Origin of the sequence: Aromatoleum sp. (assembly GCF_032027225.1) — a bacterium.
Taxonomy (GTDB): Bacteria; Pseudomonadota; Gammaproteobacteria; order Burkholderiales; family Rhodocyclaceae; genus Aromatoleum.
Window position 1 is genome coordinate 110740 of record NZ_JAVSMM010000003.1, and the last position, 197626, is coordinate 308365.

At 64.8% G+C, this 197626-nt stretch carries 171 protein-coding genes, 9 tRNA genes and 2 pseudogenes (1 of these 182 cut by a window edge); 128 read left to right on the plus strand and 54 right to left on the minus strand.

Going from position 1 to position 197626, the window contains the following annotated elements; genetic code table 11:
* Nucleotides 1-195: the final stretch of an inorganic diphosphatase gene (gene ppa, locus ROZ37_RS05325; RefSeq protein ID WP_312658075.1), read on the plus strand. 333 nt of this gene lie to the left of the window's left edge; the window shows 195 of its 528 coding nt (coding positions 334-528); its start codon lies beyond the left edge, outside the window; the stop codon is at nucleotides 193-195.
* Between the two features lie 54 nt (nucleotides 196-249).
* Here ppa and ROZ37_RS05330 read toward each other — a convergent pair whose 3' ends face one another.
* The gene (locus ROZ37_RS05330) at nucleotides 250-1389 is read right to left on the minus strand and encodes a GNAT family N-acetyltransferase (RefSeq protein WP_312658076.1); all 1140 of its coding nucleotides are present in this window, start codon (nucleotides 1387-1389) and stop codon (nucleotides 250-252) included.
* 254 nt (nucleotides 1390-1643) lie between these two features.
* Between ROZ37_RS05330 and ROZ37_RS05335 the strand changes: the two genes are divergently transcribed.
* Together ROZ37_RS05335 and ROZ37_RS05340 are read left to right on the plus strand one after the other, a co-directional pair.
* Nucleotides 1644-3260 carry an NAD+ synthase gene (locus ROZ37_RS05335; RefSeq protein ID WP_312658077.1) on the plus strand — a complete coding sequence of 539 codons (1617 nt, stop codon included), beginning with the start codon at nucleotides 1644-1646 and terminating at the stop codon, nucleotides 3258-3260.
* Nucleotides 3261-3299: 39 nt separating this feature from the next.
* Complete coding sequence (locus tag ROZ37_RS05340) at nucleotides 3300-3638, plus strand: P-II family nitrogen regulator (protein WP_312658078.1); 339 nt, start codon at nucleotides 3300-3302, stop codon at nucleotides 3636-3638.
* Between the two features lie 58 nt (nucleotides 3639-3696).
* On the opposite strand, the gene ROZ37_RS05345 is transcribed toward ROZ37_RS05340, so the two are convergent.
* Nucleotides 3697-4752 carry a Smr/MutS family protein gene (locus tag ROZ37_RS05345; RefSeq protein ID WP_312658079.1) on the minus strand — a complete coding sequence of 352 codons (1056 nt, stop codon included), beginning with the start codon at nucleotides 4750-4752 and terminating at the stop codon, nucleotides 3697-3699.
* 64 nt (nucleotides 4753-4816) lie between these two features.
* A complete protein-coding gene (trxB, locus tag ROZ37_RS05350) occupies nucleotides 4817-5770 on the minus strand; it encodes a thioredoxin-disulfide reductase (protein ID WP_312658080.1) in 954 nt (317 codons plus the stop codon).
* 292 nt (nucleotides 5771-6062) lie between these two features.
* Between trxB and ROZ37_RS05355 the strand changes: the two genes are divergently transcribed.
* The 4 genes from ROZ37_RS05355 to ROZ37_RS05370 all read left to right on the plus strand — a co-directional run bounded on the left by ROZ37_RS05355 (nucleotide 6063) and on the right by ROZ37_RS05370 (nucleotide 11134).
* Nucleotides 6063-6734 (plus strand): cyclic nucleotide-binding domain-containing protein, encoded by a 672-nt coding sequence (locus ROZ37_RS05355; protein ID WP_312658081.1) that lies wholly within the window; start codon nucleotides 6063-6065, stop codon nucleotides 6732-6734.
* Between the two features lie 125 nt (nucleotides 6735-6859).
* On the plus strand, nucleotides 6860-9148 hold the full coding sequence (locus ROZ37_RS05360) for a DNA translocase FtsK 4TM domain-containing protein (protein WP_312658082.1): 2289 nt from the start codon (nucleotides 6860-6862) through the stop codon (nucleotides 9146-9148).
* The gene (gene lolA / locus ROZ37_RS05365; RefSeq protein ID WP_312658083.1) at nucleotides 9145-9789 is read left to right on the plus strand and encodes an outer membrane lipoprotein chaperone LolA; all 645 of its coding nucleotides are present in this window, start codon (nucleotides 9145-9147) and stop codon (nucleotides 9787-9789) included. The genes ROZ37_RS05360 and lolA overlap by 4 nt, the downstream gene beginning before the upstream one ends.
* 10 nt (nucleotides 9790-9799) lie before the next feature.
* On the plus strand, nucleotides 9800-11134 hold the full coding sequence (locus ROZ37_RS05370; RefSeq protein WP_312658084.1) for a replication-associated recombination protein A: 1335 nt from the start codon (nucleotides 9800-9802) through the stop codon (nucleotides 11132-11134).
* A 20-nt stretch (nucleotides 11135-11154) separates the two neighbouring features.
* Here the strand turns inward: ROZ37_RS05370 and ROZ37_RS05375 are convergent, their stop codons facing one another.
* Entirely contained in the window at nucleotides 11155-11418 is a 264-nt protein-coding gene (locus ROZ37_RS05375; RefSeq protein ID WP_312658085.1) for a hypothetical protein, read from the minus strand.
* A 254-nt stretch (nucleotides 11419-11672) separates the two neighbouring features.
* Here ROZ37_RS05375 and serS point away from each other — a divergent pair, with 254 nt between their 5' ends.
* Nucleotides 11673-12956, plus strand: a complete 1284-nt coding sequence (serS, locus tag ROZ37_RS05380) for a serine--tRNA ligase (RefSeq protein WP_312658086.1) — start codon at nucleotides 11673-11675, stop codon at nucleotides 12954-12956.
* An 85-nt stretch (nucleotides 12957-13041) separates the two neighbouring features.
* Here serS and ROZ37_RS05385 read toward each other — a convergent pair whose 3' ends face one another.
* Together ROZ37_RS05385 and ROZ37_RS05390 are read right to left on the minus strand one after the other, a co-directional pair.
* The gene (locus ROZ37_RS05385; protein WP_312658316.1) at nucleotides 13042-13602 is read right to left on the minus strand and encodes a transglycosylase SLT domain-containing protein; all 561 of its coding nucleotides are present in this window, start codon (nucleotides 13600-13602) and stop codon (nucleotides 13042-13044) included.
* The gene (locus ROZ37_RS05390; RefSeq protein WP_312658088.1) at nucleotides 13515-14468 is read right to left on the minus strand and encodes a transporter substrate-binding domain-containing protein; all 954 of its coding nucleotides are present in this window, start codon (nucleotides 14466-14468) and stop codon (nucleotides 13515-13517) included. The genes ROZ37_RS05385 and ROZ37_RS05390 overlap by 88 nt, the downstream gene beginning before the upstream one ends.
* A 161-nt stretch (nucleotides 14469-14629) precedes the next feature.
* On the opposite strand from ROZ37_RS05390, the gene ROZ37_RS05395 reads away from it, so the two are divergent.
* Together ROZ37_RS05395 and ROZ37_RS05400 are read left to right on the plus strand one after the other, a co-directional pair.
* Nucleotides 14630-14719 (plus strand) — tRNA-Ser (locus ROZ37_RS05395).
* Nucleotides 14720-14854: 135 nt separating this feature from the next.
* Nucleotides 14855-16102: a uracil-xanthine permease family protein gene (locus tag ROZ37_RS05400; RefSeq protein ID WP_312658089.1), complete on the plus strand. Its 1248-nt coding sequence runs from the start codon at nucleotides 14855-14857 to the stop codon at nucleotides 16100-16102.
* 205 nt (nucleotides 16103-16307) lie between these two features.
* Here ROZ37_RS05400 and ROZ37_RS05405 read toward each other — a convergent pair whose 3' ends face one another.
* Nucleotides 16308-17195, minus strand: a complete 888-nt coding sequence (locus ROZ37_RS05405; protein WP_312658090.1) for an IclR family transcriptional regulator — start codon at nucleotides 17193-17195, stop codon at nucleotides 16308-16310.
* Between the two features lie 153 nt (nucleotides 17196-17348).
* Between ROZ37_RS05405 and ROZ37_RS05410 the strand changes: the two genes are divergently transcribed.
* The 3 genes from ROZ37_RS05410 to ROZ37_RS05420 all read left to right on the plus strand — a co-directional run bounded on the left by ROZ37_RS05410 (nucleotide 17349) and on the right by ROZ37_RS05420 (nucleotide 20342).
* Complete coding sequence (locus ROZ37_RS05410; RefSeq protein WP_312658091.1) at nucleotides 17349-18311, plus strand: MBL fold metallo-hydrolase; 963 nt, start codon at nucleotides 17349-17351, stop codon at nucleotides 18309-18311.
* Nucleotides 18312-18423: 112 nt separating this feature from the next.
* On the plus strand, nucleotides 18424-20103 hold the full coding sequence (locus ROZ37_RS05415) for an FAD-dependent oxidoreductase (protein ID WP_312658092.1): 1680 nt from the start codon (nucleotides 18424-18426) through the stop codon (nucleotides 20101-20103).
* An 11-nt stretch (nucleotides 20104-20114) separates the two neighbouring features.
* On the plus strand, nucleotides 20115-20342 hold the full coding sequence (locus ROZ37_RS05420) for a DUF2783 domain-containing protein (protein ID WP_312658093.1): 228 nt from the start codon (nucleotides 20115-20117) through the stop codon (nucleotides 20340-20342).
* Between the two features lie 43 nt (nucleotides 20343-20385).
* Here the strand turns inward: ROZ37_RS05420 and ROZ37_RS05425 are convergent, their stop codons facing one another.
* Entirely contained in the window at nucleotides 20386-20775 is a 390-nt protein-coding gene (locus ROZ37_RS05425) for a TraR/DksA family transcriptional regulator (protein WP_312658094.1), read from the minus strand.
* 306 nt (nucleotides 20776-21081) lie between these two features.
* Here ROZ37_RS05425 and ROZ37_RS05430 point away from each other — a divergent pair, with 306 nt between their 5' ends.
* Nucleotides 21082-21354 carry a hypothetical protein gene (locus ROZ37_RS05430; RefSeq protein ID WP_312658095.1) on the plus strand — a complete coding sequence of 91 codons (273 nt, stop codon included), beginning with the start codon at nucleotides 21082-21084 and terminating at the stop codon, nucleotides 21352-21354.
* Between the two features lie 89 nt (nucleotides 21355-21443).
* Here the strand turns inward: ROZ37_RS05430 and ROZ37_RS05435 are convergent, their stop codons facing one another.
* Nucleotides 21444-22352, minus strand: coding sequence for a LysR family transcriptional regulator (locus ROZ37_RS05435; protein ID WP_312658096.1), 909 nt, complete (start codon nucleotides 22350-22352; stop codon nucleotides 21444-21446).
* Nucleotides 22353-22496: 144 nt separating this feature from the next.
* Here ROZ37_RS05435 and ROZ37_RS05440 point away from each other — a divergent pair, with 144 nt between their 5' ends.
* From ROZ37_RS05440 to maiA, 3 genes are all read left to right on the plus strand, one after another.
* Entirely contained in the window at nucleotides 22497-23048 is a 552-nt protein-coding gene (locus ROZ37_RS05440; RefSeq protein ID WP_312658097.1) for a VOC family protein, read from the plus strand.
* Nucleotides 23045-24055 (plus strand): fumarylacetoacetate hydrolase family protein, encoded by a 1011-nt coding sequence (locus ROZ37_RS05445; protein WP_312658098.1) that lies wholly within the window; start codon nucleotides 23045-23047, stop codon nucleotides 24053-24055. Before ROZ37_RS05440 ends, ROZ37_RS05445 begins: the two co-directional genes overlap by 4 nt.
* An 87-nt stretch (nucleotides 24056-24142) precedes the next feature.
* Complete coding sequence (gene maiA / locus ROZ37_RS05450) at nucleotides 24143-24787, plus strand: maleylacetoacetate isomerase (RefSeq protein ID WP_312658099.1); 645 nt, start codon at nucleotides 24143-24145, stop codon at nucleotides 24785-24787.
* A gap of 137 nt (nucleotides 24788-24924) precedes the next feature.
* On the opposite strand, the pseudogene ROZ37_RS05455 reads toward maiA, so the two are convergent.
* The 3 genes and pseudogenes from ROZ37_RS05455 to ROZ37_RS05465 all read right to left on the minus strand — a co-directional run.
* Nucleotides 24925-26382, minus strand: a pseudogene (locus tag ROZ37_RS05455) (MASE3 domain-containing protein); the annotation flags it as partial.
* A gap of 310 nt (nucleotides 26383-26692) precedes the next feature.
* Nucleotides 26693-27091: an RNA-binding S4 domain-containing protein gene (locus ROZ37_RS05460; RefSeq protein WP_312658100.1), complete on the minus strand. Its 399-nt coding sequence runs from the start codon at nucleotides 27089-27091 to the stop codon at nucleotides 26693-26695.
* Between the two features lie 181 nt (nucleotides 27092-27272).
* Nucleotides 27273-27863, minus strand: a complete 591-nt coding sequence (locus ROZ37_RS05465; protein WP_312658101.1) for a CHRD domain-containing protein — start codon at nucleotides 27861-27863, stop codon at nucleotides 27273-27275.
* Between the two features lie 670 nt (nucleotides 27864-28533).
* Between ROZ37_RS05465 and ROZ37_RS05470 the strand changes: the two genes are divergently transcribed.
* The 3 genes from ROZ37_RS05470 to ROZ37_RS05480 are packed head-to-tail and all read left to right on the plus strand — an operon-like array spanning nucleotide 28534 to nucleotide 33217.
* On the plus strand, nucleotides 28534-30315 hold the full coding sequence (locus ROZ37_RS05470) for an FAD-dependent oxidoreductase (protein WP_312658103.1): 1782 nt from the start codon (nucleotides 28534-28536) through the stop codon (nucleotides 30313-30315).
* A gap of 2 nt (nucleotides 30316-30317) precedes the next feature.
* A complete protein-coding gene (locus ROZ37_RS05475) occupies nucleotides 30318-32165 on the plus strand; it encodes a 2-oxoacid:acceptor oxidoreductase subunit alpha (RefSeq protein WP_312658104.1) in 1848 nt (615 codons plus the stop codon).
* On the plus strand, nucleotides 32162-33217 hold the full coding sequence (locus tag ROZ37_RS05480; protein WP_312658105.1) for a 2-oxoacid:ferredoxin oxidoreductase subunit beta: 1056 nt from the start codon (nucleotides 32162-32164) through the stop codon (nucleotides 33215-33217). The genes ROZ37_RS05475 and ROZ37_RS05480 overlap by 4 nt, the downstream gene beginning before the upstream one ends.
* Before the next feature lie 266 nt (nucleotides 33218-33483).
* Here ROZ37_RS05480 and ROZ37_RS05485 read toward each other — a convergent pair whose 3' ends face one another.
* Nucleotides 33484-34599: a metal-dependent hydrolase gene (locus tag ROZ37_RS05485; protein ID WP_312658106.1), complete on the minus strand. Its 1116-nt coding sequence runs from the start codon at nucleotides 34597-34599 to the stop codon at nucleotides 33484-33486.
* Nucleotides 34600-34673: 74 nt separating this feature from the next.
* Nucleotides 34674-34931 (minus strand): hypothetical protein, encoded by a 258-nt coding sequence (locus ROZ37_RS05490; RefSeq protein ID WP_312658107.1) that lies wholly within the window; start codon nucleotides 34929-34931, stop codon nucleotides 34674-34676.
* A gap of 224 nt (nucleotides 34932-35155) precedes the next feature.
* On the opposite strand from ROZ37_RS05490, the gene ROZ37_RS05495 reads away from it, so the two are divergent.
* The 4 genes from ROZ37_RS05495 to ROZ37_RS05510 all read left to right on the plus strand — a co-directional run bounded on the left by ROZ37_RS05495 (nucleotide 35156) and on the right by ROZ37_RS05510 (nucleotide 38205).
* The gene (locus ROZ37_RS05495) at nucleotides 35156-36055 is read left to right on the plus strand and encodes a cache domain-containing protein (protein WP_312658109.1); all 900 of its coding nucleotides are present in this window, start codon (nucleotides 35156-35158) and stop codon (nucleotides 36053-36055) included.
* A 186-nt stretch (nucleotides 36056-36241) separates the two neighbouring features.
* Nucleotides 36242-36739: an Rrf2 family transcriptional regulator gene (locus ROZ37_RS05500; protein ID WP_312658111.1), complete on the plus strand. Its 498-nt coding sequence runs from the start codon at nucleotides 36242-36244 to the stop codon at nucleotides 36737-36739.
* 33 nt (nucleotides 36740-36772) lie between these two features.
* The gene (locus ROZ37_RS05505; protein ID WP_312658114.1) at nucleotides 36773-37693 is read left to right on the plus strand and encodes a 2-dehydropantoate 2-reductase; all 921 of its coding nucleotides are present in this window, start codon (nucleotides 36773-36775) and stop codon (nucleotides 37691-37693) included.
* Between the two features lie 435 nt (nucleotides 37694-38128).
* A tRNA-Arg gene (locus ROZ37_RS05510) sits at nucleotides 38129-38205 on the plus strand.
* A gap of 155 nt (nucleotides 38206-38360) precedes the next feature.
* Here ROZ37_RS05510 and ROZ37_RS05515 read toward each other — a convergent pair.
* Nucleotides 38361-39227: a LysR family transcriptional regulator gene (locus ROZ37_RS05515; RefSeq protein ID WP_312658116.1), complete on the minus strand. Its 867-nt coding sequence runs from the start codon at nucleotides 39225-39227 to the stop codon at nucleotides 38361-38363.
* A gap of 65 nt (nucleotides 39228-39292) precedes the next feature.
* Here ROZ37_RS05515 and ROZ37_RS05520 point away from each other — a divergent pair, with 65 nt between their 5' ends.
* From ROZ37_RS05520 to ROZ37_RS05530, 3 genes are read left to right on the plus strand one after another with little or no spacing between them, the layout of a single operon-like run.
* On the plus strand, nucleotides 39293-40522 hold the full coding sequence (locus ROZ37_RS05520; RefSeq protein WP_312658118.1) for a YbfB/YjiJ family MFS transporter: 1230 nt from the start codon (nucleotides 39293-39295) through the stop codon (nucleotides 40520-40522).
* Nucleotides 40515-41132 (plus strand): carboxymuconolactone decarboxylase family protein, encoded by a 618-nt coding sequence (locus ROZ37_RS05525; protein ID WP_312658120.1) that lies wholly within the window; start codon nucleotides 40515-40517, stop codon nucleotides 41130-41132. Before ROZ37_RS05520 ends, ROZ37_RS05525 begins: the two co-directional genes overlap by 8 nt.
* A 28-nt stretch (nucleotides 41133-41160) precedes the next feature.
* Nucleotides 41161-41829, plus strand: coding sequence for an MOSC domain-containing protein (locus tag ROZ37_RS05530; RefSeq protein WP_312658122.1), 669 nt, complete (start codon nucleotides 41161-41163; stop codon nucleotides 41827-41829).
* A 154-nt stretch (nucleotides 41830-41983) separates the two neighbouring features.
* Here ROZ37_RS05530 and nhaR read toward each other — a convergent pair whose 3' ends face one another.
* Entirely contained in the window at nucleotides 41984-42901 is a 918-nt protein-coding gene (gene nhaR / locus ROZ37_RS05535) for a transcriptional activator NhaR (RefSeq protein WP_312658123.1), read from the minus strand.
* A 121-nt stretch (nucleotides 42902-43022) separates the two neighbouring features.
* Here nhaR and ROZ37_RS05540 point away from each other — a divergent pair, with 121 nt between their 5' ends.
* From ROZ37_RS05540 to ROZ37_RS05555, 4 genes are all read left to right on the plus strand, one after another.
* On the plus strand, nucleotides 43023-43424 hold the full coding sequence (locus tag ROZ37_RS05540; RefSeq protein WP_312658125.1) for an HPF/RaiA family ribosome-associated protein: 402 nt from the start codon (nucleotides 43023-43025) through the stop codon (nucleotides 43422-43424).
* Nucleotides 43425-43540: 116 nt separating this feature from the next.
* Nucleotides 43541-44476 carry a TerC family protein gene (locus ROZ37_RS05545; protein WP_312658127.1) on the plus strand — a complete coding sequence of 312 codons (936 nt, stop codon included), beginning with the start codon at nucleotides 43541-43543 and terminating at the stop codon, nucleotides 44474-44476.
* Between the two features lie 22 nt (nucleotides 44477-44498).
* On the plus strand, nucleotides 44499-45434 hold the full coding sequence (locus tag ROZ37_RS05550; protein ID WP_312658129.1) for a sodium-dependent bicarbonate transport family permease: 936 nt from the start codon (nucleotides 44499-44501) through the stop codon (nucleotides 45432-45434).
* A gap of 2 nt (nucleotides 45435-45436) precedes the next feature.
* On the plus strand, nucleotides 45437-45745 hold the full coding sequence (locus ROZ37_RS05555) for a P-II family nitrogen regulator (protein ID WP_312658131.1): 309 nt from the start codon (nucleotides 45437-45439) through the stop codon (nucleotides 45743-45745).
* Nucleotides 45746-45761: 16 nt separating this feature from the next.
* Here ROZ37_RS05555 and ROZ37_RS05560 read toward each other — a convergent pair whose 3' ends face one another.
* Nucleotides 45762-46958 (minus strand): RtcB family protein, encoded by a 1197-nt coding sequence (locus ROZ37_RS05560; protein ID WP_312658132.1) that lies wholly within the window; start codon nucleotides 46956-46958, stop codon nucleotides 45762-45764.
* 38 nt (nucleotides 46959-46996) lie between these two features.
* Nucleotides 46997-48700, minus strand: coding sequence for a PAS domain S-box protein (locus ROZ37_RS05565; protein WP_312658133.1), 1704 nt, complete (start codon nucleotides 48698-48700; stop codon nucleotides 46997-46999).
* A gap of 283 nt (nucleotides 48701-48983) precedes the next feature.
* Here ROZ37_RS05565 and ROZ37_RS05570 point away from each other — a divergent pair, with 283 nt between their 5' ends.
* The 6 genes from ROZ37_RS05570 to ROZ37_RS05595 all read left to right on the plus strand — a co-directional run bounded on the left by ROZ37_RS05570 (nucleotide 48984) and on the right by ROZ37_RS05595 (nucleotide 57325).
* Nucleotides 48984-50132 carry an exonuclease SbcCD subunit D gene (locus ROZ37_RS05570; protein ID WP_312658134.1) on the plus strand — a complete coding sequence of 383 codons (1149 nt, stop codon included), beginning with the start codon at nucleotides 48984-48986 and terminating at the stop codon, nucleotides 50130-50132.
* The gene (locus ROZ37_RS05575) at nucleotides 50129-53182 is read left to right on the plus strand and encodes an SMC family ATPase (protein WP_312658136.1); all 3054 of its coding nucleotides are present in this window, start codon (nucleotides 50129-50131) and stop codon (nucleotides 53180-53182) included. Before ROZ37_RS05570 ends, ROZ37_RS05575 begins: the two co-directional genes overlap by 4 nt.
* Nucleotides 53183-53563: 381 nt before the next feature.
* A complete protein-coding gene (locus ROZ37_RS05580) occupies nucleotides 53564-55120 on the plus strand; it encodes a hypothetical protein (RefSeq protein ID WP_312658137.1) in 1557 nt (518 codons plus the stop codon).
* Between the two features lie 65 nt (nucleotides 55121-55185).
* Nucleotides 55186-55569: a hypothetical protein gene (locus tag ROZ37_RS05585; protein ID WP_312658139.1), complete on the plus strand. Its 384-nt coding sequence runs from the start codon at nucleotides 55186-55188 to the stop codon at nucleotides 55567-55569.
* Between the two features lie 10 nt (nucleotides 55570-55579).
* On the plus strand, nucleotides 55580-56269 hold the full coding sequence (locus tag ROZ37_RS05590) for a C39 family peptidase (RefSeq protein ID WP_312658140.1): 690 nt from the start codon (nucleotides 55580-55582) through the stop codon (nucleotides 56267-56269).
* A gap of 9 nt (nucleotides 56270-56278) precedes the next feature.
* Complete coding sequence (locus tag ROZ37_RS05595; protein WP_312658141.1) at nucleotides 56279-57325, plus strand: hypothetical protein; 1047 nt, start codon at nucleotides 56279-56281, stop codon at nucleotides 57323-57325.
* Nucleotides 57326-57413: 88 nt separating this feature from the next.
* Here ROZ37_RS05595 and ROZ37_RS05600 read toward each other — a convergent pair whose 3' ends face one another.
* The 3 genes and pseudogenes from ROZ37_RS05600 to ROZ37_RS05610 all read right to left on the minus strand — a co-directional run.
* Nucleotides 57414-58814: an acetate kinase gene (locus ROZ37_RS05600; RefSeq protein ID WP_312658142.1), complete on the minus strand. Its 1401-nt coding sequence runs from the start codon at nucleotides 58812-58814 to the stop codon at nucleotides 57414-57416.
* Between the two features lie 52 nt (nucleotides 58815-58866).
* Nucleotides 58867-60204, minus strand: coding sequence for a sigma-54 dependent transcriptional regulator (locus tag ROZ37_RS05605; RefSeq protein WP_312658144.1), 1338 nt, complete (start codon nucleotides 60202-60204; stop codon nucleotides 58867-58869).
* A 1060-nt stretch (nucleotides 60205-61264) separates the two neighbouring features.
* A pseudogene (locus tag ROZ37_RS05610) lies at nucleotides 61265-62458 on the minus strand (lytic murein transglycosylase); the annotation flags it as partial.
* 190 nt (nucleotides 62459-62648) lie between these two features.
* Here ROZ37_RS05610 and ROZ37_RS05615 point away from each other — a divergent pair.
* The 15 genes from ROZ37_RS05615 to ROZ37_RS05685 all read left to right on the plus strand — a co-directional run bounded on the left by ROZ37_RS05615 (nucleotide 62649) and on the right by ROZ37_RS05685 (nucleotide 85855).
* On the plus strand, nucleotides 62649-63584 hold the full coding sequence (locus ROZ37_RS05615; protein WP_312658146.1) for an AEC family transporter: 936 nt from the start codon (nucleotides 62649-62651) through the stop codon (nucleotides 63582-63584).
* A 292-nt stretch (nucleotides 63585-63876) separates the two neighbouring features.
* Nucleotides 63877-66027, plus strand: a complete 2151-nt coding sequence (locus tag ROZ37_RS05620; RefSeq protein WP_312658148.1) for a hydantoinase/oxoprolinase family protein — start codon at nucleotides 63877-63879, stop codon at nucleotides 66025-66027.
* Between the two features lie 14 nt (nucleotides 66028-66041).
* A complete protein-coding gene (locus ROZ37_RS05625) occupies nucleotides 66042-68366 on the plus strand; it encodes a hydantoinase B/oxoprolinase family protein (RefSeq protein WP_312658149.1) in 2325 nt (774 codons plus the stop codon).
* A 22-nt stretch (nucleotides 68367-68388) separates the two neighbouring features.
* The gene (locus ROZ37_RS05630; RefSeq protein WP_312658150.1) at nucleotides 68389-68895 is read left to right on the plus strand and encodes an acetone carboxylase subunit gamma; all 507 of its coding nucleotides are present in this window, start codon (nucleotides 68389-68391) and stop codon (nucleotides 68893-68895) included.
* Between the two features lie 195 nt (nucleotides 68896-69090).
* Entirely contained in the window at nucleotides 69091-70110 is a 1020-nt protein-coding gene (locus ROZ37_RS05635; protein WP_312658151.1) for a YCF48-related protein, read from the plus strand.
* A 10-nt stretch (nucleotides 70111-70120) separates the two neighbouring features.
* The gene (locus ROZ37_RS05640; RefSeq protein WP_312658153.1) at nucleotides 70121-72493 is read left to right on the plus strand and encodes an MMPL family transporter; all 2373 of its coding nucleotides are present in this window, start codon (nucleotides 70121-70123) and stop codon (nucleotides 72491-72493) included.
* A gap of 83 nt (nucleotides 72494-72576) precedes the next feature.
* The gene (locus tag ROZ37_RS05645) at nucleotides 72577-74154 is read left to right on the plus strand and encodes a DUF1302 family protein (protein WP_312658155.1); all 1578 of its coding nucleotides are present in this window, start codon (nucleotides 72577-72579) and stop codon (nucleotides 74152-74154) included.
* A 16-nt stretch (nucleotides 74155-74170) separates the two neighbouring features.
* On the plus strand, nucleotides 74171-75496 hold the full coding sequence (locus tag ROZ37_RS05650; protein WP_312658156.1) for a DUF1329 domain-containing protein: 1326 nt from the start codon (nucleotides 74171-74173) through the stop codon (nucleotides 75494-75496).
* Nucleotides 75497-75739: 243 nt separating this feature from the next.
* Nucleotides 75740-77746, plus strand: a complete 2007-nt coding sequence (locus ROZ37_RS05655) for an AMP-binding protein (RefSeq protein WP_312658157.1) — start codon at nucleotides 75740-75742, stop codon at nucleotides 77744-77746.
* A 255-nt stretch (nucleotides 77747-78001) separates the two neighbouring features.
* A complete protein-coding gene (locus tag ROZ37_RS05660) occupies nucleotides 78002-78700 on the plus strand; it encodes a CoA transferase subunit A (protein WP_312658158.1) in 699 nt (232 codons plus the stop codon).
* A 3-nt stretch (nucleotides 78701-78703) separates the two neighbouring features.
* Entirely contained in the window at nucleotides 78704-79351 is a 648-nt protein-coding gene (locus tag ROZ37_RS05665; RefSeq protein WP_312658160.1) for a CoA transferase subunit B, read from the plus strand.
* Between the two features lie 17 nt (nucleotides 79352-79368).
* Nucleotides 79369-79689 (plus strand): hypothetical protein, encoded by a 321-nt coding sequence (locus tag ROZ37_RS05670; protein ID WP_312658162.1) that lies wholly within the window; start codon nucleotides 79369-79371, stop codon nucleotides 79687-79689.
* 85 nt (nucleotides 79690-79774) lie between these two features.
* The gene (locus ROZ37_RS05675; RefSeq protein ID WP_312658164.1) at nucleotides 79775-81841 is read left to right on the plus strand and encodes an AMP-binding protein; all 2067 of its coding nucleotides are present in this window, start codon (nucleotides 79775-79777) and stop codon (nucleotides 81839-81841) included.
* Between the two features lie 391 nt (nucleotides 81842-82232).
* Nucleotides 82233-84275 carry a sigma-54-dependent Fis family transcriptional regulator gene (locus tag ROZ37_RS05680; protein ID WP_312658166.1) on the plus strand — a complete coding sequence of 681 codons (2043 nt, stop codon included), beginning with the start codon at nucleotides 82233-82235 and terminating at the stop codon, nucleotides 84273-84275.
* A gap of 134 nt (nucleotides 84276-84409) precedes the next feature.
* Nucleotides 84410-85855: a mannose-1-phosphate guanylyltransferase/mannose-6-phosphate isomerase gene (locus ROZ37_RS05685; protein ID WP_312658168.1), complete on the plus strand. Its 1446-nt coding sequence runs from the start codon at nucleotides 84410-84412 to the stop codon at nucleotides 85853-85855.
* 37 nt (nucleotides 85856-85892) lie between these two features.
* Here ROZ37_RS05685 and ROZ37_RS05690 read toward each other — a convergent pair whose 3' ends face one another.
* Nucleotides 85893-86690, minus strand: coding sequence for an outer membrane protein assembly factor BamD (locus tag ROZ37_RS05690; RefSeq protein ID WP_312658170.1), 798 nt, complete (start codon nucleotides 86688-86690; stop codon nucleotides 85893-85895).
* 13 nt (nucleotides 86691-86703) lie between these two features.
* Here ROZ37_RS05690 and rluD point away from each other — a divergent pair, with 13 nt between their 5' ends.
* Together rluD and pgeF are read left to right on the plus strand one after the other, a co-directional pair.
* Nucleotides 86704-87663, plus strand: a complete 960-nt coding sequence (gene rluD, locus ROZ37_RS05695) for a 23S rRNA pseudouridine(1911/1915/1917) synthase RluD (RefSeq protein ID WP_312658172.1) — start codon at nucleotides 86704-86706, stop codon at nucleotides 87661-87663.
* Nucleotides 87660-88394, plus strand: a complete 735-nt coding sequence (gene pgeF / locus ROZ37_RS05700; protein ID WP_312658173.1) for a peptidoglycan editing factor PgeF — start codon at nucleotides 87660-87662, stop codon at nucleotides 88392-88394. Before rluD ends, pgeF begins: the two co-directional genes overlap by 4 nt.
* Before the next feature lie 17 nt (nucleotides 88395-88411).
* Here the strand turns inward: pgeF and ROZ37_RS05705 are convergent, their stop codons facing one another.
* Nucleotides 88412-88636, minus strand: coding sequence for a hypothetical protein (locus ROZ37_RS05705; protein WP_312658175.1), 225 nt, complete (start codon nucleotides 88634-88636; stop codon nucleotides 88412-88414).
* A gap of 121 nt (nucleotides 88637-88757) precedes the next feature.
* Between ROZ37_RS05705 and phaC the strand changes: the two genes are divergently transcribed.
* The 14 genes from phaC to ROZ37_RS05775 all read left to right on the plus strand — a co-directional run bounded on the left by phaC (nucleotide 88758) and on the right by ROZ37_RS05775 (nucleotide 98913).
* Nucleotides 88758-90500: a class I poly(R)-hydroxyalkanoic acid synthase gene (phaC, locus tag ROZ37_RS05710; RefSeq protein ID WP_312658176.1), complete on the plus strand. Its 1743-nt coding sequence runs from the start codon at nucleotides 88758-88760 to the stop codon at nucleotides 90498-90500.
* A 108-nt stretch (nucleotides 90501-90608) separates the two neighbouring features.
* Complete coding sequence (gene phbB, locus ROZ37_RS05715; protein ID WP_312658178.1) at nucleotides 90609-91349, plus strand: acetoacetyl-CoA reductase; 741 nt, start codon at nucleotides 90609-90611, stop codon at nucleotides 91347-91349.
* 218 nt (nucleotides 91350-91567) lie between these two features.
* Nucleotides 91568-92308: a beta-ketoacyl-ACP reductase gene (locus tag ROZ37_RS05720; protein ID WP_312658180.1), complete on the plus strand. Its 741-nt coding sequence runs from the start codon at nucleotides 91568-91570 to the stop codon at nucleotides 92306-92308.
* Nucleotides 92309-92445: 137 nt separating this feature from the next.
* Nucleotides 92446-93084 (plus strand): polyhydroxyalkanoate synthesis repressor PhaR, encoded by a 639-nt coding sequence (gene phaR, locus ROZ37_RS05725; RefSeq protein ID WP_312658181.1) that lies wholly within the window; start codon nucleotides 92446-92448, stop codon nucleotides 93082-93084.
* Nucleotides 93085-93138: 54 nt separating this feature from the next.
* Entirely contained in the window at nucleotides 93139-94470 is a 1332-nt protein-coding gene (gene rimO, locus ROZ37_RS05730; RefSeq protein WP_312658183.1) for a 30S ribosomal protein S12 methylthiotransferase RimO, read from the plus strand.
* A complete protein-coding gene (gene rssA / locus ROZ37_RS05735) occupies nucleotides 94467-95420 on the plus strand; it encodes a patatin-like phospholipase RssA (RefSeq protein WP_312658318.1) in 954 nt (317 codons plus the stop codon). The genes rimO and rssA overlap by 4 nt, the downstream gene beginning before the upstream one ends.
* Before the next feature lie 16 nt (nucleotides 95421-95436).
* Nucleotides 95437-96843: an FAD-binding oxidoreductase gene (locus ROZ37_RS05740; protein WP_312658319.1), complete on the plus strand. Its 1407-nt coding sequence runs from the start codon at nucleotides 95437-95439 to the stop codon at nucleotides 96841-96843.
* 72 nt (nucleotides 96844-96915) lie between these two features.
* Nucleotides 96916-96991, plus strand: a tRNA-Ala gene (locus tag ROZ37_RS05745).
* A gap of 18 nt (nucleotides 96992-97009) precedes the next feature.
* A tRNA-Glu gene (locus tag ROZ37_RS05750) sits at nucleotides 97010-97085 on the plus strand.
* Between the two features lie 67 nt (nucleotides 97086-97152).
* A tRNA-Asp gene (locus tag ROZ37_RS05755) sits at nucleotides 97153-97229 on the plus strand.
* Nucleotides 97230-97341: 112 nt separating this feature from the next.
* A tRNA-Ala gene (locus tag ROZ37_RS05760) sits at nucleotides 97342-97417 on the plus strand.
* Nucleotides 97418-97434: 17 nt separating this feature from the next.
* Nucleotides 97435-97510: transfer RNA gene (locus tag ROZ37_RS05765), tRNA-Glu, on the plus strand.
* A 67-nt stretch (nucleotides 97511-97577) separates the two neighbouring features.
* A tRNA-Asp gene (locus ROZ37_RS05770) sits at nucleotides 97578-97654 on the plus strand.
* 407 nt (nucleotides 97655-98061) lie between these two features.
* Nucleotides 98062-98913 carry a 3-hydroxybutyryl-CoA dehydrogenase gene (locus ROZ37_RS05775; RefSeq protein ID WP_312658186.1) on the plus strand — a complete coding sequence of 284 codons (852 nt, stop codon included), beginning with the start codon at nucleotides 98062-98064 and terminating at the stop codon, nucleotides 98911-98913.
* A gap of 212 nt (nucleotides 98914-99125) precedes the next feature.
* On the opposite strand, the gene rho is transcribed toward ROZ37_RS05775, so the two are convergent.
* Nucleotides 99126-100385, minus strand: a complete 1260-nt coding sequence (gene rho, locus ROZ37_RS05780) for a transcription termination factor Rho (protein ID WP_312658187.1) — start codon at nucleotides 100383-100385, stop codon at nucleotides 99126-99128.
* A 135-nt stretch (nucleotides 100386-100520) separates the two neighbouring features.
* Nucleotides 100521-100847 (minus strand): thioredoxin TrxA, encoded by a 327-nt coding sequence (gene trxA, locus ROZ37_RS05785; protein ID WP_312658188.1) that lies wholly within the window; start codon nucleotides 100845-100847, stop codon nucleotides 100521-100523.
* Between the two features lie 275 nt (nucleotides 100848-101122).
* Between trxA and fdxA the strand changes: the two genes are divergently transcribed.
* The 24 genes from fdxA (at nucleotide 101123) to ROZ37_RS05905 (ending at nucleotide 127230) form a co-directional block, all read left to right on the plus strand.
* The gene (gene fdxA / locus ROZ37_RS05790; RefSeq protein WP_312658190.1) at nucleotides 101123-101446 is read left to right on the plus strand and encodes a ferredoxin FdxA; all 324 of its coding nucleotides are present in this window, start codon (nucleotides 101123-101125) and stop codon (nucleotides 101444-101446) included.
* A gap of 149 nt (nucleotides 101447-101595) precedes the next feature.
* Nucleotides 101596-102054, plus strand: coding sequence for a CBS domain-containing protein (locus ROZ37_RS05795; RefSeq protein WP_312658320.1), 459 nt, complete (start codon nucleotides 101596-101598; stop codon nucleotides 102052-102054).
* Nucleotides 102055-102240: 186 nt separating this feature from the next.
* Entirely contained in the window at nucleotides 102241-103905 is a 1665-nt protein-coding gene (locus tag ROZ37_RS05800; protein WP_312658191.1) for an AMP-binding protein, read from the plus strand.
* A 261-nt stretch (nucleotides 103906-104166) separates the two neighbouring features.
* Complete coding sequence (ilvB, locus tag ROZ37_RS05805) at nucleotides 104167-105834, plus strand: acetolactate synthase large subunit (RefSeq protein ID WP_312658193.1); 1668 nt, start codon at nucleotides 104167-104169, stop codon at nucleotides 105832-105834.
* Between the two features lies 1 nt (nucleotide 105835).
* A complete protein-coding gene (gene ilvN, locus ROZ37_RS05810; RefSeq protein ID WP_312658195.1) occupies nucleotides 105836-106150 on the plus strand; it encodes an acetolactate synthase small subunit in 315 nt (104 codons plus the stop codon).
* A gap of 104 nt (nucleotides 106151-106254) precedes the next feature.
* Nucleotides 106255-107394, plus strand: coding sequence for a chorismate synthase (gene aroC / locus ROZ37_RS05815; protein ID WP_312658197.1), 1140 nt, complete (start codon nucleotides 106255-106257; stop codon nucleotides 107392-107394).
* A 56-nt stretch (nucleotides 107395-107450) separates the two neighbouring features.
* Nucleotides 107451-108617, plus strand: coding sequence for an MFS transporter (locus ROZ37_RS05820; RefSeq protein ID WP_312658199.1), 1167 nt, complete (start codon nucleotides 107451-107453; stop codon nucleotides 108615-108617).
* A gap of 29 nt (nucleotides 108618-108646) precedes the next feature.
* The gene (locus ROZ37_RS05825; protein ID WP_312658322.1) at nucleotides 108647-109429 is read left to right on the plus strand and encodes a M48 family metallopeptidase; all 783 of its coding nucleotides are present in this window, start codon (nucleotides 108647-108649) and stop codon (nucleotides 109427-109429) included.
* A gap of 81 nt (nucleotides 109430-109510) precedes the next feature.
* Complete coding sequence (gene leuC, locus ROZ37_RS05830; RefSeq protein ID WP_312658201.1) at nucleotides 109511-110920, plus strand: 3-isopropylmalate dehydratase large subunit; 1410 nt, start codon at nucleotides 109511-109513, stop codon at nucleotides 110918-110920.
* A gap of 84 nt (nucleotides 110921-111004) precedes the next feature.
* The gene (leuD, locus tag ROZ37_RS05835) at nucleotides 111005-111643 is read left to right on the plus strand and encodes a 3-isopropylmalate dehydratase small subunit (RefSeq protein ID WP_312658202.1); all 639 of its coding nucleotides are present in this window, start codon (nucleotides 111005-111007) and stop codon (nucleotides 111641-111643) included.
* 27 nt (nucleotides 111644-111670) lie between these two features.
* Nucleotides 111671-112723: a 3-isopropylmalate dehydrogenase gene (leuB, locus tag ROZ37_RS05840; protein ID WP_312658203.1), complete on the plus strand. Its 1053-nt coding sequence runs from the start codon at nucleotides 111671-111673 to the stop codon at nucleotides 112721-112723.
* Between the two features lie 27 nt (nucleotides 112724-112750).
* A complete protein-coding gene (gene asd / locus ROZ37_RS05845) occupies nucleotides 112751-113884 on the plus strand; it encodes an aspartate-semialdehyde dehydrogenase (protein WP_312658204.1) in 1134 nt (377 codons plus the stop codon).
* 227 nt (nucleotides 113885-114111) lie between these two features.
* Entirely contained in the window at nucleotides 114112-117024 is a 2913-nt protein-coding gene (locus ROZ37_RS05850) for a FimV/HubP family polar landmark protein (protein ID WP_312658206.1), read from the plus strand.
* A gap of 61 nt (nucleotides 117025-117085) precedes the next feature.
* Nucleotides 117086-117682, plus strand: a complete 597-nt coding sequence (locus ROZ37_RS05855; protein WP_312658209.1) for a CbiQ family ECF transporter T component — start codon at nucleotides 117086-117088, stop codon at nucleotides 117680-117682.
* Nucleotides 117679-118473, plus strand: coding sequence for a tRNA pseudouridine(38-40) synthase TruA (truA, locus tag ROZ37_RS05860; RefSeq protein WP_312658211.1), 795 nt, complete (start codon nucleotides 117679-117681; stop codon nucleotides 118471-118473). Before ROZ37_RS05855 ends, truA begins: the two co-directional genes overlap by 4 nt.
* Entirely contained in the window at nucleotides 118473-119099 is a 627-nt protein-coding gene (locus tag ROZ37_RS05865) for a phosphoribosylanthranilate isomerase (protein ID WP_312658213.1), read from the plus strand. Before truA ends, ROZ37_RS05865 begins: the two co-directional genes overlap by 1 nt.
* Complete coding sequence (gene trpB, locus ROZ37_RS05870) at nucleotides 119092-120297, plus strand: tryptophan synthase subunit beta (RefSeq protein ID WP_409449929.1); 1206 nt, start codon at nucleotides 119092-119094, stop codon at nucleotides 120295-120297. The genes ROZ37_RS05865 and trpB overlap by 8 nt, the downstream gene beginning before the upstream one ends.
* 44 nt (nucleotides 120298-120341) lie before the next feature.
* Nucleotides 120342-121157, plus strand: a complete 816-nt coding sequence (trpA, locus tag ROZ37_RS05875; RefSeq protein WP_312658214.1) for a tryptophan synthase subunit alpha — start codon at nucleotides 120342-120344, stop codon at nucleotides 121155-121157.
* Complete coding sequence (gene accD / locus ROZ37_RS05880; RefSeq protein ID WP_312658216.1) at nucleotides 121154-122023, plus strand: acetyl-CoA carboxylase, carboxyltransferase subunit beta; 870 nt, start codon at nucleotides 121154-121156, stop codon at nucleotides 122021-122023. Before trpA ends, accD begins: the two co-directional genes overlap by 4 nt.
* Before the next feature lie 12 nt (nucleotides 122024-122035).
* Entirely contained in the window at nucleotides 122036-123313 is a 1278-nt protein-coding gene (gene folC / locus ROZ37_RS05885; RefSeq protein ID WP_312658217.1) for a bifunctional tetrahydrofolate synthase/dihydrofolate synthase, read from the plus strand.
* Nucleotides 123314-123322: 9 nt separating this feature from the next.
* Nucleotides 123323-123991, plus strand: coding sequence for an SPOR domain-containing protein (locus ROZ37_RS05890; protein ID WP_312658220.1), 669 nt, complete (start codon nucleotides 123323-123325; stop codon nucleotides 123989-123991).
* Nucleotides 123992-124012: 21 nt separating this feature from the next.
* Nucleotides 124013-124504 (plus strand): CvpA family protein, encoded by a 492-nt coding sequence (locus ROZ37_RS05895; protein ID WP_312658221.1) that lies wholly within the window; start codon nucleotides 124013-124015, stop codon nucleotides 124502-124504.
* Between the two features lie 10 nt (nucleotides 124505-124514).
* Entirely contained in the window at nucleotides 124515-126041 is a 1527-nt protein-coding gene (purF, locus tag ROZ37_RS05900) for an amidophosphoribosyltransferase (protein ID WP_312658223.1), read from the plus strand.
* On the plus strand, nucleotides 126031-127230 hold the full coding sequence (locus ROZ37_RS05905; protein ID WP_312658225.1) for an O-succinylhomoserine sulfhydrylase: 1200 nt from the start codon (nucleotides 126031-126033) through the stop codon (nucleotides 127228-127230). The genes purF and ROZ37_RS05905 overlap by 11 nt, the downstream gene beginning before the upstream one ends.
* Nucleotides 127231-127253: 23 nt before the next feature.
* Here ROZ37_RS05905 and ROZ37_RS05910 read toward each other — a convergent pair whose 3' ends face one another.
* From ROZ37_RS05910 to ROZ37_RS05930, 5 genes are read right to left on the minus strand one after another with little or no spacing between them, the layout of a single operon-like run.
* On the minus strand, nucleotides 127254-128003 hold the full coding sequence (locus ROZ37_RS05910) for a UDP-2,3-diacylglucosamine diphosphatase (RefSeq protein ID WP_312658227.1): 750 nt from the start codon (nucleotides 128001-128003) through the stop codon (nucleotides 127254-127256).
* A 19-nt stretch (nucleotides 128004-128022) separates the two neighbouring features.
* The gene (locus ROZ37_RS05915) at nucleotides 128023-128517 is read right to left on the minus strand and encodes a peptidylprolyl isomerase (protein ID WP_312658229.1); all 495 of its coding nucleotides are present in this window, start codon (nucleotides 128515-128517) and stop codon (nucleotides 128023-128025) included.
* A 16-nt stretch (nucleotides 128518-128533) separates the two neighbouring features.
* Entirely contained in the window at nucleotides 128534-129115 is a 582-nt protein-coding gene (locus ROZ37_RS05920) for a peptidylprolyl isomerase (RefSeq protein ID WP_312658231.1), read from the minus strand.
* A 37-nt stretch (nucleotides 129116-129152) separates the two neighbouring features.
* Nucleotides 129153-130364, minus strand: a complete 1212-nt coding sequence (locus tag ROZ37_RS05925; protein WP_312658233.1) for a L,D-transpeptidase family protein — start codon at nucleotides 130362-130364, stop codon at nucleotides 129153-129155.
* Nucleotides 130361-131668, minus strand: coding sequence for a tetratricopeptide repeat protein (locus ROZ37_RS05930; RefSeq protein WP_312658235.1), 1308 nt, complete (start codon nucleotides 131666-131668; stop codon nucleotides 130361-130363). Before ROZ37_RS05930 ends, ROZ37_RS05925 begins: the two co-directional genes overlap by 4 nt.
* Nucleotides 131669-131818: 150 nt before the next feature.
* Here ROZ37_RS05930 and cysS point away from each other — a divergent pair, with 150 nt between their 5' ends.
* On the plus strand, nucleotides 131819-133189 hold the full coding sequence (gene cysS, locus ROZ37_RS05935) for a cysteine--tRNA ligase (RefSeq protein ID WP_312658236.1): 1371 nt from the start codon (nucleotides 131819-131821) through the stop codon (nucleotides 133187-133189).
* Between the two features lie 159 nt (nucleotides 133190-133348).
* Here cysS and dnaJ read toward each other — a convergent pair whose 3' ends face one another.
* From dnaJ to grpE, 3 genes are all read right to left on the minus strand, one after another.
* Complete coding sequence (gene dnaJ / locus ROZ37_RS05940) at nucleotides 133349-134467, minus strand: molecular chaperone DnaJ (protein ID WP_312658238.1); 1119 nt, start codon at nucleotides 134465-134467, stop codon at nucleotides 133349-133351.
* A 315-nt stretch (nucleotides 134468-134782) separates the two neighbouring features.
* A complete protein-coding gene (gene dnaK / locus ROZ37_RS05945; RefSeq protein WP_312658239.1) occupies nucleotides 134783-136717 on the minus strand; it encodes a molecular chaperone DnaK in 1935 nt (644 codons plus the stop codon).
* Nucleotides 136718-136846: 129 nt separating this feature from the next.
* Complete coding sequence (grpE, locus tag ROZ37_RS05950; protein WP_312658241.1) at nucleotides 136847-137428, minus strand: nucleotide exchange factor GrpE; 582 nt, start codon at nucleotides 137426-137428, stop codon at nucleotides 136847-136849.
* A 172-nt stretch (nucleotides 137429-137600) separates the two neighbouring features.
* Here grpE and ROZ37_RS05955 point away from each other — a divergent pair, with 172 nt between their 5' ends.
* Nucleotides 137601-138965 (plus strand): protein kinase domain-containing protein, encoded by a 1365-nt coding sequence (locus tag ROZ37_RS05955; protein WP_312658242.1) that lies wholly within the window; start codon nucleotides 137601-137603, stop codon nucleotides 138963-138965.
* A 47-nt stretch (nucleotides 138966-139012) separates the two neighbouring features.
* Here the strand turns inward: ROZ37_RS05955 and ROZ37_RS05960 are convergent, their stop codons facing one another.
* The 3 genes from ROZ37_RS05960 to hrcA are packed head-to-tail and all read right to left on the minus strand — an operon-like array spanning nucleotide 139013 to nucleotide 141563.
* Complete coding sequence (locus ROZ37_RS05960) at nucleotides 139013-139408, minus strand: phage holin family protein (RefSeq protein ID WP_312658243.1); 396 nt, start codon at nucleotides 139406-139408, stop codon at nucleotides 139013-139015.
* 29 nt (nucleotides 139409-139437) lie between these two features.
* Nucleotides 139438-140505 carry a ferrochelatase gene (gene hemH / locus ROZ37_RS05965; RefSeq protein WP_312658244.1) on the minus strand — a complete coding sequence of 356 codons (1068 nt, stop codon included), beginning with the start codon at nucleotides 140503-140505 and terminating at the stop codon, nucleotides 139438-139440.
* Between the two features lie 29 nt (nucleotides 140506-140534).
* A complete protein-coding gene (hrcA, locus tag ROZ37_RS05970) occupies nucleotides 140535-141563 on the minus strand; it encodes a heat-inducible transcriptional repressor HrcA (protein ID WP_312658246.1) in 1029 nt (342 codons plus the stop codon).
* Nucleotides 141564-141636: 73 nt separating this feature from the next.
* Between hrcA and ROZ37_RS05975 the strand changes: the two genes are divergently transcribed.
* Nucleotides 141637-142521: an NAD kinase gene (locus tag ROZ37_RS05975; protein WP_312658247.1), complete on the plus strand. Its 885-nt coding sequence runs from the start codon at nucleotides 141637-141639 to the stop codon at nucleotides 142519-142521.
* 27 nt (nucleotides 142522-142548) lie between these two features.
* A complete protein-coding gene (recN, locus tag ROZ37_RS05980) occupies nucleotides 142549-144204 on the plus strand; it encodes a DNA repair protein RecN (protein WP_312658248.1) in 1656 nt (551 codons plus the stop codon).
* Between the two features lie 67 nt (nucleotides 144205-144271).
* Here the strand turns inward: recN and fur are convergent, their stop codons facing one another.
* Nucleotides 144272-144712: a ferric iron uptake transcriptional regulator gene (gene fur, locus ROZ37_RS05985; protein WP_312658324.1), complete on the minus strand. Its 441-nt coding sequence runs from the start codon at nucleotides 144710-144712 to the stop codon at nucleotides 144272-144274.
* Between the two features lie 119 nt (nucleotides 144713-144831).
* Here fur and ROZ37_RS05990 point away from each other — a divergent pair, with 119 nt between their 5' ends.
* The 6 genes from ROZ37_RS05990 to ROZ37_RS06015 all read left to right on the plus strand — a co-directional run bounded on the left by ROZ37_RS05990 (nucleotide 144832) and on the right by ROZ37_RS06015 (nucleotide 151690).
* The gene (locus tag ROZ37_RS05990; RefSeq protein ID WP_312658249.1) at nucleotides 144832-145242 is read left to right on the plus strand and encodes an outer membrane protein assembly factor BamE; all 411 of its coding nucleotides are present in this window, start codon (nucleotides 144832-144834) and stop codon (nucleotides 145240-145242) included.
* Between the two features lie 61 nt (nucleotides 145243-145303).
* Nucleotides 145304-146110, plus strand: a complete 807-nt coding sequence (gene dapB, locus ROZ37_RS05995) for a 4-hydroxy-tetrahydrodipicolinate reductase (protein WP_312658250.1) — start codon at nucleotides 145304-145306, stop codon at nucleotides 146108-146110.
* Nucleotides 146111-146273: 163 nt separating this feature from the next.
* Nucleotides 146274-147419 (plus strand): glutamine-hydrolyzing carbamoyl-phosphate synthase small subunit, encoded by a 1146-nt coding sequence (carA, locus tag ROZ37_RS06000; protein ID WP_312658252.1) that lies wholly within the window; start codon nucleotides 146274-146276, stop codon nucleotides 147417-147419.
* Between the two features lie 53 nt (nucleotides 147420-147472).
* Nucleotides 147473-150700 (plus strand): carbamoyl-phosphate synthase large subunit, encoded by a 3228-nt coding sequence (gene carB, locus ROZ37_RS06005; protein WP_312658254.1) that lies wholly within the window; start codon nucleotides 147473-147475, stop codon nucleotides 150698-150700.
* On the plus strand, nucleotides 150697-151173 hold the full coding sequence (greA, locus tag ROZ37_RS06010; protein ID WP_312658255.1) for a transcription elongation factor GreA: 477 nt from the start codon (nucleotides 150697-150699) through the stop codon (nucleotides 151171-151173). The genes carB and greA overlap by 4 nt, the downstream gene beginning before the upstream one ends.
* Nucleotides 151174-151225: 52 nt before the next feature.
* Nucleotides 151226-151690: a DUF4149 domain-containing protein gene (locus ROZ37_RS06015; RefSeq protein WP_312658258.1), complete on the plus strand. Its 465-nt coding sequence runs from the start codon at nucleotides 151226-151228 to the stop codon at nucleotides 151688-151690.
* A gap of 21 nt (nucleotides 151691-151711) precedes the next feature.
* On the opposite strand, the gene ROZ37_RS06020 is transcribed toward ROZ37_RS06015, so the two are convergent.
* Entirely contained in the window at nucleotides 151712-152356 is a 645-nt protein-coding gene (locus ROZ37_RS06020; RefSeq protein ID WP_409449930.1) for a YhbY family RNA-binding protein, read from the minus strand.
* Here ROZ37_RS06020 and ROZ37_RS06025 point away from each other — a divergent pair.
* The 26 genes from ROZ37_RS06025 to ROZ37_RS06150 all read left to right on the plus strand — a co-directional run bounded on the left by ROZ37_RS06025 (nucleotide 152255) and on the right by ROZ37_RS06150 (nucleotide 178106).
* Entirely contained in the window at nucleotides 152255-152848 is a 594-nt protein-coding gene (locus ROZ37_RS06025; protein ID WP_409449931.1) for an RlmE family RNA methyltransferase, read from the plus strand. The genes ROZ37_RS06020 and ROZ37_RS06025 overlap by 102 nt on opposite strands.
* A gap of 231 nt (nucleotides 152849-153079) precedes the next feature.
* Nucleotides 153080-154975 carry an ATP-dependent zinc metalloprotease FtsH gene (ftsH, locus tag ROZ37_RS06030; RefSeq protein ID WP_312658263.1) on the plus strand — a complete coding sequence of 632 codons (1896 nt, stop codon included), beginning with the start codon at nucleotides 153080-153082 and terminating at the stop codon, nucleotides 154973-154975.
* Nucleotides 154976-155041: 66 nt separating this feature from the next.
* The gene (gene folP, locus ROZ37_RS06035) at nucleotides 155042-155881 is read left to right on the plus strand and encodes a dihydropteroate synthase (RefSeq protein WP_312658265.1); all 840 of its coding nucleotides are present in this window, start codon (nucleotides 155042-155044) and stop codon (nucleotides 155879-155881) included.
* A 61-nt stretch (nucleotides 155882-155942) separates the two neighbouring features.
* Nucleotides 155943-157295 carry a phosphoglucosamine mutase gene (glmM, locus tag ROZ37_RS06040; protein WP_312658267.1) on the plus strand — a complete coding sequence of 451 codons (1353 nt, stop codon included), beginning with the start codon at nucleotides 155943-155945 and terminating at the stop codon, nucleotides 157293-157295.
* Between the two features lie 336 nt (nucleotides 157296-157631).
* Nucleotides 157632-158624, plus strand: coding sequence for a PstS family phosphate ABC transporter substrate-binding protein (locus ROZ37_RS06045; protein ID WP_312658268.1), 993 nt, complete (start codon nucleotides 157632-157634; stop codon nucleotides 158622-158624).
* 56 nt (nucleotides 158625-158680) lie between these two features.
* Complete coding sequence (gene pstC / locus ROZ37_RS06050; protein ID WP_312658270.1) at nucleotides 158681-159640, plus strand: phosphate ABC transporter permease subunit PstC; 960 nt, start codon at nucleotides 158681-158683, stop codon at nucleotides 159638-159640.
* Nucleotides 159641-159650: 10 nt separating this feature from the next.
* Nucleotides 159651-160574 carry a phosphate ABC transporter permease PstA gene (gene pstA / locus ROZ37_RS06055; protein ID WP_312658272.1) on the plus strand — a complete coding sequence of 308 codons (924 nt, stop codon included), beginning with the start codon at nucleotides 159651-159653 and terminating at the stop codon, nucleotides 160572-160574.
* Nucleotides 160568-161458 (plus strand): phosphate ABC transporter ATP-binding protein PstB, encoded by an 891-nt coding sequence (pstB, locus tag ROZ37_RS06060; RefSeq protein WP_312658274.1) that lies wholly within the window; start codon nucleotides 160568-160570, stop codon nucleotides 161456-161458. The genes pstA and pstB overlap by 7 nt, the downstream gene beginning before the upstream one ends.
* Nucleotides 161459-161617: 159 nt before the next feature.
* Complete coding sequence (gene tpiA / locus ROZ37_RS06065) at nucleotides 161618-162403, plus strand: triose-phosphate isomerase (protein ID WP_312658276.1); 786 nt, start codon at nucleotides 161618-161620, stop codon at nucleotides 162401-162403.
* Complete coding sequence (secG, locus tag ROZ37_RS06070; protein ID WP_312658279.1) at nucleotides 162400-162762, plus strand: preprotein translocase subunit SecG; 363 nt, start codon at nucleotides 162400-162402, stop codon at nucleotides 162760-162762. Before tpiA ends, secG begins: the two co-directional genes overlap by 4 nt.
* Before the next feature lie 61 nt (nucleotides 162763-162823).
* Nucleotides 162824-162908: transfer RNA gene (locus tag ROZ37_RS06075), tRNA-Leu, on the plus strand.
* A gap of 91 nt (nucleotides 162909-162999) precedes the next feature.
* Nucleotides 163000-163374, plus strand: coding sequence for an NADH-quinone oxidoreductase subunit A (gene ndhC, locus ROZ37_RS06080; RefSeq protein WP_312658281.1), 375 nt, complete (start codon nucleotides 163000-163002; stop codon nucleotides 163372-163374).
* A 3-nt stretch (nucleotides 163375-163377) separates the two neighbouring features.
* Nucleotides 163378-163854, plus strand: coding sequence for an NADH-quinone oxidoreductase subunit B family protein (locus tag ROZ37_RS06085; RefSeq protein WP_312658283.1), 477 nt, complete (start codon nucleotides 163378-163380; stop codon nucleotides 163852-163854).
* A gap of 14 nt (nucleotides 163855-163868) precedes the next feature.
* Complete coding sequence (locus ROZ37_RS06090; RefSeq protein WP_312658284.1) at nucleotides 163869-164474, plus strand: NADH-quinone oxidoreductase subunit C; 606 nt, start codon at nucleotides 163869-163871, stop codon at nucleotides 164472-164474.
* Nucleotides 164467-165720 carry an NADH-quinone oxidoreductase subunit D gene (locus ROZ37_RS06095; RefSeq protein ID WP_312658285.1) on the plus strand — a complete coding sequence of 418 codons (1254 nt, stop codon included), beginning with the start codon at nucleotides 164467-164469 and terminating at the stop codon, nucleotides 165718-165720. The genes ROZ37_RS06090 and ROZ37_RS06095 overlap by 8 nt, the downstream gene beginning before the upstream one ends.
* A gap of 82 nt (nucleotides 165721-165802) precedes the next feature.
* Nucleotides 165803-166282 (plus strand): NADH-quinone oxidoreductase subunit NuoE, encoded by a 480-nt coding sequence (gene nuoE / locus ROZ37_RS06100; protein WP_312658286.1) that lies wholly within the window; start codon nucleotides 165803-165805, stop codon nucleotides 166280-166282.
* Nucleotides 166279-167592, plus strand: coding sequence for an NADH-quinone oxidoreductase subunit NuoF (gene nuoF, locus ROZ37_RS06105; protein WP_312658326.1), 1314 nt, complete (start codon nucleotides 166279-166281; stop codon nucleotides 167590-167592). The genes nuoE and nuoF overlap by 4 nt, the downstream gene beginning before the upstream one ends.
* Nucleotides 167592-169928 carry an NADH-quinone oxidoreductase subunit NuoG gene (gene nuoG, locus ROZ37_RS06110; RefSeq protein WP_312658327.1) on the plus strand — a complete coding sequence of 779 codons (2337 nt, stop codon included), beginning with the start codon at nucleotides 167592-167594 and terminating at the stop codon, nucleotides 169926-169928. Before nuoF ends, nuoG begins: the two co-directional genes overlap by 1 nt.
* Complete coding sequence (gene nuoH / locus ROZ37_RS06115; RefSeq protein ID WP_312658287.1) at nucleotides 169928-170977, plus strand: NADH-quinone oxidoreductase subunit NuoH; 1050 nt, start codon at nucleotides 169928-169930, stop codon at nucleotides 170975-170977. Before nuoG ends, nuoH begins: the two co-directional genes overlap by 1 nt.
* Nucleotides 170978-170987: 10 nt before the next feature.
* Complete coding sequence (gene nuoI, locus ROZ37_RS06120) at nucleotides 170988-171473, plus strand: NADH-quinone oxidoreductase subunit NuoI (RefSeq protein WP_312658288.1); 486 nt, start codon at nucleotides 170988-170990, stop codon at nucleotides 171471-171473.
* Between the two features lie 33 nt (nucleotides 171474-171506).
* Nucleotides 171507-172109: an NADH-quinone oxidoreductase subunit J gene (locus tag ROZ37_RS06125; RefSeq protein ID WP_312658289.1), complete on the plus strand. Its 603-nt coding sequence runs from the start codon at nucleotides 171507-171509 to the stop codon at nucleotides 172107-172109.
* Nucleotides 172110-172149: 40 nt separating this feature from the next.
* A complete protein-coding gene (nuoK, locus tag ROZ37_RS06130) occupies nucleotides 172150-172458 on the plus strand; it encodes an NADH-quinone oxidoreductase subunit NuoK (RefSeq protein WP_312658290.1) in 309 nt (102 codons plus the stop codon).
* Between the two features lie 12 nt (nucleotides 172459-172470).
* On the plus strand, nucleotides 172471-174492 hold the full coding sequence (gene nuoL / locus ROZ37_RS06135; RefSeq protein WP_312658291.1) for an NADH-quinone oxidoreductase subunit L: 2022 nt from the start codon (nucleotides 172471-172473) through the stop codon (nucleotides 174490-174492).
* Between the two features lie 69 nt (nucleotides 174493-174561).
* On the plus strand, nucleotides 174562-176043 hold the full coding sequence (locus ROZ37_RS06140) for an NADH-quinone oxidoreductase subunit M (RefSeq protein ID WP_312658292.1): 1482 nt from the start codon (nucleotides 174562-174564) through the stop codon (nucleotides 176041-176043).
* Nucleotides 176044-176080: 37 nt separating this feature from the next.
* Entirely contained in the window at nucleotides 176081-177550 is a 1470-nt protein-coding gene (gene nuoN, locus ROZ37_RS06145) for an NADH-quinone oxidoreductase subunit NuoN (protein WP_312658293.1), read from the plus strand.
* A complete protein-coding gene (locus ROZ37_RS06150; protein ID WP_312658294.1) occupies nucleotides 177528-178106 on the plus strand; it encodes an NUDIX hydrolase in 579 nt (192 codons plus the stop codon). Before nuoN ends, ROZ37_RS06150 begins: the two co-directional genes overlap by 23 nt.
* 227 nt (nucleotides 178107-178333) lie before the next feature.
* Here ROZ37_RS06150 and ROZ37_RS06155 read toward each other — a convergent pair whose 3' ends face one another.
* From ROZ37_RS06155 to ROZ37_RS06230, 16 genes are all read right to left on the minus strand, one after another.
* Nucleotides 178334-178702, minus strand: a complete 369-nt coding sequence (locus ROZ37_RS06155; RefSeq protein WP_312658295.1) for a hypothetical protein — start codon at nucleotides 178700-178702, stop codon at nucleotides 178334-178336.
* A gap of 247 nt (nucleotides 178703-178949) precedes the next feature.
* Nucleotides 178950-179294, minus strand: a complete 345-nt coding sequence (locus ROZ37_RS06160; RefSeq protein WP_312658296.1) for a 4Fe-4S dicluster domain-containing protein — start codon at nucleotides 179292-179294, stop codon at nucleotides 178950-178952.
* A 238-nt stretch (nucleotides 179295-179532) separates the two neighbouring features.
* Nucleotides 179533-180801, minus strand: a complete 1269-nt coding sequence (locus tag ROZ37_RS06165) for an NADH:flavin oxidoreductase (RefSeq protein ID WP_312658297.1) — start codon at nucleotides 180799-180801, stop codon at nucleotides 179533-179535.
* A 195-nt stretch (nucleotides 180802-180996) separates the two neighbouring features.
* Nucleotides 180997-182238: a Xaa-Pro peptidase family protein gene (locus tag ROZ37_RS06170; protein WP_312658298.1), complete on the minus strand. Its 1242-nt coding sequence runs from the start codon at nucleotides 182236-182238 to the stop codon at nucleotides 180997-180999.
* Nucleotides 182239-182610: 372 nt separating this feature from the next.
* Nucleotides 182611-183744 carry an acyl-CoA dehydrogenase family protein gene (locus ROZ37_RS06175; RefSeq protein ID WP_312658299.1) on the minus strand — a complete coding sequence of 378 codons (1134 nt, stop codon included), beginning with the start codon at nucleotides 183742-183744 and terminating at the stop codon, nucleotides 182611-182613.
* Nucleotides 183745-183762: 18 nt separating this feature from the next.
* The gene (locus ROZ37_RS06180) at nucleotides 183763-184923 is read right to left on the minus strand and encodes an acyl-CoA dehydrogenase family protein (protein WP_312658300.1); all 1161 of its coding nucleotides are present in this window, start codon (nucleotides 184921-184923) and stop codon (nucleotides 183763-183765) included.
* 65 nt (nucleotides 184924-184988) lie between these two features.
* Entirely contained in the window at nucleotides 184989-186143 is a 1155-nt protein-coding gene (locus ROZ37_RS06185) for a thiolase family protein (protein ID WP_312658301.1), read from the minus strand.
* Nucleotides 186144-186221: 78 nt separating this feature from the next.
* A complete protein-coding gene (locus ROZ37_RS06190; RefSeq protein ID WP_312658302.1) occupies nucleotides 186222-186656 on the minus strand; it encodes a Zn-ribbon domain-containing OB-fold protein in 435 nt (144 codons plus the stop codon).
* 237 nt (nucleotides 186657-186893) lie between these two features.
* On the minus strand, nucleotides 186894-187532 hold the full coding sequence (locus ROZ37_RS06195; RefSeq protein WP_312658303.1) for a TetR/AcrR family transcriptional regulator: 639 nt from the start codon (nucleotides 187530-187532) through the stop codon (nucleotides 186894-186896).
* A 46-nt stretch (nucleotides 187533-187578) separates the two neighbouring features.
* On the minus strand, nucleotides 187579-188433 hold the full coding sequence (locus ROZ37_RS06200; RefSeq protein ID WP_312658304.1) for an enoyl-CoA hydratase/isomerase family protein: 855 nt from the start codon (nucleotides 188431-188433) through the stop codon (nucleotides 187579-187581).
* Nucleotides 188385-190871, minus strand: coding sequence for an MMPL family transporter (locus ROZ37_RS06205; RefSeq protein WP_312658305.1), 2487 nt, complete (start codon nucleotides 190869-190871; stop codon nucleotides 188385-188387). Before ROZ37_RS06205 ends, ROZ37_RS06200 begins: the two co-directional genes overlap by 49 nt.
* Nucleotides 190871-191953 (minus strand): YCF48-related protein, encoded by a 1083-nt coding sequence (locus ROZ37_RS06210; protein WP_312658306.1) that lies wholly within the window; start codon nucleotides 191951-191953, stop codon nucleotides 190871-190873. Before ROZ37_RS06210 ends, ROZ37_RS06205 begins: the two co-directional genes overlap by 1 nt.
* Before the next feature lie 11 nt (nucleotides 191954-191964).
* Entirely contained in the window at nucleotides 191965-193332 is a 1368-nt protein-coding gene (locus tag ROZ37_RS06215; RefSeq protein ID WP_312658308.1) for a DUF1329 domain-containing protein, read from the minus strand.
* Nucleotides 193333-193358: 26 nt separating this feature from the next.
* Nucleotides 193359-195227 (minus strand): DUF1302 domain-containing protein, encoded by a 1869-nt coding sequence (locus ROZ37_RS06220; protein WP_312658310.1) that lies wholly within the window; start codon nucleotides 195225-195227, stop codon nucleotides 193359-193361.
* Between the two features lie 11 nt (nucleotides 195228-195238).
* Nucleotides 195239-195484, minus strand: coding sequence for a hypothetical protein (locus ROZ37_RS06225; RefSeq protein ID WP_312658311.1), 246 nt, complete (start codon nucleotides 195482-195484; stop codon nucleotides 195239-195241).
* A 69-nt stretch (nucleotides 195485-195553) separates the two neighbouring features.
* The gene (locus ROZ37_RS06230) at nucleotides 195554-197014 is read right to left on the minus strand and encodes a UbiD family decarboxylase (protein WP_312658312.1); all 1461 of its coding nucleotides are present in this window, start codon (nucleotides 197012-197014) and stop codon (nucleotides 195554-195556) included.
* Nucleotides 197015-197626 lie beyond the last annotated feature (612 nt).

The window sequence follows — 197626 nt, forward strand, 5'->3', positions numbered from 1 at the left end:
TCGAAGCTCACCCCGATGTACGACAAGGTCCAGACGATCGACGACCTGCCGGAGCTGCTGATGAAGCAGACCGTGCACTTCTTCGAGCACTACAAGGACCTCGAGCCGGGCAAGTGGGTCAAGGTGACCGGCTGGGGCACCGTCGACGACGCGAAGCAGGAAATCCTCGACGGCTTGAAGGCCGCCGCGAAGTAAGTTCGCGATCCCGCAATGACGACAACGGCCCGCCACGTGCGGGCCGTTGTCGTTTCAGCTGTCCGGCGACGCGGTGCGGAACGGCGAGCGGTCGGCAAGTTCGTCGAGGTAGAAGTCCATTCCGGCCCGCTCGCGCGCGAGAAAATGATCCACCGCGTCGCGGAAGCGCGGGTCGCGGATCCAGTGCGCCGAATGCGTGACGACCGGCTGCAGCCCGCGGGCGAGCTTGTGCTCGCCTTGCGCGCCGCCCTCGAAACGCGCGAGCCCGCTGGCGATGCAGTAGTCGATCGCCTGGTAGTAGCAGAGCTCGAAGTGCAGAAACGGAAGATGCTCGACCGCCCCCCAGTAGCGACCGTATAGCGCACTGCGATCGCAGAGAAAGAACGCGCCCGCGACCGGAGAGCCGTCGCGTACTGCCAGCAGCAGGCGGACGCCGTCCGGCGCCCGCCGTGCGAGCTCGACGAAGAACGCGAGATTGAGATACGGCGTCGAGCGGTGCAGCGCGTAGGTCGAGGCATAGCAGCGGTGGAAGAAGGCCCAGTCGGCCCCGGTTGCCGTCGTGCCGTCGAGCCACCGATACGTGAGGCCATGCGCCGCGGCGCGGCGCCGCTCCTGGCGAATCTTCTTGCGCTTGTCGTGGGTCAGGCTCGCGAGGAAGCCGTCGAAGTCGCGATAGCCCGCGTTCAGCCAGTGGAACTGCACGCCCTGGCGGACCAGGAGCCCCGCGTCCCGCATCCATCCGGTTTCGGTGTCGTTCGGAAAAAGCACGTGCAGCGACGACAGCCCGCTCTCCTCGGCCATCGCGACGACAGCGGAGAGCAAGGCCTGCCGCGCCGCCGCGTCGCGGCCGAGCACGCGCGCGCCGGGAATCGGCGTGAAGGGGACGGCCGCGAGCCATTTCGGATAGTAGGCGAGGCCGTGGCGTGCATAGGCTTCGGCCCAGGCCCAGTCGAAAACATATTCGCCGTACGAGTGGCTCTTTTCATAGAGCGGCATCGCGGCGACGAGCGCGCCGGCGTTGCGGAGTGTCGCGTGGCACGGCTCCCAGCCGGTCTCCGGGCCGACGCAGCCGGCCGCTTCGAGCGCCGCGAGATACGCATGGGACAGCGGCGCCTGGCCGGAGCCGAGCGCGTCCCATTCGACGGCATCGATCGAGGACAGGTCGCCGACCAGGCGAAGTTGGTAAGAACTCATCGGCAATCCGGAAAGTGGGCGAATGAACCCCCATTTTCCGCGGTTCGCGGTTGTAGGTCAGCCTGGTGCGTCACTTTGCCGCTGCGTCGATCGTCATCTGCCCAAATTTTGGGCAGGGCTGCATCTCCCTTGCGGGGAGGCCATGTGCGCGCCTTGCTCACGTCTTATCCACAGCTTTTCCCACGGCCAATGTGGGTGAATCGCGCGAACGGCCGCTCCGCTGCGGTCCCGCGCCAAGCGGTATAGTTGCGCCCATGGACAAATCGCTCGCTATCGCCGTCGCCCAGCTGAATTTCACCGTGGGCGACCTCACCGCCAATGCGGACCGGATCATCCGCGCCCTCGACCAGGCGCGCTCGGCCGGCGCCGACCTGCTGCTGACGCCCGAGCTCGCGCTTTCGGGCTATCCGCCCGAAGACCTGCTGCTGCGGCCGGATTTCTACCGCGCCTGCGCGCGTGAAGTCTCGCGCATTGCCGCGCACACGCAGGGGATCACGCTCGTGCTCGGTCACCCCGAGGAGCGGCGCGACTGGCGTTACAACGCCGCATCGGTGATTCGCGACGGGGAAGTCGTCGCGACTTATCACAAGCATCTTCTACCGAACTACGAGGTGTTCGACGAGGAGCGGTATTTCGACCACGGCCTCGCGGCCTGCGTGTTCGAGCTCAACGGCGTGAAGCTCGGCGTGAATATCTGCGCGGACCTGTGGGAGTCCGGCCCGGCCGAGCTCGCGCGTGCGGACGGCGCGCAGCTGCTGCTCGGCCTGAACGCGTCGCCGTATCACATGAACAAGCTCGAGCGCCGCTACGAAGTCCTGCGCGGCCGCGTCGCCGATACCAGGCTCCCGGTCGTCTATTGCAACATGGTCGGCGGGCAGGACGAGCTGGTTTTCGACGGCGCGTCGTTCGCGCTGAATGCCGACGGCACGATCGCTTACCAATCCGCCGCCTTCGAGGAGCGCGTCGACATCGTGCGTTTCCGCGACGGCCGCTGGGAGCCGGCCGAAATCGTCGAAGCGCGGCCGATCGAGGAGGAGGTCTATGAAGCGCTGAAGACGGGCGTGCGCGACTACGTCGGCAAGAACGGCTTCCCGGGCGCGATCATCGGGCTTTCGGGCGGTATCGATTCCGCGCTGACGCTGTGCATTGCCGTCGATGCGTTGGGCGCGGAGCGGGTCCGGGCGGTGATGATGCCGTCGCCGTACACCGCGCAGATGAGCCTCGACGATTCGCGGGCGCTCGTCGAGAACCTCGGCATCCGCTACGACGAGATTCCGATCGAACCGGCGATGGCGACCTTCGCGGACCTGCTCGCGCCGCAATTCGCCGGCCTGCCGGCGGACACGACCGAGGAGAACCTGCAAAGCCGCATCCGCGGCATGATCCTGATGGCGCTGTCGAACAAGACCGGCGCGATCGTGCTGACGACCGGCAACAAGAGCGAGATGGCGACCGGTTACGCGACACTGTACGGCGACATGGCCGGTGGTTTCGCGGTGCTGAAGGACCTCTATAAGACCTTCGTGTTCCGGCTGTCGCGCTGGCGCAATACCGTCAGCCCGGTGATGCCGGAGAACATCATCACGCGACCGCCGTCGGCCGAGCTGAAGCCCGACCAGACGGACCAGGATTCGCTGCCGCCGTACGACGTGCTCGACGCGATCATCGAAGCGTACATGGAGCGCGACGAGTCGCCGCGGCAGATCATCGCCCGCGGTTTCCCCGAGGCGGAAGTCCGCCGCACCGTGGCGATGCTGAAGCGCAACGAATACAAGCGCCGCCAGTCTCCGGTCGGCATTCGCGTGACGAAGCGCGGGTTCGGCCGCGATTGGCGTTATCCGATAACATCCCGCTATCAGGATGAATACTGAACGGCGCGATACGTTGCCGCGTTCCACGAGGAGAATTCCATGAAGAAGATCGAAGCCGTCATCAAGCCGTTCAAGCTCGACGAGGTGCGCGAGGCGCTGTCCGAGGTCGGGATCGCCGGCCTCACCGTGATCGAGGTCAAGGGCTTCGGCCGCCAGAAGGGGCATACGGAGTTGTACCGCGGGGCCGAGTACGTCGTCGATTTTCTGCCGAAGATCAAGGTCGAGATCGTCATCGGCGACGACCTCGTCGATCAGGCCGTCGAGGCGATCATCAAGGCGGCGCGCACCGGCAAGATTGGCGACGGCAAGATCTTCGTCAGCGCGGTCGAGCAGGTCGTGCGCATCCGCACCGGCGAGACCGACGAAGCTGCGATCTGATTTTTTGGGCGCCGCGCGTGGGCGCGGCGCTCGCCCCTCGCCGGACGCGCCGGCTTCGTCAATCCCGCGTCGGATTTCCGGCGCGCAGCAGCACCAGCAGCGCGCCCGAGCCGCCTTCGTACGGACCGGCCTGACAGAACGCGAGGATTTCCTCCCGCTGCGCGAGCCACCCTCGCGACAGCTGTTTCAGGATCGACAGTTTGCCGGGCGAACCCAGTCCCTTGCCGTGGATCACCCTGACGCAGCGCTTGCCCTGCTGCAGGCTCGCGGAAAGGAACTGTGCGAGCGCCTCGCGCGCTTCCTCGCGGTTGTAGCCGTGCAGGTCGACTTCGCCCTGCAGGACCCATCGGCCGCGCCGCAGGTCGGTCAGCACGCGGCGGGGCAGTCCGGGGCGCAGGAAGATCGCCTCGTCCCCCATCTCGAGCCGGTCTTCGAGGCTCATCGGCGCTTCCAGCGACTCGCGCAACGCGGCCTGCTCGTCTTCACGGTGTTGAACCGGCTCGGGGCGCGGCGCAGGAGGGTCCAGCTCGGCGCGATTGCGCGTGTCGACCGGCTGCGCCCCGCGCGCCGCGTGCCGGAAAAGCTCGGCCGGGTCCGCGAGGTCCGCGTCGGGCGGTAGCAGCAGCTTCCCGGCTTCGTCCTCGCCGGTTTCCAGTCTGTCGCGCAAGTGCAGCGGATAGGCGGAGCGGGGGGCGAGCGGGACCTCCGCGCGGTCGTTGCGTTTCAGCGGCGTCACGTCGCCGATCGCGAAGCGGAAGAGTGCGCGGTCGTCCTGCGGCTCGCGCTTGACCGGGCGCACCTCCCTGGATTCGTCCTCGGGTTCGGCCGCGCGGGGCCGCGGGATCGGTTCCGGCTTCGGTGTGGCGAGCTCGGCGCGGCGCTTCGCGTCCGGCAGCGGCATCACGTCGCGGACTTCGTTGCGGAACAGCGCCGGCTCGTTGCCGGGCAACGCGGCGAGGCCGGAGGTTTTCGTCGCGCGATCGTCCGCCCCGCCCGCTGTCGGCGAACGAACCGATGCCGATCTGGGGGGCGTCGTTGCCGGTTTCGCACCCGTTTCCCGTCGCGCTTGCTTCAGCTCGCCGCGCAGCGCCGCAAGCTCGCCGAGCGCGTTCAACCGACGTTCCGGCCGGCCCGCCGTTTTCTCCTTTGCAGGGCGGGGCGGCCGGGTCATTTCGTCCTCAGCCGCCCAGCGCGTCGAGGTAACGCTCGGCGTCGAGCGCCGCCATGCAGCCGGTTCCGGCCGAGGTCACCGCCTGGCGGTAGATATGGTCCTGGACGTCGCCGGCGGCGAAGACGCCGGGCACGCTCGTCGCCGTCGCCTCGCCTTCGCGGCCGCCCTTCGTGATGATGTAGCCGCCTTCCATTTCGAGCTGGCCTTCGAAGATGTCGGTGTTGGGTTTGTGGCCGATCGCGATGAACACGCCCTGCAGCGTGACGTCGCGCGTCGCGCCGGTGTTCGCATCCTTGACCCGCATCCCGGTCACGCCGCTGTTGTCGCCGAGCACTTCGTCGAGCGTCGAATTGAGCGCGAGTTCGATCTTTCCGGCCGCGACCTTTTCCATCATCTTGTCGATGAGGATCTTTTCGGCGCGGAATTTTTCGCGGCGGTGCACGACCGTGACCTTCTTCGCGATGTTCGCGAGATACAGCGCTTCCTCGACGGCGGTGTTGCCGCCGCCCACCACGGCGACGTCCTGGTTCTTGTAGAAGAATCCGTCGCACGTCGCGCAGGCCGACACGCCGCGGCCGGAGAATTTCTCTTCGGACGGGAGGCCAAGATATTTGGCCGTCGCGCCGGTCGCGATGATCAGGGCGTCGCAGGTGTATTCGCCGGCGTCACCGATCAGCCGCATCGGCTTTTCGCCGAGCTTCACCGTGTGGATGTGATCGAAGATCATCTCGGTGTTGAAGCGCTCGGCGTGCTTCTGGAAGCGGGCCATCAGATCGGGACCCATCACGCCTTCGGCGTCGGCGGGCCAGTTGTCGACATCGGTCGTGGTCATCAGCTGACCACCCTGCGCCAGACCGGTGATCAGGACCGGGCTCAGGTTCGCGCGCGCGGCATACACCGCGGCGGTGTAGCCGGCGGGACCGGAACCGAGAATGAGCAGGCGGGCGTGCTTCGTCGTCATGGCTTGGTCTTCTATCTGGTTGGCGATTGGCGAATTATAGCCGAGCGGCATCCGGCTCCGGCCCAATGGTGGCGATAGCGTGAAACAATCGAAAATGCTCCCGCCTCGAATCCGGTACGATCCTCGTTGCACGTACACGCAAGCCGCACCTGACGCGCCAGGGTCGCGCAATCGTCGTGCCGACGCCCACCCGGGGCGGTCGCGGGAGATATTCGTCTATACTTCGTGCGGTTATTCGTCGACAAAATTTCCGACTTCTGGATCGACGTCGGCCTGCCGCCCCGGAGATGAGATGACGCAGTCCAATGCCGTTTCGACAACTGCCTTGAGGACCTTTCCGCTTTTCCACGGTCTGTCCGACGACACGCTCGCGGCGGTCGCGCGTTCGGCGATGATGCGCCGCGTCCCGCGCGGCCAGAGCGTGATGCACGCGGGCGAGCGGACCGATTATGTGTATTTCGTGCTGACCGGCAGCCTCAAGGTCGTCGTCAGCGACGAGGATGGGCGCGAAGTCATCCTGAGCATCCTCGGTCAGGGCGAACTCTTCGGCGAGATGGGCATGTTCGGCGAGCAGCCGCGGTCGGCGTCGGTGATCGCGGTGATGCCGTCCGACCTCGTGATGATCGCGAAGCAGGACTTCCGCACGATCATGCACGACAACTTCGAAGTCGCGTGGCGGATCATGTGCAATCTCGCGGACCGGCTGCGCAATGCCGACCGCAAGATCGAGAGCCTCGCGCTGATGGACGTCTACGGGCGCGTCGCGCGCCTGCTGCTCGAAATGTCGGAGGACGTGCAAGGCGAGACCGTCGTCGTGCGCAAGATCACGAAGCAGGACATCGCGAAGATGATCGGCGCGTCGCGCGAGATGGTCAGCCGGGTGATGAAGGATCTCGGGGCGCAGGGCCTGATCGAGGAGACCGCGCGCGGCATCGTGCTGCGCGAGCGCCTGCAGGAACTTTGAGCGCGGGCGGCATCTGCTGCCGCGTTCGCCCGAGGGACCGACGCTCGGGCAATAGTCGCCGCGGCCGGACCGGCCGTCACTTATAATTCCGCACGCTTTTTTCTCCCGGATTTTCGCCGCTCCCGATGTCGTCCCGTTTGTCGCACCGTTCCCAGCCTCTTCCGGAAAAGATCTCGCTGCTGCTGCAGGAAGCCCGCTGGCTGATTCTCGGGGTGATGTCGCTGTACGTCGGCCTCGTCCTGCTCGGCTACAGCAAGGCCGACCCGGGGTGGTCGCACGCCGCGGAAGTCGCGCGGATCTCGAACCCCGGCGGCCGCTTCGGCGCGTGGCTCGCCGACCTGCTGTTCTATCTGTTCGGCGTGTCGGCATGGTGGTGGGTCGTCTTCCTCGGCTACGGTCTGGTCTGGGGCTTCCGCCGGCTGCGCAATCAGGTGCAACTCGACAAGCGCTCGTTCTTCATCGTGCTGACGGGTTTCTTCGTCGTGCTGCTCGCGAGCAGCGCGCTCGAATCTCTGCGCTTCCATTCCCACGGCGCGAGCATTCCGCTCGCACCCGGCGGCCTCGTCGGGCTCGAGCTCGGGCTGATCGTGCAGCGTTACCTCGGGTTCACAGGCGGGACGCTGCTGCTGCTCGCGCTCTTCGCGTCGGGCTTGAGCCTGTTCTCGGGGATTTCGTGGCTGTCGGTGATCGAGCAGATCGGGCTGTCCGTCGAGCGGGCGTGGGTCGCGACGCAGAACGCTTTCGGCGGCTGGCGCGACCGCAAGGCCGGCCAGCAGGTCGCGCAGAAGCGTGAGGCGGTGGTCGAGACGAAACGCCGCAAGACCGAGGCGGCACCGGCCGCGCCGCTGCGCATAGAGCCGATTGCGGCCGACGTGCCGAAGTCGCCGCGCATCGAAAAGGAGCGCCAGCAGCCGCTGTTCGTCGACCTTCCCGGGGGCGCGATTCCGCCGCTGTCGCTGCTCGACCAGCCGTCCGGCGACGTCGAGCCGCCGTCCGCCGAGTCGCTGGAATTCACGTCGAGGCTGATCGAAACGAAGCTCGGCGAGTTCGGCGTCGAGGTCAAGGTGCTCGCGGCCTACCCCGGCCCGGTCGTCACGCGTTACGAGATCGAGCCGGCGACCGGCGTCAAGGGCAGCCAGGTCGTGAACCTCGCGAAGGACCTCGCGCGGGCGCTGTCGCTGGTGTCGATCCGCGTCGTCGAGACCGTGCCCGGCAAGTCGTGCATGGCGCTCGAACTGCCGAACGCGAAGCGTCAGACCGTGCGGCTGTCCGAGATCCTGGGCTCGAAGGCCTACCACGACATGCACTCTGCGCTGACGGTCGCGCTGGGCAAGGACATCGGCGGGCAGCCGGTCGTCGCCGACCTCGCGAAGATGCCGCATCTCCTCGTCGCCGGCACGACCGGTTCCGGCAAGTCGGTCGGCATCAACGCGATGATCCTGTCGCTGCTCTACAAGTCCGAGCCGGAGAAGGTGCGGCTGATCATGGTCGACCCGAAGATGCTGGAGCTCTCGATCTACGAGGGCATCCCGCACCTGCTCGCACCGGTCGTGACCGACATGAAGCACGCGGCGAACGCGCTGAACTGGTGCGTCGTCGAGATGGACAAACGCTACAAGCTGATGGCTGCGGTCGGCGTGAGGAACCTCGCCGGCTTCAACAAGGCCGTCGCCGACGCCGCCAAAACCGAGAAGCCGCTGACGAACCCGTTCGCGATCAACCCGGACAACCCCGAGCCGCTCGAGCATTTGCCGCACATCGTCGTGATCGTCGACGAGCTCGCCGACATGATGATGGTCGTCGGCAAGAAGGTCGAGGAGCTGATCGCGCGGCTCGCGCAGAAGGCGCGTGCGGCGGGTATCCACCTGATCCTCGCGACGCAGCGGCCGTCGGTCGACGTCATCACCGGCCTGATCAAGGCGAACGTGCCGACGCGGATCGCGTTCCAGGTGTCGAGCAAGATCGACTCGCGCACGATTCTCGACCAGATGGGCGCCGAGGCGCTGCTCGGCATGGGCGACATGCTGTACCTCGCGCCGGGCACCGGGCTTCCCGTCCGCGTGCATGGAGCCTTCGTCGCCGACGATGAGGTGCACAAGGTCGTCGATCACCTCAAGCGCAGCGGCCCGGCGGACTACGTCGAAGGCATCCTGTCGGCGCCGGAGGAGGACGTCGAGGCGGCGCTCGGGGGCGGCGACGGTGGCGACGGCGAGGCCGATCCTTTGTACGACCAGGCCGTTGAAATCGTCGTCAAGACGCGCCGGCCGTCGATTTCGCTCGTGCAGCGGCACCTGCGTATCGGCTACAACCGCGCCGCGAGGCTGATCGAACAGATGGAGCGCGCCGGGCTCGTCTCGGCGATGGGCAGCAACGGCAACCGTGAAGTCATCGTGCCGGTGAAGGAGGGCGATTGAGCCAGTTCAAATCACGTGCCGCGTTTGCGTCGCGGCTGTTGGTCGTCGCGCTGCTCGCGGCGACTTCGGGTCTCGCGGTGGCGGCGAGCGGTGTCGCGCAGCTGCGGCAGTTCGTCGACCACGCGAAGAGTGCGCAGGGCGATTTCGAGCAGACCGTGACCTCGGCGTCCGGCCGCAAGCCGCAGCAAGCGAGCGGGACCTTCGTTTTCTCGCGGCCGGGAAAATTCCGCTGGAGCTACGACAAGCCGTACGCACAGCTCCTCGTCAGCGACGGCGACAAGCTGTGGTCGTGGGACCGCGATCTCAACCAGGTGACGGTGAAGCGGCTCGGTGACGCGCTCGGCAGCACGCCGGCGGCGATTCTCGCCGGCTCGGGCGATCTCGACCGGGATTTCGAGTTGAAGGAAGCCGGTTCGAGCGGCGGCTTCGATTGGGTGCTTGCGACGCCGAAGCTGGCGGAAACGAGTTTCGCGTCGATCCGCTTGGGCCTCGCCGGCGGACAGTTGAAGCGCATGGAGCTGCAGGACAACTTCGGCCAGACGACGCTGATCGTGTTCACGTCGCTCGTCGCGAACGCGCGGCCGGATCCGTCGCTGTTCCGCTTCCTGCCGCCGCCCGGCGCCGACGTGATCGGCGAGTGACGCGACGCGGATGGCCGATCTCTTCGATTCCGTCGAACCGCCACGCGTGCCGCTCGCCGAGCGGATGCGTCCGCGCACGCTCGACGAGGTCGCCGGCCAGCGCCACCTGCTCGGTCCCGGCAAGCCGCTGAGGCTCGCGTTCGAGTCGGGCAAGCTGCACTCGATGATCCTGTGGGGGCCGCCCGGCGTCGGCAAGACGACGCTCGCGCGGCTGATGGCGCAGGCATTCGACGCGGAGTTCATCGCGCTGTCGGCGGTGTTCTCCGGCGTCAAGGACATCCGCGAGGCCGTCGCGCAGGCACAGGCCGAGAAAGCGCGCGGACGGCACACCATCCTGTTCGTCGACGAAGTCCATCGTTTCAACAAGACGCAGCAGGACGCGTTTCTGCCGTACGTGGAGCAGGGCCTCGTCACGCTGATCGGTGCGACGACCGAGAACCCGTCGTTCGAGGTCAATTCGGCGTTGCTGTCGCGGGCCGCGGTCTACGTGCTCGAGCCGCTCGACGACGAGGCGCTCGGCGAACTTTTCGAGCGGGCGCTCGGCATGTGCTGCCCTGATCTCGCGTTCGCGGAAACGGCCCGCGAACGGATGATCGGATTCGCCGACGGCGACGCGCGCCGGCTGATGAACCTGATCGAGCAGATCCAGGTCGCCGCCGAAACCGCCGGCGTCGGCACCGTGACGCCGGAGTTCGTCGACGAGGCGCTCGCGAGCAAGTTGCGGCGTTTCGACAAGGGCGGGGAGGCGTTCTACGACCAGATCTCGGCGCTGCACAAGTCGATCCGCGGCTCGAACCCCGACGCGGCGCTGTACTGGTTGTGCCGGATGCTCGACGGCGGCGCGGATGCGCTGTATCTGGGGCGCCGCCTGGTGCGCATGGCGGTCGAGGACGTCGGTCTTGCCGACCCGCGGGCGCTCGAAATCACGTTGAACGCTTGCGCGACTTATGAGCGGCTCGGCTCACCGGAAGGCGAACTCGCGCTCGCCGAGGCGGCGATATTTCTCGCCTGCGCCGCGAAGTCGAACGCGGTGTACAACGCCTACAACGCCGCGCGCAAATACGTCGCCGGCGACGTCTCGCGGCCGGTCCCGATTCACCTGCGCAACGCACCGACGCGGCTGATGAAGGAGCTCGGTTATGGCAAGGCGTACCGGTACGCGCACGACGAGCCCGAAGCGTACGCCGCCGGCGAGTCGTATCTGCCGGACGGCATGGCGCCCCCGGGGTGGTATCGGCCGACGCCCTACGGCCTGGAAGCGAAAATCGCTGCCAAGCTGGAGCATCTGCGCGAACTTGACGAGCGCGAGCTTGCCCGTCGCGGGAACGACTCGGGCAAGCCCTGATGCGCCGGGGTTCAGTGCTTTCAGTGCGTCAGCGGGTGATCCGCCATGAATCGGGCGCAGGCGCTCTTTGCGCGCTCGGCTCGGTCGGTCTCGCCGCGCTCGGTCGCGCGGGCGACAAGGTCCTGCATGTAGTTGGTCAGCATCAACACCCCCTCGGGTGTCTGGACCATGCCGCAGACGACCTGGGCCGCGGCGGCGTCGGGAATGCCCTCATGTTCGGCAAACAGCGCAATTTCGTCGTCAGTCAGATCGCAGTAATCGAGGCAATCTCTGATAGACAGCATTGGTATCTCCTCTAGTGTTGCTTCACCGTCTCTGCGGTGTCGGTATGGCCTACTAAGCTTAAGATACGTTGCGCCGAAAGCAAGGAAAGTTTCCCCATGCAACACTCGTAAACGATTGATAACGTTAATAGACTTGTGCGACGCAGGAGTTCGCTCGGTGGTCGCAAAGCCCTTTCCTTAGAAGCGCTTGGCGCGCGAAGTCGACCCGTCGCGTCAGCTTCTTCCGCTTTCTCTTTGAATCTTCAGGAATACTCATGCTTGATATCCAACTGCTGCGCAACCAGCTCGACTCGGTGGTCGCGTCCCTCGCGAGCCGCGGCGCGAATTTCGATCCGGAAGCCTTTCAGAGCCTGGAAAACGAACGCAAAACCCTGCAATCGCGCACGCAGGAACTGCAGGCCCGGCGCAACGCGTTGTCGAAGCAGATCGGAATGCTCAAGGGGAAAGGCGAGGACGCATCGGCCGTGATGGCCGAGGTCGGCGGCATCGGCGACGAACTGAAGAGCAACGAGCAGGCGCTCGCGATGCTGCTCGAACGCATCAACACGCTCGTCGCGAGCCTGCCGAACCTGCCGCACGAAAGCGTGCCGGTCGGTCGCGACGAAACCGCGAACGTCGAGATCTCCCGCTGGGGCACGCCGCGGGAGTTCGACTTCGAAGTGAGTGACCACGTCGATCTCGGCAGCGGTCTCGGCGGGCTCGATTTCGAGACCGCGGTCAAGCTCTCCGGCGCGCGTTTCGCGCTGATGAGCGGCGGCGTCGCCCGGCTGCATCGCGCGCTCGCGCAGTTCATGCTCGACGTGCACACGCGCGAGCACGGTTACACCGAGGTCTACGTGCCGTACCTCGTCAATGCGGACAGCATGTTCGGGACCGGCCAGCTGCCGAAGTTCGAGGCGGAACTGTTCTCGGTGCCGAAGGATGAAGGCCGTCTCTACCTGATCCCGACCGCCGAAGTCCCGATCACGAACATCGTCCGCAACGAACTGCTGGCGCAGGACGTGCTCCCGCTGAAGTTCGTCAGCCATTCGCCGTGCTTCCGCTCGGAGGCCGGCAGCTACGGCCGCGATACGCGCGGCATGATCCGCCAGCATCAGTTCGACAAGGTCGAGCTGGTCCGGATCGAGCATCCTGACCATTCCTGGGATGCGCTCGAGGAGCTGACGGGCCATGCGGAGGCGATCCTGCGCAAGCTCGAACTGCCGTATCGCAAGATCGTCCTGTGCACCGGCGACATGGGCTTTTCGGCGGCGAAGACCTACGACCTGGAAGTCTGGCTGCCCGCGCAGAAAACCTATCGCGAGATCTCGTCGTGCTCCTGCACCGGCGCTTTCCAGGCGCGCCGGATGCAGGCGCGGTTCAAGAGCGCCCAGGGCAAGAACGAGCTCGTGCACACGCTGAACGGCTCCGGCCTCGCGGTCGGCCGCACGCTCGTCGCGGTGCTCGAGAACTACCAGCAGGCGGACGGCTCGGTCGTCGTGCCGACGGCGCTCGTGCCGTGGATGGGCGGCATCGAGGTGCTCGAGCCGGTGCGCTGAACTGGCTGCCACCGTGCGCGTGGGGCGATCGAGCGGGAGAGGGTGAGGACCGGCTGGCGCGTTCCGGCCGGCTCCCGCGGGTCGTTCATTCGACGGCGCGGGTCGCGATTTTCGCGCTCGTTCCTGCGCTTCCGTCGTTCGCGAGCTTCAGCCGGAAAGGCTGCAGCGGCGGCGAGTAGGGCGCTTCGAGGCGGACGAGGATGCCGTAGTAGTTACGGATGTTCTCGGTCATGATCACCGCTTCGCCGCCCCGCGCCGCGCCCGCCTTGAGCCGCGCCGCGTATTCCGGCCTCGAAAGCAGCGGCAGTACCCCCTTCATGTCCCACCAGTCCGTGTCGTCCTTGCCAAGCCGACGGGCGATCGCGCGCGCGCCGTTCATGTGCCCCATGCCAAGGTTATACGCGGCGGCGGTCATCCAGCCTCGGTCCGGCTCCGGGATCTCGTCGGGCAACTGGTCCCTGAGCATCGAGAAATAGCGGGCGCCGCCGAGTATGCTCCCGCGAGCGTCGAGGCGGTCGGCGACGCCCAGGCGATCGGCGGTCTCGGACGTCAGCATCATCATGCCGCGCACGCCGGTCGGCGACGTCGCGAGCGGATCCCAGTGGGATTCCTGGTACGCCAGCGCCGCGAGCAGGCGCCAGTCGATCCCCGTCTGGGCTTGCGCATCATGGAAGTGTGGGCGTAGTGCGGCAGCCGGCCTTGTATGCGCCCGAGGAAGGTCGTCACGTCGGCGTCGTTGAGCCGGCGGATGTGACCGAAATAGCGGTCGCCGAGGCGGGCCAGCAGCTCGTTCGCCTTTGCATCGTCGAGAAACGCATCGACTTCGCTGCCGAGTTCGCGCGCGTCGAGGGAAACGGCCCACGCGATCGAAGCTTTCAGCGGCAGGTCGTAGGCGATGCCGAGCGACGGCTCCGTCTGGGCGGCCAGCGCGTAATGTATCCGGTCCGTCGCGACGAGGTCGTGCTTGCCCTGCGCGAGCTCCGCGAGCAGCACCTCGTCTCCGCTCCCGCTCGGAAGATGAAGATCCAGCGCGGGCAGACGCTTGCGGATGCGGTTGAGCTCATCGACCGCGGGCGAGCCGCGGCGGACACTGACGGTGCGTCGTGCGAGGTCGGCTTCCCTGCCGATTTCGGCGCCGTCCGCGCGTCCGGCAAGGACGTAATCCACTTCGCGCAACGGGCCCGACCACTTCAGCGGAAGACGATCGTTTCGCGCGAGCGCAGCCGCAGCCAGATGCACTTCGCCTCGCACGACGGCATCGAGCGCGCGCGCGCTGTCGGGGTAGACGACGAAGCGCACCGGCACCCCGAGCCGCTCGCCGAGTTTCTTCAACAGGTCGTATTCGAACCCCGATGCCTGCCCGTCGCCGTCCTCGCGGTACGAGATTGCATCGGGCCGGGTGGCGATCCTCAGCTCACCGAGTGAACGGAAGTCGCGAATGCGACTGGGGGTCTCGCCGGGCAGGCAACCCGAGAGGAAGAACATCAAAAGAATCAGCAGGACGGGCCGCAAGAAGGGTCTCCGCAAGGCAAACCCGCGGATTTTGCGCGAAGCCGCAGGCGCGGAGCAATCGACAGCGGTCGATGAGCGCGCGAAAAGAGAAGTTTCTTGTTGTTTATTGGAAAACCGCTGATATAATGCGCCCTCTCGCAAGTCGGAAGACCTGCGGGCGCGGAGAGGTGGCAGAGTGGTCGAATGTACCTGACTCGAAATCAGGCGTAGGTGCGAGCCTACCGTGGGTTCGAATCCCACCCTCTCCGCCATTTTTTTGGGCGGATCTTTCAAGTTTCGCCCGTACCGTCCCGGTACAGAGTCATGTGAAGCGACTCGATTCAGGCCGCGGGCGGTTTTCTCTTTTGATGCCGAATCGTTCCCCACGGCGGTCGCCGGAACCTCTGATGCAGCTTCATTCCAACGACCCGACCTGGCGGACGGCGCTGTCCGGCGCTCAGATCCTGTTCGTCGCGTTCGGCGCGACCGTACTCGTGCCGTTGCTGACCGGCCTCGATCCGAGTCTGGCGCTGCTCGGCGCCGGCATCGGCACGCTGATCTTCCAGTTCTGCACGAAGCGCGAAGTGCCGATCTATCTCGGGTCGTCGTTCGCGTTCATCGCGCCGATCATCTATTCGGCCAAGACCTGGGGGATGCCCGCGACGTTCGGCGCGCTGGCGGCGGCCTCGCTGTTCTATTACATCGCCGCGGCGCTGGTGAAATGGCGCGGCGTGGATTTCATCCATCGTCTGCTGCCGCCGGTCGTCATCGGGCCGGTCGTGATGGTCATCGGCCTCGGACTCGCCGAAGTCGCCGTCGAGATGGCGACGGGCAAGGCGGGCGGCGAGCAGGTGCTGCCGTATGGCGAATCGCTCGCCGTCGCGACGATCGCGCTCGTCGCGACGATGCTGACCGCGATCCGCGCGCGCCGGCTCCTGAAGTTGGTGCCGATCCTGGTCGGCGTCGCGGTCGGTTACGTCGCGTCGCTGTTCTTCGGCTTCGTCGATTTTTCGAAGGTTGCGAACGCGCCGTGGCTCGCCATGCCGCAATTCGGCGCGCCGGAGTTCAACCTCGCGGCGATCCTGTTCATGATCCCGGTCGCGATCGCTCCGATCGTCGAGCACGTCGGCGGCATTCTCGCGATCGGTTCGGTCGTCGGCAAGGATTTCACCGAGAAACCCGGGCTGCACCGGACGCTGCTCGGCGACGGCCTCGCGGTCAATGTCGTCGGACTCTTCGGCGGCCCGCCGGTGACAACCTACGGTGAAGTCACCGGCGCGGTGATGCTGACGCGCAACTACAACCCGGCAATCATGACCTGGGCCGCGTGTTTCGCGATCCTGATGGCCTTCGTCGGCAAGTTCGGCGCCTTTCTGCAGACGATCCCGATGCCGGCGATGGGCGGGATCATGGTGCTGCTGTTCGGCTCGATCGCCGGCATCGGCCTGAAAACCATCCTCGACGCAAAGGTCGACCTGATGGACCCGCGCAACCTGTGCATCGTGTCGGTGACGCTGGTGACCGGCATCGGTGGTCTCGGCGTGACGATCGGCACTTTCAGCCTGCAGGGGATCAGCCTCTGCGGCGTCCTCGCGGTGCTGCTCAACCTGATTCTGCCGAGAGCGGAAGCGCAGCGAGTTCGCGGCGCGGGGTGATTCGCCCCGGGCGGTCGGCTCGGGCGACGCGGGCGGCAGCGGTGCAGCGAAACCGGCGCGCTCCGTGCGCAGACCGCCGGCGTTTCTAGCGTCAGGGAAATGAAGAGGGCGACAGGCCCGGTCTGAGCTTCCTGGCGCAACGCGTTCCCGCATGCGCCTCGCCGACTATCGCAAGGCAAGGCCGAGGACGCATACCACGGCCGTTTCAGCGACCCGGCGTATCGCCGTCGGCGACGCCGAGACGGCGGGCAATCGACTCGGCGCAGTCGCGCAGCCGCGACGCCGTCGTGCCCTGCCATTCGACATCGAAGGTTCCGGAAGGCCCCATCGCCGTCAGCGCGAGCGCAATGCCGCCGCTGTGATTGAAGACCGGAACGGAAAACGCGTTGATGCCGGGGATCGGATTGCCGAGTGCCCGGGCGAGGCGATGTTCGCGTACTTCGTCGAGAAGTTCGTCCACGGCCTGCTGAGTGACGGGCAAGGTCGACACCGGAACGGCCGCAAAGCGCGCGATCTCCTCGTCGATGATCGGCCTGACCACCCGCTGCGGCAGGAACGCCGCGAAACACCGGCCGGTCGCCGACAGCAGCAGCGGTGTCATCACCGTGCCCGGGCGCATGTTGATGTGAATCTGCGTGCTGCATTCCTCGATATGCACGACGGTCGGGCCGAGGTTGCCCCACACCGCCACCGCGATGTTCAGCTGGATGTCGTCGGCGAGTTTCGGTACTTCGGCGAGCGTCGCCTTGAGCGGGTCGAGTCCGTGCAACGCGGCGAGGCCCATGTGCAGCGAGAAGGGGCCCAGCCCGTAGCGGCCGGTCGCCGCATCCTGCTCGATCAGACCCAGCTTGCCGAAGCTCACCAGATAGGGATGCGCCTTCGCCGGCGGCATCCCCGCTTCGCGCGCGAGGTCCCGCAACATCATCGGCGTGCCGTGGCGCACCAGCGCCTGCAGCAGCGCGCCGCCCACCTCGATCGACTGGATCCCGCGCCGCTCGCCGCGTTCGGCGCCGCGGCCGTCGCTCGCCGGTGCGCCTTCCCGCAGCGGCGCTTCATGTTCTCCCTCGATCGTCCCGGGGACTATCTGGGTCATCTTGCTCTCCTGAATGGCGCGGAATGGTAGCAGCTCCGACGGAGATCGTTGCCGTCGAAGGTGGGTGAAATTTAACATCAACGAAACAATTGACCATAAACAAATCTGTGACTAGGATTCGACACACCCCCTCGCAACAGGAGACAGGCTTCCATGACTACAAAGAAATTCGCCTCCCAAGCTGACCTCGAAGAGAAGCAGGTCAGCTGGGACAAACTTTCCGACAACGCCTACGCCTACACCGCCGAAGGCGATCCGAATACGGGCGTCATCATCGGTGACGATGCGGTGATGATCATCGACGCGACGGCGACGCCGGTCGCCGCGCAGGGCGTCATCGCGAAGGTGCGCGAGATCACCGACAAGCCGATCAAGTACGTCGTGCTGACGCACTACCACGCGGTGCGCGTGCTCGGCGCGTCGGGCTACAAGGACGAAGGGCTCGAGCAGATCATCGCGAGCCAGGACACCTACGATCTGATCGTCGAGCGCGGCCAGCAGGACATGGATTCGGAGATCGGCCGTTTTCCGCGCCTCTTCCAGGCAGTCGAGAGCGTGCCGGGGCTGACGTGGCCGACAATGGCCTTCAGCGGCGAGATGACGCTGTGGCTCGGCAAGCTCGAAGTGAAGATCAAGCAGCTCGGCCGCGGCCACACCAAGGGCGATACGATCGTCTATCTGCCGTCGCAGAAGATCTGCTTCTCGGGCGACCTCGTCGAAGCCGACGCCGCGTGCTACACCGGCGACGCCTACCTCGCCGACTGGCCCGCTACGCTCGACCGGCTCGCCGCAATGGAGTTCGACAAGGTCGTTCCGGGCCGCGGCCCCGCGCTGATGACGCCCGAAAAAGTCCAGGCGGGACTTGCCTATACGCGCGACTTCGTCTCGACCCTGTACCGCAGCGCACAGGAAGCAGTGGCGCAGGGAATGGACCTGAAGGCGGCGATGGCGCACACGCGCGCCAACATGGACCCGAAGTTCGCGCAGGTCTTCATCTACGAACACTGCCTGCCGTTCGACGTCACCCGCGCGCACGACGAAGCCAGCGGGATCCGCGACCCGCGCATCTGGACCGCCGAGCGCGATCAGCAGATGTGGCACGCGCTGCAGCAGTGATGCGGCGAGTCGATTGCGGCGGGCCCTGAACGGCCAGCGAGATGAAGCGGGCGCGGAAGTCCTCCTGAAGAGAGAGACGCGCCGGAACCCCGACATGGAGGAGGAGACAATTGTGCTGAGCACATACCAATACCCGAAGTTCGAGTACGTCCGACCGCCGGAGCTCGTCGATCAGCGCGACGGGCACTACCCAGTGGTCATCGTCGGCGCGGGCCCGGTCGGCCTGACCACCGCTATCGACCTCGCGCAGCAGGGGCAGCAGGTGCTGCTGCTCGACAACGACGACACCGTGTCGATCGGTTCGCGTGGCGTCTGCTACGCGAAACGCGCGCTCGAAGTGCTCGACCGCATCGGCTGTGCCGACGAGATGGTCGAGAAGGGCGTGTCGTGGAACGTGGGCCGCACCTTCTTCCACGAGGAGGAAGTGTTCAACTTCAACCTCTGCCCGCAGCCCGATCACCTGCGCCCGGGCATGATCAACCTGCAGCAGTACTACCTCGAGGACTACCTCGTGAAGCGGGCGCGCGAGCTGCCGAATCTCGAGATCCGCTTCAAGAACAACGTGATCAGCGTGAACGCGGGCGACGACCGCGCGATGCTGCGCGTCGAGACGCCCGACGGCGCCTACTCGCTGATGACCGACTGGCTGGTTGCCGCCGACGGCGCGCGCAGCCCGATCCGTCACATGCTCGGGCTCGACGTGGAAGGCAAGATCTTCATGGACCGTTTCCTGATCGCCGACGTCGTGATGAAAGTCGAATACCCCGCCGAGCGCTGGTTCTGGTTCGATCCGCCGTTCCACCCCAACCAGTCGGTGCTGCTGCACCGTCAGGCCGACAACGTGTGGCGCATCGACTTTCAGCTCGGCTGGGACGCCGACCCCGAAGAAGAGAAGAAGCCCGAGAACGTGATTCCGCGCATCGAGGCGATGCTCGCCGCGCGCGGCAAGGAGAACCTACCGTTCGAGCTCGAATGGGTCAGCGTCTACACCTTCCAGTGCCGGCGGATGAACCGCTTCAACCACGGGCGGGTGCTGTTCATCGGCGACGCCGCGCACCAGGTTTCGCCTTTCGGCGCTCGCGGCGCGAACTCGGGCATCCAGGATGCCGACAATCTCGTGTGGAAGCTCAAGCTCGTGATGGATGGCAAGGCGCCCGCGACGCTGCTCGACACCTACACCGAGGAGCGGGGTTTCGCGGCGGACGAGAACATCCTGAACTCGACGCGCTCGACCGACTTCATCACGCCGAAGAGCGCGGCCAGCAAGACCTTCCGCAACGCGGTGCTGAGTCTCGCCGAGCACTATCCGTTCGCCCGCGCGCTCGTGAATTCGGGCCGTTTGTCGGTGCCGAGCTTCCTGACCGAATCGCGGCTCAACACGCCCGACGCCGACGCGTTCGCCGGCGACATGGTGCCGGGCGCGCCGATGGACGACGCGCCGATCGAGACTGCCGGCGGGCAGAAGTGGCTGCTCCATGCGGCCGGCAACCGCTTCCAGGTGCTGTACGCGATCGAGGATGCCGCCGCGCTCGACGCCGCGACGGTCACCGCACTGCGCACGCTCGAAGACAGCGCGCTCGAGATCGAGCCGATCGTCGTCGCCGCGCGCGGCCGCGCGCCCGACGGCCTGAAGACGCTGATCGACACGAAGGGCCGCGTCCGCGAGCGCTACGACCTGCGACCGGGCACCGTCTATCTCGTGCGTCCGGATCAGCACGTCGCCGCGCGCTGGCGCGAACTCGACCCCGTCAAAGTCCGTGCCGCCGTCGCCCGCGCCACCTGCAACGCCTGAAGGAGACCGACATGCCGCTCAACACCCAAGTCAATCTGCACGAGCCCGGCAAGCGCTATTTCCGGGCGTTCACGCCCGGCGACGACTTCTACGAAGCGCTGATCGAGACCCACCGCGACCTGACGGACGAGCAGAGCGCGATGGTGAACGCGAAGCTCGTGCTGCTGCTCGCGAACCATATCGGCGACATCTCGGTGCTGCGCGAAGCGATGAAGATCGCGCGCGACGGGGTCGCCTGACCCTCGTTCGGGGTGTGGCGCGCTTCGCCTCGGCTTGCCGGCGTCAGAGGCTCGGCGTCGCGCCGCCCGCGTAAGTCTTTTCGTGACGTTCGGCGCACGGGACGCAGCGGGTCGCCGTCGGAAACGCGACGAGGCGCTCGACCGGGATGTCGACCCCGCAGTCGATGCACGTGCCGTAGCTCCCGGTAGCCATGCGTTGCATCGCCGTATCGATGTCGCGGAGTTCCTCGACGTCGCGCTCTTCCGCTGCGTGGTCGACGTCCGCCAGCAGATCGGTCGTCGACGCGTCGCCGGAGTCCGGGACGCTCGCGAAATCCCGTGCGGGCTGTTCCGCACGCGCGCGAACCTCCGCGATTTCGCCCAGCAGCATTTCCCGCCGCCGCTCCATCGCGTCGCGCAATTGCCGGGTCTGTTCTTCCGTCAGCGTTGCCATGATCGTCGCCTCTCCGGTTATGTCCGACCGCGGAGGTCGGCCAACTTCTGTTCAAGAAGACTGAGTCAAGCCGGCAATCGGATGCAGCCGTTCGCCCTGAGGCTACCGTTCGCACTGAGCCTGTCGCAGGGCGCGGGCCGGAACGGTGTCCGTCGCCGCGTCGATAAGTCACTGACCGTGTCCGTTCCCGCGAGTGCCCGGACCGATGTTCGCGAATGTGATTCCGGCCGACGCGGTACCGACCCGTGGAACGCTGCTGAACGCGGATGGTCCCTTCGGAACCCGATGAACGGACGGGAGTCGGTCATGCCGCTGTCCCCGCTGGACCTCGCCGAGGCGACGCACACGGTCGAAACGCTGCTCGCGCGGCTGGAGCTCGATGCCTTCCTGTTTGCAATCGAGCACAACGAGCGCGGCTGGGAGCTGCGCGTCGAATGCGCCGCCGACGACGGCTGGATCGCCGACACGATCGCGCTCGGCGACGAGCTTCCCGACGCGTCCGACGCCGATGCGGCCCTGCGCGACCGGCTGCTCGCGCTGCTGGTCGAGCGGATCCGGCACTGCAAGAAGCGACGCTGACGAAGCGGTCGCAAGCGCGTGGCTGCTGCCGGTCTCGCTGGATTTTTCCGCTCCGGCGCCGATGCGCGCGGTGCACGGGGGCTCCAGCCCTACACGCTGTAGTCCTCGTGCTCCGCGACGTGCTGTCGCAGGAAATCGCGGAAGCGCTCGGCCGCCGGGGACAGCGAGCGGCCGCTGCGCGTGAAGACGTAGAAATTGCGCGTCACCGTTGGCTCGACGACGGGGCGCATCGCGAAGCCGTAACGGCGCACGAGCGACGCCGCGTACGGGATGCAGACCGTGATGCCGAGACCTGCTTCGACCATGCTGAGCGCGGTCGACATGAAGGTGACGGTCGTCGTTGGCGTGAGGTCGAGGTCGCGGAACGCTTCGCGCAGGTCGCCGGACAGACGCTGGATGAACTCTCCCTTCAGCGTGATCAGCGGGTGATCGACGAGTTCCGCCCAACGCACTTGCGGCTGCGCCGCGAGCGCGTGGTCCGGAGGCAGCACCGCATGGAATGGCAGCGTGAAGAGGGTCTCGGCATCGATGTCGGAGTTCGGATCGCGCTCGGGTCCGACGCCGAGATCGACTTCGCCGGAGAACACGCGCGACACGACGCTCTCGACCGCACAGTCGACGAGGTGGATCTCGACGTCCGGGTACTCGCCGCGGTAGCGCGCGATGACTTCCGGCAGCAGCGTGCACGCCATCAGCTGCGGCGCGGCGATGCGCACGAGGCCCTTCTTCAGTGCCTTCAGGTGCGTGACTTCGTCGATGACGCCGTCGAGGTCGAGCAGCGTCTTGTCGATCAACGGGTAGATCGCGCCGCCGACTTCCGACAACTGGATACGCCGCGTGCTACGGTCGAACAGGCGCACGCCCAGCGACTGCTCGAGCTCCTTGATCAGCCCGCTCAGCGCGGACTGCGTGACGAACAGGCTTTCGGCGGCTAGCGTGAAGCTGCCGGTGCGGGCGACCGCGACGAAAGCGCGCAGCTGGCGAAGCGTGATATTCATCAGAGGAACCGATAAACGAATCTGAAAAAGTCGTTGGAATGATAGATCGTTTTCGACTGTAATCCACTCATCCGCTGCGCGACGCAGACGCGATCAGGGCCGCAGCACAACACGCGGCCGATAAACGAAGGATGGGGACAGACCATGACGCAGCTCATCAAGAAGGTTCACCACGTGGCATACCGCTGCAAGGACGCGCTCGAAACTGCGCAGTGGTACGAGAAGCACCTCGGCATGAAGCTCGTGCTGTCGATCGCCGAGGATGCGGTTCCCTCGACCGGCGAAGCCGATCCGTACATGCACATCTTCCTCGACGCGGGCATGGGCAACATCCTCGCGTTCTTCGAACTGCCGACGCGTCCGGCGATGGGGCGCGACCCGAACACGCCCGCGTGGACGCAGCACCTCGCGCTCGAAGTCGAGTCGATGGACGTGCTGATGGCGGCGAAGGCGCGACTCGAAGCAGAGGGCATCGACGTCGTCGGCCCGACCGACCACGCGCTGTTCCAGTCGATCTACTTCTTCGACCCGAACGGCCACCGGCTCGAACTCGCCGCGAACACCGCGTCGCCGAAGATGCTCGAAGCGCTCGACGAGGTGAAGTGGGACATGCTTGAGGAATGGGCGCGGACTAAGAAGGCGCCGAAGCACGCGGCGTGGATGCACGACGGCAGCTACAAGGAGATGTTCAAGTGAAACTCGCGACCCTCAAGCAAGGCGGCCGCGACGGCACGCTCGTCGTCGTCAGCCGTGATCTCGCCCGCTGCCGCGCGGTGCCCGCGATCGCCCGCACGCTGCAGGCGGCGCTCGACGACTGGGAGAACTGCGAGCCGCAGCTGCGCCAGGTGTATGAGGCGCTCAACAGCGGCGCGGTCGACGCGCAGCCGTTCGACGAGGCAGCGTGTCATTCGCCGCTCCCGCGCGCGTACCAGTGGGCCGACGGGTCGGCCTACATCAACCACGTCGAGCTCGTGCGCCGCGCGCGCAACTCGGAAGTGCCCGAAAGCTTCTACAGCGACCCGTTGATGTACCAGGGTGGCTCGGACAGCTTCATCGGCCCGCGCGATCGCGTCGTCGCGGACGAGGCGTGGGGGATCGACTTCGAAGCCGAAGTGACGGTCGTCACCGGCGACGTGCCGCTGGGCGCGACGCCCGCCGAGGCCGCAAAAGGGATCCGGCTCGTGATGCTGGTGAACGACGTCAGCCTGCGCAACCTGATCCCGAACGAGCTCGCGAAAGGCTTCGGCTTTTTCCAGTCGAAGCCGGCGTCCGCGTTCAGCCCGGTTGCGGTGACGCCCGACGAGCTGGGCGACGCGTGGCACGACGCGAAAGTGCATCTGCCGCTCGTCGTGCATCTGAACGAACGCCTCTTCGGCCGCCCGAACGCCGGCGTCGACATGACCTTCGACTTCGGCCAGCTCATCGCCCACATCGCCAAGACGCGTGAGCTCGAAGCGGGCTCGATCATTGGCTCGGGCACCGTGTCGAACAAGCAGGGCGGGCTGTGGGGTTCGTCGATCGAGCACGGCGGCGTTGGCTACTGCTGCCTCGCCGAAGTGCGCACTTACGAGACGATCGAGCAGGGCAAGCCGGAGACGCCGTTCCTGCGCGACGGCGACACGGTGCGCATCGAGATGCTCGACGCCGACGGCAGGAGCGTGTTCGGCACGATCCAAAACACGGTCGAGGCGCTTCGTCGCTGACCGCCGGGCGGCCCGCAGAAGGCCGCCTCGGACGGGTGGGTGACGCTCGCAAGCTCGGGACCGATCGCGTACGACTCCGGAAAAATAATGAAGCTCTACACCTACTACCGCAGTTCCGCCGCGTACCGCGTGCGGATCGCGCTGAACCTGAAGCGGCTCGCGTACGACGCGGTGCCGGTGCATCTCGTGCGCGGCGGTGGTGAGCAGCGCCAGGCCGACTATCTCGCGCTGAACCCCGCGGGCCTCGTGCCGACGCTCGTCGACGGGTCGACCAAGCTGTCGCAGTCGCTCGCGATCATCGAGTACCTCGACGAGACTCACCCGGAGCCGGCGCTGCTGCCGGGGACCGCGGCCGACCGCGCGCGCATCCGCGCCATCGCGCAGGCCATTGCGTGCGACATCCACCCGATCAACAACCTGCGCGTGCTGCAGTACCTGACGCGCGAATTCGGCGTCAGCGACGAGCAGAAGAACGCGTGGTATCGGCACTGGATCGAGGTCGGGCTCGGAGCGGTCGAGGCGATGCTCGCCGGCGACCCGCGCACCGGGATGTTCTGCCACGGCGCCACCCCCACGCTAGCCGACTGCTGCCTCGTGCCGCAGGTGTTCAACGCGCGCCGATTCGGCTGCGATCTGAACGCGATGCCGATAATCCTCGGCATCACCGAGCGCTGCGCCGGACTCGACGCGTTCCGCCGCGCCACGCCCGAGCAGCAGCCGGACGCCGAGTGACGGGCCTTACGGTTCTCGTTTTCCGCTTTTTCCGATATCCGGCGCTCCGTGCCGCCGCGATCGCAGCGCGGCCGCCGACCTGAAGCTGCTGCAGCGGGGGCGAACCCCGTCACTTCCCGGCGTCCCACGACGAGAGCCTCGACGTTTTGCCCGCGCATTTCAGCGGCGGCGTAACCGTAGAGGCGGGTGGCGCCGCTGTTCCAGGTCGAAACCGTGCCGTCGAGGCACTTGCCGATGACTGCCTCGCCGGTCGATTCGACGATCGCGGCGAGCTGTTCCCGGGCCTGTACCGCCGCTTTCCGGTCGGTGATGTCCCGGATGATGCCGATCGCGTGCCAGACGCCGCGGATCTGGACGGTCGAGATCGACAGTTCGACCGGCACTTCGCTGCCATCGCTGCGCATCGCGACCAGTTCGGAAATCCTGCCGATCAGCGCGCCTTCGCCGGTGCTGCCGAAGCGTAGGATGCCGGCGAGCGCCGCGGCGCGGAAGCGCTCCGGGACGATCAGCTCGTGCATGCTGCGGCCGATCACTTCATCGGCGGGATAGCCGAAGAGCCGCGTCGCGGCCGGGTTCCAGACGACGACGCGGCCGGCTGCGTCGACGACGATCGTCGCGTCGAGCGCGACGTTGCGAGTCAGTCGAAGCATCTCCTCGCTTTCGAGAAGCTGCTGCTCGACGCGGCGGCGCTCGGCGAGTTCGTCCTGCAGACGGCGATTGCTTTCCGTGACTTCGGCGGTGCGCTCGGCGACCTTGATCGCGAGCTCGGCTTCGCTGCGCGCGAGCAGTTCCTTTTCGCGGTTCAGGTGCTGGAACAGCAGGAACTGCGGTTTCTGGATTCCCTGTAGCACGAGCGCGCGGTAAAGGAAGTAGGTCGACGTCAGCAGCAGCAGGTGACCGATCAGGTTCGCATTGCCGTACACGCTGACGTACTTCGTGAACGCGAATTCCGCGACGATGTCGACGATCACCGCGAGGACGACGAGGACGTGGATGTCGGGCGCGAGCATCTCCCGTTTCCGCTGCAGGAGCAGCAGCGTGAGCACGAAGCCCGCGGCGATCGCGTACTCGGAATTGATCTTGAACTCGGTGAGGCCGATCCCCTCGATGTAGCAGTCGGGAAAACGGCCGCTGAGGACGAGCCACGCAAGCACGATGCCGGTCGCGAGGAAGCCCAGCGCGAGGGGGCCGATCGGCAGTTGCCGGCGACCGAGCAGCGTCGCCGCCGACAGCACGACGCCGCACTCGAAGAAGCGCAGTGCGATCCAAAGCTGCGTCGGCAGGTTCGCGTCCGGCGGGAAGATGTTCATCCCCTTGTACGCGAGGGTGTGCAACAGATCGAGCGCACCGATGGACGGCGAGGCGAGGCCGACCAGCAGCAGGAAGGCGTTGTCGATCTGGCGCCGAGCGTTCCACGCCAGCGCCGCGACGCTGAAGATCACGACGATGCGGCAGATCTCGATGAGGGTATGGAACAGCAGGTAGCTGTATTGGGCCGTCGCGGCGATCCCGAGCAGGAGGAGCATGAAGCCGCCCCAGTGCCAGGCGAATTCAGTGCGGGAGGTGAGCGACGGTGGCGTGAAGCGCGCAGTCATGCGTGGCCTGCTATCCGTATACCCCGGCGCGTGACACGCGGCGTACGCGATCCCGGAAGCGGGAGATTCGTTCGTGAAGGGCGAGCGCGTCTGCCGTGTGCGAGACGCGGCGAACGGGCTCGAAGCGGGACAAGTTTAGGCGTTCGGCATTGACCTTACTACGCAAGAGGTCATTGTCCGTGACCTGCTTCACGCTTCCGGCGTGCCGAATCCACGGGGGAGATGCGCCCGCCGCCGCGGCCGATCGAATCGCGTCGGACCGGCCTCGCGTCGCCTGCGCGACGCCAACGAGCCGATACAAACGGTGCGACTAGAATTCGTTGAACCCCTTGATCTGCCGTCTCGCCTTTTTTGTCGGACGACCGCGCAGGTCGCTGCCCGGTACCGGCGCGAGGCGCCGCGTCTCCTGCTCGGCGGCACGACGCTCGCTGCTCTCCTGGGTTTCCTCGTAGAGCTGACGGGCTTCGGGCGCGGGGCGGCGCTGCTCGTTGAGGCCCTGGACGACGAGGGTCCAGTTCGTGTCGCCGATCGCGAGCTCTAGCGTGTCGCCGACGCGCAGCTCGCGCGCGGGTTTGACGGTGGTCCCGTTCAGCTTCACGTGCCCGCCGTCGATCGCCTGCGTCGCGAGTGAGCGTGTTTTGTAGAAGCGCGCTGCCCACAACCATTTGTCGATGCGCATGCGGTCGGGCGGGAGCTTGGCAGGTGGCATGGATGGGGTAGTGCGGGAAATTTCCGGACTCGGCGGTGATGAGCGCTGGCGAGGATACGCGATCCTCGCCGGCCATTACAGCGGCGCTGCCGTCATGACCAGGGAGGACCGCGACGCTCCCTGCCGCGCGATTTCCCGGAGTCCCCGTCGGCGCTCGAGTGGACTGCCGGATGTGCCGCCGTCAGTGGCGTGTCCGGGCGGCAATCAGCATCACGAGCGCGATACCGACCGCCGACAGCGCATGCGGCTCGGGGACGGATCTCAGCGCGCCGCGGATCGCGCCGCTCGGAAATGCGGTCGTGTGGATGTTGAGGTAGGCCTCGCCACTCGCAAGGCCCGCGGCGAGGGCCGCTTCGGCCGCCGATACATTGTCGCCGTGGAGCCCCAGAAAGGCGGGATTGAAGCTGGATTCGAGGGTCAGGTCGAATGTCGCTTCGAAGCTGCCTTCGGTGACGCCGGACGGAAAGCCGGGAAAACTCGGCACGGCCGTAGCCGGTATTGCATTGTCCGGCAACAGGGCGCAGCAGTGGATATGTGCCGCCGTGGTTCCCGCGCTCAGATCGGAAAACGCGGTCTCGATGGAAAGCCGGTGCGTGTCGTCGTCATAGACGACGGTGGCAATGCCCGTGCCGGGGGACGCGTTCGGTGGATTCTCCGCGTCCCCGCTCAGCGTCGCAGTGAACGTGATCGGCGCCGCGTGCACGACTCCCGCATGCAGGAGCGCCAGGGTTAACGCGAACAACGAATGCCTGCCCATCGAGTGCTTGCCCATATTTCGCCTCCTTATGGTGAGCGACCCGCCAGCAAAGGGCTGCCGTGCCGCTCCCATCGGCAAGCGAATGCGACCGCTCGATGCCGGCTCGTCTATCGCGAGCCGTGCATCCCGGGCCCTGTACCCTGCTCCCGGGCAGCCGTGCGGCTACATCCGGAAGCCTCCGCGAGTATGAAACCGCCGGACCGCGAATCGGCCCGGCGGGGTGGGGCAAGCAAGAAGAATGCGGCACGAGCTAAGATTTTGAATCGACGGTGCATTGGCGCTCCGGCGTTTCGTGAGGACGCGATGAGCGTAAAAAATCCCGACGCTTGCTGCCACGAGGCATTGCTATGGGACGCGAATTGTTTGAGGTGCAATGCAACAAAATGCACATCGCCGAAAAAGCAGCCGATGGAAAATGCACTAGGGTGCAGCATTTCTGGTGAAAGTTGACTTTAATCAATAAGACATGCACTTGAGTGCGTATGATGCACAATCATGCATGGCGCAAGAATTTCGACGATTCATCGCCGTCAGCGTCGATCGATACGAGACGCCGTTTGAAGCGCTTTACCAGCGAATCAGGAAGCCGAAGCAAACAGAATCGGCGCCCGAAGGTCCAACGAGGCGTCGAAGGAAGGTAACGGATTGCGAACGCACCGGAATCCGCCGCCCAGCGAGGAGACGAGTGAAACCCACCGACATTGCCAACCCCGACTATCTGCACAAGGTCGTGGATTGCCAGTGGGCCTGCCCGGCCCACACCCCCGTTCCCGAATACATCCGGCAAATCGCTGCCGGCGATTTCGCGACGGCCTACATGATCAACTGGCGCTCGAACGTCTTTCCCGGGATCCTCGGTCGCGTCTGCGACCGCCCGTGCGAACCGGCGTGCCGCCGCGGACGCGTGGACACGGAGCCGGTCGCGATCTGCCGCCTCAAGCGTGTTGCCGCCGATTTCAAGGACGACATCGACGAGCTGTTGCCGAAGGCGCCGGCCGCGAAGAATGGCAAGCGCGTCGCCTGTGTCGGCGCGGGCCCGGCTTCGCTGACGGTCGCGCGCGACCTCGCGGTGCTCGGCTACCAAGTCACCGTGTTCGACAGCGGCACGTCGGCCGGCGGCATGATGCGCAGCCAGATCCCGAAATTCCGCCTGCCCGACAGCGTGATCGACGAGGAGTGCGGCTACATCGCCGGGCTCGACGTCGAGATGCGGCAGAACACCTGGATCGCGAGCCTGCGCGAGCTCCTCGCCGGCAGTTGGGACGCGGTGTTCGTCGGCACCGGCGCGCCGCGCGGGCGCGATGCCGATCTGCCCGGACGCAAGGAAGCCGCCGCGCACATCCACGTCGGCATCGACTGGCTGTCGAACGTCGCTTTCGGCCACGTCACGAGCATCGCGAAGCGCGTCATCGTCCTCGGCGGCGGCAACACCGCGATGGACTGTTGCCGCTCCGCGCGGCGGCTCGGCGGCGAGGACGTGCGGGTCGTCGTGCGCAGCGGCTTCGACGAGATGAAGGCGTCGCCGTGGGAGAAGGAGGACGCGCTGCACGAAGGCATTCCGATCCACAACTACTTGGTGCAGAAGGAATTCACGCACGACAACGGCCGCCTCACCGGCGTGCTGTTCGAGAAGGTGCGCGCCGAGTACGACGACAACGGCCGGCGTTCGCTCGTGCCGACCGGCGAGCCCGACGTGCTCATGGAATGCGACGAGGTGCTGCTCGCGATCGGTCAGGAGAACGCCTTCCCGTGGATCGAGCGCGACATCGGCATCGAGTTCGACCGCTACGGAATGCCGGTGCTCGACGAGCAGTCGCTGCAATCGACGCTGCCGAACGTGTTCTTCGGCGGCGATGCGGCACTCGGGCCGAAGAACATCATCACCGCGGTGGCGCAGGGCCACAGCGCCGCGATCTCGATCGACCTCTTCTGTCGCAGCGAGCCGCTGACGAAGCGCCCGCCGCCGATGGTGAACCTCGTGAGCCAGAAGATGGGCATCCACGAGTGGAGCTACGACAACCAGGTGTCCGAGGAGGCGCGCCGGAAGGTGCCGGTGAAGACGCTCGAACTCGCGCTGAAGGACATCAAGCTCGAATTCGAACTCGGCTACGACCCTGTACTCGCATGGGCGGAAGCGGAGCGCTGCCTGAACTGTGACATCGCGACCGTCTTCAAGCCGAAACTCTGTATCGAGTGCGACGCCTGCGTGGACATCTGCCCGACGCAGTGCATCACCTTCACCGGAAACGGCGAAGAGGACGAGCTGCGCGGCCGTCTCAAGGCGCCCGCAGCCAACCTGGAGCAGGCGCTGTATCTCGCCGAAGGACTCAAGACCGGTCGCGTGATGGTCAAGGACGAGAATGTCTGTCTGCACTGCGGCATGTGCGCCGAGCGCTGTCCGACCGGCGCGTGGGACATGCAGAAATTCCGGATCGACGTCGCACAGGCCGGTGTGAAGGGGGAGTGAAAATGACGAACGCAAAATCCATCCAGCGCTGCAACGACTTCGTCATCAAGTTCGCGAACGTCAACGGCTCGGGTTCGTCGTCGGCGAACGAGCTCTTCGCTCGCGCGGTGATGCGCATGGGCGTGCCCGCCGCGCCGCGCAACATTTTCCCGTCGAACATCCAGGGACTGCCGACCTGGTACGAAGTCCGCGTGTCCGAAGCCGGCTGGCTCGGCGCGCGCGGCGGCTGCGACATGATGGTCGCGATGAATCCGCAGACCTGGGACCGCGACGTCGCGAGCATCGACCCCGGCGGCTATCTCTTCTACGACTCGACGAAGCCGCTCCCGCCGTCGAAGTTCCGCGACGACATCACCGTCGTCGGCGTGCCGCTGACCGCGATCTGCAACAACGAATACACGGACGCGCGCCAGCGCCAGCTGTTCAAGAACGTGATGTACATCGGCGCGCTGATCGCGCTGCTCGACATGGACTTCGCGGTCGTCGAGACGCTGATCACCGACCGCTATCGCGGCAAGGACCAGCTGATCCAGGCGAACATCAACGCGCTGCGCCTCGGTTACGACTATGCGCGCACGAACCTGTCGTGCCCGATCGGACTGACCGTCGCGCCCGCCGACGGCGTCGGCGACCGCATCTTCATCGACGGCAACAGCGCCTGCGGGCTCGGCGCCGTGTATGGCGGCGCGACCGTCGCCGGCTGGTATCCGATCACGCCTTCGACGTCGGTCATCGAGTCCTTCTCGAGCTACTGCCGCAAGTTCCGTACCGATCCCGACAATGGCCGCGCCCGCTACGCGATCGTGCAGGCCGAGGACGAGCTCGCGTCGATCGGAATGGTGATCGGCGCCGGCTGGAACGGCGCGCGTGCCTTCACCGCGACGTCCGGCCCCGGCATCTCGCTGATGCAGGAGTTCTTCGGCCTCGCGTACTTCGCGGAAATCCCGGCGGTGATCGTCGACATCCAGCGCGGCAGCCCGTCGACCGGGATGCCGACGAAGACGCAGCAGTCGGACCTGCTGTCGTGCGCGTACGCGTCGCACGGCGACACGCGCCATGTGGTGCTGTTCCCCGAGGATCCGTACGAGTGCTTCACGTTCACCGCGCTCGCGTTCGACCTCGCCGAGCGGTTGCAGACGCCGGTGTTCGTGCTGTCGGATCTCGACATCGGCATGAACGAGCGCCTGTGCGCGCCGTTCGACTGGAACGACGAGCGCCGCTACGACCGCGGCAAGCTGATGACCTACGACGAGCTCGAGGCCGGCAAGGACTTCGGCCGCTACCTCGATGTCGACGGCGACGGCATTCCGTACCGCACGATTCCCGGCACGCACCCGACCCGCGGCGCGTTCTTCACGCGCGGCACGACGCGCAATCCGTACGCGAAGTACAGCGAGTCGGGCGCCGACTACGTCTACAACATGGAGCGGCTGCGGCGTAAGTTCGACACCGCGAAGTCGCTGGTGCCTGCGCCGGTGCTGCAGTCCGCGTCGCAGCCGACGCGCTACGGCGCGATCCACTTCGGCTCGACCGCCCCGGCGATGGCCGAGGCGAGCGCGCTGCTCGACGCCGACGGCATCCATGTCGACACGCTGCGCGTGCGCGGCTTCCCGTTCTGCGACGAGATCCTGCAGTTCATCGCGGACCACGAGCAGGTCTTCGTCGTCGAGCAGAACGAGAGCGGCCAGCTCCGCTCGATGTTGATCAACGAAGGCGAAATCGATCCGAAGAAGTTGATCCGCGTGCTCCATTACGACGGTTCGCCGATTACCGCGCGCTTCATCGCCGGCCGCATCGCCGACGCCCTGTCCGACCGCAAGATCAGCCCGCTGCGCAAGGTGGCCCTATGACCTATCTCGCCAAACCGAAACTCCTCGCCGCCGACGCGCCGCGCAATGCGCTCGGCTACACGCGGCGCGACTACGAGGGCGCGATCTCGACGCTGTGCGCCGGCTGCGGCCACGACTCGATCAGCGCGTCGGTCGTGCAGGCCTGCTTCGACCTCGACGTCGAGCCGCACAAGGTCGCGAAGCTCTCCGGCATCGGCTGCTCGTCGAAGACGCCCGATTACTTCCTCGGCAACTCGCACGGCTTCAACAGCGTCCATGGACGGATGCCGTCGGTGCTCACCGGCGCTGCGCTTGCGAACCGCAACCTGGTCTATCTCGGCGTGTCCGGCGACGGCGACTCGGCGTCGATCGGCATCGGACAGTTCGCGCACGCGATGCGACGCGGCGTGAACATGACCTACATCGTCGAGAACAACGGCGTCTATGGCCTGACGAAAGGGCAGTTCTCGGCGACCGCCGACAAGGGCTCGAAGAGCAAGAAGGGCGTCATCAACAGCGACAATCCGATCGACCTCGTCGCGCTCGCGCTGCAGCTCGGCGCGACCTACGTCGGGCGCAGCTTCTCGGGCGACAAGGAGCAGCTCGTGCCGCTGATCAAGGGCGCGCTGCGCCACAACGGCCCGGCCTTCATCGACGTCATCAGCCCGTGCGTGACCTTCAACAACCACAGCGGTTCGACGAAGAGCTACGACTACGTGCGCGAACACAACGAGGCGGTCAATCGCGTCGAAGTGATCCTGCCGCGCGATCCGATCGAAACCTCGTATCCCGCCGGCTCGCTGCGGCGCATCGTGCAGCACGACGGCTCGATCCTGCATCTCCGGAAGCTCGCGGTCGACTACGACCCGTCCGATCGCATCGGCGCGATGAACCATCTGCAGGAGCGCCACGCGCTCGGCGAGATCGTCACCGGACTGCTGTACGTCGACAGCAGCGGGCAGGACATGCACGCGCACCTGAACACGGTCGAAAAGCCGTTGAACCAGCTTGGTGATGCGTATCTGTGCCCTGGCAGCAAGGCGCTCCATGCGCTGAATGGGCTGCTGCGCTAGATCGTGCTTTTCCTGACGGAGCGGCGACGGAGCGAACCCTCGCCCGTCGCCGCTCCGATGTCGATTCGCAGAAACGAGCGATCGTGAAGCGACGACGTCGGGCCCAAACGCGACCGTTGTTAGGCAAAAGATCCCCGTTCAGGGGCAGTCTGCAGCTGCGGTACTTGCCTGCAAATGCGGCGCAGTCGGCGATAAAGCACGACGCGAAGTAGCGGTGGTTTGCACGGTCCGAGGGGCGAAACACTCCCCTCGAGCGGGAGCGGTGCCTAATTGATCGCGATCCAGCGTCGAACGCCGGCGGCGAATTCGTATGCTTGCCAAGTGCTGGCTTGCGCGGCCGTCGGCGGGGCAGAGCGCTCGCAGAGGCCGTAGCGGAACGGCAATTCGTCGCGTCCCGGCAGCTCGAAGCGCAGGTCGCGGAACGTCGCGCACCGCTTCCCGTCGCTGTCGCCGTCGACATGGTCGAGCACCGGGAACATCGCAAACCAGCGGTAGAACGCGAAGTCGTGTGCGGACCAGACTTCGCGTGCGATGTCCTGCATCGAGCCGTTGCCGAACTTCGCCCGCGTCTGCCATTCGGCCTGCGCAAGCGGGCGGTAGGGCGCCGACAGGCGGCGGATGAAATTGTCGTCCGCATCCGCGGTGAGCACCTCGGTGCGGCGCGTGTTGATGTGTGCGTAGTGGTAGCGCTCGCCGTCGAACACGATCGCGGTCCAGTTGAACGGCGAAGCGGGGCGAGGTGCCGCATCCACGGTGACCGGACGGATTCCGTTCGCCGCGGCATACGAGCGCGCGAACGCGATCGCCTCGCTGCGTCCGACGGCTCCGACGCCGACCCAGCCGGCGACGAGAACGAGCGCCGTTGCCGCCGGAATCCTGCTGCGTCGCCAGATCGCGCTCGCGCCGAGACCTGCGACCAGGAGGCCGCTGAGGACGAGGTCGATGATGAAGGTCGTACCCCAGCCGAACCGCCAGTCCGACAGCGGCGCGAAGATCATGGTGCCAAACTGGGTGATCAGATCGCCGACGATGTGGGTCAGGAGCGCCGCCACGGCGACCGGGTAGAACGCCCGCCAGCGCGACTTCGCTGCGGTCGCCGCAGTGAATGCGAGCGCGGCGAGCCACGATAGCAGCATCGCCCACAGCGGCAGCAGCAACAGCGAGTGCGTCACGCCGCGATGCCCCCGCAGATACGCGATGTCCGACACGTAGCCGAGCACAAAGTCGATGTCCGGGAAGGCCGCGGCGACCGCGCCGGCGACGACCATCTGCCAGGAAGGCGGAACGGCCGCCTTTCCGGCAGCAAGCGTGGATGCCCGGTGGCCCGGCGCCAACAGGCAGCCGACCAGTGCGCCGGACAGCGCGTGAGTCAGAGTGTCCATGGCAAGTGGGACGCAGGCGGGAGAATGCGGTTCATCGCGGTCGGGCTGAAAAAACGCTCACTGCAGGCGGCTGTTCACCACGAGCGCCATGACCATTCCCGCGCCGGAACAAGAAGGGTCACCGGCGCGCCGAAGCCGGTCTCGGCGAACAATTCGAGCTCGCCGGTCTCGAGGACGCGTGCCCGTGTTTCGACGACCTCATGCACCTTCCACGGCGAACTCGGACGCGCGCGCAGTCGCAGCCGCGGATAGCTTACCCGCAGCACATCCGCCCACACGTCGTGGACATCCTGCGGCAGATTGACCAGTGTCAGCTCGACCTCACGACTCATGCACTCTCCGAAGTCATCGATTTCCGTTCGCGCGGCACATCGCCGGGGCGCGAAGCGACTTTACCCGAGCTTCGGGACCGAGGCACGCCGCAGCACCGTTGCTCAACGCGGTCCCGCACGCCGTCGCCGGCGCGGCGCTGGAATGTTTGCATTCCATCATTGCTAAGCGCCGCGACTTCCGATAATTTTTCAGAATCAAACAACTACAGGAAATCATTCACACCATGAACGCGCTTCACCTGGCTTCGGCCTGCCTGCTCGGCATTGCTCTTTCTCCGCTGCACGCGGCCGGTTACGCGGACGCGACTGCTCCGACGTCCTCGACGTCGCCTCCGGCCTCGACGAGCCTCGTGCAGCGGGCCGACGAAAACCGCAGCGCGAGATTGCTCGAAAAAGCCGTCGCGCGTTACCGCGAGGTGGGCGACGCGGCGCTCCTCGAATTCAACCGCTCGCCCGAGTTCGCCGACAAGGAGCTGTATGTCTACGTCGTCGGCACGGACGGAATGATGTTCGCGAGCGGCGGACCGTCGGCGAACCTCGTCGGCCGCAACGTCGCCGACATGAAGGACATCACCGGCAAGCCGTTCTTCCGCGAATTGCTCGACGCGGCGGCGACCACGGGCAGCGGGCGCGTCGAGTATCGCTGGGAGAACCGCGACACTCATCGCGTGGAGCGGAAGGTCACGCTGTTCGAAAAGGTGGGCGATCGCATCCTCGCCGTCGGCTACTACCTTCAGCGCGCGTCGCCGGAGCAGGCCAAGGCCTTCCTCGAGCGGGCGGTTGCAGCGATCAAGGATGATCAGGCAAAGGCGATCGACGCGTTCAACCGCGTGGACGGCGGCTTCATGCAGGACGATCTGTACGTATTCGCGGTCGATCTCGCGAGCCGGCGCTTCGTCGCGCATGGTGCCACTCCGGTCCTCGTCGGCCGCGACGCGGCGTCGCTACGCGATCCGAAGGGCAAGGCTATCGTCCCCGACATGATCAACATCGCCGACCGCAAGGGCGCGGGCGAGCTCGACTACGCATGGCGCAATCCCGTCACCGAAAAGCTCGAGTCGAAGCACAGCTACTTCCGCAAGGTCGACGGCGTGCTCGTCGGCGTCGGCTACTACACGCGCTGACGGCCGGCGAAGTCAAAACGAACGCCGACCGCTTCGCGAGCGCAAGAGCGGCACAGTGCGGGGGGCCCGGCACAGGGGGGCCGCAGGAGCATGAGAGAGACTTCTTAGAAGAGTCACCGGCAGGGCATGTTTCATGCGCCCTCTCGTATAATTCCTGCTGGGCCTAGTAGCGGACGGGAGAGATCCATGCACATCACGCAGCACACGGACTACGCCTTGCGCGTACTGATCTACCTCGCTGCGAACACCGACCGGCTGGTCACGATCGCCGAAGTCTCGCAGCGCTTCGATATCTCCCGCAGCCATCTGATGAAGGTCGCGAACCAGCTGGTCCGCGAAGGCTTCGTCGAAGGTCTCCGAGGCAAGGGGGGCGGCCTGCGGCTAGCGCGTCCTGCCGAGCAGATCGCGATCGGCGCCGTGGTTCGCCGCATGGAGCGCGGCATGGAGCTCGTCGAGTGCTTCGGCCACGACAGCAACTGCCTGCTGACGTCGAACTGCAAGTTGAAGGGTGTGCTCGCGACGGCGCTCGAAGCCTTTCTGCAATCGCTCGACCGCGCGTCGCTCGCCGACGTGATCGAGGCTCCTCAGAAGAAGTTGCTGTACTTCGCGAAGCCTGACGCGCCGCCTCCCGCCAGGAAGGCAGCGCGCGCCCGTGCCGCAAAGATGCCGCAGAGCGCGGGCTGACGCTGATTGTCCGGCGAAAGCGGAGTCCGCATCTTGTCCCCTGAACGTACTGAGGAAGCTCCCGGCCGTTACCCGATTGTGGTCATCGGTGCCGGTGCGCTCGGGCTGACCTTCGCCGCCCGCCTCGCCGGTGTCGGCCCGGTCGCCGTGATTGCGCGCACCGAGGCGCGCGCTCAGGCATTGCGCGGCGGGATCGAAGTCGGCGGGCAGTCGATCAGCTTCGACGCGTTTGCCGCCGGGGACGCGCCGCGTGCCGATCACGTGATCATGCTCGTCAAGGCCGGCGATACCGAGGCGGCAGCGCGAACCGCCTGTGCGATGCACCCGCAAGCGGTGTTGTCGCTACAGAACGGACTCGTCGAGGAACGCCTTCGCGAGGCGCTCGGCGCGGTGCGGAGCGGGCAGGGCGTCACGACCGCCGCCGCGTGGCGGGATGGCGACCGCGTCGTTCCGGTCGGCCTCGGCGAAACGCTCGTTCCGCCCGGCTTCGAGGCCGTCGCCGAGCAGTTGTCGCAGGCAGGACTGCCGACGCGTGTGGAACCTGAAATCTACGCGGCGCGGCTCGCGAAACTGCTCGTCAATCTCGCGATCAATCCGGTCACGGCGCTCTTTCGCGTGCCGAACGGCGCGCTTGCGGCCCCGCCGTACCGCAGCTACGTCGAAGCGCTGGTTCGCGAAGCCTGGCCGGTCCTGCGCGCCGAAGGACTCGCCCTCGACGCGGCCGCAGCGAAAAAGCGGGTCTTCGACGTCATCGCGGGCACTGCGGAGAACCGATCGAGCATGTTGCAGGACGTCCTCGCCGGTCGCCCGACGGAGATCGGCGCGCTTACCGTCGCATTTCTCGCACTGGCGGCGCGCCATCGCGCCGACGCACCGACGCACGCGGCGCTTTGCCATCTGTTGCGCCTGTCCGAAGCCCCGCCGCAGTTCACACCGGCATCACAGCAGCGATGAGGGGCTGGGGTGAGGGATGGCGATTATCGCCTCCTCGCCGAGCGCCAAGAGTCACGAACGTTGCAGCGTGGAATGGTCGGGAAGACGAGTCGACGAGTCGAGGTCGAAGCGGCCGGGCTGCAAACCGTCGTCCGAGAGGCCGATTTGGGGGAAGGCAGCGCATCGGAGTGAGACCCATGGCTGCTCTCGCGGCCGACGCACGCGATTCAAACCGAATTCCGAACGCTCCAGTGAAAAATCTCGACGAAAACTTGCCAAGCCGAAGTTGCATCGCCATAATGCCGGCTCTGCGAACGAGCAAGAGCGGTAGAAACGGCAAAAATCGCTCGCGAACGCCGGATTGAAGGTTGTTCGGGAGTTGCCGGAAGCTCAAGAAAGTTTTGCAAGGTAGTTGACGCAATCGCGAGAACATATAAAATCTCGCTTCTTTGCAAAGCGCCCGTAGCTCATCTGGATAGAGTACTTGGCTACGAACCAAGGGGTAGGGAGTTCGAATCTCTCCGGGCGCGCCAGAATTCAAGGGGTTAGCGAGTGATTGCTAACCCCTTTTTCCATTTCCGCCGGGTAATCGGTTTCACGGCAGGCCGCCGGCGCTGACCGGATCGATAGAGGCCCGGCTCCGTTCGGAAGCGCGTGATCCGACGGATACGCCGTCCGCTCTCCGCGACTATCCCGCCGCCGTCAGTAGCGAAACCAGACTCTCCAGCGCCAGCGATGGCTCGCCGCGGCGGACGAGGTGGGTGGTATTCGTCGCGACGTGGTCCGGCAGGCTGTGCCGCTTGACCTTGTCCGTCGCATGCAGCGCGGCGAGCACCGATTTCGGCACGATCGCGAAACCCGTTCCGGCGGCGACGCAGGCGATCATTCCTTGGTACGAGGCGAACTCGAGCGCGCGCTCGGGCATCACGTTGTCGGCGCTCAGCCAGTCTTCGAGGCGCTTGCGGTAGGAGCAGCCGTGGGCGAACGCGATCATCGTGCAGTGGCCGAGATCCTTCGGCGTCCGTACGCGGTCGACGGCCTTCGAGGTGATCAGCACGAGTTCTTCGCGGAACACGGGGGTGGCCGCGAGGTCGGGCGCGGTGAAGGGTTCGGAGACGAAAGCGGCTTCGAGGTCGAAGTTGTTGACCCGGCTGATCAGCGCGCTGGTGGTGCCGGTGACGAGTTCGACGACGACGCCCGGATTGTCGGCGTGATAGCGCGACAGGATCGGCGCGAGGCGGCTGCCGGCAGTGCTCTCGAGCGAGCCGAGGCGGAAGATCCCCTGCGGCTTGCGATTGCGCATCTCATTGACCGCCTCGTCGGCGAGCCGCAGCAGGCGCACCGCGTAATTGAGCAGCGTGTGCCCTTCCGCTGACAGCGCGAGTGTCCGCCCCTCACGGCGGAACAGGCGCACGCCGAGGAATTCCTCGAGCTGTCGCACCCGGGTCGTGACGTTCGACGGGACGCGGTGGAGCTTGGCGGCGGCACGCACGACGCCGCCTTCCTCGACGACAGTTCGGAAGATCGCCAGAGATTCGAGGTCGACTGTTCTCATAACGTGAATGCTAATTCACATTTATTCATTAGTCAGCACGTATCGTCCCGTGGCCTAATCGGGCCATGAACCCGAAGATTCCCGAAATGCACTCCGACGCGGCCGCGATGCGCGCGATTGCGGCGGTGGTTGTTGCGGCGATGTTGTCGCTCGCGGTGGCGATGGGCGTCGGCCGCTTCGCCTTTACGCCGCTTTTCCCGTTGATGGTCCGCGACGGTCTGCTCGGCAACGAGAGCGGCGCGTGGCTTGCTGCCGCCAACTATCTGGGATATTTGGCGGGCGCCTTGCTCGCCGCGCGGGTGCGTCTTCGCGCCGCGAGCCTGCTCGCGCTCGGTCTCGTCGGCACCGTGCTCGTGACCGGCGCGATCGGCTGGACGTCGTCGCTGCCCGCGTGGGCGCTATGGCGTTTCGTCGCCGGCGTGCTGAGCGCGTGGAGTCTCGTCGCGACTTCGGCCTGGGCGCTCGGATGGCTCGCGACGCATGGTCGGCCCCAGCTCGCCGGCGTCGTCTTCGCCGGGGTGGGACTCGGTATCGCATTCGCCGGCGTGTATTGCGCGCTCGCTGCGCGGCCGGACGTGAGTGCACAACACATGTGGATCGAGCTCGCTGCGCTGGCCGCCGTCGCGATCGTCCTGCCGCTCGTGGTGAGCCGCCGCCATTCGGCGCCTGCGGCACCCGTGCAGTCCGGCGCGACGGGCAACACGAACCGCCCGCCGCGAGCCGGTACCGGCGGGATCATTTTCGCCTACACGCTGTTCGGCTTCGGCTACATCCTGCCCGCGACCTACCTGCCGGCGCAGGCTCGCCAGTTGATCGACGATCCTCAGGTCTTCGGCTGGGCGTGGCCGGTGTTCGGCGCCGCCGCCGCGGTCTCGACGCTGATCGCGGCGTGGGGCCTGCGCCGGTTCGACCGGCGCAACGTCTGGGCGGCGAGCCACCTCGTGATGGCGGTCGGCGTACTCTTGCCAGCCGTCTGGCCGTCGCTGGTGAGCATCCTCGTCGCGGCGCTGTGCGTCGGGGGCACTTTCATGGTCATCACGATGGTTGCGATGCAGGAAGCGCGCGCGCGGGCGGAGCACGACGCGACTGCGGTCCTCGCGCGCATGACGGCTGGCTTCGCGTTCGGGCAGCTGATGGGGCCGGTCGTGTCTGCCGCGCTTGCCCGCGTGACCCCCGATTTCTCGACTGCGCTGAATCTTGCCCTGCTCGCGGCGGCGTGCGGCCTCGTCGGCAGCGCGTTCTATCTCCGTCGCGAGGTCCGTCAACATCGTCTGGATGCCTCCTGCCATGCCTGATCACGAAACTCGACGTCCCACTCCGCAAGGCTTCGGCGAATCGAACGCCGAGCGCCTGCCGATTCCCGAACGCAGTGCGATGACCGAGGCGCAGCGCGCCGCCGCCGACGCGATCATCAACGGCCCGCGCAAGGCGATCTTCGGCCCGTTCGTGCCGTTGCTGCAGACGCCGGCGCTGATGGAGCGCATCGGCAAGACCGGCGAAGCGCTGCGCTTCGAAGGCATCCTGCCGGAGCGCGTGCGCGAGCTCGCGGTCTGCGTCGTCGCGCGCGAGACCGGCAACCAGTTCGAATGGCAGACGCATGCGCCGCTCGCGGTGAAGGCCGGCGTCGAAGCTTCGGCGATCGACGCGCTCGCGGCGGGACGCACACCGCGGAACCTCTCCGCCGAGGACGCGTGCGTGTGCGACTTCGTCATCGAACTGATGCAACGGCACGGCGTCAGCGATGCGACTTACGCCGACGCGACCGCGCGTTTCGGCGAGCCCGGCGCGGTCGAACTCACCGCCCTCGTCGGCTATTTCCTGATGGTGTGCTGGATCATGAACGTCGCGCGCACACCCGGGCCGAGTGGCTCGATGATGCCGAAGTTGCGCGCCTTTCCGGCCTGACGTCGTGACCATCCCGGAGAACCCGAACATGGCAAAACTATCCACTCAGGTATCCGTTTTCATCGGCGGCATCCGGCCGCTGCCCGAATCGGGACGTCCGACCGGGATGTACAAGTCGCCGCCGGACGGTCCCGTCGATGTCGGGCGCGAAGGATTCGTCGGCGACCAGCAGGCCGACCGACGGGTCCACGGCGGCCCCGACAAGGCCGTTCATCTTTATCCCGCACGTCATTTCGAGGAACTCGCCGTGCACTTTCCCGAGGTGCGCGATGCGCTGCGGCCGGGGTCGATGGGCGAAAACCTGTCCTCGCCCGATCTCGACGAGCGCGACGTTCGCGTCGGGGACATCTGGCGCCTGGGCACTGCCTGCCTGCAGGTGTCCCAACCGCGCACGCCGTGTTGGAAGATCGACGAACGCTTCGGTTGCGAAGGGATGACCGCGTTCGTCGCGGATCACCTCCTGACGGGCTGGTACTGGCGCGTCGTCGAGCCCGGCCGGGTATCGCCGCGCGACACGCTCGAGCTGCTCACGCCGGCTTCCGACGCGCCGACGCTGCGCGACGCGATGCTGCTGTGGCAGGAACATCGCCCGCCGCTCGCCGAACTCGAGCGGCTCGCCCGGACGCCCGGCGTCGCTGCGCGGTGGCGCGAGAAAATCGAGCAGCGGCTGGCGTGGTTGAGGCAGGCGGCGGGGTAGGCGTTCGGGACGGTCCTGTCGCAGGCCGGCCAGTGCCCTTCGACCAATTCGGGGCGAACGGCGTGCTTGCGTGCCGGCTGCTGGATGAGGTGCACGTACTTGCGCCGACGTGCCGAGCACATGGTCGGCGGTGGCGCGCTGCGCCGCTCCCGCGTCATCGCCCGCCAGCCGCCGGCGTTTCCCCGAGCATCGACTCCTGCGCCGCGTTGTGCAGCGCGACGACGGCCGGATGGGTCAAGCGGCGCTCGACCGAGATCGCGTAGTAACGGACGACGACGTCCCGGGCGAAGCCGATCGACTCCGCCCCGTACTGCGTGCGCAGCTCCTCCTCGAGGATCACCGGCGCCGGAAAGACGCCCACGCCCGCCTTGCCGAAAGCCTTCATCAAGGCCGTGTCGTCGAACTTGCCGACGATCTGCGGGTGGATCCGGTTGTCGTGGAGCCAGCGCGCGACCGGCCCCTGCATCGCCGCGCGATCGCCGGGCAGCAGCATCGGAGCGCCATCGAGCGACGCGGGAAACCCGGGACGATAGCGCTCCGCGAGCGCGGGCACGCCGAAGAACGCGACCGCGCTCTGCCCGAGCGCATGGCTGTAGCCGCGCACCCCGAGCTCCGAGGGCAGCGGCCGGTCGGCGATCACGAGATCGAGCTTGTGGATCGCGAGGTCGCCGAACAGCTGGTCGAGCTTCTCCTCGCGGCAGACGAGGCAGACGCGTTCCGGGAGGGCGATCGCCGGCGCGAGAAGGCGATGCGCGATCGATTTCGGCACCGCATCGGCGATGCCGACCCGGAACAGCAGGTCGCCGCCCGCAGAACCGCTGCGCAGCGACTGTTCGAGCTCGTGGCCGATCTGGAAGATCTCGTCGGCGTGCGACAGCGCGAGCTTGCCGGCGGACGTCAGATCCAGCCGGCGTCCGACGCGGCGGAAGAGGTCGGCGCCGAGCGAGCGTTCCAGCTCGGCGAGCTGGCCGCTGATCGTCTGCGGCGTCAGGTGGAGGCGCTCGGCCGCGCGCGTGATGCTGCCGCTGCGGGCGACGTTCCAGAAGTAATAGAGCTGTTTGTAGTTCAGCATGCCGGAGGATTCTGCTATCAGTCTGTGACGAACAAAGCGACAAGAATTATCTGCTTTTCTTGATGGTGAAGAGAAGCGATCATGAAGTCGTCCCATGTGGGAATTTTCCAGGGAGATTGCCATGCAGATCGAAATCCATGCTCGTGACTTCGTGCTCACCGACGGCCTCCGCGACGCGGTCGAGCGTCGGCTTCGCTTTGCGCTCGGGCGATTCGACGAGCGTCCCCTGCGGGTGACCGTGCGGCTGTCGGACATCAACGGCCCGCGCGGCGGCGAGGACAAACACTGCGGGATCCGGGTCCGCGTCGGCGGCCTGCCGGACATCGTCGTCGAGGACACCGAAGCCGATCTGTACGCCGCGGTGAATCGCGCGACCGAACGCGTCGCCCGCGCGCTGCGGCGCAAACTGCAGCGGGCCCGCCCGAACTTCGAGCCGCGGACCGGCGAGATGGTGGATGACGAGGATGGCTGGCCGCTGTTCGCCGACTACGAGGACGGCCGCGCCGCCGCAGTCGCCCACTAACTGACTTCCGCTTCTCCGGGCATGGCGCTGCCAGCGCGCCTTGCCCGGCGACTTCCAAAAACAAAAACTTTCTTTTCTCCCCAATGAATTCCGCTGTGTCGGTCGGCGAGCCGTGGATGTGGGCGGCGTTCGTCGCCTTCGTGCTGGTGATGGTCGCGCTGGACCTCTTCGTGTTCGGCGGCCGCAAGGTGCATCGCGTCAGCGTCAAGGAGGCGGCTGCGTGGTCGCTCACGTGGTTCGCGCTCGCGCTGCTGTTCGGTGCCGGCCTGTGGTGGCACCTCGATGCGACGCTTGGGCGTGAAGTCGCCGACACGAAGGCGCTCGAGTTTCTGACCGGCTATCTGATCGAGAAGTCGCTGTCGATCGACAACGTGTTCGTGTTTCTGCTGATCTTCTCGGCGTTCAAGGTCGTGCCCGAATTCCAGCGCCGCGTGCTGTTGTACGGCGTGCTCGGTGCGATCGTGATGCGCGCCGCGATGATCCTCGGTGGCGCCTGGCTCGTGCGCGAGTTCGACTGGGTGCTTTACGTGTTCGGCGCCTTCCTCGTCATCACCGGCGTGAGGATGCTCGTCGCTGCCGACAAGGAGCCGGACCTCGAGCGCAACCCGGTGCTGCGCTTCGCGCGGCGGCACCTGCGGGTGTCCGAAGGCGAGCACCGCGAGGATTTCTTCGTCGTCAAGGACGGCATCCGCCACGTCACACCGCTTTTCCTCGTGCTGATCCTCGTCGAGGCGTCCGACCTGATGTTCGCGGTCGATTCGATCCCGGCGATCTTCGCGATCACGACCGACCCGTTCATCGTCTTCACGTCGAACATCTTCGCGATCCTCGGGTTGCGCGCGCTGTACTTCCTGCTCGCGGATGTCGCGAGCCGCTTCCACCTGCTGAAGTACGGCCTCGCGATGGTGCTGACCTTCATCGGCGTGAAGATGCTGATCGCGCCGTGGTACCACGTGCCGGTCGGCGCATCGCTCGCGACGGTGTCGGTGCTGATCGGCGCGAGCGTCGTCGCGAGCGTGATCGCGACGCGCAACGGACGTACGCGCTCCTGAATTCGCCCTCCCGGAAGTCCCGATGATCGACGTCGTCGTCCTGTTTTTCCTGTTCGGCCTCGCGGCCGGCCTCGTCCGCTCCGAGCTGAAGTTGCCGGGAGCGCTGTATGAATCGCTGTCGGTGTTCCTGCTGCTTGCAATCGGCCTCAAGGGCGGACAAGGGCTCGCCGAGCAGCCGCTCGGACCGCTCGCGCCGCAGCTTCTGGCAGTCATTGCGCTCGGCGTGCTGCAGACGCTGATCGCGTTCGGCGCGCTGCGTATGTTGGGTGGCCTCGCGCGAGCGGATGCGGGCGCGATGGCCGCGCATTACGGCTCGGTCAGCGTCGCGACCTTCGCGGTCGGCGTGAACTGGCTGATGACGCGCGAGATCGGCTTCGAGTCGCAGATGGCGATCTTCCTCGCGGTGATGGAGATCCCGGCGATCATGGTCGGCATCGTGCTCGTGCGCGGCATTGGCCGCGACACCGACTGGCGGCTGCTCGCGCACGAGACCTTCCTGGGCAAGGGCGTCACGCTGCTGCTCGGCGGCATGGCGATCGGCTGGGCCGCGGGCGCGGAAGGGCTCGCGTCGATCAAGGGGCTGTTCTTCGATCTCTTCAAGGGGGCGCTCGCGCTGTTTCTACTGGAAATGGGGCTGATCGTCGCGCGGCAGGCGGGCGAGCTGCGCCGGCGCGGCGTCTTCATCGTCGCGTTCGGTCTGGTGATGCCGCTCGTGTCGGCCCTGCTCGGGCTCGGCTGCGGTCTGCTGATCGGCTTGTCGCCGGGCGGGCTGACGCTGCTGATGACGCTCGCCGCGAGCGCGTCCTATATCGCCGTCCCGGCGGCGATGCGCCTCGCCGTGCCCGAGGCGAACCCGGCGCTGTCGCTCGCCGCGGTGCTCGGCGTCACATTCCCGTTCAACATCGTCGCCGGAATCCCGCTCTACAACTGGGCGGCGAACCGTCTTGCCGGAGCCTGAAGATGAGCCTACAGACCGAAAAGCGGACGCTGGTGACGGTGATCGCCGAAGCGGTCGTCGAGCAGTCGCTGCTGCGCGACTTTGACCGTCTCGGCGTCAGGGGCTACACGGTGTCGGACGCGCGCGGACGCGGCGCGCGGGGCGTGCGCGACGCGGCGTGGGACGAGGCGGCGAACATCCGCATCGAAGTCATCTGCGCGCGGCCGCTTGCCGAGGCGCTGCTCGCGCACGTGCAGGAGCGCTATTACGCGAACTACGCGATGGTCGCGTTCCTGCACGAAATCGAGATCCTGCGTCCCGGCAAATTCTGACGGCGGCGCCGCGTCGTCAGCCTTTCACGCACAGCACCTGTCGCAGCGTGTGCACGACCTCGACGAGGTCGGTCTGGTTTGCCATGACCTCGTCGATGTCCTTGTACGCGCCCGGGATTTCGTCGACGACGCCGACGTCCTTGCGGCAGACGACGCCGCGCGTCTGCTGAGCGAGGTCGGCGCTCGTGAAGGTCTTCTTTGCCTCGGTGCGGCTCATCCGGCGGCCCGCGCCGTGGGCGCAGGATTCGAAACTCTCCGCGTCGCCCTTGCCGCGCACGATGTAGCTTTTTGCGCCCATGCTGCCCGGGATGATGCCGAGCTCCCCGCGGCCGGCGCGGATCGCGCCCTTGCGCGTGACCCAGACGTCGGCGCCGTAATGACGTTCGCGGGCGACGTAGTTGTGGTGGCAGTTCACCGCTTCGGTCGTGACGTCGAACGGCGGCAGGTGGCGCGCGAGCGCGGCGAGCACGCGGCGCATCATCTCGTTGCGGTTCTCGCGCGCGTAGCGCTGCGCCCACGACACCGCCTCGACGTAGTCGTCGAAATGGCGCGTGCCTTCCGAGAGATACGCGAGATCGGCGTCGGGCAGGTGGGCGTCGAGCCGCGCCATGTCGTCCCGCGCGAGCGCGATGAAATAGCTGCCGATGCGGTTGCCGATGCCGCGGCTGCCCGAGTGCAGCATCACCCACACGCGGCCGGCTTCGTCGAGGCACAGCTCGATGAAATGATTGCCGCCGCCGAGCGTGCCGAGCTGGCAGACCCACGCGTTCGCATTCGCGACGCCCTTGCGCAGGCCTGGATGCTTCGCGTAGATGCGCTCGAGTCCCGGCGCGAACGGTTTCGCCGCTTCGGCCGGCACGTCGCGTCCGCCGTGCTGGTCGCGGCCGACCGGCACGTCGCGGCTGATCTGGTCGAAAATCTTGCGCAGCAGCTTTTCGTTCAGGTCGTCGGCGCGGATCGACGTGCGCGCGGCGATCATCCCGCAGCCAATGTCGACGCCGACCGCGGCCGGGATGATCGCCTTCTTCGTCGCGATCACGCTGCCGACGGTTGCGCCGATGCCGGTATGCACGTCGGGCATCGCCGCGACGTGGTGATGGACGATCGGCAACTGGGCGATGTTGGCGAGCTGTTGTCGCGCGCTCGTCTCGATTTCGCCGGTCCACACCTTGACCGGCACTTCGCGTCCTTCGATGGTTTGCAGAATCGGCATTCGGATTTCCTGTGTTCGACCGCGCGAGCGCGGCGCCCTCATCCGTCCAGCGTGTCGCGCACCGTTTGCGCCAAATCCTCGATCGCGTAGGGCTTGCTGAGCAGCTTGACGGCCGCACCGAGCGCTTCCAGTTGCTGGATCGCGTTGCCGGTGTAGCCGGAGGTATAGATCACTTTCAGGTCCGGGCGTTTCGTCTGTGCCGCCCGCGCGATGTCCGGTCCGTTCATCCCGCCGGGCAGCACGACGTCGGTGAACAGCAGCGCGACGCCGGGTTCCGCGTCGAGCAGCGCCAGCGCCGTCTTGCCCTCCGCGGCCGGCAGCACGCGGTAGCCGAGCGCGGTGAGCAGGCGGCAGACGAGATTGCGCACATCCTCCTCGTCCTCGACGACGAGGATCGTCTCGCGCCCGACCGGCTGCGCCGCTTCGGCTTCGGCCGCTGCCGCCCCGGTTTCGGCGGATTCCACGATTTCCGGCAGGAAGAGCTTCACGGTCGTGCCGATCTCCGGCTCGCTGTAGAGCTTCACGTGTCCGCCCGACTGTTTGACGAAGCCATACACCATCGCGAGGCCGAGCCCGCTGCCCTTGCCGGTCTCCTTGGTCGTGAAGAACGGTTCGAACGCGTGGCTCGCGACTTCGTCGGTCATGCCGGTTCCGGTGTCGGAGACCGCAAGCATCACGTAGCGGCCGGGGGTCACGTCGATTTCGAGGGACGCGTAGTGTTCGTCGAGCTGGACCGCCGCCGTCTCGATCGTCAAGGTGCCGCCGATCGGCATCGCATCGCGCGAATTGACCGCGAGGTTCAGCAGCGCGGTTTCGAGCTGCGTCACGTCGGCGGTCGCCAGCGGCAAGTCCGGCGCCTCGACGACGTTGATCTGCACCTGCTCGCCCAGCGCGCGACGCAGCAGCGGCGCCATGCTGGAAATCATCTCGTTGAAATCGACGGGGACCGGCGCCAGACGCTGCTTGCGCGAGAACGCGAGCAGCGTGCGGTTGAGATCGGCGCCGCGGCGCGCGGCCTTCAGCGCGCCCTTGATGAGCTCGTCCGCGAGCGGGTCGTTGCGGAGGTGGCGCGCGAGCAGCTGCAGGTTGCCCATGACGACCGTGAGCAGATTGTTGAAGTCGTGCGCGACGCCGCCGGTGAGCTGGCCGACCGCTTCCATCTTCTGTGCCTGGTGCAGCTTGCGCTCGGCCTCGTTGCGGTCGGCCGTTTCGGTCTGCAGCGCGCGGTTCGCGCGTTCGAGCTCGCCGGTGCGCTGCTGCACGCGCTGTTCGAGCTCGTTGCGCGCCTCGCGCAGCGCACGCTGGACTTCGCGGCGCTCGGTGATGTCGCGGATCGACGCCGACACCAGAACGCCCTCGTCGGTGTGCAGCGGGCTGAGGCTGATCTCGACCGGCAGCTCGCTGCCGTCCTTGCGCCGTGCGGTGAGATCGAGGCCGCTGCCCATCGGCCGGACCGCCGGACTGGCTATGAAACCGCCGCGCATCTCGACGTGCGCCGCCTGCACGCGGACGGGCACGAGAATCTCGATCGCGTTGCCGAGCAGCTCGTCGCGCCGGTAGCCGAAAAGTTTTTCGGTCTGCGCATTCACGAGGACGATATTGCCGGCCTGATCGACGACGACGATGCCGTCCGGCGCGGTCTCGATGAGTTCCCGCGCGCGCTGCTCGATCTCGCGGCTGCACGCGAGTTCGGCCTCCAGACGGGTGATTTTTGCGGAAAGGGACTCGACGTCGTGCTTCATCTTGCGAGGATCTTGTGGTGTGTGCGATTCGGGGGAGTCAGCATCGCCGACATTCGGGCAAGCGGCCATTCGGGAAAACGCGAGCCGGAGCGCGCTGCCGCAGGTAGGCATGTCGCGCCTGCCGGCCGTTGGATGCGCTGGTCGCAACGGCAGTTCCGGCGGCGGCGGCGTGCCCGCCTTCGGCAGGAGGCGATCGCTGGCGTCGCGCCGAGGGGCCGGCGGGGTTGCCAAGGACGCCCGCGACAGCCGATGATCCGCGCCTGCCCCGTCCGGAGCTTTTCCCTTGCGTTTCCTGCACACCGCCGACTGGCATCTCGGCCGTCTCTTTCACGCGCGTTCGCTGGTCGATGACCAGGCGCACGTGCTCGACCAGTTCGTCGCGCTCGTCCGCGACACCCGCCCCGACGCCGTCCTCATCGCCGGCGACGTCTACGATCGCGCGGTGCCGCCGCCCGAAGCGGTGAATCTGCTCGACGACACGCTGTCGCGGATCGTCATCGGCGAAGGCGTGCCGGTGGTGCTGATCGCCGGCAACCACGACAGCCCGGATCGGCTCGGCTTCGGCTCGCGCCTGCTCGCCGCGCGCGGGCTGGCGATCGCGAGCCGGCCGCGCGCGGACGTCGAGGGCATCGCGTTCGACGACGCGCACGGCCGCGTCGTCGTCTATCCGCTGCCGTACTCCGAGCCCGCGGTCGTGCGCGACGCGTTCGCGCTCGAGACTGCCGATCACGACGTCGCGCTCGGCCGCCAGCTCGATGCGATCCGCTCGGCTCACCGCACGGCCGACCGCTCGGTGGTGCTCGCGCACGCATTCGTCGCCGGCGCGGCGTCGAGTGAGTCCGAGCGTCCGCTTTCGGTCGGCGGCAGCGGCGCGGTCGCAGCCGCGCGCTTCGCCGACTTCGACTTCGTCGCGCTCGGCCATCTGCACCGGCCGCAACGGCTCGGCGCCGACCACATCGGCTACTCGGGATCGCTGCTGAAGTATTCGCTGTCGGAGGCGGGGCACGACAAGAGCGTGTCGCTCGTCGAACTCGGCGCGCGCGGGGACGTCCGCGTCGAGCCCGTCGCGCTGACGCCGCGGCGGGATCTGCGCCTGATCCGCGGCGACCTCGCGACGCTGATCGCCGCAGGGCGGGACGACGGCGCCCGCGAGGATTACGTGTTCGCGTCGCTGACCGACGCCGGCGCGCTGCTCGACCCGGTCGCGCGCTTGCGCGAGGTCTACCCGAACGTGCTCGGCTGCGAGCGCGTGGTTCTCGCTCAGGCCGGCGTCACGCGAAGCACGGCGCAGCGGCAGCGCGAACTCGACACCGGCGAGCTCTTCGGCGATTTCTTCCGCGAAGTCACCGGCGAGCCGCTTGCCGATCCGGCGCGCGACGCGCTGCTCGCGGTCATCGACCGCCTCGAAGTTGCCGGGCGGGAGGCGCAATGAAGCCGCTCATCCTGACGATGCAGGCGTTCGGGCCGTTCGCCGAGCGCCAGACGGTCGATTTCACCGCGCTCGGCGAGCGCGCGCTGTTCCTGATCCACGGGCCGACCGGCGCGGGCAAGACGACGCTGCTCGATGCGCTGTGCTTCGCGTTGTATGGCGATACATCCGGAGGAGAACGCGATCCTCGCGCGATGCGCAGCGATCACGCGGCGGCGGCGCTGCCGACCGAGGTCCGTTTCACCTTCGCGCTCGGCGCGGAGCGCTACCGCGTGACCCGGCAGCCGGCGCAGCGGCGCCCGAAGCAGCGCGGCGCCGGCCACACCGAAGCGCCGGCGACGGCGCAGCTCGATCGCCTCGACGGCGACACTTGGACGAGCGTCGCGACTCAGCCCGGCAAGGTCACGGCCGCGATCGAGAGCCGGCTCGGCTTCGACAGCGTCCAGTTCCGGCAGGTGATCGTGCTGCCGCAGGGGCGTTTTCGCGAACTGCTGAGCGCGCGCTCGGACCAGCGCGAGGCGATCCTGCAGGCGCTGTTCCGCACCGAGCGCTACCGCGAACTCGGCGACGCGCTCAAACGCGAGGCGCGCGCGGTCGAGGAGCAGGCGAAGACGATTGCGGCGAAACGTCAGGCGGTGCTGCAGCAGGCGGACGCCGAATCGACCGAGGCGCTTAACGAGCGACGTGAGCAACTCGACGCCTACCGCAGCGCGCTGCAGCCGCAGGAGCGGGCCGCGCGCGAGCGGGCGAAAGCGGCGCGCGAACGGCTCGAAGGGGGGCGTCTCGCGCAGGCGGCGCTGAAGGAAGCGGCGGACGCGGCGACGGCCGCAGCGCAGGTCGACAGTCGGCGCGTGGACATCGACCGGCGGCGCGGCGAGATCGACGCCGCGCGCCGGGCCGAGCGCGTGCGCCCGCTCGATCTCGCGCTCGCCGAAGCGCAGCGCTCGCGCGAGGCGGCAGCGGGACGCGAGCGCGACGCGCAGGCGGAGCTGCGCGCGGCGTCGCAGGCGCGAGAGCTCGCCGGGGCCGCGTTCGCCGCCGAACTTGCGCGCGAGCCCGAGCGGGAAGCGGCCGCGCGCCGGGCGGCGGAACTCGCCGGTCTCGCGGAACAGGTCGCGCGGCTCGCCGCGGCGGTTGAGCGTCACCAGGCGGCGGAGCGGCAGCGCGTGCAACTGACGACCGAGGTCAAGGGGCTCGCCGTGGAACTCGAGCGGCAGCGGGAACTGTCGGTCGAACGAAGCCGTAGCGTGGACGCGCTGCACCAAACCGCGACCCGAGTCGAAGCGCTCGGCCTGCAGATCCGGCTCGCCGAATCGAAGCGCGAACAGCTCACGCGGCTCGTCGACGTCCGCGCGGCGGCGGGACGGGCCGAGCAGGCCTTCGCCGCGGCGGTGGAGCGCGCAGCCGCTGCGGAGCGCGAGTTCGTCGCCACTCGCGCTGCGCGGGAGGACGTCGAACTTCGCTGGGTCGCGGGCCGGGCCGCGCAGCTTGCGGCATCGCTCGTTGCCGACGCGCCGTGCCCGGTGTGCGGCAGCCGCGATCATCCCGCGCCGGCTCACGCAGCTCCGGATGCCGAGGCCGTCGTCGACGAGTCGACGCTGAACGCATCGCGCGACGCGGCACGCCGAGCCGAGGCGGCGCGCGACGCGGCGCTGCGGAAACGGCAGGAGGCGGAAGGGCCGTGCGTGCAGGCGCGCACGCGCCTCGCGGATCTCGAGCACGCGCTGCAAGACGCGCCCGAGACCGCGGACGTCGTCGACACGCGGCTCGTCCGGCTCCGGCGCGAACTTGCGGAAGCGGAGGCTGCGGCAGGCACGGCGAAGGCGCTCGCCGAACAGGTCGCGCAGCTCAAGGCCGCGATCGCACGCGGCGAAACGCTGCTCGCGAGTCGCGACGCCGCGCGCGTCGAGGCGGCGACGAAGGCTGCCGCAGCGGAGGGCGAGGTCCGGCTGCTGCACGACAGCGTGCCGGAAGAGCTGCGCTCCCCGGCCGCGCTTCGCAAGGCGATCGACACCGTGGAGGCGCAGCGCAAGGCGCTCGAATCGGCGCTCGAAGCCATGCGGCGGCGCGAGCAACAGGCTGCCGCGCGCGTCGCAGCGGCGGAAGCGGCGCACAGGGGCGCCGCGGGCGAGCGCGCGCGGGCCGAGGAGGCGTTCGAGCTCGCCCGGGAACGTTTCGTCGCCGCGCTCGCTGCGGAGGGTTTCCCGGATGACCCCGACTATCGCGGCGCGCTGCGTGCGCAGGAGGTGCTGCGGGCGCTGGAAGGCGACGTCACCGACTACGACCGGACCGCCGCCGCCGTGCACGACCGCCTCGCGCGGGCACGCGCGGCGGCTGAAGGACTCGCCGCGCCCGATCTTGTCGCGCTCGAACGCGAGTGCGCCGAATCCGCCGCGGTGCTCGAAAGGCTGCTCGCGCAGCTCCAGCAGCTCTCCGCACAGATCGGCGCCGTCGACCGCGCGCTGGCTGCGCTCGCGGCGCTCGCCGCGGAAGGGCAGGACGTCGATGCGCGTTATGCGGTGCTCGGGCGTCTCGCCGAAGTCGCGAACGGCGCGAACCCGCTGCGCATGACCTTCCAGCGCTTCGTCCTCGCGACGCTGCTCGACGAGGTGCTCGAAGCGGCGTCCCTGCGCCTGACGCGGATGAGCCGCAGCCGCTTCGAGCTGCGCCGCGTCGTCGGCGTGCTGGACCAGCGCACGGCCGGGGGCCTCGAACTCGAAGTGTTCGACCACTTCACCGGCACCGCGCGACCGGCGAACACGCTGTCGGGCGGCGAGGGCTTCCTCGCGTCGCTGTCGCTCGCGCTCGGGCTGGCCGACGTCGTGCAGTCGCGTGCCGGCGGCATCCAGATGGAGACGCTCTTCATCGACGAGGGCTTCGGCACGCTCGACCCCGAAAGTCTCGACTTCGCGCTGCGGACGCTGATCGACCTGCAACAGGCCGGCCGGCTCGTCGGCGTGATCTCGCACGTCGCCGAGCTGAAGGAGCGGATGGACGTGCGACTCGAAGTCCGCGCCGGAGCGCGGGGCAGCGAAGTCCAGATCTGCCGCTGAGCCGCCTGGAGTCGCTGACCGCTGACCGCACAAACCGCTCTTCCCTTGCTTCACGCCCCATTCCGCGACATGGGCCAGTTGCCTTTACGCCGCAGTGTTTCACCCGTGAAACGCCCCAGCGTGGGGCGAAAATCGATAAATCGCCAGGAAATCAATGACTAACGCCGTAATCTTCAGACGGCGCGTCAGTGCTGCACTGCATCCCTGTACAGAAGCTAAACAGTTTTCGCGTCGATCCAGAGCCGGTGCGCGGATCCAAATAAAAAACTTAATTTAAAACAATAGTTTGCGCATTGTTTTCGAGTTGGCGCAGCTCTTGCTGATGCTCCGGGTACCGGGCCTGGCATGGTGCCGGCTTTGGCTCTGCAAGGGGAACGCGCAATGAGAAAAACGTTGATTTCAGTGGCGATTGGACTTGCCTTTGGCGTGGCCGGGCAGGCCTGGGCCAACCCGACGACGAATGTGGACGACGTAACCCGCGACAACACGCAGACCGCGACCGCGACGTCGACGCAGGGAGGGCCAGGCCCGCAGGCGAACGAATACTCCAACGCGACCGACAACACGAACAATTCGACGATGGACAATTCGAACAGCTCGACGAACGACAATTCGTTGGCCGACAGCTCGAACAACTCCACGACGGACAACTCAGACCACTCCGACAATTCCGACAACTCCGACAATTCGGATAATTCCGACAACTCCGACCACTCCGCCGCCTCGGCGAGCGGTACCGGGACCGCCGCCGCGAACAATGGCGGCACGTCCACCGCCACCTTCACGAACGCCTTCAACACGACGACCGTGACGGCCTCGTCATCACTGTCGGGTGCGGTTAGCGGGATTTCGGTCAATAACCTCGGCAACATCGCGACGATCAACGGCAACGCGAACGGTGCCGCGGGCGGAACCGGCAACGGTGGCGCCGGTGGCCAGGGGCTGGGCGGCTCGGCGAACGGAGCGGGCGGAACCGGCGGCGGTGCAGCGGGCGCCGGTGGCGCTAACGGCGCGGCGGGTGGCGCGGCGAACGGCGGAGCTGCGACCGGCGGAGCGGCGGCGAGCGGTGCCGGTACCGGGGGCGGCGCGGCGGGCAGCACCGCGATGGCAGGTGCGGGCGCCGGCGGCGCTGCGAATGGTGGTGCGGCGGCAGGCGGTGTCGCGACGGTAGGCGCAGCGAATGCCGGCGGCGCGACTGGCGGCGCGGCGAATGCTGCGACCGGCGCGGAAGGCGGAGCGGCTGGCGACGCGATGGCGAGCGGTGGCAACGGCGACGGGCCGGGCGGAGCGGGTTCGTCGAGCGCGAGCGCCTCCGGGGGCGCAGGCGGGCTCGACACCGGCGGCGGCGCGGGTACCAACCGCGACACCGCTTCGACCGGCGGGGCCGGCAGCGGCACCGGCGGAGCCGGCGGCACGTCGACGAACACCGCGGGTGCGGGCGGCACAGGCGGATCGGCGACCAGCGGCACGACGACCGCGGGCAACGCGACTGCCGGGACCGGGACGGGCGGCGCAGGCACCGCGGGCAGCGCGACGGCGGGCAACGGAACCGGCGGCGCAGCGACTGCGGGTGATGCGACCGGCGGCAGCGGCACCTCCGGGACCGCGACGGCCGGCAACGCGGCCGGCGGCAATGCGACCGGCGGCAACGGCGGCAATGGCGGCAACGGCGGCACGAACACTGCCGGCGCGGGCGGCGACGGTGGCACGAACACCGCGGCTGCCGGCAATGGCGGAACGGGCGAAGGCGGCGCCGGCGGTGCGGGCGGAGCAGGCGGTTCGCTGATGGTCGACGCGGGCACGTTCAACCTGTCGAACACGATCAGCGGCAGCAGCCTCGCGAACAGCGCCGGTATCAATGCCGTTTCCCAGAACACCGGGATGGGCTCGCTCGTGCAGCAAAGCGTGAATGTCCAGGCGAACCTGACGGTTCAATAAGCGACGTTCATCGGGCCGGGGGGCGTGTCCCTCCGGCCTTGCTGTTGCAGCCGAGGAGTCGAGCCATGAGACAGGTACTGCCCCTGCTGACCTTGGGAATCGCGGTTGTCGCGTCGGGCGGAACGGCCCGCGCGTGGGCGGACGAAGCCGTGCCTCACGAGGCCGTCGTCGAGACGCTCGTGCCGGCGACGACGGAAGTGCTGTTCGTGAGCCCCGCGGTGGATGACGCGGAGCTGGCCGACAAGCGCGGCGGAGCGGACACGCACCTCAGCGAGATCCGCGCCGTGGGCACGGTGAACGATGTCAGCGTGTTGAACGCCGTTACCGGCAGCAACACGATCACGGAAGGTGCGCTCGCCGGCGCCAGCGGAATCCCGATGGTGATCCAGAACAGCGGCAATGGCGTGCTGATCCAGAACGCCACGATCGTGAATCTCGAAATGAAATGAAGAGGGCGCAATGGATGTCCGCCGTCTGCTCTCATCGATCGCCCTCGCGCAATGTCTGTGCGCGACCGCTTTCGGAGGGGCGCCGCAGATGCTCGCCCCGGGAGGTGGAAGCTACACCGTGCCGATCACGAGTCTCAAGGGCACGCGCTTCCTTTCTACGATTCGCCAGCAATACGACTTCAGTTGCGGTTCGGCCGCCGTGGCGACCTTGCTGACACACCAGTACGGAAAGAACGTCGATGAAGTCGCGGTGTTCAAGCAGATGTACGAGCGCGGCGATCAGGCGAAGATCCGCCGCGAAGGTTTCTCTATGCTTGACATGAAGCTGTACCTCGACGGCACGGGTTTTCGCGCCGAAGGGGTGAAGGTCGACCTCGACCAACTGGCGGCGGCCAAGGTGCCGGCGATCGCACTCGTGCGGGAGAACGGTTATTCGCATTTCGTCGTGATCAAGGGCGTGCGCGACGGCCGGGTCGTCATTGGAGACCCGGCGATGGGTACGCGGGTGCTCGCGCGAAGCGATTTCGAGAAGAACTGGACCAACGGCATCCTGCTCGTCATCAATAATCGGGTCGATCTCGCGCAGTTCAACAACGAGCGGGACTGGAGCGTGAGACCGAAGGCGCCCATCGGCAACGCACTCGGTGCCGGCAGCGGCGCCGACGTCATGCTGCTGCGTCGCGGGCCGATGGATTTTTGACTCCATCCGATGATCATCCTGCAAAAAAACCACATCGCCGGTCTGGTCGCCCTCGCAGTGACCGGAGCGGGCCTTTCGGTGCCTGCGCTGCGTGTCTTCGAGCATGCGCAGGGCGCGGATGATGTCGTCGTGGGCTTCTTTCCGGCGCTGTGCGCGGGAGAAATGCCGCCGGCCGAATTGCTGGCCCTCGCGGACTGGCCGCTCGATGCGGAAGGAATCGGCTGCAGGCCGCACCCGGGCGTGCTCGATGCGGTAGCGGTGACCGCCAGCGCCGGCGAACGGCCGGGCGCGATCTCGCGCGTCGTCGCCGAGTACGTGCTGTCGCTCGAGCCGCTTGCCGAAGCGGACCTGTCGGCAAAGCCCGGTCCGGCCGGCGTCGGTCCGGTCGGGGAGGCGGCTGTCGAACGGGCGGGAACATCGTCCCCGACGCAGAACGTCGCGGCGGTGGCGACGGTGTTTGCCGTGCCGGACCCGGAGCGGGCGGTGCAGGGGGGCGGCGAGAACGCGGTTCCGCGCCTTTCGGACCCGCCGGTCCGGGTGCCGACCAAGCCCGCGACCGAGGTCGCCCCTGACCCCTTCGCTGGACTGTCCGCCACGGGATCCGCGGCCGCCGCAGCGGGCGACGCGCTCCCCTTGTTCGCCGGCCAACTCGTTGCGGACGATACGCTCGGCGAATTGCGCGGCGGGTTCGAGACGCCGGGCGGGCTGGCGCTGTCGTTCGGCATCGAACGGGTCGTCTACATCAACGGCGAACTGTCGAGCACGACGACGCTGAATGTCGCCGACCTCGGCCGACTGGTCGGTGGCGCGGCGGGAGTCGCGCCGCTGCCCGTCGGGACGAGCGTCGCGGTGATCCAGAACGGGCCGAACAACACTTTCGACGCGGGCGCGCTCGCCTCCGGGGCGTTCGCGACGGTGATCCAGAACAGCCTCGACAACCAGAAGATCCAGACCGTCACGACGGTCAACGCGCAGGTGAACAGCCTGCAGATGCTGCAGGCGAACCGCTTCGGGGAATCGCTGCGGAACGCGGTGAATTCGTCGCTGCTGCGATGAAGCCTTGCGATCGCGACGCGGCCGCCGCCAGGAGTGGGGCGGCGGCCGCGCGGCGAACGCGAGCCGGGAAGTCCGAGCGCCGAAGCGCTCAGAGCGTGATCGGCATCCGCAACGTGAGCTGGACGTCGGGGGTGTCGGCTGTCAGGCCGGCGCCGAGCGACAGGTTCAGGGTGCGCTGCGCGTCGAGCCGGTACGAGTACCCGAGCAGCAAGGTGCCGAGCTGGACGCGGACGGAAGTCGCTGCGGTGCTGCCGTTCTGTTTGACTTTCCCGACCGACAGGTGGTCGTAGCCGATGCTGAACGACGAGCGCTCGTTCAGCGCCAGACCCATGCCGAAGTTGAAACCGAAGGCGCCGCCCGGCTGAACCTCACCCAGCGGCAGGCTTCCTTCGTTGGTCTTCTGCTTCACGTTGTCGCGCTTGAAGCTGTACTGGTAGCTCACCCCGCCGAAGAAGACGACCGGGTCCGACGGCACCAGGACGGTGAGGCCGGGCTGGAGCGAATAAAAGCCCGAGCCGGTCGGTATTTCGGTCTGAAGTCCTGTTCCGCCGGTCGTAGATCGTACCGTCCGGTCGACCTCGACTTCGAACGGGTCCTTGCCGGTGCGCGTCTTGAACCGCAACGACGCGATGTAATACGGTTTGTCGGCGCCGCCGTCGTTGAGCTGATAGCGGCCCGTCAGTTCGATGTCACCGAGGCCCTTCCCGTCGGTGTCGAAGACTTGGGGGTTCGCGCTGCCCGTCGCAACCTCGCGGCTGACACTCGAATCCCAGCGATAGACGTACGGGATCTTCGCTTCGAGCTCGAACCGGTTCGTGATGCCGCGGCGCATCGTCACCGCCGCCATCAGCGAATTGCTCTTCACCTCGCGCACGTCGATCAGGCCGATCAGCAAGGCCGGAATGATCGTATAGCCGATCAGCGCGATGCGGTTGCTCGACGAGTAGGCGTATTGCAGCGAAGGTTCGACGATCCACGTGTCCCGCGGCGTCAGCACGCCCGGCTGCTCGAAGATCGGCGCGACCGGCGGCGGGCGATTCGTGTCCTTGCGCTCCGGCGCCTGACCCACCGGCTTCGGCGCCTGTGCGATCTGCTGCGGGCGGGGAGCTGCCGGACTGACGGGGTTCGACGGCGCGTTCGCGACGGCCGGGGCGGGCGAGGGCGACGTCGCGACCGCCGCGGGTCTCTGCGTTGCCGTCGCCGTGCTGGTCGCGGACTCGGTCGCCGCGGAAGGCGCCGGGCCGCGACCCGAGAGGCCGCCGATGTCGAGCGAGCGGCGCATCTGATCGAGTACCGCCTGCTGCTCCGCGAGGCTGCGCTTCAACAGCTCGATCTGCCGGCTCTGCTCCTCGACGCGCTGTTTCAACGAATCGACCGAAGTCGGCGGCGCGTCCGGCTCGGCGTGCGCGAAGCTGCCCGACGCGGCGAGCACGATCCCGGCCAGGCCGTTGCCGAATGCGGCCCGTCGCCGCGACTTTCCCATCTTCATCGCTACCTCCCCTCTGTGTCCGTGCGGCACGAAGCGGCCGTTCTTCGACGTGCTAGAAATCGATCTTCAGGCGGTCGATCATCCGGTACAGCGTCACGCGCGAGATGCCGAGCTGGCGCGCGACTTCGGAAACGTTGTTCTGATACTTGTGCATGTTGCGGACGATGATTTCCTTCTCCACCGTCGCGCGCGCCTCGTCCAGCGTCGGGTTGCCGCCCGCGACTTCGGGCGCGGGAATGCCGAGGTCCGCGGCGCCGATCAGCTTGTTTTCCGTCATCAGCATCGCGTACTGCACGCGGTTGATGAGTTCGCGCACGTTGCCCGGCCATGTGTATTCGCGCATCGCGTGCAGCGCCTCGGAACTGAAGCCGCGCACTTGCGGGCTCTTCTGGTGCTGCCGCTCGTGGAAGATGCGGTCGGCGAGCAGCGGAATGTCGCTCGCGCGATCGCGCAGCGGCGGCACTTTCAGGTGCAGCACGTTGAGCCGGTAGTAGAGGTCCTCGCGGAACTGCCCCGCTTCGACGGCGCGGGCGAGATCGACGTGGGTCGCCGCGATGACGCGCACGTTCACCCGCAGGCGCTCGGTGGAGCCGACGCGGACGATCGTCTTTTCCTGCAGGAAGCGCAGCAGGTTCGCCTGAAGGTCGAGCGGCAGGTCGCCGATCTCGTCGAGGAAGAGCACGCCGTCGTTGGCCGCCTCGATATTGCCGATCTTGCGCTGGCTCGCGCCGGTGAAGGCGCCGCGCTCGTAGCCGAAAAGTTCGGACTGGATCAGGTTCGACGGGATCGCGCCGCAGTTCATGGTCACGAACGGACGCTTCGCGCGCTCGGAATGGCGGTGGATCGCAGCGGCGACGAGCTCCTTCCCGGTGCCCGACTCGCCGCCGATCAGTACCGGGGCGTCGACGGTGACGATCTTCTCGATCTGTCGGTACAGCTCGATCATCTTCGGGTGCCGCCCGGTCATCCCGAAACGGCCCTCGTCGTCGTTGGCGTTCCGGTCGTCGAGGGACTTGAAGATCGCCGCCTTGCCATAAGCATGGCCGAGCGTCACGTCGAGGCGCTGGCGGTCGAGCGGCAGCGTGTGAAAATCGTGAAAGCTGCGCAGGATCATCGGGCCATGGCTCTGGTTGCGCAGCAGGTCGGCGCCGAGCACGGCGATCCATTCGACGTCGTAGCTCGACACCAGCGTCTCCATCTCGCGCGCCGGCCACGGATGCGCCGAATCGAAGACGACGAGGCCGACGAGCGGCGAGTCCGCGGCGAGTGTCTTCCTCGCTTCGTCGATGGTCCTGACGGGCTGGAATTCCCAGTCGGACAACCCGAGCGTCTTGAGTGCCTTGCCGACGTCGCCGGTCTGATCCAGGAGCAAGCCCTTGCGTTTCGCCATCGACTGATTCCTCTCTTCCGGGTGACATCTGCGGGAGCGGCCGCGGTGTCAGAGCGGCGAAAACAATCGTCAGCAACGAACGTGCCAGCTCGAATGGAAGCGCCACCGACGGGGGAAATTTGCCCGCACGACTGCGGCGGCGCTTGGTCCGTTGTCGGGCGCGCGTTCAGCGATTCGGGAAGTAGCCCAGCAGGATTGACCCGGTGGCAAGCGTCCGGCCCCTGCCGTCATGCCGAAAAGCCGGTGGAAGGTTTTCGCGGGTCGACGGCGCTCGCGCCCTGTTTGCTCCGGGAGGCCGCAGCGGCACGGCTTTTCGCGCGATTCGTGGGACGGAAGGGCGAGCCTTTGCCGAACGGCTTTGATCGTTGTCGCCTCGTGCGCCGTGGTGTCGCCGCGACGATCCGGCAGGACGGCGGGACCGCTGCGGGTCGCCGCAGGAAACGGCGATCCGCAGCGCTTCAGCGGAAATCGGCCAAAGCGGAGGCAGGCGAATTGCCGCGCACGGCCGGCGGTAATCCAAATCGGGTACGCGAGGCGAGGTTGTCAAAAACACCGACAGCGATCGGCCGGGAAGACCGTGTATCGAGCGCGGTACTGCAGGTAACGCGGAAGGCTTGCGGCTCCTGTCCGGTTGCCCGGCCGAAGCGGCGGGAACGCAAAGTGCGTACTCGGTTCAGCCGAAGATGTATCCAGCCGGAATCATGCGCGACGCCCATCCGACCAGCGGGGAACGCGGGTCGGACGGGCAGCCGTACGGAGAGATATCCGGAAAAACCCTGTAAGAAAGGCCGACAAACAGCCTGGTAAATCGGCGGCAGCGGCCGGGCTAGGGTGAAGGGAGCGAGGGTGGCGTGCTGTCGGCCGAGGTCGTCGCGGGTGATGCGGTGCCGGACGATGCGAATTCGTGCGAGGTGGTCGCCCGTACGGCGGTCTCCCGCGAGGCAGGTTCGGGCGACGCGGACCGTGGTGAAGCGGGCTCGGTCGCTGCGGTTTCGGGCGACGCGATTTGCGGCGGAACGGTCTGCGGCCGAGCGGCCTCGGCCGGCGGAGCAGCCGAAACCGCGTCGCGCCGCAGTTGTTCGAGCAGTTTCGCGCCCGCGCGACCGTCAGTCTCGAAGCCGTAGCGCTGCTGCACGTCGAGAATCGCTTCGCGCGTCGCCGACCCGACGATGCCGTCGATCTCGCCGATCGCATATCCGCGGGCCGCTAGCAAGGTCTGCAGCTCGCGGCGTTCGGCGCGCGACAGCGGGGGGTCGTCGGTCGGCCATGGCGTCACGAAGTCGCCGGCGCCGCGCAGCCGGTCGGAAAGGTGCGCGATCGCGAGCGCGTAGCTTTCGGCGGCGTTGTACGAGTAAAGCGCATCGAAGTTGCGGAAGACGAGGAAGGCGGGGCCGGGGCTGCCGGCGGGCAGCAGCAGACCGGCGGGTGTCGCGCCGTCGGCGATCGGGCTGCCGTCGACGCGGGTGACGCCGAGTGCGATCCACTCGGATACCGGCCGCTTGTTGCGCCGGCCGACGAGCGCCGGGTCGAGCCCGGTCGGGATCGCGACCTCGTAGCCCCAGACCTGGCCGGGATTCCACCCGGCTTTCGCGAGGAAGTTCGCCGTCGATGCGAGGGCGTCCGGGATGCTGCCGATCAGGTCGCGCCGGCCGTCGCCGTCGAAGTCGACCGCGACCCGCGTGAAGGTCGAAGGCATGAACTGCGTATGGCCGAACGCGCCGGCCCACGAGCCGGTGAGGCGCGTCGGGTCGACGTCGCCTTCTTCGAGGATTTTCAGCGTGGTGAAGAACTCGCCGCGGAAAAAGTCCTGGCGCCGCCCGAAGCACGACAGCGTCGCCAGCGAGGTCACGAGCGGGCGTTTGCCGAAGTTGCGCCCGAAATTGCTTTCGACGCCCCACACCGCCACGACCGTTGCCGGATCGACGCCGAACTGCGCCTCGACGGCCTGCAGCGTCGGCGCCCATTCGCGTAGCAGCGCCTTGCCGTCGGCGACCCGTTCCTCGTCGACCGCGCCGGCGAGATAGTCCCAGATCGGCGTGCGGAACTCGGGCTGGTAATCGAGAAAACCGACGACGGCGAGATCCGGCTCGAGCCCGCGCGTGTGCAGGTCGAAGGTCTCGGCCGCGACGCCGCGTCCCGGCGCTTGGTCACGCAGACCGGCGAGACAGGCGTCGAACGAGGAGTCCGCGGCGGCGTGAAGCGGAAACAGGCTGGCAAGCAGCGCGAAGTGGGCGATCAGGGATTTCGGAGTCATGGGCAGCGGGCGAAAAGGGAAATCGGGGTCGGGACGGTCAATTCGCGAGAAAAGGGAAACAGGAGACAGGCCATGTTCTTTCGGGATGGTGCGCGCTCAAAGGACGCAGTCGATTCGCAAGGACTTATGGCATCCTTGCCGCCCCGCGAGTTCCGCCCTTCGGCGATGGCGCGGGACGAAACGCATCATCATGGACATCATCTTCGGAATCATTCTGCCGGTGTTCGGCACGCTCGCGCTGGGCTACGGCGCGGCGCGCTTCGGCCTTTTCGACGAAGCGGCGAACCGCGGCCTGTCGGTGTTCGTGTTCAACTTCGCGCTGCCGCTGATGCTGTTCCGCGCGATCGCGCAGGCGGACCTGCCCGAGAGTCTGCCGTGGGGCTACCTGCTGTCGTATTTCCTCGGCGCGTTCGGCGTGTTCGGCCTCGCGATGCTCGGAGCGCGCGTGCTCTTCGGGCGCCGGCTCGACGAGCAAGGCGTGCTCGGGCTCGGCGCCGGCTTCTCGAACACAGGGATGCTCGGGATTCCGCTGGTCGTCACCGCCTACGGCTCGTCCGCGGCGCTGCCGCTCTTCGTGCTGATCGCCTGTCACAGCCTGATCATGCTGCCGCCGACGACCGCGCTGATCGAGACCGCGCAGGGCGGCAAGCAGTCGCCGGGCAAGCTGCTCCTCGGGCTCGTGCGCAGTATTGCGACGACGCCGGTGATCTGGGGCTTGTCGGCCGGGCTCGCGTTCGCGCTGCTCGGCGCGGTGATTCCCGGTCCGCTCGATGCGGTCGTGAAGAGCATGGGCGCCGCGGCCGCGCCGTGCGCGCTGTTCGCGCTCGGCGCGTCGCTGACCCGTTACCGGCTCGCTGGCAACCTGCGTGAGCCGATGCTGATGGTCGTGCTGAAGACGATCGTGCATCCGCTTCTCGTCTGGCTGCTCGCGCGCCAGGTGTTCGATCTGCCGCCGCTGTGGGCGACCGTCGCGGTGACGCTCGCGGCGCTGCCGACCGGCGTCACGCCCTACCTGTTCGCGCAGCGCTACGGCGCGAGCCTCGAAACCTCGGCGTCCGTCGTGTTCCTGTCGACGGTCGTGTCGGTGTTCACGCTGTCCGCGCTGCTGTTCCTGCAGCGCACCTGATTTCCCGATCGGCGCCGCGACGACCGCGCCGCCGTCTCCCTATACCCTCCGCTCACCGTCGCGTCCTCCGTCCGCGAACGTTCGACTTCCGGACGCGCCTCCGTTTTCCGTCCGGGCGGACCGTCCGGCCGCCTCTTGTGCGACGCGAAACGGATTCCTCCATCCCCTTCTCGACTCGCGCTTCGCATGCCTGCTGCATTGCAGCGACCGCGCGCTGGCATGACCGGTGCAATAGGACATGCGGGGGCCGGTACTTCGGCGACTCGCTAATCAAGAGGAGATGGAGATAACCATGGAAGTCCTACAGGCATCACAGGTACAGGTGATGGGCATCGACGCCGGCGGCACGATGACCGATACGTTCTTCGTCCGCGAAGACGGCCGTTTCGTCGTCGGCAAGGCCCAGAGCAATCCCGCCGACGAGTCGCTCGCGATCTACAACTCCTCGGTCGACGCGTTGGCCCACTGGGACCGCGACGTGGACGACGTCTATCCCGAACTCGTCACCTGCGTGTATTCCGGCACCGCGATGCTCAACCGCATCCTGATGCGCAAGGGCCTCGACGTCGGCCTGATCTGCAACCGCGGCTTCGAGCAGATCCATTCGATGGGCCGCGCGCTGCAGAGCTACCTCGGCTACGCACTGGAAGATCGCATCCATCTCAATACGCACCGCTACGACGAGCCGCTGGTGCCGGTGTCGCGCACCCGCGGCGTGACCGAGCGCACCGACGTGCAGGGCAGGGTCGTGATCCCGCTGCGCGAGGAAGAAGTGCGCCAGGCCACGCGCGAGCTGGTGGAGGCCGGGTCGCAGGCGATCGTGATCTGCCTGCTGCAATCACACAAGAACGAGAGCAGCGAGCAGCGCGCCCGCGACGTCGTGAAGGACGAGCTGGCTAAGCTGAAGGTCGATATCCCGGTGTTCGCGTCGGTGGATTACTACCCGTCGCGCAAGGAAAGCCACCGGATGAACACGACCATCCTCGAAGCGTATGGCGCCGAGCCGTCGCGCCAGACGCTGAAGAAGGTCAGCGACCGCTTCAAGAAGCATGGCGCGAAGTTTGATCTTCGCGTGATGGCGACGCACGGCGGCACGATCAGCTGGAAGGCGAAGGAGCTCGCGCGCACGATCGTCTCCGGCCCGATCGGCGGCGTCATCGGTTCCAAGCTCCTCGGCGAATGCCTCGGTGACGAGAACATCGCGTGCTCGGACATCGGCGGCACCAGCTTCGACGTCGCGCTGATCACGAAGGGCAGCTTCGCGATCAAGTCGGACCCGGACATGGCGCGCCTGGTGCTGTCGCTGCCGCTCGTCGCGATGGACTCGGTCGGTGCGGGCGCCGGCAGCTTCGTGCGCCTCGACCCGTACAGCAAGTCGATCAAGCTCGGGCCCGACAGCGCCGGCTACCGCGTCGGCACCTGCTGGCCGGAAAGCGGCCTCGACACGGTGTCGGTGTCCGACTGTCACGTCGTGCTCGGCTACCTCAACCCCGACAACTTCCTCGGCGGCGCGATCAAGCTCGACGTGCAGCGCGCGCGCGATCACATCAAGGCGCAGATCGCCGATCCGCTCGGCCTGTCGGTCGAGGATGCGGCGGCCGGCGTGATCGAGCTGCTCGACCTGACGCTGTCCGAGTACCTGCGCGCCAACATCAGCGCGAAGGGCTACAACCCGGCGGAGTTCACGTGCTTCTCGTACGGCGGCGCCGGCCCGGTGCACACCTACGGCTACACCGAAGGCGTCGGCTTCAAGGACGTCGTCGTGCCCGCGTGGGCGGCGGGCTTCTCGGCCTTCGGTTGCGCGTGCGCGGACTTCGAGTACCGCTACGACAAGTCGGTCGACCTCGGCGTCGCGCAGTTCGCCCCGGACGCCGACAAGGCTGCCGCGTGCAAGACGCTGCAGGAAGCCTGGGAAGAGCTCGCGGTGAAGGTCGTCGATGAGTTCGTGATCAACGGCTACAAGGCCGAGGACGTGATCCTGATCCCCGGCTACAAGATGCAGTACATGGGGCAGTTGAACGACCTCGAGATCGTTTCGCCGGTCTCCTCCGCGGCGACCGCCGACGACTGGAACCGCATCGTCGACGCCTTCGAGACGACCTACGGCCGCGTCTATGCGAGCTCGGCGCGTTCGCCGGAACTGGGCTTTTCGATCACCGGCGCGATCCTGCGCGGCATGGTCGTCACGCAGAAGCCGGTGCTGCCGGAAGACCCGGACTGCGGTCCGACGCCGCCGAAGGAAGCCTATCTCGGCACCCGCCCGTTCTACCGCCACAAGAAATGGGTCGATGCCGCGCTGTGGAAGATGGAGTCGCTGAAGGCCGGTAATCACATCGTCGGTCCCGCGATCATCGAATCCGATGCGACGACCTTCGTCGTGCCCGATGGCTTCGAGACGCTGGTCGACAAGCACCGCCTGTTCCATCTCAAAGAAGTGAAGTAACGAGGAGACCCGCCATGAACATGCTGACAAACAAGGAAGTCGGCTTTGCCGACCTGCTGAAGAACGGCCAGACGCTGAAGCAGTTCCGCGACGACATCATCGAGCGCACCAAGGCCACCGGCTATTACAACGGCCAGGAAAAGCTGGAATTCCGCGACAGCGACCCGATCGGCTACGAAAAGCTGTTCTCGAAGCTGCGCGGTGGCCTCGTGCATGCCCGCGAGACCGCGAAGAAGATCGCCGCGAGCCCGATCGTCGAGCAGGAAGGCGAGCTGTGCTTCACGCTGTACAACGCCGCGGGCGACTGCGTGCTGACCTCGACCGGCATCATCATCCACGTCGGCACGATGGGCGCCGCGATCAAGTACATGATCGAGAACAACTGGGAAGGCAACCCCGGCATCAATCCCGGTGACATGTTCACGACCAATGACTGCGCGATCGGCAACGTGCACCCGTGCGACATTGCGACCATCGTGCCGATCTTCTGGGAGGGCCGGCTGATCGGCTGGGTCGGCGGCGTGACGCACGTGATCGACACCGGTGCGGTGACGCCGGGCTCGATGTCCACCGGCCAGACGCAGCGCTTCGGCGATGGCTACATGATCACGTGCCGCAAGACGGGCATCAACGACGAGCCGCTGCGCGACTGGCTGCACGAGTCGCAGCGTTCGGTGCGCACGCCGAAGTACTGGATCCTCGACGAGAAGACCCGCATCGCCGGCTGCCACATGATCCGCGAGTTGGTCGAGGACGTGATCCGCGCCGACGGCATCGCGGCCTACGAGAAGTTCGCGTTCGAGGTCATCGAGGAAGGCCGCCGCGGCCTGATGAGCCGCATCAAGGCGATGACGCTGCCGGGCAAGTACCGCAAGGTGTCCTTCGTCGATGTGCCGTACAAGCACGAGGACGTGCAGGTGTCGAACGCCTTCGCGAAGCTCGACTCGATCATGCACTCGCCGTGCGAGATGACGATCAAGCCCGACGGCAAGTGGCGGCTCGACTTCGAGGGCGCGAGCCGCTGGGGCTGGCATACCTTCAACGCGCACCAGGTGGCCTTCACGTCGGGCATCTGGGTGATGATGTGCCAGACCCTGGTGCCGACGCAGCGCATCAACGACGGCGCCTACTACGCGACCGAGTTCCGCCTGCCGAAAGGTACCTGGTGCAACCCGGATGACCGTCGCACCGGCCACGCCTATGCGTGGCACTTCCTCGTCTCCGGCTGGGCGGCGCTGTGGCGTGGTCTTTCCCAGTCCTACTTCAGCCGCGGCTATCTGGAAGAGGTCAACGCCGGCAACGCCAACACCTCCAACTGGCTGCAGGGTGGCGGCATCAACCAGGACGGCGAGATCCACGCGGTGAATAGCTTCGAAGCCTCGAGCTGCGGTACCGGCGCCTGCGCGGTGAAGGACGGCCTCAACCACGCCGCCGCGATCTGGAACCCCGAAGGCGACATGGGCGACATCGAGATCTGGGAGATGGCCGAGCCGCTCCTGTATCTGGGCCGCAACGTGAAGGCCAACTCCGGCGGCTACGGCAAGTACCGCGGCGGCTGCGGCTTCGAGACGCTGCGCATGGTGTGGAACGCCCAGGACTGGACGATGTTCTTCATGGGCAACGGCTTCATGAACAGCGACTGGGGGATGATGGGCGGCTACCCGTCGGCGACCGGTTACCGTTTCGAGGCCCACAAGACGGGGCTCGAGCAGCGCATCGCGGTCGGCGACTCGCTGCCGCTGGGCGGCGATCTCGATCCCTCCGCCCCGGACTACGAGCGCCACATCGACGCGACCGCGACCGTCAAGCGCGACAAGCAGTGCATGACGACCGAGGACTGCTACGACAACCACGACCTGTACCTGAACTACCTGCGCGGCGGCCCCGGCTTCGGCGACCCGATCGACCGTGATCCGAAGGCGATCGAGGCCGACCTGAACCAGAAGTTCCTGCTGCCGGAATACGCGCAGAAGGTCTATGGCGCGGTCTTCACGCAGGACGCGAAGGGCGTGTTCTCGGTAGATCCCGCGAAGACCCAGGCCCGCCGCGCCGAGATGCGCAAGGAGCGCCTCGCCCGTGCGCTGCCGACCCGCGAGTGGATGAAGGAAGAGCGTGAACGCATCGTCAACAAGCATGCGGCGGTGCAGGTGCAGCACATGTTCGCGACCAGCTTCGCGCTGTCCGAGAAATTCACGAACGAGTTCAAGGCCTTCTGGAACCTGCCGGCCGACTGGCAGTTGCTGGAGACCGAGCTCAACGTGCCGACCTACGGTTCTAAGCACCGCATGGACCTGTCGCTGCTGCCCGACGTCACGACCGTCGTCCAGGTCGAAGAGTGATCACCGAATCAAGGAGCCGGAAATGACTACCTACACCAACGAACAGGTCGCCCACCTCGTCGAGGGCTCGCTCGACTGGGAAACCACCTTCCGCATGCTGTCGATGCCCAAGGACAACAGCCGCTTCGAGCAGTACCTGAAGGCGCTGCAGGCCAAGGTCTCGTTCCCCGACAAGATCGTGCTGCCGCTCGGACCGCACCTCTACATTGTGCAGAACGCGAAGACCAAGCAGTGGGTCACGATGTGCGACTGCGGCCACGAGTTCGGCGATTACCGTGAGAACTGGAAGCTCAACGCGGCCATCTACGTGCGCGACACCGAGGAGGCGATGACCGAGGTGTATCCCAAGCTGATGGCGCCGGATACGCAGTGGCAGGTGTACCGCGAGTACTACTGCCCGACCTGCGGGACGATGCACGACGTCGAGGCGCCGACCCCGTGGTACCCGGTGATCCACGACTTCGAGCCGGACATCGAAGCCTTCTACAAGGACTGGGTCGGTCTGCCGGTGCCTGAACGCGCGGCCTGATCCGCATCCGCCGGACCTCCGGTCCGGCGGATGCAACGCCGGCGCACCCTTCCGGGTCGCGCCGGCGGGCCCTCGTCGGGCCCGAGTCATCCCGAATTCCGTACTGCGTGATGCAAGGCCACTGCCCTGCAGGGGACTCGTCGCGCAAAAAAACAATAGTCAGGCGCGCCTGGGCGGGGCGTGAAGGAGACAGTGATGTTGCGTCGATTGAGGAAATACGGAGGCGGTGCGCGCGGCGTCGTGACGGTGGCGACGTCGTCCGCACCCCTGGTGATTGTCGGTGGGCTCCTTTACGCGGGCCTGTTCGTCAAGGCGGAGGCGGTGGTGCAGAAGGTCGAGCCGCCGGCGATCGAGCGCCGCGACAGCTTCTACGGGGTCGCCGCGCCGAACCCCAGCGTCGTTTGGGCCGTCGGCGCCGACGGCAAGGTCGTCCGCAGCGAAGACGGCGGCCAGTCCTGGTCGCGCCAGGAAACCAACACCGGCGCCAACCTCCAGGGCATTGCGGCATGGGACGCGGACTCCGCGGTGGCCGTGGGCAACGACGGCGTCGTGATCGTCACCCGCGACGCCGGCCGGACCTGGACGCCGTCCGAAATCCCCACGACCGGCAACCCGAACAAGCTGTTCCGCGTCCGCATCGCCGATGGCGCCGCGTGGGCGGTCGGCGAGTTCGGCACGCTGCTGCGCTCGACCGACCGCGGCGAGACGTGGTCGCGGATGCTGCCCGAGAAGGATCGCGCGTGGAACGACGTCGCTTTCGTCGGCAACACCGGCTGGCTCGTCGGCGAGTTCGGCGCGCTGATGAAGACGGTGGACGGCGGCACGAGCTGGGAGGCCATCGAGACGCCGAACGAGGTGAGCCTGATGAGCGTCGCGTTCCGCGACACCGAGCGCGGCGTCGCCGTCGGCCTCGCGGGCACGCTGCTGACGACCACCGACGGCGGCGCGTCCTGGCAGCAGGTCCCGGCCTTCACCCGCGAGCATCTCTACACCGTGATGTGGGACGAGGACCGCTGGCTCGCGGTCGGCGACAAGGGGGTGATGGCGACGGCCGAGGCCGACATCGCGCAGTGGCAGCCGGGCCGCGTGGCCGACGGGGACGTGTCGTGGCGCACCGCGGTCGCGCGCTCAGGCACGCGCTACTTCCTCGCCGGCAGCAACCTCGCGGTCCTCGACGATAGCGCGCTGAGCGTCGCCGGCCACAAGCGGATGTGAGGGGACGAGCATGAAGAACACGACATTCGGCAAGGTCGACAGCGCCTTCGCCTTCCTGATCCGCTTCCGCGTGCTGGTTGTCGCCGCGGTCGCGCTGGTGACGCTGGTGATGGGCTGGCAGGCGAGCCAGATCGAAGTGAAGACGATCTTCAGCGATCTGCTGCCGCGCAATCACCCCTACGTCGAGGTGAACCAGCGCTTCAAGCAGACCTTCGGCGGCTCGAACATGGTCAGCATCATGCTCGAAGCCGAGCACGGCGACATCTTCAACCCGACCGTGCTCGGCAAGGTGCAGAAGCTGACGGTGGATCTGCAGCAGGTCGAAGGCGTCGACACCTACCAGATCATTTCGCTCGCATCGAAGAAGATCAAGGAGGTGCGCGCCTCGACCGAGGGCGTCGAGTCGCGGCCGCTGATGTGGCCCGACCTGCCGCGCACCGACGCGGAACTCGCGGCGCTCAAGGCCTCGGTGCTCAACAACCCGCTGGTCTACGGGCCGTACGTGTCGACCGACCTGAAGGCGACGCTGGTCACGGTCGACTTCAGCGACAGCAACATGGACTACACGCGTGCGTTCAACCAGCTGATGGCGCTGGTCGAGCAGGCGAGCGGCGACGGCGTGCAGGTGCGCATCGTCGGTGAGCCGGTGCTCTACGGCTGGGTGAACCACTACCTGCACGAGACGCTGACGATCTTCTTCTTCGCGGTCGCGGCGCTGGTCGTGCTGCTGTGCCTGATCACGCGCACCTGGCACGGTACGATCCTGCCGCTGCTCGCCGGGCTCGTCAGCGCGGTGTGGGCGCTCGGCGCGGCGCGGCTGATGGGCTTCCACCTCGACCCGCTGGTCGTCGTCGTCGCGTTCCTTATCACCGCGCAGGCGATCTCGAACTCCGTGCAGCTGATCGCGCGTTTCGACGACGAGGCGGCGCAGGGCACGCCGAGCGCCGCCGCGGCGGCGAGGGCGAGCGCGCGCAACCTCTTCAAGCCGAGCATGCTGGCGATCGTCGCCGACGCCGGCTGTGTGCTCGTCGTCGCGCTGACGCCGATCCCGCTGCTGCAGAAGATCTCGTTCATCGGCACGGTGTGGGTGCTGACGATCTTCGTCAGCGCGCTGATCCTGACGCCGGTGATGCTGTCGTGGTTCGGCGTGCGCCGGCGCTACATCCATCCGGTCAACATCCATCCGGTGCTGATGCGCATCCTCGGCCTGTGCTCGGCGATCGTCACGACGCGCTGGCGCTATGCGGTGCTCGGGATGGCCGCGGTGGTGTTCGTCGTCTCGGGGCTCTACGCGTTCAACCTCAAGGTCGGCGACGCGAACCCGGGCTCGCCGATCCTGTGGCCGGACTCGAGCTACAACCGGGACGCGGCTGAGATCAACCGCCAGTTCCAGGGTTCGGACCGGATGTTCGTCGTCGTCGCGGGCGAGAGGCCCGGCGCGCTGCGCGAGCCCGAAGTGCTGTCGAGCATGACGCGCTTCCAGAAGTACATGGAGGCCCAGCCGGAAGTCGGCGGCAGCATCTCGCTCGCCGACATCCTGCCGCAGGTCAAGCGCGTGCTGCGCGAAGGCAACCCGATGTACCAGGAGCTCGGGCAGAGCGCCGACGAGAACGGCGAGCTGATGTACATGTTCGTCTCGGGCTCGGACCCCGGCGACATGGACCGCTACGCCGACGCCGACGCGAAGAACGGCGCGGTGACGCTGTTCTTCCGCGACCACCAGGGCGAGACGATCCGCACCGCGGTGGCCCGGGTGCGCGACTACGTCGAGCAGCATCCGATCAAGGACGCCCAGTACCTGCTCGCGGGCGGCCTCGTCGGCGTGCTCGCCGCGGTCAACGAGGTGATCCTCGCCGGCCAGATCGAGGCGATCGCGCTCGCGCTGCTGGTGCTCGTCGTCTGCTGCACGGTGACCTACCGCTCCACGGTCGCCGGGGTGTTCTTCATGATCCCGGTGCTGCTCTCCAACACGATCACGTTCAGCTACATGGCCTGGCAGGGCATCGGCATGAACATCAACACGCTGCCGGTCGTCGCGCTCGGCATCGGTCTCGGCGTCGATTACACCTTCTACATCGTCGACGGCATCCGCGAGAACCTGCACCGCTCGCACAACGTCGAGCGCGCCATCGTCAATGCGCTGATGGGGCCGGGCAAGGGCGTGCTGATCACGGCGATGACGCTGATCACCAGCGTCGTGCTGTGGCACTTCTCGTCGCTGCGCCTGCAGGCCGACATGGGCGTGCTGATCGCGCTGTGGCTGTTCATCTCGGCGTTCAGCGCGCTCTTCATCATGCCCGCGCTCGTCTATGTGTTCCGGCCCGAGTTCATCGTCGGCAGCAAGCGGCACCCGATCCCGCAGGGGGAACCGGCACTCGCCTGAGCCTTCCGGCGAGGCGCCGTGGAGACCGGCGCCTCGCCCGCCAGAAAGACTTCAACGCAGTGAAAAACACGAGGAGCGAGGAGATGACGAGCAAGGGAGCAACGAAAAGGAAGGCGGCGTCGATCGCGGTGCTGGCCGCGCTCGCCGGTGCCGCGGGGGGACCGGCCCAGGGTGCGAACGGCGAGGGCAGCTCGTGGGCGGCCGACGACTTCAGCTTCAACCTGTCGGGCTATGCGCGCGGCTGGGTGTCGGTGAACCTGCAGAACCAGCCCGAGCTGGATGTGATCGACAAGGACAGCAAGGGCAAGCTGTCGATGGTTCGCGGCTCGCTGCTGCTCGATGCCGACGCGAAAACCGGCCCGGTGAAGTGGAAGGCGATCGGCCGCGCGGACCGCGAGCACAAGACGAGCTACCTCAACGACCTGGAGCGGCTGCGCGAGACCAACGGCACCGCGGTCGGAGGGCACAGCAGCAGCATCACCGACAACTACAACAACAACGAGCTGCGCGAGTTCTGGGCCGAAATGCCATTCGGCGACCGCGTGACGGTGAAGGTCGGCAAGCAGCAGCTGGTGTGGGGCGAGTCGGACTTCTTCCACGCGATGGACCTGGTGCACGGCTACGACCTGTCGTGGCGCCTGTTCTTCGAAGGCGAGAACGAGGAATGGCGCAAGCCGCTGACGCTGATCTCGACGAAGATCCGCGTCCCGGAAGCCAACGGCATGCTGGCCGCGTACGTGCGGCCCGGCGTCGACCGCTGCGAGGACATCGGCAACACCTACGATATCCGCGGCGGGCGCTGGTTCTTCCAGCCCTATCGCGGCTTCGACCTCAGCGCGGTCACCGACAAGGACTGTGATCACCCCGACGGCGACCGCGACGACGTCACCGGCGGCGTGCGCTGGTCCGGGGAAGCCTTCGGCCTGAGCTACTCGCTCGCGTACCTGACGTCGTTCTCGGCGGACCCGGTCGCGAACTCCGCATTCAAGCCATACAAGAAGGCGCCGAGCGGCGCGGTGTTCGATCTGATCCACCCGAAGATAGACGTGCTCGGCGCGACCGTGAGCGGCTACAGCGCGGCGCTCGACGCCGTGCTCAGCGCCGAGATGGCCTACACGAAGGACCAGCCGTTCAACGTCGGCACCGGCGCCTTCCTCGCGCCGAACGTGCCCGGCCACGTCGGCATCGGTCTCGGCGGCGTGAAGAAGAAGAACACGCTGACGACGATGCTGCGGATCGACAAGGACCTCGACCTGCAGGGCCTGTTCGGCACGTCGCGGCCGTCGTTCTCGTCGATCCAGCTGTTCAACACGCAGGTGCTCGGATTCGACCGCGACGACGACCTCGTGAGGCTCTTTGCGTACGGCACGGCGCTGACCGAGCACAACACGATCCTCACCGCCTTCACGACGTTGAACTACGCCAACGACACGATCAACCCGGGCTTCGCGATCGGCGTCGATCTCAGCCACGGCGGCGGTTTCGCGATTCCGAGCCTGTCGCTGACGCTGTCGGACGAATGGCTCGCGAGGATCGAGGCCGACATCTTCTGGAGCGGCGGCAAATCGAACAAGACGCAGTTCAGCAACGAACCGTCGCAGCTCTTCGGCTACTTCGACAAGGCGAGCCAGCTCGTTTTCCGCTTGACCCGGCAGTTCTAAAAAGGAGGAGACCACGATGCACAACGACCTGAAATTCACCGCCCACGCACCGGTGCGGCGTACCGCGCTCGCGAGCGCCGTCGGCCTGTTGCTGGTGCTGTCCGCGCAAGGAGCGCAGGCGAAGGCGCTCGACGCCGGCTTCGTCATCGACAAGGACAACTACGAGTCGATCAAGAACGACACCTTCGAGGACAAGACCATCGCGAGCATGGTCCCGGAAAAGCTCGAGTGGATGATCAAGAACCACAACCTGACGATCAAGCTCGCGCACTCGAAGAAGATCGAGATGGACCCCAAGTACGTCGAGGCGACGAAGAGCGGGGCGAAGGACGTCAAGTTCAATCCCGCCGACCGCACGATCAGCGGCTGGAAGGCGGGCATGCCGTTCCCGCCCGAGACGATCAAGCTCGACGATCCGCACGCCGGCGACAAGGTGATCTGGAACCTGCGCGCGGCGACCTACGGCGCTACGATGGACCTGCGAGACATCGCGTGGGTGTTCCTCGACGCGAAGAAGGGCTACGAGCGGGTCCAGGCCTTCCAGTCGCGCCGCTACTACATGGAAGGGCGGTTGGACGGCGGTCCGGTCTCGGTCGGCGACGGCGACGTCTCGCAGAAGACCTACTTCGTCGCGCACTATCCGCAGGACATCCGCGGCCTCGGCACGTTCTCGCAGCGCTACAACCAGGCCGACTCGAAGAAGCCGGACGACTCCTACGCCTACCTGAAGTCCGTGCGGCGCACGCGGCGGCTGTCGGGCGGCGCGTGGATGGATCCGATCGGCGGCACCGACCAGCTGTACGACGACTGGGACATCTGGGACGCGTGGCCGACGAAGTACGTCGAGAACAAGCTGATCGAAAAGCGCTGGGTGCTCGCCATCGCGCACAGCCCCGACATGAGCGTCGACACCGCACAGCCCTGGACCGACCCGCAGAAGCGCTTCCCGCGCATCAACATGGCCGAGCCGCCGTTTTCTAACCCGGCCAAGGACATCGGCTGGGAGCCGCGCGAAGTGTACGTCGTCGAGGGCACGCCGCCGCCCGAGCACCCGTACAGCAAGAAGGTCGCGTACATCGAGGTCGACTTCCCGCGGCCGTACCTCGGCTACGCGCTCGACCGCAAGGGCGAGTTCTGGAAGATGTTCATCTTCCAGAACCGGCCCGACGTCGGCGATGACGGCTACAAGGCGGTGATGCCGGTCATCGGCCACATCATCGACGTCAAGCGCGGCCACGCGACCAACTGGTCGTCGAACATGAAATCCAATCCGAAGGGGGTGAAGGAGACCGACGTGTCGCTGAACATCCTCGAGGAAGTCGCGACCGGCGCCGGCCGCTGACCGCTGCAAATCTTTCCGTGCCGTGACCTCCGCTCTCGGCCATTTCGACCGCCCCCGGTTCGTTTCGGGGGCGGCTTTTTTTGTCGGCGGAGGACTATTCAAGCGGCAACCCGACAGCCCCGTTCGCCCGGAACTTGTCGAGGGGCGACACCGGGGCTTCGACAAGCTCAACCCGAACGGCATCCGCCTGCCGGCTCGACCGGCGGTGCCGATTCCGCTCGAGACAACGCAGGGAGGCACGACATGAACACGCATGTCCCCATCGCTTATGACTGGAACACCACGCGGCTTGCGCAGTTCATCGCGCGCTACGGCTATCGCGACCTCGAGGATCTGCAACTGCAGGCGGCGTACGTGCCGCAGCGCTTCTGGGATGCGGTGGTCGAGGCGATCGGGCTGGATTGGGCGACGCCGTACCGCCACACGCTCGATCTCGCAGACGGCGTGATGTGGCCGAAATGGTTCGTCGACGGCCGTCTCGACCTCGTCGACAACCTCGTCGGCAAGCACGCGCGCGCGACGCCCGACAAGATCGCGATCCGCTGGGAAGGTGACGGCGGCGAGTCGCGCACGATCAGCTACGCGGCGCTCGCCGACGAGGTCGCCCGCGTCGCGGCCGGGCTGCGCGCGCTCGGCGTCGGCGAAGGCGACCGCATCGCGCTCTACCTGCCGATGGTTCCGGAAGTCGCGACGATGATGCTCGCCGCGACCCGCATCGGCGCGATCTTCATCCCGTTCTTCTCCGGCTATGGCGCCGACTCGGTCGCACAGCGCATCGCCGATTGCGAGGCGTCGGTGCTCGTGTGCGCGAACGGCTACTTCCGTCGCGGCAAGGAGGTGCCGATGCTCGCGGACGCGAGGGCGGCCGCGCACGCGTGCGGCTCGGTGCGGCATCTGGTCGTCGTCGATCGGCTCGGCCGCGGCGCGGAGGGGGGCGAGGGCGCTGGCGCGTGCGAGGGTGAGGGCGCGTCCCCGGCGACAGCCGGCGGCGAGGCAGCGTCCTTTGCCGAGGTCGATTACCGCACGCTGCTTGCATCCCGTCCCGACTCGGCGCCCGCGGCGTTTCCGGCCGACCAGACGCTGATGCTGATCTACACGTCGGGTACGACCGGCAAGCCGAAAGGCGTCGTCCACACGCACGCCGGTTTCCCGGTGAAGGCCGCGCAGGACCTGCTGATGGCCTTCGACCTGCACGCCGACGACACGCTGATGTGGGTCACCGACATGGGCTGGCTGATGGGGCCGTGGATGGTGTACGGCGGCCTGATGCACGGCGCGACGATCGTGCTCTACGAGGGCACGCCGGATTACCCGGATGCCGGCCGGCTGTGGCAGGTGATCGAGCGCCACGGCGTCACGCATTTCGGCCTGTCGCCGACGCTCGTGCGGCTGCTGATGGCGGCCGAACGCAATCTGCCGCCGCCCGGCGCGCTCGATTCGCTGCGCTTGTTCGGCTCGACCGGCGAAGCCTGGAACGAGGCGCCGTGGCTGTGGCTGTTCGAAGCGGTCGGGGCTTCGCGGCGCCCGATCATCAACTATTCCGGCGGCACCGAGATCGGCGGCGGCATCCTCGCGTGCTTCCCGGGCCGCCCGCAGAAGCCCGGCGCCTTCGACGGTCCGATCCCGGGGATGGCGGTCGACGTGCGCGACGCGGACGGCCAGCCGGTGCGCGAGAGCGTCGGCGAACTGACGATCCGCCGGCCGTGGCCCGGCATGACCAACGGCTTCTGGCGCGACGACGAGCGTTATCGGGACGCGTACTGGTCGGTGTGGCCGGACGTGTGGGTGCACGGCGACTGGGCGCGCGTCGACGTGGACGGCTACTGGTTCGTCCACGGCCGCAGCGACGACACGATCAAGATCGCCGGCAAGCGCGTCGGCCCGGCGGATTTCGAATCCGCGCTCGTGTCGCATTCGCTCGTCACCGAGGCGGTCGCGATCGGCGTGCCGGACGAGCTCAAGGGCGAGACGGTCGTGTGCTTCGTGACCGTCGCCGACTGCCGGTTGCTCGCGCGGCAGTCGTGGGAGGACTGGGAGGCCGAGCTTGTCGAGCACGTCGGCCACCGCCTCGGCAAGCCGCTGCGCCCGGCGCGCGTGCACCTCATCCAGGCGATCCCGAAGACGCGCAACGGCAAGACGGTGCGCCGCGTGATGCGCAGCGCCTACCTCGGCACCAGCGCTGGCGACCTGTCGTCGGTCGAGAACCCCGGCGCGGTCGACGAAGTGCGGGCGATGCGCGTGACCGGGTGACGCTGTGCGGCGGGCGTTCGAATTCCGGACGCCGTCCCGCGTCGTTGTCCGTTTCCCGGTCTCGACGGTTTTCAGGTCGGCGCTCGCGGCCGGCTAAAAACTCGCCAAATCAAGAGCATGTGCCGCGATTCTGGCGATCGGCACGGACGTTGCTGAACATGCATACCGGTTGGAGTCGCTTCGATCCGCATCCGCGGCCATCCGACGGCACCGCTGTCCGGTTTGCGATCGACTTATCAAGAGGATGAAAACGCTATGAGCAAGATCTATCCGGATGTCGGTTCCGCGCTGGCCGACGTCGTCGAGGACGGGCAGACCGTCGCGGTCGGTGGTTTCGGCCTGTGCGGCATCCCCGAAATGCTGATCCACGGCCTGCGCGACTCGAAGGTCGCGAACCTCACCGTAATCAGCAACAACGCGGGCGTTGACGGCGTCGGCCTCGGGCTGCTGCTCGAGTCGCGGCAGGTGCGCAAGATGGTGTCGTCGTACGTCGGCGAGAACGCCGAGTTCGAGCGCCAGCTGCTCGCCGGCGAGCTCGAAGTCGAGCTGACGCCGCAAGGCACGCTCGCCGAGAAGCTGCGTGCGGGCGGCGCCGGTATCCCGGCGTTCTACACCCGCACCGGTGTCGGCACGCTGGTCGCGGAAGGCAAGGAGGAGCGCGAAATCGACGGCGCGCGCTATTTGCTCGAACGCTCGCTGACCGCCGACGTCGCGCTCGTCAAGGCCTGGAAGGCGGACCGTGCTGGCAACCTCGTTTATCGCAAGACCGCGCGCAACTTCAACCCGGTCGTCGCGACGGCGGGCCGGGTGACGGTGGCCGAGGTCGAGGAGCTGGTCGAGACCGGCGACCTCGACCCCGACCAGATCCATACGCCGGGCGTCTTCGTCCAGCGCATCGTCGTCAATCCTGCGCCGACCAAACACATCGAACAACGCACCGTGAGACAGGGGTAAATCATGGCCTGGACCCGCAATGACATGGCGCGCCGCGCCGCCCGGGAGCTGCGCGACGGCTACTACGTGAACCTAGGCATCGGCATGCCGACGCTCGTCGCGAACCACATTCCGCCCGGCATGGACGTCTGGCTGCAGTCGGAAAACGGGCTGCTCGGCATCGGACCGTTCCCGACTGAAGCCGAGGTCGATGCCGATCTCATCAACGCCGGCAAGCAGACGGTGACGACGCTCGCCGGCAGCAGCATCTTCAGCAGCGCGGACTCGTTCGCAATGATCCGCGGCGGTCACATCGACCTCGCAATCCTCGGCGCGATGCAGGTCAGCGAACGTGGCGACCTCGCGAACTGGATGATCCCCGGCAAGCTCGTCAAAGGGATGGGCGGGGCGATGGACCTCGTCGCCGGAGTGCGCCGCGTGATCGTGATGATGGAGCACTGCAGCAAGAGCGGCGAGCCGAAGATCCTGCGCCACTGCGACTTGCCGCTGACCGGCGTCGGCGTCGTCAGCCGCATCATCACCGATCTCTGCGTGCTCGACGTGACGCGCGATGGCCTGCGGCTGCGCGAGGTCGCCGACGGCGTGAGCATCGACGAGGTCGTCGCGCGGACCGGCGCGCCGGTCGACGTCGGCGAAGCGGTGCTCGGCTGACAGGGGAGGGGGCGGTCATGACGATGCTGCTGACCGAAATCGAATTGCGGCGCGAGAACCGCGTTTTCGAAGGCACCGGCGGGCGCTCGGAAGAAAACCGCGGCTGCGGTTTCGAACCGGCGTTCCTCGACAACGAAACGCGGCAGATCTACCTCTCCCGCTTCGCCGACGGCCGCCCCGCGCCCTGCCACCTTCTCGACGGGTTGCGGGACGAAGTCGTCGTCGCGCGCGACGGCCGCGGGAGGGTTGCCGCGACCAAGGCCTCGCTCGTCGCGGGATTCCTGCGTTGCGGCGAGTTCTACACGCGCGATCAAGCGGTCGCGGCGCTCGCGCCATGAGTCGCTGACGCGCCGGGATCGCAAACCCCCGCCGCCGCTCGGGACGGTGAGCGGGACAAGGGGACAAGGGGACAAGGGGACAAGCATGGAAACCTGCTGCGCGAGCGGCATCCGCTTCGAGGACACCGCGCTCGCCGGATTCCTGCGCACCTACGGCTACGTCGATCTCGCCGAGCTGTATGCGGTCGCGGCGGAGGAGCCGACCCGGTTCTGGGCCGAAGTCGACGACGCGCTCGGGCTGCGCTGGGCGACGCGCTACCGCCAGGTTCTCGACATGACGGACGGCCCAGCGGCACCGCGCTGGTTCGTCGGGGGGAAACTCGACCTGTACGACCAGCTCGTCGGTCGCATCGCGCGCGAGAACCCGGCTCGCGTCGCGCTGGTCTGGGAAGGCGACGACGGCGCGACCGCCGAACTGTCATGGGCCGAACTCGACGATGAAGCGCGCCGCCTTGCGGGCGGGCTCGCAGAGCTCGGCGTCGCGACGGGCGACCGCGTCGCGATCTACCTGCCGGCGTTGCCCGAGGCCGCAGTCGCACTCCTCGCGGCGGCACGGCTCGGCGCGATCGCGGTGCCGCTGTCGTCGAGCTACAGTGCCGACGTGCTCGCGAGCCGCCTCGCCGACAGCGGCGCGAAGTGGGTCATCTGCGCCGACGCTTACCTGCGCCGCGGGGCCGTCGTCGACATGCTCGCGAAAGCGCGCGCCGCGGCCAACCAGTGCGCGGAAGTCGCGTGTCTCGTCGTCGTGCCCCGGCTCGATGCCGTCGCGCCACCGGAACCGATCGTCGCGAGTTGGCGCGAACGGGACTACCGCATCCTCGTCGCGCAAAGCCCGCCGCAGGCCGGCCCCGCGGTGTTCGACGCCGATACACCGTTGATGCTCTTGTACACCTCGACCGCGACCGACGGGCCGAGAGGCGTCGTGCATACACACGCGGGCTTCCCGCTGAAGGCCGCGCAGGACATGTTGATGACCTTCGACGTGAAGCCCGGCGACCGCCTGATGTGGCTCGCCGACGTGGGCCGGATGCTCGGTCCGTGGCTGCTGTTCGGCGGCTTGTTGCGCGGCGCGGCGGTCGTGCTGTTCGAAGGCGTGCCGGATTTTCCTTCCGCCGGTCGAACCTGGGAGCTCGCTGCGCGCCACCGCGTGACGCATTTGGGGATGTCGCCGACCACTGCGCGTCTGCTGATGGCGGCCGGGGATGATGGACTCCCGCCGCTCGGCTCAATTGAGCGGCTGCGTATCTTCGGGTCGACCGGCCGCCCGTGGGGCGCGGCCGCGTGGCGGTGGCTTTTTCACGACGTCGGCGAGGGGCGCCGGCCGATCGTCACCTATTGCGGCGGAACCGAAATCGGTGGTGCGATGCTCGCGTCCTTCCCGGGCCTGCCGCAGAAACCGTGCGGCTTCGCCGGCCCGGTCCCCGGCATGATCGCCGACCTCGTCGATGCCGGTGCCCGCTCGCTGCTGTCATCAGCCGCTGCTGCGCGCACCGGGCGTCTTGCGGCCCGGGCCGTATGCACCGCCGGAATGCAATCGCGCGGTGCAGGCGAGCTCGTGCTGCGCGCGCCGTGGCCGGGGATGGCGCACGGCTTCTGGCAGGACGACGAGCGCTATCTCAACACTTGCCGCTCGCGCTCGCCCGGATTATGGCTGGCGGGTGACTGGGCGTGTGCCGACGAAGACGGGCACTGGTTCGTCCATGGGCGCAGCGACGACACGCTGAAAGTCGCGGGCAGGCGCGTCGGCCCAGCCGAATACGAGTTCGCGCTCGCCACGCACCCGCTTGTAAATGATGCGGTCGCGATCGGGGTTCCGAACCCGGGCGGGAGCGACGCCGTGGTCTGCTTTGCAGCCCTTGCAGGCAGCCGCCTCGATGGGGGCGACAGATGCGAATACGACCCGCGCGGAGGTGAGCGTGGCGAAACCGAGCGCGAACTTGCCGCTCACCTCGCTCTGCATCTGGGCGCAGCGCTTGTCCCGCACCGCGTCCATGTGGTCGTGGCGCTGCCCGCGACGAAGAACGACCGCGACCGACGCCGCCTCCTGCGCGCCGTCTATCTCGATGAAGCACTACACGAATTGTCGGGCCTCGATTGCCCGCGCACGCTCGATGCGATTCGTGCGTGCCGGCCGGTCGCCGCGGAAGCGTGACGCCTCGACCGCAGGACGGCCGATGCCGGGATGTCCGACGTCCGGATTTCGAACGCCGGACCGCTCGGACCGTCCGGAAACCGGTCGGTCGGCGTCCGTCGTTTCGCTCTCGGGAGATGGAGTTTTCGCTTGATTTTCAGTCGCGTTCGGCGCGGTTTCTCGCACCAATTCGGGTATGTTAGAAATTGTTCATGCAGCTCGTGCGCTGGCATCGCCTTTGCTATTTTTCGCCATCCATGCCGACACGGCGCCAGGGTTCTTTTTTTGTTGCTGGAGAGCGTACCGACGTATAAAATAGAACAGGGTCTTCGCGCGCAGAACGACAGGACACAGTCCAAATGACCGCACTCTGAGCGGCCGCCGCGAAGCACCTCAAAGGAGGAGAGGCTGAATGACACGGATTCCCGAAGGGCAGAGGTTTTCCGATCCGGGCAACGACGCGATGATCATGGCGGCGTGGGAGCGCTTTCTGGACGGCACCCGGCGCCCGACCGATTCGCTGCGCTCGCTCGTCGACGGCTCGTGGCAGCGCTGTCAGCAGCACAACGTCGATCCCGACAAGCGCAGCGCGCCGCCCCCGGTCGAGGCGTCCACCCTCGCCGCGATGAAGCAGAATCACAGCGAGTTGCTCGAAGTGAGCGCGCCGATCATGGCCAATGCGCGGGATTTCCTCGCCGAAACCGGCACGGTGATGGCGCTCGCCGACACGAGCTGCACCATCCTGACGATGGAGGGTGACGACCCGACGCTCGGCGTTGCCGAGAACATCCACCTGCTGCCCGGCGCCGCGTGGAGCGAGCGCCTGTGCGGCACGAACGCGATCGGCACTGCGCTCGCGGTCGGCGAGCCCGTGCAGATCCATTCCGCCGAGCATTACTGTGCCGGCATCAAGCGGTGGACCTGTTCGGCAACGGTCATCCGCCATCCGCACGATGGCGAGATCATCGGCGTCGTCGACGTCTCCGGGCTGTCTGAAAGCTACAGCCGCCAGAGCCTCGCGCTCGTCGTCACGACCGCGAGCCGCATCGAGAGCAAGGTCGCGATGCGCGAGATGGAGCGGCGCTACCAATTGCTCGACGCGTCCCTGCCGCGCTGGTCCGGCGGCACTGATGGCCTCGTGCTGTTCGACCGCCGCGGTTTTCCGGTGAAGGCGAACGAAATCGCGCAGGCGGCGATGTCCGCCCTTGGCGCGGATCTCGATCTCGCGGCGCCGCGGCGCATCCCGTCGCTCGCCGTCGGAGAGCGAGGCGAGCCGATGCAGGATTCGGGACTCCCGGCGTGGGTGCGCAAGGAATGGCTCGAGCCGGTGATCGGCAAGAACGGCGCTCGCCTCGGCACCTTGCTCGTCCTGCCGCTGCCGCGCCTCGGCTGCACGGTCGCTGGCGAGAGCGCCCGCGCGCTGTCGCGCGAGCCGGGGAAGGCGCAGGACATGCCCGCCGGGTTTTCGACCGTGATTACCCGCGACCCCGGGCTGCGTGACGCGGTGCGCAAGGCCGATCAGCTCGCTCGCTCGAAAGTCCCGGTGTTGCTGCTCGGCGAGACGGGGGCGGGCAAGGAGGAGTTCGCGCAGGGGCTGCACCGCGCGAGCCCCTTCCGCGACGGGCCTTACGTCGCGCTCAATTGCGGCGGTCTGTCGCGCGAACTGCTCGCGAGCGAACTTTTCGGCTACGTGGACGGCGCCTTCACCGGCGCGCGCCGCGGCGGCCTCGTCGGCAAGATCGAAGCGGCCAACGGCGGCACGCTGTTCCTCGACGAGATCGGCGAGATGCCGCTGGATTTGCAGCCGCACCTGTTGCGCGTGCTCGAACAGAGCGAGATCTATCGTCTCGGCGAGAACGTACCGCGCAAGGTCAATTTCCGTCTCGTCGCCGCGACGAACCGCGACCTGCGCAAGGAGGTCGCCGACGGGCGCTTCCGCATGGACTTCTACTATCGCGTCGCGGTCACGTCGATCCGCATTCCGCCGCTGCGGGACCGCAAGGGCGACGTGCGCGCGCTCGCCGAGCATTTCGTCGAACGCTTCAGCAAGCAGCACGAGCTCGGTCCGCGCCGGCTCGATGACGACGTGATCACCCGGCTCGATGCCTACGCCTGGCCCGGCAACGTGCGTGAGCTGCGCAACGTCATCGAAAGCATGCTGCTGATGAGCGACGACGAAACGGTCGGTCTCGACGCGCTGCCGCCGGAACTGCTCGGCGCCGCGTCGGCGTCGGAACCGCTTTTTTCCGCAGTCGCGGGGACGGTGCCTTCGGGAGCGCTGCAGGTGAACAGCATGGCGGAAGGCGAAGCGGAACTGATCCGCCGCGCGATTGCGGCGACCCACGGCAACCTGACCCGCGCAGCGCGCGAACTCGCGATCGCGAAGAGCACGCTGTATCAGAAGGTGAAGCTCTACGGGCTCGAGTGCGATATCTTCCGCGTGCGCGCGAGCTGACGGGAACCGAGGCATCACATTCTCTTGCAGCTCCCGTCCATGGCATCGGGATTAATGTCGTATTCTCGGACGGCGCGGCCCGCTCATGGTTTCCCCGCGGCGGCGCGCCCCCTGAATTTCGACGGTAGCGATCCATGAAACTCCACCCTGTAATCCTGTCCGGCGGGTCCGGCACGCGACTGTGGCCGCTGTCCCGCGAGCAGTATCCGAAACAACTGTTGGCGCTGATCGGCGACGCGACGATGCTGCAGCAGACGGCGCGCCGCCTCGACGGTTTTTCCGGCGCGCTGCCGGTCGCCGACCATCCGCTGGTTGTCTGCAACGAGGAATACCGCTTCATCACCGCCGAGCAGATGCGGGCGACCGCCTGCTCCGATTGCCGCATCCTGCTCGAGCCCGCCGGGCGCAACACCGCGCCCGCGCTGACGCTTGCGGCGCTGAGCGTGCGGCGCGACAGCGACGACGGCGTGCTCCTGGTGATGCCGGCCGACCATGTGATCCGCGACATCGCCGCGTTCCATCGCGCGGTCAACGTCGGCATCCAAGCCGCGCTCGGCGGCGCGATGGTGACCTTCGGCATCGTGCCCGAGCGTGCGGAAACCGGCTATGGCTACATCCGGGTCGGCGCCGAGACGAGTCCCGGCGTCCACGATGTCGCGTCCTTCGTCGAGAAACCCGACGAGCGCACCGCGGCCGAGTACGTCGCGAGCGGGGCCTACCTGTGGAACAGCGGCCTCTTCATGATGAAGGCGAGCACCTGGCTGAAGGCGCTCGCGCAGTTGAATCCCGACATGCTCGCCGCGTGCGAGTCGGCCTTCGAGACCGCGCGGCACGACGCGGATTTCGTGCGGATCGGGCGCGAGGCGTTCGAAGCCTGCCCTTCGGACTCGATCGACTACGCGGTGATGGAAAAACTCGCCGAAACGCCGGCGCTCGGAATCGCCGCGCGGGTGGTGCCGATGTCGGTTGGGTGGTCCGACGTCGGGGCCTGGGACGCGCTATGGGCGCTCGCCGACAAGGACGAGCAGGGGAACTCGGCACGCGGCGACGTGATGTTCGAGGGCACGACCGGTAGCCTCGTGCACGCGTCGAGCAGGATGGTCGTCTGCGTCGGTGTCGAGGATCTCGTGATCGTCGAGACGCCCGACGCGGTGATGGTCGCCGACAAGGACCACACTCAGGACGTCAAGAAGATCGTCGCGCGGCTCAAATCCGAAAACCGTTCGCAGGCGCTCGCGCACCGCAAGATCCACCGGCCGTGGGGCTGCTACGACTCGATCGACAACGGCGGCCGTTTCCAGGTCAAGCACATCGAGGTCAAGCCCGGCGCGTCGCTGAGCCTGCAGATGCATCACCACCGCGCGGAGCACTGGATCGTCGTGCGCGGCACGGCCCGCGTCACGCGCGGCGATGAGACTTTCCTGTTGTCGGAGAACCAGTCGACCTACATTCCGCTCGGTGTCACGCACCGGCTGGAAAACCCGGGAAAGATGCTGCTTGAGATGATCGAGGTCCAGTCGGGCAGCTACCTCGGCGAGGACGACATCGTCCGCTTCGAGGATACCTACGGGCGCAGTTGAACGATCGCGGCCGGGTGGGAATTCGGCCGCGCAACGCTCACCAGAGCTGCCACCAGGGCCGGTCGTCCTTCGGGCCGCCGGCGAAATAAACGCTGTTCGGGAAGTTCTTGCGCATCACGCGCTCGGCGTCGTCGCGCAAGTCCGTCAGGCCGAGCGTGTCGTAGCTCTTGACGAGCAGGAACAGCGCTTCTTCGGTCGCCGGTGCCTGCGGGTAAGTCGTGAGCGCCGCCTTCGCACGGTTGATCGCCGCGACGTGCGCGCCGCGCCGCGAGTAATAGCGGGCGACGTGGACTTCGTGCGACGCGAGCGCGTTGACGAGGTACTGCATGCGCTGGCGCGCGTCTTCCGCGTAGCGGCTTTCCGGGAAACGGTTGACGAGCTGCGCGAAGGTGTCGAAGGACTCCTGCGCACCCTTCGGATCGCGTTCCGAAAGATCCTGATTCGATAACCCCGCGAGCAGGCCGAGGTCCTCGTTGAAGGTCGCGAGCCCTTTGAGGTAATACGCGTAGTCGGCGTTCGGATGGTTCGGATGCAGCTTGATGAAACGGTCCGCAGCGGCGATCGCGAGCGCCGGCTCGCCCGACTTGAAGTGTGCGTACGCGACCTCGATCTGCGCCTGCTGCGCGTAGCGGCCGTATGGATAGCGGGCTTCGAGTTTCTCGAACAGCTTGATCGCCTGTTCGTAACTGCCTTCGCCCATGAAGGTCTTGGCTTCGGTGTAGAGACGCTGCGCGTTCCAGCCCGCGGTCTCGTCGATCTGCTCCGGCAGAAGCCCGCAGCCGCCGAGCAGCAGGGCGCCGATAACCGCTAAACTCCGAAGGGTGAACCTGGCCATCGAAAAAACTCGCGTGAATGAACCGGACGATTATAGCCCAGAGGATGAGGGCGCTTTACACCGTGAACTGACGATTCCGGCCGACTGCGCGGGCCTTCGACTCGACCAGGCGCTCGCGCGGCTGTTTCCGTCGCATTCGCGCAGCCGGCTCCAAGGCTGGCTGAAAGCGGGGCGGGTGAGCCTCGACGGCGCCCAGCCCGAGGCGAAGTTCAAGGTCTGGGGCGGGGAAGCACTGCAGGTCGATGCGGCGCCGCCGCCGGAGGAGGTCGCGGGCGCACCGGAAGACATCCCGCTCTCGGTGGTCCACGAGGACGATGAGATCATCGTCATCGACAAGCCGGTCGGCCTCGTCGTCCATCCGGGCAGCGGCAACTGGAGCGGCACGCTGCTCAACGCGCTGCTGCACCATGCGCCCGCGCTCGCTGGCGTACCGCGGGCGGGGATCGTGCACCGGCTCGACAAGGACACCAGCGGCTTGCTCGTCGTCGCGAAAACGCTCGAAGCGCAGACCGATCTCGTCCGGCAGTTGCAGGCGCGCACCGTGCGGCGCCATTACCTCGCGCTCGTGCACCGCGTCGTATGCGGCGGCGGGACGGTGGACGCGCCGATCGGGCGCCACCCCACCCAGCGCGTGCGCATGGCGGTCGTGCAGTCCGGACGGCCCGCGATCACGCATTACACCGTCCGCGAGGACTTCGAGCGCGCGACCCTGGTCGAGTGTCGGCTCGAAACCGGGCGTACGCACCAGATCCGGGTCCACATGGCAAAGATCGGTCATCCGCTCGTCGGCGATGCGACCTACGGGCTGCGCCGCTGCGGCGACGAACTGCTCGACGCGTTCCCGCGGCAGGCGTTGCACGCGTTTCGGCTGGGCCTGCGGCATCCCGCGACGCACGAGGAAATGTCGTGGGAGTCCGCGCTGCCGGGGGATTTCGAAGATCTCCTCGCTCGACTCCGGGCGCCGCAGCGATGACCGCCGGCGACTGGCTCGAACCGGACTGGCCCGCGCCGGCGAACGTGAAGGCGCTGGTCACGACCCGCGACGGCGGCGTCAGCGCCGGACCTTACGCGAGCCTCAATCTTGGACTGCATGTCGGCGATTCCCCTGCCGCGGTCGAACGCAACCGTGCGCTGCTGCGCGCCCGCCTGCCGGCCGAGCCGCGATGGCTCGATCAGGTGCACGGGACGGACGTCGCCGACGCAGACGAAGCGGGGCACGTCCGTGCCGACGCGTCCCTCGCGACGCGTCCCGGCGTGGTCTGTGCGGTGATGACTGCCGACTGCCTTCCGGTCCTTTTCTGCAACGACCGGGGGACGGTCGTCGCCGCCGCGCATGCGGGATGGCGCGGACTCGCGGCGGGCGTGCTCGACGCGACCGTCGCCCGGATGGGCGAGCGACCCGAAAACGTCCTCGCGTGGCTCGGGCCTGCGATCGGGCCGCGCGCGTTCGAGGTCGGCGACGACGTTCGCGACTGCTTCGTCGCGGCGGACCCGCTCGCCGCTGCCGCGTTTCAGCCGGCCGGCGCCGCCGGCAAATGGATGGCCGACCTTTTCATGCTTGCGCGGCTCCGTCTTCGGAAACTCGGTATCGCGCGTATATATGGCGGAGAAATATGTACCTACTTTTCGCCGGACCGTTTTTTTTCATACCGCAGGGAGGGTAAGACGGGTCGCTTCGCTTCGGTAGTATGGCTTTCAGAGTAGTCTAACTGCATGATTTGCTATTGCTTTACCCCCGGATCGGCACTATCGTTCGCACCTGTCTTTTCGCCGCAGACGACCTTCGATGCGTGACGATGCCGCGCCGGAGTGCCGACGAGCCACAGGAACAGGCCGAGCGGCCCGACACCCCAGAAGACGAACGTGAGCACGCCGCCGACGACGGTCGTATCCGAGACGGCTGCGAGCAGCACGACGTAGAGCCAAGCAATTGCGACGATATACATGAGCTGATTCTACAGGCTTGTGCCAGCGGCCTCCTTGCCCGGCAAGTCACGGTGGAAGCGGCAACGGGAAATGCGGGGAGGGCGCAGCGCGCGTCCCCGGATGATGCCTCAGGAGGGGCGGATGTCTGATTCGGAAGACAAGGGGTCGAACGCGGCGATGCTTGGCATGCTGCAGTTCGGCCAGGTGATGGCGCAGAATTTTTTCGACGCGGTGGCGCGTCAGCATGCGGCGATGGAGAACAGCAGCGGGGTGGCGGCGGAGCGCCTGCCTCTTCCTGAAGCCGAGGAGTTCGGTCGTCTGCAGCAACGTTTCGCGGAGCGCCATGCGGCGCTGTGGTCATCGATGCTGCAACGCAAGCCGGGCGAGAAGTCCGAGCCGATCGTCACGCCCGAGCCCGGCGACCGGCGGTTCGCAGCGCAGGAATGGGCGGAAAGCCCGGTGTTCGACTATGTGCGTCAAGCCTATCTGTTGAACTCGGAGTTCCTGAAGCAGGTTTCCGACGCGATGCCGATGGCGGACGGACGAGCGAAGTCCCGCGTGCGCTTCCTCACCCGTCAATACATCGACGCGCTCGCACCGTCGAACTTTGCCGCGATGAACCCCGAATTCATCAAGGTCGCGCTCGACTCGAAGGGCGAAAGCATCACGACCGGTTTGAAGAACCTCATCGGCGACCTCGAGCGCGGTCACATCTCGATGACCGACGAGTCCGCGTTCGAGGTCGGGCGCAACCTTGCGATCACCCCCGGCTCGGTCATCTACGAAAACGAACTGATTCAGCTGATCCAGTACGCGCCGCTGACCGACAAGGTCGCGCAGGCGCCGCTGCTCATCGTGCCGCCGAGCATCAACAAGTTCTACGTCCTGGATCTCCAGCCCGAGAACTCGCTGGTGCGCTTCGTCGTCGAGCAGGGCTTCACCGTTTTCCTCATCTCGTGGAAGAACGTGCAGGCCGACGAGTCGCGGTTCACCTGGGACGACTATCTCGACAAGGGCGTACTCACCGCGCTCGACGTCGTGCGCGCGGTCACCCGCGTCAAGAAGCCGAACGTGCTCGGGTTCTGCGTCGGCGGCACGATTCTGACGTCGGCGGTGGCGGTGGCCCGGGCGCGCGGCGAGGATCCGGTCGAAAGCCTGACGCTGATGACGACGCTGCTCGATTTTGCCGATGCCGGCGAGCTCGGCTGTCTCGTCGACGAGACCAGCGTCGCGGCCCGCGAGGTGGCGATCGGCAAGGGAGGACTGCTCAAGGGGCAGGAGCTGGCCAACGTGTTCTCGTCGCTGCGCGCGAACGACCTGATCTGGCAGTACGTCGTCGGCAACTACCTGAAGGGGGGCAAGCCGGCCGCGTTCGACCTGCTGTACTGGAATTCGGACAGCACTAACCTGCCCGGACCGTTCCTGACCTGGTACCTGCGCAACATGTATCTCGAGAACAACCTTCGGGTTCCCGGCAAGCTGAAGATGCTGGGCGTCAAGGTGGACCTCGGCAAGATCGACGCGCCTGCCTACGTGCTCGCAACGCGCGAAGACCACATCGTGCCGTGGAAGGGTGCCTACCTGTCCCGGGGGCTGCTCGGCGGCGATGCGACTTTCGTGCTCGGCGCGAGCGGACATATTGCCGGTGCCATCAACCCCGCGTCGAAGAACCGGCGCAGCTTCTGGACGAATCCCTCCGGCGTCGCCGACCCGGACGAATGGCTGGAGGGCGCGTCCGAACGCAAGGGCAGCTGGTGGCTGCACTGGATCGAGTGGCTCAAATTGCGCGGTGGCAAGCAGGTCGCAGCGCGGGGCCGCGCAGGAAACGCGAAATACGAGCCGATCGAGCCCGCGCCCGGCCGGTATGTAAAAGAAAAAGCCTGACAAGGGCTGCAAAAACAAGAATTACCTCGCGGCAGCGGATACGGGGGGCGCTGCCCGGAATCATTTGAAACCCTTCGAGAGATGGAAACGGAGAGAGGAGTAACAACGATGTCTAGAGTTGCACTTGTGACGGGCGGGATGGGCGGTTTGGGCGAGGCGATCTGCATCAAGCTCGCCGCGCTGGGCTACAAGGTCGTAACGACGCATTCGCCGGGCAACACCAAGGCGTCCGAGTGGCTGCAGTCGATGAGCAACATGGGCTATTCGTTCAAGGGCTACCCCTGCGACGTGGCGGACTTCGACTCCTGCAAGGCCTGCGTCGAAACCGTGACCCGGGAGGTCGGCTCGATCGACGTGCTCGTCAACAACGCCGGCATCACGCGCGACATGACCTTCCGCAAGATGACGAAGGCCGATTGGGATGCAGTGATCAGCACCAACCTCGACAGCGTGTTCAACATGACCAAGCAGGTCATGGATGGCATGGTCGAGCGCAAGTGGGGGCGCGTCATCAACGTTTCGTCGGTCAACGGCCAGAAGGGCGCGTTCGGTCAGACGAACTACTCCGCCGCGAAGGCCGGCATGCACGGCTTCACGAAGGCGCTCGCGCTCGAAGTCGCGCGCTCGGGCGTGACCGTCAACACCATCTCGCCGGGATACATCGGCACGAAGATGGTCATGGCGATCCCGCAGGAGATCCTCGACTCGAAGATCCTGCCGCAGATTCCGGTCGCACGCCTGGGCAAGCCGGAAGAGATCGCCGGTCTCGTCGCCTACCTTTCTTCCGAGGAAGCCGCGTTCGTCACGGGTGCCAACATCTCGATCAACGGCGGTCAGCACATGTTCTGATCGCGGGTATTTGTCGGGCATAAACGGCGCGCCGCCCTCGGGTGGCGCGTTGTTTTTTTGCGATTTTGCATTGCAGCAAAACGGGCGGTTGTGCCCTATAATCGGCGCACTTCGCAATAGCGAACCTACGGATTCGTTCAACTGGGGAACGGGGCAGACAGCTAAGGCTGCGATCGCCTGTTGTTTCTCATCACCGATTGCTGCAAGAGGATTGCAAGATGGTACAGAAAGTCGCACTCGTAACCGGCGCGATGGGCGGTCTGGGCACCGCCATTTGCCAGGCTCTGGCCAAGGACGGCATGACCGTCGTCGCGAACTGTCTGCCCGGTTTCCCGCAGAAGGATGAGTGGCTCGCCCGCCAGAAGGAATTGGGCTTCGAATTCGTTGCAGCCGAAGGCGACGTCTCCGACTACGAGTCGTGCAAGGCGATGGTCGGCAAGATCGAGTCCGAGGTCGGCCCGATCGACGTCCTCGTGAACAACGCCGGCATCACGCGCGACAAGTTCTTCCCCAAGATGGAAAAGGCGCAGTGGGACGCGGTGATCAACACCAACCTCAACAGCCTCTTCAACGTGACGCATCACATTTCGCCCAAGATGGCGGAGCGCGGTTGCGGACGGATCATCAACATCTCGTCGGTCAACGGTGTCAAGGGGCAGGCCGGCCAGACGAACTATTCGACCGCAAAAGCCGGTGTGCTCGGTTTCACGAAAGCGCTCGCCGCCGAACTCGCGACCAAGGGCGTCACGGTCAATGCGATCGCCCCGGGTTACATCGGTACCGACATGGTGATGGCGATCCGCGAAGACATCCGGCAGGGCATCATCGACACGGTGCCGATGAAGCGGCTCGGCAAGCCGGAAGAAATCGGCGCCCTTTGCTCGTATCTCGCATCGGACCTCGCCGGTTATGTGACCGGCGCGACGATCAATATCAACGGCGGCCTCCACATGTGCTGAGTCGGCATTGGCCGTATCCCTCGTGAATGCGGAGCCCCGCCGAATGGCGGGGCTTTTGCTTAGCGGCGCGGTATAATTTTGTGCACACGCAAATACGCATAGAGCGGAAACCACCGCCGCCGAGGAGAATAGCGAACATGGCCGGATCTGCCCGCCTCATCAAGAAGTACCCCAACCGCCGTTTGTACGACACGCGGACGAGCTCGTATATAACGCTCGCCGACGTGAAGGAACTGGTCGTCGGGCGGGAGGAGTTTCAGGTCGTTGACGCGAAGACCGGTGAAGATCTCACTCGGAGCATCCTGCTGCAGATCATTCTCGAGGAAGAGGCGGGCGGCGCGCCGATGTTCACCAGCGACCTGCTCGCGCACATGATCCGCTTCTACGGCAACGCGACGCAGGGGATGATGGGCAAGTACCTCGAGAACAACATCAAGGCGTTCACCGAGATGCAGGGAAAGCTCCAGGAGCAGGCCCAGGCGATCTACGGTGAAAACAGCCCGATCAGCCAGGATCTGTGGGCGCAGTTCCTGAACTTCCAGGGACCGGCGTTGCAAAGCGTGATGGGCACCTACGTCGAGCAGAGCAAAAAGATGTTCTCGCAGATGCAGGAGCAGATCGAAAGCCAGACCCGCAACATCTTTACCGGCTTTCCGTTCCCGAATTACACCCCGGCCGCGAAGGAGCCGCAGGCGCCCAGACAGGGGCCGGCGGAAGAGAAGAACGAGGGCCCGGATTCCAGCACCGGCAAGGGCGGCCGTCCCGTCCAGAAATAAGGCGAACCCGCGCATCGACGTTCGACGTCGCTGCAGCGGGTTCCGGCAGAGAGCATGAAGCAACAGAAACTCCAGGGCGTGCCGCGAGTCGGCTTCGTCTCGCTCGGATGTCCGAAGGCAACTGTGGATTCCGAGCACATCCTTACGCGCCTGCGGGCCGAGGGTTACGACATCTCGGGCAACTACGACGATGCGGATCTCGTCGTCGTCAATACCTGCGGCTTCATCGACGCGGCGGTCGAGGAATCCCTCGACGCGATCGGCGAGGCGCTGGCCGAGAACGGGAAAGTGATCGTCACCGGCTGCCTCGGCGCGAAGGACGACGTCGTGCTGGCAGCGCATCCCCAGGTTCTCGCCGTGACCGGCCCCCACGCGACCGACGCCGTGATGAAGGCCGTACATCACCATCTGCCGAAGCCGCACGACCCGTTCACCGATCTCGTTCCGCCACAGGGCATTCGGCTGACGCCGAATCACTATGCGTACCTGAAGATTTCGGAAGGCTGCAACCACCGCTGTTCGTTCTGCATCATCCCGTCGATGCGCGGCGATCTGGTCAGCCGCCCGATCCACGAGGTCATGCGCGAGGCGGAATCGCTCGTCGATGCCGGTGTCAAGGAATTGCTCGTCGTGTCCCAGGACACGAGCGCGTACGGTGTCGACACGAAATACCGGACCGGATTCTGGAACGGACGGCCGCTGAAGACACGACTGCTCGATCTCGCAAAGGCGCTCGGCGAACTGGGCGTGTGGGTACGGATGCATTACGTCTATCCGTATCCGAGCGTCGACGAACTGATTCCGCTGATGGCCGAGGGCAAGATCCTGCCGTATCTCGACGTGCCTTTCCAGCACGCGAGCCCGCGGATCCTCAAGGCGATGAAGCGTCCGGCAAACGCCGAGAACGTTCTCGAGCGCGTCCGCAAGTGGCGGAGCATCTGCCCCGATCTGACGATTCGTTCGACCTTCATCACCGGTTTTCCGGGTGAAACCGACGAGGATTTCGAGGAATTGCTGAGGTTTCTCGAGGAGGCTCAGCTCGATCGCGTCGGTGCGTTCGCCTACTCGCCGGTCGAGGGCGCGGAAGCGAATCGTCTGGAGAATCCCGTGCCCGAAGAGCTGCGCGAAGAGCGGCGTCAGCGCCTGATGGAATTCCAGGAAGACATCTCGACGCAGCGGCTCGAACGCTGGATCGACAGGGAGGTCACGGTGCTCGTCGAAGAGGTGGATGACGAAGGCGCGGTCGCGCGATCTCCCGGCGATGCACCCGAGATCGACGGGCTCGTCATTATCCCGAACGGCGAGGGTTTGGAGCCGGGGCAATTCACGCGCGTGCGCATCACCGACTGCGACGTGCACGATCTCTACGCCGAGCCGCTGAACTGACTTCCGTCCCCACGGCCACTGAGCCGACCCCGCTCCACTCCGGCCGACACGGGCCGGTAATCGGCTTGGCATTGGGCGGAGGGGCGGCGCGGGGCTGGGCACATTTGGGCGTCCTGAGGGCGCTGGCGAAAGAAGAGATCGAGCCGCAGGTGGTCGCCGGATGCTCGATCGGGGCTTTCGTCGGCGCGGCCTACGCGGCAGGTGATCTCGCCAAGCTCACGGACTGGGCGCGATCGCTGAAGTGGCAGGACGTCGTATCTCTGCTCGACGTGAGCCTGCGCGGCGGATTGATCCGCGGACAGAAGCTCATTCAGTTTTTCGAGCGCAATTTCGTCGATCGTGATTTTTCGGCTCTCGAGTTGCCTTTCGCCTGTGTTGCGACGGAACTCGAAACGGGGCGTGAGTTCTGGCTGCGCGAGGGTAGCGTCTCGAAAGCGGTGCGCGCCTCGATTGCGCTTCCCGGCCTTCTTGCCCCGATCGTTCACGAAGGACGGCTCCTCGTCGACGGCGGGCTCGTGAATCCGGTGCCGGTGTCGCTTTGCCGTGCGATGGGCGCCGACATCGTGATCGCGGTCGACCTCGGATCGGACGTCGTCGGCCGATCCTGGCGCCATGCTCCCGCCGAGCAGGAGAGGGGGGGCGGCTGGACGGAGCGCCTGCTCGGCCGCCTCGGCTTCGTCGGGAACGGTGCTTCGGGAAATGGTCAAACGTCCGTTAGCGAACCTACCCTGCCTTCGTTACTGACTGTGCTGACGAGCAGCATCAACATCATGCAGGTGCGCATCGCACGCAGCCGCCTTGCGGGGGAGCCTGCCGACGTGCAACTTTCGCCCCGTCTCGGTCATCTCCGGCCGATGGATTTCCATCGCGCAGAGGAGGCGATCATCGAAGGGGAGGCGGCGGTGGAACGGATGATTTCGGCCCTGCGACATGGTCTCGGCCGACCCTGACGGGAGACGCCAGGCTATGAACGAACTTCTCGGTTCCCTCGTTGCGGCAGTCGGCGAATCCCACGTCCTGACCGACGTCGTCGACATGGCACCCCATCTCACGGACTGGCGGGGACGGTATACCGGCTCGGCCCTCGCGGTCGTGAAGCCCGGCAGTACTGCCGAAGTGGCGGCCGTTGTCCGGGCGTGTGTGGCTGCAAACGTGGCGATGGTCCCGCAGGGCGGCAATACCGGCCTGTGCGGCGGCGCAACGCCGTTGGCCGACGGCGCCTCGGTCGTCATCAATTTGTCGCGTCTGAACCGCATCCGGAGCATCGACCCGCTCAACGACACGATCGTCGTCGAGGCAGGTTGCACCTTGGGCGCGCTCCAGGAGGCGGCTGCCGGAGCCGATCGCCTTTTCCCGCTCTCGCTTGCGTCCGAAGGGAGTTGCGAAGTCGGCGGCAACCTCTCGACGAATGCCGGCGGCGTTCATGTGCTGCGCTACGGGAACATGCGCGACCTGGTGCTCGGGCTCGAAGTCGTTCTGCCCGACGGACGCGTCTGGGACGGATTGCGGGGCTTGCGCAAGGACAACACGGGCTACGACCTGAAGCAGCTCTTTATAGGTGCCGAGGGCACCCTCGGCATCATCACGGCCGCAGTACTCGAGCTTTTCCCCCGGCCGCGGATCCACGCCACGGCATGGGTCAGCGTCGCGAGTCCCGCTGCAGCGGTTGAGCTGCTGGGGCAGCTGCGCCAGCGCTGCGGAGACCGTGTCGCGGCGTTCGAAATCGCCGCCAGTTCGGCTGTCCAGCTCGTCTTGAAGCATATCCCGGGGGCGCGGCCGCCCCTTGGGGGCGACCCGGCATGGAGCGTCTTGATCGAACTGGAGGACGCGGCACAGGACGCAGCGCTCAACGACCTCCTCGAGTGCGAGCTGGGCGAAGCGGTCGATGCCGGACTCGTCACCGACGCGGTGCTCGCAACGAGTCTCTCGCAGGCTGAGGCGCTGTGGGCATTGAGGGAAAACATATCCGAGGCCCAGAGGGTCGAGGGCGTGAGCATCAAGCACGACATTTCGGTTCCAGTCAGTCGCATCCCGGAATTCATCGAACGTGCCGATGCGGCGCTCCTGCGGGTCTGGCCGGACCTGCGAATCGTCACCTTCGGACACATCGGCGACGGTAACCTGCACTACAACCTTTCCAAGCCCGATGTATTGCAGAACGCCGACTTCATTGATCGGACGGCCGAGGTCAACCGAATCGTCCACGACCTGGTGGTTGAACTCGGCGGTTCCATTTCCGCCGAACACGGCCTCGGCCAACTCAAGCGCACCGAGATCGTCCGCTATAAATCGGAGGTTGAGCTCGACCTGATGCGAACGATCAAGCGGAGCCTCGACCCTGCCGGATTGATGAATCCGGGCAAGGTCGTTTGAATCGCGAATTTCATGCAAAACAGGCTTTACAGCCATTCAGTGGCGCCCTATAATGCGCGCTCTTTCGGGCAAGGGGGTATAGCTCAGCTGGGAGAGCGCTTGCATGGCATGCAAGAGGTCAGCGGTTCGATCCCGCTTACCTCCACCAACGAAAGAGATTGACGAAGTCCCCATCGTCTAGAGGCCTAGGACACCGCCCTTTCACGGCGATAACCGGGGTTCGAATCCCCGTGGGGACGCCAAATACAATGCGGCGGGTCACGATGACGAGTCGCTAACCGACGAGAACTCGTCGGCGCAGGTTGAAATGGAGTGGTAGTTCAGTTGGTTAGAATACCGGCCTGTCACGCCGGGGGTCGCGGGTTCGAGTCCCGTCCACTCCGCCAGTTTCATCTCAGGGAGGAAGCTCTCTGATGCTTCAAGAGCAGGTCAGGCAAGAAATCGAACTTTTGATACTTGCGGGTTGCAGGTACGGAAGCTAGAATGCGCAGCTCTGTTGGGGGTATAGCTCAGCTGGGAGAGCGCTTGCATGGCATGCAAGAGGTCAGCGGTTCGATCCCGCTTACCTCCACCAACGGAAGAATCGACGAAGTCCCCATCGTCTAGAGGCCTAGGACACCGCCCTTTCACGGCGATAACCGGGGTTCGAATCCCCGTGGGGACGCCAGATACAATGCGGCGCGTCATGATGACGAGTCGCAAACCGGCGAGAAATTGTCGGAGCAGGTCGAATTGGAGTGGTAGTTCAGTTGGTTAGAATACCGGCCTGTCACGCCGGGGGTCGCGGGTTCGAGTCCCGTCCACTCCGCCAACACTGAAAAGGAGCCTTCGGGCTCCTTTTTTTTTGTGCTTCCGATACCGAATAGCGCCTCAGCATCGTCGTTGTCGCCCTGGGGCGGTCGTAGGGCCAGCGCCTGTTCCCGGGGGCGGACCCGCTGCTCGCTTCGGCTAGGAGAGGGGGGAGGACAACGGGGTGTAGTGTGGCGATTCGTATTGTGGGAGCGCTGAGTGCGTCTCCCCGTTTTCTCCCTTCTCGTCTTTGTACATATGGGCGGTGATCCTGACTGTCCCCGAAGCAGGCGGTGAAGCGCTGTCTTCTCCGTCCTCGCATCGCTCGCCGCGAGCCGTCGAATTGCGTTAAAGTCCGCCCGTACGCTCTGGTATGGCCCGAGTAAGGTGCCCTCCGGAGGTGCGACAACAATAGGAGCGGAACAGACGATGAGTTTGAAGAAAATCGGGGTGGTGGGCGCCGGAACGATGGGCAATGGCATAACGCAGGCCTTTGCGGTGGCGGGTTTCGACGTCGTGATGAACGATGTGGCCGACGCGGCAGTGCAACGGGGGCTCGCGACGCTTTCGGGAAGTCTTGATCGTCTGATCAAGAAGGAGAAGATGACCGCGGCCCAGAAGACCGAGGTGCTCGGTCGGATAAGTACTTCGACCGAGCTTTCCGCTCTCGCCGATTGTGACCTGGTCATCGAAGCGGCGACCGAGAACCTTCCGGTCAAGCTTAAGTTGTTCGCCCAGATCGACTCGACGGTGAAGCCGGAGGCGATCATTGCGAGTAATACTTCGTCGATTTCGATTACCAAACTTGCCGCTTCGACGGGGCGCGGTGACAGGGTGATCGGCATGCACTTTTTCAACCCGGTGCCGATGATGGCGCTCGTTGAAGTGATCCGCGGTCTGCAGACCTCCGATGAGACCTACGGCGCAGTCGAGGCTGTTGCGAAAGCGGTCGGCAAGACGCCGGTGCAGATCCGCAACAGCCCCGGTTTCGTCGTCAATCGGATGCTGTGTCCGATGATCAATGAAGCCATCTTCGCGCTCGGGGAAGGCCTGGCAACGGCCGCAGAGATCGACGAGGCGATGAAACTCGGCTGCAATCATCCGGTGGGACCGCTCGCCTTGTGCGACATGATCGGACTGGATGTCGAACTGGCGGTGATGCAAGTGCTGTTCGAGGGCTTCAAGGATCCGAAGTACCGTCCGGCTCCGTTGCTCGTGGAGATGGTGGAGGCGGGTTATCTCGGGCGCAAGGCGGGGAAGGGCTTCTTCGATTACCGGTAAGCCCTGTCGGTTGGCGCTCAACGGGGAGAAGTTCAGCGCCGGCTCTGCAGTGCGCGGGAGGCCGATCGCCGCCGTTCCCACTGCGCCCCGGGAAGGCGCCGTGTCGAATTGCAGATGACGCCCGGGATCTGTCCGAAGTACCTGAACTCAAAAAAAACGCCACCGGAAACAGGTGGCGTTTTTGTTGCGCGAGCCGGCTGCAGTTCTAAGTATCAGCCGCGGCGCATTGCGTCGAAGAACTCCCCGTTGTTTTTCGTCGCCTTGATCTTGTCGAGCAGAAACTCCATCGCATCGATGTCGTCCATGCCGTACAGCAGTTTGCGCAGAATCCAGACTTTCTGAAGGATGTCCGGTTTCATCAGTAACTCTTCGCGGCGCGTTCCGGAGCGGTTGACGTTGATCGCCGGGTACACCCGCTTTTCCGCCATCCGCCGATCGAGGTGCAATTCCATGTTGCCGGTGCCCTTGAATTCCTCGTAGATGACGTCGTCCATCCGGCTGCCGGTGTCGATCAGTGCCGTGGCGATGATCGTCAGCGAACCGCCTTCCTCGATGTTCCTCGCCGCTCCGAAGAAGCGCTTCGGCTTTTGCAGCGCGTTGGCATCCACGCCGCCGGTAAGAACCTTTCCGGACGCAGGGACGACGGTGTTGTAGGCGCGCGCCAGTCGGGTCAGCGAGTCGAGAAGGATGACGACGTCCTTCTTGTGCTCGGTAAGCCGTTTCGCTTTCTCGATCACCATCTCGGCGACTTGGACGTGACGCGAGGCCGGCTCGTCGAAGGTGGAGGCAACGACCTCTCCCTTTACCGAGCGCTGCATTTCGGTCACTTCTTCGGGTCGTTCGTCGATCAGCAGGACGATTACGACCACGTCCGGGTGGTTCGCCGAAATCGCATGCGCAATGTGCTGCAGCATGACCGTTTTCCCGCTCTTCGGCGGCGCGACGAGGAGGCCGCGTTGCCCCTTGCCGATGGGGGCGACGATGTCGATGATCCGGCTGGTGATGTTTTCCTCGCCGCGAATGTCGCGCTCGAGTTTCATGCATTCGTTCGGGTGCAGCGGGGTCAGATTCTCGAACAGGATCTTGTGCTTGCACGCCTCGGGCGGCTGGCCGTTGATCTTGTCGAGCTTGACGAGCGCGAAGTAGCGCTCCCCGTCCTTCGGTGTGCGAATTTCGCCCTCGATCGTGTCGCCAGTATGCAGATTGAAACGTCGTATCTGCGACGGCGAGACGTAGATGTCATCCGTACCGGCAAGATACGAAATATCCGGCGAGCGCAGGAATCCGAAGCCGTCCGGCAGCACTTCGAGTGCGCCATCGCCATAGATCGGTTCGCCCTTCTTCGCCCGATTCTTGAGCAGGGCGAAAACGAGCTCCTGTTTCCTGAGTCGGTTCGCACCGTCGATTTCGTTGGCGATTGCCATTTCCAGCAATTGGCTGACGTGGAGAGACTTGAGCTCCGATAGTTGCATGGCGAGAGGGCGCGACGGGGCGCTATTGGATAATGCGGGGTGAAGGGAGAATCAGGAAGGGAGCGATTGCGGCGCCGGGAATTCCGGCAAGGCGCGGGTAGGCGCCGCAGAAACGAAGCGGGACTCTAGTCCGAGTCAGAGGTTGCTGTCAATGAATGCCGTCAGCTGCGATTTGGACAGCGCCCCGACTTTGGTCGCTTCGACGTTTCCGCCCTTGAAGAGCATCAGGGTCGGGATGCCGCGGATCCCGAACTTGGCCGGCGTATCCTGGTTTTCATCGATATTCAGCTTCGCGACTTTCAGCTTGCCGGCGTATTCCTTCGCGACGTCGTCCAGGATCGGCGCGATCATCTTGCACGGACCGCACCACTCCGCCCAGTAATCGACCAGGACCGGGGTCTCCGACTGCAGCACTTCGGCTTCGAAGCTGCCGTCGGTAACGTAATGAATATGCTCGCTCATGTTTCCTCGCGTGACGGGTTGCGGATTTGCTTAGGATGGGGAGTGCGGGCCGGTGTCGGCCCGATCGACGAGGGCGGGTTCACGCCCCCGAGATGAAGTTTCTGAAAAGTTATGCCAACCCGGGGCCAACGTCAAGAAGTTCTCCGGCGACCAAGGCGCACGGCCTGTCCACCTGCTATGGCCCTCGTGGCTAAGCAGCGACGCTCTCGGCTATATTGTGAGAAATACCGGTGCCGTCCCGATGCCCCGGAAAATGACGATCTGGAGTTTGAGCGATGACCTATGTTGTGACCGAAGCCTGCATCCGTTGCAAGTACACGGACTGTGTGGATGTCTGCCCCGTCGACTGTTTTCGCGAGGGCGCGAATTTTCTCGTGATCGACCCGACCGAATGCATCGATTGCACCCTTTGCGTCGCCGAGTGCCCGGTCGAGGCGATCTTCTCCGAAGACGACGTCCCGGACGGTCAGCGCCATTTCATCGCGCTTAACGCTGAACTCGCCGCCCAGTGGAAGCCGATCGTCGAACGCAAGGATCCGCTTCCCGACGCCGAGGAATGGGCCAAACGCACGGACAAGCTCGACGAACTCGAGCGGTAGTCGGCGCGACTGCCGCGACACGTTCTCACCCGTCGGGCGCGGATTTGGACAGCGCGACGTGGCGGGGTGAGACGTCGGTTTGAAGCCTTTTCGCACTCACGGCGATGCACTAACATGGCGCACAGATGAATTACAAAAAGGGGGGTGCGATGCTGGTAAGCGAAATTCTCGCGATCAAGGGCAAGGTCCTCTACACGATCAGCCCGGTCAAGAGCATGGGCGAAGCGGTGGCGATCATGACCGAGCAGGACGTCGGATCGCTGGTCGTCTTCTCGCAGGGTCAGATGACCGGAATGCTCACGTTCCGCGAGGTGCTCCGTGCGGTCCACAAGGGCGGGTCGGCCTGGGCGGAAATGACCGTCGAAGAAGCAATGTTGTCCGGACCGTTGTCTGCGTCGCCGAACATGGAAATGGACGAGTTGCGGCGGCAGATGGTCGATCATCACCAGCGTTATCTGCCGGTGATGGATGGACACACGCTGCTCGGCGTCGTTTCTTTTCATGACGTCGCGAAAGCCGTGCTCGAAGAGCAGAGTTTCGAGAACCGGATGCTGAAGAACTACATCCGTAACTGGCCCCTCGAGGCCGGCGAAGCCGAAGAGCAGTAAGCGGCAAATCCGGCTGTTCTTTCCCCGGTGTCGGCGGGGAAGAATGCTCGGGAACAAGAGCGCCGTGCGAACCGCCGCCGAAATCTGCAGCTTGAAAGGCGGTGGCCGTCTTCTGTCGTCGTGATGCACGAGGAATCGTAGCCGGGGCAAGGCGCCGGCCGCGTTTTCCAACTCGCTGAGGACATCGTGGACAAGATCTGGCTGCAGAGCTATCCGCGCGGGATTCCGGCCGACATCGATGCGGACGAATTTGCGTCGATCGGAGACCTGTTCACGCGGAGCGTGAAGCAATTCGGAGCGCGGACGGCCTACATCAACATGGGCAAAGCGCTCACGTATGCGGACGTCGATCGCCTGTCCGCCGCGTTTGCCGGCTTCCTGCAGGGCGTACTCAAGCTCCCCAAGGGCGCACGGGTCGCGCTGATGATGCCCAATGTGCTGCAGTATCCGATCGCGATGTTCGGCGCACTGCGGGTCGGCTACACCGTCGTCAACGTCAATCCGCTGTATACCGCGCGCGAACTCGAGCACCAGCTTCGGGACTCGGGCGCCGATACGGTGGTCGTCGTCGAGAACTTCGCCAGCACGCTCGAGCAGGTTTTGGCGAAGGTCGAAATTCGAAACGTCATCGTTACGAGCCTCGGCGAAATGCTCGGATTTCCGAAGAGCCTGCTCGTCGATTTCGTGGTCCGCCGGATAAAGAAACTGGTACCGACATGGAAAATTCCGGGGCATATCGGCTTTACGACGGCGCTGTCACAAGGGGAGGCTGTCCCCCTCGAGCCCGTTGCGGTGACGCATGACGACATCGCTTACCTGCAATATACCGGCGGCACGACCGGGACCGCCAAGGGCGCCGTTCTCACACATCGAAATATCATCGCCAACCTTCAACAAGCGCACGCATGGATCAAGCCTTTTCTGAACCATGAGGAACTCATCATCACCGCGCTGCCGCTTTATCACATCTTTTCGCTGACCGCGAATTGCCTGACGTTTTTCAAGATCGGCGCGACAAACGTCCTAATCACGAATCCTCGCGATATTCCGGGTTTCGTGAAGGAACTGGGAAAGTACAAATTCACCGCGATTACCGGTGTCAATACACTATTCAACGCGCTGTTGAACAACCCGAATTTCGCGCGTCTCGATTTCTCAAGGCTTCACATCACGCTCGGCGGGGGCATGGCAGTGCAGCAGGCGGTCGCGGAGCGGTGGCGCTCCGTTACGGGGAAGTCGCTTGTCGAAGCGTACGGCCTGACCGAAACTTCTCCGGCTGTGACGATCAATCCGCTCGATTTGGCGGCTTTCAATCACTCGATCGGCTTGCCGGTGCCGTCGACGGACATCAGCATCCGCGGCGACGACGGAAGCGAAGTCCTTCCGGGGCAACCCGGAGAACTTTGCGTGCGTGGACCGCAGGTAATGCGCGAATACTGGAACCGGCCCGCGGACACCGCGAACGCGTTCACGCCGGACGGTTTCCTGCGCACGGGCGACATCGCGACCATCGACGAAAAGGGTTATCTCCGAATCGTCGATCGCAAGAAGGACATGGTCCTCGTGTCCGGCTTCAATGTATTCCCCAATGAAGTGGAAGACGTGATCGCGAGTCATCCGGGTGTGCTCGAGGTTGCGGCGGTCGGGGTGCCCAACGAGCGTACGGGTGAGACGGTCAAGGTCTTCATCGTGAGAAGGGATCCATCGTTGACGGAGGAGCAGGTGATCGCTCATTGCCGCAAGAACCTGTCGGCATACAAGGTGCCGCACTTCGTCGAATTCCGTGACGAATTGCCGAAGACGAACGTCGGCAAGATCCTTCGACGCGCGTTGCGGGACGGCGAGGCGTGACCGCGAAACCTGCTTGTCTTCCGTTACGGACCGTAGTTAGAATGTCTCCGTTACCCCGTGCGTGATGCAATGAAGCGTCTTTCCCTTTCCCTCGTCGTAGTTCTGTCGGTACGCGTAGTAGTAGGCGTAGGCAGGCACGCGTCTTAGGGCAAGGACACACGGGCAACACCGAATCCAACCCCCGCCGGCGCGAGTCCGGCGGGGGTTTTGTTTTTTGTGCCGCCGGTTCTTGCTCCCGAACGCTATCGAAAGGAGAAGGAAATGATGCAGATGACCGGCGCCGAATTGATTCTGCGCTTACTCGAGCGACAGGGCGTCCACACCGTCAGCGGTATTCCCGGCGGCGCGATCCTGCCGTTCTACGACGCGTTGGGTGCGAGTCCGACGGTCCGTCATGTACTCGCCCGTCACGAACAGGGCGCGGGTTTCATGGCGCAGGGCATGGCCCGCGTGTCGGGGCAGCCGGAAGTCTGTCTCGCATCGAGCGGGCCGGGCGCGACGAACCTCCTCACAGCGATCGCCGATGCGAGCCTCGATTCGATTCCGATGGTCGCGATCACCGGGCAGGTGCCGTTGTCGATGATCGGCACGGATGCGTTCCAGGAGGTCGATATCTACGGCATGACCGTGCCGATCACGAAGCACAATTTTCTTGTCCGTTCTGCGGCCGAACTGCTCGACGTGATTCCCGAGGCATTCCGGATCGCGATGTCGGGGCGTCCGGGACCGGTGCTGGTCGATGTGCCGAAGGACGTGCAGAACCAGCGGATCGAATTCGATTCGTTCCCGCCGCCGGCGGTTCCGGACGTTCGGCCGCAGCTCGATCAACGTGCGATCGACGAGGCGGCCCGGATGATCGACGCGGCCGAGCGGCCGGTCCTGTATCTCGGAGGCGGCGTGATCCACGCCGGCGCGGCTGAGCAGGCGGTCGCCTTCGCGGAGCACGCCGGGCTGCCGACGACGATGACGCTGATGGCGCTCGGGACGATGCCGGTCGACCACCCCTTGTCGATCGGCATGCTCGGCATGCATGGAGCGCGGTACACGAATTTCATCCTCGAGGAGTCCGATCTCCTGATCTGTGTCGGTGCTCGCTTCGACGATCGGGCGATCGGCAAGGCGACCGAGTTCTGTCCGCGGGCGAAGATCGTGCACGTCGACATCGACCCGTCCGAACTGCACAAGATCAAGACGGCGCACGTGGCGATCAACGGCGACGTCGCGACGGTTCTCGAGGCTTTGATGCCGCGCGTGAAAGCACGGCTGCGCAAGCGTTGGCTGGCGCACGTCGAGAGCCTCAAGACGCGCTTCCCCTTGCAGATGCCGGGCGTCGACGACCCGCGCAACCACTACGGCCTGATCCAGGCGGTTGCGGCGTCGGTCGGTGACGATGCGATCGTCGCGACCGACGTGGGCCAGCACCAGATGTGGGTCGCCCAGGCTTATCCGTTCCGCCGGCCGCGCCAGTGGCTGACGTCAGGAGGGCTCGGCACGATGGGCTTCGGCCTGCCTGCCGCAATCGGGGCCGCGCTCGCCGCGCCCGATCGCACCGTCGTCTGCTTTACCGGCGACGGCAGCTTCAAGATGAACATTCAGGAACTCGCGACGCTCGCCGAAGAAGGGCTGAACGTGAAGATCGTGCTGATGAACAACAATTCGCTCGGCCTCGTGTATCAGCAGCAGAGCCTTTTTTACGGCAAGCGGACATTCGCGTCGAAGTACCGTGCCGCGCCGGATTTCGTGAAGATCGCCGAGGGTTTCGGTATTCCCGCGCTCGATCTCGATCTCGTCGACAACCCGCGCGCAAGTCTGACCCAGGCGCTGCGTGCGCCGGGGCCGTGCCTGATCCACGCGTCGATCGATCGCGAGGAGTTCGTTTACCCGATGGTGCCACCCGGCGCCGCCAACGCCGCAATGATCGGAGGCTGAAATGATCGAACAAGTTGCCGAACCACTCCAGCAGGCCGGTTTTGCGAAAGTCGTGCTCGAACTCGAAGTCAACAACCATGCTGGTGTGATGAGCCATATCTGCAATCTTTTCGCGCGACGCGCCTTCAACGTCGAGGGAATCCTGTGCATGCCGATGCCCGATACGAGCCGCAGCCGGATCTGGCTGCTCGTGTTCGAGGATCAGCGCTTGGAGCAAATGGTGCTGCAGCTCGAAAAGCTCGTCGATGTGCTGTCGGTACGGCGTCATGGCGCCGAGCATGAGGTGTTCGAGCGCCTGGAGAAATTCTTCCGCTAATCGGACGCGACCAGGGTATTGACGGAAATGGCGCCGGAAGGAGCGGTTCGCCGCTGTGTTAGACTTCCGGCTCCCTCCCGTCTCCGTTTTCAGTCGAGATTCCGATGTCCGGCAATACCTTAGGCAAGCTCTTCTGCGTCACCTCCTTCGGCGAATCTCACGGACCGGCGATTGGATGCGTCGTCGACGGCTGTCCGCCGGGGCTTGCAATTTCGGCGGCCGAAATCCAGGTGGAGCTCGACCGGCGCAAGCCGGGCACGTCGCGCCATGTGACGCAGCGGCGCGAACCGGACGAAGTGGAGATCCTTTCCGGGGTTTTCGAAGGCGTGACGACGGGTACGCCGATCGCGCTCCTGATCCGCAACCAGGACCAGCGCTCGCGCGATTACGGGAACATCGCGGAAACCTTCCGCCCCGGTCACGCGGATTACGCCTATTGGCAGAAGTACGGCATCCGGGATCATCGCGGCGGCGGTCGTGCGTCGGCGCGTGAAACCGCGGTGCGGGTCGCAGCGGGCGCAATCGCGCGGAAGTGGCTGCACCGCCAATATGGAATCGTCATTCGCGGCTTCATGTCGCAACTGGGCCCCATCGAGATTCCCTTCGTCGACTGGGACGAAGTGGACCGCAACCCGTTCTTCGCGCCGAATGCGGGCGTCGTTCCCGAGCTCGAGGCCTACATGGACGAGCTGCGCAAGTCGGGCGATTCCGTCGGGGCACGGGTGGACGTGGTCGCGACCGGTGTCCCGGTGGGCTGGGGCGAGCCGGTGTACGACCGGCTGGATGCCGACATCGCATACGCGATGATGGGCATCAACGCGGTCAAGGGCGTCGAGATCGGCGCGGGATTCGAGAGCGCCGTGCAGCGCGGCACGGAACACTCGGACGAGATGACGCCGGCGGGATTCCTTTCGAACAATGCGGGTGGCGTCCTCGGCGGTATTTCGACCGGCCAGGACGTGCTCGTGAGTCTCGCGATCAAGCCGACCTCGAGCATCCGCCTCGACCGCCGCTCGATCGACAAGCAGGGCGAAGCGGCGGTGGTGAATACGCACGGTCGCCACGATCCTTGCGTCGGCATCCGCGCAACCCCGATCGCGGAGGCGATGCTGGCGCTGGTTCTGATCGACCATGCATTGCGCCATCGCGCGCAGTGCGGCGACGTGGACTGTTCGACCCCGAAGATCGCGAGGCTTGCGCCGGAAGGCGTGCAGCGGGTTCCCGCGCCGAAACGCTCGGTGTGAGACCGCGGCGTCCTTGCGGGCAGCGCGGCCCGGCGGGGCACGCATAAGGTCGGAATGTGCGCGACTTCCCGTACTGGCGGCTGTCCGCCTATTACTTCTTCTATTTCGGCTTCATTGGCGCGTTCTCGCCGTACTTCACGCTCTACCTTCAGTCGATAGACCTCACCGCCACCGACATCGCGATCCTGATGTCGCTGATGCAGGTCATGCGCGTCGTCGCGCCGAATATGTGGGGCTGGTTCGCGGAACATTTCGGACGCCGGCTGTTGATCATCCGTCTGTCGGCGATCGCGAGCCTCGCGGGCTTCGCGCTTTTCTTCGTCACGACGGAGTTCGCCGGGCTGTTCGTCGCGATGGCAGCGATGGCATTTTTCTGGAGCGCAGCGCTTCCGCTGGCCGAAAGCCTGACGTTTGCGCACCTCGACAGCGAGGCGAGCCGCTACGGCAGCGTCCGCGTGTGGGGTTCGATCGGCTTCGTCGTCGCGGTTCTCGCGATCGGCTACCTGCTCGATTTCATGCCGATCGATGCGGTGCTGTGGATCAACACGCTCGTGTTCGTCGGCATCGCGATCTGCGCGTTCGCGTTGCCGGAGGCTGCGAGGGCCCCGGCGCATCGCGAGGGGGCGAGCATGCGGGAGACGCTCCGACGTCCCGAAGTGCGGGCACTCCTCGGCGCGTGCTTCTTCATGTCGGCGGCGCACGGCGCGCTTTACGTGTTCTATTCGATCTATCTCGTCGATAACGGCTACGGCAAGTCCTTCGTCGGCTGGATGTGGACGCTTGGTGTGCTCGCGGAAATCGCCGTGTTCATGCTGATGCCGCGTCTGATGCGGCGCTTTTCGATGCGCAGCATCCTGATTTGCGCGTTCGCCTGCGCGGTGCTTCGATTCGCGATGATCGGTTGGGGCGTCGAGTCTCTCCTGTTGCTCGTGATCGCGCAGCTGCTGCACGGTGCAACTTTCGGTGCGTATCACGCCGCGGCGATCGCCGCAGTGAACCAGTGGTTCCCCGGCAAGCTCCAATCGCGGGGGCAGGCGCTTTACGGGAGCGTGTCGTTCGGCGCGGGAGGCATGCTGGGCGGGCTGTTGAGCGGATTCACGTGGGAGACGATCGGTCCGGCCTGGACCTATACTCTCGGCTCGGCTTTCGCGCTCGGCGGACTGATCTGGCTGGTCCGCGGGTGGCGGCCGGAGCTTGCAGCGAACGGAGGAAGGGTAGCGTGAACAATCGTTGGAAACGGAATGCGGCCGCGATGATCGTGGCGTTCGCCGTCGTCGGATGTCAGAGCGTGCAGACGACGCGCGGCGGGACGGTCGGCGTGGATCGCGGGCAGATGATGATGGTTTCGGCCGCGGAGATCGAGCAGGCTTCCAGCAAGCAGTACCACGAGGTGCTGGCCGAGGCGCGGGCGAAGGGGCGGCTCAACCGCGACCCGGCCCAGGTCGCACGCGTCCGTGCGATCTCCAATCGGCTGATCCCGCAGGCGGCGACGTTCCGCCCGGATGCGGCCAACTGGCAGTGGGAAGTCAACGTCCTCGAATCGGACGAACTCAATGCTTGGTGCATGGCCGGCGGCAAGATGGCGATTTACTCCGGCCTGATCGAGCAGCTGAAACTGACCGACGACGAGATCGCCGCGGTGATGGGCCACGAAATGGCGCACGCGTTGCGGGAGCACGTGCGCGAGCAGGTCTCGAAGTCGATGGCGACCGGGCTCGGCCTATCGGTCGCCGGCGCCTTGCTCGGCGTCGGCCAGGCAGGGCAGGAGCTGATGAACATGGTCAGCAAGGTCACGTTCGAGTTGCCGAATTCCCGCTTGCACGAGGTCGAGGCCGACCGGATCGGTGTCGAGCTGGCCGCGCGGGCAGGGTATGACCCGCGGGCCGCCGTCGGTCTGTGGGACAAGATGGCGGCACGGGCCGACGGCGCGCCGCCGCAGTGGCTGTCGACGCACCCCGCGCATGCAAATCGTCAGAAGGATCTCGCCGAATACGCCGCCCGCGTAATGCCGCTGTACGAAGCCGCCCGTCGCTGACGGATCCCGCGCCGCCCGTGCTATTCAGGCTGCGCCCCCTGTGAAATAATCAGTCTCTTTTCTCTCCGCGGAATCTCTTGGATGGAAGCCAAAACGCTGTACGAAAAGCTCTGGTCCAGTCATGTCGTGCGCCAGGAGGCGGACGGCACGGCGCTCATCTATATCGATCGCCATCTGATCCATGAAGTGACCAGCCCGCAGGCGTTCGAGGGGCTGAAGCTCGCCGGTCGCAAGCCGTGGCGGGTGAGCTCGATCGTCGCGACGGCGGACCACAATACCCCGACCGACCACTGGGAGCGCGGCATTCTCGATCCGGTTTCGCGCCAGCAGGTCGAAACGCTGGATACGAACATCCGCGAAGTCGGCGCGCTCGCATACTTTCCGTTCAAGGACGCGCGTCAGGGCATCGTGCACGTGATCGGGCCGGAGAACGGCGCGACCCTTCCCGGCATGACTGTTGTATGCGGCGACTCGCACACTTCGACGCACGGTGCATTCGCCTGTCTCGCGCACGGGATCGGCACGTCGGAAGTCGAGCACGTGCTCGCGACCCAGTGCCTGCTGCAGAAGCGTTCGAAAACGATGCTCGTGAAAGTCGACGGCGAACTCGGTCGCGGCATCTCGGCGAAGGACATCGCGCTGGCGATCATTGGCCGTATCGGCACGGCCGGCGGCACCGGTTATGCGATCGAGTTCGGCGGCAGCGCGATCCGCGCGCTGTCGATGGAAGGGCGCATGACGATCTGCAACATGGCGATCGAGGCGGGCGCGCGTGCCGGGCTGGTGGCCGTTGACGAGACCACGATCGAGTATCTGCGCGACAAGCCGCTCGCGCCAAAAGGCGACGCGTGGGAAAAAGCGATCGCGTACTGGCGCACGCTGAAATCCGACGACGGGGCGAAATTCGACAAGATTTTCGAACTCGACGCCGGCGCGATCGAACCGCAGGTGACATGGGGTACGTCGCCCGAAATGGTCGATACCGTGTCCGGGCGGGTTCCGAACCCGGCCGACGTCGCCGACCCGGTGCGGCGCGAGGGTGTCGAACGGGCGCTGAAGTACATGGGCCTCGCGCCGAACACGCCGATCAACGAGATCCCGGTCGACCAGGTCTTCATCGGATCCTGTACGAATTCGCGCATCGAGGATCTGCGCGAAGCCGCCGCGATCGCGAAGGGCCGGATGAAGGCCGCGAGCGTCAAGCGGGTGCTCGTCGTCCCGGGTTCCGGACTCGTCAAGCGCCAGGCCGAGGCCGAGGGGCTGCACGAGGTCTTTCTGGCCGCGGGCTTCGAATGGCGCGAGCCGGGTTGCTCGATGTGTTTGGCGATGAACGCCGACCGGCTGGAGCCGGGCGAGCACTGCGCGTCCACGTCGAATCGAAATTTCGAAGGGCGGCAAGGCGCTGGTGGGCGCACGCATCTGGTCAGTCCGGCGATGGCCGCGGCGGCCGCGGTGGCTGGGCATTTCGTCGACGTTCGCCAGTTCGCCTGATCTTGTGCCGGTGCGGCCCGAAGGCGCGCCGAAAGTGTGGATATTGAGAAAGGGTGGCGTCGTCGCCATCGGAGGTAGTGAAACGTGAACCCCTTTACCGTCCTCGACGGCCTGGTCGCTCCGCTCGACCGTGCGAACGTCGACACCGATGCAATCATTCCGAAGCAGTTCCTGAAGTCGATCAAACGCAGCGGCTTCGGGCCGAACCTGTTCGACGAGTGGCGCTACCTCGATCTCGGGGAGCCCGGGAAGGACAACACGAACCGACCGCGGAACCCCGATTTCGTGCTCAACCAGCCACGTTATGAAGGTGCGCAGATCCTGCTGACCCGCGACAACTTTGGTTGCGGCAGCTCGCGCGAGCACGCGCCGTGGGCTCTCGAGGACTACGGATTCCGCGTCCTGATCGGGACGAGCTTCGCCGACATCTTCTTCAATAACTGCTTCAAGAACGGCCTGCTGCCGATCGTGCTCGGCGCCGAGCAGGTGGATGAGCTCTTCCGGCAGTGCGTCGCGAACGACGGCTTCCGGCTGAAGGTGGACCTCGCGGCCCAGACGATCACGGCGCCCGACGGAAAGACGATCGGATTCGACGTCGATCCCTTCCGCAAGGAATGCCTGCTGAACGGCTGGGACGACATCGGGCTGACCTTGCGGCACGCCGACGAGATTCGCGCGTTCGAAGCGAAGCGCCGCACCGAACATCCCTATTACTTCGCCTGAAGGCGAGGTTCCAACAGAGGATTGCTGATGAAGATTTGCGTTCTGCCGGGCGACGGCATCGGTCCCGAAATCATGGGCGAGGCCGTGCGCGTGCTCCGCGCGCTTGACCTGAAGTTCGAGATGGAAGAGGCGCTGCTCGGCGGCGCTGCCGTCGACGCCACTGGCGACCCGTACCCGGAAGCGACGCGCAAGATCGCGCGCGATGCGGATGCGGTGCTGCTCGGTGCGGTCGGCGGACCGAAATGGGATGTGCTGCCGCGCGAACAGCGCCCCGAGCGGGGGCTCCTCGGGATCCGCAAGGATCTAGGCTTGTTCGCGAATCTGCGCCCGGCGATCCTCTATCCGGAACTTGCGAACGCCTCCACGTTGAAGCCCGAGATCGTGGCCGGGCTCGACATCCTGATCGTGCGTGAGCTTACTGGCGACATCTACTTCGGTCAGCCGCGCGGCATCGAAATGCGCGACGGCGAGCGCTTCGGCTTCAACACGATGCACTATACCGAGTCGGAGATTCGTCGCATCGGGCGCGTTGCGTTCGACGCTGCGAGGAAGCGCAACAAGCGCCTGTGCTCGGTCGACAAGATGAACGTGCTCGAGACGACGCAACTGTGGCGCGATGTGATGATTGAACTGGCTGGGGAGTACCCCGACGTCGAGTTGAGCCACATGCTCGTCGATAACGCCGCGATGCAGCTGGTGCGTGCGCCGAAGCAGTTCGACGTCATGGTCACCGGCAACATGTTCGGCGACATCCTGTCGGACGAGGCTTCGATGCTGACGGGCTCCATCGGCATGCTGCCGTCGGCATCGCTCGACGCAAACAATAAGGGCCTGTACGAGCCTTCGCACGGCTCCGCCCCCGACATCGCGGGCAAGGGCGTTGCGAATCCGCTGGCGACGATTCTCTCGGCGGCAATGATGCTGCGGTACACGTTCGGGCGCGAGGACGCCGCAACGCGTATCGAAAACGCAGTCAAGAAGGTATTGGCGCAGGGTTTCCGCACTGGCGACATTTTCGAGCCGGGCACGACGAAGGTCGGGACGAAGCAAATGGGCGACGCCGTGCTGGCGGCCCTCTGAGATTTTCGGTAATTCGAGGTAAACGCGATGAACAAGGTTGGTCTGGTCGGTTGGCGCGGGATGGTCGGTTCCGTCCTCATGCAACGGATGGTCGAAGAGGGTGATTTCGCCCACATCGATCCGGTCTATTTCTCGACGTCGGCCGCCGGCGGCGCCGCGCCCGTGTTCGGCGGCAAGGAAGCATCGCTGCCGCTGCAGGACGCGACGAACATCGAGATGCTGCGGCAAATGGACATCGTCATCACCTGCCAGGGCGGGGATTACACGAAGGCGGTGTATCCGAAGCTGCGCGCAACTGGCTGGAGCGGGCACTGGATCGACGCGGCGAGCGCGCTGCGGATGGAAGACAACGCGGTGATCATCCTCGACCCGGTCAACATGCACGTCATCAAGGATGCGCTCGCAAAGGGCGGGCGCGACTGGATCGGCGGCAATTGCACCGTGTCGCTGATGCTGATGGGCCTGGGTGGGCTCTTCAAGCACGGGCTGATCGAGTGGGTTTCTGCGATGACCTACCAGGCGGCGTCGGGTGCCGGGGCGCAGAACATGCGCGAACTGCTGTCCCAGATGGGTAGCTTGCACGACTCGGTGAAGGCGGAACTCGCTGACCCTGCGTCGGCGATCCTCGACATCGATCGCAAGGTGGCCGAGACGATGCGGTCGTCCGCGTTTCCGACGAAGAATTTCCGCGGCGTGCCGCTTGCCGGCAGCCTGATTCCCTGGATCGACGTGCCGGTCGACAACGGCCAGTCCAAGGAGGAATGGAAGGGCGGCGCCGAATGCAACAAGATCCTCGGCAACGCACCCTTCCGCACTGCGGGCAGCGTCCCGATCGACGGTCTGTGCGTGCGCATCGGCGCGATGCGCTGCCATTCGCAGGCGCTCACTATCAAGTTGCGCAAGGACGTGCCGTTAAACGAGGTCAGCGAGATCATCGGTACCGCGAACGACTGGGTGAAGGTCGTTCCGAACGAGCGCGAAATCACCGAGCGGGAGCTGACCCCCACCGCTGTGACCGGCACGCTTTCCGTTCCGGTCGGCCGCCTCCACAAGATGGCGATGGGCCCGGAGTATCTCGGCGCGTTCACGGTTGGCGACCAGTTGCTTTGGGGCGCCGCCGAGCCGCTGAGGCGAATGCTGCGGATCTTGCTGTCGCAGTGATATTGGCCCTCGGGGAGCGTGTCATCCGCTCCCCGCCGAGCGGTTTCGCACGGTTTCGTGATGTCGCACTGCGGCGGACGAGGAGTGCGGAGCCGCTACGGCGAAGAAAGAATTGCTGCGGGAAGTGAAACAAGATGTTAGATTGCGGTGCCCGATGGATGCCCTGACAGCATCGGTTACGCCGTGTTCCACGCAGCCTGGCGCCCTCATCGAGGGGTGCGGATGATATGACAGCTATCAAGACCTCGCTCAAGGCTTCCCTGATCGCGACGGCGATCGCGACGCTTCCCTTCAGTACCCATGCGGCCGGTCTCGGCGCCATCAGCGTTCTCAGCGGGCTCGGTCAGCCGCTCCGCGCCGAGATCGAACTGAACGCGACGCCCCAGGAACTGGAGTCCCTGAGCGCCCGCATCGCATCGGCGGAAGCTTTCCGCCAGGCCAACCTTTCCTATTCGCCAGTAATGGCCGCCTTGCGGCTCGCCGTCGAAAAGCGCGGCAGTCGCGCGGTCGTGCGGGTTTCCAGCGATCGACCGCTGAACGATCCCTTCGTCGACCTGCTCCTCGAGCTCGACTGGGCTTCCGGGCGCCTCATCCGCGAATACACGTTCCTGCTCGACCCGGTGCCGTTGAATGCGCCACCGCCGGTCGCTTCCCAGGTGACGGCGTCGGCGGTGTCGCCCGCGACTCTCGCCCGTCCCCGGCCTTCTTCGGCCGCGCCGTCTCCCGAGGGCGCCCCCAAACCGACGCCCGACCGCTACGAAGTACGGCGAGGGGATACGCTACACAGCGTCGCGGACGCGCATCGGCCGCCCGCTGCGAGTCTCGATCAGATGCTGATCGCGCTTTTCCGCGACAATCCGGATGCGTTCGACGGCGGCAACATCAACCGCCTGCGCGCGGGCGTCATCCTTAACGTCCCCGCCCCGCAGGAGGTCCTCGCGGTCGAACCGGCACAGGCGCGGCGCGAGGTCGTGGCTCAGGCCGCTGATTTCGAAGCCTACCGAAAGCGTCTTGCAGGAGTCTCCGCATCGCGCACCGCCAGCCTCGAACCAGAATCCTCGCGAGCCGATTCAGGCGCGATCGTTCCGAAGATTGACGAAGGCGCCCGGTCCGGCGCAAATGGCGACAGGGTGAAAGTCTCGGCTGCGACGGACTCGTCGGCCCAGCCGACTGCCCTCGACGGCGGCCGGCTGGCCCGTCTCCAGGCGCTGGAAGAGGAACTCGTCGCGCGTGACAAGGCGCTCGAGGAGGCGCACACCCGCCTCGCCGCGCTGGAAGCGAGCATTCGCGACATGCAGCAACTCCTCGAACTGCGCAATCAGGGGCTCGGACAGCTGCAGCAGCAGGCCGCTCAGGCGGACGGCGCTGCCGCGAATCCTCCCGCAACGCCTGCGGAAGCGGTTACGCCGAATGCAGAAACGGACCGGCAGGCCGCGGCATCGCAGCCTGCCCCGAAAGCGGAAACTCGCGCCGTCCCCGCCTCCGCGCCTGCTCCGGCCGAGCCCCCGGGCTTTTTCGACGAATTGCTGCAGGACCCCAAGATGCTCGCGGGGGGAGGCGGAATTCTCGTGCTGCTTCTCGGCTACGCCGGGCTGAAGGCACGCGAGCGCCGCAAAGGCGCGATGGTCGCTGCGAACGGGCAGGGCGCGAGGATGGAGTTGCCGCCCGTGACGAATTCCGTGTTCGGCGCTACCGGCGGGCAGAACGTCAATACCAGCGATACCAGCATCATCCACACGGATTTCAGCCAGTCCGGACTTTCGGCGATCGATGCGGACGAAGGAGTCGACCCGGTGGCCGAGGCCGACGTCTACATGGCCTACGGCCGCGACGCTCAAGCCGAGGAAATCCTTCTCGACGCGTTGAAGGCCGATTCGTCCCGACCCGCGATCTTCCTCAAGTTGCTCGAAATTTACGAGCAGCGGAAGAACCTGAAGCAGTTCGAGGCGACGGCATCGGATTTTTACGCCCGCACCGGCGGGGAGGGGAGCGACTGGCAAAAGGCCGCTGAAATGGGGCGCCGCATCGATCCGGCAAATCCGTTGTACGGCGCGTCGGTCGCGCGCGCAGCGGTCGCTGCGACCGAAACGGGAGCGGTGCACTCGGAGCCCGGCAGCCGGGTGGGTTCGGAAAACATCGCGGGCCTTGGCGTGCTCGCTGCGGCGCCCGCTGCCGCCTCCGAGGGGGACGAAGCCAAGCTGGATGGCGGGCGTCCGGATCTCGATTTCACGACCGCCGCGGACGCGTCCGTCGCCGGCGGGACCAAGGAACACTTCGGCTCGTTCGAGGACGTCCCCTCCGCTTTGCAGATCGATTCGCTCGACATGCCGATGACCGAGGGGACGGGGTCTCCGGAGCCGGAGCCCGTTATCGAGGCGTTGCCGGAGATCGATGCCGCGGCGCTCGATTTCGACCTCGATGTGGGTCTGGGGCTCGACGTCGAATTTCCCGATTCTGCGCGCGCGCCTGACGGGACGCCGGAGATCGATGTGCCTGTCCTGCCGAATGGCATCGCGGGTGGCCTCGAACTCGATCTCGACATCGCCGACGAGCCCGCTCCGGCGACGGTCTCATCGATGAATGAAACGGTCGTCGGAGACGGATCCGACTTCGCTCGTGCTGAACAGAGTCTGGAGTTCGACCTGAGCGCGGAAGTAGATGGGGCGGTGCCGGAAAGCCTGCTTGCCGACTTCGATCTCGACGGCGCGGCGGCGACGGGAGAGGCTGCGGCCGAGGAGCGCGATGACAGCGTCGCCGACCTCGAGGAGACAACGTTCGATAGCAGCCTGCTCGATTTCGACTTCAATCTCGAACACGCGACTACGCCGAGTGCGGAAGAAGCTGCCGTGCTCGACCTCTCCGGCATCGCTCTCGACCTCGAGTCGGGAGGCGCCGACGACGGAGCGCAGACAGTGCCACCGGTCGAAACGCTGAATATATCGACCGAGCTGCCACCGCTTGCCGTCGCGGAATTGAACGAGGACGCGCTGCAGGAAGTCGACACCAAACTCGAGCTCGCCCGCGCGTATGATGAAATGGGCGACAAGGATGGGGCGCGCGAATTGATCGAGGAAGTGCTTCGCGAAGGTTCGGCGGATCAGCAAGCCGCCGGACGTCGACTGCTGGAGCGTCTTGCCTGACGTTCGCGTCGGGTTTCACCGATCCCAAGGCCGTCCGGAACTTCGGGCGGCCTGTCGTTTTATGCACTCCGGATTTCTGATCCTCTCCTGGGGCGTGGCCGTTCTCTTCCTGCAGGCGCTTGCGGGCCCGCTTCTCGCGCTCGCGGTGCTGGCATGTGTGCTGGCCGCGGGCTTTCTTGCGCCGGCACGGGCGCGGCGCCTGGTCAAGCGGGTCCGCTTCCTGCTGATCGCGATCGTGGTTTTCTTCGCGGGATTCACCCCGGGTGAAGCACTGCTGGTCTCGCTCCCCGGAATCAGCCCGAGCCGCGAGGGAGCCATCTTCGCGATGGAGCACGCGGGACGTTTGCTCGGCGTCGTGTGCTGCGTCGCGATACTGCTCGAACGGTTATCGGTGAACCGTCTCGTGACCGGGCTGTACGCCTTGTTGCGGCCGTTCGAATACGTCGGACTGCCGGCAAAGGGCCTCGCGGTGCGCCTGCTGCTGGTCATGCGCTACGTGGAGTCGGCCAGCCCGCGCGGGTGGCGCGATTGGTTGCGTGACGACAGCGATACCGAGCTCGCGGCGATCCACCTCGGACGAGAACGACTGGGAATGATGGAGGCAGGCGTCGCGGCCGTCGGGGTCGCTGCGCTGGTCGTACTGGGATTCGTGCGATGAGGATCGTTCTGGGGGTCGAATACGCCGGCAATGCGTTCGAGGGGTGGCAGAGTCAGGCGCACGGGCGCACGGTGCAGGATCACCTCGAAAGCGGGATCGCCCGAATCGCCGATCATCCGGTCCGCCTGCATTGTGCAGGCCGCACGGATACCGGCGTTCACGCGACCGCGCAGGTGGTTCATTTCGACACCGATTCGCGCAGGCCTCTTTCGGGCTGGGTGCGCGGGGTGAATAGCCGGCTGACTGCGCCTGTCGTCGTACGCTGGGCGCTCGAGGCGAACGACGGGTTCCACGCGAGGTTCTGCGCGGTTTCGCGGCGTTATCGCTACATTCTTCATAACGTGCCGGTGAAGCCGGCGCTGCTTGCGGGGCGGGTCGGCTGGTTTCATCCCCCTCTCGATGAGGTCGCGATGGGGGAGGCGGCGCGGTGCCTGGAGGGCTGGCACGATTTTTCCGCCTTCCGTGCCGCCGGTTGCCAAGCGAAATCCCCGCTCAAATTGATGCACGAGGCGCGGGTCCAGCGCGACGGGGACTACGTGGTCTTCGATTTTCACGCGAATGCGTTTCTTCATCACATGGTACGCAACCTCGTCGGTGCCCTGGTTTACGTGGGCAAGGGCCGCTACCCGGGGGAATGGCTCGCGGAAGTCCTTGCTGCGCGCAATCGCAGTCTCGCGGGTCTGACCTTTCCTGCAGAGGGCCTGTATCTGTGCGGCGTCGAGTACGGCCAGCACTGGTCGCTACCGAACGAAGGGCGTATCATTGCCGTTCCGCGTATTCCTTTCGTCTAGTGTCCCGCACTCGTATCAAGATCTGCGGCCTGACGCGCCATGAGGACGTCGAGGCTGCGGTCGAGGCCGGCGCCGACGCCATCGGCCTCGTCTTCTATCCGCCCAGTCCACGTTTCGTGTCGTTCGAACTCGCCGCCGAGTTGGCTTCGCGGGTACCGCCGTTCGTCTCCACCGTCGGATTGTTCGTCAATGCGGAACCCGCGTTCGTTTCCGAGGCGCTCGCGCGCGTCCCGCTCCAGGTGCTCCAGTTCCACGGCGACGAGAGCAACGCCGATTGCGCCCGCTTCGGCCGCAGCTGGATCAAGGCGGTTCGGATGCGGACGGGAATCGATCTGCTAGAATTCTCCGCTTGTCATCGCGGTGCCTCCGGGTTGCTGCTCGACGCCTTCGTCGAAGGCTATGGCGGTGGTGGCAAACAGTTCGACTGGTCCCTGATTCCCGAGGGCGGCCTCGACATACCCCTGATCCTCTCCGGCGGACTCGATCCGGACAACATTGCCGAGGCGGTGCGCCGTGTGAGGCCGTGGGCGGTCGATGTGTCCAGCGGTGTGGAGTCGGGCAAGGGCATCAAGGACGCGGCGCGCATCGCCGCGTTCATCGCTGGAGTTCGACATTCAGATGGCTGAATCGCCTTACCATTTTCCCGATTCGAGCGGACATTTCGGCCCCTACGGGGGTGTCTTCGTTGCCGAGACGCTGATCCCCGCGCTCGCCGAGTTGCGCGCCGCCTACGAGGAATGCCGAAACGACGCGGCGTTCAGGGCTGAGTTCGAATACGAACTCAAGCACTACGTCGGGCGCCCGAGTCCGATCTATCACGCCCGCCGCTGGTCGGACCTTCTCGGCGGTGCGCAGATCTTCCTCAAGCGCGAAGACCTGAACCATACCGGCGCGCACAAGGTGAACAACTGCATCGGTCAGGCGCTCGTCGCCCGTCGGATGGGCAAGCCGCGTGTCATCGCCGAGACGGGCGCAGGTCAGCACGGGGTCGCGACGGCGACGGTGGCCGCGCGATACGGCATGGAATGCGTCGTCTACATGGGTTCCGAGGACGTCCGGCGACAGGCGGCGAACGTCTATCGGATGAAGCTCCTCGGCGCGACCGTAATTCCCGTCGAGTCCGGTTCGAAGACCCTGAAGGACGCGCTCAACGAGGCGATGCGCGACTGGGTGACGAACGTTCACAACACCTTCTACATCATCGGCACGGTCGCCGGTCCGCACCCTTATCCCGTGATGGTGCGCGACTTCCAAGCCGTTATCGGGAAGGAATGCCTCGTCCAGATGCCGGAGATGACCGGACGCCAGCCCGATTACGTCATCGCCTGCGTCGGTGGCGGATCCAACGCGATGGGCATCTTCCATCCATACATCGACGTGCCCGACGTTCGGCTGGTCGGCGTCGAGGCGGCGGGTTCGGGTCTCGAAACCGGGATGCATGCTGCCAGCCTGACCGCGGGCAGGCCCGGCGTGTTGCACGGTAACCGCACCTACCTCCTGCAGGACGAGGACGGCCAGATCATCGAGACGCATTCGATCTCGGCGGGGCTCGACTATCCGGGCGTCGGCCCCGAACACTCGTGGCTGAAGGACAGCGGCAGGGCCGAATACGTCTGCGTCACCGACCAGGAGGCGCTGAAGGCGTTTCACGACCTGTGCCGGCTCGAGGGCATCATTCCGGCGCTCGAATCGTCCCATGCGCTCGCGCATGCGGCGCGGCTCGCGCCAACGCTGCCGAAAGACAAGATCCTGCTCGTCAATCTCTCCGGTCGCGGCGACAAGGACATGCACACCGTCGCCGAAAAGTCCGGCATCCAGTTCTGAGAGCCCAGCGGGACGAGCCCGTTCCGCGTTCCCTTACGGCGAATATGTCAAAAATCCAGTCTACTTTTCAGCGCCTGCAGGCTTCCGGGCGGCGGGCACTGATTCCCTTCATCACCGCGGGCGACCCGTCGCCCGATCTGACATTGTCATTGATGAACGCACTTGTCGAAGGCGGCGCCGACATCATCGAACTCGGCGTGCCGTTCTCGGACCCGATGGCCGATGGACCGACGATCCAGCGTGCGTCCGAGCGGGCGCTCGCGAGCGGCATGAATTTGCGCAAGGTGCTGCAGATCGTGCGCGACTTCCGCGCCGGCAACGCCGACACGCCGGTTGTTCTGATGGGGTATGCCAATCCCGTCGAAGCGATGGGCGTTCCCGTTTTCGTCGCGGCTGCCCAAGACGCGGGCGTCGACGGTGTGCTGATCGTCGATTACCCGCCGGAGGAGTGCGAGCAGTTTGCGGCGGCCGCCAAGGACGCTGGACTCGATCCGATTTTCCTCCTCGCGCCGACCTCCACCGAGCAGCGGTTCAGCGACGTCGCGGCGATCGGAAGCGGTTATATCTATTACGTCTCGCTCAAGGGCGTCACCGGCGCCGCGAGCCTCGATTTCGACGAGGTCGCGGCCCGCATTCCCCAAATCCGCGCGAAGGTCGGCATGCCGGTGGGCGTCGGCTTCGGCATTCGCGATGCGGCTTCGGCACGACGCATCGGTGAGGTCGCCGACGCAGTGGTAATCGGCAGCCGCATCATCGAGGAGATCGAGCGGAGCCCGCGCGATCGGGCGGCTGAAAACGTCAGGGTTTTCATTGCGCAGATCCGTTCGGCGCTCGACGAACTGCAGGGAGCGGTCAAATGAGCTGGCTTCAGAAACTGCTGCCGCCGAAGATCAAGCGCGCCGAGTCCGCAGCGAGGAAATCCATCCCCGAGGGGCTCTGGAGCAAGTGCGCGGCGTGCGAGGCGGTACTTTACCGGTCGGACCTCGAAAGCAACCAGATGGTCTGCCCGAAGTGCGGCCATCATCAGCGTGTGCGCGCGCGAACACGGCTGGACCTGTTGCTCGATGCGGAAGGACGTTTCGAAATCGGCGCCGAGGTCGTCCCGGTCGACCCGCTGAAATTCAAGGACTCCCGCCGCTACACCGAACGGTTGTCGGCGGCGAACGACGACACCGCGGAAGCGGACGCGATGGTGGTCATGCAGGGGTCGATCCTGACGGTGCCGGTCGTCGTCGCATGTTTCGAATTCGACTTTCTCGGCGGCTCGATGGGCTCGGTCGTCGGCGAACGTTTTGTGCGCGGGGCGAAGGCGGCACTCGATCAGCGACTGCCGTTCATCTGCATTACCGCCACCGGCGGGGCACGGATGCAGGAAGGGCTGTTTTCGCTGATGCAGATGGCGAAGACGACTGCTTCCATCACCCAGCTCTCGCAACGCAAGCTGCCGTTCATCACGCTGCTCACCGATCCGACGATGGGCGGCGTGTCCGCGAGCTTCGCGTTCATGGGCGACGTCGTCATCGCCGAGCCGGGCGCGCTGATCGGCTTCGCCGGCCCGCGCGTCATCGAGCAGACGGTGCGTGAGACGCTCCCGGAAGGCTTCCAGCGGTCGGAGTTTCTGCTCGAAAAGGGCGCGATCGACATGATCGTCGACCGTCGCGAGCTGCGCACGAAACTCGCCGAGTTGCTGACTCTGCTGACTCGTCAGCCGGCGATCGGCGTCTGAGCGTTTGCCCTCATGAATTATCCGGAGACGCTGGACGGTTGGCTGGAGCTGCTGGAGAACCGCGTGGGCGCACCGATCCGCCTCGGTCTCGAGCGGGTCGCAGCTGTTCGGCAGGCACTGAATGCGTCCAGTGAGGCGCTGATCATCACGGTGGGCGGGACCAACGGCAAAGGATCCACCTGTGCGATGCTCGAGGCGATCCTGATCGCCGCAGGCTATCGGGTGGGCTGCTACACGTCGCCTCACCTGTTGCGCTACAACGAACGGGTGCGCATCAACGGCCGGGAAGTCGACGACGCGTCGCTCGTCGCCGCGTTCTCGGCGGTGGAGCGGGCGCGTGGCGACACGCCGTTGACGTACTTCGAACAGGGCACCCTCGCCGCTTGGCTCGCGTTCAGTCAGCAGCCGCTCGACGTGCTCATCCTCGAAGTCGGGCTCGGCGGGCGTCTCGACGCGGTCAATGTGTTCGATGCGGACTGCGCGATCGTGACCAGCGTCGCGATGGATCATATGGAGTATCTGGGCGGAACACGCGATGAGATTGGTTTCGAGAAGGCCGGAATCTTTCGTCCTGGTCGTCCCGCCATCTGCTCCGATCCGCTCGCGCCGAAATCGCTCGTCGTGCACGCGCGGGAAATCGGTGCCGATCTCAAGCTCGTCGGCGAGGATTTCGGATTTTCCGGCGATCGGACCCAATGGGTCTGGTGGCATCGCCACGGCGCGCGTCGCGGCGGCCTCGCCTATCCGGCGCTGCGCGGCGCGAACCAGCTGCTCAACGCCGCCGCAGTGCTGATGGCGCTGGAGTGCGTGCGGGATCGGCTTCCGGTCTCGATGCAGGCGGTGCGCGAAGGCATGTTGCTCGTCGACTTGCCCGGCCGGTTCCAGGTTCTGCCGGGGCGGCCTTCGGTGGTTCTGGACGTCGCCCATAACCCCCAGGCTGCCGGAGTCCTTTCCGAGAACCTGTCGAACATGGGCTATTTTCCGGAGACTTGGGCAGTCCTCGGAATGCTGGCCGACAAGGACGTGGAGGAGGTCTTCCGCCTTATCGCCGGGCGCGTCGATCACTGGCTCCTTGCCGGACTTCCCGGCCCCCGCGGACTGTCTGCGCCGGCGCTGGCCGAGCGTCTGCGGTCGGCTGGCATGACCGGGGAAGCGCAGTGTTTCGACAACCCTGCCGAGGCGTTCGGCGCAGCGCAAAAAAGCGCGGGCGAGGGTGATAGAATCGTCGCCTTCGGTTCATTCCTCACAGTGGCGGACGTGCTCCGCGCGGTTCGCGCCGCCCGCCGCTGAGGTTTTCGCGTGACGGAAAACGACAACCTCGAACTCAAGAAACGGTCGCGGCGCAGGCTGGTCGGCGCGGCCGCCCTCGCGCTGCTCGCCGCGATCATGCTTCCGATGGTGATGGATCAGGAGCCGGGCTCGCCGACTCAGGACATCCAGATCACGATTCCCGATCGGGAAGCGGACAGCACGCTCGCCCGACCGATTGCCGACGGCAGCGCCGCGGTACCCGACCCGCAGATCGCCGCGCTACCCGACGAACAATCGGGATCCACGGCTCCCGAAGCGGACGTTCCAATTCCGCCGGCCCCGGCCGAGGCTCCGCCTCCGGCGGCGGCGACGTCGAAAGCTCCTGCACCGCCCCCGCGGGCGCCCGAACGCGCTCCGGTCCCGCCGGCTCCCGCCGCAAAGGACGACGGCGCGCGCGCGATTGCGCTGCTCGAAGGGAAAAACCCGAGAGTCCCGGTCGACGAATCTTTCGTTGTCCAGGTCGGCGCTTTCGGCGAGGCAAGCAAGGCGAACGCGGTCGGCACGGATCTGAAAAAGCGCGGCTTCGCGGCGTACACCGAGAAGGCCGGCACGGTCACACGCGTTCGCGTCGGCCCGTTCGCGAGCCGCGATGACGCGGAAAAGGTCGCGGCCCGATTGCGCGACGGCGGCATGAAGGGCGTCGTAGTACCGCGGTGAGCCAACACGTCCGGCGTATTCGTGACCGCATTTGACTACGTTTTTCTCGGCGTGCTCGCCATTTCCGCCGCGGTCGGCATGTGGCGCGGGCTGGTCAGCGAGGTGATCGCGATGCTGGCCTGGGTGCTGGCGATCTTCGCGGCCTGGCGTTATTCCGGCGCGGCGGCCGATTTGCTCGCGGGCGTGATTTCGGAGCCGGCCTGGCGTCCGGTTGCCGGGTTCGCGCTGATTTTCATTGCGGTGCTGCTCGTTGCGGCGCTGCTGCGCTTCCTGCTGCGGGAACTGTTGAAGGCTGTGGGACTCGGACCAGCAGACCGCCTGTTCGGCGCCGTTTTCGGGCTCGCCCGGGGACTCGCGATTGCGTTCGCGGTCGTGCTCCTCGGAGGACTCGTGGGGGTGGCGCGCGAACCCTGGTGGGCAAACGCGATGTTCTCGCCCCCGTTGGAAACGGCGGTCATTTCCGCCAAACCCTGGCTTCCCGATGCGGTAGCCGCCCGGATTCGTTACAGATAGGTGCCATTCAATGTGCGGAATTCTTGGGGTCGTCGCGACCTCGCCGGTCAATCAGTTGCTCTACGACGGTCTTCAGGTGCTGCAACACCGTGGCCAGGACGCTGCGGGGATCGCCACTTCGGAAGGTGGGCGATTTTTCATGCACAAGGGGCCCGGACTCGTTCGCGACGTTTTCCGCACCCGCAACATGCGCAATCTGGTGGGCAACTGGGGTATTGGCCATGTGCGCTACCCGACCGCCGGGTCGGCGTGCAATCCCGCCGAAGCCCAGCCGTTCTACGTGAATTCACCCTTCGGTCTGCTGCTCGCGCATAACGGCAATTTGACGAACTCGGAAGAGCTCAAGCGCGAGATGTTCCTGTCCGACCTCCGGCACATCAACACCGGCTCGGATTCGGAAGTGCTCCTTAATGTGCTTGCCCACGAACTGCAGGCCGCCGCCAACGGGTTCAAGCTCGACGAGGAGGCGGTGTTCCGCGCCGTCGCCGGCGTCCATCGCCGCTGCAGGGGCGCGTACGCGGCGGTCGTGATGATCGCCGGCTACGGCCTGCTCGCGTTCCGGGATCCGTACGGCATCCGGCCTCTCGTGATCGGGCGCAACGACGCCCGTGAGACGCCCGAGTGGCTCGTCGCGTCCGAGTCGGTGGCGATGGACGTGCTCGGGTACCGCATGATGCGCGATGTCGCCCCGGGCGAGGCGATCCTGATCAAGACGGACGGCACATTCCACAGCCGTCAGTGCGCCGAGACGACCGTTGAAGCGCCTTGCATGTTCGAGTTCGTCTATCTCGCCCGGCCGGATTCGATCATCGACGGCGTGTCGGTGTACGAGTCCCGCGTCAAGATGGGCGAATTTCTCGCCGACAAACTCAGGCGCCTTCATCCGCACGTCGAGGTGGACGTGGTGATCCCCATTCCGGACTCCAGCCGGCCTTCGGCAATGGAAATGGCGCACCGCTTGGGGCTGCCGTACCGTGAGGGTTTCGTGAAGAACCGCTACATCGGCCGGACCTTCATCATGCCGGGGCAGGCGGTGCGCCGTAAGTCGGTACGGCAGAAACTCAACACGATTCCGCAGGAGTTCAGAGGCAAAAAGGTTCTGCTCGTAGACGATTCGATCGTCCGCGGGACGACGAGTCGCGAGATCGTGACGATGGCTCGCGAAGCCGGGGCCAAAAAGGTTTATCTCGCCTCCGCCGCACCGCCGGTTCGGTACGCGAACGTCTACGGCATCGACATGCCGACGCGCGGCGAACTGATCGCCGCGAACCGCGATGAGGAAGAAATCTGCCGCGAGATCGGCGCGGACGGACTGATCTACCAGGACCTCGCGGATCTGAAGGCCGCTGTCCGGGCGGTCAATCCCGCGATCAACTTCTTCGAAACGTCGTGCTTCGACGGCTGCTATGTGACCGGCGACATCACCGCCGAGTATCTCAGGGGCGTCGAAAACCAGCGCGGAGTGAGCAAGGGCGCGGGCGAGGACAGTGACGCGGGTCAACTCGATCTGAACCTGGTGGCCAGCCATGACAATTGATTCGAGGATGAATCCGACCGAGGCGGATGCGCAGTTCGACACGCTCGCCGTTCGCGCAGGCATTGCCCGCAGTCAGTTCAATGAGCACAGCGAAGCGCTTTACCTGACGTCGAGCTTCGTTTTCGGCAGCGCGGCCCAAGCGGCCGCGCGGTTCTCCGGCCAGGAGCCCGGAAACGTCTATGCGCGTTTCTCGAACCCGACGGTGACCGCGATGCAGGAGCGCCTCGCGGCACTCGAGGGGGCCGAAAGTTGCGTGGCGACGGCGTCGGGAATGTCCGCGATTCTCGCGCTCGTGATGTCGACGCTGCAGGCTGGCGACCACGTCGTGGCGTCGATGGGGCTTTTCGGGGCGACCCAGCAGCTGTTCGGCAACATTCTGTCGAAGTTCGGGATCGAAACCAGCTTCGTGCCGGCGACGGATCCAGAGGCTTGGCGAAACGCGGTGAAGCCGCGCACGCGCCTGTTTTTCGTGGAAACGCCGTCGAATCCGCTGATGGAGGTCATCGACATCGCGGCGGTCGCCGACATCGCGCACGCGGCCGGTGTACTGCTCGCGGTCGACAACTGCTTCTGCACGCCCGTCCTGCAACGCCCGCTCGAACTCGGGGCGGATGTCGTCGTGCATTCGGCGACGAAATATCTTGACGGTCAGGGGCGCGTGCTCGGCGGCGCGGTCGCCGGCAGGAAGGAAATCCTCGATGAAGTCTTCAAGTTCCTCCGCACCGCCGGGCCGAGCATTTCGCCGTTCAACGCGTGGGTGATCCTGAAGGGACTCGAGACCTTGCGCATCCGAATGGAAGCCCAATCCGCAAGTGCGCTGGAACTCGCGCAGTGGCTCGAGCGCCAACCCGGCGTCGAGCGCGTGTATTACCCCGGCCTGGCGTCCCATCCGCAGCACGAGTTGGCGATGCGCCAGCAGCGAGCCGGAGGCGCGATCGTCAGCTTCGATGTGGCTGGAGGGCGCGAGGCCGCGTGGAAGGTCATTGACGCCACCCGGATGATCTCGATCACCGCAAACCTCGGAGATACGAAGACGACGATCACGCACCCCGCGTCGACGACGCACGGTCGCATCTCCGCCGAGGCACGCGCGGCGGCCGGAATCGGGGAGGGACTGCTGCGCGTCGCAGTCGGGCTCGAGGCGGTTTCGGACATCCGGGAAGACCTCGCGCGCGGCCTGTTGTCGTAGGCCGCCGGGCGCGCAGCCCCCCGTCAGTCCCCGTGCGCGTGGCGGAGCATTCGCGCGCCGGACTCGTCCCAGCGGATGTACGGCGCGTCGTTGTGCCAGTCTTCGAGGACCCAGCGTTCGCAGTCGCGTCCATCGACTTGCAGCCGGTGATGGGCGGGACGGTGAGTATGCCCGTGCAGCAAGGCCGGGTAAGCGTGTTCGCGCAGGAGCGCTGCGACCGCTGACGGATTGACGTCCATGATCTCGGTCGCTTTCACCTGTTTGGCGGCTTCGCTTTGCTCGCGAAGGCTTTCGATGATCTGTTTGCGCTCGCCGAGCGGGCGGCCGAGGAAGGCCGACTGCCACGCGGGATCGCGGACTTGCTTGCGGTAGGCCTGATACGCCTGGTCGTCCGTGCACAGCGCGTCGCCGTGGGTGAGCAGAACACGTTGTCCTGCGATCTCGATCAAGGTCGGGTCGGGGAGGAGTTCGATCTGCGCGGCATGCGCAAACGCGTCGCCCACTAAAAAGTCCCGGTTGCCCGCGAGAAAATAGATCGAGACGCCGGCTCGGGAAAGGTCGGTGAGCGCATCCTGGACAGTTCGATGAAGCGGCGCGTCGCGATCGTCGTCGCCCGCCCAGTATTCGAACAGATCACCCAGGATGTAGAGCGCCTCGGCAGAGCGCGCTGGCCCGCGCAGAAAGCTCAGAAAGACGCGCAGCGTAGCCGGCTGCGCGTCGCTCAAGTGCAGATCGGAGATGAACAGGGCCGACGCCGGCCGTTGTTTCCGCATTCGCGTCGGTCCGCAGGGCTCAGACGATCTCGGCGCGCTGGATCACGACGTCCTCGACCGGGACGTCCTGATGGAAGCCGCTCGATCCGGTCTTGACCGAGCGGATCGCGTTCACGACGTCCATTCCGTCGGTCACTCGGCCGAATACGCAGTAACCCCAGCCCTGGGTGTCGGGTGAGCGGAAATCGAGGAAGTCGTTGTCGGCGACGTTGATGAAGAACTGGGCAGTCGCAGAGTGGGGCGCCTGGGTGCGCGCCATCGCGACCGTCCCGGTCACGTTCTTCAGTCCGTTGTCGGCTTCGTTCTTGATCGGATCCAGCGTCGGTTTCTGCTTCATTCCCGGCTCGAAACCGCCGCCCTGGATCATGAAGCCCTTGATCACCCGGTGAAAGAGCGTGTTGTCGTAGTGACCCGACGCGACGTAGGCGAGAAAGTTCTTGACCGTTTCCGGAGCCTTCTCGGAATCGAGTTCGAGCGTAATGGTGCCGTGATTGGTGTGAAGCTTGACTGCCATGAGAGGCTCCTGTGGGTTATTTCCTGGCTTTTTCGTCTGCCGCCGCTTCGACGACCCGCACCGACTCGATCGTCACTGGCTGCTGGGGAACGTCGGGCATGCCCTTCGATACCCCGGTCTTTACACGCCCGATCTTCTGAACGATGTCGAACCCTTGTTTGACCTTGCCGAAGACCGCATATCCCCATCCGTCACGGGACGGATAGTCGAGGAAGCGGTTGTCGACGAGGTTGATGTAGAACTGCGAACTTGCCGAGTGCGGGTCGGCGGTACGGGCCATCGCGATCGTTCCGGCCTCGTTGCGCAGACCATTGCGCGCTTCATTCTCGATCGGGGCGCGTGTCGGCTTTTCGTTCATTGCGCCGTCGAAACCGCCCCCCTGGATCATGAAGCCGTCGATGACGCGATGGAACACGGTGCCGTTGTAATGCCCGCTCTTCACGTATTCGAGGAAGTTCGCGACCGACTTCGGCGCCTTGTCGGCGAACAGTTCGAGGACGATGGTTCCCTGATTGGTGCGCATTTCGACGACCGGGTTCGCCGCAGCGGCCACAGCCGCCCACGCAAGCAGGAACAAAGAGACGATGAGACGCTTCATGGTTCGGGTGTCCAATTTGATGAAAAGAAGAAGGGAATCATGCCTTGCCTTCGTAAGCGATCTTCCAGCGGCCGCCTTCCTTGATCCAGTACTGGCGTTTGCGCATCCGATCGGAAAGGCCGTCGCTACGATAGTCCTGTTCGAACGTGACGACCACCAGCTCATCACGACCCGGGCTCCGGAACAGGCTCATGTTGTCGAGGCCGACCTTGATCCATTGTCGATTCGCGCCGATGCTGCGCTTCTGCTCGGCCCACCCCGCGTAGTCGTGGCGGTCGCTGCGGAAATCGTGCGAATAGTGGGCGAGGTAGCGGTCGACATCGGTACTCTCCCAGTCGCGGCGCCACCGCTCGATCGCGTCCTTCAGCCCCTTGCGCTCCGACTGCCAGTCGTCGAGCGACAGCCATTCGATCTCGTTGCTGATGATCACGGGTGTCAGCCCGGGTTGGACGAAGGTCGCGAGCTGGTTGAAATCTTGGTTGGCAAGCGTCACGCACCCCTCGGACGACAACGGCGGGCGGGCATAGGTGTCGCTCGGCGTGCCATGAAGCCAGATGCCGTGCCCGGTCCGGCCGAGCCGCTGGTCCCATTCGTTGGGGTAATTGATCGGAAACGCGCCGCTGCCGTAAAGATCGGGAAGCTTCGCCTTGTCGATGTACGACGTGACTTCGTATACGCCGAGCGGGGTGCGGTTGTCGCCTTCGACTTTCTTGTCGGCGCCTGCCTTGCCGTGGCTCACGTAATAGTCGGCAATGAAGCGCGGTCTGCCGGCCTCGTTCTCATACACATAGAGCCGCGCGCGCTTCGTGTCGACGACCACCGCGTAACGCTGCTCGGGTCCCATTTGCAGCAGATAGCGCGGGATGTATCGGGTGGTGGCCGGACGTTCGCGATAGGCGCGCAGGCGTGCGACCGCTTCGTCGCGCAGTCCGCGCACTTGGTCCTGCGCGGCGGGAGTGCCACCGAACCCGGGCAGCGGCCTGCCGCGCGCGAGCAGGAGGTCGCCCTGAATCAGGTGAGCGAGCCGAAAGTTCGGATAGGCGCGCAGCAGCGCCTCGGTTCGCTGGAGTGCCGAATCGAGGCGGTTTGCCTCGATCTCGTCGAAAACGTATTCGAGCGACGCGTCGGGTCCGGCGTCCGAAATGCCGCGCTTGCCCGGCGGCTGTTCAGTCGCGAACGATGGCGCGATCGCCGAAGCCGCGACGCACAGGAGGACGAGAAGCTTTCGTCCTGCATGCAGCAGCCTCATCCTCCAATCCGCTCCTCGCGGATCTGCCACTTACCGTTCCGCTTGACGAGTTCGAGCGTCTTCATGGCTGAAGAGTCGAAGCCTGCCGAGTTGTAATGCTGGCGGAAGCGGACCGTTGCGACATCGCCTTCAACTTTCGCTTCGGGCTTCTCGACGCCCACCGAGATCTTTCCCGGCTTGCCGACGCGCTGCTGGCGTTCCTGCTCCCACTTTTTGCGCGAGACGCCACCGGGCGTCACGAATTCCTTGTCGTAGTACGAGAGGTAGGTCCGGACGTCCTTGCGCGACCACGCTGCCGCCCACGCTTCGACTGCGTTCAATACTTCACGTTGTCCCGTATCGCTGGACGCGGTAGCCGCAGGATCCGCCGGTTGGGTGGCAGCGCTCGCGGCCTTTGCAACGGCAGGGGCGGCGATGGTCGGTGCCGAGGCGGTTGCCGCGGGTGCGGCCGGAGCGGCGGGTGCGGCGGGTGCGGCCGAAGCAGCAGGAGCCGAAGCCGCAGGAGCCGAAGCCGCAGGAGCCGAAGCCGCAGGAGCCGAAGCCGCAGGAGCCGAAGCCGCAGGAGCCGAAGCCGCAGGAGCCGAAGCCGCAGGAGCCGAAGCCGAAGCGGCGGCGGGTTTCGGCGGGGTGGAAGCGGCTGTGGAAGGTGTCGGGGTGTTCGCGGCTAATGTGGGGCCACTTGCGCGTGGCACCGTGACAGAGCGGCTGGACGCGACCTGGGTGCGAGCGCTCCCTTGATAGGTACCCGACATCATCTCCCGAATCAGCGCGAGCTTCGATTGCGCTCCCGCATTCGCCGAATCGAGCTGCAGCGCCTTGTCGTAGGCCTGACTCGCGAGCCTTGCATAGACGTCGCCGAGGTTCTCGTGTGCGGTCGCGTAGCTAGGATGCGTCCGGATTGCCATTTCGAGCGCCGACCGGGCCTTGTCGTACTGTCGTTGCTGCGCGTACAGCACGGCGAGGTTGTTGTAGGGCTCGGGGAGTTCCGGGAAATCTTCGGTGAGCTTCTGGAACACCGCGATTGCCTCGTTGGCACGATTCAACTCGGTGAGCGCGATGCCTTTGAGGAATCGGGCTTGCGGATCCTTCGCATTGCCGGCCAGGAGTCGATCGGCCATTGCGAGCGCTTGCGGATGCTGCCCCTTGTTGACGAGTGCCTGGACTTCCGCAACGGTATCGGCCGCCATTGCGAGAGGCGCCGCGGCGACCCCGAGGATGAGGGCCATTACGGCCAGTGCTGAATTGGGGCGCATCTTCATTGTGCTAAAATCACTCGGTTTTTCCGTCGAATCCGTACGGATCAACGCGGCATTCTATCAAATAACCCGAGCCGGATTGCAATCGGGCGCTAGGCGGAAACGAGCGCGCGAACGTCCTCCACGCGGCGGTTCCGAATCCCCGTTTCGCGCCGACCCGAACACTCCGGGCGAGGCAACGCTCTTGCGGAAGACAAGATGCTTCACATTCACAACTCCCTGACGCGAAAGAAAGAAGCCTTTGTTGCGATCGAGCCCGGCAAGGTCCGGATGTACGTCTGCGGAATGACGGTCTACGACTTTTGTCATCTCGGACATGCTCGGGTGATGGTCGTCTTCGACATGGTGGCCCGCTGGCTTCGTGCGAGCGGGTACGCGCTCAACTACGTTCGTAACATCACCGATATCGATGACAAGATCATCAGGCGGGCAGGCGAAAACGGTGAGTCGATTCGCTCACTGACCGATCGCTTCATCGCGGCCATGCACGAGGATGCGGACGCGCTTGGCGTGCTGCGACCCGATCACGAGCCGCGTGCGACCGAATACGTACCGCAAATGCAATCGCTGATCGACCGTCTGCGCGAGAAGGGCCTCGCGTACGTCGCCGAGAACCGGGACGTCTGCTACTCGGTGCGCAAGTTCGACGGCTACGGGAAACTGTCCGGGAAATCCATCGACGAGCTACGCGCCGGCGAACGGGTGGAAGTCGCGGGCGACAAGCAGGATCCGCTCGATTTCGTGCTGTGGAAGCATGCGCGCACCGAGGAGCCCGACGAGGTCAAGTGGAATTCGCCATGGGGAGCGGGGCGGCCGGGCTGGCATATCGAATGCTCGGCGATGAGTTCCGACCTGTTGGGCGAGCACTTCGACATCCACGGGGGCGGGCAGGATCTGCAGTTTCCGCATCACGAAAACGAGATCGCGCAGTCCGAGGGCGCGCACGGACACGCGTTCGTGAATTACTGGATGCACAATGGATTCGTCCGGGTCGACGACGAGAAGATGTCGAAATCGCTCGGCAACTTCTTCATGATCCGAGACGTGCTTGCGCGTTACGACGCGGAGGTCGTCCGTTTCTTCATCCTGCGGGCGCACTATCGCAGCCCGTTGAACTACTCGGATGCGCACCTCGAAGACGCGCGCCAGTCGCTGACACGGCTCTACACGGCGCTGCGCAATGTGCCGCCACAGTCCGTGGAAATCGATTGGGAGGAGCCGCACGCGGCGCGTTTCCGTGCGGCGATGGACGACGACTTCAATACAGCCGAAGCGGTCGCCGTGCTGTTCGACCTGGCGAACGAGGCCAATCGTGGCGGCTCGTCGTCAGTTGCCGGTTTGCTGCGGGCCTTGGGGAAAGTGCTGGGCCTGCTCGAGCGCGACCCCGCGGCCTTCCTCCAGGCGGGCTCGACGGACGACGCCTCGAAGATCGAGGCGCTGATCGGGCAGCGTGCGGCGGCGAAGAAGTCGAAGGACTACGCGCAGGCCGATCGCATTCGCGCGGAACTGCTCGCGTCCGGCATCGTGCTCGAAGACACGGCCCAAGGGACCATCTGGCGGCGGGCCTGACAAGGCCGCGCGGATCGACAAAAGGCCGGACTTCCGCCGAAGGGCAATAGGCCAGAGGCGATGCGTCGCCACGTCGCGAGGCCCGCTGGCCGACCGATCCGTCGTTCCGGACCGGTCGGCCGCCAGGTCCCGGACGACGTCCGATCGCTGTTCAGCCTGTCAAGCGTTGAAGAAGTCCCGCACCTTGTCCATCCAGGACTTGGCTTTCGGATTGTGCCGGTCGACGTTGGTGCTCGACACTTCCTCGAACTCCCGCAGCAGTTCCTTCTGCCGCTCGGTCAGGTGCACCGGCGTTTCGACCACGACGTGACAGAGCAGGTCGCCGTGGGCCTGCGACCGGACATTGCGGATCCCCTTCCCGCGCAGGCGGAATTGCTTGCCGCTCTGCGTTTCGGCCGGAATCTTCAGTCGTGCCATGCCTTCGAGCGTCGGGATCTCGATCTCGCCGCCCAGTGCGGCGATCGTGAAGCTGATCGGCATCTCGCAATGCAGGTCGTCGTGATCGCGCTGGAACACCGGGTGGGCGCGAATGTGGATCTCGACATAGAGGTCGCCCGCCGGCCCGCCATTGACACCCGGCTCGCCGTGACCGGCGTGGCGCAGGCGCATGCCTTCGTCGATGCCGGCCGGAATCTTCACTTCCAGCGTTTTCTGCTTCTTCACGCGCCCCGCGCCACCACAGTCGCGGCAGGGGTCGGGGACGATGCGCCCGGTACCGTGACACTTCGGGCAGGTCTGCTGGATCGAAAAGAAGCCTTGCTGGATGCGGACCTGGCCGGCGCCGCCGCAGGTCGGGCACGGCTTCGGCTGCGTGCCGGGCTTCGCGCCGCTGCCGTGGCAGGTTTCGCATTCTTCCACGGTGGGGATGCGGATCGTCTTGTCCGCGCCGCGAGCCGCCTCCTCGAGCGAGATCTCGAGGTTGTAGCGAAGATCGGCGCCACGATAGACGTTCGAGCGGCCGCGCCCGCCGCCGCCAAACAGGTCGCCGAAGATGTCGGAAAACGCGTCGGCGAACCCGTCGAATCCCTGTCCGCCCGCCCCGCCAGCCGACTGGTCGACCCCGGCATGGCCGTAACGGTCGTACGCGGCGCGCTTCTGCGCATCCGACAGGATTTCGTAAGCGAGCTTTGCTTCCTTGAACTTCTCTTCGGCATCCTTGTTATCCGGATTACGGTCCGGGTGATGCTTCATCGCCAGTTTGCGATAGGCCTTCTTGATGTCGTCGTCCGAGGCGTCGCGGTTGACTCCCAACACCTCGTAGTAATCTCTTTTTGCCATCTTGATCCGCTCAGAACTGGTCAATAAATCTGTGCACGGCAGCCAGTGCCGGGTTGTTCATCATTTGCTCCTTCCGCGCCCATGCGCGCTGCGAGCAGCCATGCGGCGCAAAAAGGTGCTCGGGCTCGAGGCGCCGGCTATCGGGTGCCGGCCGGGAATTTCCGTGCCCTCGGCTCCCCGCTTACGGAAGCGGGGTGTATTGTGCCGCGAGCCGCAACGCGACGGCGCGCCGTTCCCGATCATGCAAAAGGCCGAGCCGGCCGATGCGCAAGCACCGGCAGCAGCTCGGCCGACAACTCGCCACGCGGCGAGCGATTACTTCTTGTCTTTGACTTCGGTGAACTCGGCGTCGACAACGTCGGCGTCCGCCGCCTTCGACCCGCCTGCCGCTGCATTGTCCGCGCCGGCCGCCGCGCCTTCCGCCGCCCCTTGGCTCTGCGCGTACATCTGCTCGCCGAGCTTCTGGCTGGCGGCCCCGAGCGCCTGGGTTTTCGCCTCGATCGCGTCCTTGTCGTTGCCTTTCAGCGCTTCCTCGGCGTCGGTGAGCGCCTGCTCGATCTTCGCCTTTTCGTCGGCGCCGATCTTGTCGCCGTACTCGGTCAGCGACTTCCTGACCGAATGCACCAGCGCGTCGCACTGATTGCGGGCGTCGACGAGCTCGTGCGCCTTCTTGTCTTCCTCGGCGTGCGCTGCGGCGTCCTGCACCATGCGCTGGATCTCGTCCTCGGACAGACCAGAGTTCGCCTGGATCTTGATCTTGTTTTCCTTGCCGGTCGCCTTGTCCTTGGCCGATACGTGCAGGATGCCGTTCGCGTCGATGTCGAACGTGACTTCGATCTGCGGCATCCCGCGCGGAGCAGGCGGGATGTCGGACAGGTTGAACTGGCCGAGACTCTTGTTGCCCGACGACATCTCGCGCTCGCCTTGCAGCACGTGGATCGTCACCGCCGACTGGTTGTCGTCTGCCGTCGAGAACACCTGGCTCGCCTTGGTCGGGACGGTCGTGTTCTTCTGGATCAACTTCGTCATCACGCCGCCGAGCGTCTCGATGCCGAGCGACAGCGGAGTCACGTCGAGCAGCAGCACGTCCTTGACTTCGCCCTGCAGCACGCCGCCCTGGATCGCCGCGCCGACTGCCACCGCCTCGTCCGGGTTTACGTCGCGACGGGCTTCCTTGCCGAAGAACTCCTTGACCTTCTCCTGCACCTTCGGCATCCGCGTCTGACCGCCGACGAGGATCACGTCGTCGATGTCGGTGATCTTCAGCCCCGCGTCCTTCAGCGCGACACGGCACGGCTCGATCGTGCGCTGGACGAGTTCTTCGACGAGCGATTCGAACTTGGCACGCGTGATCTTCACTGCAAGGTGCTTCGGACCCGAGGCGTCCGCCGTGATGTACGGCAGGTTCACTTCGGTCTGCTGGGAGGACGACAGCTCGATCTTCGCCTTCTCGGCCGCTTCCTTCAGGCGCTGCAGCGCGAGCACGTCCTTCTTCAGGTCGACGCCCTGTTCCTTCTTGAACTCGGTGACGATGTAGTCGATCAGGCGCTGATCGAAGTCTTCGCCGCCGAGGAAGGTGTCGCCGTTGGTCGCGAGCACTTCGAATTGATGCTCGCCGTCGATGTCGGCGATTTCGATGATCGAGACGTCGAAGGTGCCGCCGCCGAGGTCATACACCGCGATCTTCGAGTCGCCGGGCTTCTTGTCCATGCCGAACGCAAGCGCCGCGGCGGTCGGTTCGTTGATGATGCGCTTTACTTCGAGACCGGCGATCCGGCCCGCGTCCTTCGTCGCCTGACGCTGGCTGTCGTTGAAGTAGGCCGGAACGGTGATGACCGCTTCGGTGACTTCCTCGCCGAGGTAGTCCTCGGCGGTCTTCTTCATCTTGCGCAGCACTTCGGCCGAGACCTGCGGGGGCGCGATTTTCTTGCTGCGGACTTCGACCCACGCGTCGCCGTTGTCGGCCTTGACGATGCTGTAAGGCATCAGGTCGATGTCCTTCTGCACTTCCTTCTCTTCGAAACGGCGGCCGATCAGGCGCTTGACCGCGAACAGCGTGTTCTTCGCGTTCGTGACCGCCTGGCGCTTCGCGGGTGCGCCCGTCAGGATCTCGCCGTCATCCGCGTAGGCGACGACCGACGGAGTCGTGCGTGCGCCTTCGGAGTTCTCGATGACTTTCGGCTTGCCGCCTTCCATGACCGCGACGCAGCTATTCGTCGTGCCGAGGTCGATACCGATGATCTTTCCCATGTCAGTTCCTTTTCAAGTGTGATGAGGAAAGCAGGGGGACGCTTCGCGTCCGCCGTCTTGCTCAAGCCTCACCATTGCGTTGTCGATAAATGGGGCCGCGCGACCCGGTTTCAAGTCCCGTCCGCGTATTCAGCTTTCCTTCGCCTTCGACACCATCACCATCGCAGGACGTATGACGCGCTCGTGCAGCAGGTAACCTTTCTGCAGCACGTTCACCACGTGATTCGGTTCGACTTCGGATTCGACCGCACTGATCGCCTGGTGCTTGTTCGGGTCGAACTTTCGGCCCGTCGGATCTTCCTCGACGATACCGGCGCTCTGGAACGCGGACACGAGCTGCTTGAGCGTGAGTTCGACGCCTTCGCGCAGGCTTTCGATCGTCTGATTCTGACTGGCGAGCGCGGCTTCGAGGCTGTCCTTGACCGGAAGCATCGCGCCGGCGAACTTTTCGGAGGCGAATTTCGTCGCCTTCGCAATGTCTTCCTGGGCGCGGCGGCGGACATTTTCGGTTTCGGCGCGCGCGCGCAGCCACGCGTCGTGATGTTCGGCAGCGTTCAATTCGGCCTGGCGCAGGCTCTCCTCGAGTCCGGGCATCCGGTCCGCTTCCGTGCGGGTCGGCTGGCCTTCGCGTTGCGACTCGGCCGAGCTTGCGACCGACGGATTTTCGGGCAATTCGCCCTGAATGTCCGGAGACTGCTTGTTTTCCTGCATGGGTTGCAACTCCCTTTGTTCTTCGACGCACCCGAGATGGGGGCGCGGAAAGTGATTTCAAGACCCGGCCGCAAGTTTTTCCGCATTGCAGATTGGCCGAGCGCTGTGTCACGATCTATGCGCGGCGACGGCTCGAAGCCAGCGGCGTTCCTGGCGGGAAAGCGAATCGAGGATGAACGATATTCCACAGCGGATTGGCCCGTACGAGCTCGTAAGGGAAGTGGGACGGGGGGCCACGGCGGTCGTCTATCTCGCGCAGTCGCCCGATCGGCCCGAGCCGGTCGCGGTCAAGCTCGTCCGCTTCCAGGACCGCGCGCGGGACGAGGCGAAGTGGAACCGCCGGCTGCTGAAGCTGCTGAAGGCCGAGAAGGCGGTCGCGGGACGCCTCGATCACCCGAACATCATTCGGATTTTCGACGTCGTCGTGGAGCCGGAACAGGCTTACGTCGTGATGGAGTATTTCCCGGGAGAGTCGCTCGAGCGCTTCTGCAGCTTCGAGCGGCTGCTGCCGATCCACCGCACGATAGGCATCATCTTCAAGTGTTGCATGGCGCTCGATCATGCGTACCGTCAAGGCGTGGTCCACCGCGACATCAAGCCGGCGAACATCCTCGTCGACGAACACGACAACGTCCGGATTACCGACTTCGGTCTCGCGCTCAACGTCGACAAGCGCGTCGATGCCGACTCGACCTTCATCATGGGTGTCGGATCGCCCGCTTACATGAGCCCGGAGCAGATCAAGGGGTATCCGCTCAATCAGAAGACGGACTTGTATTCGCTCGGCGTCGTGCTGTTCCACTTGCTGACCGGGCGGCTGCCGTTTCGCGCAAGCAATCCGGCACAGCTGATCTACAAGATCATCAATGCCGATCCGCCGCTGGTTTCGCATCTGAACCCGGATGTCCCCGAGTCGATGGACGCCGTGATCCGGCGCTCGCTCGAAAAGGATCTCTACTCGCGCTATCGCAACGGCGCGGAGTTCGCCCAGGACCTGTCGGGGGTGCGCTACCGCATCGTCGATGACCGCTTCGTCCCGGCGGATACGACGCGTTTCACGACGCTGCGCAAACTCGCGTTCTTCACCGAATTCGACGATATCGAGGTGTGGGAGGTTCTGCGGATCTCGAACTGGCGCCAGGTCGGCGAGCGCGTCGCGCTGATGCGCGAGCGTGATGCCGATCAGCGTTTCGGCATCGTCATCGACGGGGAAGTTGAGGTTTCGGTCGACGGGCGGCGGGTGAGCCGCCTGGGTGTCGGCGAGGTCTTCGGTGAGCTCGCATGGCTCGATGGCGCCGACCATCGTCATCTGACGACCGTGATTTCGGTGTCGCCGACGACCTATCTCGAGGTCAATCCGGCGGCGCTTGCGCTGGCGACCGACGAGGTGAGGGAGCGCTTCCGCAGCCTGATTGCGACGATCGTCGTGAAACGGCTCGGTGCGGCGACGCGGGAACTCGCAAGAACCGGCGAGCCCGCTCTCGTTCCCGACTTCACCGCGACCACGGGCTTGGATCTTCAGCTCGTCGAGGACTGACCGGGCGCCTTACCTTTCTCGACCATGGCGCCGTGGCGAGGGGGGTGTCAGTCCCTACGCCTCCGAGCGACGACGTGGATCTGCCGCTCGTCGGCTCCGGCCAACGCGATGCTGACGAACCAGGTGAGCACGCTGTAGAGCAGGGCGCTCCAGAACGCAGTCCAGAAATCCGGCACATGCACGCCGCTGACCAGCGCCGAGACGCTCCAGAACAGCAGCGCGTTGATCACGAGCGTGAATAGCCCGAGCGTGAGCAGCGTAATCGGCAGCGTGACGAAAATCAGGATCGGGCGGATCAGCGTGTTGATCAGCGCCAGCAGCAATGCCGTCACGAGTGCGGCGGCATAGCTGTCGACGCGCAAGTCGGTGATCACTTCGGGGAGCAGCAGCAGCGCAACGGCATTGAGGAGCCACTGCAGCGCGAGCCTGATGCGCGCGCTCATCTCGACCCCGTGCCGCTCGCGTGAACTCGCTATCCGATGGGTTCGAGTTTTGATACCCCGCCCGATGGAACTTCGAGCCAGTCCGCGATGCGGCTGCGCACGATTGAGGCGAGCGCGGAAATCCAGTCGTGGCGCTCGTTGAGGCAGGGAATGTAGCGAAAGGATTTCCCTCCCGCTTCGATGAACGCCGCCCGGACCTCCATCCCGATTTCCTCCAGCGTCTCCAGGCAGTCCGCCGGAAAGCCGGGGCAAACGACGTCGACGCGTTCCGTGCCGGTCCGCCCGAGTGCTTCGAGGGTCGCTTGCGTGTAGGGCTTGAGCCACTCGGCCTTGCCGAAACGGGACTGGAAGGTCAGTTGCCAGCGCTCCGGCGGCAGGCGCAGCCTTTCGGCTAGGAGCCGGGCGGTGGTCCGGCATTCGTCGTGATACGGGTCGCCGAGTTCGGCCGAGCGGCGCGGGATGCCGTGGAAACTCATCACGAGCTGGTCGGGTTCGCCCGCAGTCGCCCAGTGATCGCGAATGCTTTGCGCCAGCGCGTCGATGTATGCGGGGTGATCGTGGAAGTCCCGGATGAACCGGATCTCCGGCAAGTTGCGCCAGCGGGTCACGCACGCCGCGACTTCGTCGATGACGCTCGCGGTGGTGCTCGCGGCGTATTGCGGATACAGCGGCACGACGAGAATGCGCGAGCAGGCGTCCGCCTTCATCCGCTCGAGCACCTCCCGGATCGACGGCGACCCGTAACGCATCGCCCAATCCACCCGCAGGTTTCTCGCGCCGTCATGGCCGAGGTAGCCCGCCAGCAATTTCGCCTGCCGCTCGGTGTGGACCTGTAGCGGCGAGCCGTCGTCCATCCAGATGCTCGCGTATTTCTCGGCGGATTTCTTTGGCCGGAGGTTCAGGATGATGCCGTTGAGGATCGGCCACCAGGCGAGCTTCGGAATCTCCACCACGCGCGGATCGGAAAGGAATTCCTTCAGGTAAGGCCGTACCGCGGCTGCGGTCGGGGCCGCGGGTGTGCCGAGGTTGACCAACAGGACGCCCGTGCGAGACGCACCAGTCTCGCCGCGGGCGGGCTCGGGCCAGTAACGGGCCATGCGGATCCTTTGTCGCGTCGGTGACGCGGTCAGTGGTTGCTCGACAGCGCGTTCGAAAGCAGGCGCGCGGTGATGTCGACGATCGGGATGACGCGGTCGTACGCCATCCGCGTCGGTCCGATCACGCCGACCGAGCCGACGACCCTGCCGTTGACTTCGTAACCGGCCGTGATGACGCTGCAGCCGTCGAGCTGCGCGAGACCGGATTCGTCGCCGATGAAGATCTGCACGCCCTGCGCGCGATTCGAGAGATCGAGCAACTGCATCAGCCCGGTCTTCTGCTCGAAGAGCTTGAACAGTTCCCGCAGTCGGGCCATGTTCGACGACAGGTCCTCGAAGTCGAGAAGGTTGGTTTCGCCGGACATCACGTAGCGGCTGCTGTCGTCCTCTTCCGCGGCGTTGCCGGCTTCGACCGCTGCCGCCATCAGTTCGCTCATGTCGACGCGCAGCTGCTTGAGCTCGGCCCGGATGCGTACGCGGATGTCGTCGAACCCGAGCCCCGCGAAGTGCTCCGTGAGATAGCTCGCGGCTTCCGAGAGCTCGGCGGACGTATAGGCGCGGCGCGTCGTCAGGATGCGGTTCTGCACGTCCCCCGCGGTCGTCACGATGATCAGCAGGATGCGGTTCTCGGCCAGGCCGATGAATTCGATCTGGCGAATCTTGATGCTGTCCCGCCGCGGCGAAACGACGACGCCTGCGAACTGGGTGAGTTCGGAAAGCAGGTGCGACGCGGAGTTGAGGAGGCGCTGCGGCTGGTCGGGCTGCAGGTGCCCCTTCAGTTCGCGGACCCGAGCCTGTTCGAGCGGTTGCACCGTCAGCAGCGAGTCGACGAAGAAACGGTAGCCGAGCGCCGTCGGAATGCGTCCGGCCGATGTGTGTGGACTGGTGATGAATCCCATCTCCTCGAGATCGCTCATCACGTTCCGCACCGTCGCGGGCGACAGTTCGAGACCCGAATAGCGCGACAGCGCGCGGGAGCCGACGGGCTGACCCTCCACGATGTAACGTTCGATCAGGGTCTTGAGCAGGATCTGGGAGCGGGGGTCGAGCTGTTTCATGATCGGGGCGGACGGGAGGCCCTATTCTAGCGTGTCTGCCAAGCTCTTAGGCGAATGTGGTTTAATCGCCGCCATGAGCAAGAGCTTTCGCACGATTGCGTTGATCGGCAAGTACCAGAGCCCCGACGTGGCCGAGGCTGTGCTGCGTATTGCCGGCTTCCTCCGTGAGCATGGTCTCGTTGTGTGGATCGAGCAGGGGACGGCGAGTTCCATCGGAACCGCGGGCGATTACGCGGTCGCGAGCTATGAGGAAATCGGCGTAGGCGCGGATCTCGCGGTCGTGCTCGGCGGCGACGGGACGATGCTGAACACCGCGCGCCGCCTGTCGCAACACGAGGTGCCGCTTGTCGGTATCAATCAGGGTCGGCTCGGCTTTCTGACCGACATTGCCCGCAACGACGCCCTGGTGAAGCTCGGTGAAATTCTCGACGGGCGCTATTCCGAGGAGTCGCGCGCAATGCTCGACGCGGAAGTGCTGCGGGCCGGACAAAGGGTTTTCCAGACGCTTGCGCTCAATGATGTCGTCGTCAATAAGGGCGATCTCGGGCGCATGATCGAGTTCGACCTGTCGATCGACGGCGAGTACGTCTATACGCAGCGCTCGGACGGCATGATCCTCGCGACTCCGACCGGCTCGACGGCGTACGCGTTGTCCGCGAACGGACCGATTCTGCATCCGACTGTCGGCGGCGTCGCGCTCGTCCCGCTGTGCCCGCACGCGCTGACGGCCCGCCCGGTGACGCTTCCCGACACCTGCCGGATCGAGATCGTGCTGCTGCCGCCCCACGACGCGACGATCCACTTCGATGGCCAGACGCGCTTCGATGCGCGGGCGGGCGACAGGGTCGTCGTGACGCGCTCGCCGAACGTCGTGCGGCTGCTCCATCCCGAGGGATACAGCTATTTCGCGATGCTGCGCCAGAAGATGCACTGGAGCGCGGTTCCCCGCCTTCCCTGATCAACGTCCATTCAGATTCGCGACGCCATGCTACGCCGCCTGACCATTCGGGATTTTGTGATCGTCGACCGCCTGGAGCTCGAATTCGAAGCGGGATTCGGTGCGCTGACCGGCGAGACCGGCGCCGGCAAGTCGATTCTGCTCGATGCTCTCGGCCTCGCGCTCGGCGGCCGGGCGGATTCCGGCTCTGTCCGGGCCGGGCGCGACAAGGCGGACATCGTCGCCGAGTTCGATCTCCCCGCATCCGGGCCGCTCGAAGCCTGGCTTCTGCAGCACGAGTTGCCGGCCGACGAGGGCGCCGTGATCCTGCGGCGCGTCGTCGAGGCCGGCGGACGGTCCCGCGCCTGGCTCAACGGCGTGCCGGTCACGCAGGCGCAATTGCGCGAAGCGGGCGAGTGGCTGGCGGACATCCACGGACAACATGCACATCACGCGCTGCTGAGAGGCGACGCGCAGCGCGCGCTCGTGGATATGCACGCCGGGGCCGGCGCGCTTGCCGCCGACGTCGCGGCGCGTTACCGCCAATGGCAGCATTTCGCGGACCTGCGGCGTGTCGCCGAGACGGATTCGGCCGCCTCCGAGCGCGAGCGGGAGCTGCTCGCATGGCAGCTCCGTGAGGTCGAGGAGCTGGCCTTTGCGCCGCAGGAGTGGGCCGAGCTCAACGCCGAGCATAGCCGGCTTGCGCATGCCGCGGGCTTGATCGAGGGTGCGGACGAGGCACTTGTCGCGCTCGGTGAAGCGGATCTTTCCGTCGGTTCGCAACTGAGGCATATCAACGCCCGGATTGGTGAAATGACGGGGATCGATCCGGGGCTCGGCGACGTCGGCGAGCTGCTTGCCGCTGCGGAAATCCAGGTGGATGAGGCGTTGCACGAGTTGCGGCGCTACCGCGAACGACTCGACCTCGATCCCGCACGCCTCGCGGAGATCGAGCAGCGCATCGAGGCGGTGACGAGCCTCGCGCGCAAGCACCGCATCGCGCCCGAAGCCTTGCCCGATTTGCAGACCGAGTGGACGAGGAAGCTCGACGATCTCGTCGCGCGGGCTGATCCCGCGCGTCTCGCGGAGCAGGAAAAGCGCGCGCGCGACGAATACGAAGCTTTCGCGCGGCGCCTGTCGGCCGCGCGAAGACCGGCGGCCGGCAAGCTGTCGACGGACGTCACCGAGGCGATGCAGACGCTTGCGATGGCCGGTGGCAAGTTCGAAGTCGGCCTCGAGCCGGACGCCGTCGGCGGCGCCCACGGATTCGAGGTGGTCGAATTCCGCGTCGCCGCGAACCCGAATCAGCCCTTGCGCCCGCTCGCAAAGGTCGCCTCGGGCGGTGAGCTTTCCCGGATCGGCCTTGCGATCCAGGTGATGACGAGTCGCGACGCCGCGACGCCGACCCTGATCTTCGACGAAGTCGACGTGGGCATCGGCGGAGGCGTCGCCGAGATCGTCGGCAAACTGCTGCATCGGCTGGGGCGTGAGCGGCAGGTCCTGTGCGTCACGCACCTGCCGCAAGTTGCCGCGTGCGCAGACTGGCAGTGGAATATCGCGAAAACGCAGCGCGGCGGACAGACAGTGAGCGAGGTCGTCGCGCTGGACGGGGATGCGCGCATCGAAGAGATCGCCCGCATGCTGGGGGGCGTGAACATCACCGAGACGACACGCCGCCACGCGGCCGAAATGCTGGGGGCCTAACGCCTGCCGGCGGACCGTGCCGCCAGACAGCGTCCGAACGGGCGGACGCGGCCCGACGGACCGTTGCTCAGTCCTCTTCCAGCTTGCGGTTCGGGCAGTCCTTTCTCAGGCAGTCCGCGTAGAGATAAAGGGCGTGTTCGCGGACGGCGAAGCCGCGCTCCTCGGCGATCCGGTTTTGGCGGCGCTCGATCTCGGCATCGAAGAACTCTTCGACCTGGCCGCACTGGAGGCAGACAAGGTGGTCATGATGGCCGCCCTTCTTGAGTTCGAAGACCGCTTTCCCCGACTCGAAATAATGTCGCTCGAGTAGCCCGGCCTGCTCGAATTGGGTCAGCACGCGATACACGGTCGCGAGCCCGATGTCCATTCCTTCGGCCATCAACAGGCGATAGACGTCCTCGGCCGTGAGGTGCCGCAGATCCGAGGTTTGAAAGAGGTCCAGTATTTTCAGGCGAGGATAGGTCGCCTTCAGACCGATATTTTTTAGGTTTTCCGAATTCTCTGACATGGTTGCCCCGCTGGGTGGCTCGGCGCTGCTACCGCATAGCCGAGCCTGCATATGATATATTTTTTCGCCTTGCCCGAGAGCGATTCGCTCTACGGCCTTACCGACCAAGAAATCCATTCATGCGTTCAATCCTCCTCCCTGCGCTTGCCGTCGTCGGTCTGTTGAGCGGCTGTTCGATCAATTCGCTGACCGATCGCATCAATCCGTATCGGATCGACGTGCGCCAGGGCAACTACGTGGACCAGGAAATGGTTGCGCGCCTGAAAAAGGGAATGACGAGGGAGCAGGTGCGGTTCGCCCTCGGCACGCCTTTGATCGTCGATGCCTTTCACGCCGACCGCTGGGACTACGTCTACCGCTTTCAACCCGGCCGCGGCGAAATCGAGCAGCGCGTGCTAAGCGTGTTTTTCGACGGCGAGCGGCTCGATCGGGTCGAAGGGGATGTCCAGGCCGGCGACGCCCGAGCGGCTACTTCACAGGCCGAGCGCAGCCGGGTCGTCGAGATCGCTGCGCCGCCAAAGGCCGATTGACGGGGGGGGGGGGGCTCGGCGGCGTGGGCTGCTCCCGTTCGACGAACTTGGAAACGACTCAATGACACTACCACGTATCGCAATCGCCGGCGCTTCCGGACGCATGGGCCGGATGCTCATCGAAGCGAGCCTGAAGGACCCCGGTGTGACCCTCGCGGCCGCGTTCGATCGCCCTGGGACGCCGTTCATCGGGCGCGATGGAGGCGAATTCGTCGGCCAGTCCTCTGGCATCGCCATCAGTGATGACGCGCGGGCGGCGATTGCCGCGGCCGATTGCGTCATCGACTTCACGCGTCCCGAAGGAACGCTCGCGCACCTCGAACTTGCGCGCGAACTGGGAAAGTCCATGGTCATCGGCACCACCGGATTCTCGGCCGCCGAGAAGGGCGTGATCGCCGCCGCCGCGAAGTCGATTCCCGTCGTGTTCGCTCCGAACATGGCGGTTGGCGTGAATGCGGTGTTCAAGCTGCTCGAGGTTGCGGCTCGAATACTCAATGAGGGTTACGACGTCGAGGTGATCGAGGCGCACCACCGGTTCAAGGTTGACGCGCCGTCCGGGACCGCGCTCCGCATGGGTGAGGTCGTCGCGCGCGAACTCGGTCGCGACCTCGATGACTGCGCAATCTACGGCAGGGAAGGCGTGACTGGCGAGCGCAAGCCCGAAACGATCGGCTTCTCGACGATCCGGGGTGGCGACGTCGTCGGCGACCACACGGTGCTCTTCGCCGGCATCGGCGAGCGGATCGAGATCACGCACAAGTCGGGTAGTCGCATGCCCTATGCCTCGGGCTCGATGCGGGCGGCCCGTTTTCTCGCCGGCAAGTCCAGCGGACTCTTCGATATGCAGGACGTGCTGGGGCTACGCTGACTACCGGTTTCGGGGGAGCGTCGTTGCCTCGATGGGCGTGCGGCGCTATAATTAGGGGCTTCTTGAAAGCGGGATTAGCCGATCGGCTTGTCCCGTTTTTTTCACATTCGGGGAGGCATAAAAGGCCTTTCCCCTGTCTTTCGGCTGAACTCAGGAGTTTGTCGTGACTGCTTCCCCGCCCGCCCTACTAGCGCTTGCCGACGGGACGGTTTTTTTCGGCAAGGGTATCGGTGCGGCCGGCAGTACGGTTGGTGAGGTGGTGTTCAACACCTCGATGTCCGGATATCAGGAAATCCTCACCGACCCGAGCTACTGCCGGCAGATCGTAACGCTGACTTATCCGCACATCGGCAATACCGGCGTCAATCGTGAGGACGTCGAGGCGGGTCGGGTGCATGCTGCCGGACTCGTGATCCGCGACTTGCCGATCCTGCCGTCGAATTTCCGCATGGACCAGACGCTCGACGCGTATCTGAAGGCTGAAAACGTCGTCGCGATCGCGGGGATCGATACGCGCAAACTTACCCGAGTGCTGCGCGAGAAGGGCGCGCAGGCCGGGTGCATCGTCACCGCTGCTGATGGCGTCGCGCTCGACGCGGAGTCCGCGATCGCACGCGCCCGCGAATTTCCCGGTCTGTCCGGAATGGATCTGGCGAAGGTCGTCAGCGTCGAGAAGCCCTACGAATGGACCGAAGGCGAGTGGGAACTCGGAGTCGGATCGGCGACGCGGCCGGACACGAAATTCCACGTCGTCGCCTACGATTATGGCGTCAAGCGCAACATCCTGCGCATGCTTGCGAGCCGCGGCTGCCGCCTGACGGTCGTCCCGGCGCAGACATCGGCTTCGGAGGCGCTGTCGCTGAATCCGGACGGGATATTCCTGTCGAACGGTCCCGGCGATCCGGATGCTTGCGACTACGCGATCTCCGCGACGCGCGAATTTCTCGCGCGCAAAATCCCCATGTTCGGGATTTGCCTCGGTCATCAATTGATGGCGCTCGCGGCCGGCGCGAAGACGACCAAGATGAAGTTCGGCCACCACGGCGCGAATCACCCGGTCAAGGATGTCGAATCCGGGCAGGTCCTGATCACGAGCCAGAACCACGGCTTCGCGGTGGATCCGGCTACGCTGTCGGCCAATGTCCGCACGACGCACGTATCGCTCTTCGATGGCAGCTTGCAGGGCCTGGCGTGGAACGATGCCCCGGCCTTTTGCTTCCAGGGGCACCCGGAAGCGAGCCCGGGACCGCATGACGTGTCCTACCTGTTCGATCGCTTCATCCGGATGCTCGAGACGCGCACCAAGTAATTCGCAGCGGCAGCCCGCCCTGCCGCTCATCAACGCAATACCGAGGTTAGGCGATGCCTAAGCGCACAGACATACAAACCATACTTATCATCGGCGCCGGCCCGATCATCATCGGGCAGGCGTGCGAGTTCGACTATTCGGGCGCCCAGGCCTGCAAGGCGCTGCGGGAGGAAGGCTACAAGGTCGTCCTCGTCAATTCGAACCCGGCAACGATCATGACGGACCCCGAGACGGCGGACGTTACCTATATCGAGCCGATCACGTGGCAGGTCGTCGAGAGCATCATCGAGAAGGAGCGGCCCGACGCGCTGCTGCCGACGATGGGTGGTCAGACCGCGTTGAACTGCGCGCTCGATCTCGCGAAGAATGGCGTGCTCGAGAAGTACGGCGTCGAACTGATCGGCGCGTCGCGCGACGCGATCGACAAGGCTGAAGACCGCCTGAAGTTCAAGGACGCGATGACCCAGATCGGTCTGGGCTCCGCGCGTTCGGGTATCGCGCACAGCATGGAAGAGGCGCTGCAGGTGCAGGGCGGCATCGGCTTCCCGGTGATCATCCGTCCGTCCTTCACGCTCGGCGGCACCGGCGGCGGCATCGCCTACAACATGGAAGAGTTCGACGAGATCTGCAAGCGTGGTCTCGAGGCGAGCCCGACCAACGAACTCCTGATCGAAGAGTCGCTGATCGGCTGGAAGGAGTACGAGATGGAAGTCGTCCGCGACCGCGCGGACAACTGCATCATCGTCTGCTCGATCGAGAACCTCGACCCGATGGGCGTGCATACCGGCGACTCGATCACGGTCGCGCCGAGCCAGACGCTGACCGACAAGGAATACCAGATCCTTCGCAACGCCTCGATCGCGGTGCTGCGCGAGATCGGCGTCGACACCGGCGGCTCGAACGTACAATTCGCGATCAACCCGAAGGACGGTCGCATGATCGTCATCGAGATGAACCCGCGCGTGTCGCGCTCGTCGGCGCTGGCGTCGAAGGCGACCGGCTTCCCGATCGCGAAAGTGGCGGCGAAGCTCGCGGTCGGCTACACGCTCGACGAATTGAAGAACGACATCACCGGCGGCGCGACCCCGGCCTCGTTCGAGCCGTCGATCGACTACGTCGTCACGAAGATTCCGCGCTTCGCGTTCGAGAAATTCCCGCAGGCCAACGACCGTCTCACCACGCAGATGAAGTCGGTCGGCGAAGTGATGGCGATGGGGCGCACGTTCCAGGAATCGTTCCAGAAGGCGCTGCGTGGCCTCGAAGTGGGCGCCTACGGCCTCGATGAGGTCGAAGCGGACCGCGAGGATCTCGAGCACGAACTGGCGAGCCCCGGCCCGCAGCGCATCTGGTACGTCGGCCAGGCGTTCCGCGAGGGCTACACGCAGGAGCAGGTCTTCAACCTGACGAAGATCGACCCCTGGTTCCTCGCCCAGATCGAAGACATCGTGCTGACCGAGAAGGCGCTCGGCGGGCGTTCGTTGAAGGCGATCAGCGCGGGCGAGCTGCGCGAGTTGAAGCGCAAGGGCTTCTCCGACCGCCGGCTCGCTAAGTTGCTCGGTGTCGACGAAACGGCTGTGCGTCTGCACCGCCACGCTAACGGCGTTCGGCCGGTCTTCAAGCGCGTCGATACCTGCGCGGCCGAGTTCTCGACGTCCACTGCTTACATGTACTCGTCGTACGAAGACGAGTGCGAGGCGCAGCCCACCGACAAGAAGAAGATCATGGTGCTCGGCGGCGGGCCAAACCGCATCGGGCAGGGGATCGAGTTCGACTATTGCTGCGTCCACGCCGCGCTCGCGCTGCGCGACGACGGCTACGAGACGATCATGGTCAACTGCAACCCCGAGACCGTCTCGACCGACTACGACACGTCCGATCGCCTGTATTTCGAGCCGATCACGCTCGAGGACATCCTCGAGATCGTGCACGTCGAGAAGCCGGTCGGCGTGATCGTGCAGTTTGGCGGCCAGACGCCGCTCAAACGCGCGCAAGCGCTCGAGGAGAACGGCGTGCCGATCATCGGCACGAGCCCCGACATGATCGACGCGGCCGAAGATCGCGAGCGCTTCCAGAAGCTCCTGAACGACCTCGGCTTGAAGCAGCCGCCGAACCGCACGGCACGCACGCCGGAAGCTGCGGTACGGCTCGCGGCAGAGATCGGCTATCCGCTCGTCGTGCGCCCGAGCTACGTGCTCGGCGGCCGCGCGATGGAGATCGTCCACGAGCAGAAGGATCTCGAGCGCTACATGCGCGAAGCAGTGAAAGTTTCGAACGAGTCGCCGGTGTTGCTCGATCGCTTCCTGAACGACGCGACCGAGGTTGACGTCGATGCGCTGTCCGACGGCACCCAGGTGATCATCGGCGGCATCATGGAGCACATCGAGCAGGCTGGCGTGCATTCCGGTGACTCGGCTTGTTCGCTGCCGCCCTACACGCTGTCCGCGAAGCTGCAGGACGAGCTCCGTCGGCAGACCGAGGCGATGGCACGTGCGCTCAACGTGTGCGGTCTGATGAACGTCCAGTTCGCGATCCAGGGCGATGGCGACGAGGCGGCGGTGTACGTGCTCGAAGTGAATCCGCGCGCGTCGCGCACGGTGCCCTTCGTGTCGAAGGCCTGCGGGCTGCAACTCGCGAAGATTGCCGCGCGCTGCATGGCGGGGCAGAGTCTCGCGAGCCAGGGCGTGACCGGCGAGATCGTTCCGCCGTACTACTCCGTCAAGGAAGCGGTGTTTCCGTTCGTGAAGTTCCCCGGCGTCGATACGATTCTCGGACCGGAAATGAAGTCGACGGGTGAAGTGATGGGCGTCGGCCGCAGTTTCGCCGAAGCCTTCGTGAAGTCGCAGCTCGCGGCGGGCGTGCGACTGCCGCAGTCCGGGACGGCGTTCATCAGCGTCAAGCCCTCCGACAAGGGCGTCGCCGTCGAGGTTGCGCGCGAATTGCACGAACTGGGCTTCGGCCTCGTCGCGACGCGCGGCACGGCGTCGGCGATCGAAGCCGCGGGGCTCCCGGTGACCGTCGTCAACAAGGTCAACGAAGGCCGTCCGCACGTCGTCGATATGATCAAGAACAACGAGGTCAGCCTCGTCATCAACACCGTGGAAGAGAAGCGCCAGGCGATCATCGACTCGCGTTCGATCCGCACGAGCGCGCTCGCCGCGAAGCTCACGGTGTTTACGACGATCGAGGGCGCGCGCGCCGCGTGCATGGGCATGCGCCACCTCGAGGGACTCCAGGTCTACGGGCTGCAAACGCTGCATGCCGAAGTGAAGGCACAATCATGAGCAAGACGCCTCTTACCGTTACCGGAGCGGAAAAGCTCCGGCAGGAATTGCATCGCCTCAAGACCATCGATCGTCCGAGCGTCATCGCGGCGATTGCCGAAGCGCGTTCTCACGGGGACCTGTCGGAGAACGCGGAATACGACGCTGCGAAAGAGCGGCAGGGATTCATCGAGGGCCGGATCAAGGAGCTCGAGGGGAAAATCTCGACCGCGCAGATCATCGATCCGAAGCTGCTCGATGCGGACGGCCGGTGCGTCTTCGGCGCAACCGTTGAACTCGAGGACATGGAATCGGGTTTGGCCGTGACGTATCAGATCGTCGGCGATGACGAGGCCGACGTGAAGGAAAACAAGATTTCGATCAGTTCGCCGATCGCCCGTGCGCTCATCGGCAAGTTCGCCGGCGACATCGCGGAAGTGCAGGCGCCGGGCGGGCTGAGGGAATACGAGATCATCGACGTCCGTTACGTGTGAGGTTCGTCATTCCCGATTCCGCAGTGATTGTCCGTTGGGGCGGGGCGAGCTCGTGAGCCGTCTTTCCGAGCATGTCCTGATTGTGCTCGTCACGCTCTGGGTCGGAGCGATGTGGTCGATCGGCTACATCGTCGCGCCGACGCTCTTCGGTATGCTCGGCGACCGCACGTTGGCGGGCAACGTCGCGGGGCGCCTGTTTTCAATCGTCGGCTGGATCGGGATCGGGGCTTCGGTCTACGTCCTTGGCTTCCTGTTCGTTCGCCTGGGTTGGCGGGCTTTTCGAAGCGGAGTCTTCTGGGTCGTCGCGGCGATGCTGCTTGCAACCCTTGCAAGTCAGTTCGGCATCCAGCCGCTTATGGCGCAGATGAAAGCCAACGCTTGGCCGCGTGAAGTCATGGACACCGTGATGCGCACGCGTTTCACGACGTGGCACGGCATCTCGAGCGTGCTCTACCTCGTGCAGAGCGTGCTCGGCTTGTTTCTGGTCCTGGGAACGCGGAAGTTGCTGGCGCGCTGACGGATCTCCCGTCAGCGGGGCTCAGTTTCCGCGGCTCGATCCAGCTTTTTTCGTCGTGGCTCGAACGCGTTTCGCCGCGAGGCGCTTCTTGTCGGAGGCCGCCTTGATGAGCGCAGTACGGCGCGCCGCTGCGGCGAAGGCTCGGGCGGATTTCGCTTTCGCCACGCCAGGAACGTTCGCGGCCGGGGCTGCCGATTTCGCCGAGGCGGATTTCTCGGCTTCCTCGCGTCGTTCGCGCCACACGACGAGGATCGTGCCGATATGTTGAACCGCGAAGGCGTCGAGCGCGTCGCAGACAGCTTTCATCAGTTCTTCGCGCGCGTCGCGTTCGGCGCCGTGAACTTTTATCTTGATCAACTCGTGCGCCTGCAGGGAGCGGTCGATCTCGCCCAGGACCGCCGGCGTCAGACCGTTTCCGGCGATGCTGACGACGGGATTCAGATGGTGGGCGCTCGCACGCAATTCGCGCCGCCGGGCGGGGGGTAGCTCGCTCATTCTTTTCTCAAATCTTTCAGGGGCATGGATTCTACTCCGATGAAGCGAACCAAGACCAGCAAGGCGTGGATGCAGGAGCACGTGAACGACCCCTACGTCCAGCGGGCTAAGAGCGAGGGCTATCGTTCGCGCGCCGCGTTCAAGCTCATGGAGATCGACGATCGCGATCATCTGTTTCGGCCGGGAATGGTCGTCGTGGATCTGGGCGCCGCGCCGGGTTCGTGGTCGCAGGTCGCAATGCGGCGAGTGGGCTCCGCAGGACGGGTGTTCGCGCTCGATCTTCTCGCGTTCGAGCCGCTGCCCGGTGTCGAATTTCTGCAGGGCGATTTTCAGGACGAAGCCGTGCTTGCGGACTTCGAGGCGCGACTCGGCGATTTGCGCGTGGACGTCGTGCTCTCGGATATGGCGCCTAACATGTCGGGTATCGACACGGTGGATCAAGCGCGCTCGATTTATCTCGGCGAACTCGCACTCGACTTTGCACGCCGGCATCTGAAGCCCGGAGGCGCCTTCCTGGTGAAGGTCTTTCAAGGTGAGGGGTTCATGCAGTTCCGCGGCGAAATCCAGAAGCATTTCAACTCGCTGCAGGTGCGCAAGCCCAAGGCGTCCCGCGATCGCAGTCCGGAGGTCTATCTGCTCGGCTTGGGGGGACGCGCGGGTTAAGCGCACTCCAATGCGCGTCGATATCGACTCGAGCGCGCGATTCATTGTCCACGGACTTGAATATTCTGTGGATGCCCCCAACTCAGGCGGGTAGAAGGAGCAGATCCGCGTCCCGGAGCACGCTGTCGCCATTACCACGGACCATCGGGACGATTGGTTTACGCAGCGGAACGTTCGCCACTAGAATGGGTCAATCTGTCGCTGCCCCAGTTGGGCTTTCAAGGAAAGAAGTTGAATAATCTCTTCAAGAATCTCGCGATCTGGATGGTCATTGGCGTCGTGCTGATGACGGTATTCAACCAGTTCAACACGCGGCAGGTGTCGACCAACACGATGGAGTACTCCCAGTTTCTCGAGGAGGCTCGTGCTGGGCGCATCGCCAAAGCGACGATAGACGGACGTCTCGTGCGCGCTACCACGCAGGAAGGGCGGCAGATCACGGTGTACACGCCGGGCGTTCAGGACATCTGGATGGTGTCCGATCTGATCCGCTCGGGCGTCGTGGTGAACGCGAGCAAGCCGGAGGAGGAGCAGTCCTTCCTGATGAGCATCTTCGTGTCGTGGTTCCCGATGCTGCTGCTGATCGGCGTTTGGGTGTTCTTCATGCGGCAGATGCAGGGCGGCGGCCGTGGCGGGGCGTTTTCGTTCGGCAAGTCGAAGGCGAGGATGCTCGACGAGAGCGCGAATTCGCTATCGTTCGCCGACGTCGCGGGGTGCGACGAGGCCAAGGAAGAGGTATCGGAACTCGTCGATTTCCTGCGCGACCCCTCGAAGTTCCAGAAGCTCGGTGGCCACATCCCTAAAGGCGTGCTGATGGTCGGCTCGCCTGGTACCGGCAAGACCTTGCTTGCAAAGGCGATCGCGGGCGAAGCGAAAGTGCCGTTCTTCTCGATTTCCGGCTCGGACTTCGTCGAGATGTTCGTCGGCGTCGGTGCGGCCCGGGTGCGGGACATGTTCGAGCAGGCGAAGAAGCATGCGCCATGCATCATCTTTATCGATGAGATCGATGCCGTCGGCCGCCAGCGCGGTGCCGGGATGGGCGGTGGCAACGACGAACGGGAACAGACCTTGAACCAGTTGCTCGTCGAAATGGACGGCTTCGAAGGGCAGACGGGCGTGATCGTCATCGCGGCGACCAACCGTCCCGACGTTCTGGATCCGGCGCTGCTGCGCCCGGGCCGCTTCGACCGGCAAGTGGTCGTTCCGTTGCCCGATATTCGCGGTCGCGAACAGATCCTGAAAGTGCACATGCGCAAAGTGCCGATCGCGCCCGACGTCGAGCCGGTCGTCCTCGCACGTGGCACCCCGGGTTTTTCCGGCGCCGATCTCGCGAACCTCGTCAACGAGGCGGCGCTTTTCGCCGCGCGCGGCGGCAAGCGACTGGTCGACATGGAAGACTTCGAGCGCGCCAAGGACAAGATCATGATGGGTTCCGAGCGGCGCTCGATGGTGATGCCGGAAGAGGAACGGCGGAACACCGCGTTCCACGAATCCGGCCACGCGGTCGTCGCGAAACTGCTCGACAAGACCGATCCGGTCCACAAGGTCACGATCATTCCGCGCGGGCGGGCGCTTGGCGTGACGATGCAATTGCCGGAGACGGACCGCTACAGCCAGGACCGCGAGCGTCTGTTGCAGACGATCGCGGTGCTGTTCGGCGGCCGGATCTGCGAAGAGCTTTTCATGGATCAGATGACGACCGGCGCTTCGAACGACTTCCAGCGGGCCACGGATCTCGCCCGCCGGATGGTCACTCAATGGGGTATGTCGGATACGCTCGGCCCGATGGTGTACGGTGAAGAGGAAGGCGAGATTTTCCTCGGCCGCCAAGTCACCACGCACCGCAATGTCTCCGAGGCCACGATGCAGAAGGTCGACGCCGAGATCCGGCGCATCATCGATCAACAGTACGCGCTGGCGCGGCGACTGATCGAGGAGAACCGCGACAAGATCGAGGCGATGACGAGTGCGCTGCTCGAGTGGGAAACGCTCGATGCGGAGCAGATCTCCGACATCATGGCCGGCCGTCCTCCTCGGCCGCCGAAGCCGAGCTCGCAACCGGCTCGCCGCTCGCCGAAGGACGACGCGCCGGGTGCGGCGCCCACGGCGCCCGCTCCGGCAGCCTGATCGAGACGCGGATCAATAACTTACACTTTGGCCGGCGCAAGCCGGCCGTTTCTTTTCGGGTCTCAGATGCAGACACTCAAGTGCGGCCGTTTCGAAATCGATCTCTCGCGTCCGCGGATCATGGCAATCATCAACGTGACGCCGGACTCCTTCTCCGGTGACGGTCTCGGACACGATCTGGATGCCGCTCTGCGCCGCTGCGAAGCCGCGGTCGAAGCGGGCGCCCGTTTTCTCGATCTCGGCGGCGAATCGACGCGTCCGGGGTCGCAGCCCGTTTCCGAACAGGAAGAACTCGACCGCGTCGTGCCGTTGGTTGAACGGCTCGCGGATTGGCCGGTTCCGGTGTCGGTCGACACGGTAAAGCCGGCGGTCATGCGCGCCTCGCTCGCGGCCGGGGCGAGTCTGATCAACGACATCAACGGTTTCCGCGCGCCGGGAGCGATTGACGCACTTCAGGGCAGCAACGCGGCCGTGTGCGTGATGCACATGCAGGGCGAGCCGCGAAGCATGCAATCGAGCCCGCACTACGGCGATGTAGTCGGCGAAGTGCTCGATTTTTTGACGCGACGAGTCCAAGAGCTCGAAGCGCTGGGTATCGACAAGAGCCGGATCACGATCGATCCGGGATTCGGCTTCGGCAAGACGCTCGAGCACAACCTCGCGATGTTTCGCGCGCTCGATCACTTCGTTGCGACCGGGCGACCGGTTCTCATCGGCGTTTCGCGCAAATCGATGCTCGGCGCGATCATCGGGCGGCCGGTGGCTGAGCGGACGCCCGCGAGCGTCGCTGCTGCATTGATGGCAGTCGAACGAGGCGCACGGATCGTACGTGTGCATGACGTCGCGGCGACGCGCGACGCTCTTTCGGTGTGGGAGGCCGTCGAGAACGTAACAGTGTCGAACTGAAGGCCCGGAGGTCGAGCGCGGTAATGCCATAATTCGCGCATTTCGGTATTCGGGGAGAAAAATGGGACGGAAGTATTTCGGCACCGATGGCGTCCGGGGCAGGGTAGGCGACTCGACAATCACGCCGGATTTCGTCATGCGGCTCGGATTCGCGGCGGGCGTGACGCTCGTGTCGCGCGGGCAGTTGCCGCCCGGTGACCGGCCGGCGGTGCTGATCGGGAAGGACACGCGCATTTCCGGATACATGCTGGAAGCGGCGCTGGAAGCGGGATTTGCCGCGGCGGGGGTCGACGTGATGCTCGCCGGGCCCGTTCCGACGCCGGCGGTCGCGTACCTTACCCGCGCGCTTCGTCTGCAGGCCGGCGTCGTGATCTCCGCCTCGCATAACCCCTATTACGACAATGGCATCAAGTTCTTCTCGGCAAACGGTGCGAAGCTGCCCGATGCGATCGAGGAAGAGATCGAGACGCTCGTCGATCGCCCGATGGCCTGCGCCGAATCCGCTTCGCTCGGCAAGGCCCGCCGCATCAACGACGCCGCGGGGCGGTACGTCGAGTTCTGCAAGAGCACCTTCCCGAACGACCTGGATTTGCGCGGCCTGCGCATTACGCTCGACTGTGCGCATGGAGCGGCGTACCACATCGCCCCCAGCGTGTTCCACGAACTCGGCGCGGAAGTGGTGACGGTCGGCGTCGATCCGAACGGTCTCAACATCAATGACGAGGTCGGCGCCACCTGTCCGGAAACGCTGCGGGCGGCGGTCCTTGCCCACGGGACCGATCTCGGGATTGCCCTCGACGGCGACGGTGACCGGTTGATCATGGTCGACCGAGACGGAATCCTCTACGACGGCGACAAGCTGTTGTACGTCATTGCGCGGGCGAGAAAAGCCGCCGGCCGTCTCGAGGGTGTGGTCGGCACGCAGATGAGCAATCTTGGTTTCGAGCATGCGATCGCCCGGCTCGGCGTGCCGTTCGCCCGCGCGAAGGTCGGTGACCGCTACGTATTGGAAATGCTTCACGAGCGTGGATGGAAACTCGGAGGCGAGAATTCGGGCCACATCATTTGTCTCGATCGGCACACCACAGGGGACGGCATCGTGTCGGCGTTGCAGGTTCTGGCGGCGTTGATCGAAAGCGGGCAGAGCCTAGCCGAGGCCTGCGCGGATCTCGTCTTCTATCCCCAAAAGCTTGTCAATGTGCGTCTGCCACCCGGCTTCGACTGGCAGGCGGACGAGCGGATCGAACGTGCTCGGGCGCAGGCGGTGTCCGAGTTGGGCGACCGGGGGCGCGTACTGTTGCGACCCTCTGGCACCGAACCGCTCCTGCGCGTGATGGTCGAAGGCCAGAATTCGGTCGAGGTGGAGCGGCTTGCTCAAGAAATCGCCGATTGCATCGGACATTGCACCGTCTGATCGAAGTCCGACCGGCGGCTCGGGACGGGCAGGTGCCAGCCCGCGTAGTTCGATTTTGTCGGCGGCGAACATGAGCGTTACCCACTCGGAGGAATGTGACATGTCACATTCCTGAAATCTAAAATCTCTACACTGCGCGGGCTCGTACCGGTTTCAATGTAGTATTCGGCGCGGCGGCGCTTCTGGATGCGCCGGGGCGCAGCGCGAGGAGTCGACGCCCTTGCGATGAGGTCCGGTTCGAGCGAGTTTCTGCTGCATCGCGCACTGTCGCGCGATGTCCTGCAATTCCGATGACGTCGATTCCGAATCGACGGGTTCGCCAACAGGAGATTTTGCATGTCCCGTATGAAGCAGGTCGCTTTCGCCGCAGCAGTCGTCGCCTTCGGCTCGCAACTCGCGCATGCCCAGTCCATCGTCAAGGTAGACGGATCGAGTACGGTGTTTCCCATCACCGAGGCGGTTGCCGAGGATTTCCAGAAGTCCGTGAAGGGGAATGTGAAGGTGACCGTCGGGATTTCCGGTACTGGCGGCGGCTTCAAGAAGTTCTGTCGCGGCGAGATCGACGTCGCGGGCGCATCGCGTCCGATCCTGAAAAAGGAGATGGAGGCATGTGGGCAGGCCGGCATCAAGTACTACGAGATCCCGGTCGCGTTCGATGCACTGACGGTCGTCGTCAATCCGAAGAACGAATTCGTCAAGCAGCTCGGCGTCGAGCAACTCAAGAAGATGTGGGAGCCGGCTTCGCAGGGCACGGTGACGACCTGGAAGCAGGTTGACGCCTCTTTTCCCGATGCCCCGCTCAAGCTCTTCGGCGCCGGCTCCGACTCGGGTACCTTCGATTACTTCACCGAAGCGGTCGTCGGCAAGGCGAAGTCATCGCGGGGCGACTATACAGCGTCGGAGGACGACAACGTGCTGGTTCAGGGCGTGTCGCGGGACGTGAATGCGATCGGCTATTTCGGCTACGCGTACTACGCAGAAAACAAGGGAAAATTGAAGGCCGTGCCGATTGTCAATGCGGCCGGGAAAGCCGTGGAACCGTCGCCGCAGAGCGTGTCCGACGGCTCATATAACCCGATGTCGCGACCGATCTTCATCTACATCAGCGAGAAGGCGCTCGAGCGGCCGGAAGTGCGTGACTTCACGACGTATTACCTGAAGAATGCCGGGAAGCTCGCCGCGGAAGTCAAGTACGTTCCGCTTTCAGCGAAGGCTTACGAAATCGCTCAGGATCATATCGCCAAGAAAAAGGTCGGTACCGTCTTCGGCGGTGAGCCGGAAATCGGCGTGACCATCGACGCGCTGCTGAGCCGCGAAGCGAAGCTCTAAATGGACGAGGCGCACGGCGTGGGCCGTGCGCCGCTTTTCCGTTGACTATACGAAGAATGCAAGAAACCGACACTGTCAGCGCTGTAGGGAGTGCTCGATTTGCGCCCATGGTCGTAAGCGACCGTTTGGCGAAGAAAGGGCTGCGCAATTTCAGGGAACGCGTCATCGAGTTGCTCCTGTTCGGGGCTGCGGGCGTGTCCGTTCTCACGACGATCGGCATCGTCTGGGTGCTCGTCAGCGAATCGGTTCATTTTTTCGAGTCCGTCCCGCTGGTCGACTTTCTCACCGACACGATGTGGACGCCGCTTTTCGCCGATGCGCATTACGGTATTCTGCCGCTGCTGTCCGGAACGCTGACGACCTCGCTGGTTGCCCTTGTTGTGGCGATCCCGCTCGGGACCACGATCGCGATCTACCTATCCGAATTCGCGCCCGCAGCCGTCCGCGAAGTCGTGAAGCCGTTTCTGGAGCTTCTCGGCGGAATTCCGACGATCGTCTATGGCTATTTCGCGCTGGCGGTGGTCATTCCTCTGCTGCAGATCTTCATTCCGAGCCTGCCCGGCTTCAACATGCTCGGCGCCGGCATCGTCATGGGCATCGCGATCATTCCCTACGTCAGTTCCCTCGCAGAGGATGCAATGCGGGCTGTGCCCATGAGCATGCGCGAAGGTGCGTATGCGATGGGCAGCACGAAATTTCAGACCGCGGTTAGAGTCGTATTTCCTGCAGCGCTTTCCGGGATCCTTTCGGCATATATCCTCGGAATTTCGCGAGCCGTCGGCGAGACGATGATCGTTGCTGTCGCGGCGGGGATGCAGCCGAATTTCACGATGAACCCGATGGAGCAGGCGCAAACGATCTCGGCTTATATCGTGCAGGTGGCGCTAGGCGATCTGCCGCACGGTTCGATTGGCTATCAGTCGATCTTCGCGGCTGGCCTCAGTCTGATGTTGATGACTCTGCTGCTCAACATCGCGGGCCAGGTTATTCGCCGCCGCTTCCGTGAAGCTTACTGAGAGGGCGAGCATGAAATCTTCCGAACTCTCGGTCATTCATCGCATTGTCCGGCGCAACAAGCGCTGGGACCTTGTCTTCGCCGTCGCGGGCGTCGTTGCGCTGATGGTCGGTGTACTGACCTTTCTCGCGCTGTTCCTGCAAATGGCCTTCGCCGGTTGGGAGCGGCTGACCCCGGAATTCTTCACGAGTTTCCCGTCCCGCCGTGCGGGGCAGGCCGGGATCCTCTCGGCCTGGGTGGGGTCGTTGCTGGTGATGCTTGTCACCGCGGTGTCTGCGGTACCTCTGGGCGTCGCAGCTGGCGTCTATCTCGAAGAGTACGCGCCGAAGAACCTCGTGACCGAGATCATCGAAATCAACGTGACGAATCTCGCCGGCGTTCCGTCGATCGTATACGGCCTGCTGGCATTGGGCGTGTTCGTATACACCTTCGGCTTCGGTCAGAGCATCCTTTCGGCGGGCCTGACCCTCGGGCTCCTGATCCTGCCGATCGTCATCGTCGCGACGCGCGAAGCGATCCGTTCGATCCCTCAGCACATCAGGGAGGGCGCGTACGCCGTCGGTGCCACGCGATGGCAGGTTACCCGCGACCACATCGTTCCGTACTCGATGCCGGGGATCCTCACCGGTGTAATCATCGGAATGTCGCGCGCGATCGGAGAAACGGCCCCGATCATCACGATCGGCGCGCTGACCTTCATCGCTTTCCTTCCTGAGTCACCGATCGGTCCGGAGTTTCCGTGGATCAACTTCGAATGGCTCAAATCCGGTTTCACCGTCATGCCGATCCAGATGTTCAACTGGACGTCACGCCCCGAGGAAGCTTTCCAGCAGAATGCCGCTGCAGCCGGCTTCGTCCTGGTGCTCATGACCCTCGCCATGAATGCGGCGTCGATCTGGATTCGTTATCACCTGCGCAAGGACATCAAATGGTAGGAAACGCTCCGCTGCGTTCCAGCAATCCTTCGGACAAAGATTCGATCGCACCCGCTGCGGGCAGCGTTGCAACCGCCCTCGGGGATCGGAGCGCGGACGAGCGGCCACAATCGTCCAGCGCTCCCGCGGTCAAAGCCGCCGCGGAGGATTTCAGTTTCTACTACGGCGACTTCAAGGCGTTGAAGGAGATTACTCTCCCGATCCATGAGAAACAGGTGACTGCGCTGATCGGCCCGTCCGGTTGCGGGAAATCGACCCTCCTTCGGGCATGCAACCGAATGCACGATCTGTATCCCGGTAACCGATACGAAGGGGCGATCCGGCTATACCCGGACAACACCAACCTGCTCGATGCCTCTGTGGATCCGATCGAAGTGCGCATGCGGATCGGGATGGTTTTCCAGAAACCAAACCCGTTTCCGAAATCGATCTACGAGAACGTCGCGTACGGCTTGCGGGTGCGTGGAGAGCGGAGCCGATCCGTCATCGACGATCGCGTCGAGCAGGCGCTGAAGGGGGCTGCCCTGTGGACCGAGGTGGAGAAGCGCCTCAATGATCCCGCCTTCGCGTTGTCAGGCGGACAGCAGCAACGGCTATGTATCGCACGCTGCCTGGCGACCGATCCTGAAGTGCTCCTGTTCGATGAGCCCACTTCGGCTCTCGATCCGATTGCGACGGCTAGCATCGAAGAGCTTATCGACCAGTTGCGTGAGCGCGTCACGATTCTGATCGTCACGCACAACATGCAGCAGGCAGCCCGTGTATCGGACTATACGGCGTACATGTACCTCGGCGAACTGATCGAGTTCGGGCGGACGCGACAACTGTTCGTCAACCCGACGCGACGTGAAACGGAAGATTACATCACCGGTCGGTTCGGTTAACGGTCGGGCACCCGCGGCCCGGGCCGGCTTCGCTGCACCGCATACGGAGATCGCGTCCAACGCGTCGCGCCCGAGGCGTGTTGCGGCCCGTTGCGTCTTCGCCTTTACCATAGGCGGTCTGGCAGGATAGAATCGCACGATTTTATTGGGTTCAGGCGGATGAGACGTAAGCTTGTCGTCGGGAACTGGAAGATGAACGGCGATCTGGTCCGCAATCGGGAGCTGCTTCGCACGCTCTCTGCGCGCGTACCTGATGATGTCGATTGCGCGGTCTGCGTTCCGTTTCCGTACCTCGCGCAGGCTCGGGAGCATCTTTCCGGTGCTTCCATCGCCCTCGGAGCGCAGGACGTCTGCGAATTCGCCGAGGGGGCATATACCGGAGAAGTGAGTGCGGCGATGCTCGCGGACTTCGGTTGCCGCTACACGATAGTCGGCCATTCCGAACGGAGGTCGATGTTCGGCGACGATTCGACACGCGTTGGTCGAAAAGCGTTGGCGGCAATGCGCGCCGGGCTCGTTCCGATTCTTTGTGTAGGCGAGTCGCTCGAAGAGCATTCAGCGGGTCGGACGGAGGCGGTTCTTCGGGGGCAACTCGATGCAGTAGCCGAGATCGTGGGCGCTTCTTCGCTCTCCCGGCTGGTGATCGCGTACGAACCCGTGTGGGCCATCGGCACCGGACAGGCTGCTTCCCCTGCTCAGGTACAAGGTGTCCTGTCTTTCGTGCGCGGTTGGCTGGCAGATCGTACTTCTGAAGCTGGCGACGTCAGAATCCTTTACGGTGGAAGCGTGAAGCCGGAGAGTGCGGGGCCCCTTTTCGGTTTGCCCGATTCGGATGGGGGTTTGATCGGGGCGGCTTCGTTGATCGCCGCCCAATTTCTCGGTATCTGCGAAGCAGCATCGGTCGCTACGCAGGACAATGTGCGGCAATTCGAAGGTCTTAAATGAATAATCTCGTTTTCTCACTCGTTCTGACGGTTCATGTACTCGTCGGACTCGGCGTCATCGGCTTGGTATTGATGCAGCATGGAAAAGGCGCTGACGCGGGGGCGGCGTTTGGTGGGGGTGCTTCCGGTAGCGTTTTTGGTTCGTCCGGTTCTGCCAATTTCCTTAGTCGTACGACCGCTGTTCTCGCGACGATCTTTTTTGCTACCAGTCTTGGACTGAGTTATCTCGCGAGTGACAAGCCGGCACAGCCGACTAGCGTGATGGAAGGAGCAGCGCCTGCAGCGGCTCCGTCGACTGCTGGTGAGGCGGCAGACAAGGGCGCGGCGCAGGATTCGAAAGCGCAATCGATCCCAAAATAGATTTTTTTAGGCTTTGCGTAGTCCGAAAAACGTCGTATAATTTTCTGGCTGTAACAAACGTGCCGACGTGGTGAAATTGGTAGACACGCCATCTTGAGGGGGTGGTGGCGAAAGCCGTGTGAGTTCGAGTCTCACCGTCGGCACCAGTATTCGAGATCGCCCGCGAAAGCGGGCGTTTTCTTGCAGCTTCTTCTCTGAAGCTGGAATTGACGAGAAATTAAAACGGGGTGTTGTGCGATGCTGGAAAATTACTTTCCTGTCCTGATGTTCATCCTCGTTGGTCTGGGATTCGGGCTTGTTCCGGTGATTCTCGGCCGCCTTCTTGGTCCATATCGTCCCAGCAGTGAAAAACTGTCTCCGTACGAGTGCGGTTTCGAAGCGTTCGAAGACGCACGCATGAAATTCGATGTTCGCTATTACCTCATAGCGATCCTCTTCATTCTTTTTGATCTCGAAATCGCCTTTTTGTTTCCGTGGGCGACCGTCTTCCAGGAATTCATCGCGGCCGGTGAGGTCGCCTGGTTCGTATTCGGGTCGGTAATGCTGTTTCTTGCTGTGCTGGTAATCGGCTACGTCGTCGAGTGGAAAAACGGCGCGCTGGACTGGGAGTGATATATGAGCATTGAGGGCGTCTTTCGCGAGGGGTTTGTCACGACCTCGCTTGATGCAGTCATCAATTGGACGCGGACCGGTTCCTTGTGGCCGATGACTTTCGGTCTGGCGTGTTGCGCAGTCGAAATGATGCATGCCGGCATGGCGCGCTACGACTTGGATCGCTTCGGCATCATCTTCAGGCCGAGCCCGCGGCAGTCCGATCTGATGATTGTTGCCGGAACTCTGTGCAACAAGATGGCTCCGGCATTGCGCAAAGTTTATGACCAGATGGCCGAGCCGCGCCGGGTGATCTCGATGGGTTCATGCGCGAACGGGGGTGGCTACTATCACTACTCCTATTCGGTGGTTCGGGGTTGCGACCGCATTGTTCCGGTCGACGTCTATGTGCCGGGTTGTCCGCCAACGGCCGAGGCCCTGCTGTACGGCATCATTCAGTTGCAGAACAAGATCAAGCGCACCAGCACGATCGCGCGCTAACAGGTGTCCCGAAGATGAGTGCAAAGCTAGAACGCCTGAGTCAGTCGCTGCAGGAGGTCCTTGGCGACAGATTGCGGTCTGTCGCGACCGATCGCGGGGAGGTCACGATCGAGGTCGCGGCCGGTGATTATCTCCCGGTCGCGCAACTGTTGCGTGATCATGCGCAATTGCGGTTCGAGCAGTTGATTGATCTAACCGGGCTCGATTATTCGGCGTACGGGCAAGGCGACTGGAACGGCAAGCGCTTTGCCTTGGCGGTTCACCTTCTTTCAGTGACGCATAATTGGCGTGTTCGACTCCGTGTTTTTGCAGACGACGACGCGTTTCCGGTCCTGGAGTCGCTGATCCCGGTATGGTCGGGCGCGAATTGGTATGAACGTGAAGCGTTCGATCTATACGGAATCATGTTTTCCGGTCACTCCGATCTGCGGCGGATTCTCACTGACTACGGTTTTGTGGGACATCCGTTCCGAAAAGATTTTCCGGTTACCGGCTACGTCGAAATGCGCTATGACCCGGAGCAGGGCAGGGTGGTCTATCAGCCCGTGACCATCGAGCCTCGCGAAAACACCCCGCGCATTGTGCGCGAAGAGAACTACGGGGACGTTGGCAATGGCTGAGATCCGCAACTATACGATCAACTTCGGCCCTCAGCACCCGGCAGCTCACGGCGTGCTGCGCCTGGTGCTCGAGCTCGACGGAGAGGTGGTTGAGCGCGCAGATCCACATGTGGGTCTGCTTCACCGCGGCACCGAAAAGCTCGCCGAAACGCGGACTTGGGTGCAGTCCGTGCCCTATATGGACCGGCTCGACTACGTGTCGATGATGTGCAACGAGCATGCATACTGCATGGCGATCGAGCGTTTGCTCGGTCTTGAAGTGCCGTTGCGTGCCCAGTACATCCGCGTCATGTTCGATGAAGTCACGCGCATCCTGAACCACCTGATGGGGATCGGAGCACACGCGATCGACATCGGTGCGATGACCGCGATCCTGTACACGTTTCGTGAGCGCGAGGATCTCATGGACGTCTACGAGGCGGTGTCCGGCGCGCGTATGCATGCTGCCTACTACCGGCCCGGCGGTGTCTATCGCGATCTTCCCGACAGAATGCCGCAGTACCAAGTGAACAGGTTCAAGAGCGAGAGGGTCGTAAAGGAACTCAACGCAGCTCGTGAAGGCTCGCTACTCGATTTTCTTGAGGATTTCACCAATCGCTTCCCGGGCTGTTGTGACGAATACGAGACCCTGCTGACCGATAACCGCATCTGGAAGCAGCGCACCGTCGGAATCGGTGTGGTGTCGCCGGAACAGGCGCTGGCCTGGGGATTTACCGGTCCGATGTTGCGTGGGTCGGGAGTCGCCTGGGATTTGCGCAAGAAGCAGCCCTACGAAGTTTATGATCGAGTCGATTTCGATATCCCGGTCGGCAAGACCGGCGACTGTTACGATCGATATCTCTGTCGCATGGAAGAGATGCGCCAGTCGAACCGCATCATCAAGCAATGCATTGATTGGCTGCGCAAGAACCCCGGCCCGGTGATGACCGACAACTACAAGGTCGCTCCGCCTCCGCGCGAGAACATGAAAGCAAACATGGAAGAGCTGATCCATCACTTCAAGCTCTTTTCTGAAGGTATTCATGTGCCGGCGGGCGAAGTCTATGCGGCGATCGAGCATCCGAAAGGCGAGTTCGGCGTATATGCCGTCTCTGACGGCGCCAACAAGCCTTACCGTCTCAAGCTGCGTGCGCCCGGTTTTCCGCATTTGGCGGCGATCGACGAGATTGCACGCGGGCACATGATCGCAGACGTGGTTGCCATCGTCGGTACGCTCGATCTCGTATTCGGCGACATCGATCGATGAGCATCCCCGCATCGGGAACCGGTGCTCCAGCGTCGGTGGAACTAAGAGGGAATCGGCAAGCTTTCCGGAAGATCAAGACGACATGCTGAGTCAGGAATCGCTACAACAGATCGATCGCGAGATTGCGAAGTACCCGGTCGATCAGAAACAGTCTGCGGTAATGTCGGCGCTGCGCATCGCGCAAGTCGAAAAGGGTTGGCTGGCGAAGGAAACGATCGAGTTTCTCGCCGACTATCTCGACATGCCCGCCATTGCGGCCTACGAGGTCGCGAGTTTCTACAACATGTACGACTTGCAACCGGTCGGCCGGCACAAGATCACCGTTTGCACGAATCTCCCCTGTGCGCTGTCAGGCGGCGTGCACGCGGCGGATTACCTGAAGAAAAAGCTCGGAATCGATTTCAACGAAACGACTCCCGATGGCAAGTTCACTCTCAAGGAGGGTGAGTGCATGGGAGCTTGCGGCGATGCTCCGGTACTTCTGATGAACAATCATCGGATGTGCAGCTGGATGACAGAGGAAAAGATCGATCAATTGTTGGCCGATCTGGAAAACAAATGAGCGCACGCGGACTTATTCTCGCCGGCGTAGACGGCGACCGTACCTGGCGGTTACAGGATTACATCGCGCGCGGTGGTTATTCGGCGCTCAAGAAGATCATCGGCGAGAAGATTGCGCCCGAAACGATCATTGCCGAGCTGAAAGCGTCCTCGCTGCGTGGACGCGGGGGTGCCGGCTTTCCGACCGGGTTGAAGTGGAGCTTCATGCCCCGTGCGTTTCCAGGGTCGAAGTATCTCGCGTGCAATTCCGACGAAGGCGAACCGGGGACTTTCAAGGATCGCGACATCCTGCGATACAACCCGCACAGCGTGATCGAAGGCATGACGATTGCAGCGTATGCAATGGGCTGTGAGCGTGGATACAACTACATTCACGGCGAGATCTTCGAGATCTACCAGCGTTTCGAAGAAGCGCTGGCGGAAGCGCGCGACGCGGGATTGCTCGGTGCGAACATCCTTGGTTCGGACTTTTCGTTCGACCTGTTCGCGCATCACGGATATGGGGCCTATATCTGCGGCGAAGAAACGGCATTGCTCGAATCCATCGAGGGAAAGAAGGGGCAGCCCCGCTTCAAACCGCCGTTCCCCGCTAGCTATGGTCTGTACGGGAAGCCGACGACGATCAACAACACCGAAACCTTCGCCTCAGTCCCGTTCATTGTGAACATGGGCGGTGAGGCGTTTCTCGGTCTCGGCAAGCCGAATAACGGCGGTACGAAGCTGTTCTCGGTGTCCGGTCACGTAAACAGGCCCGGCAATTACGAGATCGAGTTGGGAACGCCTTTCTCCGAGTTGCTCGAGATGGCCGGTGGAATGCGCGCAGGTCGCAAGCTGAAGGGCGTGATTCCGGGGGGATCGTCGGCACCGGTGTTGCCTGCCGCGACCATGATGGACTGCACGATGGACTACGACTCGATCGCGAAGGCGGGCTCGATGCTCGGCTCGGGCGCGGTGATCGTCATGGACGAGACGACGTGCATGGTGAAGGCCCTTGAGCGTCTGTCGTATTTTTACTTCGAGGAATCCTGCGGTCAGTGCACCCCGTGTCGCGAGGGGACGGGCTGGCTGTACCGCGTGGTGCATCGGATCGAGAACGGTTTGGGTCGCCCCGACGACCTCGATCTGCTGAATTCGGTGACGGGCAACATCATGGGCAGGACGATCTGCGCGCTTGGCGACGCGGCGTCGATGCCGGTGCAAAGTTTCATCAAGCACTTCGGCTCGGAATTCGAGTACCACATCGAAAACAAGAAATGTCTCGTGCCGCCCGAGGTGCAGTACGAAGGCAGCAAAATCTACGTGAGTCAGTGATGCTAGAGATTGAAATCGACGGCAAGCAGGTATCGGTCGAGGACGGCAGCACCGTAATGGATGCCGCCACGAAGGCCGGTTCATACATTCCGCACTTCTGTTACCACAAGAAACTTTCCATCGCCGCCAACTGTCGCATGTGCCTCGTGCAGGTCGAGAAGGCGCCGAAGCCGCTTCCCGCCTGCGCGACGCCGGTTACGAATGGCATGAAAGTGTGGACGCGGTCGGAACAAGCCATCAAGGCCCAAAAGGGCGTGATGGAATTCCTGCTGATCAACCATCCGCTCGACTTCCCGATCTGCGATCAGGGCGGCGAGTGTCAGTTGCAGGACCTGGCTGTGGGTTACGGCAGCAGCCAGTCCCGCTACGAGGAAGAGAAGCGCGTCGTCTTCAACAAGAACCTCGGCCCGTTGGTCGCGACAGACATGACTCGTTGCATCAACTGCACGCGCTGTGTCCGCTTCACGACCGAGATCGCGGGAATGATGGAACTTGGGCAGGCGTTTCGTGGCGAACACGCCGAGATCATGCCCTTCGTCGAAAAGACCGTCGATTCCGAACTCTCGGGCAACATCATCGATCTCTGTCCGGTCGGGGCTCTGACCTCGAAGCCGTTCCGCTTTGCAGCACGCACCTGGGAGCTGTCGCGGCGCAAGTCGATCAGCCCACATGACGCGCTCGGCTCGAATCTCATCGTTCAGGTTAAGCACGACGTCGTAAAGCGCGTTCTGCCGCTCGAAAACGAGGAAATCAACGAGTGCTGGTTGTCCGACAAGGACCGCTTCTCGTACGAAGGTCTGAACAGCGAGGATCGGCTCACGGTCCCGATGATCAAGCAGGACGGCGAGTGGAAGCAGGCTGACTGGCAGACGGCGCTCGAGTTTGCCGCAAACGGATTGCTGGCCATTGCGAAGGAGGAGGGGCCGGCGTCGATCGGTATGCTCGCGTCACCGCATTCGACGCTCGAGGAACTGCATCTCTTGCAGAAGTTCGGTCGGACGCTCGGGACCGACAATATCGACTTCCGGCTTCGGCAGACCGACTTCCGCGCGGACGGGCACCTGGAAGGCGCGCCGTGGCTCGGAATGGCAGTTGCTGACGTCGCGAAGCTCGACCGTCTGCTGGTCGTCGGCAGTTTCTTCCGCAAGGACGCGCCGCTTCTCGCGCAACGTGTCCGTCAGGCCGCCAAGCGGGGCCTTCGAGTCGATTCAATCAATGCTGCTTCCGATGACTGGCTTCTGCCGGTGAGGAACGACGTTGTCGTCGCGCCTTCTGCGATGGTCATGACGCTCCTGCAGGTGGCCACCGCATTGGCGGCCGAAAAGGGCGTTGCACTGCCGGATAGGCTTGCAGCGTCCGCTCCGTGCGAAATCACGAGCGAAGCGCGGGCGATTGCGCAGAACCTTGCGAGTGGCGGTCGGGTTGCTATCTGGTTGGGTAATTTTGCGGTTCAATCGGCCCACGCTGCTGAACTGCATTTCGTCGCGCAGGAGATCGCCCGCATCAGCGGTGGTTCGTTTGGGGTGATCGGCGAGGCTGCGAACAGCGTCGGCGGCTATCTTGCAAAGGCAACGCCGATCGTCGGCGGGTTCAACACGAAACAGATGATCGCGCAGCCGCTGAAGGCTTACGTGTTGCTAGGCGCCGAGCCGGATCTCGATTTCGCTGATCCGAGCGCGACGGTGGCGGCGCTGCAAGGAGCCGAACTGGTGGTCGCGCTGTCGAGCTTCACGTCGCCCGCGCTGCTGTCGTGCGCCGATGTGCTGCTGCCCATCTCGCCCTTTACCGAGACGTCTGGCACCTTCGTGAACTGCGAAGGAAGGGTGCAGAGCTTCAACGCGGTGGCCCGTCCCCGAGGCGAAACGCGGCCGGGCTGGAAGGTCGTGCGCGTGCTCGGCAATCTTCTCGACCTCGATGGGTTCGAACAGAACGACTCTGAGGCCGTCGCAGCCGAGGTGTTGTCGGAAGACGTCGCTGCGCGACTCGGTAACCGCGTCGCCGACATCGAGATTTCGCCGATGGCCGCCTCGCAGTCGCTGGAGCGTATCAGTGATGTCCCGATTTACTTCGCCGATCCGCTCGTTCGCCGTTCGCCGCCGCTGCAAAAGACTCGGGATGCTTCCGGTGTCGTGGCTCGTTCGAATTCCGCGACCTTGTCGCGCCTGGGTGTCGAGTCGGGTAGTCGTGTGCGGCTGAAGCAGGGCGCTGCGACTGCCGAACTTGCAATCGTTGCCGACGACGGCGTGGCGCCCGGTTGCGTCCGGGTACCGGCTGCTCATCTCGCCACCGCCGCACTCGGTTCGATTTGCGGCGAAATCAGCGTGGAGCGTATCTGATGGAAGCGATGCTCGAACCCGTTGCGCAGTTGTTCGGTCCGGCTTGGCCCGCGGTTTGGACGCTGGCGAAAATCGTCGCGATCCTCGCGCCGCTGATGGTGTGCGTCGCCTATCTGACGCTCGCCGAGCGTAAGGTCATCGGGTACATGCAGGTTCGTATCGGCCCCAACCGCGTCGGGCCGAAGGGTCTCCTGCAGCCGATCGCCGATGCCCTCAAGCTGCTGTTCAAGGAAATCATCGTTCCGTCGAGCTCGAGCAAGGGGCTTTTCATTCTCGGACCGATTCTCGCAATCGCGCCGTCGTTGGCGGCCTGGGCCGTCATTCCTTTCGACGACGGCTTGGTTCTGGCCGACGTCAATGCGGGCTTGCTGTTCGTGCTCGCGATCACGTCCGTCGAGGTTTATGGCGTGATCGTCGCGGGCTGGGCGTCGAACTCTAAGTATGCATTTCTGGGGTCGATGCGTGCGGCAGCACAAATGGTGTCTTATGAAGTGGCGATGGGGTTTGCGCTCATTTGTGTCCTTCTGATCTCTTCAAGCTTGAATCTTTCCGATATCGTCCGATCGCAGGGGCAGGGTCAATTCCATGATATGGGCCTTTCCTTCCTGTCGTGGAACTGGCTGCCATTGCTGCCGATGTTCGTCGTGTATCTGATTTCCGGGATCGCCGAGACGAACCGAGCTCCTTTCGACGTCGTCGAGGGCGAGTCGGAAGTGGTCGCAGGGCATATGGTCGAGTATTCGGGGATGGCCTTCGCGCTGTTCTTCCTCGCCGAATACGCGAACATGATCCTGGTCTCGATCCTCACATCGGTTCTGTTTCTCGGCGGGTGGCTGTCGCCGGTTGGATTTCTGCCCGACGGCTTCCATTGGCTTGCGCTCAAGACCGCTGCGATCCTGTTCATGTTCCTGTGGGCGCGCGCAACGTTCCCCCGTTTCCGCTACGACCACATCATGCGTCTGGGCTGGAAGGTGTTTATTCCGATTACGCTCGCCTGGGTGATCGTGGTTGCGGTGTGGATGATGTCCCCACTGTCGATTTGGAAGTGAGAGGCTGAAGATGGGTGCCAAGGATTACATCGGTAGCCTGTTCCTCAAGGAACTTGTGAAGGGCCTTGCGCTGACCGGACGTCATCTGTTCGCGCGCAAGATTACCATTCAGTTTCCGGAGGAGAAGACTCCCGCGAGCCCGCGTTTCCGCGGCCTGCATGCATTGCGCCGGTATCCGAACGGCGAGGAGCGTTGCATTGCATGCAAGCTCTGTGAAGCGATTTGTCCCGCGTTGGCCATCACCATCGAGTCAGACCAACGTGACGACGGTTCTCGCCGAACAACGCGTTACGACATCGATCTGACGAAGTGCATTTTCTGCGGCTTCTGTGAAGAGGCCTGTCCCGTGGATGCAATCGTGGAAACGCGGGTGTTCGAGTACCACGGAGAAAAGCGCGGCGACCTCTACTACACCAAGCAGATGCTTCTGGCGAACGGCGATCGGTATGAAGCGCAGATCGCCGCGGACCGGGAAGTCGACGCCAAGTACCGCTAAGGGAGGGCGCCGGTCGGCGCCACAATACAGAACATGGAATTCAAGACCTTCGTCTTTTACGTTCTCTCCGCGATCATGGTGCTCTCGGCGCTGAGAGTCATCACCGCGCGAAATCCGGTCCAGGCAGCACTGTTTCTGGTGCTGGCGTTTTTCACCGCCGGAGGTATCTGGCTGTTGCTCGCCGCGGAATTCCTCGCGATCGTCCTCGTAATGGTCTATGTCGGGGCGGTGATGGTGTTGTTCCTGTTCGTCGTCATGATGCTGGACATCAATCTCGACCGATTGCGGCAGGGCTTCTGGAGCTATCTGCCGGTCGGCACCTTGATCGGTGTGTTGCTCGTCGTCGAGATGGCGCTCGTGCTCGGCGGCCGTTACTTCGGCCTCGAAGCGATGCCCACTCCACCCGCGGCGCAGGGTGGATACAGCAACACTCGCGAACTTGGGCGTCTGCTTTATACCGACTACGTCTATCCGTTCGAACTCGCATCGCTCTTGCTGCTGGTGGCCATGATCGTTGCGGTGACCCTGACGTTGCGCAAACGCAAGGGTGTAAAGCGCGTCGATCCGTCGGAACAGGTTTTGGTCAGGCGCGACGATCGTGTCGAACTGATTTCGATGTCTGTCGAGAAAGAATAAGAACAGCGGCGGCTGTATAGCCGGTGTAATCAGGGAGTTTTTGATGCTTTCGCTTTCCCACTATCTCATTCTGGGCGCGATCCTGTTCGCGATCAGTGTGGTCGGGATTTTCCTCAACCGGAAAAGCCTGATCGTCCTGCTCATGGCGATCGAATTGATGCTGCTCGCGGTCAATTTGAACTTCATCGCCTTCTCGCACTACCTGGGCGATCTGGCCGGGCAGCTTTTTGTTTTCTTCATCCTCACCGTCGCCGCCGCCGAGTCGGCAATCGGCCTAGCGATTATGGTCGTGCTGTTCCGCAACCTGCGGACGATCCACGTGGATGATCTGGACAGCCTCAAGGGTTAAGGAAGCGTCGCGATGACGGATATGCAAAAGCTTTATCTCCTGGTGCCGCTCGCACCGCTTGCCGGAGCAATTCTTGCCGGCCTGTTCGGCAAGGCGATCGGCCGCGTGGGTGCCCACGTCGTAACGATCCTGGGCGTCGCAATTGCGTTCGCGGCGTCAGTCGTCATCTATCAGGACGTCCAGGCGGGCAATACGTTCAACGGCACCATCTACACGTGGATGACGAGCGGGAACCTCAACTTCGAGGTTGGTTTCCTGATCGACTCGCTGACCGTAATGATGATGCTCGTCGTGACGTTCGTGTCGCTGATGGTGCACATCTATACGATCGGCTACATGCACGACGATCCGGGGTACCAGCGCTTCTTCAGCTATATCTCGCTGTTCACCTTCTCGATGTTGATGCTGGTGATGGCGAACAATTTCATGCAGCTCTTCTTCGGCTGGGAAGCAGTCGGCCTCGTGTCTTACCTGCTGATCGGCTTCTGGTATGAGCGGCCGACTGCGATCTACGCGAACCTCAAGGCTTTCCTTGTCAACCGTGTCGGTGACTTCGGATTCCTGCTCGGTATCGGCCTGATCGCGGCGTATGCAGGGAGCCTCGATTACGCCGAGGTGTTCGCCCGTGCCGGCGATCTCGCCGCCCAGGACATGGCAGTGACGGGCTGGCCGTTGATCACCGCGATCTGCATCTGCCTCTTCATCGGTGCAATGGGTAAGTCCGCTCAGGTGCCGCTGCATGTATGGCTCCCCGACTCGATGGAAGGCCCGACCCCGATTTCGGCACTGATCCATGCTGCGACGATGGTTACCGCCGGCATCTTCATGGTCGCGCGCATGTCGCCGCTGTTCGAGTTGTCGGATGTCGCACTGTCGTTTGTGCTCGTCATCGGAGCGACTACTGCGCTCTTCATGGGTTTCCTCGGCATCGTCCAGAACGACATCAAGCGCGTGATCGCGTACTCGACGCTGTCGCAGCTCGGCTACATGACGGTCGCCCTCGGCGTCTCGGCGTACTCGGCCGCGGTGTTCCACCTGATGACGCATGCGTTCTTCAAGGCGCTGCTGTTCCTGGGAGCGGGTTCGGTAATCATCGGCATGCACCATGACCAGGACATGCGCAACATGGGCGGGCTGTGGAAATACATGCCGGTGACCTGGTTCACGTCGCTGCTCGGTTCGCTCGCGCTGATCGGCTTCCCGTTCTTTTCGGGCTTCTATTCGAAGGATTCGATCATCGAGGCGGTCCACGCGTCGACGATTCCTGGCGCCGGCTATGCGCTGTTCTGCGTGCTGATTGGCGTGTTCGTGACGGCGTTCTACTCGTTCCGGTTGTATTTCCTCGTGTTCCACGGCAAGGAGCGCTTCGGTAGCAACCAAGGTCATCACGATCATCAGGGTGATCACGAGGACGAGGAACCGTCGACGGACCATCACCACGGCCTGGCGCCGGGTCAGAAGCCGCACGAGTCTCCGTGGGTCGTCACGTTGCCGCTCGTTCTGCTCGCCATTCCGTCGGTTGGCATCGGTTTCTTCACGATCGAGCCGATGCTGTTCGGCGACTGGTTCAAGGACGTCATTTACGTCGGCGACAATCACGTCGGCCTTTCCGAACTCGCCGCGAACTTCCACGGCGCGGTAGCCATGGGCCTTCACGGGCTGCAGACGGCGCCGTTCTGGCTTGCGACGGCGGGGGTCGTGCTCGCGTGGTTCTTCTACCTGGTGCGTCCGGATATCCCGGCCGCGATTCAGCGGACCTTCCGCCCGGTGCACGCTCTGCTCGAAAACAAGTACTACTTCGATCGAATCAATGAAATCGTGTTTGCCGGGGGCGCGCGGGCGCTGGGCAAGGGCTTGTGGAAGGGGGGCGACCAGGGAGTGATCGACGGCGTCGCAGTCAACGGCACCGCGCGGCTGGTCGGATGGGTTGCACAGATTTCCCGGCTGTTCCAAACCGGGCACCTCTACCAGTACGCCTTCGCGATGATCATCGGCGTCTTCATTCTGCTCACTTTCTGGTTCAACCTCGGTTGAGCGGGCAAGCCGAATACTGAATAACGATAAACGCGCGTCGGCGAACGACGCACTTGACGGAAAGTAACGATGACGGGTTTGCCATTTCTCAGCCTCGCGATCTGGATTCCGATCCTCGGCGGATTGCTCGTCCTAGCGACCGGTTCGGATCGAAACGCGCCGCTCGCGCGGGTGCTCGCCCTGTTCGTGGCGATTGCCGGCTTCGTGGTCACGCTGCCGCTCTTTACGCTCTTCGACGTCAGCACGAGCGCGATGCAGTTCGCCGAAGTGCTTCCGTGGATTCCCCGGTTCAACATCAATTACCACCTCGGGGTCGACGGCCTTTCCGTCATGTTCATTCTGCTGAACGCGTTCGTTACGGTCATCGTCGTGATCGCGGGCTGGCAGGTGATCCAGGAGAAGGTCGCGCAGTACATGGCGGCGTTCCTGATCATGTCGGGATTGATGAACGGAATTTTCGCGGCGCTCGACGCGGTCCTCTTCTACACCTTCTTCGAGGCCTCGCTGATCCCGCTATACCTCGTTATCGGCATCTGGGGCGGCCCGAACCGCGTCTATGCCGCAATCAAGTTTTTCCTCTACACGCTGCTCGGCTCGTTGCTGATGCTCGTCGCGATGCTTTACCTGTTCATGGAGGCGGGTGGCAGCTTCAACATCCTCGACTGGCATCAGCTCCCGCTGGGAATGGACGCGCAGACGCTGATTTTCTGGGCTTTCCTGGCGGCGTTCGCGGTCAAGGTGCCGATGTGGCCGGTCCATACGTGGCTGCCCGACGCGCACGTAGAAGCGCCTACGGGAGGATCGGTGGTGCTGGCCGCGATAGCCCTGAAACTCGGCGCCTACGGCTTTCTGCGCTTTTCGCTGCCGATCGTTCCCGATGCAGCGCACGCGTTGGCGCCGATGATGATCGTGTTGTCGCTGATCGCGGTGATCTACATCGGCTTCGTCGCGTTGGTCCAGACGGACATGAAAAAGCTCGTGGCCTATTCGTCGATCGCCCACATGGGTTTCGTCACGCTCGGATTCTTCATGTTCAATCAGGTCGGTCTTGAGGGCGCGATCGTGCAGGCGATCTCGCACGGGTTCGTCTCGGCCGCGATGTTCCTCTGCATCGGCGTACTGTATGACCGGATGCATTCGCGGAACATTGCTGATTACGGCGGCGTCGTGAAGACGATGCCGAAATTCGCTGCCTTCTTCATGCTGTTCTCGATGGCGAACGCGGGTCTGCCCGGTACTAGCGGCTTCGTCGGCGAGTTCATGGTTGTGCTCGGCGCGGTTCAGTTCAATTTCTGGGTTGGGTTCGGTGCCGCGATCACCCTCATTCTCGGAGCGGCGTACACCCTGTGGATGTACAAGCGGGTCATTTTCGGTGCCGTCGCCAACGACCGTGTGGCCGCACTGGAGGACATCGGCGGCCGCGAGTTCCTGTTCCTCAGCATCCTCGCACTGTGCGTGCTGGCGATGGGCCTCTACCCGTTCCCATTCACCGAAGTCATGCACGCTTCGGTCAGCGAACTTTTGCGGCACGTCGCCGTGAGCAAGCTCTAACCGAGCACGCGAGACACTTTTTCGGATTGGTCAGAAGATGAATTTCGTCATTCCCGACTTCTACCCCGCAGCTGCCGAGATTTTTGTCGCGGTGATGGCGCTGGTAATCATGCTTGCCACGACTTTCGCGCGCAGCATTGCGCGGAGTCTCGCGTACTACCTAACGCAGTTGACCCTCATTGGCGCTGCGTTCGTGACGATCGCGACAATGGACGGCCAGGTGAGCTTCACCTTCAGCAACATGTTCATTTCGGACCTGATGGGTGACTTCCTCAAACTGGTCATCTATTTCACCGTCGCGACAGCATTGCTGTACGGGCGTGGGTATCTAGCCGATCGCAACATCGACCGGCCCGAATACTATTTGCTCTCGCTGCTGATGACCCTCGGGATGATGGTGATGGTTACGTCGAACCATCTGCTCCCCCTCTACATCGGGCTCGAGATGATGTCGCTGTCGCTGTACGGCATGGTGGCATTCGATCGCGATTCGGCTCGTTCCACCGAAGCGGCGATGAAGTATTTCGTGCTCGGTGCGCTCGCTTCCGGCCTGCTGCTGTACGGGATGTCAATGGTCTACGGCGCGACCGGCAGCCTGGAGCTTTCGGGTATTGCGCAGTCGATCTATCACCAGGCGGCGAACAAGACGGTGCTGTTGTTCGGGCTCGTATTCCTGCTGGCGGGCATCGCGTTCAAGCTCGGCGTCGTGCCTTTCCATATGTGGGTGCCCGACGTTTATCAGGGAGCGCCGACGGCGGTCACGCTGATGGTCTCTTCGGCGCCGAAGCTTGCGGCGTTTGCGATGGCAATGCGTTTGCTGGTGTACGGTCTGTTCGAACTCGCCGAGCAATGGCAGTCGATGCTGATGTTCATGGCGGTACTGTCGATCATCCTCGGCAACCTCGCGGCGATCGCCCAGTCGAACATCAAGCGGATGCTTGCGTATTCCGGCATCTCGCACATGGGATTCGTGCTTCTCGGATTGCTCTCCGGCGTGGTGGACGGGGATCGTCACTTCGCGCTGAACGCCTACAGTTCTGCGATGTTCTACGCGATCGCCTACGTGATCATGACGCTCGCGTCGTTCGGAATGGTCCTGCTACTGTCGCGGGCGGGTTTCGAGGCCGAGAATATCGATGACTTCAAGGGCTTGAACAAGCGTAGCTCGTGGTTCGCGGCGCTGATGATGATCACGATGTTCTCGATGGCCGGCATCCCGTTCTTCATCGGCTTCTTCGCGAAACTCGCGGTGCTGCAAGCCGTGGTTGCCGCGGGATACGTCTGGCTCGCGGTACTCGCCGTCCTGATGTCGGTGGTGGGGGCGTACTACTACCTGCGCGTCGTGAAGATGATGTACTTCGACGAACCGGTCGACACTGCGCCGCTGCGCGCGCCGGCCGGCGTCCGGGTGCTCCTCTCCGCGAACGGTCTGGCAGTTGCGGTGCTCGGGCTGCTGCCGCAGGGATTGATGTCGCTTTGCGCCTATGCGCTCCTCGCCTCGCTCTGAAATCGATCTGGAGGAAGCCGAACTGGAGTCGACCCCCGTTTTCGACGGGGTGTTGTTGAAGGTTCGGCGAGATCGCGTCCGACTCCCGGACGGGAAGGAGTCGCTTCGCGAGTATGTCAGGCACCCCGGCGCGGTGGTCGTCCTCGCCGTTCTTCCCGACGGGTCGTTGTTGTTCGAACGTCAGTACCGGTATCCGTTGCGCCGGGCATTCCTTGAACTGCCAGCTGGGAAGATCGACGCCGGCGAGGATGTGCTCGAATGTGCCCGCCGTGAGCTCCGTGAGGAGACCGGCTACGAGGCTACGCAATGGCAGTATCTCGGCGTGATGCATCCGTGCATCGGATACTCGGACGAACGGATCGAGATCTTTCTGGCGCGCGAACTCACGCATGTCGGCCACGCGCTCGATGAAGGCGAATTCCTGGAAGTCCTTAGCCTCACGGTCGACGAGGCGATTGGCGCAATCGACGCCGGAGAGATTACCGACGGCAAGAGCATCGTCGCGCTGTTCAAGGGCTTCGCTGCGCTGGGCCTGTCGATTGTCTCGACGGCTTGACCGAACCTCCTCGGCAGCGCGGACTCGCCTCTTTGGCCCGCGTGTCGTAACTGCCCGCATCCGCCGGCGGTGCTAGGCGGGGTCCCAAGAAAATATCCTCGCCCGGCGAAGCTCCGGTGCGAGCCCAGCCGTCCAAGACGATCGAAATGCCGCATTTATGCGAGTTTTCGCGGCTTTTCCCGATGCGCTGAGAAGGGGGCGGATATGTTCGGGCGATCGCCTCCCCATTAAATCGGTTGCGAATGAGAACGCGTGATCAGTGCCTGTGCCGCTTGCTCTCGGGTATAGAAACGATCAGCGCGCAGAAAGCCGGCCACGAGCGTCGGCTTGTAGGAGCGCGCTGTTCCGTCGCCATTGTCCTGTCGGAGTGCTCTCGGCAATCCGTCGAGGAGATGGATCGGTGCCGGGTTGCCGTCGGAAAAACGGGACCGGTAGACGCAACCGCTCTCGGTGTCCTGGAAGGCCGGCTGGAATCCCGCTTCGCGATTGTGCTGGCTTAGCCCGCCGGAGGATGCGAACCGCTCGTTGTCGTAGTCGAGATCGCATTGCGTATACCTCTCGCCTTGGCGGCGTCTTTCCGAAATCGGAGTGTCCATCTTCGGCTCCCGTTACGGCGCCCGCTCGGACACGAGAAGGGCGGGACTAGCGATTTAGAGTGACCGCACTCTGCGGGCGGTCGTCCAACACATCGCGGAGGTCGCGTGGCGCGGACGTCGGGTGGCAAGTCGGCTCTTCACGTTACGGGTAGGGCAGCTGGGCACGGCGCGCTCGGGCGCCGCGTTCAGGAGAGCGCCGCGGACGCCGATGGGTTCGAATTCGTGCCGCCGGATATCCCGGAATGAGCTATTTGCCGTTTCGGAAGCGTGACGTCATCAGGTTCAACGAAGCGAATTCGCGCCCCGGGTGCAACTGCCTCGCGCGCTCGAAAAGCTGTTCTTCGGTTTCCGGGCGCTTCGGGTCCGGGATGCAACAGTCCGCCGGACACAGGGCGGCGCACTGCTCGACGCCGAAATGACCGACGCACTCGGTGCATTTTTCCGGAACGATGTAATAGAGATGCGGAGACAGCGCCGCGTGGGTTCGTCCGTCGAGTTCGTACTTCGCGCCGCCGGCGAAGATCGCGCCATTCGGACAGGCGGCTTCACAGGCGCCGCAGTTGATGCATTCTTCGGTGATGAACGTTGCCACGACAATTTCCTCCTTGATTCGAGCCAAAAAAGCGATTTGGGCAGAGCTTCGATTTCCGCGGCAATACGTCGTAGCTACCGAGGCTGGAGCGCATCTGCCGCTGCCATCTGTCTGATGTTGCTGAAAACTTGAGACTTCCAGCCTGAACACACGCTGAAAGCATCCGCTACAGTTGCGCAACCGCAGGGTTGTACCCCCTGCTGGCTGCGGCACTCCGGACAACGGTACGGACGTCGGCTTACTTCCTCAGCACGTGAGGCAGCATCGCCGGGCCGCGGAAGCCTTCCTTGAGCAGGTAATCGGGGTTGTATTTCTCGCGGCCCATCTGCGGATTGACGTCGCAGCGGCCCGGCAGGCACAGCTCGAAGCCGACCCAACAGAGGTTGCACTTCGTGCATTTGACGATGTCGTCGACGCGGTTCTGCTGCACCTTGTTCGGCAGCTCCGGGTCGGCGACGAGTGTGCGCCCCTGCGTGACGACGTCGGTCCAGCCTTCGCGGATCGCCTGCTCGGCCAGTTGCGGGCTGTGCACCCCCGGCGTCATCACCGGCACCTTCAGCACCTTCTTCAGTTCGATCGACCACGGCAGGTAGCCGCCGTCCTCGGGCGAATCCATCTTCGCCTTCGGGATCGGCGGGAAGCCGATCGAGGTGTGCCAGTAGTCGATGCCGAGCTCCTGCAGCTGCCCGGCCAGATACTTCGTGTCGTCGAGCGTGTAGCCGCCCGAGCCGCCGCATTCGCTGCCCACGCGCACGCCGATCGTCATGTCGGGGCGCTCCTCGCGGATCGAGGCGATCACCGCGGCCGAGTACTCGACGATGAAGCGGTTGCGGTTCTCGAGGCTGCCACCGTACTTGTCGGTGCGCTTGTTGAAGCGCGGATCGCGGAACTGGTCGAGGATGTAGTGGTGGCACAGGTGCAGCTCGATCCCCTCGTAGCCCGCCAGCACCGCGAGCTTGGCGTTGCGCGAAGCCTCGTCGATGAGCTGCTGCATCTCGTCGGTGGTGATCTCGCGCGGCTCGGGGTGCTTCGTGTATTCGTCTTTCAGCCACTTGCCCTGGAGGCGGTTCTTGAGGATGCGCGAGGCGGCGCCGTGCGATTCATCGGTGCCGAATTCATACGTGACGCCCGCCGACGGCGCGATCGGCTGCGCGCCCGACATCGGCGTCGCACGGCTGCCGGTCGAGGGCAAGAGCTGGATGAAGGGCTGCGAGCCGCCGACCCGGATGCTCTCGGCCAGCATCGCCATCCCCGGCACGTGCTCGATGCTCGTCAGGTAGAGCCACGGGATGTTCGCGTACTTCTTGCCGAAATCCGTGTTGAGGATCGCCCCGACGATGCACACGCCCGAGCCGCCCTTGGCCCGCGCCACGTAATACGCGATGTCCTCGTCGGTCATCATCCCCGACCAGTCCTGGAACAGAAAATTGCACGGCGCCATCCCGTATCGGTTCTTCAGTACCGTCGAGCCGATCTTGATGGGTTCAAACAGGGCCTCGTATGCCATCTTTTTGTCTCCTTCGGTGTCCATTCCGTGTGTTTCGAGTCGGTGCGATCAATCCTGCAACGCATACCATTGGTGCGGCGCTAGTCGAAGCCCTGCGAACGTCCTTCGACAGGCGGATCGGGGGCAAAACCGAAGGGTCCGGCTCGCACCCGCGCGAGTCATCAGCTTGCCATCCAACAATATGCGCTTCTTCAATCAGCCCGTCAGCAGCGGGTGCGCAACCATGATTTCCTCGATCGGCAGCTTGCTCATGACCTCGACGCCGTCTTCGGTCACGACGATCATTTCTTCGAGTTTCACGCGGCCCACCGTGGGGTCGATGGGGTCGAGCGCCTCGATCGCCATCGCCATGCCGGGCTGGAAAATCTGCGGATGTTCGAGCGACCAGAGGCGATTGATGACTGGGTACTCGTACAGCCACAGTCCGAGGCCGTGCGCCATGTCGTCGCACCACACTTCCTGCTCGGACTTCGCTCCTTTCTGTTCCGCGGTATCCCACAGCACCGCGACGTCGGCGGTGGACGCGCCGGGCTTGATCGCTTCGAGCGCACGGTAGATACGCTCGTATTCGCGTCGGTGCAGATCCCGTACTTTCTGCGACGGTTTCTGGCCGACGATCGCGTTGCGGTAGTAGCAGGTGTTGTAGCCCATGTAGGTGCTGCGGACGAAATCGACGGTCACGATGTCGCCGGGCTGCACTATCTTGTCCGTCGTCCCGGACCCCGATCCGCCGGAACTCACCAGCACGCCCCAGATTTCCTCGGCGCCGGCCTTGTACATCGCCTCGTTCGCCACCGCGACGAGTTCCCGGTCGGTTACGCCGATGCGCAACTTGTCGTAGATCGCACACCAGCCGACCTCGGCGATCGCGGTCGCCATGCGCAGGCAGTTGATCTCGTCCTTCGTCTTGACCGCGCGCGCCTCGAGCATCGCGGGCATGACATCCACCAGGTGAATCCCCGCCTCCTCCAGCGCCCGCCGCCCCGGCTCATCGATGCGGTCGATCCCGAGCTTCTCGCCTTCGAGCCCGAACTCCTTCAACTGGCTCTTGATCTGCGCCGCGAACCGCTTCGCGGTGGCCTGCGTCGCCGCCGGTCCGGGCGCGCCGTTGGCCCAGTGGTAAGCCTGCCGGATGTTGTCCGGATCGATCCACGGATGAATGCCGTGAACGCTCCGATGGGGTTCGTACAGGATCGGAGCGTGCCCTTCGGCGAGCAGCGTGTAGCGGGTCTGGTCGATGAACTCGAGGCCCCGCGCACCGGTTGCGTAGCGGATGTTCTCGGGCCGGAAGACGAGGCAGGCAGCGATGCCATGCTTCTTCAGCGACGCACGCGCCTTCGCATGCCGCTCCTCGCGCATCCGCGCGAAATTGATGCCTTCGCTCCAGTCGAGTCCACCACCGCCAAAGGTGAGCTTCGGTGCCAGTCTTACCGTCATCTCTGAACCCTCCTTAACAACATACTAACCGGTTAGATTTAATTACTCAAGAAATATCTTTGCTTTTTCGCCTTTCCACTGACCCTGCCCGTCACGGCGCAATTCCTATATTTGCTGCGTTATTTAGACATATGATCTGCTCTCATCACGGCCTGACAGACGCCAGGGAACGATCTCATTTTAGTGTTTCATACTGACCGGTTAGTTTTTATAGCAGACCTGCCGCTGCCGCTTTGCTGGACGTCGCGCACATTCCCATGCGGGCGACGGTGGCGGTAAGACCACAACTCGCCCGGGCCGAAAACAAGCTGAAAAAGTCGCAGGACAGGACCGGCGCGGACAGGAAAAACGGCCGGTCACTACCGGTCGCGCCTAGTATCCGAGCCGCTGAGCGAGTTGTTTGCGATGAAACCGCGCGTCACCGAAGGCCACCTCGGCCGCGCTCGCGCTCCTGAAATACTGCGGCAGATCGTGCTCGTCGATCAGGCCGACGCCCCCATGCACCTGGTGCCCGAGCGCGAGCACCCGCCGGTACGCGTCGCTGACCCAAGCCTTCGCCATCGCCGCTTCCACCGCGTGGGGCAAGCCGGCGCTTATCCGCCACGCCGCCTCGTAGCTGATCAGCCACGACGAATCGACGTCCGAGAGCATGTTCGCGCAATGATGCTGGACCGCCTGAAAGCTTCCGATCGGCCGGTTGAACTGCTTTCTTTCCTTAGCGTACTCGATGGTCATGTCCAGCACCCGTCGCGCGCCGCCCGACATCTCGCAGCATTTCGCGACGGCCGCCTTGTCGAGCAAGGCCTGGACGAGATCCCAGCCTTCGCCCGCCCGTCCGAGCACGTCGGCCGCGTGCACCCGCACCCTGGAAAACACGACTTCGCACAGCCGGTTGTTGTCGAGCGTGCGGTACGGCGTGCAACGGACGCCGTCACTCTTCGTATCGACGATGAAAACCGTGATCCCGTCTTCCGGCCTCGCGCCATTGCCGGTCCTCGCCACGCACAGCAGGTAATCGGCGATGTGCGCATCGGGTACGAACAGCTTGGTGCCGTCGAGGATGTAGCTGTCACCGTCGACCGTCGCAGTCATTGCGACCGCAGCGGCGTCGTAGCGCCCACTCTCTTCCGCCAATGCCAGCGTCCAGATCGCTTCTCCGGCTGCAATCGCGGGCAGATACGCGCGTTTTTGCTCGTCGCTGCCGGCGTCGAGGATCGGCAGGCCGCCGAGCACGACGGTCGAGAAGAACGGGCTCACCGGACGGACCTTGCCCATCTCCTCGAGCAGTATCGCGAGCTCGATGAAGCCCATTTCCGCCCCGCCGTATTCTTCGGGAAAGACCAGCCCCATCCAGCCGAGTTCGGCCATCTCCTGCCAGATCTCGGGCGAATGTCCCGATTCCCCTTCGTCGAGGCGCTTGCGCACTTCCTTCGGGAACTTGTCCCGCATGAAGTCCCGCGCGACCTCCCTCACCATCTCCTGCTGATACGTCAAATTCAAGTGCATGTCGTGTCACCTGCCGGACTATTTCGCGGGAAGGCCGAGGCCGCGGATGGCCATGATGTTGCGCTGGATCTCGGACGCGCCGGCGACGATGCTCCAGCGCGGGGCGTCGAGAAAGAGCTTCTGGATCTTGGCGTGCAGCGGAATCCATTTCGACCAGTCGCACAGCTGCCCGTACGGGCCGAGGATCTGCATCGCGACATTGAACAGGCGCTCGCGAACCTGCGACGCATACAGCTTGCCGAGCGACGCCTCGTAGGTGAGATTGCCCTTCTGTTCCTGGATTTCGGCGACCTTGTAGATCAGCAAGCGCGCGATGTGCAGCTCCGTCGCGACGCGCGCGAGTTCTTCGGCGATCCAGTCGTCCTCGGCAGTGATCTTGCCCGCGCGCCGACGCTCCGCCACGAACTCGACGAGCTCGTCGAACGGGCGCTGAAGATCGCCCACCGTGCCGCCCCGTTCGTAATTCAGCGCGCCGACCATGTAATCCCAGCCGCGGTTCTTTTCGCCGACCAGGTTGTTCGCCGGCACGACGACGTCGTCGAAAAAGATTTCGTTCGCCCGCACGCCGGCCATCGTGTGCAGCGGCCGCACCGTGATGCCGGGCGTGTTCGGGTCGACGATGAAAATCGAAATGCCCCGGTGCTTCGGCACGGTCTTGTCGGTTCTGACCGCCAGCCAAATGAAGTCGCAATGATGCGCGTGCGAGCTGAAAGTCTTTTGCCCATTCAGGACATAGGTGTCGCCGCGCGCTTCGGCATACAGCGTGAGCGCCGCGACGTCCGACCCCGCGCCGGGCTCCGTATAGGCGGTCGCGAATTCGATTTCGCCGCTCGTGATCCGCGTCAGATACGTCGCCTTCTGCTCTTCGGTGCCGAAATGGAGAATGCCAGGGCCGGCGACCTCGAGAAAGGTCAAGGGATACGGCGCGTCGTGATAGGCCATTTCCTCGCTGAGGATGAAGCGGGTGACCGGCGACAGTTCGCGCCCGCCGTATTGCTTCGGCCAAGTCGGGGCGAGCAGCCGCTGCTGGCCCATCTTCCGCAGCAGCGCCCGTGAATGGGGCCCGAGCCCCTCTCCGGAGTGATGCTCGTGCGCAGCCTCGGCGGTCACTTCGCGCTGTAAAAAGGACCGGACTTCCTTCTGGTATTCCTTTTCTTCCTGCGTGAACTCGAAATCCATGACCGATTCCTGTCAGATCTGATCGCCGGCAATCGTCCCGGCTGACGTCGGGGCGAACCTGCGCGCTAGCTTGCGAGGATCGCGACCGTGCAATTGCCACCCGCACCCGAGGCCTGGGCCAGACCATTGCGCGCGCCGACGATCTGACGCGCGCCGGCGTCGCCGCGAAGCTGCCAGGTGAGTTCGGCGATCTGCCGCAGTGCGGATGCGCCGGTCGGCTCCGAGCATGACAGGATTCCTCCGCCCGGATTCACGGGAATGTCGCCCGTCAGCTCGGTTCGCCCTTCGTCGATCAGGCGGGCGCCTTCGCCCAGTTTGCACAGTCCGAGTTGCTCATAAAGAATGATTTCCGAACTCGAATCGGTGTCCTGCAATTCGACGACATCGAGATCCTCGGGCCCGATCCCGGCGAATTCGTAAGCCTGCTGCGACAGCGCGGTGACGACCTCGGTGTTGTGGATTCGCGCGCTGTGGCCCATCTGGCCGATGCCGCCGCCCACGCGCGATGTGCCGTATTTCGCGACGCCCATGCAGGCCGCCGCGACTTTGACCGGCTTGTGGGTGTATTTCTTCGCGACGTCGCTGCTACTCAGAATGACCGCACCCGCGCCTTCTCCCGGCGCCGCGAACTCCATCACGCGCAGCGGATAACACACCATTTTCGACGCGAGGACTTCCTCCATCGTCATCGCTTTCCGGTACATCGCGTAGGGATTGAGCGCGCCGTTGCGGTGGCTTTTCACCGACACTTTCGCCAATTGCTCAATCGTCGTGCCGTATTCGGCCATATGCCGCGTCGCGCGCAATGAAAACTCAAGCGGATTGATCGCCAGGCCGCTCAGCACCTGCCATTGCGGATACGAGGTCATGCGCATGAAGCCACGCGGCATCTTCTCGACGCCGATCACGATCGCGGTATCGCAGAAGCCCGCGGCGATCTGCTGCCAGGCCAGGACGAAAGCGCTGCTGCCGGACGCACAACCGGTCTCGACGTTGACGATCGGGATTCCCGTCAGCCCGATGCCCGACAGCACGCGATGGCCGGCCGCGGTGCCGCCGTGCATCGTGCCGCAGAACGCCATCTGCACGTCCTTCCACGGCATGTCGTGCGCATCCTTCAGCGCCGCGAGCACGGCTTCCTGCCCCAGATCCTCGAAAGTCTTGTCCGGGAATCGCCCGAACTTGTGAAGCCCGACGCCACAGACCACTACGTCTCGCATGATTTCGTCTTCCTTATTGAACGCCGCTCGATGTCCGTTGCGATCCCGACTCAGGCGATGCTTCGCCTGTCGGGGCACTCAGCCCAGAATCGGTTTGAACTTGAAGCCGATGACCTCGGTGCCGTCTTCGTCTTCGAACAGCTTGTCGATGACCAACGCCATGTCCATGCCGACAAACAGCTTGTTAGGGTCGCTTTCCGTCAAATGGGACATCACCCTCACGCCTTCGGGCAATTCCACCATTCCCACCCCGTACGGCACCGGTCCCTTGTAGCCATCCGGGACGGGATAATTGACGTTTGTGAACGAATGCAGCTTTCCCCTAGGGCTCAGCGCAATTTCCTCGATTGCTTCCGAGGAGCAATTCGCACAGCGGCGCTGCTTGGGAAAAATCACCTCTTTACAGTTCGTGCACCGGCTTCCCAGAAGGTGCGGCTCCTGCGACGGTGATTTCGGGCGAATGAAGAGCCCTTCTCCCAGATCGATCTGCCTGACGGACGTCTGCCTTTCCATATGCCGATACTCCTTCTTCAATTCCAGGGACGATTTCAATCCGGAACTTCGTTCGCGCAGCATCGGTGACAGCCACCGTAAGCCGTATGTCGAATCCTTCAGGGGCCGCGTAACGCATTCCCCCGCGTTCACGGCCCCGTTGCAGCGACGCGAGAAAACGCGGCGACCACCTCCTTCGCGGCGCAATCCCGGATCAGGAGGCGCGACGGCCGCCATTGCGCAGGAGGGGTTAATTCGTCAGACGGCAGCTCGCGCACGGCTATTCCCCGCACCGTCCTTCTCAGCGGCCTCGGGACTGAGGACGCCATTGAACAGAATGCTGCGGAAGGTGCGCACGAAGGCCTCGCCGTCGATGTACTGACGGTTCAGCATCCACTGGTGCAACACTCCGTCGTGCAGCGCCATGAAGGTCAGCGCTACGAGATCGGGATCGCCCTCATTGAAGAGGCGCTGCTTCTGCCCTTGCCTGATCACGCCGCTGATGATCTTCTGGTATTCGATGTAGATTTTCTTCAGCGCGGGCTCGAAATCGACGTCCGTGTTCAATTCCGTCGTGAGGAATGTCAGGAACACGCACATGTAGGTGTTCTCGGAAGCGAACTTCGCGAGAAAACTGATTACGGTGTGGAGCTTGTCGAGCGCGTTCCCTTGTTCCTCGTCGATCGCCTTCGTCAGTCCACCGATGAAATGCAGCCGGTATTCGTCCAGCAATCTCATGAACAGCTGGTCCTTGCCGCCGAAGTGGCTATAGAACGCGCCTTTCGTATAGCCGACTTTCGACATGATGTCGTCGATCGACGTGCCGTGAAATCCATTGCGAACGAAGAGCTCGAGCGCTGCGTTCAGGATCCGTTTCTCTGTGGTTTCTTTTTTCATGAAGACGCCTTTTTACGTCAGGGGTTAAAGAGTGCACGAGCCTTTGTCAGGCGTGCGGTTCGTCGTAATCGCCGACGAAGACGGGCCGCCGCTTTTCGAGAAACGCGTTCAGGCCCTCCTTCTGGTCCCGGCTCGAGAACACCATTTCGAAGCAGCGAGCTTCGAGCGCGAGCCCGGTTTCGAGGGCGACGTCGGTGCCGTCATTGACGGCGTTCTTCGTCAGCCGCAGCGCGAGCTGAGGCAATCGGGCCAATTTGCGCGCCCAGGCCATCGCCTCGTCGGCCAGGGCTGCGTCGGGCGCGATCCGGTTGACCAGACCGATCCGGTACGCTTCCGCTGTATCTATGATGTCGCCGCTATAGAGCAGTTCTTTGGCGTGCGCCAGGCCGACGATGCGGGGCAGCCGCTGCGTTCCGCCAGCGCCCGGGAGAATACCGAAGCGGATCTCCAATTGGCCGAATGTCGCGCTCTGCGACGCGATCCGCAAATCGCAGGCAAGCGCGAGTTCGCACCCGCCGCCGAGCGCCGGCCCATTCACGGCCGCGATGACCGGTCGCGGCAAATTGTGGAGCTTGCCGAAAACCGATCTTGAAAAGGCGACGAAATCCTGCGCCTTGGCGGGAGTACCGAGCGACGCAAGCATCGCGATATCACCGCCCGCACAGAACACGCCGTCTCCGCCGGTCAGGATTACCACGTGGACTTCGGGATCGGCGCTGATCTCGTCGCAGCACCGCGAGATCTCCCTCAGCATCTGCAGGTTGATCGCATTCTTCTGATTCGGCCGGTTCAGCGTGATCGTCGCCACCCGGTCCTGTTTGTTGTAGCAAATGGTCTCGTAAGTCACTTTATTCACCTCTCGGATCCGACGGGAATCACTTCCGGAGAGATCAGCGCGCACGCCGAACTCCGCTCGTAACCAGGCGTACGACCAGCGGCCTCCTGCGGGACAGCGGTGCTTCTGGCCGGACTGGCCTGCGGTTTCAGCAGGAAATGCGCGAGCGCCGGCAGCAGGACCATCGCGCCGAGCATGTTCCACAGGAACATGAACGCGAGCAGCAATCCCATGTCCGCCTGAAACTTCACCGGACTCGCAACCCACGTCATGACCGCGATCGCGAGAGTGATGCCGGTCAGCATCACGATGCGGCCGGTAAAGAGCAGCGTCCGGTAATACGCTTCGGACAGGCTCTTGCCGGCCCGCAACTGGCTGAGCGCGACGGCAAGGATATACAGCGCGTAATCCACGCCGATACCGACGCCCAACGCGATCACCGGCAGCGTCGCGACCTTGACGCCCATTCCGAGCACGACCATCAGCGCTTCGGCGATGATCGAGGTCAGTGCCAAGGGCAGGACCGCGACGACGACCGCCCGCCACGAGCGGAAATTGAAGAGAATCAGCGCCGCGACCGCGGCATAGACGAGCAGCGTCATCTTTCGCCATGCGTCGCGCACGACCATGTTCGTCGCCGCCTCGATGCCCGCCGAGCCCGCCGCCTGGATGAAGCGGACGTTCTCGGTGTTGTTCGCCGCGGCGAAAGCCTCGACGTGATTCACGACGCGCTCGAGCGTTGCGGCCTTGTGGTCGCGCAGATACACGTACATCGTCAGCAGCGCACAGCTCTCGTCGTACAAGCCGCGCGGCGCGCCCGCGGTGACGGCGTTGAGCATCGACTGGTTCGGCAGCAGCTCGTACCACTTCGGGTTGCCCTCGTTCAGCCCGACGAGCATCCGGCGGTTGAGCAGCGACAGCGTGTTGGTGCTCTCGACCCCCTCGAGCTGGCGCAGCTCCCATTCGAGTGCATCGACCTTCGCGAGCGTGTCGTAGTCCGAGCAGTAGCCTTTCGGCGTCTCGACCATGATCGCGAACACGTCGCTCGAAGCGCCGTAAGTTCCCGTCATGAAGGCGACGTCGCGGTTGTAGCGACTATCGGGCCGCAGCTCCGGCGCGCCGGCGTCGAGGTCGCCGATCTGCACCTGGGACGACACCGCAAGGCCAGCGACCGCGAGCACGGTGCTCACCGCGATCGCCCCGGCGGCCCAGCGGCGCCGGGTGAAGAGATCCAGGAATCGCCACGCGGGGTGCTTTCTTCCCCCGGTCATATCCGCGACTTCGGCCCGCAGGCTGCGCTCGGCCGCGTCCTGGTCGATGCCGATATAGCTGAGGATGATCGGCAGCAGGATCAGGTTCGTGACGATCAGCATCGCGACCCCGATCGACGCGGCCACCGCAAGCTCGCGGATCGCCTGGATGTCGATGATCAACAGCACGGCGAAGCCCACGGCGTCGGCGAGCAGCGCGGTCAGACCGGTCCAGAAGAGCCTCCGGAACGTCAATCGCGCCGCGACCAGTCGGCTCATTCCGCGCCCAATGTCCTGCGCGATGCCGTTCATCTTCTGCGCGCCGTGGCTCATTCCGATCGCGAACACCAGGAACGGAACGAGGATCGAGAACGGATCGAGCACATAGCCGAGCGTCGGCAACATGCCGAGTTGCCACAGCACGGCAACCAGCGACGCGACGACCACCGCCGCCGTCGCGCGGATGCAGCGCGTGAACCAGAACACCACCGCCGCGCCGATCAGCACGGTGATCGCGAAGAAGATCAGCACCGCGCGCACGCCGTCGATCAGGTCGCCGACCACCTTCGCGAAACCCGTGATGTGCATCGGGTAGCCCTGCGCTTCGTACTTCGCGCGGATCGTGTCGAGCTGCTGCGACAGCTCCGCATAGTTCAGCGGACGGTTCGCGGCGTCGGTGGCCAGCAGTGGCACGAAGATCACCGTCGAACGTCCGTCCTCGGCGACGAGCTGGCCGATTTCCCCCGAGCGGGCAATGTTCGCCGCGAGGCGCCGAAGGCTTTCCGCCGACCCGTCGTAGCCGTCCGGGATCACCGGCCCGCCTTCGAGGCCGACCTCGGTCACGCCCCGCCAGCGCGTCGAGGGGGTCCACAGCGAGCGCATCTGCAGGCGATTGACCCCGGGGAGCGAGAAGATCTCGTCGTTGAGTTCGCGCAGCGCCTCCATGTAGCGCGCGTCGTAGATCGTCGAACCTTCCGGCGCCGCCAGCGCGATGCGCACCGCATTGCCGAGACCGACGAGGTCGTTCTGGTGCGCCAGGTAGTTCTGGATGAAGGGATGCCCCTGCGGGATCATCTTCTCGTAGCTCGCCGACACCTCTAGCTTGCTCAACTGAAGGGCGAAAAACACCGTCGCCGCGACGCAGAGCAGCATGACGACCATGCGATTCCGGAACAGGAGCCGTTCGAGCAAAAGGCCCGAGCGGGGGTCGAAGTCGCGAGCGGATTCCTGCGGCGCGGCGGAATTGGGAAGCATCACTTGACGTCCTCCTTCGAAAGCGCCTGAAGATCGAGACTCAGCACACCGCGCTCGCTCAATGCGATGAGGCGATGGTCTTTCAGCTGCAGAACCTGGCTGAGCGCCGGCAGCGGGGCCGCGTTGATCGCACGCAGTGATCCGCCCGCCGGCTGTTCGAGGATGTATCCGGCCTGGGACGCGAGCAGCACGCCACCGCCGGCGCGCAGCGTCGACCCGGTGATCGAGGCGGGCACCGGACAGGACACCTGTTCCCAGCTCTGGCCCCGGTCATGGCTTTGCCAGACGTTGCCGCGCAAGCCGGCGAGCAGGATTTCGCCGTCGGCGGGGAGTTCGACGGCGAAGAAGCTGCCGTCGTAGGGGGTGTCGACGCGGCGGAAGGTCGCGCCGCGATCATCCGACTGCAACACCAGCCCGCGCTCCCCGGCAATCACGATGCGCTCGCCGCGCGCCCGCACCGCGTTCAGATGCAGGCCTTCCGGGTTGTCGAGGCGGCTCATCATCGACGTCCAGCTGGCGCCGAAGTCGTCCGACGCGAACGCGAGGCCGTACGCGCCGAACACCATCAGCTCGCCGTTGGCCTTCAGCTCGAGATCGAGGAAGGGTTTGTCCGCCCCCTCCTCGACGAGCAGCCGCGCCGCGGCGATGCGCTCGGCGTTGCCGGAGGCCTCGGCCGCAACGCGAGCCAGCCGCGCGGCCTCGCGCCCATCCAGGCGCAGCTGCCAGGTTTGACCACCGTCGATCGTGACGAGCACGACGCCGCCATGCCCCACGGCGGCACCGCGCTTCGCATCGGCAAAGCGCAATGCGGTCAGCGTGACGCTCACCGGCGATTTCGCCTGTCGCCAGGACTTTCCGTCGTCGTCGGAAAGGATCACGAGTCCGCGCTCACCGACCGCCACGACCCGATCGCCCGCGCTCGCCGCGGCCAGCATCACCGCGGACTGCGGTGCGACCGCTGCGACGGCCGGGCGCACGAGCGCTTCGCCGGCGACCGCTGCCAGCGGCGCGGCCGCAGCGCTTGCGATCAGCGCCATCGAACACAGTAGCGCGCATCCCGTCCCGGAGTGCCTCGATTTCATGGTGAGGCGGCTCAGCGGACGCTGCTTCCGGCCATCGCATCGGCCGTGAACTCGGCGTCCGAGCGTCCGTGCTTGACGACGTATTGCGCCGATTTCGTGTTGTAGAGCTGCGCGACGAAACCCGAGCCGTCGAGCACATCGTTGTAGCCGAAGGAGCCGATCACGACCGCCGGAATGTCCGGCGCGACAAAAGTGTTCGACCACAGCGTGCGCCACAATTGACCCTTGGCGTCCCAGCGGTCGGCGAGCACGCAGATCCAGGTGTCCTCGTCGCAGTAGTAGCGGCTCTTCGGCGTCTGGTGGCGTTCGCCGTCGCGCAGCGTGGCTTCGACGACCCACACACGGTGCTTTTCCCAGCGCATGTGGTCCGGGTTCAGGTGCGAGCCGTTGATCACATCCTCGTCCCGCGTCGGCTGAAGCAGCCGGTTGGTGTTGTACGGGACGTATTTTTCCTCCTTGCCGACGAGCTTCCAGTCAAAGCGGTCGAGGCGCCCGGTCCAGGTGTAGATCTCGTCGAAAGCCATCACGCCGGCGGCGGCCGGGGTCGGCGTGTCGCAGCATGCGTTCGGCAGCTTGCGCACGCGACGCTGGCCCCTCAGGTACACCCAGGTCTGCAGCTTGGACTGGTCGAGGTACTCGTGCGCGAGCAGCGCCTCGCCCGCGCGCAGCGCCGGGCCGAGGTTGCGGATCGCGACTTGCCAGAACGGGTTGTCGCCGTTATTGAAGGCCTCGAGCGAGCTGTCCTTCATGTAGTACGGAAGCTGTTCGTACGTGAGGCCGTCGGTCACCATCACCGCGCGGCCGTCGGACAGCAGTTGATACCAGTTGGACGTGTGCTCGAAACGCTCGCCGCGCCAGCGCAGCGCGTGGTTCCAGATCACCTCCTCGCCCTTCTGCGGAATCGGAAACGGAATGCCGCCGAAGGCGCCCGTCGGAGCGTAGCCGTTCATCTTCGCGCGGGTGGCGTTGGCGAAGGTGTTGTCATAGACCCACTGCGGCGCGGCCGCGGTGCGATGGGTCTTATAGACATCGACACGAAAGGTCTTCGGGTACTTCTGCAGCAGCGCCTTGGTGCCGTCGGTGAGCTGCGCGGCGTGCTGGGCCATGTTCTGCGCAGTGATCGAGAACAGCGGCTTTTCGTCCTTGAACGGGTCGCCGCGTCGCCCTTCCGGCTTGTCGCCGGGAATGGCAGTGGTGAAGCCGCCCGTCCAGGCCGGGATCGAGCCATCGACATTGCCGGCCTTCTCGGCGCCGAACGGGGTGAGCTTTCCCTTCAGCGTGGCAGCCTCCTCGGCCGTGACGGCGGCATGAGACGGAGCGGCGGCGAACAGCGTAAATGCGGCCACCAGCGGAGTGAAGGCGAGTTTCGTGTGCTTCATGGAGTGTCTCCTCCGTGCTGTTCTGATCAGAAGCTGTAACGGACCGTGAAGGACAGGAAATCCCGGTCGCGCCGCGACTGCTGATAGGTGAAGTCCGTGTTGTTGTCGACGAGCCGGTCGGCCGTACCGAAGTAGTGGGTGTAGGCGAGGTTGATTTCCCACGCGTTCATGTAAAGGCCGGTGACGCCGACGGTGACGTCTCCGCCGTCTTCGGGCGGATTGGAGAACGGGCCGAGGATGTTGCGCGAACCCTTCGGCGTGTAGCCGACGCCGACCGGCACGCTGATGTCGAGGCCGGAGACGACCTGCCGGTAGGTCGGCTCGAGGACGGCGCGCAGCGAAACCGAATCGCGCGTCGCATTCGGATCACGCGCGGCGGGCTGGCCAGGCGCAGGCGAGGAACAGTTCTTCCTGCACTTCAGCAAGCGCGTCCACGCCACTTCGCCGATGAAGTTGGCCTCGTTCCACAGCGGCGTGCGCGGCATGCTCCAGATCGTCGACAGGTTGATATGCGCCGTATCGCCGACCGCGTACGCGGGGTTGCCGTCGTTGTCGCTCGCCGCCGGCATTCCCGGAAACGGCAAACCCGACGAGTCCGCCGCGTGACTCGACGCGAGCGCCTGATCCTTGCGGATCGAGGCCTCGACCGCGAGGTTCACATCACCGAAGCTCCGGCTCGCGCTGAAGCCGTAGAGCTTCGTGTCCTCCGGATAGGTGAGGTAGTAACTGGTCGGCAGCACGCCAACCCCGGGCATGAAACCCAGCCGAGTCACCTGCTGGAAATCCTTGTCGTGGAAGCGCAGCGCGTAGAGCCCGAAGTCGGTCTCGGCCATCCGCCAGCGAAGCTGCAAGCCGAACTGGCCGGAGTCATCCGCCTCCATCTCGGATTCACGCGGAGCGGACACGCCCGGGCCGAGGAGCAGGCGCTCCGCCCCTTGTCCGACGGTGTCACTGACCGAAAAATAGCTGCCGACCGCCGGGATCCGGTTCCGACGATGGCGGAACTGGTAGTAGCCGGCGACGGTGACGCCGTCGGTGACTTGCCACTGCGCCGAGAGCTGCGGCACCGGCAGCACGAATTCCTTCGCCTCCGCGGTCGGGTCACCGAGCAGGCGCGTGACGTCGAACGGGTTTTGCGCGCCGGCAATCGCATTGTTGGCGAAGAACAGGCTCTCACCCCAGACCAGCGCGTACTGGCCCACGCGCACCGAACCGGGACGCCCGCCGAGATCGAACGAGCCGAACAGGAACGCGTCGCGAATCTCGGCGTCGCGCCCCAGTTGGTCGCGGGTCCGATCGGTGAATTCGTTCGCCGCCCTCGACGTATGGTTGGGGAAGGCGCCGCCGGCGAAACCCGGGTTGTCATTCGACCGGTTATAGACCGTGTCGTAGAAAGCCAGCGCGCTCACACGTCCGCCCCACCCGCCGGCCGAGACCGCGTCGAGCTCGGTGAAGAGTTCGATGCGGTTCGAGATCAATCCTTTGTCGAAATTCTGGTCACCGTCGTCGAGATTGGGGCTGTTCCGGTTGACCGCGGGATTGGCGATCAGCCCGCGGTCGCGATCCTTCATGCGAAAGGCTGCGTTGTAGCGGACCGAGTTGGTCCAGTCGATCTTGACGCCGTTATCGAGGTTCCAACTCGCCGCACTACCGACGGTCGGCATCATCGCTGCTGTCGAGGCCGCAACGACAAGCGACCGATGAAAACCGCAGCGTCTATCGTTTTTTTGCTTACTCACCGGCCGCCCCCCTGATCTCGTGTCCGTATGTCCCGATGTCCGGTCGGATTCGCTCGAGCCGTAGTGCCTGGAGCATCGCGATCGCGCGCATCGGTCTCGATGCCCGACACGCCCCCTGCCCCTGTCGCACCGGCTCACTCGCCATTGCCGCCGCACGGAACGTCGCGTTACCGGCCGCGCGAAGGCGCGAGTTCGCTGCGCCCGCGGATCCAGCTGTAAAGCCCCATGAAACCGGCAAGGAGTCCGCTGAGCCCGCCGCTCACCATGTGTCCGAGCGCATTTGCCAACAGGCTTTCCGGCATCGGGGCGACGAAGTAATTGACTGCGCCGCTCAGTGCTGCCCCGATCACGCCGCCCGTCAGCCCGCTCTTCAACGCCGGCAGCAACGCCGAATCGGTATTCCTGTCGGTCATATCGCCCCCGTTGTGGTTGTTCCGCTACCCGCGCACGGAGGCGGATCCGCCCGCCCCCGTGCGCGACGATCAGGCCTTGATCTCGTAGCTGTTCCAGTTCTCCCGGACCTTGCGCATCGTTTCATCGTCCGGGTAGGCCAGCGGCGGGAACCGCTCGCCGAACCAGTCGGGGGTCCGCGGCCAGTCGATCGGCTTCGTGCAATCGAGCAACAGGCGGTCGCCCTTCTTGATCGCCTCGTGGACGCGATCCTTCGGGTGCTCGGACGGATCGAGCGGCGAATGCCAGCCGGGGAAGGTGATGATGTCTTTGCTGGGCTTGAGCCGATAACCGATCGCCCACATCACCTTGTTCAGATCAAAGATGTCGATGTCCTCGTCGAAGACGAAGACGTTCTTCCCGACCATCGTCGAAATGCCCGAGCTCCAGATGTTCGCCGCGACCTGCTGCACCTGGCCGTAGTAGCTGTTGTCGATCTGCACGAACACGTTCGTCCAGCCCGTGCTCGGGTCGACGTTGACCGCCTTGATGCCGCTCATGCGCTCTTCGAGGAGGTCGAAGATCGCCGCCGAGTGGTGCACCGAGCAGATACGGTGGTCTTCGAGGATCGGCACGCCTTCCTGCGTCCCGACGAGAATCGGATCGTTGCGGTAGGTGATGCACTTGACGTTGAACACCGGGCGCGTGTGCGGCACGGTGCAGTAGTAGCCGGTATATTCGCCGAACGGACCTTCCTTGATGAAGTTCTCCATGTTCGTGTCGAGCTCACCCTCGATCACGATCTGCGCGGAGGCCGGCACCAGCAGGTCATTGGTCTCGCACTTGACGAGCTCGACCGGCTCACCGGCGAGCGCGCCCATGATGTCGTACTCGCATACGCCGACCGGCACGTGCGAGCACGAGACCGCCGGCATCAGCGGGTTCCAGCCAATCGCGACCGCGACCGGGACGTTCTCGCCGCGCTTGCGGTAGCTGCGCCAGTGCATCCAGATGTGCTGGCCGATCGTGAACGCGATGCCCATCTGTTTTTCGTTGTGAATCGCGCGGCGATAGTTGCCGACGTTGATCCAGTCCGAGTCCCGGTCCTTCGTGATCACGCCGTCGAACGTGCCGAGGTATCGATGCCCGTCGAGCTTGTGCCACAAGGGCGCCGGGAATTTCGTCAGGTCGATGTCATCGCCCTTGATGATGTTCTGCTTGACCGGTCCGGTATCGACGATGCGCGGCTTGATCGGGTTTTTCGTGCGCTCCCGCCAGACGCGAATCAACTCCTTGTAGGGCGTGTCCTTCGGCAGGCCGAGCATCAGCGCGATGCGCGAATAGGTGGCGAGTCCGCCGGTAAAAAAGCGCCGGAACGTGCCGTCCTCGTAGTCCTTGATGTTCTCGAACAACAGCGCCGGCCCACCGCGGTTAGCAGTTTCCTGGGCGATCCCGCCCAGCTCGAGATTCCAGTCCACCTTCTTGGTTACCCGGGCCAGCTCCCCTTCGCTTTCAGCAAGGGCCAACCATTCGTTCAGATCAGGAATTGCCATGCCGTGTTACCTCCCTCGTCGGTTAGTGGAACACATACTAACCGGTTAGCTTTCGGCATGTCAACGCATGAGACGATCAATTTTTCTTGTGGCGCCCCGTGTAATCGCGACCATTCCTTTTACAGTGGAGCCGATAGGAAGATGGAAAAGCCCCTTTTAAGCTGCGAAAGACTCCCCATCGGGATCGGCGTCTTGACTCGGTTCAATCTAACCGGTTAGTATCTTTTCCAAGAGCAGCGAAGTACGCGGTCCAATCGACTCTTCGATCGGCCGAGTCGAGCTCGAAGAGACGGTCGTGGGGACGAGGATGGGCGCGAAGTCATGAGGAAGCTGCCCATCGACGAAATCGCGATCGCGCACCCCGATACCGGCCGTGCGGCGGATGAGGCTACGGTCGGAAGGCTGGTCGCAGGCCCGGCGGAGCCGGCAGCGGCGCTGCGGGATTCTTGAAGAATCGAGTTTTCGGAGACGGAAGGAGACAAAAAGATGGCATACGAGGCCCTGTTTGAACCCATCAAGATCGGCTCGACGGTACTGAAGAACCGATACGGGATGGCGCCGTGCAATTTTCTGTTCCAGGACTGGTCGGGGATGATGACCGACGAGGACATC

Coding starts and splice junctions, on each gene's coding strand:
- ROZ37_RS05330 (WP_312658076.1), bottom strand. CDS start 1,389: ATGAGTTCTTACCAACTTCGCCTGGTCGGCGACCTGTCCTCGATCGAT.
- ROZ37_RS05335 (WP_312658077.1), top strand. CDS start 1,644: ATGGACAAATCGCTCGCTATCGCCGTCGCCCAGCTGAATTTCACCGTG.
- ROZ37_RS05340 (WP_312658078.1), top strand. CDS start 3,300: ATGAAGAAGATCGAAGCCGTCATCAAGCCGTTCAAGCTCGACGAGGTG.
- trxB (WP_312658080.1), bottom strand. CDS start 5,770: ATGACGACGAAGCACGCCCGCCTGCTCATTCTCGGTTCCGGTCCCGCC.
- ROZ37_RS05355 (WP_312658081.1), top strand. CDS start 6,063: ATGACGCAGTCCAATGCCGTTTCGACAACTGCCTTGAGGACCTTTCCG.
- ROZ37_RS05360 (WP_312658082.1), top strand. CDS start 6,860: ATGTCGTCCCGTTTGTCGCACCGTTCCCAGCCTCTTCCGGAAAAGATC.
- ROZ37_RS05370 (WP_312658084.1), top strand. CDS start 9,800: ATGGCCGATCTCTTCGATTCCGTCGAACCGCCACGCGTGCCGCTCGCC.
- ROZ37_RS05375 (WP_312658085.1), bottom strand. CDS start 11,418: ATGCTGTCTATCAGAGATTGCCTCGATTACTGCGATCTGACTGACGAC.
- serS (WP_312658086.1), top strand. CDS start 11,673: ATGCTTGATATCCAACTGCTGCGCAACCAGCTCGACTCGGTGGTCGCG.
- ROZ37_RS05400 (WP_312658089.1), top strand. CDS start 14,855: ATGCAGCTTCATTCCAACGACCCGACCTGGCGGACGGCGCTGTCCGGC.
- ROZ37_RS05405 (WP_312658090.1), bottom strand. CDS start 17,195: ATGACCCAGATAGTCCCCGGGACGATCGAGGGAGAACATGAAGCGCCG.
- ROZ37_RS05410 (WP_312658091.1), top strand. CDS start 17,349: ATGACTACAAAGAAATTCGCCTCCCAAGCTGACCTCGAAGAGAAGCAG.
- ROZ37_RS05420 (WP_312658093.1), top strand. CDS start 20,115: ATGCCGCTCAACACCCAAGTCAATCTGCACGAGCCCGGCAAGCGCTAT.
- ROZ37_RS05425 (WP_312658094.1), bottom strand. CDS start 20,775: ATGGCAACGCTGACGGAAGAACAGACCCGGCAATTGCGCGACGCGATG.
- ROZ37_RS05430 (WP_312658095.1), top strand. CDS start 21,082: ATGCCGCTGTCCCCGCTGGACCTCGCCGAGGCGACGCACACGGTCGAA.
- ROZ37_RS05435 (WP_312658096.1), bottom strand. CDS start 22,352: ATGAATATCACGCTTCGCCAGCTGCGCGCTTTCGTCGCGGTCGCCCGC.
- ROZ37_RS05440 (WP_312658097.1), top strand. CDS start 22,497: ATGACGCAGCTCATCAAGAAGGTTCACCACGTGGCATACCGCTGCAAG.
- maiA (WP_312658099.1), top strand. CDS start 24,143: ATGAAGCTCTACACCTACTACCGCAGTTCCGCCGCGTACCGCGTGCGG.
- ROZ37_RS05460 (WP_312658100.1), bottom strand. CDS start 27,091: ATGCCACCTGCCAAGCTCCCGCCCGACCGCATGCGCATCGACAAATGG.
- ROZ37_RS05465 (WP_312658101.1), bottom strand. CDS start 27,863: ATGGGCAAGCACTCGATGGGCAGGCATTCGTTGTTCGCGTTAACCCTG.
- ROZ37_RS05475 (WP_312658104.1), top strand. CDS start 30,318: ATGACGAACGCAAAATCCATCCAGCGCTGCAACGACTTCGTCATCAAG.
- ROZ37_RS05480 (WP_312658105.1), top strand. CDS start 32,162: ATGACCTATCTCGCCAAACCGAAACTCCTCGCCGCCGACGCGCCGCGC.
- ROZ37_RS05485 (WP_312658106.1), bottom strand. CDS start 34,599: ATGGACACTCTGACTCACGCGCTGTCCGGCGCACTGGTCGGCTGCCTG.
- ROZ37_RS05490 (WP_312658107.1), bottom strand. CDS start 34,931: ATGAGTCGTGAGGTCGAGCTGACACTGGTCAATCTGCCGCAGGATGTC.
- ROZ37_RS05495 (WP_312658109.1), top strand. CDS start 35,156: ATGAACGCGCTTCACCTGGCTTCGGCCTGCCTGCTCGGCATTGCTCTT.
- ROZ37_RS05500 (WP_312658111.1), top strand. CDS start 36,242: ATGCACATCACGCAGCACACGGACTACGCCTTGCGCGTACTGATCTAC.
- ROZ37_RS05515 (WP_312658116.1), bottom strand. CDS start 39,227: ATGAGAACAGTCGACCTCGAATCTCTGGCGATCTTCCGAACTGTCGTC.
- ROZ37_RS05520 (WP_312658118.1), top strand. CDS start 39,293: ATGAACCCGAAGATTCCCGAAATGCACTCCGACGCGGCCGCGATGCGC.
- ROZ37_RS05525 (WP_312658120.1), top strand. CDS start 40,515: ATGCCTGATCACGAAACTCGACGTCCCACTCCGCAAGGCTTCGGCGAA.
- ROZ37_RS05530 (WP_312658122.1), top strand. CDS start 41,161: ATGGCAAAACTATCCACTCAGGTATCCGTTTTCATCGGCGGCATCCGG.
- nhaR (WP_312658123.1), bottom strand. CDS start 42,901: ATGCTGAACTACAAACAGCTCTATTACTTCTGGAACGTCGCCCGCAGC.
- ROZ37_RS05540 (WP_312658125.1), top strand. CDS start 43,023: ATGCAGATCGAAATCCATGCTCGTGACTTCGTGCTCACCGACGGCCTC.
- ROZ37_RS05545 (WP_312658127.1), top strand. CDS start 43,541: ATGTGGGCGGCGTTCGTCGCCTTCGTGCTGGTGATGGTCGCGCTGGAC.
- ROZ37_RS05550 (WP_312658129.1), top strand. CDS start 44,499: ATGATCGACGTCGTCGTCCTGTTTTTCCTGTTCGGCCTCGCGGCCGGC.
- ROZ37_RS05555 (WP_312658131.1), top strand. CDS start 45,437: ATGAGCCTACAGACCGAAAAGCGGACGCTGGTGACGGTGATCGCCGAA.
- ROZ37_RS05560 (WP_312658132.1), bottom strand. CDS start 46,958: ATGCCGATTCTGCAAACCATCGAAGGACGCGAAGTGCCGGTCAAGGTG.
- ROZ37_RS05565 (WP_312658133.1), bottom strand. CDS start 48,700: ATGAAGCACGACGTCGAGTCCCTTTCCGCAAAAATCACCCGTCTGGAG.
- ROZ37_RS05575 (WP_312658136.1), top strand. CDS start 50,129: ATGAAGCCGCTCATCCTGACGATGCAGGCGTTCGGGCCGTTCGCCGAG.
- ROZ37_RS05580 (WP_312658137.1), top strand. CDS start 53,564: ATGAGAAAAACGTTGATTTCAGTGGCGATTGGACTTGCCTTTGGCGTG.
- ROZ37_RS05585 (WP_312658139.1), top strand. CDS start 55,186: ATGAGACAGGTACTGCCCCTGCTGACCTTGGGAATCGCGGTTGTCGCG.
- ROZ37_RS05590 (WP_312658140.1), top strand. CDS start 55,580: ATGGATGTCCGCCGTCTGCTCTCATCGATCGCCCTCGCGCAATGTCTG.
- ROZ37_RS05595 (WP_312658141.1), top strand. CDS start 56,279: ATGATCATCCTGCAAAAAAACCACATCGCCGGTCTGGTCGCCCTCGCA.
- ROZ37_RS05600 (WP_312658142.1), bottom strand. CDS start 58,814: ATGAAGATGGGAAAGTCGCGGCGACGGGCCGCATTCGGCAACGGCCTG.
- ROZ37_RS05605 (WP_312658144.1), bottom strand. CDS start 60,204: ATGGCGAAACGCAAGGGCTTGCTCCTGGATCAGACCGGCGACGTCGGC.
- ROZ37_RS05615 (WP_312658146.1), top strand. CDS start 62,649: ATGGACATCATCTTCGGAATCATTCTGCCGGTGTTCGGCACGCTCGCG.
- ROZ37_RS05620 (WP_312658148.1), top strand. CDS start 63,877: ATGGAAGTCCTACAGGCATCACAGGTACAGGTGATGGGCATCGACGCC.
- ROZ37_RS05625 (WP_312658149.1), top strand. CDS start 66,042: ATGAACATGCTGACAAACAAGGAAGTCGGCTTTGCCGACCTGCTGAAG.
- ROZ37_RS05630 (WP_312658150.1), top strand. CDS start 68,389: ATGACTACCTACACCAACGAACAGGTCGCCCACCTCGTCGAGGGCTCG.
- ROZ37_RS05635 (WP_312658151.1), top strand. CDS start 69,091: ATGTTGCGTCGATTGAGGAAATACGGAGGCGGTGCGCGCGGCGTCGTG.
- ROZ37_RS05640 (WP_312658153.1), top strand. CDS start 70,121: ATGAAGAACACGACATTCGGCAAGGTCGACAGCGCCTTCGCCTTCCTG.
- ROZ37_RS05645 (WP_312658155.1), top strand. CDS start 72,577: ATGACGAGCAAGGGAGCAACGAAAAGGAAGGCGGCGTCGATCGCGGTG.
- ROZ37_RS05650 (WP_312658156.1), top strand. CDS start 74,171: ATGCACAACGACCTGAAATTCACCGCCCACGCACCGGTGCGGCGTACC.
- ROZ37_RS05655 (WP_312658157.1), top strand. CDS start 75,740: ATGAACACGCATGTCCCCATCGCTTATGACTGGAACACCACGCGGCTT.
- ROZ37_RS05660 (WP_312658158.1), top strand. CDS start 78,002: ATGAGCAAGATCTATCCGGATGTCGGTTCCGCGCTGGCCGACGTCGTC.
- ROZ37_RS05665 (WP_312658160.1), top strand. CDS start 78,704: ATGGCCTGGACCCGCAATGACATGGCGCGCCGCGCCGCCCGGGAGCTG.
- ROZ37_RS05670 (WP_312658162.1), top strand. CDS start 79,369: ATGACGATGCTGCTGACCGAAATCGAATTGCGGCGCGAGAACCGCGTT.
- ROZ37_RS05675 (WP_312658164.1), top strand. CDS start 79,775: ATGGAAACCTGCTGCGCGAGCGGCATCCGCTTCGAGGACACCGCGCTC.
- ROZ37_RS05680 (WP_312658166.1), top strand. CDS start 82,233: ATGACACGGATTCCCGAAGGGCAGAGGTTTTCCGATCCGGGCAACGAC.
- ROZ37_RS05685 (WP_312658168.1), top strand. CDS start 84,410: ATGAAACTCCACCCTGTAATCCTGTCCGGCGGGTCCGGCACGCGACTG.
- ROZ37_RS05690 (WP_312658170.1), bottom strand. CDS start 86,690: ATGGCCAGGTTCACCCTTCGGAGTTTAGCGGTTATCGGCGCCCTGCTG.
- pgeF (WP_312658173.1), top strand. CDS start 87,660: ATGACCGCCGGCGACTGGCTCGAACCGGACTGGCCCGCGCCGGCGAAC.
- ROZ37_RS05705 (WP_312658175.1), bottom strand. CDS start 88,636: ATGTATATCGTCGCAATTGCTTGGCTCTACGTCGTGCTGCTCGCAGCC.
- phaC (WP_312658176.1), top strand. CDS start 88,758: ATGTCTGATTCGGAAGACAAGGGGTCGAACGCGGCGATGCTTGGCATG.
- phbB (WP_312658178.1), top strand. CDS start 90,609: ATGTCTAGAGTTGCACTTGTGACGGGCGGGATGGGCGGTTTGGGCGAG.
- ROZ37_RS05720 (WP_312658180.1), top strand. CDS start 91,568: ATGGTACAGAAAGTCGCACTCGTAACCGGCGCGATGGGCGGTCTGGGC.
- phaR (WP_312658181.1), top strand. CDS start 92,446: ATGGCCGGATCTGCCCGCCTCATCAAGAAGTACCCCAACCGCCGTTTG.
- rimO (WP_312658183.1), top strand. CDS start 93,139: ATGAAGCAACAGAAACTCCAGGGCGTGCCGCGAGTCGGCTTCGTCTCG.
- ROZ37_RS05740 (WP_312658319.1), top strand. CDS start 95,437: ATGAACGAACTTCTCGGTTCCCTCGTTGCGGCAGTCGGCGAATCCCAC.
- ROZ37_RS05775 (WP_312658186.1), top strand. CDS start 98,062: ATGAGTTTGAAGAAAATCGGGGTGGTGGGCGCCGGAACGATGGGCAAT.
- rho (WP_312658187.1), bottom strand. CDS start 100,385: ATGCAACTATCGGAGCTCAAGTCTCTCCACGTCAGCCAATTGCTGGAA.
- trxA (WP_312658188.1), bottom strand. CDS start 100,847: ATGAGCGAGCATATTCATTACGTTACCGACGGCAGCTTCGAAGCCGAA.
- fdxA (WP_312658190.1), top strand. CDS start 101,123: ATGACCTATGTTGTGACCGAAGCCTGCATCCGTTGCAAGTACACGGAC.
- ROZ37_RS05795 (WP_312658320.1), top strand. CDS start 101,596: ATGCTGGTAAGCGAAATTCTCGCGATCAAGGGCAAGGTCCTCTACACG.
- ilvB (WP_312658193.1), top strand. CDS start 104,167: ATGATGCAGATGACCGGCGCCGAATTGATTCTGCGCTTACTCGAGCGA.
- ilvN (WP_312658195.1), top strand. CDS start 105,836: ATGATCGAACAAGTTGCCGAACCACTCCAGCAGGCCGGTTTTGCGAAA.
- aroC (WP_312658197.1), top strand. CDS start 106,255: ATGTCCGGCAATACCTTAGGCAAGCTCTTCTGCGTCACCTCCTTCGGC.
- ROZ37_RS05825 (WP_312658322.1), top strand. CDS start 108,647: ATGATCGTGGCGTTCGCCGTCGTCGGATGTCAGAGCGTGCAGACGACG.
- leuC (WP_312658201.1), top strand. CDS start 109,511: ATGGAAGCCAAAACGCTGTACGAAAAGCTCTGGTCCAGTCATGTCGTG.
- leuB (WP_312658203.1), top strand. CDS start 111,671: ATGAAGATTTGCGTTCTGCCGGGCGACGGCATCGGTCCCGAAATCATG.
- asd (WP_312658204.1), top strand. CDS start 112,751: ATGAACAAGGTTGGTCTGGTCGGTTGGCGCGGGATGGTCGGTTCCGTC.
- ROZ37_RS05850 (WP_312658206.1), top strand. CDS start 114,112: ATGACAGCTATCAAGACCTCGCTCAAGGCTTCCCTGATCGCGACGGCG.
- ROZ37_RS05855 (WP_312658209.1), top strand. CDS start 117,086: ATGCACTCCGGATTTCTGATCCTCTCCTGGGGCGTGGCCGTTCTCTTC.
- truA (WP_312658211.1), top strand. CDS start 117,679: ATGAGGATCGTTCTGGGGGTCGAATACGCCGGCAATGCGTTCGAGGGG.
- trpB (WP_409449929.1), top strand. CDS start 119,092: ATGGCTGAATCGCCTTACCATTTTCCCGATTCGAGCGGACATTTCGGC.
- trpA (WP_312658214.1), top strand. CDS start 120,342: ATGTCAAAAATCCAGTCTACTTTTCAGCGCCTGCAGGCTTCCGGGCGG.
- accD (WP_312658216.1), top strand. CDS start 121,154: ATGAGCTGGCTTCAGAAACTGCTGCCGCCGAAGATCAAGCGCGCCGAG.
- folC (WP_312658217.1), top strand. CDS start 122,036: ATGAATTATCCGGAGACGCTGGACGGTTGGCTGGAGCTGCTGGAGAAC.
- purF (WP_312658223.1), top strand. CDS start 124,515: ATGTGCGGAATTCTTGGGGTCGTCGCGACCTCGCCGGTCAATCAGTTG.
- ROZ37_RS05905 (WP_312658225.1), top strand. CDS start 126,031: ATGACAATTGATTCGAGGATGAATCCGACCGAGGCGGATGCGCAGTTC.
- ROZ37_RS05910 (WP_312658227.1), bottom strand. CDS start 128,003: ATGCGGAAACAACGGCCGGCGTCGGCCCTGTTCATCTCCGATCTGCAC.
- ROZ37_RS05915 (WP_312658229.1), bottom strand. CDS start 128,517: ATGGCAGTCAAGCTTCACACCAATCACGGCACCATTACGCTCGAACTC.
- ROZ37_RS05920 (WP_312658231.1), bottom strand. CDS start 129,115: ATGAAGCGTCTCATCGTCTCTTTGTTCCTGCTTGCGTGGGCGGCTGTG.
- ROZ37_RS05925 (WP_312658233.1), bottom strand. CDS start 130,364: ATGAGGCTGCTGCATGCAGGACGAAAGCTTCTCGTCCTCCTGTGCGTC.
- cysS (WP_312658236.1), top strand. CDS start 131,819: ATGCTTCACATTCACAACTCCCTGACGCGAAAGAAAGAAGCCTTTGTT.
- dnaJ (WP_312658238.1), bottom strand. CDS start 134,467: ATGGCAAAAAGAGATTACTACGAGGTGTTGGGAGTCAACCGCGACGCC.
- dnaK (WP_312658239.1), bottom strand. CDS start 136,717: ATGGGAAAGATCATCGGTATCGACCTCGGCACGACGAATAGCTGCGTC.
- grpE (WP_312658241.1), bottom strand. CDS start 137,428: ATGCAGGAAAACAAGCAGTCTCCGGACATTCAGGGCGAATTGCCCGAA.
- ROZ37_RS05955 (WP_312658242.1), top strand. CDS start 137,601: ATGAACGATATTCCACAGCGGATTGGCCCGTACGAGCTCGTAAGGGAA.
- ROZ37_RS05960 (WP_312658243.1), bottom strand. CDS start 139,408: ATGAGCGCGCGCATCAGGCTCGCGCTGCAGTGGCTCCTCAATGCCGTT.
- hemH (WP_312658244.1), bottom strand. CDS start 140,505: ATGGCCCGTTACTGGCCCGAGCCCGCCCGCGGCGAGACTGGTGCGTCT.
- hrcA (WP_312658246.1), bottom strand. CDS start 141,563: ATGAAACAGCTCGACCCCCGCTCCCAGATCCTGCTCAAGACCCTGATC.
- ROZ37_RS05975 (WP_312658247.1), top strand. CDS start 141,637: ATGAGCAAGAGCTTTCGCACGATTGCGTTGATCGGCAAGTACCAGAGC.
- recN (WP_312658248.1), top strand. CDS start 142,549: ATGCTACGCCGCCTGACCATTCGGGATTTTGTGATCGTCGACCGCCTG.
- fur (WP_312658324.1), bottom strand. CDS start 144,712: ATGTCAGAGAATTCGGAAAACCTAAAAAATATCGGTCTGAAGGCGACC.
- ROZ37_RS05990 (WP_312658249.1), top strand. CDS start 144,832: ATGCGTTCAATCCTCCTCCCTGCGCTTGCCGTCGTCGGTCTGTTGAGC.
- dapB (WP_312658250.1), top strand. CDS start 145,304: ATGACACTACCACGTATCGCAATCGCCGGCGCTTCCGGACGCATGGGC.
- carB (WP_312658254.1), top strand. CDS start 147,473: ATGCCTAAGCGCACAGACATACAAACCATACTTATCATCGGCGCCGGC.
- greA (WP_312658255.1), top strand. CDS start 150,697: ATGAGCAAGACGCCTCTTACCGTTACCGGAGCGGAAAAGCTCCGGCAG.
- ROZ37_RS06025 (WP_409449931.1), top strand. CDS start 152,255: ATGCAGGAGCACGTGAACGACCCCTACGTCCAGCGGGCTAAGAGCGAG.
- ROZ37_RS06020 (WP_409449930.1), bottom strand. CDS start 152,356: ATGATCGCGATCGTCGATCTCCATGAGCTTGAACGCGGCGCGCGAACG.
- folP (WP_312658265.1), top strand. CDS start 155,042: ATGCAGACACTCAAGTGCGGCCGTTTCGAAATCGATCTCTCGCGTCCG.
- glmM (WP_312658267.1), top strand. CDS start 155,943: ATGGGACGGAAGTATTTCGGCACCGATGGCGTCCGGGGCAGGGTAGGC.
- ROZ37_RS06045 (WP_312658268.1), top strand. CDS start 157,632: ATGTCCCGTATGAAGCAGGTCGCTTTCGCCGCAGCAGTCGTCGCCTTC.
- pstC (WP_312658270.1), top strand. CDS start 158,681: ATGCAAGAAACCGACACTGTCAGCGCTGTAGGGAGTGCTCGATTTGCG.
- pstA (WP_312658272.1), top strand. CDS start 159,651: ATGAAATCTTCCGAACTCTCGGTCATTCATCGCATTGTCCGGCGCAAC.
- pstB (WP_312658274.1), top strand. CDS start 160,568: ATGGTAGGAAACGCTCCGCTGCGTTCCAGCAATCCTTCGGACAAAGAT.
- tpiA (WP_312658276.1), top strand. CDS start 161,618: ATGAGACGTAAGCTTGTCGTCGGGAACTGGAAGATGAACGGCGATCTG.
- secG (WP_312658279.1), top strand. CDS start 162,400: ATGAATAATCTCGTTTTCTCACTCGTTCTGACGGTTCATGTACTCGTC.
- ndhC (WP_312658281.1), top strand. CDS start 163,000: ATGCTGGAAAATTACTTTCCTGTCCTGATGTTCATCCTCGTTGGTCTG.
- ROZ37_RS06085 (WP_312658283.1), top strand. CDS start 163,378: ATGAGCATTGAGGGCGTCTTTCGCGAGGGGTTTGTCACGACCTCGCTT.
- ROZ37_RS06090 (WP_312658284.1), top strand. CDS start 163,869: ATGAGTGCAAAGCTAGAACGCCTGAGTCAGTCGCTGCAGGAGGTCCTT.
- ROZ37_RS06095 (WP_312658285.1), top strand. CDS start 164,467: ATGGCTGAGATCCGCAACTATACGATCAACTTCGGCCCTCAGCACCCG.
- nuoE (WP_312658286.1), top strand. CDS start 165,803: ATGCTGAGTCAGGAATCGCTACAACAGATCGATCGCGAGATTGCGAAG.
- nuoF (WP_312658326.1), top strand. CDS start 166,279: ATGAGCGCACGCGGACTTATTCTCGCCGGCGTAGACGGCGACCGTACC.
- nuoG (WP_312658327.1), top strand. CDS start 167,592: ATGCTAGAGATTGAAATCGACGGCAAGCAGGTATCGGTCGAGGACGGC.
- nuoH (WP_312658287.1), top strand. CDS start 169,928: ATGGAAGCGATGCTCGAACCCGTTGCGCAGTTGTTCGGTCCGGCTTGG.
- nuoI (WP_312658288.1), top strand. CDS start 170,988: ATGGGTGCCAAGGATTACATCGGTAGCCTGTTCCTCAAGGAACTTGTG.
- ROZ37_RS06125 (WP_312658289.1), top strand. CDS start 171,507: ATGGAATTCAAGACCTTCGTCTTTTACGTTCTCTCCGCGATCATGGTG.
- nuoL (WP_312658291.1), top strand. CDS start 172,471: ATGACGGATATGCAAAAGCTTTATCTCCTGGTGCCGCTCGCACCGCTT.
- ROZ37_RS06140 (WP_312658292.1), top strand. CDS start 174,562: ATGACGGGTTTGCCATTTCTCAGCCTCGCGATCTGGATTCCGATCCTC.
- nuoN (WP_312658293.1), top strand. CDS start 176,081: ATGAATTTCGTCATTCCCGACTTCTACCCCGCAGCTGCCGAGATTTTT.
- ROZ37_RS06150 (WP_312658294.1), top strand. CDS start 177,528: ATGCGCTCCTCGCCTCGCTCTGAAATCGATCTGGAGGAAGCCGAACTG.
- ROZ37_RS06155 (WP_312658295.1), bottom strand. CDS start 178,702: ATGGACACTCCGATTTCGGAAAGACGCCGCCAAGGCGAGAGGTATACG.
- ROZ37_RS06165 (WP_312658297.1), bottom strand. CDS start 180,801: ATGGCATACGAGGCCCTGTTTGAACCCATCAAGATCGGCTCGACGGTA.
- ROZ37_RS06170 (WP_312658298.1), bottom strand. CDS start 182,238: ATGACGGTAAGACTGGCACCGAAGCTCACCTTTGGCGGTGGTGGACTC.
- ROZ37_RS06175 (WP_312658299.1), bottom strand. CDS start 183,744: ATGCACTTGAATTTGACGTATCAGCAGGAGATGGTGAGGGAGGTCGCG.
- ROZ37_RS06180 (WP_312658300.1), bottom strand. CDS start 184,923: ATGGATTTCGAGTTCACGCAGGAAGAAAAGGAATACCAGAAGGAAGTC.
- ROZ37_RS06185 (WP_312658301.1), bottom strand. CDS start 186,143: ATGCGAGACGTAGTGGTCTGTGGCGTCGGGCTTCACAAGTTCGGGCGA.
- ROZ37_RS06190 (WP_312658302.1), bottom strand. CDS start 186,656: ATGGAAAGGCAGACGTCCGTCAGGCAGATCGATCTGGGAGAAGGGCTC.
- ROZ37_RS06195 (WP_312658303.1), bottom strand. CDS start 187,532: ATGAAAAAAGAAACCACAGAGAAACGGATCCTGAACGCAGCGCTCGAG.
- ROZ37_RS06205 (WP_312658305.1), bottom strand. CDS start 190,871: ATGCTTCCCAATTCCGCCGCGCCGCAGGAATCCGCTCGCGACTTCGAC.
- ROZ37_RS06210 (WP_312658306.1), bottom strand. CDS start 191,953: ATGAAATCGAGGCACTCCGGGACGGGATGCGCGCTACTGTGTTCGATG.
- ROZ37_RS06215 (WP_312658308.1), bottom strand. CDS start 193,332: ATGAAGCACACGAAACTCGCCTTCACTCCGCTGGTGGCCGCATTTACG.
- ROZ37_RS06225 (WP_312658311.1), bottom strand. CDS start 195,484: ATGACCGACAGGAATACCGATTCGGCGTTGCTGCCGGCGTTGAAGAGC.
- ROZ37_RS06230 (WP_312658312.1), bottom strand. CDS start 197,014: ATGGCAATTCCTGATCTGAACGAATGGTTGGCCCTTGCTGAAAGCGAA.